The sequence below is a fragment of the Microbacterium sp. Root53 genome, assembly GCF_001426925.1.
Classification (GTDB): Bacteria; Actinomycetota; Actinomycetes; order Actinomycetales; family Microbacteriaceae; genus Microbacterium.
On record NZ_LMFR01000012.1, the window covers coordinates 282,249 to 511,793 of the forward strand.

The 229,545-nt window shown below is 72.7% G+C and carries 201 protein-coding genes, 2 tRNA genes and 6 pseudogenes (2 of these 209 running past the window's edge); 80 read left to right on the plus strand and 129 right to left on the minus strand.

The features are described 5' to 3' along the window. From ASD19_RS06235 to ASD19_RS06250, 4 genes are all read right to left on the minus strand, one after another. Positions 1-1,105, minus strand: partial view of a carbon starvation CstA family protein gene (locus ASD19_RS06235; protein ID WP_055989861.1) — the beginning only. 1,127 nt of this gene lie to the left of the window's left edge; only the first 1,105 of its 2,232 coding nucleotides appear in the window; the start codon lies at positions 1,103-1,105; its stop codon lies beyond the left edge, outside the window. Between the two features lie 166 nt (positions 1,106-1,271). After that, positions 1,272-2,558 carry a PhoH family protein gene (locus ASD19_RS06240; protein ID WP_235562995.1) on the minus strand — a complete coding sequence of 429 codons (1,287 nt, stop codon included), beginning with the start codon at positions 2,556-2,558 and terminating at the stop codon, positions 1,272-1,274. A gap of 293 nt (positions 2,559-2,851) precedes the next feature. Further along, positions 2,852-3,961, minus strand: a complete 1,110-nt coding sequence (locus tag ASD19_RS06245; protein WP_055989867.1) for an aminotransferase class V-fold PLP-dependent enzyme — start codon at positions 3,959-3,961, stop codon at positions 2,852-2,854. Between the two features lie 42 nt (positions 3,962-4,003). Further along, positions 4,004-4,789, minus strand: coding sequence for an isoprenyl transferase (locus ASD19_RS06250; protein WP_055989870.1), 786 nt, complete (start codon positions 4,787-4,789; stop codon positions 4,004-4,006). Positions 4,790-4,855: 66 nt separating this feature from the next. On the opposite strand from ASD19_RS06250, the gene trhA reads away from it, so the two are divergent. Then, the gene (trhA, locus tag ASD19_RS06255; RefSeq protein ID WP_055989873.1) at positions 4,856-5,590 is read left to right on the plus strand and encodes a PAQR family membrane homeostasis protein TrhA; all 735 of its coding nucleotides are present in this window, start codon (positions 4,856-4,858) and stop codon (positions 5,588-5,590) included. A 34-nt stretch (positions 5,591-5,624) separates the two neighbouring features. Here trhA and ASD19_RS06260 read toward each other — a convergent pair whose 3' ends face one another. Further along, complete coding sequence (locus ASD19_RS06260; protein WP_055989876.1) at positions 5,625-5,864, minus strand: hypothetical protein; 240 nt, start codon at positions 5,862-5,864, stop codon at positions 5,625-5,627. Positions 5,865-5,920: 56 nt separating this feature from the next. On the opposite strand from ASD19_RS06260, the gene ASD19_RS06265 reads away from it, so the two are divergent. Both ASD19_RS06265 and greA read left to right on the plus strand, forming a co-directional pair. After that, positions 5,921-6,316 carry a DUF4307 domain-containing protein gene (locus tag ASD19_RS06265; protein WP_055989879.1) on the plus strand — a complete coding sequence of 132 codons (396 nt, stop codon included), beginning with the start codon at positions 5,921-5,923 and terminating at the stop codon, positions 6,314-6,316. 80 nt (positions 6,317-6,396) lie between these two features. Next, positions 6,397-6,885: a transcription elongation factor GreA gene (greA, locus tag ASD19_RS06270; protein WP_055989882.1), complete on the plus strand. Its 489-nt coding sequence runs from the start codon at positions 6,397-6,399 to the stop codon at positions 6,883-6,885. A 10-nt stretch (positions 6,886-6,895) separates the two neighbouring features. Here the strand turns inward: greA and ilvA are convergent, their stop codons facing one another. Together ilvA and ASD19_RS06280 are read right to left on the minus strand one after the other, a co-directional pair. Continuing rightward, entirely contained in the window at positions 6,896-8,170 is a 1,275-nt protein-coding gene (gene ilvA / locus ASD19_RS06275; RefSeq protein WP_235562984.1) for a threonine ammonia-lyase, read from the minus strand. Then, on the minus strand, positions 8,167-9,456 hold the full coding sequence (locus ASD19_RS06280; RefSeq protein ID WP_082543020.1) for an AI-2E family transporter: 1,290 nt from the start codon (positions 9,454-9,456) through the stop codon (positions 8,167-8,169). Before ASD19_RS06280 ends, ilvA begins: the two co-directional genes overlap by 4 nt. A gap of 95 nt (positions 9,457-9,551) precedes the next feature. On the opposite strand from ASD19_RS06280, the gene ASD19_RS06285 reads away from it, so the two are divergent. Then, complete coding sequence (locus tag ASD19_RS06285; protein WP_082543060.1) at positions 9,552-10,874, plus strand: winged helix-turn-helix domain-containing protein; 1,323 nt, start codon at positions 9,552-9,554, stop codon at positions 10,872-10,874. On the opposite strand, the gene ASD19_RS06290 is transcribed toward ASD19_RS06285, so the two are convergent. From ASD19_RS06290 to ASD19_RS06315, 6 genes are all read right to left on the minus strand, one after another. Beyond that, a complete protein-coding gene (locus ASD19_RS06290; RefSeq protein ID WP_055989888.1) occupies positions 10,875-11,888 on the minus strand; it encodes an FAD-dependent monooxygenase in 1,014 nt (337 codons plus the stop codon). It abuts the gene before it with no gap. Between the two features lie 70 nt (positions 11,889-11,958). Further along, positions 11,959-12,783 carry an ABC transporter permease gene (locus tag ASD19_RS06295; protein ID WP_055989891.1) on the minus strand — a complete coding sequence of 275 codons (825 nt, stop codon included), beginning with the start codon at positions 12,781-12,783 and terminating at the stop codon, positions 11,959-11,961. Further along, complete coding sequence (locus tag ASD19_RS06300; RefSeq protein WP_055989894.1) at positions 12,780-13,637, minus strand: ABC transporter permease; 858 nt, start codon at positions 13,635-13,637, stop codon at positions 12,780-12,782. The genes ASD19_RS06295 and ASD19_RS06300 overlap by 4 nt, the downstream gene beginning before the upstream one ends. Next, the gene (locus tag ASD19_RS06305; protein WP_055989897.1) at positions 13,634-14,575 is read right to left on the minus strand and encodes an ABC transporter ATP-binding protein; all 942 of its coding nucleotides are present in this window, start codon (positions 14,573-14,575) and stop codon (positions 13,634-13,636) included. Before ASD19_RS06305 ends, ASD19_RS06300 begins: the two co-directional genes overlap by 4 nt. Before the next feature lie 108 nt (positions 14,576-14,683). Continuing rightward, positions 14,684-16,081: an HNH endonuclease signature motif containing protein gene (locus tag ASD19_RS06310; protein WP_055989898.1), complete on the minus strand. Its 1,398-nt coding sequence runs from the start codon at positions 16,079-16,081 to the stop codon at positions 14,684-14,686. A gap of 267 nt (positions 16,082-16,348) precedes the next feature. Continuing rightward, positions 16,349-16,915, minus strand: coding sequence for a LemA family protein (locus tag ASD19_RS06315; protein ID WP_055989900.1), 567 nt, complete (start codon positions 16,913-16,915; stop codon positions 16,349-16,351). A 149-nt stretch (positions 16,916-17,064) separates the two neighbouring features. On the opposite strand from ASD19_RS06315, the gene ASD19_RS06320 reads away from it, so the two are divergent. From ASD19_RS06320 to ASD19_RS14520, 3 genes and pseudogenes are all read left to right on the plus strand, one after another. Next, positions 17,065-17,547 carry a hypothetical protein gene (locus ASD19_RS06320; protein WP_055989902.1) on the plus strand — a complete coding sequence of 161 codons (483 nt, stop codon included), beginning with the start codon at positions 17,065-17,067 and terminating at the stop codon, positions 17,545-17,547. A gap of 8 nt (positions 17,548-17,555) precedes the next feature. Further along, a pseudogene (locus ASD19_RS14775) lies at positions 17,556-18,065 on the plus strand (polysaccharide deacetylase family protein); the annotation flags it as partial. Between the two features lie 626 nt (positions 18,066-18,691). Further along, the gene (locus ASD19_RS14520) at positions 18,692-18,871 is read left to right on the plus strand and encodes a glycosyltransferase family 2 protein (protein ID WP_055989910.1); all 180 of its coding nucleotides are present in this window, start codon (positions 18,692-18,694) and stop codon (positions 18,869-18,871) included. 85 nt (positions 18,872-18,956) lie between these two features. Here ASD19_RS14520 and ASD19_RS14615 read toward each other — a convergent pair whose 3' ends face one another. Both ASD19_RS14615 and ASD19_RS06340 read right to left on the minus strand, forming a co-directional pair. Then, entirely contained in the window at positions 18,957-19,382 is a 426-nt protein-coding gene (locus tag ASD19_RS14615; protein WP_200941076.1) for a hypothetical protein, read from the minus strand. A 154-nt stretch (positions 19,383-19,536) separates the two neighbouring features. After that, positions 19,537-19,610 (minus strand) — tRNA-Leu (locus tag ASD19_RS06340). Between the two features lie 97 nt (positions 19,611-19,707). Here ASD19_RS06340 and ASD19_RS06345 point away from each other — a divergent pair. After that, positions 19,708-21,378, plus strand: a complete 1,671-nt coding sequence (locus ASD19_RS06345) for a formate--tetrahydrofolate ligase (protein WP_055990613.1) — start codon at positions 19,708-19,710, stop codon at positions 21,376-21,378. 84 nt (positions 21,379-21,462) lie between these two features. Here the strand turns inward: ASD19_RS06345 and ASD19_RS06350 are convergent, their stop codons facing one another. The 7 genes from ASD19_RS06350 to nagA all read right to left on the minus strand — a co-directional run bounded on the left by ASD19_RS06350 (position 21,463) and on the right by nagA (position 28,623). Continuing rightward, positions 21,463-22,854, minus strand: a complete 1,392-nt coding sequence (locus ASD19_RS06350; RefSeq protein WP_055989913.1) for an NAD(P)/FAD-dependent oxidoreductase — start codon at positions 22,852-22,854, stop codon at positions 21,463-21,465. A gap of 19 nt (positions 22,855-22,873) precedes the next feature. Then, a complete protein-coding gene (locus ASD19_RS06355; RefSeq protein WP_055989916.1) occupies positions 22,874-24,178 on the minus strand; it encodes a S8 family serine peptidase in 1,305 nt (434 codons plus the stop codon). After that, positions 24,175-24,693, minus strand: a complete 519-nt coding sequence (locus ASD19_RS06360; protein ID WP_055989919.1) for a DUF501 domain-containing protein — start codon at positions 24,691-24,693, stop codon at positions 24,175-24,177. The genes ASD19_RS06355 and ASD19_RS06360 overlap by 4 nt, the downstream gene beginning before the upstream one ends. A gap of 73 nt (positions 24,694-24,766) precedes the next feature. Beyond that, positions 24,767-25,309 (minus strand): septum formation initiator family protein, encoded by a 543-nt coding sequence (locus ASD19_RS06365; RefSeq protein WP_055989922.1) that lies wholly within the window; start codon positions 25,307-25,309, stop codon positions 24,767-24,769. A gap of 31 nt (positions 25,310-25,340) precedes the next feature. Next, a complete protein-coding gene (gene eno / locus ASD19_RS06370; RefSeq protein ID WP_055989925.1) occupies positions 25,341-26,621 on the minus strand; it encodes a phosphopyruvate hydratase in 1,281 nt (426 codons plus the stop codon). A 115-nt stretch (positions 26,622-26,736) separates the two neighbouring features. After that, entirely contained in the window at positions 26,737-27,411 is a 675-nt protein-coding gene (locus ASD19_RS06375) for an O-methyltransferase (RefSeq protein ID WP_055989928.1), read from the minus strand. A gap of 57 nt (positions 27,412-27,468) precedes the next feature. Then, complete coding sequence (gene nagA, locus ASD19_RS06380; RefSeq protein ID WP_055989931.1) at positions 27,469-28,623, minus strand: N-acetylglucosamine-6-phosphate deacetylase; 1,155 nt, start codon at positions 28,621-28,623, stop codon at positions 27,469-27,471. 89 nt (positions 28,624-28,712) lie between these two features. Here nagA and ASD19_RS06385 point away from each other — a divergent pair, with 89 nt between their 5' ends. Together ASD19_RS06385 and ASD19_RS06390 are read left to right on the plus strand one after the other, a co-directional pair. Continuing rightward, positions 28,713-29,990 (plus strand): APC family permease, encoded by a 1,278-nt coding sequence (locus tag ASD19_RS06385; protein ID WP_055989934.1) that lies wholly within the window; start codon positions 28,713-28,715, stop codon positions 29,988-29,990. Positions 29,991-30,003: 13 nt separating this feature from the next. Then, positions 30,004-30,486, plus strand: a complete 483-nt coding sequence (locus ASD19_RS06390) for an NUDIX domain-containing protein (RefSeq protein ID WP_055989937.1) — start codon at positions 30,004-30,006, stop codon at positions 30,484-30,486. Between the two features lie 6 nt (positions 30,487-30,492). On the opposite strand, the gene hisS is transcribed toward ASD19_RS06390, so the two are convergent. From hisS to mfd, 5 genes are all read right to left on the minus strand, one after another. Next, complete coding sequence (gene hisS, locus ASD19_RS06395; protein WP_082543022.1) at positions 30,493-31,779, minus strand: histidine--tRNA ligase; 1,287 nt, start codon at positions 31,777-31,779, stop codon at positions 30,493-30,495. Positions 31,780-31,794: 15 nt separating this feature from the next. Continuing rightward, positions 31,795-32,451, minus strand: a complete 657-nt coding sequence (locus ASD19_RS06400) for a MazG family protein (RefSeq protein WP_055989940.1) — start codon at positions 32,449-32,451, stop codon at positions 31,795-31,797. A 37-nt stretch (positions 32,452-32,488) separates the two neighbouring features. Then, positions 32,489-33,649: a Na+/H+ antiporter NhaA gene (gene nhaA / locus ASD19_RS06405; RefSeq protein WP_055989943.1), complete on the minus strand. Its 1,161-nt coding sequence runs from the start codon at positions 33,647-33,649 to the stop codon at positions 32,489-32,491. 114 nt (positions 33,650-33,763) lie between these two features. Next, on the minus strand, positions 33,764-34,102 hold the full coding sequence (locus ASD19_RS06410; protein ID WP_055989946.1) for a GNAT family N-acetyltransferase: 339 nt from the start codon (positions 34,100-34,102) through the stop codon (positions 33,764-33,766). 43 nt (positions 34,103-34,145) lie between these two features. Continuing rightward, positions 34,146-37,769, minus strand: coding sequence for a transcription-repair coupling factor (gene mfd / locus ASD19_RS06415; protein ID WP_055989949.1), 3,624 nt, complete (start codon positions 37,767-37,769; stop codon positions 34,146-34,148). 60 nt (positions 37,770-37,829) lie between these two features. Between mfd and ASD19_RS06420 the strand changes: the two genes are divergently transcribed. Then, complete coding sequence (locus tag ASD19_RS06420; RefSeq protein ID WP_055989952.1) at positions 37,830-38,339, plus strand: hypothetical protein; 510 nt, start codon at positions 37,830-37,832, stop codon at positions 38,337-38,339. 7 nt (positions 38,340-38,346) lie between these two features. On the opposite strand, the gene pth is transcribed toward ASD19_RS06420, so the two are convergent. Further along, entirely contained in the window at positions 38,347-38,931 is a 585-nt protein-coding gene (pth, locus tag ASD19_RS06425) for an aminoacyl-tRNA hydrolase (protein ID WP_055989955.1), read from the minus strand. A gap of 112 nt (positions 38,932-39,043) precedes the next feature. Next, positions 39,044-39,655 carry a 50S ribosomal protein L25/general stress protein Ctc gene (locus ASD19_RS06430; protein ID WP_055989958.1) on the minus strand — a complete coding sequence of 204 codons (612 nt, stop codon included), beginning with the start codon at positions 39,653-39,655 and terminating at the stop codon, positions 39,044-39,046. 494 nt (positions 39,656-40,149) lie between these two features. Here ASD19_RS06430 and gndA point away from each other — a divergent pair, with 494 nt between their 5' ends. Continuing rightward, entirely contained in the window at positions 40,150-41,613 is a 1,464-nt protein-coding gene (gene gndA, locus ASD19_RS06435) for an NADP-dependent phosphogluconate dehydrogenase (RefSeq protein WP_055989961.1), read from the plus strand. A 66-nt stretch (positions 41,614-41,679) separates the two neighbouring features. Here the strand turns inward: gndA and ASD19_RS14780 are convergent, their stop codons facing one another. Both ASD19_RS14780 and ASD19_RS14925 read right to left on the minus strand, forming a co-directional pair. Then, positions 41,680-42,108 (minus strand): BBE domain-containing protein, encoded by a 429-nt coding sequence (locus ASD19_RS14780; protein WP_230667534.1) that lies wholly within the window; start codon positions 42,106-42,108, stop codon positions 41,680-41,682. Between the two features lie 463 nt (positions 42,109-42,571). Then, positions 42,572-43,087: pseudogene (locus ASD19_RS14925) on the minus strand (FAD-binding protein); the annotation flags it as partial. A 58-nt stretch (positions 43,088-43,145) separates the two neighbouring features. On the opposite strand from ASD19_RS14925, the gene ASD19_RS06445 reads away from it, so the two are divergent. Together ASD19_RS06445 and ASD19_RS06450 are read left to right on the plus strand one after the other, a co-directional pair. Further along, positions 43,146-43,880, plus strand: a complete 735-nt coding sequence (locus tag ASD19_RS06445; protein WP_055989964.1) for a response regulator transcription factor — start codon at positions 43,146-43,148, stop codon at positions 43,878-43,880. 50 nt (positions 43,881-43,930) lie between these two features. Further along, the gene (locus ASD19_RS06450; protein WP_156377144.1) at positions 43,931-45,349 is read left to right on the plus strand and encodes an ATP-binding protein; all 1,419 of its coding nucleotides are present in this window, start codon (positions 43,931-43,933) and stop codon (positions 45,347-45,349) included. A 3-nt stretch (positions 45,350-45,352) separates the two neighbouring features. On the opposite strand, the gene ASD19_RS06455 is transcribed toward ASD19_RS06450, so the two are convergent. The 6 genes from ASD19_RS06455 to ASD19_RS06480 all read right to left on the minus strand — a co-directional run bounded on the left by ASD19_RS06455 (position 45,353) and on the right by ASD19_RS06480 (position 50,907). Continuing rightward, on the minus strand, positions 45,353-46,900 hold the full coding sequence (locus tag ASD19_RS06455; protein WP_055989970.1) for an FAD-dependent oxidoreductase: 1,548 nt from the start codon (positions 46,898-46,900) through the stop codon (positions 45,353-45,355). Next, positions 46,897-47,754 (minus strand): FAD:protein FMN transferase, encoded by an 858-nt coding sequence (locus ASD19_RS06460; RefSeq protein ID WP_055989973.1) that lies wholly within the window; start codon positions 47,752-47,754, stop codon positions 46,897-46,899. The genes ASD19_RS06455 and ASD19_RS06460 overlap by 4 nt, the downstream gene beginning before the upstream one ends. A 15-nt stretch (positions 47,755-47,769) precedes the next feature. Continuing rightward, entirely contained in the window at positions 47,770-48,225 is a 456-nt protein-coding gene (locus ASD19_RS06465; RefSeq protein ID WP_200941077.1) for an FMN-binding protein, read from the minus strand. A gap of 121 nt (positions 48,226-48,346) precedes the next feature. After that, the gene (locus tag ASD19_RS06470; protein WP_055989978.1) at positions 48,347-49,384 is read right to left on the minus strand and encodes a ribose-phosphate diphosphokinase; all 1,038 of its coding nucleotides are present in this window, start codon (positions 49,382-49,384) and stop codon (positions 48,347-48,349) included. Further along, positions 49,356-50,834 carry a bifunctional UDP-N-acetylglucosamine diphosphorylase/glucosamine-1-phosphate N-acetyltransferase GlmU gene (gene glmU / locus ASD19_RS06475; RefSeq protein ID WP_055990618.1) on the minus strand — a complete coding sequence of 493 codons (1,479 nt, stop codon included), beginning with the start codon at positions 50,832-50,834 and terminating at the stop codon, positions 49,356-49,358. The genes ASD19_RS06470 and glmU overlap by 29 nt, the downstream gene beginning before the upstream one ends. 1 nt (position 50,835) lies before the next feature. Further along, positions 50,836-50,907 (minus strand) — tRNA-Gln (locus tag ASD19_RS06480). A gap of 57 nt (positions 50,908-50,964) precedes the next feature. Between ASD19_RS06480 and ASD19_RS06485 the strand changes: the two genes are divergently transcribed. Continuing rightward, positions 50,965-51,474 (plus strand): MarR family winged helix-turn-helix transcriptional regulator, encoded by a 510-nt coding sequence (locus ASD19_RS06485; RefSeq protein WP_055989981.1) that lies wholly within the window; start codon positions 50,965-50,967, stop codon positions 51,472-51,474. A 123-nt stretch (positions 51,475-51,597) separates the two neighbouring features. Here the strand turns inward: ASD19_RS06485 and ASD19_RS06490 are convergent, their stop codons facing one another. Next, positions 51,598-53,394, minus strand: coding sequence for an ABC-F family ATP-binding cassette domain-containing protein (locus ASD19_RS06490; protein ID WP_055989984.1), 1,797 nt, complete (start codon positions 53,392-53,394; stop codon positions 51,598-51,600). A gap of 150 nt (positions 53,395-53,544) precedes the next feature. Here ASD19_RS06490 and ASD19_RS06495 point away from each other — a divergent pair, with 150 nt between their 5' ends. Beyond that, positions 53,545-55,017, plus strand: a complete 1,473-nt coding sequence (locus ASD19_RS06495) for a sugar transferase (RefSeq protein ID WP_055989987.1) — start codon at positions 53,545-53,547, stop codon at positions 55,015-55,017. A gap of 4 nt (positions 55,018-55,021) precedes the next feature. Here ASD19_RS06495 and ASD19_RS06500 read toward each other — a convergent pair whose 3' ends face one another. The 20 genes from ASD19_RS06500 to ASD19_RS06595 form a co-directional block, all read right to left on the minus strand. Next, a complete protein-coding gene (locus ASD19_RS06500) occupies positions 55,022-55,810 on the minus strand; it encodes a DNA/RNA non-specific endonuclease (RefSeq protein WP_055989991.1) in 789 nt (262 codons plus the stop codon). Positions 55,811-55,893: 83 nt separating this feature from the next. After that, complete coding sequence (locus ASD19_RS06505) at positions 55,894-57,009, minus strand: substrate-binding domain-containing protein (protein WP_055989994.1); 1,116 nt, start codon at positions 57,007-57,009, stop codon at positions 55,894-55,896. Between the two features lie 44 nt (positions 57,010-57,053). Beyond that, the gene (gene mmsB / locus ASD19_RS06510) at positions 57,054-58,412 is read right to left on the minus strand and encodes a multiple monosaccharide ABC transporter permease (protein WP_055989997.1); all 1,359 of its coding nucleotides are present in this window, start codon (positions 58,410-58,412) and stop codon (positions 57,054-57,056) included. Beyond that, on the minus strand, positions 58,409-59,947 hold the full coding sequence (gene mmsA, locus ASD19_RS06515) for a multiple monosaccharide ABC transporter ATP-binding protein (protein ID WP_055990621.1): 1,539 nt from the start codon (positions 59,945-59,947) through the stop codon (positions 58,409-58,411). Before mmsA ends, mmsB begins: the two co-directional genes overlap by 4 nt. Positions 59,948-60,095: 148 nt before the next feature. Continuing rightward, entirely contained in the window at positions 60,096-61,121 is a 1,026-nt protein-coding gene (locus tag ASD19_RS06520) for a LacI family DNA-binding transcriptional regulator (protein ID WP_055990626.1), read from the minus strand. 171 nt (positions 61,122-61,292) lie between these two features. Beyond that, complete coding sequence (locus tag ASD19_RS06525; protein WP_055990000.1) at positions 61,293-62,282, minus strand: DUF2332 domain-containing protein; 990 nt, start codon at positions 62,280-62,282, stop codon at positions 61,293-61,295. Between the two features lie 3 nt (positions 62,283-62,285). Then, positions 62,286-63,215, minus strand: coding sequence for an ABC transporter substrate-binding protein (locus ASD19_RS06530; RefSeq protein WP_055990002.1), 930 nt, complete (start codon positions 63,213-63,215; stop codon positions 62,286-62,288). Between the two features lie 64 nt (positions 63,216-63,279). Next, positions 63,280-63,993 (minus strand): ABC transporter permease, encoded by a 714-nt coding sequence (locus ASD19_RS06535; protein ID WP_055990005.1) that lies wholly within the window; start codon positions 63,991-63,993, stop codon positions 63,280-63,282. Next, positions 63,990-64,661 (minus strand): ABC transporter permease, encoded by a 672-nt coding sequence (locus ASD19_RS06540; RefSeq protein ID WP_055990009.1) that lies wholly within the window; start codon positions 64,659-64,661, stop codon positions 63,990-63,992. Before ASD19_RS06540 ends, ASD19_RS06535 begins: the two co-directional genes overlap by 4 nt. After that, positions 64,658-65,497: an ATP-binding cassette domain-containing protein gene (locus tag ASD19_RS06545; protein ID WP_055990012.1), complete on the minus strand. Its 840-nt coding sequence runs from the start codon at positions 65,495-65,497 to the stop codon at positions 64,658-64,660. The genes ASD19_RS06540 and ASD19_RS06545 overlap by 4 nt, the downstream gene beginning before the upstream one ends. A gap of 91 nt (positions 65,498-65,588) precedes the next feature. Continuing rightward, a complete protein-coding gene (locus ASD19_RS06550; RefSeq protein WP_055990016.1) occupies positions 65,589-65,903 on the minus strand; it encodes a DUF427 domain-containing protein in 315 nt (104 codons plus the stop codon). 40 nt (positions 65,904-65,943) lie between these two features. Continuing rightward, positions 65,944-66,876: a 4-(cytidine 5'-diphospho)-2-C-methyl-D-erythritol kinase gene (locus ASD19_RS06555; protein ID WP_055990019.1), complete on the minus strand. Its 933-nt coding sequence runs from the start codon at positions 66,874-66,876 to the stop codon at positions 65,944-65,946. Next, the gene (locus ASD19_RS06560) at positions 66,873-67,946 is read right to left on the minus strand and encodes an aldo/keto reductase (protein ID WP_055990022.1); all 1,074 of its coding nucleotides are present in this window, start codon (positions 67,944-67,946) and stop codon (positions 66,873-66,875) included. Before ASD19_RS06560 ends, ASD19_RS06555 begins: the two co-directional genes overlap by 4 nt. A 9-nt stretch (positions 67,947-67,955) precedes the next feature. Further along, positions 67,956-68,831, minus strand: a complete 876-nt coding sequence (gene rsmA / locus ASD19_RS06565; protein WP_055990025.1) for a 16S rRNA (adenine(1518)-N(6)/adenine(1519)-N(6))-dimethyltransferase RsmA — start codon at positions 68,829-68,831, stop codon at positions 67,956-67,958. 18 nt (positions 68,832-68,849) lie between these two features. Beyond that, complete coding sequence (locus ASD19_RS06570) at positions 68,850-69,746, minus strand: TatD family hydrolase (protein WP_055990028.1); 897 nt, start codon at positions 69,744-69,746, stop codon at positions 68,850-68,852. A gap of 17 nt (positions 69,747-69,763) precedes the next feature. Beyond that, positions 69,764-71,341 (minus strand): methionine--tRNA ligase, encoded by a 1,578-nt coding sequence (gene metG / locus ASD19_RS06575; RefSeq protein ID WP_055990031.1) that lies wholly within the window; start codon positions 71,339-71,341, stop codon positions 69,764-69,766. Continuing rightward, complete coding sequence (locus tag ASD19_RS06580) at positions 71,338-72,915, minus strand: gluconokinase (protein WP_055990033.1); 1,578 nt, start codon at positions 72,913-72,915, stop codon at positions 71,338-71,340. The genes metG and ASD19_RS06580 overlap by 4 nt, the downstream gene beginning before the upstream one ends. Before the next feature lie 14 nt (positions 72,916-72,929). Beyond that, entirely contained in the window at positions 72,930-73,949 is a 1,020-nt protein-coding gene (locus ASD19_RS06585) for a zinc-binding dehydrogenase (protein ID WP_055990035.1), read from the minus strand. A 14-nt stretch (positions 73,950-73,963) separates the two neighbouring features. Then, positions 73,964-74,734 (minus strand): SDR family oxidoreductase, encoded by a 771-nt coding sequence (locus tag ASD19_RS06590; protein ID WP_055990038.1) that lies wholly within the window; start codon positions 74,732-74,734, stop codon positions 73,964-73,966. Positions 74,735-74,750: 16 nt separating this feature from the next. Beyond that, a complete protein-coding gene (locus ASD19_RS06595) occupies positions 74,751-76,133 on the minus strand; it encodes a GntP family permease (RefSeq protein WP_055990041.1) in 1,383 nt (460 codons plus the stop codon). A gap of 137 nt (positions 76,134-76,270) precedes the next feature. Between ASD19_RS06595 and ASD19_RS06600 the strand changes: the two genes are divergently transcribed. After that, positions 76,271-76,978 carry a FadR/GntR family transcriptional regulator gene (locus ASD19_RS06600; RefSeq protein WP_055990045.1) on the plus strand — a complete coding sequence of 236 codons (708 nt, stop codon included), beginning with the start codon at positions 76,271-76,273 and terminating at the stop codon, positions 76,976-76,978. Between the two features lie 13 nt (positions 76,979-76,991). Here ASD19_RS06600 and rsmI read toward each other — a convergent pair whose 3' ends face one another. After that, positions 76,992-77,810, minus strand: coding sequence for a 16S rRNA (cytidine(1402)-2'-O)-methyltransferase (gene rsmI / locus ASD19_RS06605; protein WP_055990051.1), 819 nt, complete (start codon positions 77,808-77,810; stop codon positions 76,992-76,994). Positions 77,811-77,894: 84 nt separating this feature from the next. Between rsmI and ASD19_RS06610 the strand changes: the two genes are divergently transcribed. Further along, positions 77,895-78,443: an NADPH-dependent FMN reductase gene (locus ASD19_RS06610; RefSeq protein ID WP_055990054.1), complete on the plus strand. Its 549-nt coding sequence runs from the start codon at positions 77,895-77,897 to the stop codon at positions 78,441-78,443. A 27-nt stretch (positions 78,444-78,470) separates the two neighbouring features. On the opposite strand, the gene ASD19_RS06615 is transcribed toward ASD19_RS06610, so the two are convergent. Both ASD19_RS06615 and ASD19_RS15000 read right to left on the minus strand, forming a co-directional pair. Then, complete coding sequence (locus ASD19_RS06615) at positions 78,471-79,250, minus strand: DUF222 domain-containing protein (protein WP_442922513.1); 780 nt, start codon at positions 79,248-79,250, stop codon at positions 78,471-78,473. Further along, positions 79,142-79,693 (minus strand): DUF222 domain-containing protein, encoded by a 552-nt coding sequence (locus tag ASD19_RS15000; RefSeq protein ID WP_082543024.1) that lies wholly within the window; start codon positions 79,691-79,693, stop codon positions 79,142-79,144. The genes ASD19_RS06615 and ASD19_RS15000 overlap by 109 nt, the downstream gene beginning before the upstream one ends. Positions 79,694-80,202: 509 nt before the next feature. Here ASD19_RS15000 and ASD19_RS06625 point away from each other — a divergent pair. Continuing rightward, positions 80,203-81,714, plus strand: a complete 1,512-nt coding sequence (locus tag ASD19_RS06625; RefSeq protein WP_055990063.1) for a dolichyl-phosphate-mannose--protein mannosyltransferase — start codon at positions 80,203-80,205, stop codon at positions 81,712-81,714. A 54-nt stretch (positions 81,715-81,768) separates the two neighbouring features. Here ASD19_RS06625 and ASD19_RS06630 read toward each other — a convergent pair whose 3' ends face one another. From ASD19_RS06630 to ASD19_RS06640, 3 genes are all read right to left on the minus strand, one after another. Further along, positions 81,769-82,605, minus strand: coding sequence for an aldo/keto reductase (locus tag ASD19_RS06630; RefSeq protein WP_055990066.1), 837 nt, complete (start codon positions 82,603-82,605; stop codon positions 81,769-81,771). 54 nt (positions 82,606-82,659) lie between these two features. Continuing rightward, positions 82,660-83,934, minus strand: a complete 1,275-nt coding sequence (locus ASD19_RS06635) for a glycosyltransferase (RefSeq protein ID WP_055990069.1) — start codon at positions 83,932-83,934, stop codon at positions 82,660-82,662. Between the two features lie 72 nt (positions 83,935-84,006). Next, positions 84,007-84,951, minus strand: coding sequence for a DUF817 domain-containing protein (locus tag ASD19_RS06640; protein ID WP_055990072.1), 945 nt, complete (start codon positions 84,949-84,951; stop codon positions 84,007-84,009). 57 nt (positions 84,952-85,008) lie between these two features. Between ASD19_RS06640 and hrpA the strand changes: the two genes are divergently transcribed. From hrpA to ASD19_RS06660, 4 genes are all read left to right on the plus strand, one after another. Beyond that, positions 85,009-88,983, plus strand: a complete 3,975-nt coding sequence (hrpA, locus tag ASD19_RS06645; protein ID WP_055990075.1) for an ATP-dependent RNA helicase HrpA — start codon at positions 85,009-85,011, stop codon at positions 88,981-88,983. Positions 88,984-89,096: 113 nt separating this feature from the next. Continuing rightward, complete coding sequence (locus ASD19_RS06650) at positions 89,097-90,005, plus strand: ABC transporter substrate-binding protein (RefSeq protein ID WP_055990078.1); 909 nt, start codon at positions 89,097-89,099, stop codon at positions 90,003-90,005. Further along, positions 90,002-90,907, plus strand: a complete 906-nt coding sequence (locus tag ASD19_RS06655) for an amino acid ABC transporter permease (RefSeq protein WP_055990081.1) — start codon at positions 90,002-90,004, stop codon at positions 90,905-90,907. Before ASD19_RS06650 ends, ASD19_RS06655 begins: the two co-directional genes overlap by 4 nt. Next, positions 90,904-91,674, plus strand: a complete 771-nt coding sequence (locus ASD19_RS06660) for an amino acid ABC transporter ATP-binding protein (RefSeq protein WP_055990084.1) — start codon at positions 90,904-90,906, stop codon at positions 91,672-91,674. The genes ASD19_RS06655 and ASD19_RS06660 overlap by 4 nt, the downstream gene beginning before the upstream one ends. Positions 91,675-92,661: 987 nt before the next feature. Here the strand turns inward: ASD19_RS06660 and ASD19_RS14335 are convergent. Then, positions 92,662-93,537, minus strand: a complete 876-nt coding sequence (locus tag ASD19_RS14335) for a hypothetical protein (protein WP_156377127.1) — start codon at positions 93,535-93,537, stop codon at positions 92,662-92,664. Positions 93,538-93,704: 167 nt separating this feature from the next. Next, positions 93,705-94,904, minus strand: a complete 1,200-nt coding sequence (locus ASD19_RS06675; protein WP_055990091.1) for an aminotransferase-like domain-containing protein — start codon at positions 94,902-94,904, stop codon at positions 93,705-93,707. A gap of 93 nt (positions 94,905-94,997) precedes the next feature. Between ASD19_RS06675 and ASD19_RS06680 the strand changes: the two genes are divergently transcribed. The 4 genes from ASD19_RS06680 to ASD19_RS06695 all read left to right on the plus strand — a co-directional run bounded on the left by ASD19_RS06680 (position 94,998) and on the right by ASD19_RS06695 (position 100,317). After that, entirely contained in the window at positions 94,998-97,208 is a 2,211-nt protein-coding gene (locus ASD19_RS06680; protein ID WP_055990628.1) for an NADP-dependent isocitrate dehydrogenase, read from the plus strand. A 75-nt stretch (positions 97,209-97,283) separates the two neighbouring features. After that, the gene (locus ASD19_RS06685) at positions 97,284-98,225 is read left to right on the plus strand and encodes a quinone oxidoreductase family protein (protein WP_055990093.1); all 942 of its coding nucleotides are present in this window, start codon (positions 97,284-97,286) and stop codon (positions 98,223-98,225) included. A gap of 87 nt (positions 98,226-98,312) precedes the next feature. Beyond that, positions 98,313-99,326, plus strand: coding sequence for a Gfo/Idh/MocA family protein (locus ASD19_RS06690; protein ID WP_055990096.1), 1,014 nt, complete (start codon positions 98,313-98,315; stop codon positions 99,324-99,326). 25 nt (positions 99,327-99,351) lie between these two features. Continuing rightward, positions 99,352-100,317 (plus strand): NYN domain-containing protein, encoded by a 966-nt coding sequence (locus ASD19_RS06695; RefSeq protein ID WP_055990099.1) that lies wholly within the window; start codon positions 99,352-99,354, stop codon positions 100,315-100,317. Positions 100,318-100,335: 18 nt separating this feature from the next. On the opposite strand, the gene ASD19_RS06700 is transcribed toward ASD19_RS06695, so the two are convergent. Beyond that, a complete protein-coding gene (locus ASD19_RS06700) occupies positions 100,336-101,298 on the minus strand; it encodes an acetylxylan esterase (protein WP_055990102.1) in 963 nt (320 codons plus the stop codon). A 137-nt stretch (positions 101,299-101,435) separates the two neighbouring features. On the opposite strand from ASD19_RS06700, the gene ASD19_RS06705 reads away from it, so the two are divergent. Both ASD19_RS06705 and ASD19_RS06710 read left to right on the plus strand, forming a co-directional pair. Continuing rightward, entirely contained in the window at positions 101,436-102,467 is a 1,032-nt protein-coding gene (locus ASD19_RS06705) for a LacI family DNA-binding transcriptional regulator (protein WP_055990105.1), read from the plus strand. A gap of 31 nt (positions 102,468-102,498) precedes the next feature. Beyond that, positions 102,499-103,938, plus strand: coding sequence for an aldehyde dehydrogenase (NADP(+)) (locus tag ASD19_RS06710; protein ID WP_055990109.1), 1,440 nt, complete (start codon positions 102,499-102,501; stop codon positions 103,936-103,938). 10 nt (positions 103,939-103,948) lie between these two features. Here the strand turns inward: ASD19_RS06710 and ASD19_RS06715 are convergent, their stop codons facing one another. From ASD19_RS06715 to ASD19_RS06735, 5 genes are all read right to left on the minus strand, one after another. Then, positions 103,949-105,130 (minus strand): ROK family transcriptional regulator, encoded by a 1,182-nt coding sequence (locus ASD19_RS06715; protein WP_055990112.1) that lies wholly within the window; start codon positions 105,128-105,130, stop codon positions 103,949-103,951. 102 nt (positions 105,131-105,232) lie between these two features. Next, positions 105,233-107,680: a glycoside hydrolase family 3 N-terminal domain-containing protein gene (locus tag ASD19_RS06720; protein WP_082543025.1), complete on the minus strand. Its 2,448-nt coding sequence runs from the start codon at positions 107,678-107,680 to the stop codon at positions 105,233-105,235. Further along, complete coding sequence (locus ASD19_RS06725; RefSeq protein WP_055990114.1) at positions 107,677-108,555, minus strand: carbohydrate ABC transporter permease; 879 nt, start codon at positions 108,553-108,555, stop codon at positions 107,677-107,679. The genes ASD19_RS06720 and ASD19_RS06725 overlap by 4 nt, the downstream gene beginning before the upstream one ends. Then, the gene (locus ASD19_RS06730; RefSeq protein ID WP_055990116.1) at positions 108,552-109,568 is read right to left on the minus strand and encodes a carbohydrate ABC transporter permease; all 1,017 of its coding nucleotides are present in this window, start codon (positions 109,566-109,568) and stop codon (positions 108,552-108,554) included. The genes ASD19_RS06725 and ASD19_RS06730 overlap by 4 nt, the downstream gene beginning before the upstream one ends. A gap of 4 nt (positions 109,569-109,572) precedes the next feature. After that, entirely contained in the window at positions 109,573-110,868 is a 1,296-nt protein-coding gene (locus ASD19_RS06735; RefSeq protein WP_156377128.1) for an ABC transporter substrate-binding protein, read from the minus strand. 147 nt (positions 110,869-111,015) lie between these two features. Between ASD19_RS06735 and ASD19_RS06740 the strand changes: the two genes are divergently transcribed. The 5 genes from ASD19_RS06740 (at position 111,016) to xylB (ending at position 116,826) form a co-directional block, all read left to right on the plus strand. Further along, positions 111,016-112,041: a LacI family DNA-binding transcriptional regulator gene (locus tag ASD19_RS06740; RefSeq protein WP_055990122.1), complete on the plus strand. Its 1,026-nt coding sequence runs from the start codon at positions 111,016-111,018 to the stop codon at positions 112,039-112,041. A 1-nt stretch (position 112,042) separates the two neighbouring features. Then, positions 112,043-113,230, plus strand: a complete 1,188-nt coding sequence (locus ASD19_RS06745; protein ID WP_055990125.1) for an endo-1,4-beta-xylanase — start codon at positions 112,043-112,045, stop codon at positions 113,228-113,230. Positions 113,231-113,280: 50 nt separating this feature from the next. Beyond that, entirely contained in the window at positions 113,281-114,027 is a 747-nt protein-coding gene (locus tag ASD19_RS06750; RefSeq protein WP_055990128.1) for a sulfite exporter TauE/SafE family protein, read from the plus strand. An 84-nt stretch (positions 114,028-114,111) separates the two neighbouring features. Further along, positions 114,112-115,302: a xylose isomerase gene (gene xylA, locus ASD19_RS06755; RefSeq protein WP_055990131.1), complete on the plus strand. Its 1,191-nt coding sequence runs from the start codon at positions 114,112-114,114 to the stop codon at positions 115,300-115,302. A gap of 108 nt (positions 115,303-115,410) precedes the next feature. Then, positions 115,411-116,826 (plus strand): xylulokinase, encoded by a 1,416-nt coding sequence (gene xylB, locus ASD19_RS06760; RefSeq protein WP_055990134.1) that lies wholly within the window; start codon positions 115,411-115,413, stop codon positions 116,824-116,826. 37 nt (positions 116,827-116,863) lie between these two features. On the opposite strand, the gene ASD19_RS06765 is transcribed toward xylB, so the two are convergent. Continuing rightward, positions 116,864-117,655, minus strand: coding sequence for an LLM class flavin-dependent oxidoreductase (locus ASD19_RS06765; RefSeq protein ID WP_055990137.1), 792 nt, complete (start codon positions 117,653-117,655; stop codon positions 116,864-116,866). 46 nt (positions 117,656-117,701) lie between these two features. On the opposite strand from ASD19_RS06765, the gene ASD19_RS06770 reads away from it, so the two are divergent. Beyond that, a complete protein-coding gene (locus ASD19_RS06770) occupies positions 117,702-118,745 on the plus strand; it encodes a winged helix DNA-binding domain-containing protein (RefSeq protein WP_134746379.1) in 1,044 nt (347 codons plus the stop codon). 17 nt (positions 118,746-118,762) lie between these two features. On the opposite strand, the gene ASD19_RS06775 is transcribed toward ASD19_RS06770, so the two are convergent. Together ASD19_RS06775 and ASD19_RS06780 are read right to left on the minus strand one after the other, a co-directional pair. Continuing rightward, positions 118,763-119,176, minus strand: coding sequence for a VOC family protein (locus tag ASD19_RS06775; protein ID WP_055990142.1), 414 nt, complete (start codon positions 119,174-119,176; stop codon positions 118,763-118,765). A 98-nt stretch (positions 119,177-119,274) separates the two neighbouring features. Then, positions 119,275-121,800, minus strand: coding sequence for an ATP-dependent Clp protease ATP-binding subunit (locus ASD19_RS06780; protein WP_055990145.1), 2,526 nt, complete (start codon positions 121,798-121,800; stop codon positions 119,275-119,277). 139 nt (positions 121,801-121,939) lie between these two features. Here ASD19_RS06780 and ASD19_RS14790 point away from each other — a divergent pair, with 139 nt between their 5' ends. Then, a complete protein-coding gene (locus tag ASD19_RS14790) occupies positions 121,940-122,695 on the plus strand; it encodes an EI24 domain-containing protein (protein WP_055990148.1) in 756 nt (251 codons plus the stop codon). Positions 122,696-122,946: 251 nt separating this feature from the next. Here ASD19_RS14790 and ASD19_RS15005 read toward each other — a convergent pair. The 4 genes and pseudogenes from ASD19_RS15005 to ASD19_RS15020 all read right to left on the minus strand — a co-directional run. Next, positions 122,947-123,116, minus strand: a pseudogene (locus tag ASD19_RS15005) (HNH endonuclease signature motif containing protein); the annotation flags it as partial. A gap of 43 nt (positions 123,117-123,159) precedes the next feature. After that, positions 123,160-123,470, minus strand: a pseudogene (locus tag ASD19_RS15010) (DUF222 domain-containing protein); the annotation flags it as partial. Beyond that, complete coding sequence (locus ASD19_RS15015; protein WP_442922524.1) at positions 123,379-123,759, minus strand: hypothetical protein; 381 nt, start codon at positions 123,757-123,759, stop codon at positions 123,379-123,381. The pseudogene ASD19_RS15010 and the gene ASD19_RS15015, both read right to left, overlap by 92 nt. Before the next feature lie 151 nt (positions 123,760-123,910). Further along, positions 123,911-124,225 (minus strand): annotated as a pseudogene (locus ASD19_RS15020) (DUF222 domain-containing protein); the annotation flags it as partial. A gap of 91 nt (positions 124,226-124,316) precedes the next feature. On the opposite strand from ASD19_RS15020, the gene ASD19_RS14340 reads away from it, so the two are divergent. Further along, positions 124,317-124,457, plus strand: a complete 141-nt coding sequence (locus ASD19_RS14340) for a hypothetical protein (RefSeq protein ID WP_156377129.1) — start codon at positions 124,317-124,319, stop codon at positions 124,455-124,457. A 302-nt stretch (positions 124,458-124,759) separates the two neighbouring features. Here the strand turns inward: ASD19_RS14340 and ASD19_RS06800 are convergent, their stop codons facing one another. Further along, on the minus strand, positions 124,760-125,152 hold the full coding sequence (locus tag ASD19_RS06800; RefSeq protein ID WP_055990156.1) for a hypothetical protein: 393 nt from the start codon (positions 125,150-125,152) through the stop codon (positions 124,760-124,762). 244 nt (positions 125,153-125,396) lie between these two features. Here ASD19_RS06800 and ASD19_RS06805 point away from each other — a divergent pair, with 244 nt between their 5' ends. After that, complete coding sequence (locus ASD19_RS06805; RefSeq protein ID WP_029152980.1) at positions 125,397-125,645, plus strand: WhiB family transcriptional regulator; 249 nt, start codon at positions 125,397-125,399, stop codon at positions 125,643-125,645. Between the two features lie 84 nt (positions 125,646-125,729). On the opposite strand, the gene ASD19_RS06810 is transcribed toward ASD19_RS06805, so the two are convergent. The 3 genes from ASD19_RS06810 to ASD19_RS06820 are packed head-to-tail and all read right to left on the minus strand — an operon-like array spanning position 125,730 to position 129,310. Then, a complete protein-coding gene (locus ASD19_RS06810; protein ID WP_055990158.1) occupies positions 125,730-127,250 on the minus strand; it encodes a sensor histidine kinase in 1,521 nt (506 codons plus the stop codon). A gap of 9 nt (positions 127,251-127,259) precedes the next feature. Then, complete coding sequence (locus tag ASD19_RS06815) at positions 127,260-128,552, minus strand: AAA family ATPase (protein ID WP_055990160.1); 1,293 nt, start codon at positions 128,550-128,552, stop codon at positions 127,260-127,262. After that, the gene (locus tag ASD19_RS06820) at positions 128,549-129,310 is read right to left on the minus strand and encodes an SAF domain-containing protein (protein WP_200941078.1); all 762 of its coding nucleotides are present in this window, start codon (positions 129,308-129,310) and stop codon (positions 128,549-128,551) included. The genes ASD19_RS06815 and ASD19_RS06820 overlap by 4 nt, the downstream gene beginning before the upstream one ends. A gap of 98 nt (positions 129,311-129,408) precedes the next feature. On the opposite strand from ASD19_RS06820, the gene ASD19_RS06825 reads away from it, so the two are divergent. Further along, positions 129,409-129,669, plus strand: coding sequence for a helix-turn-helix domain-containing protein (locus ASD19_RS06825; RefSeq protein WP_055990163.1), 261 nt, complete (start codon positions 129,409-129,411; stop codon positions 129,667-129,669). A 33-nt stretch (positions 129,670-129,702) separates the two neighbouring features. Here the strand turns inward: ASD19_RS06825 and ASD19_RS06830 are convergent, their stop codons facing one another. Further along, positions 129,703-130,308, minus strand: a complete 606-nt coding sequence (locus ASD19_RS06830) for a hypothetical protein (RefSeq protein WP_055990166.1) — start codon at positions 130,306-130,308, stop codon at positions 129,703-129,705. A gap of 155 nt (positions 130,309-130,463) precedes the next feature. Here ASD19_RS06830 and ASD19_RS06835 point away from each other — a divergent pair, with 155 nt between their 5' ends. After that, entirely contained in the window at positions 130,464-130,925 is a 462-nt protein-coding gene (locus tag ASD19_RS06835; RefSeq protein ID WP_235562986.1) for an Rv3235 family protein, read from the plus strand. 20 nt (positions 130,926-130,945) lie between these two features. On the opposite strand, the gene ASD19_RS06840 is transcribed toward ASD19_RS06835, so the two are convergent. Next, complete coding sequence (locus tag ASD19_RS06840; protein WP_055990169.1) at positions 130,946-132,205, minus strand: pyridoxal phosphate-dependent aminotransferase; 1,260 nt, start codon at positions 132,203-132,205, stop codon at positions 130,946-130,948. A gap of 82 nt (positions 132,206-132,287) precedes the next feature. Continuing rightward, on the minus strand, positions 132,288-135,092 hold the full coding sequence (gene secA / locus ASD19_RS06845; protein ID WP_055990172.1) for a preprotein translocase subunit SecA: 2,805 nt from the start codon (positions 135,090-135,092) through the stop codon (positions 132,288-132,290). Between the two features lie 404 nt (positions 135,093-135,496). Here secA and ASD19_RS06850 point away from each other — a divergent pair, with 404 nt between their 5' ends. Continuing rightward, positions 135,497-136,963, plus strand: a complete 1,467-nt coding sequence (locus ASD19_RS06850; protein WP_235562987.1) for a stealth conserved region 3 domain-containing protein — start codon at positions 135,497-135,499, stop codon at positions 136,961-136,963. On the opposite strand, the gene ASD19_RS06855 is transcribed toward ASD19_RS06850, so the two are convergent. The 3 genes from ASD19_RS06855 to ASD19_RS06865 all read right to left on the minus strand — a co-directional run bounded on the left by ASD19_RS06855 (position 136,964) and on the right by ASD19_RS06865 (position 140,775). Continuing rightward, positions 136,964-137,908 carry a phosphodiesterase gene (locus ASD19_RS06855; RefSeq protein WP_055990176.1) on the minus strand — a complete coding sequence of 315 codons (945 nt, stop codon included), beginning with the start codon at positions 137,906-137,908 and terminating at the stop codon, positions 136,964-136,966. A gap of 91 nt (positions 137,909-137,999) precedes the next feature. Beyond that, a complete protein-coding gene (locus tag ASD19_RS06860; protein WP_055990179.1) occupies positions 138,000-140,207 on the minus strand; it encodes a hypothetical protein in 2,208 nt (735 codons plus the stop codon). Then, complete coding sequence (locus ASD19_RS06865) at positions 140,182-140,775, minus strand: RNA polymerase sigma factor (RefSeq protein ID WP_055990182.1); 594 nt, start codon at positions 140,773-140,775, stop codon at positions 140,182-140,184. The genes ASD19_RS06860 and ASD19_RS06865 overlap by 26 nt, the downstream gene beginning before the upstream one ends. Positions 140,776-140,940: 165 nt before the next feature. On the opposite strand from ASD19_RS06865, the gene ASD19_RS06870 reads away from it, so the two are divergent. The 3 genes from ASD19_RS06870 to ASD19_RS06880 all read left to right on the plus strand — a co-directional run bounded on the left by ASD19_RS06870 (position 140,941) and on the right by ASD19_RS06880 (position 143,694). Beyond that, complete coding sequence (locus ASD19_RS06870) at positions 140,941-141,537, plus strand: PadR family transcriptional regulator (protein ID WP_055990185.1); 597 nt, start codon at positions 140,941-140,943, stop codon at positions 141,535-141,537. 103 nt (positions 141,538-141,640) lie between these two features. Further along, positions 141,641-142,294 (plus strand): hypothetical protein, encoded by a 654-nt coding sequence (locus ASD19_RS06875; protein WP_055990188.1) that lies wholly within the window; start codon positions 141,641-141,643, stop codon positions 142,292-142,294. Positions 142,295-142,338: 44 nt separating this feature from the next. After that, positions 142,339-143,694: a hypothetical protein gene (locus ASD19_RS06880; protein ID WP_055990191.1), complete on the plus strand. Its 1,356-nt coding sequence runs from the start codon at positions 142,339-142,341 to the stop codon at positions 143,692-143,694. Positions 143,695-143,760: 66 nt separating this feature from the next. On the opposite strand, the gene hpf is transcribed toward ASD19_RS06880, so the two are convergent. The 5 genes from hpf to mtrA all read right to left on the minus strand — a co-directional run bounded on the left by hpf (position 143,761) and on the right by mtrA (position 149,603). After that, a complete protein-coding gene (hpf, locus tag ASD19_RS06885) occupies positions 143,761-144,426 on the minus strand; it encodes a ribosome hibernation-promoting factor, HPF/YfiA family (RefSeq protein ID WP_055990194.1) in 666 nt (221 codons plus the stop codon). 154 nt (positions 144,427-144,580) lie between these two features. After that, positions 144,581-145,288 (minus strand): ComF family protein, encoded by a 708-nt coding sequence (locus ASD19_RS06890; protein WP_055990197.1) that lies wholly within the window; start codon positions 145,286-145,288, stop codon positions 144,581-144,583. A gap of 90 nt (positions 145,289-145,378) precedes the next feature. Then, positions 145,379-147,100 carry a GerMN domain-containing protein gene (locus ASD19_RS06895; protein WP_055990200.1) on the minus strand — a complete coding sequence of 574 codons (1,722 nt, stop codon included), beginning with the start codon at positions 147,098-147,100 and terminating at the stop codon, positions 145,379-145,381. Then, complete coding sequence (gene mtrB / locus ASD19_RS06900; protein ID WP_082543030.1) at positions 147,097-148,905, minus strand: MtrAB system histidine kinase MtrB; 1,809 nt, start codon at positions 148,903-148,905, stop codon at positions 147,097-147,099. Before mtrB ends, ASD19_RS06895 begins: the two co-directional genes overlap by 4 nt. 2 nt (positions 148,906-148,907) lie before the next feature. After that, a complete protein-coding gene (gene mtrA, locus ASD19_RS06905) occupies positions 148,908-149,603 on the minus strand; it encodes an MtrAB system response regulator MtrA (protein WP_055990203.1) in 696 nt (231 codons plus the stop codon). 188 nt (positions 149,604-149,791) lie between these two features. Here mtrA and ASD19_RS06910 point away from each other — a divergent pair, with 188 nt between their 5' ends. The 6 genes from ASD19_RS06910 (at position 149,792) to aqpZ (ending at position 156,165) form a co-directional block, all read left to right on the plus strand. Next, complete coding sequence (locus ASD19_RS06910; protein WP_055990206.1) at positions 149,792-151,090, plus strand: hypothetical protein; 1,299 nt, start codon at positions 149,792-149,794, stop codon at positions 151,088-151,090. Next, a complete protein-coding gene (locus ASD19_RS06915; RefSeq protein WP_082543031.1) occupies positions 151,087-151,743 on the plus strand; it encodes a DUF4129 domain-containing protein in 657 nt (218 codons plus the stop codon). The genes ASD19_RS06910 and ASD19_RS06915 overlap by 4 nt, the downstream gene beginning before the upstream one ends. Then, positions 151,740-152,939 carry a DUF4350 domain-containing protein gene (locus ASD19_RS06920; RefSeq protein WP_235562988.1) on the plus strand — a complete coding sequence of 400 codons (1,200 nt, stop codon included), beginning with the start codon at positions 151,740-151,742 and terminating at the stop codon, positions 152,937-152,939. Before ASD19_RS06915 ends, ASD19_RS06920 begins: the two co-directional genes overlap by 4 nt. 19 nt (positions 152,940-152,958) lie before the next feature. Next, positions 152,959-153,951 carry an AAA family ATPase gene (locus ASD19_RS06925; RefSeq protein WP_055990209.1) on the plus strand — a complete coding sequence of 331 codons (993 nt, stop codon included), beginning with the start codon at positions 152,959-152,961 and terminating at the stop codon, positions 153,949-153,951. Positions 153,952-153,962: 11 nt separating this feature from the next. Further along, entirely contained in the window at positions 153,963-155,273 is a 1,311-nt protein-coding gene (locus ASD19_RS06930; RefSeq protein ID WP_055990212.1) for a DUF58 domain-containing protein, read from the plus strand. A gap of 106 nt (positions 155,274-155,379) precedes the next feature. Next, positions 155,380-156,165 (plus strand): aquaporin Z, encoded by a 786-nt coding sequence (gene aqpZ, locus ASD19_RS06935; RefSeq protein WP_082543032.1) that lies wholly within the window; start codon positions 155,380-155,382, stop codon positions 156,163-156,165. A gap of 73 nt (positions 156,166-156,238) precedes the next feature. Here the strand turns inward: aqpZ and ASD19_RS06940 are convergent, their stop codons facing one another. Together ASD19_RS06940 and ASD19_RS06945 are read right to left on the minus strand one after the other, a co-directional pair. After that, on the minus strand, positions 156,239-156,700 hold the full coding sequence (locus ASD19_RS06940) for a heme-degrading domain-containing protein (protein WP_055990215.1): 462 nt from the start codon (positions 156,698-156,700) through the stop codon (positions 156,239-156,241). 34 nt (positions 156,701-156,734) lie between these two features. After that, the gene (locus ASD19_RS06945) at positions 156,735-157,730 is read right to left on the minus strand and encodes a stage II sporulation protein M (RefSeq protein ID WP_055990217.1); all 996 of its coding nucleotides are present in this window, start codon (positions 157,728-157,730) and stop codon (positions 156,735-156,737) included. A gap of 16 nt (positions 157,731-157,746) precedes the next feature. On the opposite strand from ASD19_RS06945, the gene ASD19_RS06950 reads away from it, so the two are divergent. Then, positions 157,747-158,595: an RDD family protein gene (locus ASD19_RS06950; protein ID WP_082543033.1), complete on the plus strand. Its 849-nt coding sequence runs from the start codon at positions 157,747-157,749 to the stop codon at positions 158,593-158,595. 310 nt (positions 158,596-158,905) lie between these two features. On the opposite strand, the gene ASD19_RS06955 is transcribed toward ASD19_RS06950, so the two are convergent. Continuing rightward, positions 158,906-159,115, minus strand: a complete 210-nt coding sequence (locus ASD19_RS06955; RefSeq protein WP_055990220.1) for a DUF3499 family protein — start codon at positions 159,113-159,115, stop codon at positions 158,906-158,908. Positions 159,116-159,319: 204 nt separating this feature from the next. Between ASD19_RS06955 and ASD19_RS06960 the strand changes: the two genes are divergently transcribed. Continuing rightward, complete coding sequence (locus ASD19_RS06960; RefSeq protein WP_055990654.1) at positions 159,320-159,670, plus strand: hypothetical protein; 351 nt, start codon at positions 159,320-159,322, stop codon at positions 159,668-159,670. A 1-nt stretch (position 159,671) separates the two neighbouring features. Here ASD19_RS06960 and ASD19_RS06965 read toward each other — a convergent pair whose 3' ends face one another. The 4 genes from ASD19_RS06965 to manA form a co-directional block, all read right to left on the minus strand. After that, the gene (locus ASD19_RS06965; protein ID WP_055990223.1) at positions 159,672-161,066 is read right to left on the minus strand and encodes a DUF5719 family protein; all 1,395 of its coding nucleotides are present in this window, start codon (positions 161,064-161,066) and stop codon (positions 159,672-159,674) included. Continuing rightward, on the minus strand, positions 161,063-163,885 hold the full coding sequence (locus tag ASD19_RS06970; protein ID WP_055990226.1) for a glycosyltransferase: 2,823 nt from the start codon (positions 163,883-163,885) through the stop codon (positions 161,063-161,065). The genes ASD19_RS06965 and ASD19_RS06970 overlap by 4 nt, the downstream gene beginning before the upstream one ends. Before the next feature lie 346 nt (positions 163,886-164,231). Further along, positions 164,232-164,555: a WhiB family transcriptional regulator gene (locus tag ASD19_RS06975; protein WP_082543034.1), complete on the minus strand. Its 324-nt coding sequence runs from the start codon at positions 164,553-164,555 to the stop codon at positions 164,232-164,234. Positions 164,556-164,737: 182 nt separating this feature from the next. Then, on the minus strand, positions 164,738-165,895 hold the full coding sequence (manA, locus tag ASD19_RS06980; protein ID WP_055990228.1) for a mannose-6-phosphate isomerase, class I: 1,158 nt from the start codon (positions 165,893-165,895) through the stop codon (positions 164,738-164,740). 43 nt (positions 165,896-165,938) lie between these two features. On the opposite strand from manA, the gene ASD19_RS06985 reads away from it, so the two are divergent. The 10 genes from ASD19_RS06985 to ASD19_RS07030 all read left to right on the plus strand — a co-directional run bounded on the left by ASD19_RS06985 (position 165,939) and on the right by ASD19_RS07030 (position 176,982). Beyond that, positions 165,939-167,333, plus strand: a complete 1,395-nt coding sequence (locus tag ASD19_RS06985) for an O-antigen ligase family protein (RefSeq protein ID WP_055990231.1) — start codon at positions 165,939-165,941, stop codon at positions 167,331-167,333. Then, positions 167,330-168,664: an O-antigen ligase family protein gene (locus ASD19_RS06990; RefSeq protein WP_055990234.1), complete on the plus strand. Its 1,335-nt coding sequence runs from the start codon at positions 167,330-167,332 to the stop codon at positions 168,662-168,664. Before ASD19_RS06985 ends, ASD19_RS06990 begins: the two co-directional genes overlap by 4 nt. A gap of 77 nt (positions 168,665-168,741) precedes the next feature. Beyond that, positions 168,742-170,694 carry a glycosyltransferase gene (locus ASD19_RS06995; protein WP_055990237.1) on the plus strand — a complete coding sequence of 651 codons (1,953 nt, stop codon included), beginning with the start codon at positions 168,742-168,744 and terminating at the stop codon, positions 170,692-170,694. Beyond that, positions 170,691-171,689 carry a glycosyltransferase family 2 protein gene (locus ASD19_RS07000; RefSeq protein ID WP_055990240.1) on the plus strand — a complete coding sequence of 333 codons (999 nt, stop codon included), beginning with the start codon at positions 170,691-170,693 and terminating at the stop codon, positions 171,687-171,689. The genes ASD19_RS06995 and ASD19_RS07000 overlap by 4 nt, the downstream gene beginning before the upstream one ends. Then, positions 171,686-172,858 (plus strand): acyltransferase family protein, encoded by a 1,173-nt coding sequence (locus ASD19_RS07005; RefSeq protein ID WP_055990243.1) that lies wholly within the window; start codon positions 171,686-171,688, stop codon positions 172,856-172,858. The genes ASD19_RS07000 and ASD19_RS07005 overlap by 4 nt, the downstream gene beginning before the upstream one ends. Positions 172,859-172,954: 96 nt before the next feature. Continuing rightward, entirely contained in the window at positions 172,955-174,520 is a 1,566-nt protein-coding gene (locus ASD19_RS07010) for an NlpC/P60 family protein (protein WP_156377130.1), read from the plus strand. 182 nt (positions 174,521-174,702) lie between these two features. Continuing rightward, on the plus strand, positions 174,703-175,620 hold the full coding sequence (locus ASD19_RS07015; protein WP_055990249.1) for a hypothetical protein: 918 nt from the start codon (positions 174,703-174,705) through the stop codon (positions 175,618-175,620). Between the two features lie 127 nt (positions 175,621-175,747). Continuing rightward, on the plus strand, positions 175,748-176,401 hold the full coding sequence (locus ASD19_RS07020) for a hypothetical protein (RefSeq protein ID WP_156377131.1): 654 nt from the start codon (positions 175,748-175,750) through the stop codon (positions 176,399-176,401). Beyond that, complete coding sequence (locus ASD19_RS07025) at positions 176,398-176,706, plus strand: hypothetical protein (RefSeq protein WP_055990255.1); 309 nt, start codon at positions 176,398-176,400, stop codon at positions 176,704-176,706. Before ASD19_RS07020 ends, ASD19_RS07025 begins: the two co-directional genes overlap by 4 nt. Before the next feature lie 18 nt (positions 176,707-176,724). Then, positions 176,725-176,982 carry a hypothetical protein gene (locus ASD19_RS07030; RefSeq protein ID WP_055990258.1) on the plus strand — a complete coding sequence of 86 codons (258 nt, stop codon included), beginning with the start codon at positions 176,725-176,727 and terminating at the stop codon, positions 176,980-176,982. Positions 176,983-177,043: 61 nt separating this feature from the next. Here the strand turns inward: ASD19_RS07030 and ASD19_RS07035 are convergent, their stop codons facing one another. The 4 genes from ASD19_RS07035 to glf form a co-directional block, all read right to left on the minus strand. Beyond that, positions 177,044-178,207: a polysaccharide pyruvyl transferase family protein gene (locus tag ASD19_RS07035; protein WP_055990261.1), complete on the minus strand. Its 1,164-nt coding sequence runs from the start codon at positions 178,205-178,207 to the stop codon at positions 177,044-177,046. A 140-nt stretch (positions 178,208-178,347) separates the two neighbouring features. Continuing rightward, complete coding sequence (locus tag ASD19_RS07040) at positions 178,348-179,106, minus strand: ABC transporter ATP-binding protein (protein ID WP_055990264.1); 759 nt, start codon at positions 179,104-179,106, stop codon at positions 178,348-178,350. After that, on the minus strand, positions 179,106-179,900 hold the full coding sequence (locus ASD19_RS07045; RefSeq protein WP_055990267.1) for an ABC transporter permease: 795 nt from the start codon (positions 179,898-179,900) through the stop codon (positions 179,106-179,108). Before ASD19_RS07045 ends, ASD19_RS07040 begins: the two co-directional genes overlap by 1 nt. Before the next feature lie 20 nt (positions 179,901-179,920). After that, entirely contained in the window at positions 179,921-181,060 is a 1,140-nt protein-coding gene (gene glf / locus ASD19_RS07050; RefSeq protein WP_055990270.1) for a UDP-galactopyranose mutase, read from the minus strand. 239 nt (positions 181,061-181,299) lie between these two features. Here glf and ASD19_RS07055 point away from each other — a divergent pair, with 239 nt between their 5' ends. The 8 genes from ASD19_RS07055 to ASD19_RS07090 are packed head-to-tail and all read left to right on the plus strand — an operon-like array spanning position 181,300 to position 189,089. Continuing rightward, a complete protein-coding gene (locus ASD19_RS07055; RefSeq protein WP_082543036.1) occupies positions 181,300-182,346 on the plus strand; it encodes a glycosyltransferase family 2 protein in 1,047 nt (348 codons plus the stop codon). Next, complete coding sequence (locus tag ASD19_RS07060) at positions 182,343-183,449, plus strand: glycosyltransferase (protein WP_055990273.1); 1,107 nt, start codon at positions 182,343-182,345, stop codon at positions 183,447-183,449. The genes ASD19_RS07055 and ASD19_RS07060 overlap by 4 nt, the downstream gene beginning before the upstream one ends. Continuing rightward, positions 183,449-184,411 (plus strand): lysylphosphatidylglycerol synthase domain-containing protein, encoded by a 963-nt coding sequence (locus tag ASD19_RS07065; protein WP_055990276.1) that lies wholly within the window; start codon positions 183,449-183,451, stop codon positions 184,409-184,411. The genes ASD19_RS07060 and ASD19_RS07065 overlap by 1 nt, the downstream gene beginning before the upstream one ends. After that, positions 184,408-185,796 (plus strand): hypothetical protein, encoded by a 1,389-nt coding sequence (locus ASD19_RS14530; RefSeq protein WP_055990279.1) that lies wholly within the window; start codon positions 184,408-184,410, stop codon positions 185,794-185,796. The genes ASD19_RS07065 and ASD19_RS14530 overlap by 4 nt, the downstream gene beginning before the upstream one ends. Next, positions 185,793-186,302, plus strand: coding sequence for a GtrA family protein (locus ASD19_RS07075; RefSeq protein ID WP_055990283.1), 510 nt, complete (start codon positions 185,793-185,795; stop codon positions 186,300-186,302). Before ASD19_RS14530 ends, ASD19_RS07075 begins: the two co-directional genes overlap by 4 nt. Beyond that, a complete protein-coding gene (locus ASD19_RS07080) occupies positions 186,299-187,132 on the plus strand; it encodes a glycosyltransferase family 2 protein (protein ID WP_055990286.1) in 834 nt (277 codons plus the stop codon). Before ASD19_RS07075 ends, ASD19_RS07080 begins: the two co-directional genes overlap by 4 nt. Further along, positions 187,129-188,151: a glycosyltransferase gene (locus ASD19_RS07085; RefSeq protein WP_200941079.1), complete on the plus strand. Its 1,023-nt coding sequence runs from the start codon at positions 187,129-187,131 to the stop codon at positions 188,149-188,151. The genes ASD19_RS07080 and ASD19_RS07085 overlap by 4 nt, the downstream gene beginning before the upstream one ends. Further along, on the plus strand, positions 188,148-189,089 hold the full coding sequence (locus ASD19_RS07090) for an NAD-dependent epimerase/dehydratase family protein (protein ID WP_055990289.1): 942 nt from the start codon (positions 188,148-188,150) through the stop codon (positions 189,087-189,089). The genes ASD19_RS07085 and ASD19_RS07090 overlap by 4 nt, the downstream gene beginning before the upstream one ends. Here the strand turns inward: ASD19_RS07090 and ASD19_RS07095 are convergent. Beyond that, positions 189,031-191,280, minus strand: coding sequence for a YfhO family protein (locus tag ASD19_RS07095; protein WP_156377132.1), 2,250 nt, complete (start codon positions 191,278-191,280; stop codon positions 189,031-189,033). The two genes, ASD19_RS07090 and ASD19_RS07095, sit on opposite strands and share 59 nt — an antisense overlap. 65 nt (positions 191,281-191,345) lie before the next feature. Between ASD19_RS07095 and rfbA the strand changes: the two genes are divergently transcribed. The 4 genes from rfbA to ASD19_RS07115 are packed head-to-tail and all read left to right on the plus strand — an operon-like array spanning position 191,346 to position 196,454. Next, positions 191,346-192,215 (plus strand): glucose-1-phosphate thymidylyltransferase RfbA, encoded by an 870-nt coding sequence (rfbA, locus tag ASD19_RS07100; protein WP_055990295.1) that lies wholly within the window; start codon positions 191,346-191,348, stop codon positions 192,213-192,215. After that, positions 192,215-193,213: a dTDP-glucose 4,6-dehydratase gene (gene rfbB, locus ASD19_RS07105; protein ID WP_055990297.1), complete on the plus strand. Its 999-nt coding sequence runs from the start codon at positions 192,215-192,217 to the stop codon at positions 193,211-193,213. Before rfbA ends, rfbB begins: the two co-directional genes overlap by 1 nt. A gap of 5 nt (positions 193,214-193,218) precedes the next feature. Beyond that, entirely contained in the window at positions 193,219-194,634 is a 1,416-nt protein-coding gene (gene rfbD / locus ASD19_RS07110) for a dTDP-4-dehydrorhamnose reductase (RefSeq protein WP_055990661.1), read from the plus strand. Further along, entirely contained in the window at positions 194,631-196,454 is a 1,824-nt protein-coding gene (locus ASD19_RS07115; protein WP_055990300.1) for a hypothetical protein, read from the plus strand. Before rfbD ends, ASD19_RS07115 begins: the two co-directional genes overlap by 4 nt. A gap of 64 nt (positions 196,455-196,518) precedes the next feature. On the opposite strand, the gene ASD19_RS07120 is transcribed toward ASD19_RS07115, so the two are convergent. After that, entirely contained in the window at positions 196,519-199,269 is a 2,751-nt protein-coding gene (locus ASD19_RS07120) for an SPOR domain-containing protein (protein WP_134745366.1), read from the minus strand. A 152-nt stretch (positions 199,270-199,421) separates the two neighbouring features. On the opposite strand from ASD19_RS07120, the gene ASD19_RS07125 reads away from it, so the two are divergent. Then, the gene (locus tag ASD19_RS07125) at positions 199,422-200,723 is read left to right on the plus strand and encodes a UDP-glucose dehydrogenase family protein (protein WP_055990306.1); all 1,302 of its coding nucleotides are present in this window, start codon (positions 199,422-199,424) and stop codon (positions 200,721-200,723) included. Between the two features lie 70 nt (positions 200,724-200,793). Here ASD19_RS07125 and ASD19_RS07130 read toward each other — a convergent pair whose 3' ends face one another. From ASD19_RS07130 to ASD19_RS07165, 8 genes are all read right to left on the minus strand, one after another. Next, positions 200,794-201,534 carry an ABC transporter ATP-binding protein gene (locus tag ASD19_RS07130; protein ID WP_055990309.1) on the minus strand — a complete coding sequence of 247 codons (741 nt, stop codon included), beginning with the start codon at positions 201,532-201,534 and terminating at the stop codon, positions 200,794-200,796. Between the two features lie 10 nt (positions 201,535-201,544). After that, positions 201,545-202,462 carry an ABC transporter permease gene (locus ASD19_RS07135; protein ID WP_230667732.1) on the minus strand — a complete coding sequence of 306 codons (918 nt, stop codon included), beginning with the start codon at positions 202,460-202,462 and terminating at the stop codon, positions 201,545-201,547. 53 nt (positions 202,463-202,515) lie between these two features. Then, positions 202,516-203,613 (minus strand): glycosyltransferase, encoded by a 1,098-nt coding sequence (locus ASD19_RS07140; RefSeq protein ID WP_055990312.1) that lies wholly within the window; start codon positions 203,611-203,613, stop codon positions 202,516-202,518. Between the two features lie 49 nt (positions 203,614-203,662). Then, the gene (locus tag ASD19_RS07145; protein ID WP_055990315.1) at positions 203,663-205,093 is read right to left on the minus strand and encodes an LCP family glycopolymer transferase; all 1,431 of its coding nucleotides are present in this window, start codon (positions 205,091-205,093) and stop codon (positions 203,663-203,665) included. An 82-nt stretch (positions 205,094-205,175) separates the two neighbouring features. Further along, positions 205,176-205,643: a 5-(carboxyamino)imidazole ribonucleotide mutase gene (gene purE / locus ASD19_RS07150; RefSeq protein ID WP_055990667.1), complete on the minus strand. Its 468-nt coding sequence runs from the start codon at positions 205,641-205,643 to the stop codon at positions 205,176-205,178. A 162-nt stretch (positions 205,644-205,805) separates the two neighbouring features. Next, positions 205,806-206,924 carry a 5-(carboxyamino)imidazole ribonucleotide synthase gene (locus ASD19_RS07155; RefSeq protein WP_055990318.1) on the minus strand — a complete coding sequence of 373 codons (1,119 nt, stop codon included), beginning with the start codon at positions 206,922-206,924 and terminating at the stop codon, positions 205,806-205,808. Between the two features lie 110 nt (positions 206,925-207,034). After that, positions 207,035-207,562 (minus strand): PH domain-containing protein, encoded by a 528-nt coding sequence (locus tag ASD19_RS07160; RefSeq protein ID WP_055990321.1) that lies wholly within the window; start codon positions 207,560-207,562, stop codon positions 207,035-207,037. A 54-nt stretch (positions 207,563-207,616) separates the two neighbouring features. Next, positions 207,617-208,366: a biotin--[acetyl-CoA-carboxylase] ligase gene (locus ASD19_RS07165; protein WP_055990324.1), complete on the minus strand. Its 750-nt coding sequence runs from the start codon at positions 208,364-208,366 to the stop codon at positions 207,617-207,619. 201 nt (positions 208,367-208,567) lie between these two features. On the opposite strand from ASD19_RS07165, the gene ASD19_RS07170 reads away from it, so the two are divergent. The 3 genes from ASD19_RS07170 (at position 208,568) to ASD19_RS07180 (ending at position 211,410) form a co-directional block, all read left to right on the plus strand. Continuing rightward, positions 208,568-209,389 (plus strand): endonuclease domain-containing protein, encoded by an 822-nt coding sequence (locus ASD19_RS07170; RefSeq protein ID WP_055990327.1) that lies wholly within the window; start codon positions 208,568-208,570, stop codon positions 209,387-209,389. Positions 209,390-209,575: 186 nt separating this feature from the next. Next, positions 209,576-211,171 (plus strand): acyl-CoA carboxylase subunit beta, encoded by a 1,596-nt coding sequence (locus ASD19_RS07175; protein ID WP_055990330.1) that lies wholly within the window; start codon positions 209,576-209,578, stop codon positions 211,169-211,171. After that, positions 211,171-211,410, plus strand: coding sequence for an acyl-CoA carboxylase subunit epsilon (locus ASD19_RS07180; RefSeq protein ID WP_055990332.1), 240 nt, complete (start codon positions 211,171-211,173; stop codon positions 211,408-211,410). The genes ASD19_RS07175 and ASD19_RS07180 overlap by 1 nt, the downstream gene beginning before the upstream one ends. Before the next feature lie 251 nt (positions 211,411-211,661). Here the strand turns inward: ASD19_RS07180 and ASD19_RS07185 are convergent, their stop codons facing one another. From ASD19_RS07185 to ASD19_RS07205, 5 genes and pseudogenes are all read right to left on the minus strand, one after another. After that, positions 211,662-212,705 carry a hypothetical protein gene (locus tag ASD19_RS07185; protein WP_055990334.1) on the minus strand — a complete coding sequence of 348 codons (1,044 nt, stop codon included), beginning with the start codon at positions 212,703-212,705 and terminating at the stop codon, positions 211,662-211,664. Then, positions 212,702-213,940, minus strand: a complete 1,239-nt coding sequence (locus ASD19_RS07190) for a sensor histidine kinase (protein ID WP_055990336.1) — start codon at positions 213,938-213,940, stop codon at positions 212,702-212,704. Before ASD19_RS07190 ends, ASD19_RS07185 begins: the two co-directional genes overlap by 4 nt. A 4-nt stretch (positions 213,941-213,944) precedes the next feature. Beyond that, a pseudogene (locus ASD19_RS07195) lies at positions 213,945-214,626 on the minus strand (response regulator transcription factor). A gap of 70 nt (positions 214,627-214,696) precedes the next feature. Continuing rightward, a complete protein-coding gene (locus ASD19_RS07200) occupies positions 214,697-215,368 on the minus strand; it encodes a Pr6Pr family membrane protein (RefSeq protein ID WP_055990338.1) in 672 nt (223 codons plus the stop codon). Between the two features lie 38 nt (positions 215,369-215,406). Next, positions 215,407-216,696, minus strand: a complete 1,290-nt coding sequence (locus ASD19_RS07205) for a class I SAM-dependent RNA methyltransferase (RefSeq protein ID WP_055990341.1) — start codon at positions 216,694-216,696, stop codon at positions 215,407-215,409. 50 nt (positions 216,697-216,746) lie between these two features. On the opposite strand from ASD19_RS07205, the gene ASD19_RS07210 reads away from it, so the two are divergent. Both ASD19_RS07210 and ASD19_RS07215 read left to right on the plus strand, forming a co-directional pair. Continuing rightward, positions 216,747-217,397: a Maf family protein gene (locus ASD19_RS07210; protein ID WP_055990344.1), complete on the plus strand. Its 651-nt coding sequence runs from the start codon at positions 216,747-216,749 to the stop codon at positions 217,395-217,397. 92 nt (positions 217,398-217,489) lie between these two features. Then, positions 217,490-219,259, plus strand: a complete 1,770-nt coding sequence (locus ASD19_RS07215; RefSeq protein WP_055990347.1) for an acetyl/propionyl/methylcrotonyl-CoA carboxylase subunit alpha — start codon at positions 217,490-217,492, stop codon at positions 219,257-219,259. Positions 219,260-219,555: 296 nt separating this feature from the next. On the opposite strand, the gene ASD19_RS07220 is transcribed toward ASD19_RS07215, so the two are convergent. From ASD19_RS07220 to ASD19_RS07260, 9 genes are all read right to left on the minus strand, one after another. After that, entirely contained in the window at positions 219,556-220,767 is a 1,212-nt protein-coding gene (locus ASD19_RS07220) for an acyl-CoA dehydrogenase family protein (protein ID WP_055990350.1), read from the minus strand. Positions 220,768-220,779: 12 nt separating this feature from the next. Then, entirely contained in the window at positions 220,780-221,613 is an 834-nt protein-coding gene (locus ASD19_RS07225) for an HpcH/HpaI aldolase/citrate lyase family protein (protein WP_055990353.1), read from the minus strand. Then, positions 221,610-222,086: a MaoC family dehydratase gene (locus tag ASD19_RS07230; RefSeq protein ID WP_055990356.1), complete on the minus strand. Its 477-nt coding sequence runs from the start codon at positions 222,084-222,086 to the stop codon at positions 221,610-221,612. Before ASD19_RS07230 ends, ASD19_RS07225 begins: the two co-directional genes overlap by 4 nt. Then, positions 222,083-223,996, minus strand: a complete 1,914-nt coding sequence (locus ASD19_RS07235; protein WP_055990670.1) for an acetyl/propionyl/methylcrotonyl-CoA carboxylase subunit alpha — start codon at positions 223,994-223,996, stop codon at positions 222,083-222,085. The genes ASD19_RS07230 and ASD19_RS07235 overlap by 4 nt, the downstream gene beginning before the upstream one ends. A gap of 5 nt (positions 223,997-224,001) precedes the next feature. Next, on the minus strand, positions 224,002-225,609 hold the full coding sequence (locus ASD19_RS07240; protein WP_055990359.1) for a carboxyl transferase domain-containing protein: 1,608 nt from the start codon (positions 225,607-225,609) through the stop codon (positions 224,002-224,004). Between the two features lie 36 nt (positions 225,610-225,645). Next, a complete protein-coding gene (locus tag ASD19_RS07245) occupies positions 225,646-226,965 on the minus strand; it encodes a dihydrolipoamide acetyltransferase family protein (RefSeq protein ID WP_055990361.1) in 1,320 nt (439 codons plus the stop codon). Next, positions 226,962-227,975 (minus strand): alpha-ketoacid dehydrogenase subunit beta, encoded by a 1,014-nt coding sequence (locus ASD19_RS07250; protein ID WP_055990364.1) that lies wholly within the window; start codon positions 227,973-227,975, stop codon positions 226,962-226,964. The genes ASD19_RS07245 and ASD19_RS07250 overlap by 4 nt, the downstream gene beginning before the upstream one ends. Then, on the minus strand, positions 227,972-229,090 hold the full coding sequence (locus ASD19_RS07255) for a thiamine pyrophosphate-dependent enzyme (protein ID WP_055990367.1): 1,119 nt from the start codon (positions 229,088-229,090) through the stop codon (positions 227,972-227,974). Before ASD19_RS07255 ends, ASD19_RS07250 begins: the two co-directional genes overlap by 4 nt. A gap of 231 nt (positions 229,091-229,321) precedes the next feature. Then, on the minus strand, positions 229,322-229,545 hold the 3' end of the coding sequence (locus tag ASD19_RS07260) for an NAD(P)H-quinone dehydrogenase (protein WP_055990370.1). The gene runs 1,228 nt beyond the window's last position; only the last 224 of its 1,452 coding nucleotides appear in the window; its start codon lies off the right edge, out of view; the stop codon is at positions 229,322-229,324.

Genomic DNA, 229,545 nt, shown 5'->3' on the forward strand with positions numbered 1-229,545 from the left:
AGATCAGCGCGTGGAATCCCGACAGGGCGCCGCACGCGATGGTCACGAACAGGAACGGGAACAGGCTTCCCGGCCACACCGGGCCGGTCTCGCCGCCCGCGAACTCGCTGAAGGCGGGAACCGCGATCTCGGGACGCACGAAGATGATCGCCACGGCCAGCGCGACGATCACGCCGATCTTCATGAACGTGGACAGGTAGTCGCGCGGGGCGAGCAGGATCCACACCGGCAGCACGGCCGCGATGAAGCCGTAGACGATGATGCCCCACGCGATCGTGGTGCGGTCGAGCGTGAAGATCGCCTGGCCCCACTCGGTCTCGGCGACCATGCCGCCCGCGACGATCGCGACCATGAGCAGAGCGAAGCCGATCAGGGAGACCTCGGTGATCTTCCCCGGGCGGATCCAGCGCAGGTATGCGCCCATGAACAGGGCGATCGGGATCGTCAGCGCGACCGAGAACACGCCCCACGGGCTCTCGCCGAGCGCGTTCACCACGACCAGCGCGAGGATCGCCGTGATGATGATCATGATGAGCAGCGTCGCCAGGATGGCGGCCGCGCCGCCGAAGCGCCCGAGCTCGTCCTTGGCCATCTGGCCGAGCGAGCGGCCGCCGCGGCGCATCGAGAAGAACATCACGAGGTAGTCCTGCACGGCGCCGGCGAGCACGACGCCGACGATGATCCAGAGCGTGCCGGGCAGGTAGCCCATCTGCGCCGCGAGCACGGGCCCGACGAGCGGGCCGGCGCCGGCGATGGCCGCGAAGTGGTGTCCGAACAGCACGCGCCGGTCGGTGGCGACGTAGTCCTTGCCGTCCGCCTTGTACTCGGCGGGCGTCGCGCGCCGGTCGTCCGGCCGCACCAGGTGCTTCTCGATGTACTTCGCGTAGAAGCGGTAGAAGATCAGGTAGGTGCAGACCGCGGCGAACACGAACCAGATCGCGTTGACGGTCTCGCCCCGCACGATGGCCAGCATCGTCCAGGCGACGCCGCCGAGCAGCGCGATCGCGGCCCAGATCGCGATCTTGAGCGGGGTCCATCTCGGCTTGTCCTCGGCCGCGACGGGAGGCAGCTCCCGTTCCGGCGCGGTGGTCAGGGTCTCGGACATGAGCGCACGACTCCTTCATCGGTGAACGCAGGACGCCGGAGTCGTCGCCGACCCCGGCGATTCTCACTATAGGAACGCTCCCGGCCACCGGCGCGGCGGGCGCGCCGTGCCCCGACGCCGCGAGGCCGCGCCCCTGCCGGGGTGCGACCTCGCGGGCGATGACGGCTCAGGCGAGCTCGCCGGCCTCCAGGAGGTCGGTCACGAGCGCGGCGATAGCGGAACGCTCCGAGCGTGTGAGGGTCACGTGGCCGAACAGGCCGTGGCCCTTGAGGGTCTCGATCACGCTCGCGATGCCGTCGTGACGTCCCACCCGCAGGTTGTCGCGCTGCGCGACGTCGTGCGTCAGCACCACGCGCGAGTTCTGGCCGATCCGGCTCAGCACGGTGAGCAGCACGTTGCGCTCGAGCGACTGCGCCTCGTCGACGATCACGAAGGCGTCGTGCAGCGACCGGCCGCGGATGTGCGTGAGCGGCAGCACCTCGAGCAGCCCGCGCTGGATGACCTCCTCGAGCACGTTGTTCGAGACGACCGAGCCAAGCGTGTCGAAGACCGCCTGGCCCCACGGGTTCATCTTCTCGGCCTGGTCGCCGGGCAGGTAGCCCAGCTCCTGGCCGCCGACCGCGAACAGCGGGCGGAACACGATGATCTTCTTCTGCTGCTGGCGCTCGAGCACGGCCTCGAGGCCCGCGCAGAGCGCGAGCGCCGACTTTCCGGTTCCGGCCCGGCCGCCGAGCGACACGATGCCGACCTCGGGATCGAGCAGCAGGTCGATCGCGATGCGCTGCTCGGCCGAGCGGCCGTGCAGGCCGAACACGTCGCGGTCGCCCCGCACCAGCCGCAGCTCGCCCTCCCCCGTGACGCGCCCCAGCGCCGAGCCCCGCTCGGAGTGGATCACCAGGCCCGTGTTCACCGGGATGCCGCGGACGTCGTCGTGCGAGGCGACCTCCGTCTCGTACAGGTCCGCCATCTCGTCGCCCGACAGATCGAGCGACGCGATCCCGGTCCATCCGGAGTCGACGGCCTGCTCGGCCAGGTACTCCTCGGCCGACAGTCCCAGAGACGCGGCCTTGACGCGCATCGGCAGGTCCTTCGAGATGACCGTGACGTCGTTTCCGTCCTGCGCGAGGTGCATCGCGACCGCCAGGATGCGGCTGTCGTTGTCGGCGAGCCGGATGCCGCTCGGCAGCACGGTGGCGTCGGTGTTGTTGAGCTCGACGCGGAGCGTGCCGCCCTCGCCCACCGGGACCGGGAAGTCGAGCCGGCCGTGCTCGATGCGCAGCTCGTCGAGGTGGCGCAGCGCCTGCCGCGCGAAGTAGCCGAGCTCCGGGTCGTGGCGCTTGCCCTCGAGCTCGCCGATCACCACGACCGGGATCACGACCGAGTGCTCGGCGAAGCGGAAGAACGCCCGCGGATCGCTCAGCAGCACCGAGGTGTCGAGCACGTACGCGCGCAGTGCCTGCTCCGACGACGCGTCGTCAGGTGCGGCCTCTCGCGCGGTGCTGCCGCGACGGCTGGCCTGCTGAGTTGTGCTGATGGTCACGCCCCACTCCCGACCCCGGGACCTTGCCCGGCTTCACGCGAGTCGACCTGGGGGCCACGAGTCGCGAACCTGGATGGCCGACCCGACCGGGCACCTTGCCCGATGCGGACAACGTACGACCATCCGCGCATTCCGCGCGACGAATTACAGGCGTGTCGTTCGTAACAGGTGCGTGAACTTTCCGCGGCGGCCCGACACGCGCCGGATCAGCCCCGTGCGACGGCCGCGCACGCCTCGTCGAGCAGGCCGAGCGTCTCGTCGTCGGTGCCGACGTGCGGCGCGATCCGCACCGTCCCCGACCGCGTGGTCGCCGTGACGCCGCGGTTGGCCAGCTCGGCGCCCAGGGCCGCGACGCTCGCGGGCGCGAGCGCGACGATGCCGGCGCGGCGCTCCGGCTCGAGCGGCGTGTCGATCGGGATGCCGTGCCGCTGCGCGATCTCGATCACGCGATCCACGCGCTCCGTCAGCGCCGCCTCGATCTCGGCGACGCCGGCGTCCGCGACCTGCCCCACCGCGACGGCCAGGCGGGCCGCGGCCAGCACGTCGGCGCCCGAGATCGTGTAGGCCTGGGCGGTGGCGGCCGGCGGCGGCACGGCGTCGGGCGTCATGCCGCCCTCCGCACCCCCGAATCCCGACAGCACCGGAGCGATGGACGCTCGCGCACGCGCGCTGAACCACGCGAAGCCCGTCCCCCGGCCGGCGCGCAGCCACTTGTACCCGTTGCCGCACACGACGTCCGCCGCGGACCAGTCGGCGTCGATCACGCCGAATCCCTGCACGGCATCCACGATCAGGAGCCGGTCGGGCCCGATCGCCTCGCGCAGGCCCGCGAGGTCGGCGCGGTAGCCGGTGCGGAAGTCGACGAGGCTCACGGCGAGCGCGACGGTGTCGGCGTCGAGCGCCTCGGCGACGGCTTCGGGCGTGACCCAGCCGCCCTCGGACGCCAGCCACTGCGGGCGCACCCGCCCGAACGCGTCGGCCGCGCGTGTGAGCGCCGTCGGGATCGTCGGGAACTCCGCGGGCGAGGCGAGCACACCGCCCGACAGCCCGTAGACCGCGTGCATGACGCCGTACGTCGTGGAGGGCTGCAGGGTGACCTCGTCGACGGCCGCTCCCAGCAGGCCGGCCACCGCGCCACGGGCCTCGTCGATGCGCTCGTGCACGTGCGCGATGCTGCTGGCCCGGCCCGTCCCCAGCATCTCCAGATCGGCGACGACCTCGTCGCGCACCTGGGGCGACAGCGGCCCGAAGGACGCCCAGTTCAGGTAGCCGGGCTCCCCCGGGAACGACGACCGGAAATCCGCGATGGTACTCACCCGCCCATTCTGGCAGGGGCGCGGGACGGGGCCGGGTGGCGCTCAGCCGCCGAAACGGCGCTCGCGCGTGGCGTAGTCGCGGATCGCGCGCAGGAAGTCGACCTCACGCAGATCGGGACCGAGGGCCTCGACGAAGTAGAACTCGCTGTGCGCGCTCTGCCAGACGAGGAAGTCGCTCAGCCGCTGCTCGCCGCTCGTGCGGATGACCAGATCCGGATCCGGCTGCCCGCCCGTGTACAGGTGCTCGCCGATCGCCTCGGGCGTGAGGTTCTCCGCGAGCTCCTCGAGCGTGCCGCCGCGCTCGCCGTGGGCGGCGATGATGCGGCGGACGGCGTCGACGATCTCGTGGCGGCCGCCGTACCCCACCGCGAGGTTGACGTGCAGCCCGCCGTGGTCGCGCGTGCGCTCCTCGGCGTCGCGGAGCGCGGCGGCGAGGCTCTCCGGGAGCAGATCGGCACGGCCGACGTGCTGCACGCGCCAGTCGCCGCATTCGGCGAGCTCGGCCGCCAGATCGGCGATGATCTCGATCAGGTCGGCCAGCTCGCGCTCGTCCCGCTTGCGCAGGTTGTCGTTCGACAGCAGGTAGAGCGAGACGACCTTGATCCCGAGCTCGTCGCACCAGCCGAGGAACTCGATCATCTTGGCGGCGCCCGCGCGGTGACCGTGTGCGGCGGTCTCGTAGCCGAGCTGCCTCGCCCAGCGGCGGTTGCCGTCGATCACCATCGCGACGTGATGCGGCACCCGCGAGGAGTCGATCTGATGGCGCAGGCGCGAGCTGTACAGCCGGTACAGCGGGCCGCGGCCCTCGATCGATCGCGTCCTTCGCACGTGCCTACGCTACTCCGGCCCGCCCGTGTGCCGTGCGCGGCATGCCATGCCGCGTACGCTCGGAGCATGACGCAGGCGCACGACGACGACCCGACCTCCGAAGACGGCGTGCCGCAGCTGCCCCTGCTGGATGAGGCCCGTCACGACGCGCAGACGGACATCCGGCCGACCTGGCGCGGCTGGATCCATGCCGGCACGTTCCCGGTCGCGGTCGCGGCGGGGATCGTGCTGATCAACCTCGCGCAGGGCGCGCCCGCCAAGTGGGCGTCCGCGGTGTTCATGGCCTCGTCGCTGCTGCTGTTCGGCAACTCGGCGGTGTACCACCGCTTCGACTGGAACCCGTCCGTCAAGGCCGTGCTGCGCCGCGTGGACCACGCGAACATCCTGCTGCTGATCGCCGGCACGTACACGCCGATCGCGGTGCTGGCGCTCCCGCCCGAGAAGGGCACGCTGCTGCTCGTGCTCGTCTGGAGCGGGGCCCTCCTCGGCATCCTGTTCCGCGTGTTCTGGCTCGGCGCTCCGCGCTGGCTGTACGTCGCCCTCTACCTGCTGCTCGGCTGGGCGGCCGTGATGTACCTCGTCGACCTGTTCCAGGCCAACCCGGCCATGATGGTGCTCGTGATCGCGGGCGGCCTGCTCTACTCGGCCGGCGCGGCGGTCTACGCCATGAAGCGGCCCAACCCGTGGCCCGGCCACTTCGGCTTCCACGAGATCTTCCACGTGTGCACCGTGCTCGCCTTCCTGTGCCACTGGACCGGCGCGCTGCTCATCGCGCTGGATCCCCTGCCCCACGCCCTGTGACGCCACGCCCGCCTCACGGCGGGGTCGCGCTCGGTTATCCGTCGTCCGCGTCGCGGCGCGCTTCGCGCTCGCGGGCGGCGGCCTCCTCGGCGTCGAGCGCCTCGTTGGCCTCCTCGCGGTACCGTGCGCGGCGCACGCGCCGCAGCATGTCGAGCACCAGCAAAGTGACCAGGACCACCAGGATGACGATCACGGCGAAGCCCATCGGCCCGGGGCTGACCAGCATGGGGTCGACCGTGGGCGTGGGGGTGGGCATGGTGCCGAGGGCCTGCATCGGGTGGCTCCTGTTCTAGCCTGGTGGGACCAGCCTAACTTTCCCCGAGGACGCGCATGACCACGCAGGCCGAGCTCGACGACCGCTACGGGCGGACGGCCGACCCCGCGCGCCGGCGGATGCTGTGGGGCACCGTGATCGCCGTCGCGGCCGCGGGCATCGGGTGGCTCGGCTGGACCGCCGTGTCCACCTCCCTCGACGCCGTGTCCGTCGACGGTCTCGGGTACGAGGTTCTCGACGAGCACAGCGTCCGGGTGTCGTTCCAGCTCACCGCGCCGCCGGGACGCGACGTCGCGTGCGCGGTCCAGGCGCTCGACCAGGAGTTCGGCGTCGTCGGCTGGAAGATCGTCCGGTACGAGGGCGACGGTGGCCACGCGATGTCCCGCACGGAGACCGTCCCGACGGTCGCCGAGGCGACGACCGGTTTGGTCGAAACCTGCTGGGTCACGTAGTCTTTCCGGACTGACTCGCGACGCCCCGGCCGAACGCCGGGGCGTCTTGCACTATCCCCGCCCGATCGAAGGAGTCCATCGTGTCCAATGACGCACAGGTCACTTTCCTCACGCAGGAGGCCTACGACCGACTCGCCGCCGAGCTCGAGCAGCTCTCGACCACCGGCCGCGAGGAGATCGCCAAGCGCATCGAGATCGCCCGCGAGGAGGGCGACCTCAAGGAGAACGGCGGCTACCACGCCGCCAAGGACGAGCAGGGCAAGATCGAGATGCGCATCCGCACGCTGCAGGCGCTGCTCAAGGAGGCCGTCGTCGGCGAGGCGCCCGAGTCGGACGGCACCGTGCAGTCGGGCACCGTCGTGACCGCGCTCGTGCTGGGCGACGAGGAGCGCTTCCTGCTCGGCAGCCGCGAGATCGCGGGCGGCACCGACCTCGACGTGTACAGCGAGCAGAGCCCCCTCGGCGCGGCCATCCTAGGCCTCAAGGAGGGCGACAAGACCTCCTACACGGCCCCCAACGGCAAGGAAATCCCGGTCGAGATCGTCAAGGTCGAGACCTTCACCGGCTGAGGGACGCCTTCTAGTCGGGCAGCACCTCGGGCTCGTAGCCCGCGTCGCGGAGGATCTGGAGCGTCAGCTCACGGTGCTCCTGGCCGCGGGTCTCGACCGAGATCTGCAGCGCCACCTGGCTGATCTGCAGGCCCTGCCCGTGGCGGGTGTGCAGCACCTCGACCACGTTGGCGCCCGCCTCGGCGATCAGCTCCGACACGCGCGCGAGCTGTCCGGGGCGGTCGGGCAGCGGGATCTTCACCGTCATGTAGCGCCCGGATGCCGCCAGGCCGTGAGCGACAACTCGCTGCAGCAGCAGCGGGTCGATGTTGCCGCCCGACAGCACGGCGACCGTCGGCCCCGTGGCCTTCACCTTGCCCGCGAGGATCGCCGCGACGCCGACCGCGCCCGCCGGCTCCACGACCACCTTGGCGCGCTCGAGCAGCACGAGCAGCGCCCGCGCGATGTCGTCGTCGCTGACCGTGACGACCTCGTCGACCAGCTCGCGGATGATCTCGAACGGCACGTCGCCGGGGCGTGAGACGAGGATGCCGTCGGCGATCGTCGGCTGCGTCTCGACGGACACGGGCCGGCCGGCGGCGAGCGACGGCGGGAACGGCGCGGCGTTCTCGGCCTGCACGCCGATGATGCGCACCTCGCGGCCCTCGGCGGCCGCCCGGGCCTTCGCCGCGGCCGCGACGCCCGCGATCAGGCCGCCGCCGCCGATCCCGAGGATGATCGTGGAGACGTCGGGGGCGTCGTCCATGATCTCGAGCCCGAGCGTGCCCTGGCCGATCACGACGTCGCGGTGGTCGTACGGGTGGATGAGCACCGCGCCCGTGCGCTCGGCGTGCTCCGCCGCGCGCTTGAGGCCCTCCATCACGGTGGCGCCCTCGAGCACGACCTCGGCGCCGTACCCCCGCGTCGCCATGAGCTTCGGCACGGGCACGCCCAGCGGCATGTAGATCGTGGCCGGGATGCCGAGCTGCTGGGCCGCCAGGGCCACGCCCTGCGCGTGGTTTCCGGCCGACGCCGCCACGACGCCGCGCGCCCGCTCCTCCAGCGTCAGCTGCGCGAGCCGGTAGGTGGCGCCGCGCACCTTGAACGACCCGGTGCGCTGGAGGTTCTCGAGCTTCAGCCGCACCGGGGCGCCCAGCACCTCGGACAGGTGCAGCGAGTACTCGAGCGGCGTGTGCTCGACCACGTCGGCCAGGCTGCGGGCCGCCGCCTCGAACTCCTCGAGCGTCGGGATGGCGGGCGCGGCGGCGGTCGGCTCGGCGGGCTGCTGGGGGTCCAGGGTCGTCACGTGTGCGTTCCGTTCGTGGGGGCGGGGCCGCCGGGCTCGGCGTCCCCGGCGCGGGCGGTTCCGGTGCGGTCGTGCCCGTCGCCCTTGGCGGGTCCGATGGTCTTGGGGACGGTCTCCCAGATCAGGTCGCCGTGCAGCGGCTCGCCCGTGCGCCACGACCCCGAGGACAGCGTCACAACGACCACGTTGACGAACGCGGCCAGCGGGACGGCGAACAGGGCGCCGGGGATGCCGGCGATCATGGATCCGCCCGCGACGACCATGACGACCGCGAGCGGGTGGACCTTCACGGCCGAGCCCATCAGGATCGGCTGGAGCACGTGGCTCTCGATCTGCTGCACGGCCAGCACGACCGCGAGCATCGCGAGCGCGATCCAGATGCCGTGATAGACCAGCGCGATGAACACCGCGACCGCTCCCGTCACGATCGCGCCGACGAGCGGCACGAAGGATCCCAGGAACACCATCACGGCGATCGGGATCGCCATCGGCAGGCCGAGGAAGAACGCGCCGAGGCCGATGCCGACCGCGTCGATCGTCGCGACGAGCATCTGCGTGCGCGCGTAGTTGATCACCGTGCGCCAGCCGTTGCGCGCTGCGGTGTCGACCGCGGCGCGCGCCTCGCGCGGGAACAGCTGGACGGTCCAGCGCCAGATGCCGCCGCCGTCGGCGAGGATGCAGATCAGGGCGAACAGGGTCAGCAGGATGCCCGCGCCCAGGTGGCCGACCGTGGATCCCACGGCGAGCGCGCCGCTCCACAGCGTGCCGGCCTGCTCCTGGAGCAGATCCACGCCCTGCGCGAGGTACGCGTCGATCTCGGCCTCGGAGATGCCGATCCCGACCAGGAAGCCGCGCAGCTGGTCGATCGCCTCGAAAGCACGCCCGCGCACCGAGGGCATCTCGCGCGACACCTGCCACACGACGAGCCACACCAGGCCGGTGACGATCGCGATGGTCCCGATCATGGTGAGCGCGATGGCGGCCCAGCGCGGGACGCGGTGACGCAGCAGCCAGGAAAGCGCCGGCCAGACGAGGGCCGTGACGAGGATCGCGACGAGCAGCGGGATGACCAGGAGCTTGAACTGGATGACGAGCCAGACCAGCACCCCGGCGGCGGCCGCGATCACGAGGAAGCGCCACGCGTAGGCGGTCGCGATGCGCAGGCCGAGCGGCACGGCGTCGGGCGCGGAGGCCGCCGGTCGCGCCGTCGGACGGACGCGCGACGACTCGGCCGGGCGCGTCCGGAAGACGTCCCAGAACCCGCCGCGGGGCTTGTCGTCGCTCATCTGCGTCAGTCTAAAGCCGGGGCCTCTGCGGGCTCGGCATATGTCAGCCGCTGCGCCCGCCCGCGATGTCGGAGCCCGCCGCTAGGGTGGCGCGCGTGAAGCAGCAGCTGTCCCTGGCCGAGGCCCGCCGCACCGCCCTCGCGGCGCAGGGCTTCGCTCGGCCTCGCCCGCAGTCCCCCACGGCGCGTCACCTCGGAGGCGCGATCGCCCGCATGGGGGCGCTGCAGATCGACTCCGTGAACGTGTTCGCCCGCTCGCACTACGTGCCGCTGTTCTCGCGGCTCGGCCCTTACGACACCGCCCGCCTCGACCGGCTGGTGCTGCGGCACGGGGCGAACGGCCGGCCGCGCGCGACGGGCGCCTACTTCGAGTACCTCGGCCACGAGGCGACGTTCCTCCCGGTCGAGGACTGGCCGCTGTGGCGGTTCCGGATGGACGCCATGCGCGCCAAGTACGGCGGCCCGGGCAGCTGGTACGCCGAGAACGCCGCGACGGTCGAGTGGGTGCGCGCCGAGCTGGCTTCGCGCGGGCCGCTGCGGCCCGCGCAGATCGAGTCGGACGCGCACCGCGGCGCGCGCGGGCCCTGGTGGGACTGGGATGTCGTCAAGCGCGCGCTCGAGATGATGTGGCGCTTCGGCGAGGTCGCGATCGCCGGACGAAGGGGCTTCGAGCGCCGGTACGGGCTCACGGAGCAGGTCATCCCGGCGGCGCTCCTCGACGTCGAGGTGAGCAGTGAGGATGCGATCCGCGAGCTCATGCGCCGGGCCGCACGCGCGTCCGGCGTCGCGACGGCGTCCGACCTGGCCGACTACTACCGCATCCGCGATCGCCGCGCCGTGCTGGCGGCGGTGCACGAGCTGGTCGACGCGGGCGAGCTCGCGCCGGTCGCGGTCGAGGGGTGGAACCGGGGCTCCTCTCCCCTGCCCGCGTGGGCGCACCGCGACGCGACGCTGCCACGCCGGATCACCGCCGCGACGGTGCTGACGCCGTTCGATCCCGTGGTGTGGTTCCGGGAGCGGGCCGAGCGGCTGTTCGACTTCGACTACCGGATCGAGATCTACACGCCGGCGGACCGGCGCCGCTACGGCTACTACTCGCTGCCCGTGCTCGTGGATGACCGCATCGTCGGCCGCGTGGATCTGAAGGCCGACCGCCCCGCGTCGACCCTGCGCGTACAGTCCGCGTGGTGGGAGGCCGGCGTGCCCGCGGCGACCGCGGAGCGGGTCGCGACGGCGCTCCGCGAGGCGGCCGCCTGGCAGGGTCTGGAGCGGATCTCGATCTCGACGTGGGGCGACGCGACCGCCGACCTCGCATTCGTGATGCCGGATGCCGCCCGGCACGAGCGCCCCTCGGTCGAGCCGTCTTCCCCCGAGCCGGTCCCGGTGGAGGGGGGCGAGCCGGCGCTCGACCCCGCTTGATCAGCGACGCGCGAAGTCCGGGGCATGCTCCGGACGGACGCCCACGCCGACCACGCGCGCGGGGACGGCGCTGAGCACGGGGGCCAGCCGCAGCAGACGCGCGACGGTGCGGGGCACCAGCGGCACCGTGCGACGCGCGAACGCCCGACGCAGACCGAGGTGCACGATGCGCTGCGCCGTCTGCGTGATGATCGTCGCCGGCGCGCGCCGGCGCTGCACGGCCGTCACGACGCGGTCGCTCATCCGACCCTGCAGCAGCGGCTCGGCGACGAGGGCGGCGGCGGCCACGCCGTCCTGCACCGCCAGGTTCACGCCCACGCCGCCGACGGGCGACATGGCGTGCGCGGCGTCCCCGATGCACAGCAGGCCGCGCGTCCACCACCGTCGCGCGCGGTTCAGCCGCACGTCCGGCAGGTGCACGTCGTCGAAGCCCACGTCCTCCATCGCGGCCGCGAGCTCCGGGACGGCCGCGGCGACCTCCGCGCGGAAGGCGCCGATCCCCGCGGCGCGCAGCTCGGGCTCGGAGCCCTTGGGGATCAGCATCGCCGCCTGCACGTAGTCGCCGCGCGGGATCAGGATGAACAGGCGCCCGCCCGCGCCCCGCGGCAGCAGGCTCCGCCCCACATCGACGGGCGCTTCGTCCGCGTCGCGCGCGGCGATCCGGAACCACAGCACATCGAACGACACGCGGAACTCGCGCATCCGGAGCCCCGCGAGCCGGCGCACGCACGATCCGCGGCCGTCCGCTCCGATCGTGAGCGGCGCGAGCAGCTCCTCGGTCATCCCGGTCGCGTGGTCCCGGCAGCGGACGCCGACGACGGCGCCGTCGCGGCGGACGAGCTCGACCACCTCGGTGCGCATGCGCAGGTGGAAGCGCGGCTCCTGCCGGCCCGCGTCGGCCAGCAGATCGAGGAAGTCCCACTGCGGCGCCATGGCGATGAATGGATGCGGGTGGCGCAGGCGCCCGAAGTCCGCGAGCGTGGCGACCGTGCCGTCCGCCGCGGGCACGCGCACGCCGTCGAGGCGCGAGAACGGGATCCTCGCGAACTCGTCCGCGAGCCCCAGCCGGGTGCGACGGCGCCCGTCAGCCGAGGAAGAGGGCGCGCAGCCGCTTCGTCGTGAAGACCAGGCCGATGGCGATCATCACGACGTAGTAGAGGACGTGCCACAGGAGCCCGACGCTCAGCACGCCGGTCGTCAGTCCGCGGACCAGCTCCACGCCGTGCCACAGCGGCAGCGCCATCACGATCTGCTGCACCCACTCCGGGTACACCGCGATCGGGTAGAACGTGGCCGAGAACAGGAACATCGGCAGCAGGGCGAAGTTGATCCAGTCCATGTGCTGGAACGTCTTCATGTAGCTCGTGACGGCCATGCCGAGGCTCGCGAAGCCGAACGCGATCAGCAGCACCGCCGGGAGGGCCAGGATCGCGGTCCACGAGAGGGTGAGCCCCGCGAGCTGCATGATCGCCATGAAGCCGGTCGCGTAGAGCAGGCCCCGCAGCAGGGCGTACAGGATCTCGCCGAGCGCGACGTCCAGCGGCCCCAGCGACGTGGACAGCATGCCCTCGTAGAGCTTGCCGTAGTTGAGCTTGAAGAACACGTTCCAGGTGGAGTCGTAGATGGCCCCGTTCATGGCCGAGACGGCGAGCAGCGCGGGGGCGATGAACGCGGCGTAGCTCACCTCGACCCCCTGCGACGTCTGGACGTCGCCGACGAGGGCGCCCAGACCGATGCCCATGGAGGCCAGGTAGAAGACCGGCTCGAAGAACCCGGAGAGGACGACGATCCAGCTCGACGACCGGGCCGCGACGAGTCCGCGCTCGACGACGGACCAGGGATTGCCCGCCCACAGGGCGCGCACTCCCCCGCGGCGCGTGGTGTCCTCGACGTCTGCCACCGCGGTCATCGGGCGAGCCTCCGGACGAACACGCGACGGCCCCAGACGTACCCCGCCACGCACAGGGCGGCCAGGTACGTCACATGGACCGCGATCACCCCGGGCGCGATGCCGGCCGAATAGGTGGCCGCTCGTCCGAGCTCGGAGCCGTGCCACAGGGGCGAGATCCAGCCGATCCACTGCAGCCACACGGGCAGTGTGTCGAGCGGGTAGAACGTGCCGGAGAACAGGAACATCGGCATGAACACGAAGCGCTGCACGAGCGCGAACTGGCCCTTGTCGTCCTGCAGCGAGCCGGCGTAGGCCATGAGCGGGATGCCGAACGCGAGCCCGGCGAGCAGGCCGGCGGGGATGGCCAGCCACCCCGTCCCCGGCTGGGGCACGGACCCGAACAGCCACACGAACAGGTAGTACGCCGCGACCGCGACCGCCATCCGCGCGGCCGCACCCGCGATCACACCGTGCGTGATCTGCGGGCTCGACAGGGCGGAGGCGTTGAAGCCGTAGAAGTACCGCCGCCACTTGAACCCCGCCATGACCGGGTAGGTCATCTCCTCGGACGCGACCGCGATCGCGGCCGTGACCAGAAGGGCGGGCGCAACGAACACCAGGTAGGGCACCTCGGTGCCGTGGTCGACGACGGGAACCCGGATGAGCGCGGCGAGCCCGAGCGCGAGACCCAGCAGGTACATGATCGGCTGCCCGACCGCGCCGACCACGATCGTCCATCCGTACGCCCGCATGGCGCGCACCATGTGCTCGGTGACGTACCAGCTGCCCCGGCGTCGCGGGCGGCGGCCCCACTCCAGGGCCTCGGCGCGCAGCTCGTCGAGAGTCGGCTGCGCCGTGCGCGTGGCGCTCATTCGATCAGCGACCTTCCCGTCAGCCGCAGGAACACGTCCTCGAGGCTGGAGCGGCGCACGAGGCTCGTGATGGGCTGCAGGCCCGCCGCGGTGACGCGCTCGAGCACGGCCTCGCCGTCGTGCGCGTAGATCAGGATGCGGTCGGGCAGCACCTCGAGGCGATCGCCGATGCCCTGCAGCTGCGCGGCGACCTGCTCGTTGCGCTCGGAGCCGAAGCGCACCTCGAGGACCTCCCGGCTGGAGTGCTCGCGGATGAGCGATGCGGGCGTGCCCTCGGCCATGATGCGGCCGTGGTCGACCACGATCAGGCGGTCGCAGAGCTGCTCGGCCTCGTCCATGTAGTGCGTGGTCAGCACGAGCGTCGTGCCGCGCTCCTTCAGCCGGAACAGCCGGTCCCACAGCACGTGCCTCGCCTGCGGATCGAGGCCCGTGGTCGGCTCGTCGAGCAGCAGGATGCGCGGGTCGTTGATGAGCCCGCGGGCGATCGTGAGCCGGCGTTTCATGCCGCCCGAGAGCTGGTCGACCTTGCTCCTGGCCTTGTCCGACAGCTGGGCGAACGCCAGCAGCTCGTCCGCTTTCTCGTGGCACACGCGGCTGGGCAGCCCGAAGTAGCGCCCGTAGATGTAGAGGTTCTCGCGCGCGTTGAGCTCGCCGTCGAGGTTGTCCTGCTGCGGCACGACCCCCAGCCGGGAGCGGATCTCGGGCCCGTAGCGGTCGGGATCCAGGCCGAGAATGGACAGCTCGCCGGCGGTGCGTGCCGAGACCGCGCCGATCATCTTCATGGTGGTCGACTTGCCGGCGCCGTTCGGGCCCAGCAGGCCGAACGACTCCCCCGGAGCCACCTCGAAGCTCAGCCCGTCGACCGCCACGAAGTCCGGCTTGCCCTTGACCTTGTACGTCTTGACGAGGCTCTGCGCGGAGATCACCGGTTCGGACACCGGACAACCATATCCGCGGCCTCCGACAATGGGCAGACCCCGTTCGATCGTTGAGCGGAGCGAGCGCCAGCGAGCGGAGTCGAAACACAGGAGACCGCCACCTGCACGTCAGAACGGCGGCGGGTCTGCGCCGAAGTCGGCGCGCGCGATCTCCGAGGACGCCTCGAACCGGACCACCGGGGTGGGTGTGTGCTTGTAGGCCTTGCCGGTGGGACTGATGACCTCCATCACGCCGCCCGGCCCGTGACGGAATCTCCACGCGGAGTTGTGTTTCAGGACGTGGTGGGCGCGGCACAGGTTGGCGAGGTTGCGGACGCTCGTGGGGCCGCCGCGGGAGTACGGGATGGTGTGGTCGTCCTCGCACCGGATCGCGGGCTGCCGGCAGCCGGGGAAGCGGCAGTGCTCGTCCCGGGCGATCAGGAACCGGCGCTGCGCCTTGGTCGGTGTATACGTGTCGACCGTCTTCAGGCACCCGGTGTCGGGATCCTGGAACAGGCGCGTCCAGGTCGCCGCCTCCCCTGCGAGGCGGCGCGCGGCCTCCGCGGGGATCGGGCCATAGCCGGCGAGGAACGCCGACTCGTCACCGACGCCGGTCAGTGACTGCCACGGGACCGTGACCTGCACCGTCGCCTTGATCTTCGTCAGGGCATCCCCGCCCTGCTGGTCGATCAAATCCGCCGTGGGGAGCCCGGCGAGGGCGATCTCGGCGAACACGTCCGCCCGGATCTGATCCAACGTCCGCTCGTCGCCCTCGGCCTTCGTCCGGTAGATCGTGCGCGCCATCTGAGTGGCCCGGTCGTGCATCGCGTACACCGTCACGGCCGGGCCGATGTAGGTGAGCTCGCCCATCCCGTCCGGAAGCGGAGCCACGCTCACGGAGCGGTCGGCCATCGCCTCCTCGTGACGCTCCTCCAACGGCAGCGGCTCGATGTCGTCGGCGAGCTTCCGTGCGACCGACCCGAGCTGCCCGGCGGTGAGCTTCACCGCCCGTGGCAGGATGATCCGCTCGAACTCCGCCCGCGCGTCCTCATCCCGTGCGACCGACCCGAGCTGCCCGGCGGTGAGCTTCACCGCCCGTGGCAGGATGATCCGCTCGAACTCCGCCCGCGCGTCCTCATCCTCCAGACGACTGCCGGCGTCGACGATCGCCCGGACCTGGGCCTCCGAGATGCGCCCTTCCTCGAACACCGCGAACGTCGCCGGGAACCCGTCAACCAGGTCGACGGACCATTCCATCCGCATCCGGATCGACCGGTCGGAGATCCGGGCGGCCACTCCGAACTCGGCAGCCATCGATCGGACCGGGTGCTCGAACTCCGATCCGATGCCGGCGCGGCGCATCTGCGCCTCCGCGATCGCCCGCGCTTCGGCGAGCCGCTTGGCCTGACGCGCCTGCGCCCTCGCGATGACCGCCTGGTCCTCCAGAAACCCCTCGACCAGCTCCGACATGCGCGCCAGCTCACCCAGGGTGGGAGTCCACCCGGTCGAGTGCGCCTGTGTCGTCATGCTCCGATTCTTCCAGGGGCCACCGACATTCAGCGGGCCGGAAAGGGCAGATCAGGTCAGTGAACCGAATCTGTGGAGAAGTCGTCGGTACGGCACCCTGTGGACGAGCGGCGCGCCGGCCGGCAGGGAGGGTTCGGACACGTTTCGACGCCGGCGCTGGCGCGCCTCCGCTCAACGACCGGAGGGTGGGCCGGCGCTGGCACGCCTCCGCTCAACGACCGAAGGGGTGGGCCGGCGCTGGCACGCCTCCGCTCAACGACCGAAGGGTCAGAACTGGACGCGGGGCGGCTCGGCGATTGCGGCGCCGTCGACCACCTCGAAGAACTCCCGCTCGTGGAAGCCGAGGTTGCGTGCGAACAGGTTGTTCGGGAAGACCTTGATCTTGGTGTTCAGCTCGCGCACGCCGCCGTTGTAGAACCGGCGCGACGCCTGGATCTTGTCCTCGGTGTCGACGAGGGCGTGCTGGAGCTGCAGGTAGTTCTGGCTGGCCTGGAGCTGCGGGTAGGCCTCCGCGACCGCGAACAGGCTCTTGAGCGCCTGCTGCAGGTGCCCCTCGGCGACGCCCGCCTCGGCGGGCCCCTGCGCAGAGAGGGTCTCGGCGCGTGCCCGGGTGACGTTCTCGAACACGGCCTTCTCGTGCGCCGCGTATCCCTTGACGGCCTCGATCAGGTTGGGGATCAGGTCCGCGCGGCGCTTGAGCTGCACCGTGATGTCGCTCCAGGCCTCGTCCACCCGCACGTTGAGCTGCACGAGCGAGTTGTACGTCGCCCACAGGTAGATGCCGGCGATGACGACGATCGCCAGCACGATGACGACAGGAATCAGCCATTCCATCGGGAACCCCCCTCGGTGATTGCCCCCATCCTAGACGCGGGTCCTCCCCGCACGATCGGCGGCCGCGGGACTCGCAGGGCCTCCCCATCGTCGCTCCGGGGACAGGTCCCCAGCGCGCTCGGAGCGCGCGCTTCCTAAAATGGGGCCGGATGTCGACCCGAAGACAGCTGCGTGAAGCCCGGACCACGCTCGCCGCGAAGCCGGTGTTCGTCGACACCTCGGGACGCCGCATGCGCCGCGCCCGCATCGCCGGAACCGCGGCCGTCGGCGCGTCGCTCGCGTATCTCGCGCTGGTCGGCGCGGTGCTGCGGAGCGGCCCCGATGTGATGGGACCGCTCATGCCCACGACGCCGGAGCCGGGCGCCGCGGCGGCGACCCCCGCGCCGCGACCGACCCCGGTTGCGACGCCGGCGCCCGCCGCGCGGCCCACGACGGCGCCCGCTCCCGAGACCGTCGAGGTTCCGACGCCCGCCCCCACGCCTCAACCCGCCGTCACGACGCAGCCCGAGGCCGAGCCCGCCACGGCCGCCGTTCCGGCGCCGACCGCGGAGCCCGAGACCGCGACCGCGCCGGGCCGCAGCGGCGACGCCCCCGGCCGCGCCAAGAAGCCGACCGAGCCGCCGCGACCGTGACCGGCGGCATGCGACGGGCCCTGCGGCGACGTCCCGCGGAGCGCGCCCACTGGGTCGTCCTCGCGGCCGTACTGCTCGCCGTCCTGGTCGCCCTGCTGGTGCAGGGCTACACCCATCGCCTCAGCACGATCGGCGACGCGGCGCCGCCCGCGACCGCGAGCGCCGAACGTGTTCCCTCCGAGGTGCTCCACGGCGGGCCGGTGATCGACACGAGGGGCGCGGATCCGCGCACGGCGTCACCCGCGCCGGGCACCGTGGCGCTCACGTTCGACGACGGGCCCGATCCGGAGTGGACGCCGCGCATCCTGGACGTCCTGCGCGAGCACGGCGCCACCGCGACATTCTTCGCGGTCGGCACCGCCGTGATCGACCACCCCGACCTCGCGCGGCGCATCGTCGCCGAAGGCCACGAGCTCGGCGTGCACACCCTCACGCACGTCGACCTCGCCACGGCCCCCGCGTGGCGTCGCGAGGTCGAGATCGACGCCGCGCAGCTCGCGATCATCGAGGCGACCGGGCGGTCCGCGTCGCTGCTGCGGCCGCCCTACACCTCGACGAACTCGGCGGTCGACGACGCGATGTGGTCGGCCATCCGGCACGCGGGCGACGAGGGCTACCTCACGGTGCTCGCGACGAAGGACGCCCGCGACTGGGAGACGCCGGACCCGGATGCGATCGAGCGCGCCATCGTGGACGGCGCCGCGTCGGGCCAGGTGGTGCTGCTGCACGACGGCGGCCGGAACCGCGCCGCGACCGTCGCGGCGCTCGACCGCGCGCTCGACCGGCTCGACGACGCCGGGCACCGGGCGACGACCGTGAGCGAGGCCGTGGGGCTGGAGCCCGTGATGACCGAGGCGGCACCCGGCGACCGCTTGGCCGCGTCCGCGGCGGTCTGGGGCATCCGGATCAGCGACGCCGTCGTCACCGTCATCACGTGGATGCTCGTGATCACGGGCGCCCTGACCGTCGCGCGGGCCGTGCTGGTCGTGGCCGCGGCGGCTCGGCATCGCCGTGCCGCGCGACGGCGACGGGAGGAGCCGGCGCGGCCCGTGGTGCTCGATCCGGTGACGGTCATCGTGCCGGCCTACAACGAGTCCGCCGGCATCGAGGCGACCGTCCGCTCGATCGCCGCGTCGAGCACGAGGTGGAGATCATCGTCGTCGACGACGGCTCGACGGACGGCACCGCCGACATGGTGGAGGCGCTCGCCCTGCCGCGGGTCCGCGTCATCCGGCAGCCCAACGGCGGCAAGCCCGCCGCGCTCAACACGGGCCTGCGCGCTGCGTCGCACGAGCTCATCGAGCGGGCGGAGCACGAGCGATGACCGCCACCGCGACGACCGCCCGTCCCACGCTGGGCGCCCGGGCGCGCTCCTGGGCCCTCAGGGCGCTGCGCGCCGAGCTCGCGATCTACGCGAGCATCGCCCGCGCCGTCGCGCGCCGCCCCGCGCTGCCCGCGGGCACGGCGGGGTTCTCGTACCACCGCTCCGTGCTCACCATCCTGTGGATCTTCATCGTGCTGTCGGCGATCGAGATCCCGATCCTGGACCTGATCGTGCACCGGTGGCCCGTCGTGCGCATCGCGGTCCTCATCCTCGGGATCTGGGGGCTCACGTGGATGATCGGGCTGCTGTGCGCCATGCTGATGCGCCCGCACACGGTCGGCCACGAGGGCATCCGCGCCCGCAGCGGGCTCGAGATCGACGTGCCGCTCGCGTGGGACGACATCGCCTCGGTGGAGATCGCCCGACGCGCCGACGAGGAGAAGGCGCCGCGGATCGCCGACGAGCACGGCCGCGCGACCCTCGCGTTGCGGATGGCGAACGAGACCAACATCCTGATCGCGCTCGAGCGGCCGACCGTCGTGCGGCTGCCGGGCCTCGCGCCGAAGGGCGGCGACCACCTCGTGGAGCAGGTGCGGCTCTGGGCGGAGGACCCGAAGGCGCTCTGCTGCGCGCGGTCGCGCAGCACATCTGAGCCGACGCGCGCGTGCCCCCGCTGGGATTCGAACCCAGACTGCGGCGAGTTTAAGTCGCCTGCCTCTGCCGGTTGGGCTACGGGGGCGGTCGCTCCACGTTACCCGCCGCGCGTGGCATAGCCTGGTGCCGCTGTCGACGAAGACGCAGGAGGTCCCGTGCCGCACACCCCCGGCCACAAGCCCGTGCTCAGCAACATCGAGATCGCCCAGGCCGCTCGCCTGCGCCCCATCGGCGAGATCGCCGCGGCGGCCGGCATCCCCGACGAGGCGCTCGAACCGTACGGCCGCGCGAAGGCCAAGGTCGCGCTCTCGTGGCTGCACGGCCTCACGGATCGCCCGCGCGGGCGACTGGTGCTCGTCACGGCGGTCTCCCCCACCCCGGCCGGCGAGGGCAAGACGACGACCACGGTGGGGCTCGGCGACGCGCTGACCCGGATCAGCGAGCGCGCCATGATCTGCCTGCGCGAGCCCGCCCTGGGCCCGGTGTTCGGCATGAAGGGCGGCGCCGCCGGCGGAGGCCGCGCTCAGGTCGTGCCGATGGAGGACATCAACCTGCACTTCACGGGCGACTTCGGCGCCATCGCCGTCGCGACCAACCTGCTCGCCGCGATGATCGACAACCACGTGCACCACGGCAACGCGCTGGGCATCGACGTGCGGCGCATCACGTGGCGCCGCGTCCTGGACATGAACGACCGGGCGCTGCGCGACACCGTGATCGGCCTCGGCGGCACGGGCAACGGGCACCCGCGCGAGAGCGGGTTCGACATCGTGGTGGCCAGCGAGGTGATGGCGATCTTCTGCCTCGCGACGAGCCTCGCGGACCTCAAGCGGCGCCTCGGCCGCATCGTCGTGGCCCGCACCCGCTCCGGCGCGCCCGTCACCGCCGCCGACCTCGGAGCGCACGGCGCGATGACCGCCGTGCTGCGCGACGCGCTCGCCCCGAACCTCGTGCAGACGCTCGAGCACACGCCCGCATTCGTGCACGGCGGCCCGTTCGCCAACATCGCGCACGGCTGCAGCTCGCTGATCGCGACCGAGGCCGCCCTGCGACTGGCGGACTACGTGGTGACCGAGGCCGGCTTCGGCGCCGACCTCGGGGCCGAGAAGTTCGCCGACATCGTCGGCCGCCGCGGCGTGCAGGCGGACTGCGCGGTGATCGTCGCCACGGTCCGCGCCCTCAAGTACCACGGCGGGGTGGACGTGCCGCAGCTGCCGGTCGAGGACGTCGCCGCGCTCGAGCGAGGGCTGGCGAACCTCGACCGGCACGTGCGCAACGTCCGGGAGGTGTACGGGCTGCCGTGCGTCGTGGCGATCAACCGCCGCGCGGACGACACCGACGCCGAGATCGCGGCGCTGATCGCGGGTGCCGAGCGGATGGGCGTGCGCGCCGTGGCCGCGACCCACTTCGCCGACGGCGGCGCAGGAGCCGAGGACCTGGCGCGCGAGGTCGTGCGGCTGTGCGACGAGGGCGGGGCCGCCCCGACCTTCACCTACCCCGACGAGGCGCCCCTGTGGGACAAGATGCGCGCGATCGCCCAGCGCGTGTACGGCGCCGCCGACGTGACCGGCTCGGCATCCGTGCTGCGCGCGGTCGAGACGCTCGAGACGGAGGGCTACGGGGGCCTCCCCGTGTGCGTCGCCAAGACGCAGTACTCCTTCTCGACCGACGCGAAGCTGCGCGGCGCGCCGTCCGGACACGTCGTCGACGTGCGCGAGGTGCGGCTGGCGGCGGGCGCGGAGTTCGTCGTGATGATCTGCGGCGACATCATGACCATGCCCGGCCTGCCCGCCGACCCCGCGGCGGCGCACATCGACGTGACGGACGACGGCCGGATCACCGGCCTGTTCTGATCCTCCCGCCCCGGGAGCGCCCGGAGAGACGGCGAGAGCCGCCGGCCCTCGCGAAGGAGGAGCGGCGGCTCTCGGGCGTCGGCCTCAGCGGGCGCCGGCCTCGACGGGCTCGGGCGCCTTCTCCGGCGCCGGCTCGACGGGAGCCTCGACCGGGGGCTTCGGACGCGACGCGAACGTCTCGAAGAAGACGCGCGGCGACTGCGTGGCGCTCAGCTGCACCATGTCGCGGCCGAGCCAGAGGTTGTGCCACCAGCCCCACAGCACGCGCCACTTGCGCTCCCACGTGGGCATCGCCAGGCCGTGGTAGCCGCGGTGCGCGACCCAGGCCAGGAAGCCCTTCAGCGCGAACTTGCCGGACTGGAAGACGCCGTTGTAGAGGCCCAGGCCCGCGACGGCGCCGAGGTTCTTGTGGAAGTAGTCGACGGGCTCGTCGCCGCGGAGGACGGCGACCAGGTTCTTGGCGAGGCGCTTGGCCTGGCGCACGGCGTGCTGCGCATTGGGCACGCACGTGCCGTCGGGCAGGCCGCCGGTCTTGTCAGGGACGGCCGCGATGTCGCCGGCGGCCCAGGCGCCCTCGACCACGGTCTCGCCGTCGACCACGCGCAGGTCGGCCTGCGTCGTGATGCGGCCGCGGGGCTCGGTCGGCAGGTCGCTGCCGCGCACGACGGCAGGGTTGGCCATGACGCCCGCGGTCCAGACGATCAGGCCGCTCGGGAACGACTGGCCGGTCGAGGTCTCGACCACGCCGTCCACCGCGCTGGTGACCTGCGTCTCCAGGTGCACGTTGGCGCCGCGCTGCGCGAGGTCCTTCAGAACCCACTCGCTCGTGGGCAGCGAGACCTCGGGCATGATGCGGCCCATCGCCTCGATGAGGTGGAACTGGGTCTCCTCGAACGAGATCTCGGGGTACTTGCCCACGAGCGACGACGCGAGCGAGCGCAGCTCGGCGAACGTCTCGATGCCCGCGAAGCCGCCGCCGACGATCACGACGGTGAGCAGGCGCCGGCGCAGCGGGTCACCGGCGGGCAGGGCCGCGGCCTTCTCGAAGTTGGAGATGAGGGTGTCGCGGACGAAGACGGCCTCCTCGACCGACTTCAGGCCCACGGCGTTCTCGGCGATGCCCGGGATCGGGAACGTGCGCGAGACGGATCCGGCGGTCACGACGATCTGGTCGTACGCCATCTCGTAGGGCTCGCCGCCCTCGGGCGTGATCGTGGCCGTCTTGTTGGCGTGGTCGATGCCCGTGACCTTGGCCGTGATGACCTTCGTGGTCTTGAGGTGACGACGGTGCGAGACGACCGTGTGGCGCGGCTCGATCGAGCCGGCCGCGACCTCGGGCAGGAAGGGCAGGTACGTCATGTACGGAAGCGGGTCGACCATGACGACCTCCGCCTCGTCACGACGCAGGTGCTTCTCCAGCTTCCACGCGGTGTAGAACCCCGCGTAGCCGCCACCGACGATGAGGATCTTGGGCACGAGTGAAGAACTCCTTGAGTCAGGGATTGCCCGGCGACCGCCGCACACGGGCCGATCGGACGCGTCGCACTGCCGCGATGACGCCCAGCACCACGAGGATACCAGCGCCGCTGAGGGCCACGAGCGGCAGGGTGCCGTAGCGCAGGCCGTCGGCCGTGGGCAGGTAGGCCGAGCCGGCCTCCGCGGGCGGGTCGGCGGGCGGCAGCGGCGGGATCTCGACCGGGGCCGGGGACTGCGTCGGCTGCGGGGCGGCGTCCTGGCGGCGGTGCAGCGCGATCCAGCGCTCGAGGTCGCCCATGGGGTTCTTCGTGACGGGGGCGACGGCCGCGTTGACCGCCGCGTTCGCGTCGACGAGGCCGTAGCCGTAGAACGCGTCGGGGACCTTGGCGACGCCCGGCGGCTTGCGCGCGGTCTGCACGATCCGGTTGATCACGTCGTTCGCGCTCAGCTCGGGATGCGCCGAACGCACCAGGGCCGCGATGCCGGCGACGATCGGCGCCGCGCCGCTCGTGCCGTCCCACTCGACGATCTCGCCGTCCGCCGACACCCCGAGCAGCTTCTCGCTGGGCGCCGAGACGCCGATCGTGATGCCCTGCGTCGAGGCCTCGACGCTCGCCTTGCCCTGCGGATCCACGCCGGCGACCGTCAGGACGCCCGGGATGGTGGCAGGCGCTCCGACGGAGTTCGTGCCTGCGCCGCGGTTGCCCGCGGCGACCACGATCACGACGTCGTTCTCCATCGCGTACAGGAACGCGTCGTCCCACGACTCGTCCCAGCTCTGCTTGTTGGTCGTGAACGAGAGGTTGATGACATCCGCGCCGTTGTCGACGGACCAGTGGATGGCCTCCGCGACCTGCTGCGCGAACGGCACGGCCGCCGATGAGCCGAATCCGAGCGAGACCGAGAGCAGGTTCGCCTGCGGGGCCACGCCGATCATCGCCCGCGGGTCGCCGCCGCTGCGGGCGGCCGCGAGCGAGGCCACCCAGCTGCCGTGGTTGCGGTTGACGACGTCGACCGGCGTGCGCCCGTCGGGGGCGCCGGCGCCCGACACGTCCGTGCCGCCCACGACGGCGCCCTCGAACTGCGCCGGCCCGGCGACCACGCCCGTGTCGATGATCGCGATCGTCACGCCCGCGCCGCGCGTGGTCTCCCACGCGTCGGTGATGCCGTACTCCTCGAGCCAGTACTGGCGCTCGCGCGGCGTCGGCTCCGCGGTCGCCGCGGGGTTCGGCGTGCCCTCGGGCGTCGGCGGCGGCGTCGGGGCGGCACCGGTCAGCACGACCACGAGGACCGCGGTCGCGAGGATCCGGCGCAGACGCGTCATCCGGCCTTCCCGGGCTCCGCGCACTCGCAGCGGTCGGGCGACCACGCGGAGCGCTCGAGCGCGGCGTCGCCGATCGGGTTCACACCGGGGCCCGCCGCGAGGGCGTGGCCCGCGAGGGCGTGCAGGCACTTGACGCGCGTCGGCATCCCGCCGGCGGAGATCCCGTCGATCTCGGGCACGTCGCCGAACGCGGCGCGGTCGGCGAGGTACGCCTCGTGCGCGCGCGTATACTGCGCGGCCAGCTCGGCGTCCTCGGCGAGGCGCGCGGCGAGCTCGGGCATCAGCTGGCCGGCCTCGAGCCGCGACATCTCGGCCGTGGCGGCCGGGTGCGTCAGGTAGTAGAAGGTCGGGAACGGCGTGCCGTCGGGCAGTCGCGGCGAGGTCGCGACCACCGTGGGGTTGCCGCACACGCAGCGCGCGGCGATGCCGACGACCCCGCGGGCCTCGCGCCCGAGCTGCGCCGAGACCACCTCGAGGTCGACCGGGCGCACGGGATCGAAGGGAGGAGTCGTCACCCCTCCAGGCTACCGGCGGCGCACCGGGAGCCCCGGCCAGGGCGGCCGCTTGCCAGCATTCCGTGAGGTCGCGTCAGGGCGCGGGCGTCTCGGTCGGCTCCGGCTCGTCCGGCACGCCGATCGTGATCTCCATGGCGGTCTCGGCCGTGCCGGCGCCCACGATCGAACGCAGCAGGCCGCCCATCCAGTCCGCGGCCCGCTCCTCCACGTCGGCGCTGACCGGCTCCGGGTCGCGCGGCACCTCGGCCTCGTCGAGGTCGTCCACGATCAGGAAGGAGACCTCCCCCGGCTTGACGTAGTAGAGCCGCTCGCGTGCCTGGGCGGTGATGAACGCCGGGTCGTTCCAGCGATCCCGCTCCCGCTCGAGCTCGGCGATCTCCTCGCGCGTGACCTGGACCGACTCCTGGAGCGCGGCGATCTTCTGCCGCTGCTCCACGTACGTCGACACGGTCGGGGCCAGGACGAGCACGGCCAGCACCACGAGGCCCAGCATGATCGCGGCGAAGCCCGAGAACCGGATGCCCCCGAGCCACTCGCGGGCATCCGCACGCGCGGCGGGCGCGGCCGCGCCGCGCGCGCCCCGGGACGCGGAAGGGGGAGCCGTCTTCCTGCTCACGGCTCCCCCTCCGGTAGATCTGTGCGACTGGTTACGCGGTGAAGCGCGGGTACGCGCCGCGACCTGCGAAGGTCGCACCGGCGCCCAGCTCCTCCTCGATGCGCAGAAGCTGATTGTACTTCGCGACCCGGTCGCTGCGAGCGGGCGCGCCCGACTTGATCTGACCCGCGTTCACGGCGACCGCAAGGTCGGCGATCGTGGTGTCTTCGGTCTCGCCCGAGCGGTGCGACATCATGACCGTGTAGCCCGAGTTCTGCGCCAGCGTGACGGCGTCGAGCGTCTCGGTGAGCGAGCCGATCTGGTTGACCTTGCAGAGCAGCGAGTTGGCGACGCCCTTCTGGATGCCCTCGGCCAGGCGCTGCGGGTTGGTGACGAACAGGTCGTCGCCCACGAGCTGGACCTTGGAGCCGATGCGCTCGGTCAGGGCCTTCCAGCCCTCCCAGTCATCCTCGGCCAGCGCGTCCTCGATCGTGACGAGCGGGTAGTTGGCGAGCAGCTCCTCGTAGTACGCGGTCATCTGCTCGGCCGACCACTCGTTGCCCTCGAAGCGGTACACGCCGTTCTCGAAGAACTCGGTCGACGCGACGTCGAGGCCGACGGCGATGTCCTTGCCGGGCGTGAAGCCGGCCTTCTCGATCGCGGCCATCAGGAAGTCGAGCGCGCCGCGGTTGCTGGGCAGGTCGGGCGCGAAGCCGCCCTCGTCGCCGAGGCCCGTGGCGTAGCCGCCGGCCTGCAGCTCCTTCTTGAGGACGTGGTAGGTCTCGGTGCCCCAGCGCAGCGACTCGCTGAACGTCTCGGCGCCGAGCGGCACGAGGAAGAACTCCTGCATGTCGACGCCGGTGTCGGCGTGGGCGCCGCCGTTGATGACGTTGAGCGCGGGGACGGGCAGGACGTGGGCGTTCGGGCCGCCGATGTAGCGGAACAGGGGCAGGTCGGCGCTGTCGGCGGCGGCCTTCGCGACCGCGAGGCTGACGCCGAGGATGGCGTTGGCGCCCGTGCGCTGCTTGTTGGGGGTGCCGTCGGCCTCGATCAGCGCGGCGTCGATCACGCGCTGATCGCTGGCGTCGAGGCCCTCGATGGCCGGGCCGAGCTCGTCGATCACGGCGTCGACGGCCTTCAGCACGCCCTTGCCGCCGTAGCGGCCCTTGTCGCCGTCGCGGAGCTCGTACGCCTCGAAGGCGCCGGTCGAGGCGCCCGAGGGGACGGCCGCGCGCTGCACGATGCCGTCGTCGAGCAGCACCTCCACCTCGACGGTCGGGTTTCCGCGCGAATCCAGAATCTCGCGCGCGCCTACAGCTTCGATCAGTGCCACGGAACGACTCCCTCTGAGTGGACGGGTTCGGGGCCGCAGAGCCCCGCGGTCAGTCTATGGCCCCGCCGTGACGCCCTCATGCCGTGTGACGGCGCCCGCCCCTGCGGCCGGGCCGTCAGCCCGCGAGCACCGCAATCGCGACGCCGTCCCAGCCCTTGATCCCCACGGTCTGCAGCGCGGTGGCGTCGAAGCGCGGATCGGATCCCAGCATCGCAAGCGCCGCGCGTGTCCCCTGCACCATCGGGTCCTCGGAGTCGTCGCGCACGATCTCGCCCTCGCGGCCGATGTTGTCGACCACGACCACGGCGCCGGGCCGCCCGAGCCGCGCCGCCCAGTCGAGGTACGCGGTGTTCGACTCCTTGTCTGCGTCGATGAACACGAGATCGAAGGGCTCGCCGTCGCCCTCGAGCGTCGGCAGCACGTCGAGCGCTCCGCCGACGCGCACGTCCACGCGGTCCGCGACGCCGGCCCTGGCGAGATTCGACCGGGCCACCTCGGCGTGCGCGGGCTCGGCCTCGATCGTGACGACCTGTCCGCCGTCCGGGAGCGCCCGCGCGAGCCAGATCGTGGAGTAGCCGCCCAGCGTGCCGATCTCGAGCACGCGCCGCGCCCCGGAGATGCGCACGAGCAGGTGGAGCAGCTTGCCGGAGACCGGCGCGACCTCGATGCCCGGCATCCCGGCGGCCTGCTGGGCCGCGATCGCGGCGTCGAGCGCAGGGTCGGGTCCGATCAGGACGTCGGCAAGCCAGCGGTCGGCGGCGGTCCAGTTCTCGAGCGTGGGTTCGGCCATGCCGCCATCCCAGTGCCGCGCGCGGCGCGCGTCAAGCCGGTGCCGCGATCCCGCCCGTCAGCGCAGCTTCTCGCCGGCCGCCCAGACCGACTCGGGGCGCAGCTCGACGTCGAGCAGCACGGCGTCGGCCGCGTAGCCCGGCTCGAGCGTGCCGAGCTCGTCGTCGAGGCCGAGCGTGCGGGCGGGGACGATCGTGAGCGCCCCGACGGCGTCCGGCAGCGGGATCCCCGCCTCGACCGCGCGGCGCAGCGCCTCGTCGAGCAGCAGAGTCGAGCCGGCGATCGCGTCGCCGTCCTTCAGCCGCGCGACGCCGTGGCGCACCACGACCGCGAGCGACCCGAGGATGTAGTCGCCGTCGGCCGCGCCGGCCGCCGCCATGGCGTCGGTGATGAGCGCGATACGGCCCGGCGCCGACGAGAACGCCATCGACACCACCTCGGGGTGCACGTGCACGCCGTCGTTGATGACCTCGAGGGTCACGTGGTCCGAGCTGATGGCGGCGACCACGGGACCGGGAGCCCGGTGGTGGATGCCGCGCATGCCGTTGAAGGCATGGGTCAGGATGGACGCGCCGCGGTCGAAAGCGGTGCGCGCGGTCTCGAGGTCCGCACCCGTGTGTCCCACGGCCGCGCGCACGCCCTCGGCCGTGAGGCGCTCGATCGCCTCGAGCGCGCCGGGGTGCTCCGGCGCGATCGTCAGCTGGCGCAGCGTGCCGTCGGCGGCCTCGAGGACGGCTTCGATCGCCTCGGCGTCGGCGCGGATCAGCAGGCGCGGGTCGTGCGCGCCGCGGAACTCGTCGTCGATGAACGGCCCCTCGGCGTGCGAGCCGAGCACGAGCGGGTCGGCCTTCGCGACGCGGGCGATGGCCTCGAGCCGCGCGGTGAGATCGGAGAGCGCCGCTGTCACGAGCGACAGCACGCTGCGCGTGGTGCCGTGCCGGCGGTGCACCGCGAGCGCGGCCTCGATCGCGTGGTCCTCGGCGATGTCGAACGCGAAGCCGCCCGCGCCGTGGCAGTGCAGGTCGATGAACCCGGGCGTGAGGGTGCGGCCCGATGCGTCCACGACCTCATCGGCGGGCTGCGCGCGCCAGCCGTCCCCGGTCCCGGTGGCGGCGACGCGGTCGTCCTCGAAGCGCACCCAGGCATCGGCGGTCTCGCCGCGGTGCGTGACCAGGCGCGCGGAGTGGATGACGGTGGCGGCGGGGGCGTTCATCGCGCGATCCTCACGACGTCCGAGCTTAGTGGAGGACCGGTCTAGACCGCTTCCCCGCCGGGACACGTCGCTCGCCTACAATCCGGCCCATGAGCTCCTCCTCCCCCGCCCTCGCCCGCCGTCTCGGGCTGGGCGACGCGGTCGCGATCGGACTCGGCGCGATGGTCGGCGCCGGCGTGTTCTCCGCCTTCGCGCCCGCGGCCGCCGCGGCGGGCTCGTGGCTGCTCGCGGGGCTGGCGATCGCCGCCGTGGTGGCGTACTGCAACGCGACCGCGTCGGCCCAGCTGGCGGCGGTTCACACCACGTCGGGCGGCACCTACGCCTACGGTCGCGCCGAGCTCGGCGCGTGGTGGGGCTACGCGGCGGGCTGGTGCTTCGTGATCGGGAAGCTCGCGAGCTGCGCCGCGATGGCCATGACATTCGCGGCCTACGCGGCCCCGGCCGGCTGGGAGCGCCCCGTCGCGATCGCGGCCGTGGTGGCGCTCACGGGCGTCAATCTGCTGGGCGTCACGCGCACGGCGCTCGCGGCGAAGATCATCGTGACCGTCGCGCTGCTGGCGCTCGCGGTGGCGGTCGCGGCCGGCTTCGCGGCGCCGGCCGCGGCGGACGGCGCGTTCAGCGGCGACCTGCCGACCGGCGTGGGAGGCCTGCTCCAGTCCGCCGGCCTGCTGTTCTTCGCGTTCGCGGGGTACGCGCGCATCGCCACGATGGGCGAGGAGGTGCGGGATCCGGCGCGCATCATCCCGCGCGCGATCACGATCGCGTTCCTCATCGCCCTCGCGGTGTACGCGCTGGTGGGCGCATCGCTGCTCGCGGCCCTGGGCTCTGCGGGCACCGCCGCGTCGGCCGCGCCGCTGTCGGACGCGGCCGCGGCGGCCGGATGGGGCTGGGCGGAGCCGGTCGTGCGGATCGGCGCGTCCGCGGCGTCGCTCGGCGCGCTGCTCGCGCTCATCGCCGGCATCGGCCGCACGGGGCTCGCGATGGCGAGGGAGCACGACCTGCCGTCGTGGCTCTCGGCGATCCACCCGCGGTTCCACGTTCCGCACCGCATGGAGATCGCGGTCGGCGCGATCGTCGTGGCCGTCGTCGCGGTCGCAGACCTCCGCGGGGCGATCGGGTTCTCGTCCTTCGGCGTGCTGCTGTACTACCTGATCGCGAACCTGTCCGCGTACCGCCAGCGCGCCGCCGTGCGCCGGTACCCGCGCTGGATGCAGGTGCTCGGCGCGATCGGATGCGTCGTGCTGGCCTTCACGCTGCCGTGGCAGAGCGTCGCCGCGGGGGCCGCGGTGGTCGCGATCGGCCTCGCTCTCCGCGCGATCCGGCTGATGCGCGAGCGCTCGCGCGCCGACGCGGGTCACGGCGACTGACAGGCTGGAGCCCATGAGCGAGCGATACACCGAGGCCTACGCGGCGGCCCATGGGCGCTTCACCGTCATCCCCGCCGCCTACGTGTTCCTCCGCCGCGGCGACGAGGTCCTGCTGCAGCTGCGGGCGGGCACCGGCTACTACGACGCGCACTGGGCCGCCGGCGCGGCGGGTCACGTGGAGCGCGGCGAGTCCCTGCTCGCGGCCGCGGTGCGCGAGGCCGCGGAGGAGCTCGGCGTCGGCGTCGCGCCGGGCGACCTCGAGTTCCTCACGCTCGAGCACCGCACGGGAGACGGCGCGGCGATCGACGAGCGGATCGACGTGTTCTTCGCGTGCGGCACGTGGACGGGCGAGCCCGCGCTGCAGGAGGACAAGGCGTCCGACCTGCGCTGGTTCCCGCTCGACGCGCTGCCGGACCCCGTCGTGCCGCACGAGCGCATCGTGCTGGACGCCTGGCGCGAGCGCGCGCTGCGGCCCATCATGCCGCTCGGCTTCTGAGGCGGATCAGCCCAGGGGCTTGAGCTCCAGCGACTCGCGCGTCGCGCCCGCGGCCACGCTCGCGTAGGCCGTGTAGCCGTCGGCCGTCGCACGGTCGAGCAGCCCCTTGAGGTTGCGGGTGCGCTGCTCGAGGCGCACGCGCGAGCCCTCGGCCACGAGCGCGGCCTTCAGCGCGAGCAGCTCGGCCACCGGCACGTCCTTGTCGTGCACCAGCACGACGGCCTCGGCGGTCTCCGCCCCGGCCGTCTCGACGAGGTCCACGATGCGCTCGAACCCGATCGAGAACCCGACCGCCGGCACGTCCTGACCCAGGAAGCGTCCGATCATGCCGTCGTAGCGTCCGCCGCCGCCCAGCGAATACGACACCGAGGGGTGTGCGAGCTCGAAGATCGTGCCCGTGTAGTAGCCCATGCCGCGCACGAGGAACGGGTCGAACTGCAGCGGGATCTCGCCGCCGCCGCGCGCCGCCGCGACGGCCTCTCCCACGCCGACGAGGTGGTCGACGATCTCGTCCGGGATGCCGCCGGGCAGCTTCGCGACGATCTGGTCCCGGCCGAACCGGGCCGGCGCCTCGGCGGCCGAGAGCCCGTTCAGGAACCCCTCGAAGGCGTCCACGGCGCCGGCCGTCGCGCCGCGCTCGCGCAGCTCGGCCGCGACGCCGCCGGGACCGATCTTGTCGAGCTTGTCGATCGTGATGAGCACGCCGGGGCGCTCCTCGGGCGCGAAGCCGAACGCCTCGAGCATGGCGTCGAGCGCGCGGCGGTCGTTGATCCGCACGGTCGCGCCCTCGAGCGAGAGCGCGGCGAGCGTGTCGAGCGACGCGACGATCAGCTCGGCCTCGGCGCGCGCGGACGCGTCGCCGATGATGTCGATGTCGCACTGCATGAACTGCCGGTAGCGCCCCTTCTGGGGACGCTCCGCGCGCCACACGGGCGCGATCTGGATGGACCGGAACACGGTGGGCAGCTCGCCGCGGTTCGTGGCGTAGAACCGGGCGAGGGGCACCGTGAGGTCGTAGCGCAGGCCCAGGTCGGTCAGCTTCGCGGGGTCGTCCGCGGCGTGCCGGATCGCGTCGGCGTCGAGACCGCGACGCAGGATGTTGAACGCGAGCTTCTCGTTGTCGCCGCCGATGCCGGCGTGCAGGCGCGCGTACTCCTCCATGACGGGCGTCTCGATCTCGTCGAACCCGTGGGCGCGGTAGCGCTCGCGGATCACGGCGAGCACGCGCTCGCGTCGGGCCTTGTCAGCGGGGAGGAAGTCGCGCATGCCGCGCGGGGCGTTCACAGCAGCCATAGGGAAGCAATTCTCTCAGGATTCCCGCTCGCGGATCTCCGCCTCCAGCGCGCGGAGGCGCTCGCGGAGGGCGCGCTCGGCGTCCCAGCCGTTCGCGCGGGCCGCGGCCGCCAGCGTGAGAAGCAGGTCGCCCAGCTCCTCCTCGCTCTCCGGCACCGCGCCGACCTCGGCCGCGTCGTGCACGGCCACGGCGATCTCGTCGCCCGCGCCGACCTGGGCGGCCTTGCCGACCAGCTTCTGCGCGAGGGCCAGCGAGGGCATCGAGCGGGCGACGCCGTCCAGCACGCTGAGGCGCTGCCGCTTCTCGGCGGCCTTTGCCGCGTTCCACAGCTCGAGAACGCGCTCGGGCGTCTCGGCCGTCTCCCCCGCGAACACGTGGGGGTGCCGCCGCACCATCTTCTCGACGAGCGTCGCCGCCACGTCGTCGATGTCGAACGGCTCGGCCGCGTCGCGCGAGGCGATCTCGGCGTGGAACAGCACCTGCCACAGCAGGTCGCCGAGTTCCTCGCGCAGATCGCCGCGGCCACCGGCCTCGATCGCGTCGATCAGCTCGTGGCTCTCCTCGATCAGATACGGGACGAGGGCGCGGTGGTCGATGCCCTGCGTCCAGACGCAGCGATCGCGCACCGTGCGCATCGTCTCGACCGCCTGCCGCAGCGCGTCCGCCGTCATCCCCTCACCTTCCGCTCGGCCGCCCACGAGGCGCCCGTCACGATGATGCCGCGTTCAGGCGGTGATGGCGCGCGCGCAGCGACACGATGACGCCCGACAGCACGAGCGCGATGAGGGAGCCGCCGAGCACGCCGAGGATGGCCTGATCCCGGATGGCGTCGGACTCGGCGTACGCGAGGTTCGCCAGCAGCAGCGACACCGTGAAGCCGATCCCGCCCAGCGTGCCGGCCGCGACGAGGTCGGGCAGCGCGATGGTCGGCGCCGTGCCGCGCGGGCGCATCCGCATGGCGAGCCAGCCGAACAGCGTGATGCCGAGGATCTTGCCGACCGGCAGGGCGACCAGGATGCCCCACAGGGCCGGGGACAGCTCCGACGGCCTCACCTGCGGGATGACGACCAGCGCCGCCACGAAGGCGAACAGGGGCAGGATCGCGCCGTTGATCCACGGCTCGAGGACGTGCCGCGCACGCATGCCGGGGCTCTGCTGGACCGCGAGCCCCAGCAGGACGCCCGCGATCGTGGCGTGCACGCCCGACAGCAGCACGAAGACCCACGCGGCCACCGCGACGACGATCATGGCCGCGACGATCGCGACGCGCGCGCCACGGCTGCCGGCGTCCAGGCGGCTCAGCACCGCGAACACCACGACCAGCACGATCCCGATCGCGAGCAGGCCGAGATCCACGTCGTGCGCGAACAGCACCGCGATGAAGACGATTCCGACGATGTCGTCGATGATCGCGAGCGCGAGCAGGAAGATCCGCACGGGCGACGGCAGGCCCTTGCCGAACACGGCCAGCACGCCGAGGGCGAACGCGATGTCGGTCGCGGTGGGCACGGGCCATCCGTCGCGGGTCGCCGGGTCTCCTCCCGCGAACAGCAGGAAGACCGCGATCGGCACGATCACGCCGCCCGCCGCGGCGATCGCGGGCTGCAGCGCCTTGCGCACGCTCGACAGCTCACCCGTCGTCAGCTCGTACTGCAGCTCGACCGCGACCCCGAAGAAGAAGATCGCGAGGAGGCCGTCCGACACCCAGTGCGCGAGCGACAGGTCGAGCGGCGTGCCCGGGATCGCCAGGTGCGCGTGGCTCAGGTCCAGCACGGCCGGGCCGAACGGCAGGTTCGCGAACAGCAGGCCGAGGGCCGCGGCGGCCAGCAGCAGGACGGCGGGGAATCGCTCGGAGCGGAGCAGCTTCATGTGTGCCTTTCGTCGCCCGTCATCCGCTGACGGATCATGCGGGCGGGATCGCCGGTTCAGAGGACGGACGCTCGTCCGCCGCCGACCAGACTTCCCGGCACACCGCGATCCAGCCTACCGGGCGTCGTCGGGGCGCGCGGCGAGCACGTCGTGCTGCTCCGGATGGCGCTCGAGCCAGCCCTGCACGAAGGTGCAGACCGGCACGATCTTCACGCCGCGCTCGCGCGCGTCCGCGAACGCGTGGGTCGCCAGGCGTCCGCCGATCCCGTGGCCCGAGTACTCCTCCCAAACGACCGTGTGCAGCAGCGTGCGCGTTCCCTCGCCGTCCTCGTAGACGAGGACGCCGGCGAGCGCGCCGTGCGGGTTCTGCGCGTCGCTGAAGTGGGCCTCGTAGCGGGTGTGCTCCGCGTTGTCGGACACGACGATGTCGGGCTCGGGCTGCGACTCGGTCATGACGTCCATCCAACCGGTGGGCCGGTGCGGGCTCAACCCCCGGTCACGATCCCGTGGCCGCGTCCTCCTTCTTCGCCGCGGGGAAGGTCGCGTCCAGCAGCTGGGCGACCCACGCCAGCAGGTCGGCGTCGCCCAGCGGCTCGCCGCCCGCGGTCGGCATCGGCACGACCATGGCCTCGCCGCCCGCCAGCAGCTTGGCGCCCGGGTACAGGCGCTGCAGCCGCACGCGCATCGAGTCGGGGAGCTGCGCGGGCGCGATCCGCAGGTTGCGGCCCATCGCGACGACGTCCGTCAGCCCGGCCTGCGCGGCGCGGCGGCGCAGGCGCGCGACCGCGATCAGCCCGTCGACCTCGGGCGGCGGCGCGCCGTAGCGGTCGGCGAGCTCCTCGATCACGAGGTCGATCGCGTCGTCCTTGGCGGTCGCCGTGGCCGCGGCCGAGAGCTTCTGATAGGCCTCGAGGCGCAGGCGCTCGGCGTCGATGTACGACTCGGGCAGGCGCGCCTCGACCGGCAGCTCGAGCCGCAGCTCGACCGGGCCCTCGGTCTCCTCGCCGCGGAACGTCGCGACGGCCTCGCCGATCATCCGGAGGTACAGGTCGAACCCGACGCCCGCGATGTGACCGGCCTGCTCGGCGCCCAGCAGGTTGCCCGCGCCGCGCAGCTCGAGGTCCTTCATCGCGACCTGGATGCCCGACCCGAGGTCGTTGTGGACCGCGATCGTCTGCAGCCGGTCCGCGGCGGTCTCGCTCAGCGGCTTGCTCTCGTCGTACACGAAGTACGCGTAGGCGCGCTCGCGCCCGCGGCCCACGCGGCCGCGGAGCTGGTGCAGCTGCGCGAGGCCGTACTTGTCGGCGCGGTCGATGATGATCGTGTTCGCGTTCGCGATGTCGATGCCGGTCTCGATGATGGTCGTGCAGACCAGCACGTCGAACTTGCGCTCCCAGAAGTCGTCGACGACCTGCTCGAGCTGGTGCTCGCCCATCTTGCCGTGCGCCACGGCGATGCGGGCGTCCGGCACCAGCTCGGCGAGGTGAGCGGCGACCGAGTTGATCGACGTGACGCGGTTGTGCACGTAGAACACCTGGCCCTCGCGCAGCAGCTCGCGCCGGATGGCGGCCGCGATCTGCTTGTCGTTGCGGGGGCCGACATACGACAGGATCGGATGCCGGTCCTCGGGCGGGGTCGCGAGCGTCGACATCTCGCGGATGCCGGTGACGGCCATCTCGAGCGTGCGCGGGATCGGCGTCGCCGACATCGCGAGGATGTCGACGTTCGTCTTGAGCTTCTTGAGCTGGTCCTTGTGCTCGACGCCGAAGCGCTGCTCCTCGTCGATGATCATGAGGCCGAGGTCCTTGAACGCCACCTGCTCCGTGAGGATCCGGTGCGTGCCGATCACCATGTCGACCGTGCCGTCGGCGAGGCCCTGCACGACCTGGCGCGCCTCCTTGTCGGTCTGGAAGCGGGAGAGGGCCTTGACCGTCACGGGGAACCCTGCGAAGCGCTCGGTGAACGTCTCGAGGTGCTGCTTGACCAGCAGGGTGGTCGGCACGAGCATCGCGACCTGCTTGCCGTCCTGGATCGCCTTGAACGCGGCGCGCACGGCGACCTCGGTCTTGCCGAAGCCGACGTCGCCCGACAGCAGCCGGTCCATCGGGACGGGCCGCTCCATGTCGCGCTTGATCTCGTCGATCGTCTGCAGCTGATCCGGCGTCTCGGCGAACGGGAACGCCTCCTCCAGTTCGCGCTGCCACGGCGTGTCCGGGCCGAACGCGTGCCCCTTGGCCGCCATGCGCGCCGAGTAGAGCTTGACGAGCTCGACCGCGATGTCGCGGACCGCCCGGCGCGCGCGCCCCTTGGCCTGGGCCCAGTCGCTGCCGCCCATCTTCGACAGGGTCGGCGCCTCGCCGCCCACGTACTTCGAGAGCAGGTCGAGCTGATCGGTCGGCACGAACAGCTTGTCGCCGGGATATCCGCGCTTGGACGGCGCGTACTCCAGCACCAGGTAGTCGCGCGTCGATTTGGTCGCGTTGCGGCCGCCGCTGGAGACGACGCGCTGCGTCATCTCGACGAACCGGCCGATGCCGTGCGTGGCGTGGACGACGTAGTCGCCCGTCTTGAGCTGCAGCGGATCGACGACGTTGCGCCGCCGCGAAGCCAGCTTCTTGACGACGCGGGCGTCGCCGCCGATCGTGCGGCCGTAGAACTCGCTCTCGGTGAGCACCGCGAGCCGCGCCTCGTCCGACTCGAAGCCGCGCTCGATGCCCGCGACCGCGAGCGTCGCGACGCCGGGCTCCGGCGCGTCCGCGAGGCTCTCGACCAGGCGGGCGGCGAGGCCGCGGTCGGCGAGCACGTCCCGCGCGCGCTCCACGAGACCCACGCCGTTCGCGGCGATCACGACGCGCCAGCCCTCCGCGAGGCGGCGGGCGACGTGGTCGACCGCGCCGTCGATGCTGCCCTGGAACGACGGGACGGCCGCGCCGCGGATCCGGATGGCGGTGCCCGCATCCGGGGCGATCGTCACGCCGTCGTCCGCGAGCGCGTCCAGCTCGGCCGCGGTGTCGGCCGCGCCGGAGTCGAACGGGCTGAGGGTCCACCAGACGCCGCCGCGCTCGCGGACGTCGTCGTGGAGGCGGGAGATCGTGAGGAAGTCGCCCGAGTCGAGGTTGACCGGGGCGCGGGCGCCGCTCGTGGCCGCGCTCCACGCGGCTTCGAGGAACTCGCGGTTCGTCTCGCCGAGCGTGAGCGCGCGCGAGACCGCGCGCTCGGGGTCGACGAGCGCGACCGCGGCGCCCTCGGGAAGATACGAGGCCAGCGAGACGAGCTCGTCCGTGACGACCGGTGTGAGGGACTCCATCCCCTCCACCGGGATGCCCTCGGACATCTTCTCGAGCATCTGCGCGATGCCCGGGAACTCGTGCTGCAGCTGCCGCGCACGGGCGCGCACATCCGCCGTCAGCAGCAGCTCGCGGCTCGGCACGAGGTCGACCTCCGGCACCTCGCCCGGCAGCGAGCGCTGGTCGGCGACCGAGAAGGCGCGGATCTGATCGACCTCGTCGCCGAAGAGCTCGATGCGGTAGGGGTGGTCGGCCACGGGCGGGAACACGTCGAGGATGCCGCCGCGCACCGCGAACTCGCCGCGGCGCGACACCATGTCGACGCGCGCGTACGCGCGCTCGACCAGGCGCCGCACGATGTCGTCGAGGTCGTGGCCGCGTGCGCCGGCGGCGAGCCGGATGGGCTCGGCCTCGCCCAGGCCCGGCGCGAGCGGCTGGATGGCGGAGCGGATCGACGAGGTCACCACGAGCGGGCGCGCGCGATCCCATGTCGCGAGCCGGCGGAGCGTCGCGAGGCGCCGGCCGACGGTCTCGGGGCTCGGGCTGAGCCGCTCGTGCGGCAGGGTCTCCCAGGCGGGGAAGTCGAGCACCTCGGCGTCGGGCATGACCGCCGCGAGCGCCCCGGCGAGCGCCTCCGCGCGGCGGCCCGTCGGCGCGATCGCGAGCAGCGCGGCGGGATGCCCGGCCGCCACGCGGCGCTCGAGCAGCGCGGCGAGCGCCGGGGCGTCGATGCCGTCGACCATCGAGAGGTCGGCGTCCACGGCCGATGCGGTGAGAGCGTCCCGGAACGATTCGGCGGTCTCGAGGGCGCGCACGATCCCCTGAACAGTCACCACAAGAGTCTATGCGGCGCCCCGGACACCGCGGCCGGGGCGGCTCCCTAGGATGACAGCGTGAGCGCACCCCAGCCGCCGATCCCCCAGCCGCCCGTCCCCGGCGGGCACGCGGCGCCCGGCGCGCCCACCGCGCCGTACCTTCCGCCGCAGGATGCGCGCTGTGCGGCCGCGCTGCAGGCGCCACGGCGCGCGGCATCGCCGCTGCTCGGGCGTATCGCGCTCGTGCTGGCGATCGGCGCGACGGTGGGGGCGAGCATCCTGCTGGCCGTCGCCCTGGCGGCGATCGGCGCGGGCATCGGACCGCGACTGCAGGCCCTGTCGCCGAGCGCTGGGCTCGAGATCCTCTCCCCCGTGCGCGAATGGGTGCTCCTGGCAGAGGTCGCCGCGTGGGGCGGGACCGCGCTCGGCGTGTGGGCCCTCGTACAGGGCATCGTCGCGGTCGTCCGCGACCGCGGTCGCCGCTCCGGCATCGCCGCGATCGCGACCGCGGCCCTCGGCCCGGTCGTCGCCGCGGGCGCCGCGTTCGGAGGCGCCGTCGCAGGCATCGCGGGCTCCGGCGGCGTCTGACCGGAGGCTACGGCTTCGGGGCGTGGAAGCGCTGCTGCGCGTCGACCAGCCCGACCTCGACGAGGTGCTCGACCGCGTCCGCGGCGTCGGAGATCAGGATGGGCAGGGTCTGCCGCTCGGTCGCGCCGAACGGGTCCAGCACCCAGTCGGCCGGATCCTGACGGCCCGGCGGGCGCCCGATGCCGACGCGCACGCGGGCGAAGTCCGGCGTGCCGAGCGCCTTGGCGACGTCCCGCACGCCGTTGTGACCGCCGTGGCCGCCGCCCGACTTGAGGCGCAGGGTGTCGAACGGGATGTCCAGCTCGTCGTGCACCACGATCACGCGTCCGGCGTCGACGCCGTAGAAGCGCGCGAGGTTCGCGACGGGGCCGCCCGAGACGTTCATGAAGGAGTTGGGCTTGGCGAGCACGAGCTTGGCGGCGCCCGGGCGCAGCCACGTCTCGGCCACGCGCGCGTTGGCCTTGTGCTGCTTGAACGGCGCGCTGCGACGGCCCGCGAGCTCGTCGATCACCATCTGCCCGACGTTGTGACGGGTCGTCTCGTAGCGGGGTCCCGGGTTGCCGAGCCCCACGATCAGCCACGTGTCGGCCATGACTCCTCCTCGTCCTCGATCCTGCCGCAAGAGTCCGCCGCGGACGAGCCGCCGCAGACGGAGAGAGGGGGCGCGATCGCTCGCGCCCCCTCTCTTCGAAGATGTGCCGGTGTTACTCGGCGGCCTCCTCCGAGGCGGCCTCGTCCGCGGCCGGAGCCTCGGCCTCGGCGTCGCTCGTGGTGTCGAGCTGCGGGGTCGAGATGGCGACGACGAGCGTCTCGGGGTCGGCGACCAGGGTCGCGCCCTCGGGGAGCTTCACCTCGGCGGCCGTGATGTGGGTGCCGTCCTCCCGGCCCTCGACGTCGACCTCGAGGTGCTCCGGGATGTGGGTCGCCTCGACCTCGATCGACAGCGTCATGGCGTCGAGGTTGGCGATCGTGCCGGCGAAGGGCTCGCCCGTCACCACGACGGGGACGTCGACCGTGACCTTCTCGCCCTTGCGCAGGACGACGAGGTCCACGTGCTCGATGACCTGGCGCACCGGGTCGCGCTGCACGTCCTTGACCAGGGCGAGCTGCTTGGTGCCCTCGATGTCGAGCTCGACGATCGCGTTGGCGTGACGCACGAGCAGGAGCGTCTCGTGACCCGGCAGGGCCAGGTGCACGGGCTCGGTGCCGTGGCCGTACAGGACGGCGGGGATCTTGTGCGCGGCGCGCAGGCGGCGGGCGAAGCCCTTGCCGAACTGGGTGCGCACCTCGGTGGTGAGCGTGGTCTGCTCCGACATGATGTGTCTCCTCGTGGCCGCGCCATCCGTTCGATGTCGCGGGGGTCTGTGGCTGCTCGACTCGAACGCAACGCGTGAGGAGAGCCCCGAGGCTCACCCGCGTCGATAACGGCTGAGCACACGCATGCGCGGCTCGCCCTCGCCGAGGTCGTTTTCCATGGTACCCGACGAACGGGTACGGTGGTGACGCGCTTTGTCCGCGCGCAGAACCGCCCGACGACCGCGATTCCGCGGGCGTCGCCGCACGCCAGGAGCCCCCGTGATCGATCCCTCGCACGTCGTCGCCGGCGTCATCGCCGTCATGTCCCTCACCGCCACGGTCCTGCTGGTCGGCGCGTTCTTCTCGCTCGGCCGCTCGGGCTACCGCAAGGACTGACGCCGCCTCACGGCGTCACGCGGACGCATGTGAGCGCCCGCCCCACTAGCCTGGACCCGACGAGGCCGATTCCGGCACCCGCTCGTCTCCCCCTGTGATCCGTGTGCAAGGAGATCGCGTGACCGACGCTTCCACCACAACCGCCGTCGCCAACATCGGGGTCGTGGGCCTCGCCGTGATGGGCTCGAACTTGGCTCGCAACCTGGCCAGCCGCGAGGGGAACACGGTCGCCGTGTTCAACCGCAGCCGCGCCAAGACCGACGAGCTCGTCGCCGAGCACCCCGAGGCCGGCTTCATCCCGGCGTACTCGTACGAGGAGTTCGCGGCGTCGCTGGCCAAGCCGCGCACCGCGATCATCATGGTGAAGGCCGGCGCCGGCACCGACGCGGTGATCCAGGCGCTGACCGAGGTGTTCGAGCCGGGCGACATCATCGTCGACGGCGGCAACGCCCTGTTCACCGACACGATCCGCCGCGAGAAGGCCGTCCGTGAGACCGGCATCAACTTCGTCGGCGCGGGCATCTCGGGCGGCGAGGAGGGCGCGCTCACGGGCCCGTCGATCATGCCCGGCGGTCCGGAGGAGTCGTGGGTCACGCTCGGCCCGATCCTGAAGTCGATCGCCGCGGTCGCCGAGGGCGAGCCCTGCGTCACGCACGTGGGCACCGACGGCGCCGGCCACTTCGTGAAGATGGTGCACAACGGCATCGAGTACGCCGACATGCAGCTCATCGCGGAGGCGTACGACCTGATCCGCCGCGGCACGGGCAAGACCCCCGCCGAGATCGCCGACGTGTTCGCCGAGTGGAACTCCGGCGAGCTCGAGTCGTACCTGATCGAGATCACCGCCGAGGTGCTGCGCCAGGTCGACGCGGAGACCGGCAAGCCGCTGGTCGACGTCATCCTCGACCAGGCCGGCGCCAAGGGCACCGGCGCGTGGACCGTGCAGACCGCCCTGTCCCTCGGCGTCCCCGTCTCCGGCATCGCCGAGGCCACCTTCGCGCGCTCGCTGTCGTCGCACCCCGAGCAGCGCGAGGCCGCCGCGGCCCTGCCCGGCCCGGACGAGACCTTCGAGGTCGCCGACGCCGACGCGTTCATCGAGGACGTCCGCCAGGCGCTGTTCGCCTCGAAGATCGTGGCGTACTCGCAGGGCTTCGACGAGATCCGCGCCGGCGCGGCAGAGTACGGCTGGAAGATCGACCTCGGCGCGATCTCGAAGATCTGGCGCGCGGGCTGCATCATCCGCGCCCAGTTCCTCAACCGCATCGCCGACGCCTACGCGGAGACCCCGGACCTGCCGCTGCTCATGTCCGCGCCGTACTTCGCCGACGCGCTCACGCGCGGCCAGGCCGCGTGGCGCCGCGTCGTGATCGCCGCGACCCAGGCCGGCATCCCCTCGCCCGCGTTCTCCTCGTCGCTGGCGTACTACGACGGCATCCGCGCCGAGCGCCTGCCCGCCGCGCTCATCCAGGGCCAGCGCGACTTCTTCGGCGCGCACACGTACAAGCGCATCGACAAGCCGGGCACCTTCCACACGCTGTGGTCCGGCGACCGCACCGAGATCGAGGCCGAGGACACCCACTGACCTCGCGCTGATCCGACGCCGCGTCCCCCTGCCCGCCACGGGCAGGGGGGACGCGGCGTCTCCGGCTCACGCCGGCCGCACGTTGTGGTTGCGCGAGAACACGTTGCGCGGATCCCACTCGCGCTTGACGGCGGCCAGTCGCGCCATCGCCGCCGGCGGGTACATGCGCTCCGCCCAGTCGGGCTCGGTGGAGGTCGTGAAGTTGCCGTAGACCCCCGCGCCGCGCGCCTCGATGCCGGCCCAGTCGGCGAGAGCCCGCGCCCGCGCGGCGTCATCGAGCAGGCCAGGGACATCGAAGGCGCCCGCCATCGCGAACCACGTCGCGTCGCGTGCGGGGAACGCCGAGTCGTCCTGGGCGACATCCCCGAACGCGCCGCTCAGCGACCGCAGGAAGATCACGGACGCGTCGTTCTGCCGACGGAACGCGACCAGGTCGTCGATCGTGTCGTCGTCGAGCTCGCGCAGCAGCGTGTTGCCGCCGACGAACCCGGGCATCGGCATCTCGGGGTCGAACTCGGGCGCCTCGAGCAGGACCTCGGGGGTACGGCCGCACTCCCAGGCCGCGTTCGACCACCCCGGGTGCGGCGAGCAGCGGCGCGAGCAGCCGGCAGAGCCGGTCCTCGTCCGAGCCGATCCAGACGGCGCCGATCGAGGCTCCCGCCGGCGCGCTCGGATCCATGGGCGGGACGTCCATGTAGGTGACGGTCAGCTCGCGCGGCGCATCCGCCATGAGGTCGCGCAGGGCACGGAGCATCGGCCGCGGATCGCCGTCGATTCCCAGCTCGGCCGCCACGACGCCGTCGAGCGGCCGCGCCCGGAAGTCGAATCTGGTCACGCCGCCGAAGTTCCCGCCGCCGCCCCGCAGCGCCCACAGGAGCTCCGGATGGGTCTCGTCGGTCGCCTCGACGACGTCGCCCGCCGCCGTGACGAGCTGGACGCCGGTGAGCTGATCGCACGCCAGGCCCCAGGCGCGCAGCATCAGACCGATGCCTCCGCCGAGCGTGAGCCCGCCCACGCCGACCGACGCCGTGTCGCCGGAGCTCAGGCCGAGGCCGCGGTCGGCCAGGGCGCGGGCGACCGCGCCCCAGTGCGCGCCGCCGCCGACGCCGACGCGCGTGCCCTCGACCGTCACGGCGTCGAGGGCGGTGAGATCGAGGGTGAGGCCGCCGGGAACGGAGCCCCAGGCGCTGTGGCCGCCGCTGCGGACCATGATGTCGACTCCGGCCGCGGCGGCACCGCGCACGGCCCGGCGGACGTCGTCGACCGACGTCGCGCGCGCGCGATGACGGCGGGCTCTCCGATGCCGGAGTGGAAACGTCGGGCGGCGTCCCAGTCGGGGTCGCCCGGGAGGATCGCGGTGCCGCCGAACGCGGCAGTGAGCTCGGGGGAGGTCATGCGCCGCACCATAGCCGGGCCCTCCGACATCGGACAGTCCCTCCTCCGCCCGGCCGCCCTCGAGAGCGTCGACACTCACACGCGGCGCATAGCCGGCTCCATAGAAAGCTCATAGTTTCGCCACCACAATGGGTCGCATGAGCACCCCGCACTCCTCCCCCGCCCTGCTGCGCGCCGACGGCACGCCCGTCCGCATCCTGGTCGTCGACGACGAGCAGATGCTGACCGACCTGCTGTCGATGGCGCTCAAGATGGAGGGCTGGCAGGTGCGCACCGCCGGCAACGGCTTCGAGGCCCTGCAGGCCGCCAAGGAGTTCAAGCCCGACGCGCTCGTGCTCGACATCATGATGCCCGACCTGGACGGCATGACCGTGCTGCAGCGGCTGCGGCAGGCGGGCGACGACGTGCCCGTCCTCTTTCTCACCGCCAAGGACGCCGTGTCCGACCGCGTCGCCGGCCTGACCGCGGGCGGCGACGACTACGTCACCAAGCCGTTCAGCCTCGAGGAGGTCGTGGCCCGGCTGCGCGCCCTGATGCGCCGCTCGGGGACCGCGCACGCGGCCGAGGACGCGCCCATCCTGCGGGTCGGCGACCTCACCCTGAACGAGGACAGCCACGAGGTGGAGCGCGACGGCACCGAGATCGAGCTCACGGCGACCGAGTTCGAGCTGCTGCGCTTCCTGATGCGCAACGAGCGCCGGGTCGTGTCCAAGGCCCAGATCCTCGACCGCGTGTGGAGTTACGACTTCGGCGGGCGCTCGAGCGTCGTCGAGCTCTACATCTCGTACCTGCGCAAGAAGATCGACGCGGGGCGCGAGCCGCTCATCCACACGGTCCGCGGCGTCGGGTACATGATCAAGGCACCCCAGTGACGCCGCTCGGCCGGATCCGGAGGCGGCCGCTGTCGTTCCAGGCGCGGCTGATGCTGACGGTGTTCGGCTTCGTGTCGCTGATCTTCGTGATCGTCGCGGCGGTCACGAGCGTCATGCTGAACTCGGTGCTCGAGGAGCGCCTCAGCCAGCAGGTGCGCAGCCTCGTCACGGAGGCGGGTCCGTGGCTGATCGGCTCCGGCGCGGAGGACGCGCCGCGCGTGCTGGACGGCCTGCAGGTGCCGCCGGGCACCGTCCTCGTGCTCGAGACCGCCGACGGCGACCGCAGCGGCGCCTTCGTCGACGACCACTTCCAGATCGAGACCCTCACGACCTCCCAGCTCGCGGGGTTGAAGCTCGACCGGCCGGAGGGCCAGGAGCAGGTGCGGACCATGACCGTGCGCGGGCTCGGGGAGTTCCGCGTGCAGGCCGGCGAGGTGCCCGGCGGCGTGGTCGTCATGGGCATGTCGACGCAGGAGGTGCGGGCCACGATCGGCGAGCTGCTCACCACGATCACGTTCGCGACCGCGGCGGGGCTGGCCGTGCTCGGCCTCGCGATCACGGTCGTGATCCGGCAGGGTCTCAAGCCCCTGCGCGCGGTTGCCGAGACGGCCCAGCGCGTCGCGCGGCAGCCGCTCGACCAGGGCGCGGTGTCGATCGAGGAGCGCGTGCCGGCCGAGCAGGCGGATGCGCGCACCGAGATCGGGCAGGTGGGCGCGGCGCTGAACACCCTGCTCGACCACGTCGATGCGTCCCTGACCGCGCGGCAGCGCAACGAGGAGCGGATGCGCACCTTCGTCGCGGACGCCAGCCACGAGCTGCGCACGCCGCTCGCGTCGATCCGGGGATACTCCGAGCTGTCCCTGCGCGATCCGTCGCTCAGCGAGACGACCGGACAGTCGCTCGAGCGCATCCAGGCGCAGTCCGTGCGGATGACGGGCCTCGTGGAGGATCTGCTGCTGCTCGCCCGCCTGGACGAGGGACAGGAGCTCGTCTACGGCGCGGTGGACCTCACCCGGCTCACGCTCGAGGCGGTCGCCGATCAGCGCGTCGCCGGGCCCGAGCACGTGTGGCGGGTCGAGGTCGACGAGGCGCCGGTCATCGTGGCGGGCGACACCGCACGGCTGAACCAGGTGATCGCGAACCTGCTCGCCAACGCGCGCACCCACACCCCCGCCGGCACGACCGTGACGGCGTCGCTGGCGCTCGACGGCATGGGCAGCGCGACCCGCGCGATCCTGCGGGTGCACGACGACGGCCCCGGGATCGATCCCGCGCTGCAGGGCGAGCTGTTCACGCGCTTCGCCCGCGGCGACCGGTCGCGCGCCCGGTCCACCGGCGGCACGGGCCTGGGGCTGGCCATCGTGAAGGCGATCGTCGACGCGCACCACGGCGAGATCCGGGTGACCAGCCGCCCCGGCGATACGACGTTCGAGGTGGCGCTGCCCGCCAAGCCCGTCGATCCCGCCTGAACCTCAGTAGCCGGCGAAGGCGTCGGTGGTCAGGCCGTGGGCGCGGCCGAGGGCGGGCGCGAGGTCCGCGATCAGCGCGGGCGGTCCGGAGACGTACGCATGGCGCCTCGACAGGTCGGGGACCGCGCGGTGCAGGCCCTCGGCGGTCAGCCGCTCTCCCCCGGCCCACGTCCAATGGGCCGGGAGGTCGGCGGGCTCGTCGCGGGTGTACACGACCGTGCGCACGCGGGTGGCCTCGAGCTCCGCGCGGTAGGCGAGCTCGTCGGAGCTGGAGGCGGCGTAGACCAGCACGACGTCGCGGGTCTCACCCGCGAGCCGGAGGTGCCGCAGCTGAGACACGAACGGCGTCACGCCGATGCCGGCCGCGACCATGAGCACCGGCGTGCGCGCCGATCGAGGCAGCGTGAAGTCGCCCCAGACCCCGGTCACGGCCAGCACGTCGCCCGGCCGGGCGGCCGCGAGCGCCCGCTTGTAGCTCGAGACCGTCCCCGTCCTGCTCTCGCGGAACGCGATCCGGATCTCCGGCAGGTCCTCCGGCGCCGACGAGATCGAGAACTCCCGGCGCGTGCCGCGCGCATCCGCGTGACGGTGCGGCACATCCAGCTCCAGGTACTGCCCCGGCGCGAAGCGCACGGGGCGCTTGGCGGTGAAGGCCAGCTCCTGCACGGTCGGCGTCAGCGCCGTGCGGCGCCGCAGCGTGAGGCGGACCGCGCCGCGCGCCGCGAACGCGAAGGCGATCAGGTTGCCGATCAGCAGCGCCCGCTCCTGGCCGAGCGTGATGACGCCGAGCGGGATCGGCCATCCGGCGAGGGCGCCGACCGCGACCGCCACGAGGTACTGCTGCCACCGGCGCGGCGGCAGGGTGAGCGGCTCCGAGAGCATGAACGCGCCGAGGAACAGGTACGGCGACTGCACGAGCACCGCCTGCAGCAGCGTCTCGAGCGGCATCGCGGCGCCGGCCGCGTAGAGCTGCGCGATCGTCCGGCCGGCCGCGACCACCACCGCGACGCCATAGAACAGGGCGACGACCCGCAGCTTCTCGGTGCGCCACAGCACGAGGACGCTCACGAGGAGCAGCGGCGCGAACAGCGCGGGCGTGCCGACCCACCACGCCGAGCCTCCCAGCGTGGACAGGGTCGCCACGGTCGCGCCGAACGCCGCCGGGTTCAGGATGTGCCGGCCGCGCCAGACGATCAGGTACTTCGACAGCGACGCCGCAGCGGCCGCGATCGCGGCTCCCGCCAGCGTCGCGACGTCCAGGCCGGGCCGCACGACGAACACCAGGATGGCCGCGGTGATGAGCGTCGACTCGGGGCGCCACACGAGCCGCAGGACGCGGTGCGCGACCACGTCGACCGCGGCGGCCACCGCGACCAGCACGGCGGCCGTCGCCAGCAGCTCGGCGGGCGACGGCAGGACGAGCCCGAAGAACGACAGCGCGAGCGCGACCAGCGTGAGCACGCCCAGCGCGAGCAGCACCAGCCGGTACATGGACAGGCGCCCCAGCTGCCGCATGCCCCGCTGGTAGACGGCGGTCAGGCGTCCGATCATGTGAACAGCTCCGCTTCTCCTCGCTCCAGGCGCGACCCCAGCGACCATTCTGCGCGGCCGTCGGACAGCATTCGCACCCAGTGCACGTCGTGGTCGCGCGCGTAGCCGGGCCCGCCCTCGAAGAACAGCGCGGTCGCGGCGGCGTCCGCGATCATGGCGGTCTCGGCGAGCGCCCAGGTCGCCACGACCGTGCGCACGGGAGCCCCGGTGCGGGCGTCGAGCACGTGATGCAGGCCGTCGCCCCACGCGCGACGATTGGCGGCGGATGCGCACAGCGCGCCGTCCGCGACCACGATCACGCCGATCGCGCGGCGCGGGTCGTACGGGTGCTCGAGCGCGACGCGCTGCGGCATGCCGCACACGCGCAGGTCGCCGCTCGCGTCGACGACCGCGGGACCGGGGATGAGCTCGGCGACCCGGTCGACCAGGCGCCCCTTGCCGAGCGCGCCGACATCGATCGTGGCGCGGCCGCGGAGACGCAGCGTCCCGTCGCGCCAGGTGAGGCGCGCGCGCCAGTCCGCGGGCGCCGCGACGGGGTCCTGGGCGCGCAGCGAGTACGCGGCGTCGTAGCCGAGCCTCTCGAGCGAGGCTCCGACGAGCGGGTTCACGGCGCCGCCGGTCGCGCGGCCGAGCTCGGCGTATGCGTCGAGCATGTCGGCCGCGTCGGGAGGAGCGGGGGCCTCTCCCCCGGGCGCCAGCCGGGCGACGAGCGAGTCGCCGCGGAACCTCGACCACGCGGCGTCGAAGGCCGCAATGGCGCCGTTCACGCGCTCGCGGATGTCCTCAGGCAGCGGCTCCGGGGTGTCGATCCGCCAGCCGGTGCCGATGGCGTCGAAGCGCCACGTCGCTGTCATCGGGACGCGGCCATCTCAGGCCGCCGCGTCCTGCTTGATCCGCTTGATCGCCTCGTTGAAGCCGCCGCTCGTGAGCGAGGAGCCGGCCACCCGGTCGACCGCCAGGTCGTCGATGTCCACGCCCACGACCTCGTCCGCGATGCCCGCGATGAACTGGCCCTGGTACTGCCGGCTCTCGCGCGCCTGCGGATCGCCCGTCACCTCGACGGCCGTGACGACGTCGTCCTCGAGCGTGACCGTGACGGAGACCGTCTCGATCGTCTCGGGCGTCTGATAGCTGCCCTCGGCCGTGTAGGTGCCGTCGGCGTAGCCGGGCTCCGCCGAGGTGGTCTCCGACGTCTCGGTGCCCGTGCTCTCGGCGGGCGCCTCCTCGTCGGTCGAGGCGCCCACGGTCACGGCGCCGCAGCCGGCGAGCGCGATGACGCCCGCGACTCCTGCGAGAGCGGCGCCGGTGCGTGCGGATCGGTTCATGTCGGTCCCCTGTCGTCGGTGCCGCCTGCGCGGCTCTGACTCCATCCCGGCCGACGTCCCCCGGCACCGGATCGGCACCGCTTGTGAATCCCCTCTGCGCTCGCCCGCCGCGGGCGGACTGTCAGGCCGCGCCGTCGAACATGCTGGTCACGGAGCCGTCGTCGAAGACCTCGCGGATGGCGCGGGCGAGCAGCGGTGCGGCCGACAGGACCGTGAGCTTGTCGAAGCGCTGCTCGGGCGACAGCGGCACGGTGTCGGTCACCACGACCTCGTCGATCGCGGCGTCCTGGAGGCGCTCGGCGGCCGGGTTGCTGAAGATCGGGTGGGTCGCGGCGACGATGACCTTGCGGGCGCCGTTCGCCTTGAGGGCCTGGGCGGCCTTCACGATCGTGCCGCCGGTGTCGATCATGTCGTCGACCAGCAGGCAGGTGCGGCCCTCGACCTCGCCGACGATGTCGTGAACCGTGACCTGGTTGGCGACCTTGGGGTCGCGACGCTTGTGGATGATGGCGAGCGGCGCACCGAACTCGTCGGCCCACGTGTCGGCGACGCGCACGCGGCCCATGTCGGGTGACACGACGGTCAGGGTCTCGCGGTCCTCGCCCTGCAGCGACTCCTCGAAGTACCGCGCGAGGATCGGCTTGGCGAACAGGTGGTCCACCGGGCCGTCGAAGAAGCCCTGGATCTGCGCGGCGTGCAGGTCGACGCTCATGATGCGGTCCGCGCCGGCGGTCGCGATGAGGTCGGTGACGAGGCGGGCCGAGATCGGCTCGCGGCCGCGGCCCTTCTTGTCCTGGCGCGAGTACGGGTAGTACGGCGCGACCACGGTGATCCGCTTGGCCGACGCGCGCTTGAGCGCGTCGAGCATGATCAGCATCTCCATGATCCACTCGTTGACCGGCTGGCCGAACGTCTGGACCACGAACACGTCGCAGCCGCGCATCGACGTCTCGAAGCGCGTGTAGATCTCGCCCGAGGCGAAGGTGCGGCGCTCGGTGGGCGCGACCTCGATGCCGAGCTGGTGCGCGATCGCGTCCGCCAGCTCCGGGTGGGATCCGCCCGAGACGACCACCAGACGCTTCTTGGTCTTGGTGACGATCCCCGGGGCGATGCCCCGCTGGCGCTCGTCGTCAGTGGTCGTCTTGCTCTTGCGCGCCATCGGCCGCCTTCTCTGCGCTCCGGGCGCGCGCCGCGGCGTCGGCCGCGGCGGTGCCCGCTCGGTTCTTCTCCACCCACCCCTCGATGTTGCGCTGAGGGGCGACGCTCAAGGCCAGGGCACCGGCCGGGACATCCTTGCGGATCACGGCTCCGGCCCCCGTCTTGGCGCCGGCCTCAATCCTAACCGGCGCCACGAACACGTTGTGCGAGCCGGTGTGGACCTCGTCGCCGATCACGGTGCGGTGCTTGGCGATGTCGTCGTAGTTCGCGGTGATCGCGCCCGCGCCGAGGTTCACGCCGCGACCGATCGTCGTGTCGCCGACGTACGACAGGTGCGGCACCTTGCTGCCCTCGCCGATCTGGGAGTTCTTCACCTCGACGTATGTGCCGACCTTGGCCCCGGCGGCGAGCTCGGCGCCCACCCGCAGGTAGGCGAAGGGCCCGACGTTCGCGCGCGGCCCGATCACGGCGAGCGTCGCGTCGGCGCGCCGCACGACCGCGTCCTCGCCGACCTCGCAGTCCACGAGCGACGTGTCGGGGCCGATCGTGGCCCCCTCCGCGATCGTGGTCGCGCCCAGGATGTGGGTGTTCGGAAGGATCGTGACGTCCGGCGCCAGCGTGGCGGTGTCGTCGATCCACGTGGTCGCGGGGTCCTGGATCGTGACGCCCTCGCGCTGCCAGCGGCGCACGATCCGGGCGTTCAGGATGGCCGCCGCCTCCGACAGCTGCACGCGGTCGTTCACGCCGAGCGCGACGCGCGCGTCCTCGGCGGCGCGCGCCGCGACCTGGCGGCCCGCCTCGCGCAGCAGGCGGATGACGTCGGTCAGGTACATCTCGCCCTGCGCGTTCGCGGTGCCGACCTGCGCGAGGCTCTCGCGCAGCGTCCGCGCCCGGAACACGTACACGCCCGCGTTGATCTCGGCGACCGCCGCCTCGTCCTCGGTCGCGTCCTTCTGCTCGACGATCCGCAGCACCGAGCCGTCGGCGTCACGGATGACGCGGCCGTACCCGCTGGGGTCGTCGAGCGTGGCGCTCAGCAGCGTGGCCTCGGCCGCGGCGGCGCGGTGCTCCTCGATCAGCGCGGCGAGCGCGTCCGTCTCGAGCAGCGGCACGTCGCCGCTCAGCACGAGCACGTCGCCGTCGAAGTCCGCCGGCAGGCCCTCGACCGCGAGCTGCACCGCGCGCCCGGTTCCCGGGATGTCGTCCTGGTCCACGACCTCGACGCCCGGGATGTCCTCGAGCTCCTGCACGACGCGGTCGCGCTCGTGCCGCACCACCACCCGCACGACCGAGGCGGGAAGCTGCTGTGCGGTGTGGAGCACATGCCCCAGCAGCGTGCGCCCGCCGATGGGGTGCAGCACCTTGGGGGTGCGCGAGCGCATCCGGGTGCCCTGCCCCGCCGCCAGGATGACGATCGCCAGGCTCTGAGTCGTCGCTTCGCTGTTGCTCATGCTCCGCCACCAGGATTCGAACCTGGTCCTCACAGCTCCAAAGGCTGTCGTGCTGCCGTTACACCATGGCGGACCGCGGCATGATCCGGAGGTCCCGGGGCCGCTCGGTCAAGTCTGCCATTCTTGAGGGATGGCATCCGAGACGGACGAGGTCGACCGCATCGTCGACGCGTGGACGCACCAGCGCCCCGACCTCGACTTCTCGCCCATGGAGGTGCTCTCGCGCGTGGACCGCCTGTCGCGGCACCTCGACCGGGCGCGCCGCGAGGCGTTCCGCCGCACCGACATCGAGCCGTGGGAGTGGGACGTCCTCTCCGCGCTGCGGCGTGCGGGGGCGCCGTACCAGCTCAGCCCGAAGCAGCTGCTGCAGCAGACGCTGGTCTCGAGCGGCACCATGACCAACCGGATCGACCGGCTCGTCGGACGCCGGTTCGTGCGCCGCGAGGCGGATCCGGACGACGGCCGCAGCGTGCTCGTGACCCTGACGGAGGACGGCCGCGTGCGGGTGGATGCCGCGATCACGCGGCTGATGGACGCCGAGGCCGAGCTGCTGCGCCGCCTCAGCGCCGCCGACCGCGACCGGCTCGCCGCGCTGCTGCGCCGCCTCTCGCTCGGCTTCGACACGGCACCCGAGGCCTGATCCGCCCGAGACTGCAATCCCCCGCCGAGACCGCTGTGGACCACCGCCGTCTCGGCGGCGCGATGCAGTCTCGGCGGTGCGATGCTGTCTCGCGAGGGGGGCAGAGCCTCAGCCCGTCTGCCCTCAGCCCGTCTGCTCTGTGAGCTCGAACCAGCGCTCCTCGAGCTGGGCGACCTCGTCCTGGAGGGCGCCGATCGCCTCCATCTCGCGCGCGAGGCCCGCGTAGTCCGACTGGTCGTGCTCGGCCAGCGCCGTGCGGGCGGCGTCGATCTGCTCCGTGAGCCGGCCGATGCGCCGCTCGAGGGCCGCGATCTCCTTCTGCGCGGCGCGGAGCTCGGCGCCGCTGAGGGCGGGCTCCACGGCCGCGGCCGTCGCGGCGGCGGGCTTCGCCGCCGGCGCCGCCTGCTCGAGCTGCCGCAGGCGCAGGTACTCGTCCACACCGCCGGGGAGGTGGCGCAGCCGGTGGCCGAGGATCGCGTACTGCTGGTCGGTCACGCGCTCGAGGAAGTACCGGTCGTGCGAGACGACGATGAGCGTGCCCGGCCATGAGTCGAGCAGATCCTCCATGGCCGCGAGCATGTCGGTGTCGAGGTCGTTGGTGGGCTCGTCCAGGATCAGCACGTTGGGCTGATCGAGCAGGATGAGCAGCAGCTGCAGGCGGCGCTTCTGCCCGCCCGAGAGATCCTTGACCGGCGTCGACAGCTGCGCGCTCGAGAAGCCCATCCGCTCCAGCAGCTGGCCGGGCGAGAGCTCCTGCGCCTTGGAGCCGGAGCCGAACGTGTACGTCGTGCGCAGGCGCGAGATCACCGCACGGACCGGCTCGTCGAGGTGCTCCTCCAGCTCGTCCAGGCGCTGCGTGAGCGTGGCGACCTTGACGGTCTTCCCGCGCTTGACGCGGCCCTCGGTGGGCTCGACCGCGCCGGAGATCAGACCCAGCAGGGTCGACTTGCCTGCGCCGTTCACCCCCAGGATGCCCGTGCGCTCACCCGGCGCGAGCCGCCACTCGACCCGGTGCAGCACCTCCCGCTCGCCGTAGGACACCGACACGTCGAGCAGGTCGACGACGTCCTTGCCGAGGCGCGAGACGGCGAGCGACTGGAGCTCGGTCCTGTTCCGGATCTCGGGCACGTCCTCGATCAGCTGGTTGGCCGCGTCGATCCGGAACTTCGGCTTCGAGGTGCGCGCGGGAGCCCCGCGGCGCAGCCACGCGAGCTCCTTGCGCGCGAGGTTCTGGCGCCGCTGCTCGATCGCCGCGGCCTGACGGTCGCGCTCGACGCGCTGCAGGATGTACGCGGCATAGCCGCCCTCGAACGGCTCGACGATGCGGTCGTGGACCTCCCACGTGGCCGTGCACACCTCGTCCAGGAACCAGCGGTCGTGGGTCACGGTCAGCAGGCCGCCGGCGTTCGGCGCCCAGCGCCGCTTGAGGTGCTCGGCGAGCCAGGCGATCGCCTCGACGTCGAGGTGGTTGGTGGGCTCGTCGAGCGCGAGCACGTCCCAGTCACCCGCGAGCAGCTTCGCGAGCGCGACCCGGCGCCGCTGCCCGCCCGAGAGCGTCCCGAGTCGGGCGTCCCAGGGCAGGTCGCCGAGCAGCCCGGCGATGACGTCGCGGACCTTCGGATCCCCGGCCCACTCGTGCTCGGGGGTGTCGCCCACGACGGCGCCGCCGATCGTGTCGTCGTCGTCGAGCGTGTCGGCCTGGTCCAGGACGCCGATCCGCACGCCGCCGCGCACCGTGACCCGGCCGGCGTCGGGCTCCCGGCGGCCCGCGAGCATCGCCAGCAGGCTGGACTTGCCGTCGCCGTTGCGGCCGACGATGCCGATGCGGTCGCCCTCGTTCACGCCGAGCGAGACCGAGTCGAAGACCACCTTGGTCGGGTATTCGAGGTGCAGGGCCTCAGCCCCGAGAAGATGCGCCATATCCCCTCCAGCGTAGGCGAGCCGCTGTGTATCAGACCGCGGGACGCCCTCTCCTGACACCCGTCGGGACCGGGCCCCAGCCCTCCCGCATCCACCACGCGATCTGCCATCCCGAGGAGGACGCATGAGCTTCGACGTGAGCGTGCCCGCATGACCACGGTCGGCATCGCCGCCGCGCGACTCCTGCCCGCTCCCCCCGTCCTGGGCGCCCACCCGGCACCCGCCCCGGCCGACGACGCCCTCCCGGCGTTCGACGCGCCCGTGCCCGTTGCGCGCGCCTCGCTGTCGCGACGGCGCGCGAGGGACGCGTCGCACCGCCGCCGCCTGCTCGTCACAGACGCCGCCATGGCGTCCGGAGCCTGCGCGGCGGTCGCGCTCGCGTCTCCGGTCTTCGCGGCACCCGCCGCCGCGACCGCCGCGCTCTGGTGCGCCTGCCTGGTGCTGGCGCGGTCGCACGACCCCTCGCTCACGCCCCGCGGCGAGCTGGCGCGCGTGGCGGCGGCGACCGCCGCGGCCCTCGGCCTGATCGCGGTCGCGGCCGTGGCCGGCGTCCTGCCGCTCGATGCGGCGCGCGCGGTCCTCGCCGTGGGCGCGCCCATCGGTGCTGTCGCGATCGCGACCGGCAGGATCGCGTGGCGCTCGCTGCGCGGATCCAGCCCGGCGCGCGCCGTCGTGGTCGGACGCGCGGCCGACGTCGCGACCGTCGAGCACGAGATCGCCCGCATCGCGGCATCGCCCGTGCGGGTGTGCGGAGCGGTCGTGTTCGATGCCGACGACGCGGGCGACGCCGTCGTCGGGACGGTCGCCGACGCGGTCGACCGCGTGTCGGCCGACACCGTGCTCGTCGCAGGGACGCCGGATGGAGCCCCGGCGTTCCTGCGACGGCTCGCCTGGGCCGTGGAGGGCCGGGCGGCCGACGTGCTGTCGTGGAGCGGGTTGACCGACGTCGCCGCCGCGCGGCTGTCCGTCTCGGCATCCGGTGCGCTCCCGATGCTGCGCCTGCGCGTCGCCCGGTACGACGGGCCGCGCCGCGCCGCGCAGCGGGTGTTCGACGTGGTCGTCGCGTCGCTCGCGCTCATCCCGGTCGGCCTGCTCGCGGTGCCGATCGCGATCGCCATCCGGCTCGACTCCCCCGGCCCGGTCCTCTACCGGCAGGAGCGCGTCGGCGAGGGCGGGCGGACGTTCCGCATGCTGAAGTTCCGCTCCATGAGCGTCGACGCCGATCGGCGCTCGACGGCGCTGATGGCGCTCAACGACGCCGCCGGCCCCCTGTTCAAGGTGCGCGAGGACCCGCGCGTGACGCGCGTCGGCCGCGTCCTGCGGCGCTGCTCGCTCGACGAGCTGCCGCAGTTCTGGAACGTGCTCCGCGGCGACATGAGCGTGATCGGGCCCCGGCCCGCGCTGCCCCGCGAGGTCGCGCAGTACACGGAGGACGAGCGGCGTCGGCTGTACGTGCGGCCCGGGATCTCGGGCCCGTGGCAGGTCGGCGGGCGCAGCACCCTGAGCTGGGAGGACGGGATCCGCCTGGACCTCGGCTACACCGAGAACCGGTCGATCCCCGGCGACGTCGCCCTGCTGTTCCGCACGGTCACGGCGGTCCTCACGGCGCGCGGCGCCTTCTGACGCCCTAGAGGCGGATGTCGCCGGGCGCGCGCAGCTCGCGCCAGGGCTCGGCGCGCGCGGCGGGCGGCACGACGTCCGCCGCGATCAGCGGTCCGAGATCGAGCCGGGCCAGGCCCGCGATGTCGGCGATCGGCACCTGGAAGGTGCGGAACGGCCCGAGGTCGGGCGTCCGGTCCGCCGCGACGCCGCGGTCGAGGTCGTCGCGATCGAGCACGGGCGACTGGTCGAGCACGAACCCGGCGGCACGCAGCTCGGCGCCCCGGCACCACGCGGCGATCTTGAAGAACCGCAGCGGGATGCGGATGCCGCGGTACGGGATGTCGCGCTCGCCCAGCACGGGTGCCGTGAGCACCGAGATCCGCAGGTCGTTCGCGTCGGCGTACTCGAGCACGTGGTCCTCGAGCCCCACCCACAGCTCCTGGGACTGGTTGAAGCCGGAGGCCTGCGGCGCGGCGTTCGTGTAGTGGAACGTGTCGCTGTCCGCGCGGCGGGCATCCGGGCCCCACACCGGGTCGCGGCGGCGCACCAGGTGACCGCGGTCGAGGTCGTTGCGGGCATACACCTCCGGGCCCGCCTGCCACTCCGCGGGGATCCGGTCGTCGAGCCGCCAGTCATCGCCGCGCGGCACGTCGACGAGCTCCGCTCCCGCGACGTTCACGGCGGTGAGCCGCGCGAGGCGCCGATCGCGGTCGAGCAGCACCGTGAAGTGCGTGTAGTCGAGCCGCACGGCGTCCGCCGCCTCCGGCAGCGGCAGCGGCGCGTCCAGGAACCCGTCGTCGTAACCCTCGGCCATGCCCCGACGGTATCGGCACCGTCCGACACGACGGGGGCCGCCGGGTGAACACCCGGCGGCCCCTGTGATCGCGCGCGTCCGGGTCAGTACGACTCGACGATCTCCAGCAGGCTCGGCACGTTGGCGTACGCCTCGGCGGCGTTCTCCTTCGTGACGATGACCGGCTCGAGCAGGTACGCGGGGACGACCTTCACGCCGTTGTCGTACTGCTCGGTGTCGTTGACGTCGACCTCCTCACCGGCCTGCAGCTGACCGATCATCTTGATGGTCTGCTCGACCAGGAGCGTCGTGTCCTTGTTGATCGTGGAGTACTGGCGGTCCTCCATGATCCAGCGCACCGACTCGGCCTCCGAGTCCTGACCGGTCACGACCGGCTGCTTCTTGCCCGCCTGCTCGACCGAGGTCAGGATGGCGCGGGCCAGCGTGTCGTTCGGCGAGAGCACGCCGTCGAGCTCCGTGTCGCCGCTGTAGGTCGACGTGAGCAGGCTGTCCATGCGCTCCTGGGCGTTCTCGGCGAGCCAGCCCTGGGTCGCGGTCTGGGCGATGTCGGTCTGGCCCGAGGCGACCACCAGCGTGCCGTCGTCGATCTTCGGCTGCAGCACGCTCATGGCGCCGTCGAAGAAGACGGCCGAGTTCGCGTCGTCGGGCGAGCCCGAGAACAGCTCGACGTTGTACGGGGCGTCGTGGCCGGCCTTGGCCTCGAGGCCCTCGAGCAGCGCCTGGCCCTGCAGCTCGCCGACCTTGAAGTTGTCGAAGGCGACGTAGTAGTCGACGGCCTCGGTGTTCTCGATCAGGCGGTCGTACGCGATCACCGTGACGCCGGCGTCCTTGGCGGCCTCGAGCTGGGTGCCCAGCTGCTTGCCGTCCTTCGCGCCGACCACGATGACCTTGGCGCCCGACGTGACCATGGCCTGGATCTGGTTCTGCTGCTCGGCGACCGTGTTGCTCGCCGGGGCGTACTGGACGTCGGCCTGGAAGCCGGCCTCCTCGAGGCCCTCGGTGAACAGGTCGCCCGCGAGCACCCAGTTCTCGCTGGTCTTGTCGGGCAGCGCCACGCCGATCGTGGCGCCGGCCTCGAAGCCCGCGGGGGCCTCGGTCTCGCCGGGGGCGGCGCCGCCGCCGCGCTCCGAGGAGCACCCCGTCAGGCCCAGCGCCAGCGCTGCGACCGCCGCCGTGGCGGTGAGAGCGATCTTCTTCATGCGATTCGTGTCACTTTCTGTGTGTGCGGGACGGAGAGCGCGGCTCAGCTGCGAGTCGCGTTCTCCTTCTTCCCGGCCGCGTCCGCGGCGGCGGGGGTCTTGATGTCGCCGGAGAAGTCGGCGACGGCCTTGCGTCGGTTCATGAGGAAGCCGATGACCGAGGGGCGGCCCTGCTGCTTGTTCCAGACGTCGACGCCGACCGCGACCAGCAGCACGAGGCCCTTGATCATCGACACCATGTCGGCCTGGACGCCGAGCAGCAGGAGGCCGTTGTTGAGGAAGGCCATGACCAGGCCTCCGATGATGGAGCCGATCACGGTGCCGATGCCGCCCGAGACGGCCGCGCCGCCGATGAAGACCGATGCGATCGCGTCGAGCTCCCAGCCGTTGCCGTCCTGCGGGCCCGAGGCGCCCGCGCGGGCGACGTAGATCATGCCCGCGATCGAGGCCAGCACCGACATGTTCATCATCACGAAGAAGTCGACCCAGCGGTCCTTCACGCCCGACAGGCGCGCGGCCTGGCGGTTGCCGCCGACCGCGTAGATGTGGCGGCCGAACACGGTGCTGTTCGTGAGGAACGAGTACACGATCACCAGGACCAGCAGGATGATGCCGGCGATCGGGAAGCTCGTGCCGGGGCGTCCGTTGGCGAACATCCATCCGGCCCACAGGATCGCCGCGGACAGCGCGACGGTCTTGACGATGCTGACCCACAGGGGCGCCTTGGCGGCGCCCATCTTGGTCTGGATGCGGCGCAGGCGCACCTCGTCGAACACGATCCAGGCGACGCCCGCGAGGGCCAGCACCATCGTGAGGACGTTGAAGTTGAGGGGCACCGCGAGCTCGGGCAGGTAGCCCGCGCCGATGTACTTGAAGTCGGCCGGGACCGAGACCGTCGTCGACTGGCCGATCCACTGGTTGGCGCCGCGGAAGAACAGCATGCCCGCCAGCGTCACGATGAACGCCGGAACGCCCACGTACGCGACCCAGAAACCGTGCCACGCTCCGACCAGCACGCCCACGCCGAGGCCCAGCACGATCGCGAGCGGCCAGGGCAGGCTCCAGTCCGCCATGGCCTTGGCGACGATGATGCCCGTGAACGCCGCGACCGAACCGACCGACAGGTCGATGTGACCCATGATGATCACCATCACCATGCCGATCGCCAGGATCAGGATGTACGAGTACTGGTTGACGACGTTGATCAGGTTGCCGCTCGAGAGCGTCAGGCCGGCGCCCTTGAACACGAGCGTGAGCACCTGGAACAGCAGGATGATCACGATCAGGCTGCCCAGGATGCCGAACTGGCGCAGCGTGGACTGGCCGCCGCCGCCGAACATCGCGCGGATGTCGCTGAGGTGGAAGCCGCGCTTGGCGGACGGGGTGCTGGCGGTGTCGGTCATGCGTTCGCCTTCGATGCGGGGTCGTTCAGGGGACGGAGCGAGGTCATGCTGCGCATGAGCGCCTCGGGTGTGGCGTCTCGGGCGTCGAGGCAGTCGGTGACCCGCCCCTCGAACACCGTGTAGATGCGGTCGCTGATGCCGAGCAGCTCGGGCAGCTCGCTCGAGATCACGATCACGCCCTTCCCGCTGGCCGCGAGCTCGTTGATGATCGTGTAGATCTCGTACTTGGCTCCCACGTCGATGCCGCGGGTCGGCTCGTCGAGGATCAGCAGATCCGGGTCGGTGAACATCCACTTGGCGAGGACGACCTTCTGCTGGTTTCCGCCCGACAGCGTCGCGACGCCGACGTCGACGCTCGGGGTCTTGATGCGCAGCGCCTTGCGGTACTCCTCGGCCACCGTGTGCTCGAGCCGCTCGTCGACGACGCCTCGGCGGGAGATCTTCGACAGCTTGGCCGCGACGGTCGAGCGCTTGATCGTGTCCAGGAGGTTCAGCCCGAGCACCTTGCGGTCCTCGCTCACATAGGCGAGGCCGTGACGGATGGCCGAGGGGACGTCCGGGAGCGTGATCTCCCGGCCGTCCTTGACGATCGTGCCGGAGACGTACTCGCCGTACGAGCGGCCGAAGATGCTCATCGCGAACTCGGTCCGGCCGGCGCCCATCAGGCCCGCGATGCCCACGACCTCGCCCCGGCGCACCTCGATGCTGGAGCCCTTGACCACGAAGCGCTCCGACACGGTCGGGTGGCGGACCACCCAGTCGCGGACCTCGAAGAAGACCTCGCCGATGTGCGACTCGCGGTCGGGGTACCGGCTCTCGAGCGAGCGGCCCACCATGCCGCGGATGATGCGGTCCTCGTTGATCTCGCCCTTGGTGATGTCGAGCGTCTCGACCTTGCGGCCGTCGCGGATGATCGTGATCTCGTCGGCGATCTGCTCGATCTCGTTGAGCTTGTGGCTGATGATGATCGACGAGATGCCGCGGCCCTTGAGCCCGAGGATGAGGTCGAGCAGGTGCTGCGAGTCGTCCTCGTTGAGCGCCGCGGTCGGCTCGTCGAGGATCAGCAGCTTGACGTCCTTGTTGAGCGCCTTGGCGATCTCGACCAGCTGCTGCTTGCCGACGCCGAGGTGCTTGATCGCGGTGTCGGGGTCCTCCTCGAGGCCCACGCGCGCCAGCAGCTCCACCGCGCGCGACCGCGCCGCGCGCCAGTCGATCGCGATGCCCGCGCGCACCTCGTTGCCGAGGAAGATGTTCTCGGTGATCGACAGCTCGGGGATCAGCGCGAGCTCCTGGTGGATGATCGCGATGCCCGCCGCCTCGCTGGCGCGGATGTCGCGGAAGCGCATCTCCTCGCCGCGCAGCAGGATGTCGCCCGTGTACGTGCCGTAGGGGTACACGCCCGACAGCACCTTCATGAGCGTGGACTTGCCCGCGCCGTTCTCGCCGCAGATCGCGTGGATCTCGCCGGCCTTGACGGTCAGGCTCACGTGCGCGAGCGCCTTGACGCCCGGGAACTCCTTCGAGATGTCCCGCATCTCCAGGATGGGCGGGGACACCGTCGGCACGGCTGCCGTATTGCTCACATCGACCTCGCTGTCTGTGTCACACGCGCTCCGTGTGACCGTTCACATCGCAGTACATCGTGCACCGGCCGCCCGGGCATGTCAAGCACGGGGCGAGAAGTCAGCTGCGCCAGGGCGCCGCGGACGAGTCGCGCACGAGCAGCTCGGGCTGGAGCTGCCCGAAACGGGGCGGCTCCTCGCCGCGGATGCCCGCCAGCAGCAGCTCGACCGCACGGCGGCCGAGCTCGGCGAAGTCCTGGTGCACCGTGGTGAGCGGCGGCCACACGTGCTTCGCGACCGGGATGTCGTCGAAGCCGACCACGCTCACGTGGCCGGGAACGTCGAGCCCGGCGTCGCGGAACCCGTGCATGAGGCCGATCGCCATGAGGTCGTTGGCGGCGAACACGGCCGTGAAGTCGCCGCGCCGCGCCAGCTCCACCCCGGCGAAGTGGCCGAAGTCGGCGGTCCAGTCGCCCCGGATGGGCGCGATGGTCGGCAGATCGGCGTCGAGCAGCGCGTCCAGGTAGCCGCGCATGCGCGACTCGGCCTCGATCCAGTCCTGCGGTCCGGCGAGGTGGACGATGTCGCGGTGGCCCAGCTCGATCAGGTGGGCGGTCGCGAGCCGGGCGCCCTCCACCTGGTCCGCCGCGAGGCTCTCCCCCGTGGCCCCGGAGGCGGTCTGGAGGCTCACGAAGGGGACGTCGATCGCCATGCCGCGCAGCACGTGGAACACCCGCACCTGTGGGGCCAGCACCACGATGCCGGCGATCTGCTCGCGCACGAGCTGGCGCACGGCGGCGCCGATCGCCTCGGGCGTGGTGTCGGGCAGGTTCACGGTGGTGACCGAGTACCCCTCGACGCGAGCGGCCTCCTCGATGGTCGCGATCGACGACGCGGGACCGAACTCCCCGATGGTCGCCGACATCACCCCGATGACGTTCGAGCGGCTCGTGACGAGCGCGCGCGCGGCGAGGTTCGGCCGGTAGTCGAGCACCGCGATCGCGTCGAGCACCCGCTGCTTGGTCTCGGGGCGGATGCTCGGGTGGTCGTTGAGCACGCGCGAGACCGTCTGATGCGAGACGCCGGCGAGGCGCGCGACGTCGCGGATGCTCGGCACGGCGGAACGCCGGCCCGGCGTGCGCTCCATCGCCTGCTCCACAGTCCCCACCAGCCTCAGTGCTGCGCGAGCGCTCGCTGCCCGCCTGCCGTCGCCGTGGATCGCCCACGGCACTCATGTGTACGTTCACACACGGTCCCGATCATCATGCCAGGATCGCGCGAGGGCCGCACCTCGGGAGCCGGCGACCGGTCGAGACGCTCAGCCGAACCAGTCGAGGGTGCGACCGTGCTGGTGCGCCGCGCCTGCCGGTGCGCCGTCGATCGCGAGCACCAGGCGGCCCGCCGTCACGCCGTCCCCCGCGACGCCGGGGACGACGCCCGGGACCTCGCTCGACACCCAGTGGCACCGGCCCGCGGCGACCCGCGCGCGCATGGCGTCGGCGAAGGCCGCGCGGTCGTCGGCCGACAGGTACATGGCGACCACCGTGTGGAACACGATCACGGCGGCCCCGGGCGCCTCGGCCTGCGCCCGGTCGATCAGACCGTCGAGGTCGACGAGCAGATCTCCGCGCACGAGCGGCGGCGGGTCCACGCGCGTCAGCCGGATCGCCGTGCGCAGCTGCGCCCGGCGATCATCCGCCTCCGGCCACACGAGCGTCTCCAGCCAGGCCATCTGCTCGTCGTCCCGGACGTCGAGCGGGTTGAGGTCGAGCCCGGTGCGCCATGCCACGGTCGGCACACGGTCCGGGAGGGGCGCGGGGCCGGTCACGTCGCACGAGAGCACCCCGCCGCCGTCGGGCGCCGGGATGCGCTTCTCACCCGCCGGCGTGCGCCAGGCGTAGCCCCACCGGTCGGGAACCAGGCACAGCCCCGCCGAGGGACCGACCTCGATCAGCGCGAGCGGCCGCTCCCCCGCCACCGCCGCGAACGCCGGCACCAGGGTCGCCATCCGCCCCGCCTCGTTCGTCTGCGTCGCGTGGCTCAGGATGGTCGCGCGGATCGAGCCGTCGTCGGCCAGCAGGGCGCGCCGCAGGCCCTCATAGGGCCCGGGCGCGGGGACGCCGTGTCGCCGTGCCGCGGCGAAGACCAGATTCGGCTGCCGCTTGACCGGCGGAAGATCCTCGAGCCAGGCCACCACGTCGGCGTCCGCAGCGACGCGGCGCGCCCACCTCGCGAAGCTCGGCGACGACCCGTCGGCGTAGTCCGCGAACTCCGCGTACATCGCGGGGACGTCGCCGTCGAGCCTCATGGCTCAGTCCAGGCCGTGCTCGGAGAGCCACTCCGCGGCCACGTCGGCCGCAGAACGCTGCTCGACCGTGTTCTGGACGTTGAGCGCCACCAGGCCCTCGGGCGTGAGCGCCTCGCTCACGGGGTCGATGACCGGCGCGATCTCGTCGGCGACGTCGCCGGAGGCGATCGGCACGACGTTCGACGCGAGGAACAGCCCCTCGGGGTCGGCGAGCGGCACGAGGTCCTCGGTCTCGATGCGCGGGTCGGCCGTGAACACGTTGGCGACGTCGATCGTGCCGGCGAGCAGGTCCTCGACCGTGGTGTCTCCCGTCGCCGAGAACTCGAGCTCCACGCCATAGACCTCGGCCGCCCCGTCGGGGCCGTACGGGCGCTCCTCGAGCTCGGGCGGACCGCCGAGCGTGAGGGGCCCCTCGACGTCCGCGAGGTCCCCGATCGTCTCCAGTCCATGCTCGTCCGCGAATGCCCGGGTCACGGTGTAGGAGTCCTGATCGGTCGCGCTGGACATCGCGAGCGGGGTCAGTCCCTCCGGCAGCGCGTCGCCGAGCGCGGCGTACACGTCGTCGGCCGTGCGGGCCTCGGTGTCCTCGTCGTAGAACTGCAGCAGGTTGCCGGTGTACTCGGGGAACAGGTCGATCTCGCCGCTCTCGAGCGACGGGAGGTACGCGTCGCGCTGCCCGATGTTGAAGCGCCGCTCGACCGTGTAGCCCTCCGCCTCGAGCGCCTGCGCGTAGATCTCCGCGATGACCTCGTTGGACGGGTACGCCTGCGAGCCCACCACGATCGCCTCGTCGCCCGCCGGGGCGGAGGCGTCGCCCGAGGGCTCCGCGAGGGGGTCGCTCGAGCCGCAGCCCGCCAGGACGAGCGCGAGACCCGCGCCCAGGACGCCTGCGATGGCCGCGCGCGTGGCGCGTGAGTGTCGAGTGCCGATCATGCCTGCCGCCTTCCTGACTGGCCGTCGTCGGGCCGTGTGAGTGTGTGCCGCGGTCGATCCGAGCCTACGCCGGGGCGCCGACAAGGGGGCGCGACGCCGGGCCGCGGCCGGCGCGCCGCAGATGTCCGGGCACCGCGGCGCGCTGCAGCAGCGCGAACACGGCGTCCAGCAGGAGCGCGAGGGCCGCCACGGCGATCGCGCCGCCCAGCACCTGCTCGAACCGGCGCAGCTGCAGGCCCTGGAGGATGTCGAAGCCGAGTCCGCCCAGGTTCACGTAGGCCGCGAGCGTGACGGTCGCGACGACCTGCAGCACGGCCGAGCGGATGCCCGCGACCAGCAGCGGCAGGCCGAGGGGCGCCTCCACGCGCCACAGCACCTGCCATCCGGTCATGCCCTGCGCGCGGGCCGCGTCGATGGTCGCGCGGTCCACCGCCTCCAAGCCGGCGTACGCCCCCGCCAGGATCGACGGGATCGCCAGCAGCACGAACGCGATCAGCGCCGCCTCGGGCTTGTTCGTGACGCCCAGCAGCAGCACGAGCAGCAGGATCAGGCCGAACGACGGGATCGCGCGGGCCGCGCCGGCGAGGCCCACGGCGATCTCGCGGCCGCGCCCGGTGTGGCCGATGGCCCATCCGGCCGGGACCGCGACGGCCGCGGCGATCGCGACCGCCGCGAACGTGTACGCCAGGTGCACCAGGACGGCGCGGGGCAGCGAATCGGACCCTTCGAGCCGCTCGGGCGAGAGCAGCCAGGCGAGCGCCTCGAGCAGCAGGTTCATGCGCGCGCCCCCACGGAGCCGGCCGCGCGCATCCCCCGCGCGCGCGTCCAGGGCATGAGGGCGCGGCCCGCGAGCTGCAGCAGCAGGTCGACCGCCAGCGCGACGAGCGCGACCGCGACCACGCCCGCCAGGATCTCCTCGACGATGCGGCGCTGGAAGCCGTTCGTGAACAGGTATCCGAGGTTGGTCACGCCGATCAGGATGCCGACCGTCGCGAGCGCGATCGTGCTGACGGCCGCGACCCGCACGCCCGCGAGGATCACGGGCCCCGCGAGCGGCAGCTCGACGCCCCAGAAGCGCCGAGCCGGGCCGTACCCCACGGCGACCGCGGCGCGGCGCACGTCCGGGTCGACCGAGTCGAACCCGTCGGCGACCGCGCGCACGAGGATCGCGACCGCGTAGATCGTGAGGGCCAGCAGCAGGTTCAGCTCGCTGAGGGCGCTGATCCCGAACACGACCGGCAGCAGCGGCAGGAGCGCGAGCGAGGGCAGCGTGTACAGCAGGCCCGTCGCGACGATCAGCGGGCCGCGCACCAGCCGCCAGCGGTGCGCGATCCAGCCGAGCGGCAGCGACACCGCGAGGCCCCACACGATCGGCAGCACGCTGTGGCGCAGGTGCTCCAGCGTGAGCGCCGCGATCAGTCCCGCGTTGTCGGCCACCCAGCTCATCCGCGCGGCGCCCCCTCCTCGCGCAGCACGCCGTGCACGCGGCCGGCCGCGTCGACGATCACCGTGGCGCCGTCCGAGCGGCGCAGCGTCAGCTCGCGGTCGCCGCCGGCGATGCCCACGAACTCCGCGACGAAGTCGTCGGCCGGCGCCGCGAGGATCTCCTCGGGCGTCCCCTTCTGGGCGATGCGGCCGCCGGCGGCCAGGATCACGACCTCGTCGCCGAGCAGGAACGCCTCGTCCACGTCGTGCGTGACGAACAGGATGGTCTTGCCCAGCGTCTGCTGCAGCCGCAGCAGCTCCTGCTGCAGCTCGCGCCGCACGATCGGGTCCACCGCGCCGAACGGCTCGTCCATCAGCAGGATGTTCGGGTCTCCCGCAAGGGCCCGCGCCACTCCGACGCGCTGCTGCTGGCCTCCGGACAGCCGGCCCGGGTACCGGTCGGCCAGGCGCCCGTCGAGCCCCACGGTGTCCATCAGCGCGCGGGCGCGCTCGCGCGCCTCGCGTCGCGGCACGCCGTTGAGCACCGGCACGGTCGCGATGTTGTCGATCACGCGCACATGCGGCAGCAGGCCCGCCTGCTGCATGACGTACCCGATGCCGCGTCTGAGCGCCACGGGATCCCGGTGGCGGACGTCCTCGTCGTCGATCAGCACGGCGCCCGAGGTGGGCTCCACCATCCGGTTCACCATGCGCAGCAGCGTGGTCTTGCCCGAGCCGGAGGAGCCGACCAGCACCACCGTGCGGTGGGACGGCACGATCAGGCTGACGTCGTCGACGGCGACGGACTCGCCCGCGCCGTCAGGGTAGGTCTTCCGGACGGATCGGAACTCGATCACGGCACTCCTGACGTCGGTCGGACGGGCGTCCCTGTCGGACTCCCTCGGACTCTACCGGCGGCCGGGGACCCGGGGTCCGCGCGCGGGCGCGTCAGGGCAGGACGGTCACCTCGGCGCCGAACGCGACGTACCCCGAGAAGTCCGCGCCCACGCGCTCGATCGCGCTGTGCTGCGGCGTGGGGTAGCTCCAGGCGGCGTCGACCGCCTCGTCCTGCGTGTCGCCCTGGCTGTGCCGCAGCGTCCAGTACTGGCACTCGCCCTTCCACGGGCACGTGTACGGCGTGGGGCTCGCGTGGAACAGGGACCGGTCGATCGTCTCGGGTGGGAAGTACCGGTTGCCCTCGATCTCGATGATCCGCTCGTCCGGGGATTCGGCGACCACGTGGTCGCGCCACAGTGCGCGCATGCTGCGAGGGTAGCCCCGCGCGCCGCGCGCCGGAACCCGCTCAGCCGATGACCCGCGCGCCGGGCACCGGGCCGTGCACGTGCAGCGCCGTGTGGCCGTCCGCCTCCAGCAGCGCGCGCAGCTCGGCGGCGTGCTCGGGCGTGGCGCACAGGAACGCCAGCGTGGGGCCGGAGCCCGACACGATGCCCGCGAGCGCGCCCGACGCCTCGCCGTACTCGAGGATCGACGCCAGGTCGGGGCGCAGCCGCAGCGTCGCGACCTGCAGGTCGTTGCGCAGCGCGGCCGCGAGCATCGCGGGGTCGCCGGCACGCAGCGCGTGCAGCACCTCGGCGTCGACCGACGGGCGCGCGGCGATCGGGCCGATGTCGACCCGGTGCCGCTCGCGGTGCGCGTCGAGCTCGCCGTAGACCTTGGGCGTCGAGACGCCCTCCTCGCTCGTGACGAGCACCCAGTCGAAGCGTCCGCGCGCGAGGGCCGGGTTGAGCACGTCGCCGCGGCCCGTGCCGATCGCCGTGCCGCCCTTCAGCGCGAACGGCACGTCGGCGCCGAGCCGCGCGGCGAGCCGGTGCAGCTCCGGGTGTGACAGGCGCGTGTCCCACAGCGCGTCGCACGCCACCAGCGCCGCCGCGGCGTCGGCCGATCCGCCGCCCATGCCTCCCGCGACGGGGACCTGCTTGTGCACCTCGAGGTGCACGCCGCCCTCGTAGCCGGTCTCGGCCGCCAGCAGCCGCGCGGCCCGCAGCGCCAGGTTGCGGTCGTCGACCGGGACGCCGTCGAGATCGACCGTGCCCGTGACGGCCATCGTGAAGCCGTCGGAGTGGGTGGCGACGATCTCCTCGCACAGCGAGACGGCCTGGAACGCCGTGGCGAGCTCGTGGTAGCCGTCCTCCTGCAGCGCGCCCACCTCGAGGTAGACGTTGATCTTGCCGGGCGCGCGGACGCGCACGGACGGGAACTCCTCGGCGATCGTCATGCGCCCTCGGGATCCGCCCAGAGGTCCGCGGGGGCGCGCGAGGCGATCTCGTCGATCCGGGCGAGCTCGTCCGCGTCGAGCGCCGGGGCCTCCAGTGCGGCGAGGTTCTCGTCCAGCTGCTCGGGCCGCGACGCCCCGATCAGCGCCGACGCGACCACCGGGTCGCGCAGCACCCACTGGATCGCGAGCTGCGCGAGGGTCTGGCCGCGGCCGGACGCGACCGCATCCAGCTCCCGCAGGATCGCGAGCGTCGCCTCCGGCAGCCGGCGCCCCGGCAGCGACGAGCGCTGCTGCGCGCGCTCGGCCGTGCCGTCACCGAGGTACTTCGACGTGAGCAGGCCCTGCGCGAGCGGCACGAACGCGATGGCGCCCATGCCCTCCTGGCGCAGCACGTCGGTGAGGCCGTCCTCGATCCAGCGGTTCACGATCGAGTACGACGGCTGGTGGATGACCAGCGGCGTCCCGAGCGAGCGCGCGGCCTCCTGCGCCCGCGCGGTCTCCTCGGCCCCGTACGACGAGATGCCCACGTAGAGCGCCTTGCCCTGGCGCACGAGCGTGTCGAGCGCGCCGATCGTCTCCTCCACGGGCGTGACCGCGTCGACGCGGTGCGAGTAGAAGATGTCGACGTGGTCGAGGCCCATCCGGGTGAGCGACTGCTCGGCGCTGCGCAGGATGTACTTGCGCGAGCCGTGATCGCCGTACGGGCCGGGCCACATGTCGTAGCCGGCCTTCGACGAGATGATCAGCTCGTCGCGGTACGGCTTGAGGTCCTCCGCGTAGATCCGGCCGAAGTTCTTCTCGGCCGAGCCGTACGGCGGGCCGTAGTTGTTGGCGAGGTCGAAGTGCGTGATGCCGCGGTCGAAGGCGTGGCGCAGCAGGGCGCGCTGGCGGTCCATCGGGATGTTGTCGCCGAAGTTCCACCACAGGCCGAGCGACAGGGGCGGCAGGTACAGGCCCGACGCGCCCACCTGGCGGAAGTCGCCGAGCCGCGCGTAGCGGTCGTCCGCCGCGGTGTAGGGACGGTGGATGTCGGCGACGGGGCGCGAGTGGAAGCGCGGAGCGTGGGTCACGCCCCCAGGCTATCCGTCGACGGCCGCCGGGGCCGCCCCGGGTCGGACCGCGCGGGCGATCCGGACGAAGTCGTCGATCGCGAGCTCCTCGCCCCGGGCGGTGGGGGCGACGCCCGCGCGCTCGAGAACCTCGGTCGCACCCGCGGCCGAGCCGCCCAGGACGCCCGCGAGCGCCTGGCGCAGCATCTTGCGCCGCTGCTGGAACGCGGCGTCGACGATCCGGAACGTCAGCTCGCGCTCGGCCTCGGTGCCGCGCGGCTCGGCGTCGCGGTGGAAGCCGACCAGCACGCTGTCGACGTTCGGCACCGGCCAGAACACCTGGCGCGACACGGTGCCGGTCAGGCGCCACGGCCCGTACCACGCGGCCTTGACGCTCGGCGCTCCGTACACCTTGCTGCCGGGAGGGGCGGCGAGCCGCTCCCCCACCTCGGCCTGCACCATCACGACGCCGCGCTCCAGGGCCGGGAACGTCTCCATGAAGTGCAGCAGCACGGGCACCGACACGTTGTACGGCAGGTTCGCGACCAGCACCGTCGGGTCCCCCGGCAGCTCGGTCACGCGCAGCGCGTCCGCGTCGACGACGGTCAGCGCGCCCTCCGGGACGCCGTGCGCGGCCGCCGTGGCCGCCAGCTCGGCGGCCAGGCGGTGATCGATCTCGACCGCGGTCACGCGCGCGCCGGTCTCCAGGATCGCGAGCGTGAGGGATCCGAGCCCCGGCCCGACCTCGACGACCCGGTCGTCCGCCGTGACGCGCGCCACCTGCACGATCTTGCGGACCGTGTTGGCGTCGACCACGAAGTTCTGCCCGAGCTTCTTGGTGGGCGTGACGTCGAGGCGCGCGGCGAGCGAGCGGATCTCGGTGGGACCGAGGAGAGTGACCATCACCCTATTGTCGCCGGTCGCTCAGAACTCCCCGTACACCGCGAGCGTGTTGGACGCGACCTGCGCGCACAGCTCGTCGAGGTCGGCGCCGAGCTCCGCGGCCATGAACCGCATCGTCACGGGCACCAGGTACGGCGCGTTGGGGCGGCCTCGGTGCGGCACGGGCGTGAGGAACGGCGCGTCCGTCTCGACCAGGATGCGCTCGCGCGGCGTCACGGCGAGCGCGTCGCGCAGGTTCTGCGCGTTCTTGAACGTGATGTTGCCCGCGAACGACAGGTAGTAGCCGGCGTCCGCGCATTCGCGGGCCATGTCGGCGTCGCCCGAGAAGCAGTGGAACACGGTGCGCTCGGGGGCGCCCACGCGCGCGAGCGTGTCGAGCACGTCGCGGTGCGCCTCGCGGTCGTGGATCTGCATCGCGATGCCGTGCTTCTTGGCGAGCGCGATGTGCGCCTCGAAAGACGCGTGCTGCGCCGGCAGGCCGGGCTCGTCCGTGCGGAAGTAGTCCAACCCGGTCTCGCCGATCGCGCGCACGCGCGGGTGCGCGGCGAGCTCGTCCATGACCGCGAGGGCCTCGTCGAGGCGCCCGGCCTCGGCGTAGTGCGGCGCGTCGTTCGGGTGGATCGCGACGGCGGCCAGCACGCGCGGGTGCGCCTCCGCGGCTGCGACGGCCCAGCGCGACGACTCGATGTCGCCCGAGGCCTGCACCACGCCCGCGATGCCCGCCTCGAGCGCGCGGTCGAGCTGCTCCTCGAGGCTCAGGGGCTGCTCGCCGTCCTCGATCTCGAGGTGGCAGTGGTTGTCGAAGACCGGCACCGCGAGCGGCTCGGGCACGGGCGGATGCCGGAGGTCCTTGCGGCCGTCGGCGTCGCGCTGGCGGACGTAGCGGCTCGGGTCGTCCGGGGTCTCGAGCGGGGTCATGCGGCGGCGGCCCCGGGTCAGTCGGCCTGCTCGATCCGCGGGAAGAGCGGCGCGAGCGCCTGCGTCGCGGTGCCGGCGGGCAGCTGCCCCCAGGCGCCGGCCTCGCGGATCGGCTGCGCGGCGAGGCCGCCCAGCGCGCCCTCGGCGCCGAGAGCGGTCCACAGCTTCCCGGTGGCCTGCGGCATGACGGGCGACAGCAGCACCGCGAGCGCGCGCAGCCCCTCGGCGCACGTGTACAGCACGGTGGCGAGACGCTCACGCTTCGACTCGTCCTTCGCGAGCGCCCACGGCTCGTTCTCGGTGATGTAGCCGTTCAGCTCGTCGACGATCGTCCAGATGCGCGCGATCGCCTCGTCGATCCGGAACCTCTCGATCGCCGCGTCGGCCTCGCTCGCCGCGTCGGCCACGACCTGCTGGATCGCCCGGTCGGCCTCCGTGTACTCCCCCGGCTGCGGGATCACACCGTCGAAGTACTTGCCGATCATCGCGATCGTGCGCGACGCGAGGTTTCCGAAGCCGTTCGCGAGCTCGGCCTGGTAGCGGGCGGAGAGGTCCTCCCACGAGAACGAGCCGTCCTGACCGAACGCGATCGCCGACAGGAAGTAGAAGCGGTACGCGTCCGAGCCGAACACGTCGGTGATCGCGTCGGGAGCGATGCCCGTCAGCTTCGACTTGGACATCTTCTCGCCGCCCACGAGCAGCCAGCCGTGCGCGAAGACGCCCTTGGGCACCTCGAGGCCCGCGGCCATCAGCATGGCGGGCCAGATCACGGCGTGGAAGCGCAGGATGTCCTTGCCGACCACGTGGTAGCCGGGCCAGCGGCGGTCGAAGGACTCGGGGTCGGCACCGTAGCCGATGCCGGTCGCGTAGTTCAGCAACGCGTCGATCCACACGTAGAGCACGTGCGAGGAGTCCCACGGGATCGGGATGCCCCAGTCGAACGCGGAGCGCGAGATCGACAGGTCCTTGAGTCCCTGCTGCACGAACGCGACGACCTCGTTGCGCGCCGACTCGGGCTGCACGAAGTCGGGACGGTCGCGGTACAGGGCGAGCAGGCGGTCCTGGAACTCGCTGAGCTTGAAGAAGTAGTTCTTCTCGTGGAGCAGCTCGAGCGGCTTCGAGTGGATCGCGCAGACCTTCAGTCCCTCGAACGCGCCCGTGCCGTCGACGATCTCGCTCTCGGGCTTGAACTCCTCGCAGCCCACGCAGTACAGCGCCTCGTACTCGCCCGCGTACACGTAGCCGCGGTCGTAGATGGCCTGCCAGAACTTCTGCGCGTTGGTCTCGTGCCGCTCCTGCGTGGTGCGGATGAAGTCGTCGTTCGCGACATCCAGGGTCTCGAGCAGCGGCTGCCACGACTCGGACACGAGCTTGTCGACCCACTCCTGCGGCGAGACGCCGTTGGCGGCCGCGGCCCGCATCATCTTCTGGCCGTGCTCGTCGGTGCCCGTGAGCATCCACGCGTCGTCGCCCGCCTGGCGGTGCCAGCGCGCGAGCGCATCCACCGCCACGGTCGTGTACCCGTGCCCGATGTGGGGCACGTCGCTCGGGTAGTAGATCGGCGTGGTGATGTAGAACGATCGGCCGGAAGTCACCCGTCAATCCTAGATGCGCCTTCACCCGGCGTTTCGCGGTCCAGCGGGAGCGAGGGGGCGAGCTTCTGCAGGCGCGCGTTGGTCGACAGCAGGGCGTCGTAGAGCTCGTCGAACATGGGGCGGAGGGTCGCGTAGACGGCCGCGTCCGCGGGGCGCGTGCGCACCTCGCGGCTGACGGGGATCATCTGGGCGGCCACGTCGATCGACTCGATCAGGCCGAGGGCCTCCATGCCGAGCAGGGCGGCGCCGAAGCCGGAGCCCTCCTGCCCCTCGGGCAGGCCGATGGGCGTGCCGAGTGCGTCGGCGAGCGTCTGCTGCCACAGAGGGTGCTGCATGACGCCGCCCGTCGCGCGGATCTCGTCGATCTCGAGCCCCGCCGCGCGCATCGAGTGCAGCACGAGCGAGAGCTGCAGGGCCACGCCCTCGACCGCCGCGCGGACGAGGTGCTCGCGCCGGTGCCCGCGGGTCAGTCCGACGTAGGCGCCGCGCGCGACGCTCGACCAGTGCGGCGCCCGCTCGCTGAGCAGGTACGGCAGCATCATCAGACCGCCGGATCCCGCCGGGACCGCCGCGGCCTCGTCGAGCAGCTGCGCGGTCGGCACGTCCTCGCCGCCGGCGATCTCGGAGCGCACCCAGTCGAGCACCACGCCGCCGTTGTTGATCGCGCCGCCGATCACCCAGCGGTCCTCGGTCAGGGCGTAGCAGAACACGCCCCCGCGGGGGTCGACCGCGGGCCTGTCGACGCCCACGCGCAGCGCTCCGCTCGTGCCGATCGAGCAGGCCGCGACGCCGGGGCGCACGGCGCCCACGCCAAGGTTGGCGAGCGGGCCGTCGCCGGCCCCGACCACCACGGGCGTCGCGAGCGGCAGGCCGGTCGCGGCCGCGGCCTCCTCGGTCATGCCGGGCAGCACGGTCGTGGTCGAGACGAGCTCGGGCAGCTGGTCGTCGCGGATGCCCGCGAGGCTCAGCGCCTCCTTGTCCCACGCGAGCCGGTGGATGTCCATCAGGCCCGACGCCGACGCGAGCGAGTGGTCGACCACGAGCGCGCCGGTCATCCGGAGCAGGACGTAGTCCTTGATTCCCACCCAGAACGCGGCGCTCTGCCGGATGCGCGGCTCCTGCTCGCGGAACCACATCAGCTTGGTGAGCGGCGACATGGGGTGCACGGGCGTGCCCGTCCGACGGTGCAGCGCCAGCCCCCCGGCCGACGCGCGCAGACGCTCGGCCTGCACCGAGGCGCGCGTGTCGGCCCACGTCACGACCGGCGTCAGGGGCTGCAGCTCGACGTCCAGCGCCATCACGCTGTGCATGGCCGACGAGTACGACAGGCCCGCGATCCGGCCCGCGCCCACCTCGGCGACGACCTCGCGCACGCCCGCGTACACGGCGCCGAGGATGAGGTCGGGGTCCTGCACGGCGTGGCCGGGATGCGGCTCCTCCAGCGGGTAGCCGTTCGAGGCGGTCGCCACGCGGCGACCGTCGGGCGTGTACGCGACGACCTTCGTGGCCGTCGTGCCCATGTCGACACCGATGACGACGTCGCGCGCTCCCCGCGGCTCGGCTCCTGTGCCCATGTCCGCTCGCTTCCTCAGGCCGCCGGCTCGCCCAGCGACACCACCACTTTGCTGGATCGGCGCGAGTCGCGCGCCAGCTCGAATGCCTCCAGCGCCCGGTCGATGGGCAGCACGTCGGTGACGACCTGCTCGAGCTCGGGGCGCGCGGCCAGCAGCGCGACGGCCTCGTCGATCTCGTCGCGGAACCGGAACGCACCCAGCAGCGCCACCTCCTTCGAGATGAACGGCGCGAGGTTGATCGGCCGCGGCTCGTTCGGCAGCATCCCGACCTGCACCACGGTGCCGCGGCGGCGCACCGCCACGCCCGCGGCGCTGATCGCGACGAGAGCGCCCGAGCACTCGAGCACGACGTCGAACGCCTCGACCGGCAGCGACTCCTCCGTGACGCGCACGACCGCGTCGGCGCCGAGCGTCGTGGCGCGCTCGAGCGGCTCGGCGAGCACGTCGCTGACGGTGACGGATGCCGCGCCGCGCGCCTGCGCGGCCGCGAGCGCCAGCAGGCCGATGGGACCCGCTCCCGACACGAGCACGCGCGCGCCAGCGAGGTCCCCGGCCCGCGTCGCGGCGTGGAGGGCCACGCCGAGGGGCTCGGCGAGGACCGCCCGGCGCACCGGCAGACCCTCGGGCAGCACGCGCACCATGTCGGCGCGCACCACGAGCAGCTCGGCCATCGCGCCCTGCGTGTGGGGCCACGTCGAGGCGCTGCCGAGGTAGGAGCCACCCGGCCACAGGTGCGGCTGGTCCTCGGTGCCGGGCACGGCGGTGCCGAACCGCGCCGGGTGCACCGTGACCGGCGTGCCCGGGGCGAGGACGCCGGTGGGGTCGAGGTCGACCCGTCCCGACAGCTCGTGGCCGGGCACGAGGGGCTCCCGCACGACGTACTCGCCGTTCGCGCCCTCGAAGCAGTAGTGCAGGTCGGATCCGCAGATGCCGACGTAGTCGATCCGGATCCGCACCTCGCCCTCGCCGGGCTCGGGCTGCGGCGTCTCGCGCACCGCGAGCGCCTCCTTGCCGTCGATCCAGACCGCGCGCATGTGGTTCCTCCTGCTCACACGACCGCGGTCATGCCGCCGTCGACGAAGATGTTCTGCCCCGAGACGAAGCTCGACGCGTCCGACGCGAGGTAGAGCAGCGTGCCCCACAGCTCGCGGAAGTCCCCCCAGCGCTGCGCCGGGGTGCGGTTCACGAGCCACGAGTTGAACGCCTCGTCCTCCACGAGGGCGCGGTTCATCTCGGTGGCGAAGTAGCCGGGCGAGATGGCGTTGACCTGGATGCCGAAGCGCGCGAGATCCGCCGCCATGCCCTGGGTCAGCAGCGCGACGCCGCCCTTCGACGCCGAGTACGGCGCGATCGTCTGGCGCGCCAGCTTCGACTGCACCGAGCCGACATTGATCACCTTGCCCGAGCCGCGCTCGGCCATGCCCGGCGTCACGAACCGCGACACGTAGAACACGCTCGACAGGTTCGCGGCGATGACCGTGTCCCAGTCCTCCACCGGGAACTCGGTGAACGGCGCGCGGCGCTGCACGCCCGCGTTGTTGACGAGGATGTCGGGCACGCCGTGCTCGGCGATCAGGCCGCCGATCCCGTCCTCGACCGCTGCGGCGTCCGTCACGTCGAACCCGACGCTCGCGGGGCGGAAGCCGCTCGCGCGCTCGAGCTGGTCGCTCGCGTCGCGCAGGGCGCCCTGGTCCCGGCCGTGGAGCACCACCCTGGCGCCCGCCTCCGCGAGCGCCAGGGCGAGCGACCGGCCGAGGCCGCGCGACGAGCCCGTCACCAGGGCCAGGCGGCCCGTGATGTCGAAGATGTCGTTCGTCATGGTCCCGGCCGCCGGATCAGAAGATCGCGTAGACGGCGAGCACGATCGCGAAGCCGACGAGCGACTCCAGCGCCTGCTGCACTGTCCACGTCTTCAGCGTGGTCTTCACATCCATGTTCATGAGGCGGCCGACCAGCCAGAAGCCCGAGTCGTTCACGTGGCTGGCGAACACCGAGCCGGCCGCCGCCGCGAGCGTGATGGCCGCGGTGTCGACGACGCCGAAGCCGCCGGCCGTGACGGCCGGGGCGAGCAGGCCCGCCGTGGTGACGAGCGCGACCGTGGCCGAGCCCTGCGCGACGCGCAGCGCGACCGCGATCAGGTATGCCGCGAAGATGAGCGGCAGGCCGAGGTCGTCGAGCGACTCCGAGAGCGCCGCGCCGATCCCCGACGCGCGCAGGACGCCGCCGAACATGCCGCCCGCGCCCGTGATCAGGATGACCGACGCGACCGTGCCGAGCGTGTTCTCGATCAGCTTCTCGAGCGCCGATCCGGTCTCGCCGCGGAACTTGCCGAGCACCAGCAGCGCGACCAGCGCGGTGATGAGCAGCGCGACCGGCGACGTGCCGATCAGCATGAGCGCCTGCACCCAGGTGTCGTCGCGGTTGACCGCGCCCACCGAGCCCAGCGCGTTCAGGCCCGTGTTCATGAAGATCAGGAGGATCGGCAGCAGCAGGATCGCGACGACCGTGCCCGCCTTGGGCGGGTTCACCGGCTGGTCGGGGTCGGTCGTGCCGAACAGTGCGGGGACGATCATCGGGTAGCGCTTGTTGACGAACTTGCCCCACAGGTAGCCCGACAGGTACCACGCCGGGAACGCGATCACGAGGCCGATCAGCATCACGACGCCCAGGTCGGCGCCGAACAGCTCGGTGGCCGAAACGGGGCCCGGGTGCGGCGGCAGGAAGACGTGCATGACCGAGAACGCCGCGGCGCCGCTGAAGCCGTAGAGCAGCAGGTTCTTGCCGCCGATGCGGCGCGCGACGGCGAAGATGATCGGCAGCATGACCACGAGGCCCGCGTCGAAGAAGATCGGGAAGCCGAGGATCAGCGACGTGAGACCGAGCGCGAACGCCGCGCGCTTCTCGCCGAAGATCGCGACCATCCGCTCGGCGATGACCTTGGCGCCGCCGCTGGACTCGATCAGGCGGCCGATGATGGCGCCCAGGCCGATCAGCAGCGCGACCGATCCGAGCGTCGATCCGAAGCCCGAGACGAGCACCTCGTTGACCAGCACGCCCATCGGCAGCCCGGTGGCGATGGCCGTGAGCAGCGAGACGACGATCAGCACGAGGAACGCGTGCAGGCGCACCTTGATGACCAGGAACAGGATCAGGGCGACGGCCGCCGCGGCGATGCCGAGCAGCGGACCGGCCCCGAGGGTCTGGGTCCAATCTTCCATGTGGTTTCTCCGTTGAAATCGAGGGATCGCGCCGTCGTGGCGCTCCGCGCGTCGCGGCTCGGGAAAGTCGAGACCGCTCAAAGGTACTACTTATTCAGCAGGTAAGGTAGCACCATTCCGGATGGCAAGGGAGCGAGATGGCCGGTGGAGTGCACTCGGACGTGCTCGGCGAGCTGGGGCGGCGCATCGCGGCGGGCGAGATCCCGCCCGGCGCCGTGCTCACCCTGGCGGGCATCGAGGCCGAGCAGGGGGCGTCGCGCACCGTCGTGCGCGAGGCGGTCCGGGTGCTCGAGAGCCTCGGGATGGTCGAGTCCCGCCGCCGGGTCGGGATCACGGTGCTCCCCCGCGAGCGGTGGGACGCGTTCGATCCCCTCCTGATCGGCTGGAACCTGGAGGGACCGTTCCGGCAGCAGCAGCTCGAGGCGCTCATGGAGCTGCGCGTCGCGGTCGAGCCGATGGCCGCGCGCCTCGCGGCGGAGCGGGCGACGCCGGCCCAGCGCGCCGAGCTCAAGCGTCTCGCAGAGGAGCTCAACGACCTGGGCCATCGCGGCCTGGGCGCCTCAGACCCCTATCTCGAGATCGACCTGGCGTTCCACGCGACGCTTCTCGCAGCATCCGGCAACCCGCTGCTGGCGGCGCTCGAGCGCCCGGTGCACGCCGTGCTGGAGGGCCGCACACGCCTGGGCCTCACTCCCTCGATCCCAGTCGCGGGGACGCTCGAGGACCACCTGCGCCTCGCGCTCGCGATCGTCGCCGGCGACGCGGATGAGGCCGAGCGGCACTCGCGCGGGCACATGCACACCGTGTGGGGCGAGGTGGCCGGCGACGCGTCGGCCTGGGGCTGACGCGAGCCCGTGCTCAGCCGCGGGCCGCGAGCGCGGCCTGATACAGGTCGCGCGACGAGTGCCCCGTGTGCGCGGCGACCTCGGCGGCGGCATCCTTGAGGCGCGTCCCCGACGCGACCAGGCTCTGCACCTGGGCGAGCGCGTCCTCGAGCGGGGTCTCGCCCGCGGTCGCGCCCTCGACCACGATCACGAGCTCGCCGCGCACGCCCGCCTCGGCCCACGCGACCAGCTCGGCGAGCGTGCCGCGCGCGACCTCCTCGTGCAGCTTCGTGAGCTCGCGGCAGACCGCCGCGCGCCGGTCGGCGCCGAACGCGGACGCCATGTCGGCCAGGGTCTGCGCGACGCGGGTCGGCGCCTCGAAGAAGACGAGGGTGCGCGACTCCGCCGCGAGGGCCGTCAGCTCCCGGCGCCGCTCCCCGGGCTTGCGGGCGACGAAGCCCTCGAACGCGAAGCGGTCGGTCGGCAGGCCCGACACCGCCAGCGCGGTGAGGACCGCGCTGGGACCGGGGATGGCCGTGACCAGGACGCCGGCCTCGGCCGCCGCCGATACGAGCCCGTAGCCCGGGTCGCTGACGGTGGGCATGCCCGCGTCGGTGAGGACGACCAGATCCTGCTCGCGCGCCAGCTCGACCAGCTCCCCGGCCCTCTGCCGCTCGTTGTGGTCGTGCATCGCGATCAGCCGCGGGCGGTTCGAGATCCCGAGCGCGGCGAACAGCCGCTGCGCCGTCCGGGTGTCCTCGGCCGCCACCAGGGGGGCCTCCTCGAGCACCTCGATCAGGCGCCGCGAGGCGTCGCCGAGGTTGCCGATCGGGGTCGCCGCGAGGATGATCACCGCCTCAGCGTAGCCGCGTCCACCCCCTTGGCCCGGGCGCGGCCGGCGCCCAGACTGGGGGTCCTACGACGAGAGGAGCCAGCCATGGCCGACACGCCGCTCATCCAGATCATCATCGGAAGCACGCGCCCCGGACGTATCGGACGCACCGTCGCGGAGTGGTTCACGGCGCACGCCGAAGCAGACGAGCGGTTCGACATCGAGCTGATCGATCTCGGCGAGGTGAACCTGCCGATGCTCGACGAGCCGAACCACCCGCGCAAGCGCCGGTACACGCAGGAGCACACGAAGCGCTGGAGCGAGACCATCGACCGCGGCGACGCGGTCGTGTGGGTCATCCCGGAGTACAACTACGCGCTCAACTCGGCGACCAAGAACGCGATCGACTACCTGTTCCACGAGTGGGCAGGAAAGCCCCTCGGCGTCGTGAGCTACGGCGGCGTCTCGGGCGGCCTCCGCGCGGCACAGCAGCTCAAGCAGGTCGGCTCGTCGCTGTGGATGAAGACCATGCCGGACATCGTGATGATCCCGAACGTCCACTCCCTGGTGGACGACGACGGCGCACTGCAGCCCACCGAGATCATGGACACGTCGGCCGCAGCGCTGCTGGACGCGATCGCCGAGCGACTCTAGCCCGGGACGCCGCTTCCGCGCTCGACCTCAGAAGGGTGGGGCGCCCCCACCGGCGTATTCGATGCGGTACGGGCTGTCGAAGTACTCGTACCCGGCCGGGGACCGGTACCGCAGGATGCCGCGGCCGACCTGGGTCACGCCCCAGGGCGAGTGGTGCTTCATCATGTGATGCGGCTCGCACAGGTGGGCCGTGTTCTCGACGCTGGTGGGGCCGTCCTTGGACCACGGGATCGTGTGGTCGATGTCGCAGTTCTTCGCCTTCGTCGTGCACCCCGGGACCCGGCAGGTGCCGTCCCTGGCCAGCAGGTACCGCCGCTGCGCCGCCGTCGGCGTTCGGTGGTCCACCGTGAGGAGGGCCCCGGTGTCGGGGTGCAGGAACAGCCGCTCCCACCCCACCGCGCCGGCCGCGAGGCGGCGGGCGGTGTCCGCGTCGATCGGCCCATGCCCCGCCAGCAGGGCCGCCTCGTCGTCGAGACCGGCGAGGGTGTTCACGGGGATGGTGACCTCGATGGTCGCGGCGATGTGCGCCTCGACCGGGTGCCCCGACGGCATGCCCGACAGCAGCAGATCCAGTGCCAGATCCGCCCGCAGCCGCCCCAGCTCCCGCTCGTCCGCCGCGACCGCGGGGTCGTCTGAACCGCGGCGGGCGCGCGTGACCACCCTCGCCTGTGCGGTGAGGCGGTCATGGGCGGCGTGGATCACGTACGCCGGACCGCTGATGCACAGCACCGCCTGCCCGTCCGGCTGGTCCTCCACCCACGTGCCCCGCCGCTCCCGCGCCTCCTCATGCCGCACCGTCGCCGACACCGGCTGATGCTTCTCCGCCACCCGCGCAGCCAGCGCCTTGGTGCGATACGGGGTCGCCTTCTCCGCCAGCGGGAGGATCTCCGACTCGAACGCCGCCCGCACCGCATCACCCGCGCAGCCAGCGCCTTGGTGCGATACGGGGTCGCCTTCTCCGCCAGCGGGAGGATCTCCGACTCGAACGCCGCCCGCACCGCATCCTCATCGAGGTCCGCACCGGCCTCTGCGATCACCTGCGCATGCCGCGAGGTGATCCGCCCCTCCCCGAGCGCCGCGTGCGTCGCCGGGAACCGGGTCACCAGCGTGTGGGCGCGATCCATCCGGCCCTGCATGGCGCGGGGCGACTCCCTCGTCGCCAGCGCCAGCTCCGCCGCCATGGACCGCACCGGGAACTCGTACACGCTCGCATCCGGCATCCGCCCGATCTGATCGATCGCGATGCCCATCGCCTCCGCCTGCAGCGCCGCCTCCTCGGCATCCAGCGCCGCTCGTGGTCGGCAACCAGGTCGCCGCCCGCCTCGCGGCGCGTTTCGGGCCGNGACCGCACCGGGAACTCGTACACGCTCGCATCCGGCATCCGCCCGATCTGATCGATCGCGATGCCCATCGCCTCCGCCTGCAGCGCCGCCTCCTCGGCATCCAGCGCCGCCCGCTCCCCCCGGATCGCCTTCAACCGCTCCACGATCGCACGCGTCCGCGACAGCTCAGCCGGGGTGAACTCCCACCCCGAGCTGTCCGCATCCGTGAACCGTGGCATGCCCCCATTCTCCCACCACCCTCGGACATTTGTTCGAAGGTCGGGAGAGGTTGTGGAGAAGTCGGAGGGCTGCGCCGCGGGCGGGTTCAGCCGTTTCGACTCCGCTCGCTGGCGCTCGCTCAGCTCAACGAACACGGCGGGGCGGCGCTCCCTCGCTCGGCGCCCGGGGCCGACGAGCGCCCGCCGTAGGCTGATCGGGTGACTCTCGCGCCCCGGACCGCCCGCTGGCTGGTCCCGCTCGCGCTCACGCTGCTCGCCGCCGCGCTGCGCTTCATCGGGCTGTGGCATCCGCAGGACCTGGTGTTCGACGAGACCTACTACGTCAAGGACGCGTGGACGCTGCTGCACCTCGGATACGAGGGCGCGTGGCCCGACGACGCGAACGAGAGCTTCACGTCGGGCGACACCGACGTGTACTCCACCGACGCCGCGTACGTCGTGCATCCGCCGCTGGGGAAGTGGCTGATCGCGCTCGGCATGCTGCTGTTCGGGGCCGACTCCGGCTTCGGATGGCGCTTCTCGGCCGCGCTGATCGGCACGCTGCTGGTGCCGCTCGTCTACGAGATCGCGCGGCGCCTCTCGGGCTCGATCGCGATCGGCGCGGTCGCGGGCGGCCTGCTCGCGGTCGACGGGCTCGCGATCGCGCTCAGCCGGGTGAGCCTTCTCGACGGGTTCCTGGCGTTCTTCGTGACGCTCGCGTTCTGGTTCGTCCTGCTCGACCGCGATCGCACCGACGAGCGCATCCTGTCGTCCGAGGGCATCGTGGGCCCCTTGATGTGGCGCCGCCCGTGGATCGTCGCCGCCGGGCTCGCGCTCGGCGCGGCGTGCGCCGTCAAGTGGTCGGGGCTGTACGTGCTCGCCGCCGTCGGCATCTGGATCGTCGTCCACGACGCCATCGTGCGGCACCGCGCGCGCAAGGAGGAGTGGTTCGCCGGATCCGTGCTGCAGGGCGCCATCGCGTTCGTGCTGCTCGTCCCCGTCGCGGCCGCGGTCTACCTCGCGTCGTGGACCGGATGGCTCGTCACATCGGGCGGCTACGACCGGGGTTCGGATGCGAACCCCCTCGTCGCGCTCCTCAACTACCACTCGTCGATGTACGCGTTCCACGTGGGGCTCTCCAGCAGTCACCCCTACGCCAGCCCGGCCTGGCAGTGGCCGCTGCTGCTGCGGCCCACCGCGATGTGGCTGGCCCGCCCCGAGGCGGGCGAGGAGTGGTGCGGCTGGAGCGACGACTGCATCGGCGTGATCGGCAGCCACCCCAACCCCGTGACGTGGTACGCCGCGTGGGCGGCGGTCATCCTGGCGGTCGTGCTGCTCATCCGCCGCCGCGCGGGCGCCCTCACGCCGGGCTTCGGCTTCGCGCTCACCGGCCTCGCGGCGACCTACCTGCCCTGGCTGCTGTACCCGTCGCGCACGATCTTCCAGTTCTACACGGTGGCGATGCTGCCGTTCCTGGTCATCGCGCTGGCCCTGGCGCTCGGATGGCTGACGCGTCCGCGCGATCCCGTCACGCCGCGCGACCCGAGCCCGGTGGAGGTCGTGTCGGCCGAGGAGGTCGCGGCGGCCGAGACGCGCGCGTGGCGGGTGTTCGCGATCGCGTTCGTCGCGCTCGCCGTGCTCACCGCGGTGTTCTTCCTGCCGCTGTCGACCGGCTTCCTCGAGCCGTACCCGCTCTGGCAGCTCCACAACTGGCTGCCCGGCTGGGTCTAGCACGAGGCCCCGGATCCGACGTCCGGATCCGGGGCCTCGACGGCTCAGCGAGCGTCAGTTGAGCTCGAGCGGGTGGGCGCCCACGCGGCCCGAGCCGTCCAGCGGGTCCAGCGCGTCGATCGCGGCGACCTCGGCGTCGGTCAGCTCGAAGTCGAACACGTCGAAGTTCTCGGCCATGCGCTCCGGGCGCACCGACTTCGGGAAGACGATGAAGCCCTTCTCGAGGTGCCAGCGGATGACGACCTGCGCGGGCGTCTTGCCGTGCGCGGCGGCGGCATCGGCCACCGCCTTCTCGCCGAAGAGGTCGTACTTGCCCTGGCCCAGCGGACCCCAGGACTCGATGAACATCCCGTGGTCGGCGGCCCACTGCGTGATCTCGCGCTGCTGGTATGCCGGGTGCAGCTCGATCTGGTTGACCGCGGGGGTCACGCCGGTCGCCTCGACGACCGCCTCGAGGTGCTCGACCAGGTGGTTCGAGACGCCGATGCTGCGCGCCTGACCGGCGTCGCGGATCTCGACGAGCTTCTGCCACGCGTTCACGAACGTGCCGCGCTCGGGGGCGGGCCAGTGCGTCAGGTACAGGTCGACGTAGTCCAGGCCCAGCTTCTCGAGGCTCTCGGCGATGGCGGCCTTCGGGTCGTCGCCGCCCTGGCGGTCGTTCCAGAGCTTGGTGGTGATGAACAGCTCGTCGCGCGGGATGCCGCTCTTGGCGATCGCGGCGCCGACGCCCTCCTCGTTCTTGTAGATCGCCGCCGTGTCGATGTGGCGGTATCCGGCCTCGAGGGCCGCGGTGACGGCCGCCTCGGCCTCGGCCGGGGGCACCAGGAAGACGCCGAAGCCCAGCTGGGGGATCTCGAAACCGGAGTTGAGGGTGATGGTGGGTACGCTCATGATCTCGAGCCTAGAAGCGCCAGAGGCCATTAGGGGCGACTGGCGACAAATCCGTCAGACGAACACGGGGTCGAGCGCCGCGACGCGGTGGAAGAGCCGGTCGAACACGCTCATCCGGTCGAACTGCAGCGCGTGGGCGCGCGCCCGCTCCTCCCACACCAGGCGCTCCTCCGGGCCCATCGCGAGCGCCCGGTCGATGCTCGCGGCGATCTGATCCGGCGCGTCGACGTCGATGACCATCGCGGTGTCGCCCACAGCCTCCCCCACGCCGCCCGTCAGGGTCGTGATCGCGGGGCCGCCGCCCGACAGCGCCTTCTCGGCGAGCGCGATGCCGAACGTCTCGATGAACTCCGGCCGCGGCTTGGTCGGCAGGACGTAGGCGGCCGATCCGGCGAACAGGAACGGCTTCTCGGCGTCGTCGACATCGGTCAGGAACCGGATGCGGTCCGCTGCGGGCGAGGCCGCCGCGATGCCGCGCAGCTCCTGCTCCTCGGGCCCGCGCCCGGCGATGATCAGCTGCTTCCCCGCCGCGGACTCGGACGCGGCGAAACCCGCGATCAGGTCCTCGACCCCCTTGGCCCGCGCCAGGCGCGACAGGTACAACACGTAGCCGTCGCGCTCCAGACCGCGCACCGCCAGGTGCCGATCGACCTCGGAGGGATCGAGACCCAGGAAGAGCGAGGAATCGATCGCGGGGTACGAGATCGCGATCTTCTCGGCGCAGCGCTCGGCGTAGCGGGTGCCGTGCATCCGGTCGAGCAGGCCCGCTTCCTCGACGATGAGGTCCTTCGTGTACTGCGACACCGCGACGCACACGTCGCTCGCCAGGTACGACTCCAGCACGTGCGCGGCGGCGCCGAAGCGCCCCTCGGTCACGCACTGGCGGACGACGTTGGTGACATCGGATCCGACCGCCTCGGCGATCGACACGACGTTCACCGGCAGGCCGGTCCGGCGCGCGACCTCGACCGCGTCGGTCACGGCCGTGGTGTGCGGGCTGAGGTACAGCGACATCGCGACCGTGGGCACGCCGTCGGTGAACAGCTCGACGAGCCGTCCGACCAGACCCTGGATGTACCGGCCGTCGACGACCTTGTAGTCGCCGACCGGCTCGGGACGCTCGACCACGATGCCGTCGCTGTACGGCAGCACGGTGTCGAGCGGCTTGAGCGGCAGGCCCGCGGCCTCCAGGCGCTCGATGGGCCACGTGACGATCCGCACCTCGTCGAAGCCGCGCCGCAGCGCCGCCTCCGCCAGGTTGCGGGCTTCGCCGGAGTGACCGCAGATCACGGGATCGGCACGGACGACGATGACGAGTCGGCGGGACATGTCGGCTCCTCTGCTCGGGGGCGCAGATGCGGCTCGCTGCCGCGATTCCGGGCATGGTACGCCACGGATGTGTCAGACGGATGCCCGATCCGGAAACGCGGGCACCGCTCCCCTCCCGGCGCCCTCCACCGGGTCCGTCGCCTGCGGCCGGTAGACGAACGTCACCAGCACGACCGAGATGATCATGAGCAGCAGCCACGACACCAGCTTCGAGATCGACACGATCTGCCAGCCGTCCGCCTGATCCGGGTAGATCCAGGCCCCTGCCGCCGTGCCGATGTTCTCGGCGATCCAGATGAAGAACGCCACGCCCGTGAACGCGACCAGGATCGGCATGCGGCGCCACGCCCGCGTGCGGTGGTTGCGGAAGTGCAGGGTGCAGCGCGCGCAGACGACCAGCACCAGCGCGAGCAGGACCCACCGCGCGTCGGGCAGGTAGTGGTGCGAGAAGAAGTTGACGTAGATCGCCGCGGCGAGCGCCGCCGTGGCCCACCGCGCCGGGTACCGGTCGAATCGCAGCTCGAACAGGCGGAACACGCGGACCATGTACGAGCCGACCGCCGCGTACATGAACCCCGTGTAGAGCGGCACGGCGGCGATCCGCAGCACGCCGTCGCCCTCGTAGCTCCACGACCCGACGTCGGTCTTGAACACCTCCATCACCATGCCGACGGCGTGGAACAGCAGGATGACCCACAGCTCGCGGCCGCTCTCGAGCCGGAACACGAGCATGAGCGCCTGGATCGCGACCGCGGCGATCACGAGCGCGTCGCTGCGCGCGACCAGCGCGTCGTCGGGGTACCAGAGCCGCGCCGCGACGATCGCCGCGAGCATGGCCGCCCCGAAGATGCAGGCCCACGCCTGCTTCAGCACGAACACCGTGAACTCGATCAGCCCGCGCCGCGCCGGACCGCCGCCCTCGAGGCGGGCGAGGCGCCGGGACGCCCAGGCGTCGATGCGCTGCTCGACGGGCGTGAACGCCCGGCGGCTCTCAGACTGCTGCGACGCGGGCGACATGGCGCGGCCCTAGGGCCGCCGCCGGGGAGCCGCCCGGGACTCGTAGACTGGGAGGCTATGCCCGAGGACCCGACCGCGCCCTGGCGGATCGCCTACCCGCCCGAGCTGCCCGTCAGCGCCGCGCGGGACGAGATCGCGCGCGCGATCCGGGAGCACCAGGTCGTGATCGTCGCGGGCGCGACGGGCTCGGGCAAGACCACGCAGCTGCCGAAGATCGCGCTCGAGCTGGGCCGGGAGCGGATCGCACACACCCAGCCGCGGCGGCTCGCGGCGCGCACGATCGCGGAGCGCGTGGCCGAGGAGCTCGAGGTGCCGCTCGGCGGGCTCGTGGGCTACAAGGTGCGCTTCACCGACAAGGTCTCGGACTCCACGCGCATCGCGCTGATGACCGACGGCATCCTGCTCAACGAGATCCACCGCGACCGGAGGCTGTCGCGCTACGACACGATCATCGTGGACGAGGCGCACGAGCGCTCGCTCAACGTCGACTTCCTGCTCGGCTACCTCAAGCAGCTGCTCCCCCAGCGTCCCGACCTCAAGGTGATCATCACCTCGGCCACGATCGACCCGGAGTCCTTCGCGAAGCACTTCGCGGCCGCGGACGGCACGCCCGCACCGATCATCGAGGTCTCGGGGCGCACGTTCCCTGTGGAGATCCGGTACCGCCCGCTGGTGGCGGATGCCGCGGCCGAGGACGCGCCCGACGAGGGCTACGAGGTCGAGGACGAGGTGTCGGCGATCGTCGCGGCGCTGCGCGAGCTCGACCGCGAGGCGCCGGGCGACGTGCTGGTGTTCCTGCCGGGCGAGGCCGAGATCCGCGACGCGGCCGACGCCGTGCGCGGCGCGTTCCGCGACCAGCGCGCGCCCACCGAGGTGCTGCCGCTGTACGGCCGGCTGAGCGCGGCCGAGCAGCACCGCGTGTTCGAGCGGTCGACCGTCGCGGGCCTCAAGCGCCGAGTGGTGCTCGCGACCAACGTGGCCGAGACGTCTCTGACCGTGCCGGGCATCAAGTACGTGATCGACACGGGCACGGCCCGCATCTCGCGATACAGCAACCGCGCCAAGGTGCAGCGCCTGCCGATCGAGGCGATCTCGCAGGCGTCGGCGCAGCAGCGGTCCGGTCGCGCGGGCCGCACCAGCGCCGGCATCGCGATCCGGCTGTACGGCGAGGACGACTTCGCGCGCCGCCCCGAGTTCACCGAGCCCGAGATCCTGCGCACGAGCCTGGCGTCGGTCATCCTGCAGGCGCTCGCCCTGGACTTCGGCGACATCCAGGACTTCCCGTTCCTGACGCCGCCCGACTCGCGCGGCGTCAAGGCCGCCCTGGATCTGCTGGTCGAGCTCGGCGCCGTCGTGCTGACGCGGGACGGCTCGCCGCGGCTGACGCGCGTGGGCCGCGACATCGCGCGCCTGCCGATCGACCCCCGCTTCGCCCGGATGCTCGTCGAGGCGCACCGCAACGGGACCGTTCCCGAGGTGCTCGCGATCGTGTCGGGCCTGTCGATCCAGGACGTCCGCGAGCGCCCCGAAGAGCAGCGCGAGCAGGCGGATCAGGCGCACGCCCGGTTCGCGGATCCGACCAGCGACTTCCTGACGCTGCTCAACCTCTGGAACCACCTGCAGGAGAAGCAGGACGAGCTCGGCTCGAGCGCGTTCCGCCGCCTGTGCCGCGCGGAGTTCCTGAACTACGTGCGCGTGCGGGAGTGGTTCGACGTCCACCGCCAGCTCCGGGGACTGGCCTCGGGGCTGGGACCCCGCGACAGCGGGAAGCGCAATCGATCTGCGAGCGCTTCCCGGTCGTTGAGCGGAGCGAGCGCCAGCGAGCGGAGTCGAAACGGAGGAGACCAGCCGGGGCATCAGGCCGATCTGATCCACCAGGCCCTCCTCGCCGGTCTCCTGTCGCAGATCGGGTTGCTCGACGAGCGCGAGAAGTCGAAGGACCCGCGCAAGGGAGCCGAGTACCGCGGTGCGCGCGGCATCCGGTTCTCGATCTTCCCGGGTTCGGTTCTGCGCAAGCGGCGACCGAAGGCGGTCATGGCCGGCGAGCTGGTCGAGACCTCGCGGCTGTTCGCCCGGACGGTCGCGCAGATCGACCCGGCGTGGGCGGAGGCGCTCGCGGGCGACCTGGCCAAGCGGCAGGTCACCGAGCCGCACTGGTCGAAGGACGCGGGGGCCGCGGTCGCGTACGAGAAGGTCACGCTGTACGGCGTCGAGATCGTGCCGCGCCGGCGCATCCAGTTCGCGCGCGTGGACCGCGCGGCGGCGCGCGAGCTGTTCGTCCGGCACGCGCTCGTCGAGGGCGAGTGGGATCCGTCCCGCCTGCCGCAGAACGTCACGGCGTTCCTCCGCCAGAACCACGAGCTGCGCCGCCGCCTCGAGAAGCTCGAGGAGCGCGAGCGGCGCCGCGACATCCTGGCCGGCGACGAGGCGGTCTTCTCATTCTACGACGCCCGCATCCCCGCCGACGTGTTCGACATGCGGTCATTCGAGGCCTGGTGGCGGGACGCGCTGACGCGCACGCCGAAGCTGCTGACGATGCGCGAGTCCGACCTGGTCGAGGGCCAGGCGACGGCCGATGCGCGCGACTTCCCCACGCGGTGGACGCAGGGCGATCAGACGCTCAACCTCGCGTACCGGTTCGAGCCGGGCGCGCCGGATGACGGCGTGACGGTGGTCGTGCCGCTCGCCCTGCTGGCGTCGCTCGAGCCGGTCGGCTTCGACTGGCAGGTGCCGGGCATGCGGTCGGAGCTCATCACGGCGCTGCTGCGCGCGCTGCCCAAGGCGATCCGCCGGCACGTCGTTCCCGCGGCGGACTGGGCCGACAAGCTCGCCGCCGAGCTCGAGGGCGCGGGCCCCGAGGACCACGCCGGCCGGCCGCCGCAGACCCTGCGCGAGGCGCTCGCCCGTCGCATCCAGCGCGTCGCGAACCAGCCCGTCACCGACGCGGACTTCGAGATGGAGCGCGTGCCCGCCCACCTGACCATGTCGTTCCGCGCCGTGGATGAGCGCGGCCGTGCGCTGGGGTCGGATCGGGACCTGCGGGCGCTCCAGGAGCGGCTCGCGGGGCGCGCGCGGCAGAGCGTCGCGCGGTCGCTCGACCGGGCCTCCCAGCAGGCCGAGGCGCGCAAGGCCGGCCCCGCAGCCGTCGCCGCGACCGCATCGGCCTCCGTGCTGGAGCGCAGGGGCCTCACCGACTGGGCGATCGGCGATCTGCCCGAGGTGGTCGACACCAAGGTGGCCGGCGGTGTCGTGCGCGGCTATCCGGCGCTGGTCGACGCGGGCTCCTCCGTCGCGCTGCGCGTCGAGGCGACGCCCGAGCGCGCGGCGTCCGAGACCCGCCGCGGCGTGCGGCGGCTCCTGCTGCTGCAGGTTCCCTCCCCGACTTCGTACGTGCAGGAGCACCTCACCGCGAACGAGAAGCTCGCGCTGGCCGCCTCGCCGTACCCGTCCGCCAAGGCGCTGATCGAGGACTGCCGCGCCGCCGTCGCCGACGCCGTGATCGACCGCGCAGGCGCGCTCCCCCGCACCCGCGCGGCGTTCGACGCGCTCCGCGCCGAGGCCACGCGCGGATCCGTGGACGACGTGTTCGCCTGCGTGTCGCTCGTCGCCCGCATCCTGACCGCCGCGCGCGAGGTGGAGCGCGGTCTCAAGAAGTCGAACTCCATGGCCCTCCTCGGTCCGCTCGGCGACATCCGCGGTCAGCTGGCGGGCCTCATCCACCCGGGCTTCGTCTCGGCGACCGGGCTCGCGCGCCTGCAGCACCTGCCCCGCTACCTCGAGGGCGCGCGACTGCGTCTCGAGGCGCTGCCCGACAACCCGGGGCGCGACCGCGCTTGGATGACGGAGCTCGAGCGCGCGACGGCCGCCTTCGCCGAGGCCGGCGGCACGATCCCGCTCCCGGCCGAGACGCCCGAGCGCCTCGTACGCGTGCGCTGGATGCTCGAGGAGCTGCGCGTAGGCCTGTTCGCGCAGCGCCTCGGCACCGCCGAGCAGGTCTCGGTGCAGCGCATCCAGAAGGCCCTGCGCGGCTGAGATCCGACGCCGCCGGGCCGAAACGGGGGCGAAACGCCGCCGATTTAGAATGGACCATCCCTCGCACTCGCACCGCCGCCTCGCACACCCGCACGCGCGGCATCGATAGGAGCATGATGTCCTCGACTCTCCCCGCACGTCCGATCGCCGCGGCCGCCGCTCTCGCACTGTCGGGCCTGCTGCTCGCGGGCTGCGCCGGCGGCGCCTCGACCGAGTCGGAGGCGCCCGAGACCGCGATCAGCGCCGACGAGGAGCTGCACGCGATGCTGCCCGCCGACGTGCAGGAGTCGGGCTCCGTCGTGGTCGGGACCGAGGCCGGCTACGCCCCGTACGAGTACATGGACACGGACGGATCGACGATCATCGGCCTCGACATCGACCTGCTCGACGCCGTCACGGCTCGCCTGGGCATCGAGTACACGCTCGAGAACGTCGCGTTCGACACGCTGCTCCCGTCGCTCGACGCCGAGCGCTTCGACCTCGTCGTCGCCGGCATGACCGACACGGTCGAGCGCCAGGCGAACTATGACTTCGTCGACTACTTCATGGCGGACCAGGCGATCATCGTGGCGGCCGGCAACCCGGAGGGCATCGGCACGCTCGCCGATCTGTGCGGCCACCCGGTCTCGGTGCTCGTCGACTCGACGCAGCAGGGCATCCTCGAGGCGCAGAGCGCCGAGTGCGACGAGCCGATCGAGATCCTCACCCAGCCGACCGACTCGGACGCGCTGCTGCAGGTGCAGCAGGGCCGCACGGTCGCGATGCTGACGCAGGAGGCGACCGGTCGCTACAACGCCGCGCAGATCGGCGGCGGCCAGGCGTTCGAGGTCGCCAACACGGAGTCGATCGACCCGTCGCCGCTGGGCTACGTCTTCAAGAAGGGCGACGACGAGCTGGTGGCGGCGTTCCAGGCCGGCCTGCAGTCGCTGGTCGACGACGGCACCTACGGCGAGATCCTCGCGTCGTACGAGCTCGAGTCGTCGGGCCTCGACGAGATCACCGTCAACGGCGCGGACGAGTGACCTCCGCCGGCCCCCTGAGCTCCGACGCCCGCGCGGCCGCCGGGGCGCGCGTCGTCCCGGTGCGGCACTGGGGCCAGTGGGCCGTGGTCGCCATCCTGGTGGCGCTCGCGGTCAAGCTGGTCGCCGACATCGCCGCGCACAGCGCGGTGCGCTGGGATGTCGTGTTCTCGCGCTTCGGCGCGCAGGCGGTGCTCGAGGGCCTCGGCATGACCGTGGTGCTGACGATCGTCAGCATGGTGCTCGGCGCCGCGCTCGGCGTCGGCATCGCGATCATGCGCCTGTCGAGCAACCGCCTGCTGGCCGCCTTCGCGTTCGGGTTCGTGTGGCTGTTCCGCGGCACGCCGCTGCTCGTGCAGGTGCTGATCTGGTTCAACCTGTCGCTGTTCCTGCCGCGCATCGATCTCGGCTTCACGACGGTCGAGACGAACGCGATAATCCAGCCCTTCACCGCCGCGATCCTGGCGCTCGCGCTCAACGAGGCCGCCTACATGGCCGAGATCGTCCGCGGCGGCATCCTGTCGGTCGACAAGGGCCAGGCGGAGGCCGCCGGCGCGCTCGGCATGACGCCCGGCCAGACCATGCGCCGCATCGTGCTGCCGCAGGCGATGCGCTCGATCCTGCCGCCCACGGGCAACGAGCTGGTCACGCTGCTGAAGGAGACGTCGCTGGTCTCGATCATCGGCGCCGGCGACCTGCTGTTCCGCTCGCGCCAGATGGGCACCGGCGACTTCACGCAGATGGAGATGTTCCTGGTCGCGAGCGCCTGGTACCTCATCCTGACGAGCGTGGCGAGCGTGATCCAGGCGGTCATCGAGCGCCGCTTCGACAAGGACCGCGCCCCCTCCGGCCTGCTCGCGCGACTGCTCCCGCTCCGCGGCGAGCGCAAGGAGGTGGGGGCATGACGTCGGACGCGCTGGTGACCATCCAGGACGTCGAGAAGTCGTACGGCCACAACGAGGTGCTCAAGGGCGTCAGCCTCGAGGTGCGCGCGGGCGAGGTCGTGGGCATCCTGGGCCCGTCGGGCTCGGGCAAGTCGACGCTGCTGCGCTGCATCAACCACCTCGAGGAGGTCGACCGCGGCGAGATCCGCGTCGACGGCGTCCTGGTCGGCTACCGCGAGCACCGCGGCCGCCTGTACGAGCTGCGCGCCCGCGAGGTCGCCGAGCGGCGCCAGGACATCGGCATGGTGTTCCAGCGGTTCAACCTGTTCGGGCACATGACCGTGCTGGAGAACGTGATCGAGGCCCCGCTGCGCGTGCGGCGGCGCCCCCGCGCCGAGGTGCGCGCGGAGGCCATGGAGCTGCTCGACAGCGTGGGCCTCGCGCACCGCGCCGACGCGTACCCGTCGCAGCTTTCCGGCGGGCAGCAGCAGCGCGTGGCGATCGCCCGCGCCCTGGCCATGAAGCCCAAGGTCATGCTGTTCGACGAGCCGACGAGCGCGCTCGACCCGGAGCTGGTCGGCGAGGTGCTGGGCGTCATGCGCCGCCTGGCCGACGAGGGCATGACGATGATCGTCGTCACGCACGAGATCGGCTTCGCGCGCGATGTCTGCGACCGCGTGGTCTTCATGGCCGACGGCGTCGTGGTCGAGCAGGGCCCGCCTACGCAGGTGATCGACGCCCCGCAGCACGAGCGCACCCGGACGTTCCTGGCCCGGATGTCCCGCTGACGCGAGCGATGGCGGGCCGCCGCGCGCGGCCAGCCATCTGTAGCGTGACGCCCGCCTGTGGCGCCAGCTGCCACTTCCATTCGTGCGACGCCGAGTCGCCGAACGTGTCGCGGATCGCGACGATCGTGTCGACGTCGCCGCGGTCGGCCATGTCGACGACGGCCTCGCGGGTCGCCGTCTGGACCCCCACCGTCGAACTTCACGTAGGCGCCGCCCTGGCCCGCGTATGCGCCGGACGCCAGCGTGTTCCCGTTGCCGGCCTGCTGCGTGGTCTGGCCGTCGATCAGCACGCGCGAGTACTTGGCGGCGTTCGCCTGGTCCTTGCCCGGCTGGCCCGCCCACGTCGTGTCGTGGCTCATCATGCTGAGCCCGAACGTCACGTGCGCGCTCCATCCCGTGTGCTTGTGGTTGCGGTTGTTGAGCTGGAGCAGGACGTCGTCGGCGTCGACGACGCCACGACACCGTGCCCGCGTCGCCGCCGACGCCCCACTGGAGCTTGAGGTTCGGCTCCCGGAACGACGCGGTGTGCAGCAGCATGCCCGCCGTGCCGGGCGCGGCCCACGCCGAGCGCAGCGCGTCGATGCCGGCGTCGAAGCTCCCCGTGATGCCCGGCACCGAGATCATGTTGGTGTAGTCGAGGTAGTCCAGGCCCTCCTGGAACCACCCGCCGTCGGTGTGCGCGGCGTCGAGGTGCTGGCGCAGCTGGTCGATGATCCGGCCCATGCGCGCGTCGCGGAAGCCGTACGTGCCCTCGCCGCGCAGGGCGAGGTGCTGGGCGAGCTCGGCGCCGCGGATCACGGCGACCCGGTTGCTCGCCTTGTCGGGCCCGACGACGTTCGGGTGCTTGACCGACTCGAAGAACACGCCGCGGGCTTCAGCCAGCTCAGCGCGATGTCCCCCGACGCGGTCTTGGACGTCATGAGCTCCATGGCGGCGGACGAGGCGTGCACGATCACGTCGTCGTACAGCGCGGTCGCCTTGACCTGGTCATTGAAGACATGCACGCGGATCTTCGTGGAGTCGGCCGGCACGACGAACGCGCCGCGCGTGCGCTCCCAGCTGTTGGTGGGCACGTTCGTCCCGAAGAAGAACGTCCCCTTGGATCCGTCGAGCACGTCGAACCGGAAGCCGGCCTTGCCGCCGCCGCTGATCGCGTCGATCTTGGACGCGAAGTCGACCACGGACGTGCCGCCGCCCGCGGGCAGCGTGATGTCCTGCGTGAGCGCGAGACGGCTCGTCGTGGTGCCGGTCGTGATCGACACGGCGTTGTTGCCCGGCGAGGTCGGTGAACGCGCCGTTGATCTCGATGTCGACGTCGTCGAGGCGCATGGCGCCCTTCATGTAGTCGACCATCGGCTCGATGCGCACGTTGGTGGCTCCCGCCGGCACCTTCAGGCGCGTGGCCACCTCGTGCCAGCCGCTCGCCGCGTCGAGGCCGAAGAACTGGGCGGGCGAGCCGGTGAACGTCACGCGCACGCCGGCCTTGCCGGCGCCGGTCATCGCGCCCTTGTCCTGCCAGAACGACAGGTCGATCGACTCCGCCCCGGCGGGCAGCGCCACATCCTGGACGAGGAAGCCGCGGCTTCCCGTCGTCGCGGTCTCGATCTGCACCGCGCCGGATCCGTCGCGTCCCGCGACCTTGGTGCAGGTCGCCGTGCCCGCGGGCGTCCACGTGCCCCAGTCCGTCGGCGCGGTGGCGCCGAACGACTCGAACGAGCCGTTCTTGACGAGGTTCGCGGCGGCGAGCGCCGGGAGCGGCGCGAGCAGCGACAGGACGAGGCCGGCGAGGGCGCCGGCGAGGGCGAGCGCCTGAGCGCGACTGCGGATGCGGGTGCGGGTCGATCGGGCGGCGATGGGATTCAACGGCGGATCCTCGGGTCATCGGCATCGCACAGCTCCGTGCGATGCGCCGAGAAAGGTTGGAAGCGACCATAAGTCGCACCCGAAGACCGGATCAATCGCGATGATCGAACGATCACGAGGTCTATCGTTCTACCGATATCTCACCCGGCGGCAACCCCGCGCGACCCTCAGCCGAGCGCGCGGATCGCCTCCCCGAGCCGGCGCGCGCCCTCCGCGAGACGGTGCTCGGGCTCGAAGCTGTACGCGAGCCGCAGCGTGTCCGCGCGGCTCCCGTCGGCCATGAACTCGCTGCCGGGGACGTAGACCACGCGGGCGTCGATCGCGGCGTCGAGCAGGCCGTCGACGGGCGTGCCGGGCGGCAGCGTGACGACCGTGAAGAACCCGCCGTGCGGCCGCGTCCACGTCGTGCCCGGGGGCATGTGCTCGTCGAGCGCCGCCATGAGCGCGTCGCGGCGCGCGTGGTAGACGTCGGCGCTGCGGCGCACGTGCCCGCGCCAGTCGGTCTCCGTGATGAACCGCTGGGCCAGCACCTGCCCGACCACGGACGCGTGGATGGTCATGGCCTCGACCGCGAGCTGCACGCGCCCCCGCAGCTCGGGCGGCGCCGCGAGCCAGCCGACCCGCACGCCGGGCGAGAAGATCTTCGAGAACGACCCCAGGTAGACCACGTTCTCCGGATCGCGCGCATACAGCGGCAGCCGGTGCTCGTCGTCGAACGCGAGCATCCCGTACGGGTTGTCCTCGACGATCAGGATGCCCTCGCGACGGCAGATCTCCACGACCGCCTCGCGCCGCGCGGCGCTCATCGACGCGCCGGACGGGTTGCCGAACGTCGGCACCGTGTAGAGGAACGGGATGCGCGACCCGGTCGCCCGGACGCGCGCGATCGTCGCCTCGAGCGCGTCCGGGAGCATGCCGTGCTCGTCGATCTCCACCTGCGCCACTCGAGCCTCGAGCCCGCCGAACACCGACAGCGCGCCCACGTACGTCGGCGCCTCCGCGATCACGGTGTCGCCCGGGTCCGCGAGCAGCGTCGTGAGCACCTGCAGGCCCATCTGTGAGCCGGCGGTCACCTGGATCCGGTCGTGCGCGGCGTCGACGCCCTCGGCCCGCATGACCTCGCGGACCGCCTCGATCGTTCCGTCCAGCCCCTGGGCCGGCTGGTACTGCAGCGCGTCGGGGCCCGCGCCGCGGATCATCCCGGCCGCGAGCTCGGCCACCTGCTCGCGCGGCAGCACGGAGAGGTCCGGGCTGCCGCCGGCCAGGGAGATCATCCCCGGGCGCATCGCGATGTCGAACACGGAGCGGACGCCGGACGGCCGGAAGCGCGCCGCGCGGGCCGCGTAGGCGAGGGGGTGGGAGGTCATCGGACTCGATGCTCTCACGCGCTCGGGTATCTTCATATCGAGAGAGTCGACGGCTCGACGTCGATGTCCTGCGATCCCTGGAGCCTCATCCGCATGTCCAAGATCATCTACACGCACACCGACGAGGCGCCGCTCCTGGCGACGTACTCGCTGCTCCCCATCGTCGCGGGATACGCGGCCAAGGCGGGCATCGACATCGAGACCCGCGACATCTCGCTCGCCGGCCGCATCCTGGCTCAGTTCCCCGAGCGTCTCACCGAGGAGCAGCGCATCGGCGACGCCCTCGCGGAGCTCGGCGAGCTCGCCAACGACCCGTCGGCCAACATCATCAAGCTGCCCAACATCTCGGCCTCCGTGCCGCAGCTCGAGGCGGCCATCGCCGAGCTGCAGGCGCTCGGCTACGACGTCCCGGACTACCCGGCGAACCCGGAGACCGACGAGGAGCGGGACTTCGCCGCGCGCTACGACAAGGTCAAGGGCTCGGCCGTGAACCCGGTCCTGCGCCAGGGCAACTCGGACCGCCGTGCGCCCGCGTCGGTCAAGGCGTACGCCAAGGCCCACCCGCACTCGATGGGCGACTGGAGCGCCGACTCGAAGACCGCGGTCGCGACGATGGGCCACGACGACTTCTTCTCCAACGAGAAGTCGGTCGTGATCCCCTCCGACGACACGCTGCGCATCGAGCACGTCGCGACGGACGGCACCGTGACCGAGCTCAAGGGCGACCTCAAGGTGCTCGCGGGCGAGGTCGTCGACGCCACCTTCATGAGCGCCAAGGCGCTCGACGCGTTCCTCGCCGAGCAGGTCGAGCGCGCCAAGGCCGACGGCGTGCTGTTCTCGGTGCACCTGAAGGCCACCATGATGAAGGTCAGCGACCCCATCCTGTTCGGCCACGTGGTCAAGGCGTACTTCAAGCCCGTGTTCGAGAAGTACGGCGACGACCTCGCGGCCGCCGAGCTGTCACCCAACGACGGCCTGGGCGCGATCTTCGCCGGCCTGGACGCGCTGCCCAACGGGGCCGAGATCAAGGCCGCGTTCGAGGCCGCCATGAACGAGGGCCCCGCGCTCGCCATGGTGAACTCCGACAAGGGCATCACCAACCTGCACGTGCCGAGCGACGTGATCGTCGACGCCTCGATGCCCGCCATGATCCGCATCGGCGGCCACATGTGGGGCCCCGACGGCAAGGAGGCCGACACCCTCGCTGTCATCCCCGACTCGTCCTACGCCGGCATCTACCAGGCCGTGATCGACGACTGCAAGACCAACGGCAAGCTGGACCCCGCCACGATGGGCACCGTTCCCAACGTCGGCCTCATGGCGCAGGCCGCCGAGGAGTACGGCTCGCACGACAAGACGTTCGAGATCCCGGCGCCCGGCACCGTCCGCATCGTGAACTCGGCCGGCGACGTCCTGCTCGCGCACGAGGTCGAGGCCGGCGATATCTGGCGCGCCTGCCAGACCAAGGACGCCGCGATCCGCGACTGGGTGAAGCTCGCCGTGACGCGCGCCCGCCTGTCGAGCACCCCCGCCGTGTTCTGGCTCGACGCGAACCGCGCGCACGACGCCAACCTGATCGCGAAGCTCGAGCAGTACCTGCCCGAGCACGACACCGAGGGCCTCGAGCTGCACGTGATGGCGCCCGCCGAGGCGACGCTGTTCTCGCTCGCGCGCATCCGCCAGGGCCTGGACACCATCTCGGTGACGGGCAACGTGCTGCGCGACTACAACACCGACCTGTTCCCGATCCTCGAGGTCGGCACGTCGGCCAAGATGCTCTCGATCGTGCCGCTCATGGCGGGCGGCGGGCTGTTCGAGACGGGCGCGGGCGGCTCGGCCCCCAAGCACGTCCAGCAGCTGGTCGAGGAGGACTACCTGCGCTGGGACTCGCTCGGCGAGTTCTTCGCGCTCGCGGCCTCGTTCGAGCACCTCGCGCAGACCACCGACAACGCCAAGGCCCAGGTGCTCGCCGACACGCTCGACCGCGCGACCGGGACGTTCCTCGACCAGGACCGCTCGCCGGGCCGCAAGATCGGCACGATCGACAACCGCGGCTCGCACTTCTACCTGGCCCTGTACTGGGCCCAGGAGCTCGCGAAGCAGACGCAGGACGCCGAGCTGGCCGCCGCGTTCGCGCCGCTGGCGGAGAAGCTGACGGCCGAGGAGAAGACGATCGTCGACGAGCTGATCGCCGTGCAGGGGCAGCCGGTGGACATCGGGGGCTACTACCGCCCCGACGCCGAGAAGACCTCGGCCGTGATGCGCCCGTCGGCCACGTTCAACGCCGCGATCGACGCACTCTGACACCTCGCGCACGACGGCCCCGGCTCCTCCACGAGGACCGGGGCCGTCCCGCGTCCACGGCGATAGCCTGACGGTATGGCGAAGGCGATCCAGTACACCGAGTTCGGCGGCCCCGAGGTCCTCACCCTCAACGAGATCCCGGATCCGGAGCCGGGTCCCGGGCAGGTCGTGATCCGCGTCGAGGCGGCCGGTGTGAACCCGATCGACTGGAAGCTGCGCGAGCGGATCCGCCCCTCGGCGGACATCACCAAGCCGCGCGGCACGGGCACCGACGGCGCGGGGCACATCCTGGCCGTGGGCGAGGACGTCGACGGCTTCCGGCCCGGCGACCCCGTGGTCTTCACCGGGAAGATGGGCGCCTACGCGACCGCCCTCGCGGTGCCCGCCGAGAAGGTGTTCGCGCGCCCGGTCGGCGTCTCGGCGGCCGTCGGCGCCGCGCTCGGCACGCCCGTCGGCACCGCGTACCAGGCGCTGCGCTCGCTCGCGGTCCGCGCCGACGACACCCTTCTGATCCACGGCGCCTCCGGCGCGGTCGGCCAGGCCGCGATCCAGTTCGCCGTGCTCGCCGGCGCCCGCGTGCTCGGCACGACGAGCGACGCGCGCGCCGAGCGCGTGGCCGGCCTCGGGGCCGAGCCGATCGCCTACGGCGAGGGGCTCGTCGAGCGCGTGCGCTCCGCCGCTCCTGAGGGCGTCACCGTGATCCTCGACTGCGCGGGGACCGACGAGGCCCTGGACGCCTCGCTGGAGCTGCTCGCGGACCGCGACCGCATCGCGACCATCGTGCGCGGCGCGGACGCGGCGGGCCTCGGGATCCGCGCCTTCAGCGGCGGCTCGCCCGAGCCGCTCACCCCGCGGCAGGAGGCGTGGCGCCTGGAGGCCATCCCGGTCTGCCTCGCGCTGCTCGCGGCCGGTCGCTTCTCGGTCGAGCTCGGCGAGCGCTACCCGCTCGAGCGTGCCGCCGACGCCCAGCGGGACAGCCGCGCGGGCGCGCCCGGCAAGCTCCTCGTGATCCCCTGACTGCGTGGGGTGCTCCGCGTCGGCGGGTGCGCCTAGGCTCGAACGTGATGCGTCGCCTGCTGCGACGCGACCGAGCGAAGGAGCGAAGTGACCGATTCGACATCCGGACTGCGCTGGGGAATCCTCGCCACGGGCAGCATCGCGCACGCGTTCGCCTCGGACCTGCGCACCGCGGGCCTCGACCTCGCGGCCGTCGGCTCGCGCTCGCAGGCCTCCGCCGACGCGTTCGCCGCGCACTTCGGGATCGCCCGCGCCCACGGCTCGTACGAGGACCTCGCGGCCGACCCCGACATCGACATCGTGTACGTGTCCACGCCGCACCCGATGCACGCCGAGAACGCCCGCCTCGTGCTGGAGGCGGGCAAGCACGCGCTGGTCGAGAAGCCGTTCACCGTGACCCGGCGGGAGGCCGAGGAGCTGCGGGATCTCGCGGCGAGCCGCGGGCTGCTGGTGATGGAGGCGATGTGGACGCGCTATCTGCCGCACATGGCGCGCGTGCGCGAGATCATCGACGCCGGCACCCTGGGTGAGGTCCGCACGGTGTTCGCGGACCACACGCAGAGCCTGCCGGTTGATCCGTCGCACCGCATCAACGCGCTGAGCCTGGGCGGCGGCGCGCTGCTCGACCTCGGCATCTACCCGATCTCGTTCGTGTGGGACATCCTGGGCGAGCCGGCGACCGTGCAGGCCGCCGCTCGTCTGGTCGACACGGGCGCCGACGCCGAGGTCGCCACGCTCATGACCCACGCCTCGGGCGCCGTGTCCACGACCGTCTCGTCCTCGCGCGCCGTGGGTCCGAACACGGCGCACATCGTGGGCACCGAGGCGCGCATCGACATCGACCGCGTCTGGTACACCCCCACGTCGTTCACCGTCACCACGCCCGACGGCACCGTGACCGAGCGCTACGAATCGCACGTCGAGGGCCGCGGCATGCAGTACCAGGCGCTCGCGGCCGAGCGGTTCGTAGCCGAGGGCCTGCTGCAGGGCGACGAGCTGCCGATCGACGAGTCCGTCGCGATCATGGGCGCGCTCGACGAGATCCGCCGCCAGATCGGTGTGCAGTATCCCTTCGAGGTCGCGGCCCCCGCCGCACGCTGACCTCCCCTCTTCCGGAACAGGACCCATGGCCGACTCCCCCGACGCCCGCGTGGCGGTCTACCTCGACTTCGACAACATCGTGATGAGCTGGTACGACCGCGTCCACGGGCGCAACTCGTACAGCCGCGACCGCCAGCGGATCGCCGAGAACCCCACCGACCCCGAGATCGCCGAGCGCCTGGCGCTCGCCACCATCGACGTGGGAGCGGTCATCGACTACGCCGCCTCGTTCGGCACGCTCGTGCTGACCCGGGCGTACGCCGACTGGTCGTCGCCCGTCAACGCGATCTACCGCTCGCAGCTGGTCGGCCGCGCCGTGGATCTCGTGCAGCTGTTCCCGGCCGCCGCGTACGCCAAGAACGGCGCCGACATCCGGCTCGCGGTCGACGTGGTCGAGGACATGTTCCGCCTGCCCGACCTCACCCACGTCGTGATCGTCGCGGGCGACTCGGACTACGTGCCGCTCGCCCAGCGCTGCAAGCGGCTCGGGCGCTACGTGATCGGGCTCGGCGTGGCCGGCTCGACCGCGAAGTCGCTGGCCGCGGCATGCGACCAGTTCGAGGCCTATGACACCCTGCCGGGCGTCACGCTGCCCGAGAAGCCCAAGCCCGCGGCGGCCGCCAAGCCCGAGCCCGAGCCGGCCGCCGAGGAGACTCCGGCGAAGCAGCGCAGCCGTCGCGCGTCACGCGCCAAGCAACAGCCTCCGGCGGAGGAGGACACGCTCGTCCCCTTCGACGAGATCCCGCCCGAGGACCTGCACGCGGCGGCGACCCGCCTCCTCGAGCGCGCGCTGCGTCTGGGGCGCGATCAGGGCGACGACGCCGAGTGGCTGCACACGTCGGCGGTCAAGCAGCACATGCGCCGCATGGACCCCTCCTTCAGCGAGAAGGCGCTCGGCTTCCGCTCCTTCACGGACTTCGTGAAGTCGCGGGAGGGCCTGGCCGAGGTGCAGGAGAGCGGCCACGAGCGCCTGGTGCGTCTGAAGGACTGAGCCCCCGGTTCAGCCGGCTCAGCGCAGTCGGTCCGCGAGCCAGTCGAGCTGCGCGCGGCGCTGGAATGCACCGCCGCCCTCGTGGTCGTTGAACGGATAGACCTCGATCCGCCGGTCCTCGCCGCCCCAGGCGTTGTACGCTGCGAACACGGTGGACGGCGGGCAGATCACGTCCATCAGCGCCACCGAGAACAGTGTCGGCATGGCGGCCCTGCGGGCCATGTTCACGCCGTCGAAGTAGCTCAGGGTGCGGTAGACCCGCTCGACTCGGCCGCGGTGCCCGGCCAGGTACTCCCCGATCTCCTTGTACGGGCGGGCGTCGGTGATCGTCGTCGCGCGCGCGAAGTGGCACAGGAACGGCACATCGGGCAGGGCGCCGGCCACGTCGTCCGCAAGCGCCGCCGCGGCGATCGAGATGCCGCCGCCCTGGCTGCCGCCGGTCACGAACAGCGGGATCCCCGGAGCAAGCGCCCGCGCGGTGTCCACGGCGCGCACGGCGTCGGCGTACACGCGGCGGTAGTAGTACGTCGCGGGATCCTCGATGCCCTGGGTCATCACTCCGGGCACCGCCGACCCGGTGCCGTGCGGATCGGCGGTGTCGCCCGAGCGCCAGTGGCCCCAGCCCTGGCCGCGGGTGTCGACGACGAGGTGGGCGTACCCCGCGAGCGGCCAGGTCGCGACCTCGTGCGCGAGGCCCCGGCCCCCGCTGTAGCCGATGAACTCGACGACGACCGCGCGGGGCTGCCGCCCGGCCGGGACGTGCCACCACGCCCGGATGGGGTCGCCGGCGTAGCCCGAGAACGTCACGTCGCTCGTGTCGACGACGTCGAGGGCGTTGTCGACCCGTTCGACCCGCGCGTCCCAGGCGGCCGCCCGGGTCTCGGCGAGCGTCCCCGCCCAGAACTCGTCGAAGTCGTCGGGGCAGGCGACATCGGGCGCATACGCGCGCAGGTCGTCGAGCGGCAGGTCGTAAAGGGCCATCGATGGAGTCCTTCCGTCGCGGCGTCGATGCCGCGTCCGGGATGACCCTAGCGCGAATGAGACGTTTCATGCTGCGATACGGGGCGCGTCCGGCGCGGGGCACGCCGCGCGGTAACGTCGTGCCGCAGGGAGGAACCATGGGTGTCAGCATCCGCGACGTCGCGACGTGCGCCGGCGTCTCCGTCGGGACCGTGTCGAACGTGCTCAACCGACCGCAGTCGGTTCCCGACGCCACCGTGGAGCGCGTGCGCGCGGCGATCGACGCCCTCGGCTACGTGCGCAACGACGCCGCGCGGCAGCTCCGCGCCGGGCGGTCGCACACCGTTGGCATGGTCGTGCTGGATGCCCGCAACCCGTTCTTCACGGATCTGGCGCGCGGTGCCGACGACGTCGCGACCGAGCGCGGGCTGTCGGTGCTGATCGGCAACAGCGACGAGCGGCCGGAGCGCGAAGGCCGCCTGCTGGCCCACTTCGAGGAGCTGCGCGCCCACGGGATCCTGCTCTCGCCGATCGCCGAGGACCTCCCGCGCCTGCGCGCGCTCCGCAGCCGCGGGATCGCCGTCGTGCTGGTGGATCGCACGGAAGCCGGGAGCGGGTTCTCATCGGTCGCCGTGGACGACACCCGCGGCGGCGCCCTCGCGGCACGGCACCTGCTCGAGGGCGGACGGCGCCGGATCGCGTTCGTCGGCGGCCCGGCCACGGTGCGCCACGTCGCCGATCGCATCGAGGGGACGCGCGCCGCGATCTCCGCGACGCCGGGCGCGACGCTCGAGATCGTCCCGGTGGCCACGCTCACCGTCGCGGAGGGCCGTGAGGCCGGCGAGCGCATCGCCGCCCGCTCGCGGCAGGAGCGGCCGGACGCGATCTTCGCGGCCAACGACCTGGTGGCGCTCGGCGTGCTGCAGGCGCTCACCGCCGCCGGGGTCTCCGTACCCGACGAGATCGCGCTGATCGGCTACGACGACATCGACTTCGCGGCCTCGGCCGCCGTGCCGCTGTCCTCCATCCGGCAGCCCAGCCGCACGATGGGAGCCATCGCACTGTCGATCCTGATCGAGGAGGCGGCGGACCCTTCGCTCGCGCCGCGGAACGTGGTGTTCGAACCGGAGCTCGTCGTGCGGGCCTCGACCGCGGGTCGGCGCGCCCCGGCCGGCCCGGTCTGCGGTTGACTGGAGCAGTCCGTCCCCGAAAGGACCCCTCATGACCGACACCGCCGTCGAAGAGGTCGACCGGATCGCCCGCGCCGCGCGCGACGCGTTCCGCACCACGCTCGCCGCCGACGATCGCACGCGCGCCGCCTGGGTGCGCGCCGTGGCGGACGCGCTCGACGCCGACGCCGAGGCGCTCGTCGAGCTCGCGGCGCGGGAGACCGCGCTGCCCGCGTCGCCGCGCCTCGCCGGCGAGGTCGCGCGGACCACCGCGCAGCTGCGGCTGTTCGCCCGGGTCGTCGAGGAGGGCTCGTACCTCGAGGCGGCGATCGACCATCCGGATCCGTCCACCACTCCCCCGACGCCCGACCTCCGGCGCGTGCTGCGGCCGATCGGGCCCGTGGCGGTGTTCGCGGCGTCGAACTTCCCGTTCGCTTTCTCGGTCGCGGGCGGCGACACCGCCTCCGCGCTCTCGATCGGCTGCCCTGTGGTCGTCAAGGCGCATCCGGGCCATCCCGAGACGTCGCGGCGGACCGCAGAGGTGGTCTCCGCGGCCCTCGCCGCCGCCGGCGCACCGGACGGCGTCTTCGCGCTGGTCGAGGGCTTCGAGGCCGGGCTGGCGCTCGTGGACCATCCCGCGATCCGCGCGGTCGGGTTCACCGGATCCGTGCGCGGCGGGCGCGCGCTCTTCGACCGCGCCGCGGCGCGACCCGATCCCATCCCGTTCTACGGCGAGCTCGGCTCGCTCAACCCGGTCGTGGTCACTCCGGGCGCCGACGCCGAACGCGGCGCCGCGCTGGCGGAGGGCCTGGCCGGTTCGTTCCAGCTCGGCGCTGGCCAGTTCTGCACCAAGCCGGGCGTGGTGCTCGTGCCGCACGGCTCGACCCTCGAGGCCGCTCTGCCCGGCCACCTCGCGCCCCAGCCGCGGCTGCTCACCCCCGCGATCGCCGAGGGCTTCGCGGCGGGTGCCGAGCGCGTCTCGAACCTGGACGGCGTCGAGGTCGTGGCGACCGGCGAGGCCGGCGACGGTCCGGCCCCGCTCGTGGCGGCGACCGATGCGCCGACCCTGCTGCGCCACGCCGACGAGCTGCTCGAGGAGGTGTTCGGCCCGTTCACGCTGCTGGTCCGCTGCGCCGACGAGGCCGAGCGCGACGCCGTGCTGGACGCCATGCCGGGCAGCCTCAGCGCGACCGTGCACCGCGAGCCCGGCGAGGACGTCGGCGCGCTCGTGGGCCGCCTCGAGGAGCTCGCCGGCCGCGTGCTGTTCGCCGGCTGGCCGACGGGCGTCGCGGTGAGCTGGGCGCAGCAGCACGGCGGCCCGTGGCCGTCCAGCACGTCGCAGTTCACGTCGGTCGGCGCGACCGCCGTGCGCCGCTTCCAGCGCCCCGTGACCTACCAGGACGCCCCGGCCGAGCTCCTGCCCGCGGCCCTCCGCGACGACAACCCGCTCGGCATCCCCCGCCGCGTCGACGGCCGCCTCGTGCTGCCCTGACGGGCCGTCCTCAGGAGGAGGAAGCCGGCAGGCCGAGCGGGTCGGCGAGCAGCGGCTCCAGCGCCGCCTCCGCCGCGCCGATCAGCAGGCGGTCGGCGCCGAGCGCGGCCGCGCGGATCTCCAGGTCCTCGGCCGGGGCGGCGAGCATGTGCGCGCGGACCTGGTCGAGGAGCCCCTCCGGGTCGTGATCGTGCAGGATCGCAAGGAATCCGCCGAGCACGATCACCGAGGGGTTGAGCACGTTCGCCGCGTTCGCGAGGCTCGGGGCGAGGATGCGGCGCTGCCGCTCGACCTCGTCGGCCACGGCCGGGTCGGACGACGCGGCGAGCGCGCGCGCCAGCTCGTCGTCGTCTGCCGCACCCAGCCCGAGGGCGCCCAGCAGCCGCGCGCGGTTGACCTCGTCCTCGAGCACGCCGTCGTCCGTGCGGCGGTCGGCCGGGTCCAGGATGCTCGGACGGTTCTGGCCCCACTCCCCGGCGTAGCCGCGGGCGCCGCCGATCGCGGTGCCGTGCAGGATCAGCCCCCCGCCGATGCCCGAGGCGCCGCCGTTGAGGTACACGACGTCGGCGTGATCCCGCGCGGCGCCGAACAGCTTCTCCGCCCGCGCGCCGAGCGACGCGTCGTTGCCGACCGAGAACGCCAGCCCGGTGGCCGAGCGGAGCGGGCCCGCGACGTCCACGTCGCGCCATCCGAGGTGCGGCGCCAGGCGGACGGTGCCGTCGGCCGCGCGCACGAGACCGGGCACGGCCACGCCGCCGCCGACGATCCGGCAGCCGCGCAGCTCCGAGCCGCGCCAGCCGTCGACGACCCTCGCCACGGCCGCGGCCACGTCGTCCACGCGGACGTCGCCGGAGACCTCCTCGCGCACCCGCGCGCGGACCCGCCCGCCGAGGGTCACGGCGCCGACCTCCAGCGCGTCCACCTCGGGGTTCACGGCGATGGCCACGACGTCCTCGCTGGCGGCGACGATCGGCGAGGGACGCCCCACGCGCCGGGTCGGATCGGGATCGCGCTCCTCCACGAGGCCGGCGGCCACGAGCGTCGTGACCAGGTCGGAGACCGTGGAGCGGTTCAGCCCCGTCTCCGCGGTGATCACGGCGCGCGAGCGCGGCCCCTCATGGTGCACGAGGCGCAGCACCTCGCCGAGGTTGGTGCGCCGCACCCCCTCGACGCTCGTCGTCAGCGGTCGCATCCCTGCCCTCGCACGTGTCGGTCCGTCCCAGGCAATCTATCGGCCCCGGACGCCGGAGGCCGGATGCGCGGCCGGGTGGGCGCCGCGCATCCGGCCTTGGGATCAGCCGAGGGTCACCTCGACGACGCGAGGATCGTCGATCCCGACGACGTGGACGTCGCCCGTCACCGTGACCCGCGCGCGCGGCGTCGCGTCGCCCGCGAGCTCGCGCGCGCCCCGGGCCCTGGCGTTCGAGATGACGCCGCCCGTGGAGTCGCTGACATCGGCCGCGCGGCTCGACGCCGCGGCGTGCGCCGCGACCCACACCTCGACGTCGCCCGGCTCGACCACGCGGGTCAGACTGCGGTCCGTGAACGCGAAGCGCTGCACCGGCACGTCGAACGCCACGCGGCGCGACTGGCCGGGCTCCAGCTCGACGCGCGCGTAGCCGAGCAGCTGCGCCACGGGGCGCGTGACGGTCGCCTCGACGTCGCGGCCGTACAGCTGCACCACGTCGGCGGCCGCCACCGCGCCGGTGTTCGTCACGGTCACGGACGCTTTGAGCCGGCCGTCCGCGGGCACCGTCTCGTCGACCGCGAGGTCGTCGTACGCGAACGTCGTGTAGGACAGGCCGAAGCCGAACGGCCGGACGGGCGTCGGATCGGTCGAGGTGACGTCGGACGGACCACCCAGGATGGGGCTCAGGTACGAGTACGGCTGGGCGCCGGCCGAGCGCGGCAGGCTCACGGGAAGCCGGCCGGACGGCGAGACGGCGCCCGTGATGACATCCGCGATCGCGGTGCCGCCCTCCTCGCCCGGGAAGAAGGCCTGCAGCACGGCCGCGGGACGCGCGGCACCGGCGCCCTCCTCGTCGAGCGCCCACGCGATCGCGTACGGGCGGCCGGTGAGCAGCACCATGACGACCGGGGTCCCGGTCTCCGTGAGCCGCTCGACGAGCTCGCGCTGGACGCCGGGCAGGTCGAGCGACTCGACGTCGTTCCCCTCGCCCACCGTGCCGCGGCCGAACAGGCCTGCCTGGTCGCCCACGACCACGATCGCGACGTCGGCGCCATCCGCGGCCGCCACGGCCTCGTCGAAGCCCGAGCGGTCCTCGCCCTCGACCTCGCAGCCGCGCGCGTACACGAGCTCCGCGTCCGGCAGCGCGGCGGCGAGCGCCTCGCGCACGGTCGCGATGGCGAACCCGGTCTCGTACCCCGGGTGGTGCGCCAGCACGTGGTTCGCGAAGGAGTAGCAGCCCTGCAGCGCGTCGGCGCGGTCGGCGTTCGGGCCGATCACCGCGACGCGGCGGGCACCCGATGCCAGGGGCAGCGCGCCGTCGTTCGACAGCAGCACGATCGACTCGGCCGCCAGGCGCCGCGCGATCTCGCGGTGGCGGGGCGTGTCGAGATCGACGCTCGCGGGCGGCTCGTCCTCGAAGGCCTCGGGGTCGAGCAGGCCCAGCTCCTCCTTCTGCGCGAGCACGCGCAGCACCGCGCGGTCCACGTACGCCTCCTCGAGCGCGCCGGACCGGACCGCCTCGACGAGCGGCTCCAGGTAGGCGTCGCCCGAGGGCAGCTCGACGTCGATACCGGCCCGCAGCGCGAGCGCGGCCGCCGCGCCGCGGTCGGCCGCGATGGCGTGCATCACCTCGAGGAACGCCACGGAGAAGTAGTCCGCGACCACGACCCCGTCGAAGCCGAGCCGCTCGCGCAGCACGCCGGTGAGCAGCTCGGGGTCGGAGGCCACGGGCACGCCGTCGATCTCCGCGTAGCTGTTCATGACCGAGCGCACGCCGCCGTCGCGGATCGCCATCTCGAACGGCGGCAGGAACACGTCGGCCACCTCGCGGGGGCCGGCGTGCACGGGGGCGTGGTTGCGCCCCGCCCGCGAGTTCGAGTAGCCGAGGAAGTGCTTGAGCGTGGCGTGCACGCCCGCGCCCTGCAGGCCACGGACATACGCGGTGCCGATCGTCCCCACCACGTAGGGGTCCTCGGCGATGCACTCGTCCACGCGCCCCCAGCGGGGGTCGCGGATCACGTCGAGCACGGGCGCCAGACCCTGGTGGATGCCGAGCTCGCGCATCGAGGCGCCGATCGCCCGGCCCATCTCCTCGACGAGCTCCGGGTCGAAGGACGCGCCCCACGCGAGCGGGGTCGGGAACGTCGCGGCCTTCCACGCGGCCAGGCCCGTGAGGCACTCCTCGTGCACGAGCGCGGGGATGCCGAGACGGGTTTCGCGCTTCAGGCGGCGCTGCTCGCCCCACAGCCAGGCGGCGCGCTCGGCCGGCTCGACCGGTCGCGTGCCGTACACGCGGGTGTAGTGCCCGATCCCGTGCACGGTGATGTCGGAGAGCGCTCGGCCGTCGCCGGCGGTGCCCATCTCGTCCACCATCGGCGCCACGACCTCGCCGCCCTGGTCGATCCAGTAGCCGACAAGCTGCGCCGCCTTGTCCTCGAGCGACATGCGCGCGAGCAGGTCGGCGACGCGGTCGGACGCCACGGGGTAGGCGCGGACGTCCGCGGGCGCGGAGGTCTCCACGGCGGCGCGCTCGGTGGTCTGCACGTCGGTCATCCCTTCACCGCCCCGGTCAGGCCGCCGACGATGCGACGCTCGAACAGGCTGAAGAACAGCAGCGCCGGCAGCATCGACAGCGACGTGTACGCGAGCACGCGTGCGGTGTCGACCGAGTACTGCGACGAGAAGTTCTGCACGCCCAGGGGAAGAGTGAACAGATCGGCGTCGCTCAGGATGAACAGCGGCAGCATGTAGCCGTTCCACGAGCCGACGAACGCGAGGATGCCGGTCGTGATGACGCCCGGGAGGCTGAGCGGGATCACCATCCGCCAGAAGAAGCCGAGCCGGCTGGCGCCGTCGATCGATGCGGCCTCCTCGAGCTCCTTCGGGATCGCCCGCAGGAACGGCACCAGGATGATCACGGTCGTCGGGAGCGCGAACGCGATCTGCGGCAGGATGAGACCGCCCAGGTTGTTCACGAGCCCCAGGTTGCGGATCAGCAGGTACAGCGGCGTGATGGCCACCGTGATCGGGAACATCAGGCCCGCCGCGAACAGCGCGTACATCGCTCCCTTGGCGCGGAAGTCGTAGCGCGCGATCACGTAGCTCGCCATGATGCCGAGCACCACGGCGCCGACCGTCGTCCCGAGACCCACCACGGTCGAGTTGAGCATCGCGGTCCAGAACTCGCCGCTCGCCAGCACGTCCGTGTAGTTGCCGGTCTCCCACGGATCCGGCCAGCCCGACGGGTCGGCCGTGATCTGCGAGTTGGTGCGGAAGCCGCCGATGATGATGTACAGCACGGGGCCGATGCAGATGGAGATCAGGATGACCGCGATCAGGTACACCCAGGGGTTGCCCCAGTCGCGCCGGGGACGTCGCCGGCCCCGGCGGTCGAGCGGCTGGACCAGGACAGAGGTCGCGGTGCTCACCGGCGGCTCCTTCCACTGTCGCCCGTGAGGGCGCCGTCGGTGTCGCGCCGCAGCACGAACCGCTGGTAGACGAGGGCCACGACGAGCGAGATCAGGAAGATCACGACGGCGACCGCGTTGCCGAAGCCGTAGTTGCCCGCGAGGTGGCCGTTGAGGTACATGTACGTCGCCATGGTCGAGGTGCCGGCCGTCGCGGAGACGTACTGCCCCCAGATGATGTTGACGAGGTCGAACAGCTGCAGCGCGCCGATGATCGACAGGAAGGCCCAGATGCGGATGGTCGGGCCCAACAGCGGCAGCGTGATGCTCCACTGGATCTTCCAGAAGCCGGCCCCGTCGATCGCGGCTGCCTCGTAGAGCTCCTCGGGGATCGACTGCATTCCCGCCAGCATCAGGATCACCGCGAACCCGATGTACTTCCACGTCAGGATGAACATCAGCGTGCCCATCGCGACGGACGGGTCGGCGATCCAGGAGTTCTGCCACGCCTCGAGCCCGATCTTGGCGAGCAGCGAGTTGATGGCTCCGGTGTCCTGCAGCATGAGCGCCCAGCCCGTGCCGACGACGACCTCGGAGATCACGTACGGCACGAAGATGAGCACGCGGATGAGCGAGCGCCCGCGCATCTTCTGGTTCATCAGCAGCGCGAACAGGATGGCGAGCGGCCCCTGCAGCAGCAGGGAGAACACGACGACGATCGCGTTGTGCCAGAGGGCGTCGCGGAAGGTCGGGTCCTGCAGGATGAGCTCGTAGTTGCCGAACCCGACGAAGTCGTCGGGGAAGCCGAAGCCCTTCCAGCGGAAGAATCCGTACACCGCCGCCATGACGACGGGCAGGATCACGAAGAAGACGAAGACGACGATCGCGGGGCCTGCGAGGAGCGCGATCTCGCCGCGCATGCGCCAGTCGGCTCGTCGCGGCCGCCGCCCCGGGGCCGACGCGCGGGCGCCGGCCCCGGAGGGCGCACTCCCCACAGGTCGCGCCGCGAGCGGCGTGGCCTGGGTTCCGGTCATGATGTCAGCCTCGCGCCGCCGCCTGAGCCGCCGCGTCGACCATCGACTGCGCGTCTCCCTGACCGGCGAGCATCTCGACGACCGCGGTGTTCAGCGCGTTGCCGACGTTCTGGCCGAGCAGCGTGTCGAGCCACACCACGACGTACGCGGCCTCGCTCGAGGCCTCCATGAGCGGCTGCAGGGCGGGGTCCTCGACCGCGTCCTGAGCGTCGGCGCTCGCCGGGATGGTCTGGTACGCCACGGCGTACGCCTCCTGCTGCTCCTCGGTCGCGAGGAAGTTCAGGAAGTCCTCGCACGCTGAGGGCGAGTCGGCCGCGCACGAGAAGCCGTCGACGCCGCCCATCATCGCGGTCGGGTCGCCCTCGCCGCCCTCGACGGCCGGGAACGGGAACCAGCTCAGGTCGGCCAGCGGCTGCTGGTCCGGGGTGAGCGAGGCGATCACGCCCACGTCCCACGCGCCCATGAGCTCCATGGCCGCCTGGTGGTTGGCGATCAGGCCGGCGGACGACGACGCGCCCTCCTGCGGGTCGGTCGTGAGGAAGCCCTCGTGGAACGGCTCGGTCGCCGCGAACTCCTCGAGGTTCTCCGCCGCCTCGAGCCAGCACGGCTCCGAGAAGTCCATCGTCACGGCGATGTTCTCGATCGTGTCCTGGCTGCAGGCGCGCAGCGCGAAGAAGTAGTACCAGTGCGCGGCGGGCCAGGCGGCCTTCGCTCCCAGCGCGATGGGCTGGATGCCGGCCCCCTTGAGCTTGTCGACCGCGTCGCTCAGCTCGTCGATCGAGGTCGGCGGCGCGTCGATGCCGGCCTGCGCGAACAGGTCCTGGCTGTAGAAGAAGCCGCCGGGCAGCACGGCCATCGGGACGGCGTACGTCTTGTCCTCGATCGTGAACGCGCTGAACGGCGCGTCGCCGAACGCCGCGCGCGCGTCGTCCGAGATCAGGTCGGTCAGGTCCTTGACGGCCCCCGCGTCGACGATGTCGGCGAGCTTGCCGCCGCCGCGCGCCATGAACACGTCGGGCATGTCGCCCGAGTTCACGGCGGTCTGCAGCTTGCCGTCCATGTCCTCGTTCTGGATCGCGGTGATCTTGAACGTGACGTCCGGGTTCTCCTCGGTGAACGCCGCCGCGGCGTCCTCCCAGAACTGCTTGCCGGGGCCCGTGGTCGAGTTGTGCCAGACCTCGAGCTCGACAGGTCCGCCGTCCTCACCGCTCTGTCCTCCGCCGCCGGCACAGCCGGTCAGGGCAAGGCCCGCGGTGACGGCGACGGCCGCCGCGGCCATCCATGTCCTGCGAACGTTCATGGGCATTGCTCCTCTTCGTTGAGTGGGACGCACCGCCCGGGTCGGATCGCCGAGGCCTCCGATGCGTCTCGGATGACTTTGTCACCGGGTCCAACAAATGTCAATCGTTATCGATATCGTTTTCCATATTGTGACTAGGCTGACCCCATGACCGACACCCCTGTCGCGCGCGTCGGCGTCGGACGCGTGACGATCCGCGACGTGGCGCGTGCCGCCGGGGTCTCCGTCGCGACCGTCTCGAAGGTGATCAACGGGCGCGACGGCATCGCGGACGCGACCAGCGCGCGCGTGCTGGGCGTGGTCGCCGAGCTGGGCTACGAGAGCTCGCTGGTCGCCACCTCGATGCGGCGGCGCCGCACCAACGTGATCGGCGTGCTGGTGGCCGAGTTCGAGCCGTTCGCGCTCCAGCTGCTGCGCGGCGCCTCGTCGGCGCTTCAGGGCACGGACTACGACATCCTGGCCTACGCCGGAAGCGTGTCGGCCGGTGAGCACACCGGGTGGGAGCGCCGGTCGCTGTCCCGGCTCGGCGGGACGCTGATCGACGGCGCCATCATCGTCACGCCGACGGTCGCCCTGCCCGAGTCGTCCGTGCCCACGGTCGCGGTCGACCCCCACACCGGGCCCACCGGGCCGGCCACCGTCGACACCGACAACCTCGGCGGCGCCCGTGCCGCGACGGAGCACCTCATCTCGCTCGGCCACCGCCGGATCGGCCATATCCGCGGCCGCGGCGACCTGGAGTCCGCGCGGCTGCGCGAGCAGGGATACCGCGAGGCGCTCGCGGCCGCGGGCATCCCCTTCGACCCGCGCCTCGTGACCGTCGGCGCGTACCGCACGGCCGAGTCGACCCCCGCGGCGACCGCCCTGCTCGACCTCGCCGAGCCGCCGACCGCCGTGTTCGCGGCGAACGACCTCTCCGCCATCGAGGCCATCCGGGTCGCGACCGCGCGGGGACTGCGCATCCCGCAGGACCTCTCCGTCGTCGGCTTCGACGACATCCCGGAGGCCGTGGCCTCCTCCCCCGGCCTCACCACGATCCGCCAGTCGCTGCCCGAGATGGGCGCGGCCGCGGTGCGGCTCCTGCTCGACATGCTCGGAGGCTCGCAGCCCGAGCACATCCGGATGCCCGCGGAGCTCGTGCTGCGCGGCTCGACCGCACGCCCGAAGGAGTGACGTGACCCCCTCCCCCCGCACCGCCGCCGCAGACGTCGTCGTGACCTCGGCCGAGGGCACCCCGCTCGCCGACCGCGAGGTCGTCGTGGAGCAGACGCGCCACGCCTTCGGGTTCGGCAACATCGGCTTCGAGCTGGTGCCCCATGCGAACGGCGAGGCCGACCTGTCTCAGCTCGCCGAGGACTGGCTCGGCCTGTTCGACACCGCCACGCTGCCGATCTACTGGGGCGACTTCGAGCCCCAGCGTGGGCACCCCGACACGGCGCGGCTGCTCACCGCCGCGCGCTGGTTCGCCGACCGGGGCGTGCGCCTCAAGGGGCACCCCCTCGTGTGGCACACGGTCAAGGCGCGGTGGCTCGACCCGCTGCCGAGCGACGAGGTCGAGCGCCTGATCCGCGAGCGCGTCACACGCGAGGTCGGCGACTTCGCCGGGCTGATCGACACGTGGGACGCGATCAACGAGGTCGCCATCATGCCGGTGTTCGAGAACGAGCCCGACGACGTCCCGAACGCGGTCTCGCGGCTCGCGCGCGAGCTCGGGCGCACCGGGATCGTCCGGCTCGCGCTCGACACGGCGCGCGCGGCGAACCCGGATGCGACGCTGCTGATCAACGACTTCGACCTCTCCGCGCGGTACGAGCGCGTGATCGAGGACGCCCTCGAGGCCGGCGTCCGGATCGACGCGATCGGCCTGCAGACCCACATGCACCAGGGCTACCGCGGCGAGGAGCAGCTGCTGGAGATCGCCGACCGCTTCGCGCGCTTCGGGCTGCCGCTGCACTTCACGGAGGTCAGCCTCGTCTCCGGCGACCTCATGCCGCCCGAGATCGAGGACCTGAACGACTACGTCGTGGACAGCTGGCCCTCGACCCCGGAGGGCGAGGCACGGCAGGCGGACCAGCTCGAGAGCCTGTATCGCACGCTCACCGGCCACCCGGCGGTCGAGGCGATCACGTACTGGGGCATCACGGACGCCGGAGCGTGGCTCGGCGCGCCGATCGGGCTGCTCCGCTCCGACGGCAGCCGGAAGCCGTCGTACGAGCGTCTGCGCGGGCTGATCCGCGACGAGTGGTGGCTGCCGCCCACGACGATGCGCACCGACGCGGACGGGCGCGTGCGCGTCACGGGCTGGAAGGGCGAGTACCGGATCACCGCGGGCGAGCAGGTCGTCGACGTCGAGCTCACCTGACCGCGAACCCGGCCGGCGCCCGCATCCGGCGCCGCGGATAGCCTGAGACGATGCCCGAACTCACCCTCCTCGCCTGGGCCGCGCTCGCGGCCGCCGCCGTGATCGTCGGGGTCTCGAAGGCGGCGCTGCCGGGAGCCAACACGCTCGCGATCGCGCTGTTCGCGACCGCGCTCCCGGCCAAGGAGTCCACCGGCGCCCTGCTGGTGCTGCTGATCGTCGGCGACGGCTTCGCCCTCTGGCTGCACCGCAGGCACGCGCGCCTGCGCGCGCTCCTGCCCCTGATCCCGGCGGTCCTGGCCGGGCTGCTGCTGGGCACCGCGTTCCTCGCGTTCGCGTCCGACGCGTGGACGCGCCGCGTCATCGGTGCGATCCTGCTGCTCGTCGTGGGCGTCACCCTGTGGCGGCGGCGGCGTGCGCGCGAGGAGACCGAGGCCCCCGGCGCGGGCCTGCTGGCCGCCGCGGCGTACGGCACCCTCGGCGGCTTCACGACCATGGTCGCGAACGCCGCGGGGCCCGTCATGTCGATGTACTTCCTGGCGGCGCGGTTCCCGATGCGGGAGTTCCTCGGCACGGCGGCGTGGTTCTTCGCGGGGATCAACCTCGCCAAGGTCCCGTTCTCGGTGGCGCTCGGGATCATCGACGGCCAGACGCTGCTCATGGATCTGATGCTGGTCCCCGGGGTGGTCGCGGGCGCCCTCGTGGGGCGCTGGCTCCTCGACCGCCTCGACCAGCGCACGTTCGAGCGCATCGTGATCGCGCTGACGATCCTCGGCGCGGTCTATCTGCTCGCCGCCTGACTCCCCGCGTTGCGCCCGCGCGTCGCGGGGTGATATGTTCGCCCTCGCAACAATTCACCGACGACGCTGAAAGCGGGCACTCCCATGGCGCTCACCCCCACCAAGGACGACAAGTTCTCGTTCGGTCTCTGGACCGTCGGGTACAACGGCACCGACCCGTTCGGCGGCCCGACCCGCGCGCCGCTCGACGTCGTGCACGTGGTCGAGAAGCTCACGGAGCTCGGCGCCTACGGCCTGACGTTCCACGACGACGACCTGTTCGCCTTCGGCTCGACGGACGCCGAGCGCCAGACCCAGATCGACCGCCTGAAGCAGGCACTCGCCGACACGGGCCTGACCGTGCCGATGGTCACCACGAACCTGTTCAGCGCCCCGGTCTTCAAGGACGGCGGCTTCACGTCGAACGACCGCCAGGTGCGCCGCTTCGCGCTGCGCAAGGTGCTGCGCAACATCGACCTCGCGGCCGAGCTGGGCGCCAAGACGTTCGTGATGTGGGGCGGCCGCGAGGGCGCCGAGTACGACTCCGCGAAGGACATCCGCGCCGCGCTCGAGCGCTACCGCGAGGCCGTCAACCTGCTGGGCGACTACGTCACCGACAAGGGCTACGACATCCGCTTCGCGATCGAGCCGAAGCCGAACGAGCCGCGCGGCGACATCCTGCTGCCGACGCTCGGTCACGCGATCGCGTTCATCGACTCGCTCGAGCGCCCCGAGCTCGTGGGCCTGAACCCCGAGGTGGGCCACGAGCAGATGGCGGGCCTGAACTTCGCGGCCGGCATCGCGCAGGCGCTGTACCACGGCAAGCTCTTCCACATCGACCTCAACGGTCAGCGCGGCATCAAGTACGACCAGGACCTGGTGTTCGGCCACGGCGACCTGCACAACGCGTTCGCGCTCGTCGACCTGCTCGAGAACGGCGGCCCCGGCGGCGTGCCCGCCTACGACGGCCCGCGTCACTTCGACTACAAGCCCAGCCGCACCGAGGACGAGACCGGCGTGTGGGACTCCGTCACGGCGAACATGCGCACGTACCTGCTGCTCAAGGAGCGCGCGGCCGCGTTCCGCGCCGACCCCGAGGTGCAGGAGGCGCTGAAGGCCGCCAAGGTGCTCGAGCTCGCCGAGCCCACGCTGGGCGAGGGCGAGTCGTACGACGACCTGCTGGCCGACCGCTCGGCGTTCGAGGACTTCGACGCAGACGCGTACCTCGGCGGCAAGGGCTTCGGCTTCGTGCGCCTGCAGCAGCTGGCGACCGAGCACCTGCTCGGCGCGCGCTGAGCCCAGCCCTCGGACGTTGACTGGTCCTGGGGGACGAGACCGGTGTCGGGAAGACCAGTCTCTTCGCCCGGAACCAGTCTCGTCACGGATACATCGGAAAGGACGGCGATGACCCTCGTCGCGGGAGTCGACTCGTCGACGCAGAGCTGCAAGGTCGTGGTCCGGGACCTCGGCACGGGCGCCGTCGTGCGCTCGGGCCGGGCGTCCCACCCGGACGGCACCGAGGTCGATCCCGCGGCGTGGTGGGACGCGCTGCGGGAGGCGCTCGACGCCGCCGGCGGGCTCGGCGATGTGGCGGCGATCTCGATCGGCGGCCAGCAGCACGGCACGGTCGCGCTCGACGCCGAGGGTCGCGTGATCCGGCCCGCGCTCCTGTGGAACGACACCCGCTCGGCCGACGCGGCCGCCGCGCTGCGGGACGAGGTCGGGGCGGACGCGTTCGCGCGCCGCACCGGCGTCGTGCCGGTCGCGTCGTTCACGGCCACGAAGCTGCGCTGGCTCGCCGACGCCGAGCCCGAGAACGCCGCGCGCGTGGCGGCCGTCGCGCTTCCCCACGACTGGCTGACGTGGCGTCTGCGGGGCTACGGCCCCGCGGACGAGTCGCCGCTCGGCCCCGTGCTCGAGGAGCTCGTGACCGACCGCTCCGACGCGAGCGGCACCGCGTACTTCGACGGCGAGAGCGGCGCGTACGACCGCGAGCTGCTGTCGCTCGCGCTGCGCCGCGACGCCGCCGACGTCGTCCTGCCGCGCGTGCTCGGCCCGTCCGAGTCCGTCGCGGGCGGGGCGGGATCCCTCGCCGACGGACTGGTGATCGGCCCGGGCTGCGGAGACAACGCGGGGGCGGCCCTCGGCCTCGGGGCGGCCACGGGCGACGTCGCGGTGTCGATCGGGACCTCGGGGACGGTGTTCGCCGTGACCGACGCCCCGGTCCGGGACGCGAGCGGGACGGTCGCGGGCTTCGCCGACGCGTCCGGCGCCTTCCTGCCGCTGATCGCCACGCTCAACGCCGCGCGCGTGCTGGACGGCATCGCGAAGCTGCTCGGCGTGGACCACGACGAGCTGGGCCGACTGGCCCTGTCGGCGCAGCCTGGGGCCGGCGGCCTCGTGCTGCAGCCGTACTTCGAGGGCGAGCGCACGCCGAACCTGCCGGACGCGACCGCGACGCTGTTCGGGATGACGCTCGCCTCCACCACCCGCGAGAACCTCGCCCGCGCCGCGATCGAGGGGATGCTGTGCGGCCTGGCCGACGGGCTCGACGCGGTGCGCGCGCACGGCGTCGGGGCCGACCGCATCCTGCTCGTCGGCGGCGCGGCCCAGAACCCGGCCGTCGCGGCGATCGCCGCGCAGGTGTTCGACGCACCGGTCGTGGTGCCCGAGCCCGGCGAGTACGTCGCGGCGGGGGCCGCCGTTCAGGCGGCGTGGGCGCTGACCGGCGAGCGCCCGTCGTGGCCGGTGTCCCTCTCGGCGGAGCCCGCTCCGGACACCCGCGCGGTGATCCGCGAGCAGTACGCCGCGCGCCGCTGACCGCCTCGGTCCTCCGCCCGCGGGGCCGCCGGACAGGTCAGACGGCGTCGGCGGTCTCTCGGATGCTTTCGCTCACCCGGTCGACGAAGCGCGCGTAGTCGTCGGGGCCGTCCTGCGCGACCACCGCCCGCAGCACGACCTCGTCGACCACGTCGGCGTAGCGCTCGACGCGGCCGGGAAGGCCGTCGGGCAGGATGACCGTGTCCATGGGCGCGAGCCCCAGCCGTGCGAAGTTGGCGGCGTACGACGGGATCGACTCGTAGCGCGCCGCCTCGTGCTCGAGACGCGGGACCGCGTCGTCCTCCACCGCGGTGCGGACGTAGAGCACGACGCGGCCGGCGCCGTCGCTCGCGCGGTGCTCGGACGCCTCCTCCGCGGCCGCGCAGGGCGTCAGCCAGTTGAGCAGGACCCCGTCCGCGCGATCGGCGGCAAGCCGGCGCATGCGGGGGCCGAGCGCGCCGACCACGATGTCGCCCACGCCGCCCTGCCGCAGCTCGTCCACCGCGTCGCGGACGAGGCCGAGCGCGCCGCTCCGCGCGGCGCCGGAGCCGATGCCGAGCACGAGCCGGTCGGCGGGGATGTCCAGCCTGGCGAGGTCCGCCAGCAGCTGGGGCGCCGGGCGCCGGTCGACCGCGATCACGCCGGTCGCGACCCGGAGGCGGGACGTGACCGCCGCGGCCGCCGCCGAAACCTCCAGCGCATCGGCACCCGGGGTGTCGTTCACCCAGAGGGCTCCGAAGCCGGCCTGCTCGATCGCCGGGGCGATGCGGCGGGCGACCTCCGGCCCGACGGCGGCGGCGATGCCGATGGATACGCGCTGCTCTTCCATGTCCCCGATCCTGCCCGGTGTCCGCGGGCGGGTCTAGCGTGGGGGCGTGACGAGGGATCTCTCGGGCGTCGACGCCCGACGCATGCGCCACGCCGCCCAGCTGCTCGGCGGCTCCGACCTCTCGCCCGCCGAGGTGGTGGCTCGCGGCGTCGCGCTGCAGGGCCAGGACCTGCCGGCCGTGCTGCGCGCGATCGCCATCCGCTCCCGGCCGGGCACGACGCTCGACGACGTGCGGGCGGCGTTCGACACGGGGCGGCTCGTGCGCTCGTGGCCGATGCGCGGCACGCTGTTCGCGACGACGCCGCGCCACCTGGCGGCGATCCTGCACCACACGGCGGACCGCGTGCAGCGCTCAGCGACCCGGCGCCGCGCCGAGCTGGGCCTCGACGACACCACGATCGACCGGGCGCGCGGCATCCTGCGCGACGCCCTGCAGGAGCGGCCGCGCACGCGCGCGGAGGCGGTCGCCCTGTGGGAGGCGGCGGGCATCCCCGCCGGCGGGGGACGCGGGTACCACCTGCTGTTCCATCTCGCGATCGACGGCCTGATGCACTGGGGGCCGTTCGCGGGCGCTCAGCAGCAGCTGGTCCTCCCTCCCGCGATCGAGACGCATCCGGACGACCTCGTCGGCGTCCTGCGGGGGTACATCCTGTCGCACGGGCCGGTGACACCGGACGACGCCGCCTGGTGGCTCAAGCTGCCCAAGACGCAGGTGCGCCGGGAGGCCGCGCGCATCGCGGATCTCGTCGAGGTGACGGTCGAGGGCGCCCCCGCCTGGGTGATCGGCGACCCTCCCGTGCCGGGGCCCTCGGGCGTGACGCTCACGGCGGGCTTCGACGAGTGGATCCTCGGCTACGCCGACCGCTCCCTGGTCGCGACGCCCGAGGTGCTGGCGGCGCTGGTGCCGGGCGGCAACGGCATCTTCCGCCCCACCGTCCTGGTCGACGGCGTGGCCGTCGGGACGTGGCGGCTGCCGCCCGCGCGGTCCGCCTCGGCGCCGCGCGTGCCCCTCCTGGATCTGGTCGCACCGGTCGACGCGGCCACCCGGCGCGCCATCGACGACGCGCTCGCGACCTGGCCTCACGGCTGAGCTCGGCGCCCCGCGGATCAGGGAAGCACGGACTCCCCGATGGGCCCGGGGTTGTACGCGACCTCCCAGCGATAGCCGTCGGGGTCGGCGATGTAGCCGGTGTACCCGCCCCAGGAGCGGCGGACGGGCTCGGAGACGAGGGTGGCCCCGGCCGCGCGCGCCTCGGCGATGACCGCGTCGACCTCCGACTCGCTCGCGACGTTGTGGGCGAGCGTGATGGGCGCGACGCCGTCGGCCTTCATGGGCCCGAGCTCGGCCTCCGCGTGCGCGCGGTCCCAGAGCGAGAGCATCAGCTTGTCGCCCACCCGGAGCATCAGCACCTCGCCCTCGACATGCAGCTCCTCGTGCCATCCCAGCCGGTCGACGTAGAAGGCCCGGCTGGCCTCGACGTCGTCGACCACGAGCGTGATGAAGCTGATGCGCTGTTCCATCTCCGCATGCTCCCACGCGGGCGGGACATCCGGTAGCGGCGGCCCCGCGAACGCGACGAGGCCCAGGAGCGCTCGGCTCCGGGGCCTCGCCGGCGGGTTCAGGCCGCCGCGGGCATGCGGGCGGCGGCGACCGTCAGCGCGCCGTCCCTGACGTCCACCGTCACGCGACCGCCGTCCGCCAGGTCGCCCGAGACGAACAGGTCGGCGATGCGGTCGTCCACCTCGCGCTGGATCAGGCGGCGCAGCGGCCGGGCGCCGTATTCGGGCTCGTAGCCGCGCTCGGTCAGCCAGTCGACGGCGGCCGCCGAGACCTCGATCGACACCTCGCGGCCCGCGAGGCGATCGCGCGTGGCGCCCAGCATGAGGTCGACGATGCGACGCAGCTGGGGCCGGTCGAGCTTGCGGAACAGCACGATCTCGTCGATCCGGTTCAGGAACTCCGGTCGCATCGACTCGCGCAGGCGGCCCATGACCCGGGCGCGCAGGTCCTCGTCGTCGAACTCGCGTCCGCCCGTCGTGAACCCGATGGCGCCCGCGCGCGAGGCGAGGAACTCCGAGCCGAGGTTCGACGTCATCACGACGACCGTGTTGCGGAAGTCGACCGTGCGACCCTGGCCGTCCGTGAGGCGTCCGTCGTCGAGCACCTGCAGCAGCAGGTTGAACACGTCGGGGTGCGCCTTCTCGATCTCGTCGAACAGCACGATCGAGTACGGGTTGCGGCGCACGCGCTCCGTCAGCTGCCCGGCCTCGTCGTAGCCGACGTAGCCGGGAGGGGCGCCCACAAGGCGGGCGACCGTGTGACGCTCGCCGAACTCGCTCATGTCGAACCGGATGATCGCGCCCTCGTCGTCGAACAGGCTCGCCGCGAGCGCCTTGGCCAGCTCGGTCTTGCCGACGCCGGTCGGCCCCAGGAACAGGAACGAGCCGACGGGGCGCCGCGCGTCGCCCATGCCGGTGCGGCTGCGGCGCACGGCCTTCGCGACCGCGGTCACCGCGTCGTCCTGCCCGATCACGCGCCGGTGCAGCTCGTCCTCGAGCGCGGCGAGGCGCTCGCGCTCGGTCTCCGTCAGGCGCGAGGCGGGGATGCCCGTGGCGCGGCTCACGACCGCGGCGATCTCGGCCTCGTCCACGACCGCCCGCGTGCCGCCCTGGCCGGACGCCTCGTCGATCCGGTGCTGGACCTCGGCGATCTCATCGCGCAGGCGCAGCGCCTCCTCGTAGCGCTCGGCGGCCACCGCGGCGTTCTTCTCGGCCTCGAGCGTGGCGAGCTTCTCCATGAGCGCGCTCACGTCGGTCGGGGCGCCCAGACGCAGCCGAAGGCGCGCACCGGCCTGGTCGATCAGGTCGATCGCCTTGTCCGGCAGCACGCGCTCCGTGAGGTAGCGGTCGCCGAGCTCGACGGCCGCGCGCAGAGCCTCGTCGGTGTAGCTCACGCGGTGGTGCTCCTCGTACGCCGGGCGCAGGCCGCGCAGGATCTCGATCGCGTCCTCGATCGAGGGCTCCCCCACGCGCACCGGCTGGAAACGGCGCTCGAGCGCGGCGTCCTTCTCGATCGTGCGGTACTCCTTCAGCGTCGTCGCGCCGACGAGGTGCAGCTCGCCGCGCGCGAGGCGGGGCTTCAGGATGTTGCCCGCGTCCATGGCGCCCTCGCCGCCGCCCCCGGCGCCGACGACCGTGTGGATCTCATCGACGAACAGGATGATCTCGTCGCGCTGCTCGGCGACCTCCTCCATCGTCTTGGTCAGGCGCTCCTCGAAGTCGCCGCGGTAGCGCGTGCCGGCGAGCATGGCGGGGAGGTCGAGCGCGATCACGCGCTTGCCCCGCAGCTGCACGGGCACTTCGCCCGCGACGATCGCGCGCGCCAGGCCCTCCACGATCGCGGTCTTGCCGACGCCGGCCTCGCCGACGAGCACGGGGTTGTTCTTGGTGCGGCGCGACAGGATCTCGATCGTCTGCTCGATCTCGGATGCGCGGCCGATCACGGGGTCGAGGAGCCCGTCCCGGGCGCGCGCCGTGAGGTCGGTGCCGTAGGTGTCGAGCATGCCGCCCGGCTGCCGCGGCTCCGGGGTCTCCGTGCGGGTCTCGGTCTCGCCGGCCGCGATCGCCTCGCGCATCCCCTGCGTGAGGGCCTCCGCGGTGATCCCGGCCGCGGTCAGGATCTGGCCGGCCGGGGTGTCCTGCGCCAGCACGAGCGCGAAGAAGACGTGCTCGGGGTCGATGTACGTCGATCCCGACGCCCGGGCCACCTGGAACGCGTGGAACAGCGCGCGCTGCACGGCGGGCGTCACGACGGCGGCTTCGGCGTCGGCCGCCTCGCCGGCGGCCGGCAGTCGCATCTCCGCCGCGGAGGCCACCGCCGAGGGGTCGGCGCCGATGCGCGTGACGGCCGACGCGACCGTGGGGTCCTCGATCAGCACGCGCAGCACGTGGAGCGCGTCGAGCTCGTGCTGGCCGCGCTCGAGGGCGTAGCGCCCGGCGCGCTGCAGCAGCTCTTGCGTGCGCGCGCTGAGGTAGCGGGCCAGGTCGAGCGACCGCGCGGCACGGGCGCGCTCGCCCTGCAGGTAGCGGGCGAGGAACTCGTCGAAGGCGCTCGGGCCGCCCAGAGGGAACGTGTTGTCGGGCATCGCGGATCTCCTCGATGGACGTGAAGTTGCGTGATGTCGTATCAAGCCTAAGAACTTGAGCCGACTGATATCAACTTCAACCACGGTCACCCCGGGTTATTCCCGGCGCCGCTCTGCCGGCTTGGCCTAGCCTGGGCTCGTGCGCGAGTTCTGGCGGGGTGTGAAGACGCTCGTCGACGGCTTCCGATGGTGGCGCCGCAGACCCGGCGTCATGGCGGCGGGCCTCGTCCCGGCAGCGATCGTCGGGGCGCTGCTGACCGGCGCGCTCGTCGCCCTGGGATTCGCGCTTGCCGGCTTCGTCGAGCTGATCACGCCGTTCGCCGACGGCTGGGGCGAGGCGTGGGCCGGGCTCTTCCGCACGGTGATCGGGATCGCGCTGTTCGGCGGCGCGGTCGTGCTCTCGATCGCGACGTTCACCGCGCTCACCCTCGTGGTGGGCGAGTCGTTCTACGACCGGATCTGGCGCTCGGTCGAGCGGGAGATCGGCGGCGCGGTGCCCGAGACGCCATACGGCTTCCTCGCCTCGGTCGCCGACGGCCTGGGGCTGTTCGGGAAGGGCGTGCTCGCCGCACTGGGCGCGGGCGCTGTGGCCCTCGTGCCGGTCGTCGGCGGCCCCGCGGGCGCCGTCGTGGGCGCACTGCTCAACGGCCGCGTGCTGGCCGACGAACTCGCCTCTCACGGGCTCACCGCGCGGGGCCTCGACGCCTCGGCCCGCGCGCGCCTGCTGCGCGCGCACCGCGCCCGCGTGTTGGGCTTCGGGGTCGCGGTGCACGTGTGCTTCCTCGTGCCGCTCGCCGCCATCGTGGTGATGCCCGCAGCCGTCGCCGGCGCCGCGCTCCTCGCGCGCCACGTCGCCGGCGAGGCGACCACGCTCCCCTCACCGCGCCGCGCCTGATCGACACCACCTTCAGAAGGGCGGCGGGTCTGAGCCGAAGTCGGGGCGGGCGATCTCCGCGGACGCTTCGAATCGGACGACCGGGGTGGGTTTGTGTTTGTAGGCCCTGCCGGTGGGACTGATGACTTCCATGACGCCGCCGGGCCCGTGGCGGAAGTTCCAGTTCGAGTTGTGTTTGAGGACGTGGTGGGCGCGGCAGAGGTTGGCGAGGTTGCGGACGGTGGTGGGGCCGCCGTGGGAGTACGGGATGNCGGAAGTTCCAGTTCGAGTTGTGTTTGAGGACGTGGTGGGCGCGGCAGAGGTTGGCGAGGTTGCGGACGGTGGTGGGGCCGCCGTGGGAGTACGGGATGGTGTGGTCGTCCTCGCAGCGGATGGCGGGTTGCCGGCAGCCGGGGAAGCGGCAGTGCTCGTCCCGGGCGATGAGGAAGCGCCGCTGCGCTTTCGTGGGCGTGTAGGTGTCGACNCAGCGGATGGCGGGTTGCCGGCAGCCGGGGAAGCGGCAGTGCTCGTCCCGGGCGATGAGGAAGCGCCGCTGCGCTTTCGTGGGCGTGTAGGTGTCGACGGTCTTCAGGCACCCGGTGTCGGGGTCGGTGAACAGGCGCGTCCATCTGGCGGCCTCCCCTGCGAGGCGGCGGGCCGCTTCGGCGGGGATGGGGCCGTACCCGGCGAGGAACGCGGACTCCTCACCGACACCGGTGAGGGTCTGCCACGGGACGGTGACCTGAACGGTGGCGGTGATCTTCGTGAGGGCGTCGCCGCCGTGCTGGTCGATCAAATCCGCGGTCGGGAGACCGGCGAGGGCGATCTCGGCTCGTGAGGGCGTCGCCGCCGTGCTGGTCGATCAAATCCGCGGTCGGGAGACCGGCGAGGGCGATCTCGGCGAACACGTCCGCCCGGATCTGATCCAACGTCCGCTCGTCGGTCTCATCCTTGGTGCGGTGGATCGTGCGCGCCATCTGAGTGGCCCGGTCGTGCATCGCGTACACCGTCACCGCCGGACCGATGTAGGTCAACTCGCCCATGCCGTCCGGAAGCGGTGCCGCTCTCACCCCACGCTCGGCCATGGCCTCCTCGTGCCGCTCCTCCAACGGCAACGGCTCGATGTCATCCGCGAGCTTCCGCGCCAGCGAGCCCAGCTGCCCCGCGGTGAGCTTCACCGCTCGCGGCAGGATGATCTGCTCGAACAGCTGGGCGTAGCCCGCCAGCGCCGGCCCNGTGCCGCTCCTCCAACGGCAACGGCTCGATGTCATCCGCGAGCTTCCGCGCCAGCGAGCCCAGCTGCCCCGCGGTGAGCTTCACCGCTCGCGGCAGGATGATCCGCTCGAACTCCGCCCGGGAGTCGTCATCCTCGAGACGACTGCCGGCGTCGACGATCGCGCGGACATGGGCCTCGCTGATCCGGCCCTCCTCGAACAGTGCGAACGTGGCCGGGAACCCGTCCACCAGGTCCACCGCCCACTCCATCCGGGCCCGGATCGTGCGGTCTGACATCCGCCCGGCGACCGCGAACTCGGCGGCCATGGACCTCAGCGGGTGCTCGAACTCCGAACATCCGGGCCCGGATCGTGCGGTCTGACATCCGCCCGGCGACCGCGAACTCGGCGGCCATGGACCTCAGCGGGTGCTCGAACTCCGAACCCGTCCCACCCCGGCGGGTCTGGGCTTCGGCGATCGCGCGGCCCTCGGCGAGGATCCGCGCCTGCCGGGCATGRGCCTGGGCGATGATGACCTGCTGCTCCAGGTAATCGTCGACGAGCTCTGACGTGCGGGCGCGTTCGGCCGGGGTGGGAGCCCACCGGGTCGAAGTCGCCTGTGTCGTCATGGCCCGATTCTCCTCCGGGCCACCGACATTCACCGGGCCGGAAAGCGCAGATCAGCGATTCAAACCGAATCTGTGGAGAAGTCCTCCGGGCGGTGCCCTGTGGACGAGCGGTGGGCCGGTCGGCAGGGAGGGTTCGGACACGTTTCGACTCCGGCGCTGGCGCGCCTCTGCTCAACGACCACAGGGTGGGGGCGGCGCTGGCGCGCCTCCGCTCAACGACCGGAGGCCACGGGCCGAGCGGGTCAGCGACCGGAGGGGTCCGGGGACTCGCGGTGGGCGGATCGTGCGGCGGCCAGGAGCAGCCCGATTCCGAGCAGCGCGGGGGCGGCGAGCAGGAGGGCCGTGCCCACCTGCGGGTACGGTCCCGTGACGGCGCCGACCGCGACGGCCAGGATGAGCAGCTGCGTCACGATGCCCCCCGATCGGCCCCATGAGCGCGCCGCCCAGACGGCGCCGGCGAACGCGGCCACCGCCACGGCGCCGATCACGGTGAGGACGATCAGCGCGATCGCGCTCGACGCCGCCATGGTGTCGTCGCCCAGCAGGGCGACCACCTGCCAGCCCGCGAGCGCCAGGAGACCCACGGTCTCGATCGCGAGAAGGGTGCCCGCCGCACGGGCGATGGGGAACCTCATGCGGCCGCTCCTGTCGTCATCCGGTCGGGTTCGCACACCTCGGAGGGACCCATTTCGCCGAAAACCCTTGATTTCGGATTCCAACTGTATGACGATTGTTAACGGCTTGTTTCCCACGGCGTGGTGGGTCGCGAGATCAGACTCGCGACATGGCCAGCGTATCCGAACCCGGGGTGCGCTTTCCCGATTCCCCCGAGCGTGCCCGTTGCTCGGAAACCCACCACCCCTGCGAGGAGCTCCCACCATGGATTGGCGCGACAAGGCTGCCTGTCTCACCGTCGACCCCGAACTGTTCTTCCCGGTCGGCAACACCGGCCCGGCGGTCGACCAGATCGAGAAGGCGAAGTCGGTCTGCGCCCGCTGCACGGTCACCGAGGTGTGCCTGCAGTACGCACTCGAGACCGGTCAGGACTCGGGCGTCTGGGGCGGCCTGAGCGAGGACGAGCGCCGCGCCCTCAAGCGCCGCGCCGCGCGAGCACGCCGCGCCGGCTGATCTGCATCACAGCGCACCACACAGCACACACAGCAGCGAGAGGCGCCCCGCCGGATCCGGAGGGGCGCCTCTCGCTTGTCCGCGTCAGCGCTTGATCCAGCGCAGCGGGATGTCGATGACGACCTCGGTCCCCGAGGCCGCCGGCTCGCCGTCCGCCGCCGCGTCGCCATCGGCGGACGCGCCGCCGAGCGTGTGCCACTCGATGGATCCGCTCAGCTCGCCCTGGATGAGCGTGCGCACGATCTGCGTGCCGAGACCGCGCCCGACCGTGCCCTCGGGGAGGCCGCTGCCGGTGTCGCGGACGCGCACGAGGAGCTTCTCGTCGTCGCGCTCGGCGATGATCTCGACCTTGCCCTCCTGGCCCTTCAGGCCGTGCTCGACCGCGTTGGTGACGAGCTCGGTGAGGGCCAGCGCGAGGGGCGTCGCGTACTCGCTGGGCAGCACGCCGAACTTGCCGACCGAGTGGGTGTGGGCGAGCGTGTTGGGAGCCGCGGCGACCTCGGCGACGAGCCGCAGCACGCGGTCGAAGACCTGATCGAAGTCCACGTTCTGCGACAGACCCTCCGAGAGCGTGTCGTGCACGACAGCGATGGCCGCCACGCGCTGCATCGCCTGCGTGAGGGACTCCCGCGCCTCCTCCGACTTGGTGCGGCGCGCCTGGATGCGCAGCAGCGACGCCACGGTCTGCAGGTTGTTCTTGACCCGGTGGTGGATCTCGCGGATCGTCGCGTCCTTGGTGAGGAGCTCCTGCTCCTGGTGGCGGAGCTCCGTGACGTCGCGGCACAGCACGATGGCGCCGGTGCGGTGGCCGCGGTCGCGCAGCGGGATCGCCCGCAGCGACACCGTGACCCCGCGGGCCTCGATGTCCGTGCGCCACGGCGCGCGCCCGGTCACGACGACCGGCAGCGACTCGTCCGTGTCGCGCGAGGCGGGCAGGATGCGGCTGGTCACCTCGGCGAGCGACTCGCCCTCGAGCTCGTCCGCGAATCCGACGCGGTTGAAGGCCGACAGCGCGTTCGGACTCGCGAACGTCACGACGCCGTCCACGTCGAGCCGGATGAGGCCGTCGGCCGCGCGCGGCGCACCGCGGCGCGGGCCGGTCGGGGCCGACAGGTCCGGGAAGTCGCCGTTCGAGATCATCCGGAAGATGTCGTCGGCGCACTCGTTGAAGGTGATCTGCTGCCGCGAGGGGGCGCGCACGTCACCGAGGTTGGTGTGCCGCGTGAGCACGCCGAGCACGCTCGACGACCCCTCGGCCTTGCGCACGATCGGCACCGCGCGCACGCGCGTCGGCGTCTCCTCGAACCACTCGGGCGACGACGAGTCGATGATGTCGGACGCGTGGAACGCCTCGCGCACCTGCGCCTGCCACTGCGGGCGGATGCGCTCCCCCACGATGTCGCGGTAGAAGAGCGTCGCCGAGCCGCCGGGGCGGGTGTGGGCCACCGCGACGAACGAGTCGTCGCTCGTGGGAACCCACATCACGATGTCGGCGAACGACAGGTCCGCGAGCAGCTGTCCGTCGCCGGCCACGCGATGCAGCCATTCGACATCCGCCTCGGTCGCGATGCCCTGGGCGAAGACGAGATCACTGAGGGTCGACACGGATACAGCCTATTGGTCGCCGCCCGGCCCGACCGACGCTGCGGCGCTCGAGGCGCCGCGTCGCAGGCCCCGGCGGCGCTCCCGCGCGATCGCCGGCTCACCGGGACGGGCGACCGCGGCCTGCGTCCCCGCCGCGAGGCGCCGGACGGCCTGCGCGAGCGACGAGCGCGGGCTGACCTCCGCGACCGGCCGCGCAGCGAGCAGGGCGGCGTCGGCGGCGCGGCGGTCGTCGGGCACGAACGCGACGTCCGCGATCCCGGAAAACCGCTCGAGCGCGCGCCTCACCTGCCCGCGCGGGTCGAGACCCAGCGGGCCGGACCGGAGCCGGTTGACCACGACGCGCGTCGGCGTCTGCCCGATGACCTGCCGGAGCTCGGCGTGGCCGCGCACGAAGCGGGACAGTCCGATGGGATCGCCGGCGGCCACGGCCACGACCTGATCGGCCGCGTTCAGCACCGCGAGCGTCGCCGCGTTCCGTCGCGGCCCGTCGAGGTCGCTCACGATCTCCTCGTCGGCCTCGAGCGATGCGCCCACGTCGACCACGACCACGTCGGCCCATTCGCGCATCACGGCCAGCGCCGCGGTCACCCGCGACGCGGAGAGCTCGGGCCAGCGCGAGACGCGGTTGATGCCGGTCAGCACGTCCACCCGCCCGTCCGGGTCGCCCAGCGGCACGCTGACGCGCAGCAGCTCGCCAGCGTCGAGCAGGCCGTGCTCGGCCTGCCGGCACGCCGCCGCGAACCCAGGGCTCTCGTCCGCCAGGCCCAGCGCGACGGCGATGGACGGGGCGTGGCTGTCGGCGTCCACGAGCGCGACATGGTCGCCGCCGCGCGCCAGCGCGCACGCCAGCTCGATCGCGATCGTGGTGCGGCCGGGCGCGCCCTCCGGGCCCCACACCGCGATGATCCGGCCCGTCGGGCGCACCCGCTCCCCGCCGTCGGCCGCCGGCGCCGGCAGGGCGTTCTCGATCGCGGCCGCGATCGCCCAGCCCGGCGCGTCGGGCGGGAGCGGCGCGGCGAGACCGAACGCCGTTGCCGCTCGCAGGTCCCCGGGACGCTCGGCCAGCAGCACGATGCGCACCCCGAGCCGATCGCAGGTCGACACGAGCGCCGCGGTGAGCTCGCCGCGGTCCGCCGACAGCACCAGGGCGTCGGCCCCGTTCAGGAGCTGGGCGGCACCGGAGCGCCGGTCCGCCGCCGCCGAGAGCGCACCCGGCTCGAGCAGCGCCGGCACCGTCACGCCCTCGTCGCGCAGCTCCTCCGCGATCCGGTCGCCGTCGTCGGCAGCGACGAGCGCGATCATCCGCCCGGCTCCTGGTCGTCCCCTCCCGGCTCCGGATCCGGCGCGTCGTCGTCCGCGGCCGGCCCCTCGGCCCGGTCCGGGGCGGGATCGGGCACCGCGCCGCCCGCCGTGGGAACGGCCGAGAGCACGGCCCCGGCCGCGACCGCCGCGAGCACGTCGGCCACACGGGAGCGCTCGATCACCAGCTCGAGCGAGGCTCCGCCGGCGGCCATCACGCCGTCGTCGCGCGTGATCCGGGCAACGACGGCGTCGGCGACCAGGATCCGCGGCTCTGCGAAGACGCCCGGATCGGCGGGGTCGGCGGCGGGGGTCTCCCACAGCTCGACCAGCGCGCCCCGGTCCAGCCCGGCGGGCACGTCGACCGAGCTCTGCACCACGACCGAGGTGCGGTCGCTGAGCTCCGACTCCCCGACACCCGCCGCGGGGACGAGCTCGCCCACCTCGATCGTGCGCAGCGCCACCAGCCCCTCCCCGAGCGCGTCGGGAGCGAGATATGCGTCGCGCGCCTGCCCGAGGGCGACGTCGACCACCGTGACGTCGGCCGCTGTGACGGGCTGGCCCGGCACGAGCGTGTCGGCCGCGGCCAGCACCGAGACGGTCTGGCGGGAGGCCGCCACCACGAACCACACGCCGGCGGTCGACGCCGCCACCAGGAGGACCCCGATCAGGAAGCGCGCGTCCGCCCAGAAGGCGCGACGGCCGGGCCTCGCGGGGGCGGCGTGCCGTCCGCTGCCGGGGTGGCCGATGCTGCTGCTCATGGGGTCATCGTGGCAAATCCGCGTCACGGTCCCCGAGACTTGTCCACAGGCCCCGATTCGCCCTCACACCCGGATGCCCGGGCACCCATAATGGGGGCATGGTCGAGGATGTCGCACGCCGTCACGTGCCGCCCGCGCAGGTCGCGGAGCTGCTCGGAATCGACGTCGACGAGGTGATCGCCCTGGTCGAGGAGGGGCGCCTGCGCGGCACCCGCCTCGGCACCCCCGCGCGCTGGCGGATCGAGCACGACAGCGTCGCGGAGTACCTCGACGCCCAGGTGGAGGAGGCGCGGCGCATGGCTCTGTGGCGCCAGTCGAACGCCGCGAGCTTCCCCGAGCTCTGGGGCACGCGGGGCTGAGCCCGCGCAGAGACCCGGGCCCCCGCCGCGGCGTCAGACCACCGGCACGCCCGCCGACGCATCGATCCGCACCCAGGACACCGCGCCGAGCGGAATCATCCGGTACCCGCGCACGTCCGCGGCCCGCCGCGGTGCGCCCGCGTCGTGCAGGGCCAGGTCGATGTGGTCCGATCCGACCCGGTCGATCGTCCCGGTCAGCATGCGCTCGGGCCCGGTGCCGACCGCCACGCCGATCCTGCGCCGGGCCAGGTCGCGGAGCGCGAGGCCGAACGTGACCCGTTCCGCGAGCCGGTCGCCGCGCTCGGCCGGGCGCGCGCAGCGCAGCAGGTGGCCGTGGCTCGCCTGGACCGCGCGGATCGCGGCGAGCGGCACGAGCAGCAGGCGGCGGCCTCCGTCGGCCTCGGGAGCGGCGAGCCAGTCGGCTCCGACCGCTGTGATGCGCGCCTCCAGCGACTCCCCTCCCGCGAGCTCCAGCGTGACGGCGTCCTCGCCGTCGTGAGCGAGGCCCGCGAGTCGCGTGCGCAGGTCGACCCGCGCCAGGCGCAGCCGCTCGGCTTCGGACTCGAGGGCCGCCCGCTCGGCCTCCCACTCGGCCGCCAGCTGGTCCTCGAGGTCGTCGAAGAATCGCTCCCATCGCACGAGCGTGAGCGTAGGCCAGCGGGCGCGCCGGCACCCACGGCTGTCCACAGCCCGGCGCCCGCAGACCTCTCCACGGACATACCTGCCGCCTCGGTGCCCCGTGCGACGCAGTGCTGGACTGGCGACTCGCCACGCACCGAGAAGAGGGGGTCTCGATGTCCCAGCCACTGCCGTCCGTGCCGCCCGGGCCAGCCGGGCGTCGCCCCACCGACCGGCCCCTGCGCAGCCTCGCCGACGTCGAGGAGCACTTCGCCCCGCAGCGCACGCCGAGCCAGAGCCTCCCCGACCCCGAGCCCCTGCTCACCGCGCTGACGCGGGGCGTGCTCGAGGTGCTGGCCGGGGTGCGCGAGCCGGAGCAGATGGCGCGGTGGCTCACGGACGAGCCGTACCGGTCGCTCGTCACGCGCGCCGGGATGGCCGTCCGGGCGCGCAGTGCGCGCCACACGCCCGTGAGACGCCCCGTCTACGCCATCCGCTCGATCCACCACTCGTCGCCCGCGGACGGCGTGGTCGAGGGCGTGGTGATCGTCGAGACGCCCCAGCGCACCCGCGCGGTCGCCATGCGCCTCGAGGGCATCGACCGCCGCTGGCGCGCGACGAGCCTCTCGATCCTGTAAGCCCGTTCAGGCCGCGGGGCCTACTGCTTGTACGAGCTCAGGAAGTTGCCCAGCCGCTCGATCGCCTCGCCCAGCACGCGCGCCTCGGGCAGCGTGACGATGCGCAGGTGATCGGGCGTCGGCCAGTTGAAGCCCGTGCCCTGGACGAGCAGGATGTGCTCGGCCACCAGGAGGTCGTAGACGAGCTTGGCGTCGTCCCGGATGTCGTGCACCTCGGGGTCGAGGCGCGGGAACGCGTAGAGCGCCCCCTCGGGCTTCACGCACGTCACGCCCGGGATCTCGCTGAGCTTCTGCCACGCCACGTCGCGCTGCTCGTGCAGGCGCCCGCTGGGCGCGATCAGCGCCTCGATCGACTGCACGCCGGTGAGCGCCGCGAGCACGGCGTGCTGCGCGGGCACGTTCGGGCACAGGCGCGTGGAGGCGAGCAGCGTGATGCCCTCGATGAAGCCCTTGGCGTGATCCTGCGGGCCCGTGATCACCATCCAGCCCGAGCGATAGCCGGCCACCCGATAGGTCTTGGACAGGCCGTTGAACGTCAGGCACAGCAGGTCGGGGGCGACCGTGGCCGTGGGGATGTGCTCCACCCCGTCGTACAGGATCCGGTCGTAGATCTCGTCGCTGAGCAGCAGGAGCGAGTGCTCGCGGGCGATGTCCGCGATGCCCTCGAGCACCTCGCGCGAGTACACGGCGCCGGTCGGGTTGTTGGGGTTGATGATCACGATCGCCTTGGTGCGCTCGGTGATCTTCGAGCGGATGTCGTCGAGATCCGGCTGCCAGCCGTTCTGCTCGTCGCACAGGTAGTGCACGGGCGTGCCGCCGGACAGGCTCGTCATGGCGGTCCACAGCGGGTAGTCGGGCGCCGGGATGAGCACCTCGTCGCCCAAGTCGAGCAGCGCCTGCATGGTCATCGTGATGAGCTCGGACACGCCGTTGCCCAGGTACACGTTCTCGGGGTCCACGCGCGGGAAGCCCGGGGTGTCCTCGTAGCGGCTGACGATCGCGCGCCGGGCCGCGAGGATGCCGCGGCTCTCGCTGTAGCCGTGCGCCGTGGGCACCGCCGCGATCATGTCGCGCACGATCTGGTACGGGGCCTCGAAGCCGAACACGGCGGGGTTGCCGGTGTTGAGCTTCAGGACCGTGTGGCCTGCCGCCTCGAGCCGAGCCGCCTCGTCCAGGGCCGCGCCCCGGATCTCGTAGAGGACGTTCTTCAGCTTCGAGGACTGGTCCAGCGGGCGCAGCCGGCCCTTGCCGGGGGCGCTGGACGGGACAGGGATGGTCATCGCCCCAGGATACGGCCGGGCCGACCGGTCCACGCGCCGAGGCGTGGACCGGTCGGCCCGGCCGGAGAGATTCCCCGAGGTGCTACTTCCTCTTCTTCTGCGCGCGGCGCTGCTCGCGGTTCAGCGGCGCTTCGTCGGCCTGCGCGGCGTCCGCCGCGTGCCCGAACGCGCTTGCCCCCGGGCCCGCCTGGGGCGCCGTCGCCTCCGTCGCCTGCGCGGCCCGCCGCACGCGGTCCGTCGCTGCCTTCTGCACCTGGCCGCGGTCGTTGCGCACCTCGACCTCGCCCGCGTCGTTCGGAGCCGAGTACTCCAGCTGCGTGTCCGCGGGGTGCTCCGACAGGCCCTTGGCCTCGACCTCGGCCTGCTCGCCCTCGCCCACGCGGCGCACCTGCACCTCGAGGTTGAAGAGGTAGCCGACGGCCTCCTCCTTGATCTGGCCCATCATGGCCTGGAACATCGAGTAGCCCTCGCGCTGGTACTCGATGAGCGGATCGCGCTGCGCCATCGCGCGCAGGCCGATGCCGTCCTTGAGGTAGTCCATCTCGTACAGGTGGTCGCGCCAGCGGCGGTCGAGCACCTGCAGCACGACGCGGCGCTCGAGCTCGCGCATCGCGGACGCGCCGAGCTGCTCCTCGCGCTTGGCATAGGCGATCCGGGCGTCGCTCAGCAGCTCGCGCTTGAGCGCGTCCGCCGTGATGCCGCCCTTGCGGCCGCCGGCCTCGGCCACGACCTCGTCGATCGTCACGCCGACCGGGTACAGGGTCTTCAGCTCGCTCCACAGGGCGTCGAAGTCCCAGCTCTCGTTGTGCCCGCCCGACGTGTGCTCGTCGATGACGGCGGTGATCGCGTCCTCGATGAAGTGCTGCACGCGGTCGGCGATGTCGTCGCCGTGCAGGATGTGCCGGCGATCCGAGTAGATCGCCTCGCGCTGACGGTTGAGCACGTCGTCGTACTTGAGGACGTTCTTGCGCGCCTCGGCGTTGCGCGACTCGATCGCGGCCTGTGCGCTCTTGATGAGGTTGGAGACCAGGCGCGACTCGATCGCGACGTCGTCCGGCAGGTCCGTGCGCGCCAGCAGCGCGTCGGCGGCGCCGGACTGGAAGCGGCGCATCAGGTCGTCCTCGAGCGACAGGTAGAAGCGGCTCTCGCCCGGGTCGCCCTGACGGCCGGCGCGACCGCGCAGCTGGTTGTCGATGCGGCGCGACTCGTGGCGCTCGGTGCCGAGCACATACAGGCCGCCGACCTCGACGACCTTCTCGGCCTCGGCCGACACCTCGGCGCGGACGCGGTCGAACACGACGTTCCACTCGGCGTCGTACTCCTCCGGGTCGGTGCCGGCCGGGTCGAGGCCCTTGGCCTTCATCTCCTGCACCGCGAGGAACTCGGCGTTGCCGCCGAGCATGATGTCGGTGCCTCGGCCGGCCATGTTGGTCGCGACCGTGACGGCGCCGAGCTTGCCCGCGCGGGCGACGATCTCGGCCTCGCGCGCGTGGTTCTTCGCGTTCAGGACCTCGTGGCGGATGCCCTTCTTGGCCAGCAGGCGCGAGAGGTGCTCGCTCTTCTCGACGCTCACGGTGCCGACCAGCACGGGCTGGCCCTTCTCGTGGCGCTCGGCGATGTCCTCCACGACCTGCGCGAACTTGCCCGCCTCGTTGCGGTAGACGAGGTCGCGCTGGTCCACGCGGATCATGGGCTTGTTCGTCGGGATCGGGATCACGCCGAGCTTGTAGGTCGACATGAACTCGCCGGCCTCGGTCTCGGCCGTGCCGGTCATGCCCGAGAGCTTCTCGTACAGGCGGAAGTAGTTCTGCAGCGTGACCGTGGCGAGCGTCTGGTTCTCGGCCTTGACCGGCACGCCCTCCTTGGCCTCGATCGCCTGGTGGATGCCCTCGTTGTAGCGGCGGCCGACCAGGATGCGCCCGGTGTGCTCGTCGACGATCATGACCTCGTCGTTCATGACGACGTAGTCCTGGTCGCGCTTGAACAGCGCGAGCGCCTTGATCGAGTTGTTCAGGAACGAGATGAGCGGGGTGTTCGCCGACTCGTACAGGTTGTCGATGCCGAGGTAGTCCTCGACCTTCTCGATGCCCGCCTCGAGCACGCCGACCGTGCGCTTCTTGATGTCGACCTCGTAGTCGACGCCCTCCTCGAGCGTGCGGGCGATCTTCGCGAACTCCACGAACCAGCGGTTCGCCTCGCCCGACGACGGGCCCGAGATGATGAGCGGCGTGCGCGCCTCGTCGATCAGGATCGAGTCGACCTCGTCGACGATCGCGTAGAAGTGGCCGCGCTGAACGAGGTCCTCCTTGCGCCACGCCATGTTGTCGCGCAGGTAGTCGAAGCCGAACTCGTTGTTGGTGCCGTACGTGATGTCGGCGTTGTACTGCTCGCGGCGCACGGCCGGGGTCTGGCCCGACACGATGACGCCGGTGCTCATGCCGAGGGCGCGGTACACGCGGCCCATCAGCTCGGCCTGGTACGAGGCGAGGAAGTCGTTGACCGTGATGACGTGCACGCCCTTGCCTGCGATCGCGTTCAGGTAGGCGGGCAGGGTCGCGACGAGGGTCTTGCCCTCACCGGTCTTCATCTCGGCGATGTTGCCGAGGTGCAGCGCCGCGCCGCCCATGATCTGGACGTCGTACGGGCGCATGCCGAGCGTGCGCTTGGCGGCCTCGCGCACGGCCGCGAACGCCTCCGGCATCAGCTGGTCGAGGGTCTCGCCCGCCTCGAAGCGGGCGCGCAGCTCGGCGGTCTCGCCGCGCAGCTCCTCGTCGGTCAGCTGCGTGTAGTCCTCCTCGAGGGCGCCGACGGCGGCGACCACCTGCTGGAGGCGCCGGCGGACGCGTCCCTCTCCGGCGCGGAGCAGCTTCTCGAAGGGGTTGGCCACGTGACATCTCCTCGTTCGTGCGGCATCGCGCTCCAGGATGGGCGGCGCCGGGTCCCCGCCGACCGGCGGCGGGCATACGGACCCATGTTATCCGTCCGTGACCTATGCGTCGTCTGGGCGCGCGCCCCCGGTTTCGGCCCCGGTGATATGCCGGAAGCGCAGGGGCTTTACAATCACTCCACCGGCTTCTCCACGCCGGTCGCACCGCTGCCGCTCTCGAGCGCTCCCGGCGCTTCGCCGGCCCTCATCCGAGCGGCCGCCGGCCCCACGGGGCCGACGACTCGATCATTCCTGAACAGAGGTGACCGATGACGCCGCTCAGTCCTCCCCCGGCTGCCGCCGCCCCGTCCGCGGACGCATCCGCCCCCCGCCCCCTGACGACGGACACGCGGCTCTTCGCCGGCGTGCCCCATCTCATCGAGGACGCGACACCCGCCGAGGCCGAGGCGCGCGACCTCCTCGCGCTCGCGGAGCTGCTGGAGTCGGCCGGCCTCGAGCCCTGGCTGCTGCGGCGCTCGAGCGGGCGCCCCGCGCTCGCCCTGCCCGCGGAGACGCGCGAGGCCGCGTTCGCCGCGCTGGACGCGGCCGCAGAGACCGCCCCGTGGACCGCCGCCCGGCGCGAGAAGAGCACCGTCCGCCCGCTCACCGCCGGGGCGGCGCGCGCGTTCGGCGGCGGGGACGTCGCCATCCTCTTCCGGCCCCGCACCACCGCGTCCGGCACCCTGCGCTACGGCGCGGAGCGCGGCATCCGGCTCGAGTTCTGGCGGCGCGAGGGCCGCCTGCTGCAGGCCCCGCGGCCGAACGCGCTGACCCGCCGCACGGTCGCGATCGACGACCTCGGCCTCGAGACCGTGCGCCGCTTCGGGCGCGACTGGCGCACGATCGAGGGCATGTGGGATCCGCTCCCCAACGAGTTCACGGGCGAGGTCGACATCGTCTTCTCGTGGGTGGACGGCTCGTCCAACGAGTTCCAGCGCGAGCGCGCGAAGCGCATGAACGCGTACGTCGTCGGCGACGGCGACGACCACGCGGCGCGCTACCGCCAGGTCGACGAGCTGCGATACGCCCTGCGCAGCGTGCACATGTTCGCGCCGTGGATCCGCACCATCTGGATCGCGACCGACAGCCCCGCCCCGTGGTGGCTGCGCGACGACCCGCGCGTGCGGATCGTCCGGAGCGAGGAGTTCTTCGCCGACCCCTCGGTGCTCCCCACCCACAACTCGCACGCGGTAGAGGCGCAGCTGCACCGCATCCCGGGCATCGCCGAGCACTTCCTCTACTCGAACGACGACATGTTCTTCGGCCGCCCCGTGCGACCCGAGCTGTTCTTCACGGCCGCGGGGATCACGCAGTTCGTCGAGGCCGAGGTCCGCATCGGCGTGGGCGGGGCCGACCCCTCGCGCAGCGGTCACGACAACGCCGCGCGCGTGAACCGCGAGGTGCTGCGCCGCCGCTTCGGCCGCGTCATCACGCGCGACCTGCAGCACTGCGCGACGCCCCACCGGCGCAGCGTGATGTTCGAGCTGGAGCGGGAGTTCCCCGAGGAGTTCGCCCGCACGGCGGCCGCCCGGTTCCGCAGCGCGACCGACGTGTCGGTCACGAACTCGCTTTACCACTACTACGCGCTGATGACGGGCCGGGCCCTGCCGACCACGGCGCCGCGGACCGAGTACATCCAGACCACGCTGCAGGAGTCGCTGCACCGGATGGAGCGGCTGCTCGCGCGCCGCGACGCCGACATGTTCTGCCTCAACGACGGCAGCGTGCCGGAGCTGCCGGAGGAGCTGCGGGAGCGCGCGGTGCGCGACATGCTCGACGCGTACTTCCCGGTCGCCGCGCCGTGGGAGCGGATCTCTCCCGACGAGGACTGATCAGCCGACGACGGGGATGGGCGACGTCGGCGGCGCGATGCCGTCGACGCGCGCCCGGGCCGCGGAATCCGGGATCACGACGCCCGCGTCGGCCAGACGGCGGCGCGTCTCGTCGGCCGTGGTGATCTCGGCCGGCGGGGCGGCCGTGAGCGGCACGACCGAGTGCACCACGGTCTCGTCGTACACGTGAACGAGGTTGTACGACTGGGCGGCGTCGCGCGGGCGCATGCCCCCGTCGGCGATGCCCGGGTCCTGCGTGTAGCAGGTGGCGGATGCGACCGATACGGGGATGCCCGCGAAGGTCGCCGAGGTCGAGAAGTGCACGTGGCCGGCCAGGATGGAGCGCACGTCGCTGCCCCGCAGCACGTCGGCCAGGCGCTGCTGGTCCCGCAGCTCCACGAGCGTCGCGAGGTCCAGGACGCACGGCACGGGCGGGTGGTGCATCGCCAGGATCGTGCCGTGCGGCGCGGGCACCGCGAGCTCGAGCGCCAGCCAGTCCAGCTGCGCGTCGGTGATCTCGCCGTGGTGCTGCCCCGGGACCGACGTGTCCAGCACGATGACGCGCAGGCCGTCGAGGTCGTGCACGGCGTCGACGGGCGCGTCGCCCGGCTCGCCCAGCAGCTCCCGCCGGAAGACGTCGCGGGAGTCGTGGTTGCCCATCACCCAGATCACGCGCGCGCCCAGTCTCTCGGCCGCCGGCCGGACGATCTCGCGCAGCCGCGCGTATGCGTCGGGCTCGCCGAGGTCGGCGAGGTCCCCCGTGAAGACGAGCGCATCCGGCCGGCCCCCGGCCGCGACCAGGTCGGTCAGCATGCGCTCCACGTGGGCGGCCGCGTCGATCCCGAAGACCCCTCCCTGGGCCCTCAGGTGCGTGTCGCTCAGGTGGACGAGCAGGTGACTCGGGCGTGCGTACTCTGCGATCCGGACGTCGGGCGTGTCGGACATGGCCGCGATGCTACTCCGCCCGCGGCGGCCCGCCGTCAACACACGCTGAACGCGAGGTGAAGCGCCGGTGCACGGACCGTTCCGCGCTCCGTCAGGCGGGAGGGCAGGCGAGGAACATCGACGACGCGGCGTTCACCCGGATCGTCGCGATCCCACCATGCGGCGAGTGCGCGTCAGGCGGGAAGTACTCGAACCAGATCGACGTGCCGCTCCCGTCGGCATCGACGCGCACATAGCCGCGAGGGCCGTACTCGTTGTCCCATTCGCCCACCTCCGCGTCGGGGTACGCCGCCCGCAGCTCGTCCGGCGTGCTGGCGGGGGTGATGCCGGCCTTCGTGCCCACGCTCGTCAGCGGTGAGGAGTCGTCCGCATAGGAGTCCCGCGCGGTGATCTCGCGCACCTGGTCGATGGCGGGGTCGCGCCACACGTAGATCCCGCTCATGTCCGACGGGGTCAGCGCCGGAAGACACGCGTTCGGCGCCGTGTTCCATCCGAGCTCCTGTGCGATCCGCACCGCCTCGCTCCAGGCCATCCCGACCGCGAACGGCCCGAAGCCGTCCTCGTCGATGGTCCAGCCGGTCCAATCGCCCTCCGCCGCGCCTGCGCCGGCTTCGCCGGCGGTGCACATGCCCACCACGTCGTCGGAGGCGGAGATCGGCGTCGGGGTGCGGTCCGCCGGGATGACGCGGAGGTACTGGACGGTCTCGACCTCGGCACCCCAGTAGGAGGCGTCCGTGCCCGCGACCTCGACGATCAGCTGCCCGGGGTCGCCCGCAACGACGAACAGCGTCGAGAGCCCGCCGTCGATCCGAGATGCGGACGGGTAGGCGGACTGCACGTCGGCCAGCGATGCGCCGACGCGGATGCCCTCTGGCGTGCGGATGGCCGACGACACGACGTCGATCCGCTGCACGGCGCCGTCGGTCGCGATCGCGAAGGCGGGCCCGCCGCCGCCGCCGTAGTCGCCGTCCGCCGCGTGGTACGCATCGTTCGTGCGCCAGTACGGGTGGGCGCACCCCTCGGTCGTCTCGGTGACCATCTCGAGCCCCGGGCCCGAGACCGGCTGCCCGAGCGCGAGCGGACCGAGCCCCGCCGGCGAGATGACCAGGTCCTCCAGCGCGGGCGCGCCGGCCTGCGGCTCCTCCGACGCCGCGGGCGCCTCCTCAACCGGCGTGGCGCTGATCGTGGTGCGAACGGTCCAGTCGTCGCCGCCCGGGATCTGGTCGGCGAACGCGCCGGGGTCGCCGCCGAAGGAGCGCTCCTCCGTGAGGCTCACGAGTGCGGTCGCATGGTCGATCACGAGACTCTCGCGCAGCACCGTGCCGCCGTCCTCCTGCTCGACATCGACGCGCCCGATCAGCCCTTCGGCGTCGCGTTCGACATCTGCGCCGGGCACCCGCACGATCGCTCCGAGCATGGCGTCAGCGAGGTCGTAGGGCATCTGGTTCAGCGCGAGCGCCTCGGCCATGACGCCGAGCCAGGGGCGTTCGAACGTGTCGGCGCGGCTCTGGTACCACTCGAGCAGCGCCTCGGGGTCACGCGGCAGCTCGTCCCACACGCCGTGGCCCCCGTCGACGAGGACCAGCGGGATGTAGGACCCGTCGGGCCCCTGCGCGGCATCGCCGGTGCGGATGTCCTCCCACGCGGCCCTGTGCTCGACGCCCGGCGCCTGGAGGTCGCGCTCGCGGCACTGCTGGAGCGCCGGAGCGGGATCGATCTGCTCGCCGAACACGTCGACGAGTCGGCAGTCGTCGCCGTACCGCCACACCCACTCGGCGTCGCCGCGCGGGTCGCTCGGGACGTACAGGGACACGGCAGCCTCCGTCACGACGGCAGCCTCGGCGTCCGCCCACGACATCGCCATGGCGCCCGTGTCGACGTCCCACGGCGTCGTGTACTCGACCACGCGATCCAGCCGGAAGTACGGCGCGTCCCCGAGCGGGGGCGGCGGCGTCGGGTCCGGCTTGGTCGTCTGTACCGGACCGGTCGACCGCTCGTCGGGGGCGAGCTCGCGGAACAGCGCCACGCCGCCCACGGCCGCGGCGCCCACGGCGACCACGGCCGCTGCGGCGAGCGCGATCTCGGCGACGCGACGGCCGCGGGTGCGGCGGGGCTCGAGGTCGGTGACGGGCGCGATGCCCTCGGTGCGGCGCGCGTCGCGGTCGGGCCGCGACAGCGGAAGGTGCGCGGGGGCGTCGGCGATCTCCGCAAGCAGGCGGTCGCGGGCGGGGGCGAGGTCCTCCCGGGTGGGGGGCGGGACGTCGCGCCCGAGATCACGCACGAACGTGAGCGCGTCCATCGTTCTCCTCCTGGTCCTGGTCGCCGGTGATCGGGTCCTCCATGCGGAGCTTCCGGCGGATCCTGTTCAGCCGCGACCACACGGTGCCGACGGGCACTCCCAGGGCGGTCGCGATCTGCTCGGTCGTGAGGTCGCCCCACGCGGCGAGCAGCAGCGTGTCGCGGTCGTCGTCCGACAGCCGGCGGATGCGGGGCACGAGCGCCCGCAGCCGCGACGACGCGTCGGCGCGCTCAGAGGCGGCCTCGATGTCGCTCACGGCCGTCTCGACGGCCACGCGCGCCGACGCCTGCAGCACGCGCCAGCGCTTGGCCTCGGCGGCCCGCGACCTGTGGGCGAGGCGGGTCGCGATGCCGAAGAGCCACGGGAGCGCCGACTCGTGCGAGAAGTCGAAGTCGGCCCGCCGGCGGAACGCGACGAGGAACGTCTCACTCAGCACGTCGTCGCCGGCGTCCGCACCGACGAGCCGGCGCGCGTAGTGCCCGACAGCGACGGCGTGCCGGTCGAACAGCGCGGCGAACTCCTGCGGTCGCGCGAGCGACAGCCGGACGATCTCGGCATCGGTGGTCACGTGAGGTATTGCCCGTCCATGCGAATCCCCTTCACGCTCGCGATGATCCTCCGTCCCGGGCGTGTCGGGGGGCCGGGCGACGCGCCGCGATCGCATCGTTGCGCGCCGTGCTTTCCCGGTATGCATATTCTCGGACGGGGCCCGACGGCCCGGAAGGAGCATCGGATGAGCGTGCGACAGAGCCTGCTGGCGATCCTGGACCAGGGCGCCTGCTACGGCTACCAGCTGCGCGCCGAGTTCGAGCGCCGCACCGGCTCGACCTCCCCGCTCAACGTCGGCCAGATCTACAACACGCTCGAGCGCCTCGAGCGCGACGGGCTGGTCGCGCGGGGCGAGGCGGACGAGCACGGGCACGTGTACTGGCGGATCACGGACACCGGGCGCATCGAGGCGCGCGACTGGCTGGACTCCCCCGTGCTGCGGGCGCCCGGCGCGCGCGACGAGCTGGCGATCAAGCTCGCGCTCGCGGCCACGCTGCCGGGCGTCGACGTCGGCGTGCTGATCCGGCGCCAGCGGCAGGCGACGCTCGCCCACCTGCGGCGCCTGCGCGAGCCCCGGCCGGCCCCGCGGTCCGGCCCCGAGGAGCTCGCGGGCTCGCTCGTCGTGGACCACCTCGCGTTCCAGGCCGAGGCCGAGCTGCGCTGGCTCGATCACGTCGAGGAGCGCCTGGCCGCGCACCCCGACCACGCGATCGGCCTGGAGCTGGCGACCGAGCGCCCCAAGCGCGGTCGCCCCGCGAAGGCGCCGCTCGCCGTCGCCTGAGCCGGGGACCCCTCCCCGGGCCCGGTTCTCGTGCGATCGCGCGGCCGGATGCCAGGATGAGCTCAGGGGCGTCTCCCGAGCGCGACCGATCGAGGGGGAGAACATGAGCGAGCCGACTTCGCCGCACGAGCCGACGTCCACGCCGCGACACGCGGACGCCGCGCCGACCGCTGCGGCCCCGACGGACCGGGTGCCGGCGGACCGACGGCCGGTCGCCGCGTCCGCGCCGACCGCACCCGAGAAGCCGCGGAAGCGCATCGACTGGAAGCGCGTGGGCATCCTGACGGCCGTCGCCCTCGTGACGCTCGGCATCCTGTTCGTGATCGTCTACAACTTCGCGCCCGTGTGGTGGGCGCGGATCATCGGCGACTTCGCGCAGGAGGACTTCGGCCGGTCGATGCTCGTCGGGCTGATCGTGGGGTTCTGCTTCACGCTCGTGCCGCTCATGATGCTCCTGCTGCTGATGTACCGCTCCCCCGTGTGGGTCAAGGTCGTGATCGTGGTCCTGGCGGTGTTCCTGGCGGCGCCCAACCTGCTCACGCTCTGGATCGAGCTGGGCGCGTCGGGGGCGACGCACGCGGCGGACCGCATCCTGGACACGGAGGCCTTCTCGTTCGGCGGCGCCAGCATCTGGGGCGGCGTGATCGGCGGCATCGCGTTCCTGTTCTGGGCCTGGCTGTTCGTGTCGCGCCGCTTCACGAAGCGCCGGCTCGCGAACCTGAAGTCCGAGGCGTCGGAGCAGAGCCGACCCGTCTGATGGGCCGCCGCCCGCCCCGGACGCGCCGACCGTAGGATCGGACCATGGCGGGATTCTGGGGCAGGCGCAGGCGCGAGGACGAGGCGGCACGGCAGGCGCAGGACGACGACCTGGCGCGACGCGCGCGGGCCGCGCTGGTCGCCGCCGACGAGCGCATCCGCACGACGTCCGACGAGGTCGAGTTCGCCCTCGCCGAGCTCGGCGAGACGGCCACGAAGCCGCTGCGGGAGGGTCTCGAGGCCGTGCGCACGCACATGGCCGAGGCGTTCCACCTGCACCAGCTCAACCACGACGAGATCCCCGACACGGCCGAGGAGCTGCGCACCCGCAACGCGCGGATCGTGCAGCTGTGCGACTGGGCCGAGGACGTGCTCGACGAGCGCACCGAGGCGCTGCGGGAGAAGATCGCTCTCGTGCGCCAGGCGCCCAAGATCATCGACGGGATCCGATCGGACGTCGAGCGCCTGCGCGCCCGGCTGCCGCAGGCGCGCGAGACCGTGGACCGGCTCGCCGGGCGCTACAGCCAGGCGGCGCTGCATCGCGTCGCGGCGAACCCGTCGGAGGCCGAGCAGCTGCTGGACTTCGCGCTGCACAGCGCCGACGTGTCGGTGCGCCGCCGCGAGGCCCGCAGGCCCGAGGAGGCGAACGTGGCCCTCGAGACGGCGACGGAGGCCGTGCGCCGCGCCGGGGCCATCCTGGACGCCGTCGAGGACTTCGAGATCGAGGCGCTGCGGGCGCAGTCGACCCTGGCGGACGTGATCGCGGATTCGCGCGAGGACATCGTCGCCGCGCGCCCCTTCACGCAGAGCGGCGTGCCGCACGCCGCCGAGGTGTCCGCGGCCGTCGCCCGCCTCGAGGCGGCGCTCGCGGCGCTCCCGGGGCCCGGGACGCCCAGCGACCCGTTCGAGGATCTCGCCACGCTGCGCGAGGCCAACGCCGCCCTGGACGCGGCCGTGGACAAGGCGCGCGAGCGCGCCTCCCGACCGGTGCCCCCGCTCGACCACGTGCGGCACGCGGTCGAGGCCGCCGACCACGCGATCGCGGTCGCGCGCAGCGTGATCGACGGGCACCGCGGCTGGATCGGCGCGGACGCGCGCACGCGGCTCGTGGAGGCGCAGCGCCTGCGTCCCGAGATCGACCCGCTCGTGGTCCCCGAGGACACGCGCGAGCAGGCGCTGGTCCTCGCCCGGCGCGTGCAGCAGCTGGCCGGCGAGGCCCTGCAGGCCGCGCAGCGCGACATCGACTCGGGGCGGCCGGACGGCGACGACTGGGGCGGCTACGGCGGGTTCGGCGGCGGACGCCGCCGCCCGCGCTCCGGCTTCGGCGGGGGCGGCGACCTGCTGGGCCCCGTGCTCGGCGGCGTCCTGCTCGGCGGCCTGATGGGCGACATGTTCGACTGAGGCCGACGCGATGAGGGCCCGGTCCGCAGACCGAGCCCTCATCGTCCCCTCCCTGGGTCCGTGCGCCTACGAGGCGAGCGCCTCCTCCTCCGGCGGCGCGGTCGCGGTGAGCGAGATCACGCCGTAGTCCCAGCCGCGGCGGCGGTACACGACGCTCGGGTGGTCGGTGCGCGCATCGATGAACAGGAAGAAGTCGTGGCCGACCAGCTCCATGCGGTCCACGGCCTCCTCGACCGTCATCCACTCGGGCTCGAAGGTCTTGGTGCGGATGACGACCGGGTTGTAGTCCTCCTCGTCCTCCCCCTCCTCGACGACCGGCACCTCGCCCGTCGTGACGGCGCGGATGACGTCGGCCGGGGCCGGCTGGACGTCGATCCCCTCGAGCGCTCCCGAGCCCTTCTCGTAGTGGGCGCCGCGCGGGTGCAGGCGGCCCGCCACGCGCTTGTCCTTGGCGCGGCGCAGCTGCTCGGCGAGCTTGTCGAGCGCGATGTCGAGGGCGGCGAACTTGTCCCCCGCGCAGGCCTCGGCGCGGACGACCGGGCCCTTGCCGACGACCGTCAGCTCGACCACGTCGTCCTCCAGGCGGCCGTTGCGGTGGGCCTGGTGGGTGACCTTGACTTCGAGACGGAGCGCGCGCGGCGCGAGACCGGCGATCCTCGCGATCTTCTCTTCGACCACGGTTCGGAAGCGCTCGGTGATCCCGACGCCGACTCCGGAGATGTGCGTTTCCATCGTGCCTCCCTGTCCGGTCCGCCCGGTCACCGGCACCTGTCCGGTAGCGCGGACCTCGGTCGATCCCCGAGGCGCACCTCGGGTCTGTGATGCCCTACCGTAGACCCCCTTCGGGCAAGTGTCACGCACTATTTGCCGACAGGCCCGATCCCATTCACCGGGATGTGTCAGGGGAATCCGGAAGCCGCCGCGCGCGGGTCCGGACGCCCGTGAGCGGCGTGGCGGCGACCACGGCCGCGCCGATCACCCGGGCCCCGGCCGCCTCCAACGCGCGCCGCGCCTCCTGGAGAGTCGCACCGGTCGTGACGACGTCGTCGACGAGCACGACGTCGAGCCCCGCGGTGCCCTCGCGGGCGCGCATGCTCCCCGCCACGTTGCTCGCCCGATCAGCGCGGCCGAGGATCCGCTGGTCCCGCGTGGCCCGCGCGACCCGCAGCAGGCGCGCGGTCCGCACGCCCGCGCGGCGAGCCAGCAGCTCGGGGACGCGATAGCCGCGCCGCCGCATGGCCGCCGCCGAGGTCGGCACGGGCACCGCGAGCACCGGCGAGGCGGCCGATGCGACCGCCTCGCGCAGCGCCTCGCGCAGCGCCGGGGCGAGGGCCCGCGCGGCGTCGGAGCGGCCGCGCTCCTTGAGCGCTCGCACCGCGCTCGCGCACGGCCCGTCGAACGCCAGCCCCGCCCATACCGTCAGCCCCGCCAGCTCCCTGCTCCGGGGCGCCGGCCGCAGCTGGTCGGCGCACGGCGGGCACAGTGCGATCCCGCCGGTGCCGCACCCGGCACACGAGACCGGCAGGAGCAGCGTGAGGGCCCCCGCGAGCGCGTCGCGGAGGCCCGGCGGGAGCCGCTCCCGGAAGCCGTCCATGACTCGAGGATGTCCGGCGCGGAGCGCGCCGGATGAGCCCCCCTGTCCGGTTCGGAGAGCCGCCGGCGAGGTCGCGCTGGGGACGAGCGGTCAGCCCGTGCGCGGCGGCGTGCCCATCTGAGTGGCGAGCACCTGGACATCGGCCCCGGTCTGCTGCCACGACGAGCCCCGACGCATGTACATCACTCCCTCCTCCGTCAGCAGCCGCACGGAGGAGTCCTGCGTCCCGAAGGCGATCGACGCGGTGCCGGCCGGCGCGTCGGACACCTCGGCGGGGCCGCCGATCTGCTGTTCGACCACGCGCCAGGTTTCGCCGTCGCTCGTGACCACGCCGATGCGCGCGTCCTCGATCCAGGCGACCGCGACCCCCGCCTGCGCGAGCTCGGTGACCCGCATGGCGGGGCCGAGCCCGGCGGGGTTGCCCGAGCGGTCCCGACGCACGCTGGCCACGACCGCGAGGTGCTGGCCGCCCGTGGTGACGAGCGCCGCGATCCGCGACCCGTCGCGCGACATGGCCCAGGCGCGCACGGCGTCGGCCTCGGGCCACGCCCCCTCGATCGCGAAGGGCTCCAGGTCGGCGTTCCACGCGGTCACCTCGCCGGGGCTGCGGCCCACGACCGTCCAGACGTACCCGAACGGGTCGATGAGGGGCTCGATCTGGCCGCCGCGTTCGTCGACCGTGTCGACGTTGCCGTCGGAGGTCACGCGCGACACCAGGCCGGTGCCGAGCTTGACCGCCGCGACCTGCTGGTCCGGCGAGACCGAGATCGCCTCGATGTCGGCGGGGATGTCGAGCAGGGTGGGGCTCAGTCCGTCGATGGGGGTGAGCTCGGATCCCGACAGGAAGCCGAACTCGTCCTCGCGCAGCACGAGGGCGCGGGAGTCCGGCCGCGTCTGCGACACGGGCACGGGCTCGACATCGACGGGCCGCGTGTCGCTGCCGGTCGTGAGCCGCACGCTCTGCACGCCCGTGTTCGCCAGACTCGCGTCGAGCTGCGCGAGCATCCGTCCGAGGGCCGTGGCGTCGGCGCCGGCGGCCACCGAGTTCAGCTCGACGTGCGCCACCTGATCGGTGTCGACGGGCACGGCGTCGGTCTGCAGGTCGATGTCCTGCGCGAAGGCGCTGGCCACCGAGCCCGCGAGCCACGGGCTGGGCGCGCCGTCCACGAGCTCCCGGACGATGGACGTCGCGGTGTTGCCGCTGGTCGGGAACCACCGGACATCCGGCACCAGGAAGCTCCACGTCGGGTCGAAGTACGCCAGCGGGTGCGGGTTGAACACCACGGGGAAGTTCTGGCGGTCGAGCACGATGCCGTCGGGCGCCTCGACGATGCGCCACTCGCCGTCCTCGCGCTGCGCCACGCGGAACTGCAGGTCGACCGAGCCGGATGCCGACGTCGTGTATGTGCCGTGCTCGTCCACGGTCGCGGTGGGCGCGACCGTCAGGGTCACGAGACCGGTCTCCTCGTCCACCTGGGTGCGCCGCGCGTCGGCGGCATCGACCGTGACGCCCGCCTCGGGCCGCCAGGTCGCCGCGAGGTCCCTCGAGAGGAACAGCCGCGCGGTCTCCCATCCGTCGACCGGCGAGAGCGCGGCCTCGATGAAGCCCGTCACGATCTGCTCGGGCGTGGCGCCCGCCGTCGGCGCGAGCGGGAAGAACTGGGTGTCGGGCTCCTCCGGCGCCGCCCCGGGGACCAGGCCCGCGGTCACCTCGCCCGACGTCGGCAGGCCCGTGCATCCCGTCAGCGCCACGGCGAGCGCGAGCAGCAGGAGCCGCGCGCGCCCCCGGCGCGTGGTGTTCCGCCCGGTCATGACCGCTCCCCTCCGTCGTCCTGGGGCCCGTCGTGGGACCCGCCGCCCGGCTCGTCGCCGTGGCGCCGCGCCTCCGGCGCGCCCCGCTCCGCCACGCCGTCGAGCTCGCGCAGGTCGCGCAGCTGCCCGACGTCGTCGAGCTCCTCCACCTCGGAGGGATCGAGCGTCAGGATCGGCTGGGTCGCTCCGAGCGCCGCCGACAGAGACTCCTCCGACGGCTCCAGCGGGACGGGCGACGGACCGTCCAGGCGGCCGTCGCGCCGCGGCAGCGTCAGCACGAAGTTCGTGCCGGCGCCCAGCTGCGACCACACCTCGAGCGTGCCGCCGTGCAGCTTGGCGTCGCCGAGCGCGATCGACAGCCCGAGGCCCGTGCCGCCGAGCGTGCGCTTGCGCGACGGATCCGCGCGCCAGAACCGGTCGAACACGCGCTCGGCGTCGGCGGCCGACATGCCCATGCCGTAGTCCCGCACGCCCACGGCGACCGCGTGCGGATTGCTGTCCACCGTGACCACGATGGGGCGTCCCTCGCCGTGCTCGATCGCGTTGCCCAGCAGGTTCCGCAGGATGCGCCGCACGCGGCGCGGATCCATGTCCACGGGCGAGTAACCGCCGGGGGCCACGAATCGCAGCTCGGTGCCGTGCTGCTCGGCCACCTGCCGCATGGACTCGAGCACGTCCTCCGCGAGGTGCGCGAGGCTGGTGGCCTCGAGCTCCAGCTGGACGGAGCCCGCGTCGTACCGGCTGATCTCGAGCAGGTCGGTGAGCAGCCCCTCGAACCGCGCGACCTGCGCGTGCAGGAGCTCCGCGGCGCGCGCGGTGGCCTGGTCGAACTCGCCCCGGCGGTCGTGGATGATCGAGGCCGCCAGGCGGATGGTCGTCAGGGGCGTGCGCAGCTCGTGCGAGACGTCGGACACGAAGCGCTGCTGCACGAGCGACAGGTCCGCCAGCTCCTGGATCTGCGATTCGATGCTGTCCGCCATGGCGTTGAACGAGCGGCCGAGCGTGGCGAGCTCGTCTTCGCCGTGCACGGGGATCCGCACCTTGAGGTCTCCCGCCGCGAGTCGCGCGCTCGTGGCGGAGGCCTCCACGATGGGGATGGACAGCGCGCGCATCACGAGCCACAGGATCGCGACGACGATCAGCACCATCGCAACGCCCGACCCCCACAGCGTGCGCTGGACGAACTCGAGGGTCTCGGCCTCCTCCGCGAGGTCGTACGCCATGTACAGCTCGTACGCCCCGACGCCGGGAACGCGCAGCTGCTGGCCGACGAGGATGCCCGCGAGCACGTCGCCCTCGGCGTCCTGCAGACCGATCGACTGCCACCACTGGCGCTCGTCCCCGTTCTCGCGCACCAGCTCGCGCAGCCCGGGCGAGACGGCCTCGGCCGCCAGACCCCCCAGTCCGAAGTCGGGCGGCGCGAGCGGCACGGGCTCGTCCTCGATGCGGAAGCCGGCGATCAGGTCCGTGGTCGCGAGCCGCGCGATGTCGTCGATCGTGGCGCTCCACAGCTGCTGCATCTGGGCGCGGCTGGTCGCCAGCTCCGACGCGTCGAGCGTCGCCTGGGCGTCCTGCACGGCGCGCTGCGCATCGCTGAGCACCTCGTCGCGCCGGTTCTGGAACAGGTCGTTCTGGATCGCCAGCGCCATCCAGAGACACGCGACCGTGATCGTGATGGCGGTCAGCGCCGTCGTGATGAGGATCGTGCGGAACTGCAGGGAGCGCGTCCAGAGCTGCAGCAGCCGGGCGGGCCAGGTGCGCGGCGAACGCCACGCGAACAGCGCCGGTGCCGCTGCGCCCGGCATGACTAGGACGCGGCGGCGCCGGTGACGGCGCCGGCGCGGTAGCCGACGCCCCGCACCGTGGTGACGATCTTGGGGTTGTCGGGGTCGAGCTCGATCTTGGCGCGCAGGCGCTGCACGTGCACGTTCACGAGCCGGGTGTCGGCCTTGTAGTGGTAGCCCCACACCTGCTCGAGCAGCTCCTCGCGCGAGAACACCTGCTGCGGCTTGGACGCCAGCGCCACGAGCAGCTCGAACTCGAGCGGGGTCAGGGCGATCGCGGTCTGGCCGCGGCGCACCTCGTGCGCGGCCACGTCGACGGTCAGGTCGCCGATCCGCAGGATGGCGCTGGACGCCTCGGGCGCCGGGCGCAGGCGCGTGCGGATGCGCGCGACCAGCTCCTTGGGATTGAACGGCTTGACGATGTAGTCGTCGGCTCCGGCCTCGAGCCCGTTGACCACGTCGGCGGTGTCGGCGCGCGCGGTCAGCATGATGATCGGCACGCCCGACTCGGCACGGATCTCGGTGCAGATCTCGATGCCGTCCTTGCCGGGCAGCATCAGGTCGAGCAGCACGAGGTCCGGACGCTCCTGCCGCCACATGTCGACGGCGAGCTCGCCGTCGGCGCAGAACAGCGTCTCGAAGCCCTCCGTGCGCAGCACGATGCCGATCATCTCGGCGAGGGCGGTGTCATCGTCGACGACCAGGATGCGGGCGGTCATGGAGTGCGAAGATCCTTTGCTCGAATCCGCGACTGAAAACGGATCCCTGGCCGCGGAAGGTCAGGGACCCGATCAGCCTAGACGACGACCCCTGTTCTGTAACGTTTGACGCGGGAGTGGCTGCTGCGACTCCCCTGCCAGCAGCGCCGGGCGGACGAGTGCCGCCGGGCGGCGTCGAGGAGGAACACGTGACCAGCACGCCCGGGTGGACGCCGGCCCCGCGGGCCGGGCTCGTGCCCCTGTATCCGTACGGGTTCGGCACGGCGCTGGGTCGCTCGTTCACGGCCCTGCGCGGCAATCCCAAGGTGCTGCTCGGCTTCGCCGTGGGCGTGCAGGCGGCCGCCTCGCTGATCGGGCTCGCCGTCATCGGCGGCGTCGCGGCGCTCACGTTCGGCCGTCTCGACACCGTCGCGCCCTCGTCCGAGGACTTCGAGGCGATCTTCGCCGGGTCGACCGCCATCACGGTGGTCGTGACGATCCTGACCTCGCTCGCCCTGAGCGCCGTCAGCGTGATCGTGCAGGGCGTGGTCGTGGCGGAGGTCTCCCGCGCCGTCGTCGGGGAGCGCGCCACGCTGCGCCAGCTCTGGGCCGTCGTGCGCCCCGCGTTCTGGCGCCTCGCCGGCTGGTTCGCGCTGCAGCTGCTCGCCGGGGCGGTCATCGCGCTCGTCGTCGCGGTGCCCATGGTCGCGGGGGCGGCCACCGAGCAGTGGGGCCTCATGATGCTCGCGATCCCGCTGCTGCTGGCGCTGTTCCCGCTGTGGGCGTGGCTCGGCACGAAGCTGTATCTGGTCCCGTCCGCGATCGTCCTCGAGGCGGTCGGCCCGATCACGGGCATCCGGCGCTCCTGGGTCCTGACGCGCGGGCGCTTCTGGCCCACGTTCGGCGTCATGATCCTGATCAATCTCCTGGTCGGGGTCGCCTCGAGCGTCGTCGGCTTCCCGCTGCAGATCGCGTCGTCCTTCCTGCCGGCGATCGTGATGCCGTTCGGCGCGAGCGCGGCCGATCCCGGCCCCGCGATCGGCATCGCTGTCGCGGTCGCCGTCGTGAGCGCCGCGCTCCAGGTGCTCGTGTCGGCGATCGGCACGATCGTGGTCGCGACGGGCGGCGCGCTCATGTACGTCGACGCCCGGATGCGGCGTGAGGGGCTCGACCTGCGGCTGCAGGCGTACATCGAGCAGCGCGAGCTGGGCGCGACCGCGCTCCCGGACCCCTGGGCCTACGACCCGTCGCACGTGGCGCCGCCGCGCGCGACCTATCATCCGGGCGCGTACCCGCCCGGGCAGCCATACCCGCCGCAGCAGCACCCGCCGACGCAGGGGTACCCGGCAGCGCAGCACCCGCCGGCGCAGGGGTACCCGCCGGCGGCGTATCCGCCGGCGCAGCCGCACCCGCCGGCCGCGTATCCGCCCGTGCAGGGGAATCCGCCGGCCGCGCCCGGGCCGGCCTGGCCGGCGCCGCCTCCGCCGCCCGGGGCGGGAGGCTCGTGACGGCGCTCGCGGCTCCCATGCCCGGCGGTCTGGATCCCGACCGCGACGAGGCGCGCGAGTGGGCCGAGCGTGAGCTGGCGGATCCCGCGTACGACGCGGCGGAGCCGACGCTCATCGACCGCATCGCGCGGACGATCGCCGACTTCTTCACCGACCTGCTGACGCCGCGCGGCGACCTCGAGTGGAGCCCGGTGCTCGCTGTCGCGGCGGTCGTGCTCGCGATCGGGCTCGTGGTGGCCGCCGTCCTGATCTGGGGCCGTCCGCGCCTGGCGCACCGCACCGCCGAGCGCTCCGCGCTGCTGTTCGGCGAGGCGGAGTCCCGGTCGGCGGCCGAGCTGCGCGCGGCCGCGGCCTCGCATGCTGCCGCGGGCGAATGGGATGCCGCGGTCGTCGTCCGCTTCCGCGCACTGGCCCGAGGCCTCGAGGAGCGCGGGGTCCTCGAGGCGCCGCCCGGCACGACCGCGCAGGGACTGGCGCGGCGCGCCGTCCCGGCGTTCCCGCCTGAGGAGGCCGCGCTGCACGACGCCGCGCGCGCCTTCGACGACGTGCGCTACCTGCGGCGGCCCGGCACCGCGGAGCTGTACGCCGCCGTGGCCGCGCTCGACGAGCGGCTGGCCCGCACCGTGCCGACCCGCGAGGCGGTCGGCGCGTGACCGCGGTCGACCGGACCGCAGGCGCCGACCCCTTCGCGGCCGAGATCGGCGAGCGACGCACGCGGGCGCGGTCCGCGCTCGGCTGGGTCCTGATCGGGGTCGCGGTGGTGCTGATCGGCGCCGTCGTCACGCTCCTGAGCTCGGACGGCTGGAGGGAGCGCGAGCCGCTCGATCCCGAAGGGGCCGGTCCCGACGGCGCGCGCGCCATCGTCTCCATCCTGCGCGAGCAGGGCGTCGAGGTCGTCGAGGCCGACCGGCGCGGCCAGGCGCTCGCCGCGCTCGAGACGCCGGGGACCACGCTGGTGATCACCGACCCCTGGTACCTGTCCGACGACACGATCCTCGCGCTCGCGGACGCCGCGGACGACACCGTCGTCCTGGACCCGAGCGCCGAGACCGCGGCTCTGCTCGCTCCCGGCGCGGAGCACTCCGGCTTCGGCGACGGGCCGGTCGAGCCGGCCTGCGCGCTGCCCGCCGCCGAGCGCGCGGGCGCCATCCTGCCGGGTCGCGGCTTCACCGCCCCGAGCGGTGTGACGGGCTGCTACCCGGTCGGCGACGGGCACGCGCTCCTGCGCAGCGAGCGGCCGTCACCGGTCACGCTGATCGACGGCACCGAGCTCTTCGACAACGCGCACCTCGCCGCGGAGGGCAACGCCGCGCTCGGGCTGGGCCTGATCGGCACGCACGACCGGGTCGTCTGGTTCGTCCCGTCGCTCGCCGACGCCGACGACGGCGAGGCCGCACCTCAGCTGGGCGACCTGGTCCCGCCCTGGCTCACGCCCGCCATCGTGCTTCTGCTGGTCGCGGGCCTCGCCGCGGCGGTCTGGCGCGGGCGGCGGTTCGGTCCGCTGGTCGCCGAGCGCCTGCCCGTGACCGTGCGGGGCAGCGAGACGCTCGAGGGGCGGGCACGGCTGTACGCGCGTGCCGCGGATCCCCCTCACGCCGCCGCCCTGCTGCGCGACGGGGCGACGGAGCGGATGGCGCGCCGCCTCGGCCTGGCCGCCACGGCGTCGCGCGCCGAGGTCGCCGACGCGGCCGCCGTCCGGGTCGGCGGGCGCGCCGCCGTGATCCGCGCGATCCTCGAGGACTCCCCCGCCACCGACGCCGACCTGGCCGAGTTCGGCACCCGGCTTCGCGATCTGGAGGACGCCGTCGAGGCGGCCGTCCGCACCACGTCCGGGCCTTCCGCCCGCTGACATCACCGAGAGGACAAGCATGGAGAACACCGCAGCCGCCGGCACGACCGTCGTCGACGCCGGATCCGCCGACGCGCTCCGCCAGGCGATGCACCGCGTGCGGCTGGAAGTCGGTAAGGCGGTCGTCGGGCAGGATGGCGCCGTGAGCGGCCTGCTGATCGCGCTGCTGGCGCGCGGCCACGTGCTGCTCGAGGGCGTCCCCGGCGTGGCCAAGACCCTGCTCGTGCGCACCTTCAGCCGCGCCCTGGGCCTGGACACCAAGCGGATCCAGTTCACCCCCGACCTCATGCCGGGGGACGTATCGGGATCGCTGATCTACGACGCCAAGGCGGGCGAGTTCGAGTTCCGCGAGGGCCCGGTCTTCACGAACATCGTGCTCGCCGACGAGATCAACCGCACGCCGCCGAAGACGCAGGCGGCGCTGCTCGAGGCGATGGAGGAGCGCCAGGTCTCGGCGGACGGCGTGACGCGCCCGCTGCCGGAGCCGTTCCTGGTGTGCGCCACACAGAACCCGATCGAGCACGAGGGCACGTACACGCTGCCCGAGGCGCAGCTCGACCGGTTCCTGATCAAGCTGCTGATCGACGTGCCGCCCCGGGAGTCGGAGGTGGCGGTGCTGCGCCGCCACGCCGACGGGTTCTCGCCGCGCGAGCTCGAGGGCGTCGCGGCCGTGGTGTCGCCCGACGAGATCCGCGCCGCCCAGCGGTCCGCCGCGGCCGTGACGGTCACGGACGACGTGCTGGGCTACGTCGTCGACCTGGCGCGCGCGACGCGGCAGAGTCCGTCCGTCCAGCTCGGCGCGAGCCCGCGCGCCGCGACCGCGCTGCTCGCGGCCGCCAAGGCATGGGCCTGGCTGGGCGGCTACCCCGCGATCACGCCGGATCACGTGCAGGCCATGCTCGTGCCGGTGTGGCGCCACCGCATCCGGCTGCGCCCCGACGCCGAGATCGAGGGCGTCACGGTCGACGCCGTGCTCGGTTCGGTGCTGCAGCAGACGCCCGTGCCGCTCTGAGCCGCGCCGCCGTGTACCTCACCGCTCTGGTCCCCTGGATCGTCGCCGCGGGCGTCCTGCCGCTCGTGCCGCTGACGGCGATGGGCGTGAACGCGTGGCTCGTGGTCGGCGCCTGGCTCGTGCTCTGCGTGGCGCTGGTGGCGGCGGATGTCGCGGCCGCGCCCGATCCGCGCGCGCTCTCGCTCGATCGATCGATGCCCGCGCGCGTGCGGCTCGGCGAGCCCGTGGAGGTGCGGCTGCGGCTCGCCAACCGCGGTGCCCGCCGCATCCGGGCCACCGTTCGCGACGCGTGGCAGCCGACGGCCGGCGCGCCGGCCGCGCGGCTGCGGTTCGACGTGCCGCCGCACGAGGCGCGCACGGCCCGCCTCCCGCTGCTCCCCCGGCGCCGCGGCGAGCTGCGGACCGAGTTCGCGATCATCCGGTCGGTGGGCCCGCTCGGGCTCGCGGGAGTGCAGAGGCGGATGGACGCGCCGGGCGCGATCCGGGTGCTGCCGCCGTTCCACGCGCGGCGGCACCTGCCGTCGCGCCTCGTGCGGCTGCGGGAGCTCGACGGCAACACGAGCGTTCAGGTGCGGGGCCGGGGCACGGAATTCGACTCGCTGCGGGAGTACGTGCGCGGCGACGACGTGCGCTCGATCGACTGGCGAGCCACGGCCCGTGCGAGCACCACGATGCTGCGCACCTGGCGCCCCGAACGCGACCGGCACGTCGTGATCGTGATCGACACGGGCCGCACCGCGGCCACGCGCGTCGGCGACGGCACGCGGCTCGACGCGGCGTTCGAGTCGGCGCTGCTGCTGGCGGCCCTGGCGGCGCGGGCGGGCGATCACGTGCATCTCGTGGCGTTCGACCGCGTCGTGCGCGCCCGCGTCACCGGGGTGGACGGCCCGGCGCTGCTGCCGGCGCTCGTGGACGCGCTCGCGCCCGTCGAGGCGCAGCTGATCGACACGGACTGGGACGGCGCATTCGCCCAGGCGCGCGCACTCGCCGTGCATCCGTCCCTGCTGGTCGTGCTGACCGCGCAGGAGGCGCCCGAGGCCGCACGCGGGTTCCTGGGCACCCTGCCGCAGACGGTGCGGGCCGGGACCGTGGTGCTGGTCGGCACCGCGACAGATGCAGACCTCGAGAGCACCGCCCGCGCCCGGGGATCCGTCGAGGACCTCTACCGGGCGGCGGCCGCCGAGGCGGCGCTGCGCACCGCGGGGCGCGTCGCGCGCGCCATCACGCGGGCCGGCGCCGAGGCCCTCGCCGCGCCCCCGGACGACCTGCCGCCGCGCATCGCAGACCGCTACCTGGCGCTCAAGGCCGCGGGCCGGCTCTGACCCGCGGGCCCGGAATGACGCGTTCGTGAAACCTTCGTCGCGTCGCTTGCCGCCCCCGATGACGCGCTGACAGCATGCGAGAAGACCGCCACACGAGAGGACGAGCATGACCGATCCGAACCCCGAGATCCCCGTCGAGCCCACAGAGCTCGCCCACACCCCGCCCGCCGACCCGACGCCCACCTCCAAGCTGGTGGCCGAGGCCTTCGGCACGCTGCTGCTCGTGTTCGGCGGCGTCGGCACGGCGGTCTTCGCCTCGAATCACTTCGCCGACACCCCGGCGGCCGTGTACACCGCGGTCGCGCTCGCGTTCGGCCTGACGGTCGTGGTGGGCGCGTACGCGTTCGGTCCGATCTCGGGCGGTCACTTCAACCCGGCGGTCACGCTCGGCCTGGCCGCGGCGGGCCGCTTCCCGTGGCGCGAGACCGGCGGCTACATCGTCGCGCAGGTGGTCGGCGGCGCGATCGCCACGACCCTCCTGGTGCTGATCGGCCTGTTCGGACCCGCCGACTGGCTCATCACGGCGCAGGACGCGGGCTTCGCGAGCAACGGCTGGGACAACCTGTCACCCGCCGGCTTCGGCCTTCCCGCCGCGATCATCGCGGAGGTCGTGCTCACCGGCCTGTTCCTGCTCATCATCCTCGGGGTGACCCACCCCACCCGCGGCACGCCTCTCGCGGGCCTGGCGATCGGCCTGTCGCTCGCGCTCATCCACTTCATCAGCATCCCGGTCGACAACACCTCGGTGAACCCCGCCCGCTCGATCGCCTCGGCGATCTACGGCGGCGGCGAGGCGCTCGCCCAGCTGTGGGTGTTCCTGGTGTTCCCGATCGTGGGCGCGCTGCTCGCCGGCTTCGCCTACAAGGCGCTGTTCGACTCCGTCCGCGCCTAGCGGCCGTTCCGGTGCCGTCCGGCCCTTCTCACCCGCGATATGGGCCGGACGGCACCGCTTCGCGGGGGCGCGGTCACGAGGCGAAACGACGGAGGGCCTCGAAGACGAGCGCGTGGTCGTCGGCCTGCGGCAGGCCGGACACCGTGACTACGCCGACGATCCCGACGCCGCGGACCCGGATCGGGAACGCGCCGCCGTGCGCCGCGTACTCCGACAGCGGCAGGTCGTGGATCTCGTTGAACGCGTCGCCGTGACGACGCCCGACCAGGTACGAGGACGCGCCGAAGCGATAGACCGTGCGGACCTTGCGCTCGATCCACGAGTCGTTGTCGGCGACGGCGCCCTCGCGCGCGGCGTGGAAGACCTGCTGCGTCCCCTTGCGGATGTCGATGGTCACCGGCAGCTCGCGCTCGGCGGCCAGCTCGACCAGCAGGCACCCGAGCTCCCACGCCTCCTCGTGCGTGAAGGACTCGAGCACGAGCTCGCGCTCCTCGGCCTCGAGCCGGGCGACCAGGGCGACGTCGATGTCGGTCATGGCACCAGCGTGCCATGACCCGCGCCCGCACCGTTCAGCCCGCGACGAGAGTCGGGGTGCCCGCCTCGTACTCGGTGAGGTCGCCGGTCTCGCCGGCCCGGGCCGCGCGGCGGCCGAGCACGAGCATCCAGAACAGCAGCACGCCGAGCGCGAGCGCCCCGATGCCGATCTTCAGCCACCACGGCCACGGCTGTCCGGTCACGAACCCCTCCACGGCGCCTGCGATCGCGAGCGCGAACACCAGGCCGATCGCCACCGTGGCGAGCGCGCGGCCCTCGGCGGCCAGCGCGGCGCCGCGCGTCCGCGGCCCGGGCGCGACCCACGCCCAGAACACGTGCAGGCCCGCGGCCGCCGCGACGAAGATGCACGTCAGCTCCAGCAGGCCGTGGGGCAGGATGTACAGGATCATCACGTCGAGCCGGTCGTAGGCGGTCATCACGGCCGCGGCCGTCCCGACGCCGACCGCGTTCTGCACCAGCACGTACAGCGGGAACAGCCCGGTCACGCCGAACAGGACGCACTGCGCCGCGATCCAGGCGTTGTTGGTCCACACCATCCCCGCGAACACGGCCGCGGGGTTCTCGGTGTAGTAGTCCGTGAACTCCTCCTCGGCGTACTGCTCGAGCTGCGCCTCGCTGCCCAGCGTCGCGACCACGGCGGGGTCGCCCGCGATCCACGCCGCGGACAGCGCGGCGGTCGCGAGGAACGCCAGCGCGATCGCGAGCGTGGTCCACCGCACGCGGTGGAGCGCCGCCGGGAGCTGATGCAGGAAGAACCGCGGCAGCTGCCGCAGGACGTTGTCGGATGCGCCGGTGAGCGCCAGCCGCGCACGCGCCAGCATCGTCGAGACGTGATCGCCCTGCGGAGTGCGGCCGGCCGACGTCTTGATGTCGGCGAGATCAGCCGAGGCCGCCTGGTAGCGGGCGACGAGCTCGTCGACCTCCTCGCCTGTCAGCCGGCGCCGCTGGGACAGCTCGTCGAGCCGCTCCCACTCCGCGCGTCGGGCGGCGGCGAGGGCGTCGAGATCCACCTGGTTTACTGTACGCATGTCGACTGGCGGCGTCACGGAACCGGCCGCCGCGCGGCATCCGCATCGCTCCTCGCGCGCCGTCGTGGTCGCGCACGACGAGGTGCTGACCGGCGAGGCGGTCGCGCTCGACGTCCAGCCGATCGGGCTCGTGCTGCGGGTCGCCGGCGCGGCCATCGATGTCGCCGTGACCGTGGTCGTCTACGTGCTGCTGGTGCTCGCGATGGCGGGTCTGCTGATGGCCGGCGTGCTGCCCGAGAACGTCGTGCAGATCCTGTCGATCGTGCTGCTCGTGCTGCTCGCCGTGGTGGTCCCGACCGCGGTCGAGACGGTCACGCGCGGACGCAGCCTGGGCAAGCTGGCCGTGGGCGGGCGGATCGTGCGGGCCGACGGCGGCGCGATCTCGTTCCGGCACGCGTTCATCCGGGCGATGGTCGGCGTGCTCGAGGTGTACATGACCCTCGGGGGCCTGGCGCTGCTCGTCGCGATCTTCACCCCGCGCTCGCAGCGGCTCGGCGACCTGGTCGCGGGGACCTACGCGGAGCGCACCCGCACGCCGAAGCTGGTCCCGCGCGAGATGCCGCTCCCGCCCGGACTCGAGGGCTGGGCGCGGATCGCCGACGTCGGGCGCCTGCCGGACCGGCTGGCGCGGCGCGTCGCGCAGTTCACGGCCGGTGCGGCGGCGATGCACCCCGCGGCCCGCGAGCGCCTGGCGCGCGAGCTGGCGGACCAGGTCGCGCCCCACGTCGCGCCTCTGCCCCCGGTCGATCCCGAGACGCTGCTTCGCGCGGTCGTGGCCGTGCGCCGCGAACGCGAGCTCCACGCGCTGCGCGCCCGCGCCGACCGCGTCGCCCACCTCTCCCGCTGACCCCGCCGGCGCCGGTGGAGGCTTCAACCGTTTCGACTCCTCGCTGGCGCTCGTCGCTCAACGACCACGGGTTGGGACTCCGGCTTCGACTCGCTACGCGCGGCTCAGCCCGTTTCGACTCCGCTTCGCTCCGCTCAACGACCGGCAGACACGGCCGACAGCGAGCAGCCTCACTTACCGTCGTGCGAGCGAGGCGAGCGTGGAGCGAAGCGACTCCCGCAGCGCGAAGCGCTGCCGAACGGAGCGTCAGCGACGTTCCTCGCTCGCAAGGGTGCCGCTTGCGGCCCCGCAGCGTGCGAGACGCTCCTGATCAGGAAGCGCGGAGCGTCTCGTGACGTACGACCACCCAGCCCTGCGGCACCGACAGCCGGTCGGTGTGGATCGCGCAGAGGTCGTGCGCATGGGGGTTGTTCGCCGCACCGAGCGGGCCGAGGGCGGCCATCTGGTCGGTGTAGTCGTAGGTCAGCGTGGTCACGGCCTCACGGGCGCAACCCACTTTCGAGCAGACTCTCTCACGCATCGAGCCCACTCTAGGCGCGGGCCGGGCGCGGCCCGGGATGCCTCGCCGGACGGCGTGCGGATCTGCGCTCGGCGGGGCGCTCGCCGGCCGCCGGATCGGTCCTAGGCTGAGGGCATGGCCATCTTCGGACGCGCGCGACGCCCGAGCCCTCGCGGGCGCGCGGCACGGCACGGTCGGCACGGCCGCGTGGGCCGCAGCCCGGTGGTGCGGCCGCCGCTCCCCCCGATCGACACGCGCGTGGAGCGCTTCGACGTCGCCGTCGGCGGCGCCGCCGAGTACCTCCGCGGGGCGTGGCCGGAGCTGCGAGACGTGAGCTTCGAGATCGGCCGCCTGCCGCGCGATGCGGACGCCGACGGCATCCCGCGCTGGAGCATCGACCGCGCGGCCCAGCGCATCGTGATGTACCGCGTGCCGATCGAGCGCCTGAACCGCCTGCACCGGGTGGACGACACGCACCGTCGCATGATGATCGAGGGCGAGGTGTTCCGCGCCGCGGCCGAGTACCTCGACCGGGACCCGTGGGACCTCGGCCCCGACCGCTTCCGCTTCTTCTGACCTACGGGTAGACGGTCACGGGCCGAGGATGCGCCGCGTCGGGCCACACGCCCACCGACGCCAGCGCCGACTCCCCGGCGAACCCCACCGCCGCGTGGAGGGACGCTCCCGCGGGGTCGACCGTGTACAGCCTGTCGCCGCGGACGCCGATCTTCGCCGCTCCCCCGGCGGGGACGTCGAACTCCTTCGGCTCGTCCCCCACGCCGGCGACCGACACCGTGACGTCCTCGTCCGACGGGTTGGCCAGGTGCAGCGCCGCGTCGTCGCCCCGCGGGACGGCGACGAGCGTGCTCTCCGTGATCGCGGGCGACGGCGTGTGCCAGGCGAAGTCCGCGCCGGCGCCGAATCCCGTGGTCTGCCACACGGCGGCCACGGCGGGGGCGTCGGCGGCCACCGTCACGGTGTAGTCGCCCTCGTCGAGCCCGTCCAGCTCGACCTCCACGGGAGCTCCGGCCGCCAGGTCCACGTGCTGCGGTTCGATGGCCTGCTCGCCGTCTTGGTCGCGGACCGTGATCGTCGCCGGGGTGTCGCCCTCCGACAGCAGCCGGACGATGGTCGACGCACCCTCGGTCTCGGCCACGTCGCCCGTCACGGTGAGCCCGGGGATCACCTGGACGAGAGCGGGCCGGACCGACGGCTGGCTGTCGACGCCGCCCGGATCGAGCGTGCGCACCAGGCTCGACTGCAGGCTGGCCCGCACGGGCGCGCCGGTCGCGGTGATCCGCAGGACCGGGCTCTGCTCGTCCCCCGCGAACCCGGCCACGGGCAGGGCGAGCTGGGTGCGGGCGGGCACGGGGATCGCGTCGGCGCCGGGAGGCGTGACCGGCCCCATGACGCCGTACGACGTGACCTGCACGGTGGCGTTGACGTCGCCGGGGTTCGCGATCAGCAGGATGCCGGTCGTTCCCGTCTCGGTGTCGCCTCCCACGATCCACGACTCCATCTGGGCGGGGCGGCACGCGGAGGCCGTGAAGCCGGCCAGGTCCTCGTCGCCCAGCGTGGCGGAGGTGGCGGCGGCGACGGACACGGGCTCGCGTCCGGTCGGCGCCTGCACCAGCCGAAGGGCTCCCGCCTCGCCCGCGACGCCGGGCTGGCCGAGCGCGTCGGACGGCGGCTGCCCGCCTGCGTCATCGCCTGCCGTGACGTCGGCGGGCGCGGCGACCGAGAGCGCGGCTGCGTCCTCCGGCACGCGTCCGAGCGCGAGCACGGGTCCGTCGCAGGCCAGAACCGTCTCGGCGGGCCGGGGGGCGACCTCCAGCGCGCGCGGCTCGGTGGCCACGTCCGGCCAGGGCAGGGCCGCGGCCGCGGTCACCGCGATCACGGACCCGACGGCGACGGCCGCCCCGACCACGACGCGCGCCGCGGCGATGCGCTGGGCGACGGTGATCCTCTTCACAGCTTCGCCTCCTCGTAGCCGCGGCCGACGACCCGCGGCGTACGCCGGGCCTCCCGGCGGGACGCGAACGTCGGCACGGCGAGCAGCAGCGCCACGAGCATCGCGGCGAGCTGCGTCGTGGCCGCGAGGCGCGCGGTCGCGCGCTCCCGGTCATCCAGCGCGGGACGCGGCTGCGGGTCGGCCTCGAGACGCCACAGCACGCCCTTCGCGGTCTCGCCCACGCGCACGAATCCCGCGCGCTGATCGATCGCCGTGATGGCCTCGAGACGCCGCGTGCGCGACGCGTCGGTCTCGGGTCCGGCGCCGGCCTCCAGCAGCACGAACCGGACGCCCGCCTCGCTCAGCCGCTCGGGCACGTCGCCCGCGCTGGCCGACACCAGATCGGTCGCGACCTCGGCCAGCCGCTCGTCCGCCTCGTCGACGTCCGGATCCGTGCTCTGCAGCGTGGACTGTCCGCCCAGTGTCTCGCTGGCACCCCAGACGACGCGCGCCGCGACGCCGCCGTCCGCCTGCGCGGACAGCACGAACGTGCCGAGGTCCTCCTCGTCGGCGGCTCGGGCCGTGACGTAGGCGGGCAGCGTCGAGGCGGGACCGTTCGTCAGGCGGGCGTCGCCGCGGGCCACCGCCGTGAGCGCGGGCATGGCGACGACCGCGACGCACACCACGGTCAGCACGGCGGCGGCGGAGGCCGCGCCCCGGCGGAGGATGCCCGCGTCCAGGGTCACCGCGGCGGCCGCGATCGCTCCGAGCCACGCGAGGCTGAGCGCGCTGCCCGGCCACACCGGCACGGGTGCGGAGGCGGAGGTGGCCACCTGGACGCCTGCCACGAGCTGCGCGGCGACGAGGCCCGCCGTGGCGATCACGACGGCGCCGACGCCCGCGCGCCAGCGCGGGGTGAGCGGCGCGGCGAGCGCGAGCGCCGCGAGCGGCAGGAGCAGCAGCGGCACCCAGGCGCCGGGCGTCGCTTCGCCCGCGCCGAGCCAAGCGAGCAGCGCGCCCCAGCCGCCCGGATCCGCTGTGGGGAAGCCCGTCGCGAGCCGCAGCGGCGACGCCGCCTCGCCGCCGGCCCACGGTCGGCCGGGATCGGCGAGCAGCGCCCACGGGGTGCCACGGGACAGCTGCGCCTGCACGAGCGGTGCGAAGAACAGGATGCTCGGGATCACGAGCCACAGCACGCGCGCGACGCCGCGTCGCGCGCGGAACCCGATCGCCAGGAGCAGCGCCAGCGCCCAGAGCACCGCGAGCGCGGGCGCGAGCGACGGCGCGCACGCCAGGACGGCGACGAGCAGGATGGATCCGGCGCCGGACGCGCCCCACGAGCGATGGGCCACCGACCCGGCGAAGAACAGCCACGGCAGCAGGATGTGCACCAGCACGGCGGCCGGGCGACCCTCGACGAGCGCGGTGAGGAAGGTGGGCGCGAGCGCCCAGAGCACGCCGACCGCCACCCGCACGCCCGACCGCTCGGTGACGCGCGTCGCGGCGAACCAGCCGCCCAGCACCGCGAGCGGGAGCGCCAGCACCCACACGAGCACGATGGCGAACGACGGCCGCGCGGGCGACAGCGATCCGAGGACGGCGATCAGCGTGGCGAACGGGTCGGCCGCGGACGGCGCGTCGATCCCGAGCGAGCGCAGCCCGTATCCGGCGTCGTCCCAGAGGCCCGCGACCGTGTCGCGCAGCGGCAGCAACGCGCCCCCGCCGAGGACGGGCCAGGCCAGCAGCGGCAGGAACGCCGCCACGGCCACCACGAGGGCCGCGAGCACCGCCCACGCGCCGCCGCCCGAGAAGAACCTGAGCTCGCGACGGACGACCGGCTCCCCGCCGCCCGGGTCGTAGCGCTCGCGCAGCTGCCCGTGGGTCGCGCGCAGCGCGGCGATCTGCGACCACGGCACGGACTTGATCGCGCGGATCTCGCCGCGCGAGCGCGCGACCGCGGGGATCCGGGCCATGACCGTGAGGGCGGCGGCCCACTCGGCGGGCACGCGCGCGGGCGTCTTGGCCACGAGGTGCACGAGGGTGCGCCACAGCGCGAGGGGCAGCAGGGAGAGCCAGTGCAGCGGGACGGCCCACGCCGGGGCGTAGGCGAGGCGGCGGTGCAGCTGCGCCGTTCGCACGGCGTAGGCGCGCGCCATCGGCCGGCCGGGGAGGCCCGCGGCGCCGGCCTCCGGCGCATGGAGCCTGGCGCCCGGCGCGAGGGCGACGCGCCGGCCGGCGAGCCGCGCGCGCACGCCCATGTCGAGGCCCTCGTCGGCGCCAGCGAGCGCGGGGTCAGGCAGGAGGTGCGCCCGCGCGTCGCTGCGGAGCAGGAGGCCGCGCACATCGGCCCCCAGCACGTCGTCGTCGCCGTCGTGCTGGCCCTGGTCGAACTCGCCGTTCGCGAGCGGCACCGTGCGCCCGAAGCGCGTCATGCTCACGCCGAGGGACAGGATGACCGAGGGGTCGGCCGCGTCCACGACCTTCGGAGCGGCGATCGCGACCGAGGGAGCCCGCTCGAGGGCGGCCGCGAGCGCCGCGAGCGCTCCGGGCTCGGGGCTCGTGTCGTGGGCGAGCAGCCAGACGGCGCGGTCGGCGGGAACGCGCCCCGCCGCGAGGCGGACGGCCGCGGCGAACGAGATGCCGGCGGGGGCCTCGATCGCGCCCTCGGCGCCCGAGGCGTCGATCACGGCGCGCAGCGGCCCGGCGGGGCCGCACACCACGACCGTGAGTGCGTCGACGGGGCGCTCCTGGGCGCGGAGCGCCTCCAGGGTGCGCTCGAGCTGGGCCGCGGCGTGCGGCGTGGAGCGGGCGACGAGGATGGCGTGGACGGCGGGGGGCATGTCGCGGACAGCCTAGGCGGGCCCGCTCCCCGATCCGTCGGCACGCGCCGGAGACACGCACATTCCCGGCCGGCCGGGAAGGATCGGCGCCGTTTCGACTCCGCTTCGCTCCGCTCAACGACCGGCAGAAGCCCCCGTCGTCTGCGGGCGTGCGAGCGTCCCCGTGCGCTTCTCCATCCGTCGCATTCGCGACGGACGGAGCCTCGGCGCCGGGGGCCCAGCGAGCGTGGAGCGAAGCGACCCCGCAGCGCGAAGCGCTGCCGAACGGAGCGTCAGCGACGTTCCTCGCTCGCAAGGGTGCCGCTTGCGGCCCCGCAGCGTGCGAGACGCTTCTGAAGAAGAAGAACTAGCCTGCGGCGCGCTTGAGCTTGCGACGCTCGCGCTCGCTGAGGCCACCCCAGATGCCGAAGCGCTCGTCGTTCTGCAGCGCGTACTCGAGGCACTGGCTGCGCACGTCGCACGAGGTGCAGATGCGCTTGGCGTCGCGCGTGGATCCGCCCTTCTCAGGGAAGAACGCCTCGGGATCGGTCTGGGCGCACAGCGCGTCGCTCTGCCAGGCGAGTGCGGTGTCCTCGTCGCCCTGAGGCGGGCGGACGCCCGGGACACCCAGGTTGACGGGGTCGACGAACCAGTTGTCCGGTACGCCGGAACGGTACTGCGATCCGGTCATTTCGCTCTCCCACTCCCTCTGGCCCCCCATGGGCGGATGTCGTGGAAGTAATTACACCCGTGTGATTCCCAAAGATCAAGTCGCAGATCGTAAAGCCTCAACCGCGGCATGAACCTTCATTGACCAGCTCCGGCGTGTCGCGCTCGGGCGTATCGCGCGGCGCGCCCGGGCGCTCGCTCCGCTCAGTCGGCGCGGCCCGGCTGGGCGAGGAAGGCCTCGCCCTCGCCCGAGATCCGGATCTCGGTCTCGTCGGGCGTCACGAACGCGGCGCGGCCGGGCTCCAGGTCGAGCGCGCCCCGGGCGCCCGCGACCGAGACGGCGCCGGTGGTCGCCAGCACGATCAGCGGCCCGATGGGGCGGATGACCGCGTCGGAGCCCTCCGCGACGCGCGCGCGCAGCAGCTGGAAATCGGCGACGTCGGCCGGGAACGCCTCGACGCCGCGGTTGCCGTTGTCCGCTGCCACCGGGAGCACGACGGGTACCGGACCGGGCGTGGGGTCGAGGATGCGCAGGAGCTCGTCGACGTCGATGCGCTTAGGTGTGAGCCCGCCCCGGAGCACGTTGTCGCTCGCCGCCATCAGCTCCACGCCGAGCCCCGACACGTAGGCGTGCAGCATCCCGGCGCGCAGGAAGACGCTCTCGCCGCGGTGCAGCACCACGAAGTTCATCAGCAGCGCCACGACGACGCCGGGGTCGCCGGGGTACCAGACGGCGAGCTTGCGGGCGTTCGCCAGCTCGGCGGCGAACTCCGTGGACTGGGCGTCGGCGAGGCCTGCGATGATCGCGTCGACCGTCTCGTGCGCGTCGCCCGACAGCAGCCAGCCGATCGCGTCGGCCAGGCCCTCGGGGTCGGTAAGGCGCTCGCGCAGCGGCGCGGCCGCAGCGCCGAGGGCGTCGAGCAGGCGGCGCGACGCCTCCAGCTCCCGCAGCCCGCACAGCGCCTCGAACCGCTCGGACAGGGCGACGATCATCTCGGGCTTGTGGTTGTCGTCGGCGTAGTTGCGCACGGCGTCGGCGGGCAGGGCGGCCTCGCGCGCGAACGCCTCCTCAGCCTGGGCCTTCGACGGATGCACCTGGATCGACAGCACCGAGTTGGCGGCCAGCAGCTTCAGCAGGTACGGCAGGCGCCCGGCTAGACCCACGCCGGCGCCCTCCTGGGCGATCCACTGGTCCAGCGTGCGGCCGGAGCCGTCCTGCACGTCGGAGGGGTCGGAGGGGTGGTCCCCGTACCAGATCTCGGCCTCGGGGTGCTCCGCGGGCGGGCGGCCCTGGAGTGCGGCGATGAGCGAACGGGAGCCCCACGCGTAGTCGCGCGGGACGTTGGTCAGGGGAACGAGCACGCACCCAGGGTATGCCTCGGCGGCGCTGTAGCCTGGAGGCACAATGGCCCAGATCTCGCGGTACACGGTAGACACCCCTCCGGCCGCTCCGGAGCGTGAGGGCACGGCGCATCTCTTCCTGCGCGCGTATGCCGCGTTCGTGATCTTCTCCGGCTTCGCGCACACCGCGTGGTGGAACCTGCTGGGGCAGGGCGGCGCGGCGGTCGTCCTGGCGCTGACCACGGTCGTGACCCTGGCCATCTGGGTGCCGCTGCTGCGGCGGCACGGGATCCGCTGGCGCCGCCTGCCGTGGCTCAGCCTCGCCTACGTGGCGTGGGCGCTCGTGTCGGTCCTGTGGTCCGGATGGCCGGGCGCAACCCTGCTCACCTGGACGCTGCTGGCCGCCGGCACGCTGCAGGGCCTGTTCATCGCGCATCAGCTGACGTGGCACGAGATCCTGCGCGCGCTCGACGCCGCGCTCAAGTGGGTCATGGGCCTGTCGATCGCGATCGAGCTGTGGGTGGCCCTCATCCGCCGCGAGCCGCTCCTGCCGAACTTCGTGTCCCCGCCCGAGGGCTTCGACCCGCACTGGTACTGGGTGCGCGGCAACCTGTTCGACGCGCTGATCGGCGAACGCATCCAGGGCATCGTCGGGAACGCCAACTACCTCGGCATCCTGTGCGTCGTCGCGTTCGCGGTGTTCGCGATCCGGATGGCGACGCACCCGCCGCACGCGGCGATGCAGACGGTGTGGATCGCGATCGCGGCGGTGCTCTTCGTCCGCTCCGGCTCGGCGACGGCGCTGGGCGCGTTCGGCGGGGCGTTCGTCGTGCTGCTCGCCGTGCTGGTGATGCGCCGCGCCCGGACGGCGGGCGAGCGCAGCCGCCGCTACCTGCTGTTCGCCGGAGTGGGCGCCGTGGGCGCCGTCCTGGTCTTCCAGCTGTGGGACCGGATGCTCGGCATGCTCGGTCGCGACGGCTCGCTCACCGGCCGCGACGAGATCTGGACCACCGTCTGGCAGCGCGCGGCGGATCATCCGATCGTCGGCAACGGATTCTCGAGCCCCTGGGTGCCGTGGGATCCCGCGTTCGACGGCTGGATCGTGGACCACGGGCTGTCGGTGTTCCACGCGCACAACATGTGGCTCGACGTCTTCTTCCAGCTGGGCGCGGTCGGCGTGATCCTGATGTTCGGCGTGTACGCGGCGCTCACGTGGCGCGCGTGGTTCTTCGCCGTCGACCGCCCGCGCTGGGACCTGGACGCGCAGCGCCCCTACTCCCCCGTCTCGATGCTCGCGCCGCTCCTCGTCGCGATGCTGCTGGTGCAGGGCCTGACCGAGTCCGGCCCGATCATGCTATGGGGCTGGACCCTGGCCGTCCTGCTGTCGTTCAAGCTCAAGCTCGCGCCGATCGTGGGCGTCGGCGCCGACGAGGCGCCGGTGGGGACGCCGGCGCGATGAGCCCGGCCGGCGACCCGGCGCCGGGGACTGTGCTGCGGCTGCTGCAATCGGCCGAGCTGGCACGCGCCTACACCCTCGCGGCGCTGGCGACGGGCTTCGCTTCCCTCCTGATCGAGCGCACGGCCGGCGAGGTCACGCTCGTCACCATCGTGGCCGCGCTCGGCGCGCTGGGAGCGGCCATCCTGATCGCCCGGCGCGACGAGATCGCGCCGATCCACCTCGCCCCGACCACGCTGCTCGCCTTCCTCGGCTGGACGCTCGCGAGCCTGGTCTGGTCGTTCGACGAGGCCGGCACCCTCACCGGCTGGCTCGGACTTCTGGGCTGGGGCGTGCTCGCGATCGTGATCGCGCACGTGCGCGACACCCTTCAGACTGTCCGCGCGCTGGGCGACGTCCTGCGCGCGATGCTGGCGCTGTCGCTCGCGGTCGAGATCCTGTCGGGGATCCTGCTCGACATCCCGTTCCCGTTCCTGGGCGTCCAGGGGGACATCGCGCTCGGCGGGCCGGTGCAGGGCGTGTTCGGCACCCGCAACATGCTGGGCTTCGTCGCGGTCATGGCGCTGATCACGTTCGCGATCGAATGGCTCACCCAGTCGATCTCGCGGGGGCTGGCGATCTTCTCCCTCACCCTCGCCGGCATGCTCGCCGTGCTGTCGGCCTCGCCGACGGTGCTCGTCCTCGCGGTCGCGGTGGGCGTCGCGACAGTGGCGCTCGGCATCGTCCGCCGCGAGGAGCCGCACCGCCGCCGCGCGACCCAGTGGACGATCGCGGCCGTCGTGGCGGTCGGGCTCGGCGCGTGCTACCTGCTGCGCCACCGCATCGTCCGGCTGCTGGATGCCGCGTCCGACTTCTCGACGCGCGCCGACCTCTGGAACGAGATCCTCGACTGGGTCCGTCACCGCCCCGTTCAGGGATGGGGCTGGCACGGCCGGTGGCACGACGGCAGCGGCGCCGGCGAGCCGTATCCGCTCAACGTCATCAACTTCACGCTCGACGACCACCACGCCTCGGCGCTCAACGCGTACTTCGACGTCCTCGTCCAGGCCGGATGGGCGGGGCTGCTGCTGTTCGTCGCGTTCGGCCTCGTCGCGACGGTGCGCTCGTGGCTCGTCGCGAGCGAGCGCCGCTCGGTCGTGCACGCCTGGACGCCGCTGATGCTCATCGCCCTGCTTGTCGACTCGATGTTCGAGAGCTTCACCCTCTCGGGGCTCGGATGGATGATGCTCGTTGTGTGCGCCGTGCGCGCGGGGCAGTCACGGTCGTGGCGCGAGCGCATCCGCGACGTGGCCGGCGGGGCGGGGTCACAGGATCCGCTGGGATCGTCACGGTAGGCTCGTCTGCGGTCCACAGCCGCCCGCGCCCACCCTTCCGCGCGGGCGGCCCCGCTGAAACCGTTCGGAGCCCGCCCTTGGTACACGTCCTCCAGAACGTGGTCTTCCCTCTCGACCGCGACCCCGATCTGCTGCCGCTCTACGCCGACCCCGACTCCTGGTCGGTGGTCAAGATCGAGGACGAGACCACGCCGCTGCGGGTGTCGGACAACGCGCGACTGAGCAACGTCCTCGGCCGCAACCGCGCGCGCGTCGTCGCCGGCCGGCGCGTCTCGTTCGGCGCGTACTTCAACGCCTTCCCCGCCGCCTACTGGCAGCACTGGACGCCGATCCGCGACGTCCGCCTGACCGTGCGCACGACGGGCGACGCGACCATCCTGGTGTTCCGCTCGAACGGCGCCGGCATCCGCCAGCGCCTCGAGACCCGCGACGTCACCGGATCGTCCGCGACCAGCTTCGACATCTCGCTGACGCAGTTCAGCGACGGCGGCTGGATCTGGTTCGACATCGCCACGGACTCCGAGGACGCGATCTTCGAGGGCGCCGAGTGGACCACCGAGCAGGACCCGGTGCGCACCGGCAAGGCCTCGCTCGGCATCACGACCTTCAACAAGCCCGACTACTGCGTCGAGACCCTGCGCGCGCTCACGGAGAGCCCCGAGGTGCTCGAGCTCGTCGACCGCGTCTTCCTCGTCGACCAGGGCACCCAGCGGGTGGACGCGCAGCCCGACTTCCCCGAGGTGGCCGACGCGCTGGGCGAGCAGCTCGAGGTCATCACGCAGCCCAACCTGGGCGGCTCCGGCGGCTTCGCGCGCGCCATGTTCGAGACGCTGAAGCGCCCCGACAGCGACTTCGTTCAGCTGCTCGACGACGACGTCCGCATCGAGCCCGAGTCGCTGCGCCGCTCGATCGTGTTCGGCCGCTACACCACCAAGCCGACGCTCGTCGGCGGCCACATGTTCGACCTGCTCGACCGCCCCAAGCTGCACGCGTGGGCCGAGGTCGTCGACGAGGACCAGTTCCTGTGGCGCAACCTGTTCGCGGGTGAGCTCATGCCGCACGACTTCGGCGTGACCAACCTGCGGCAGACCAAGCAGCTGCACATGCGCATGGACGCCGACTACAACGGCTGGTGGATGTGCCTCATCCCGACCGCCGCCATCCGCAAGGTCGGGCTGTCGCTGCCCGCATTCATCAAGTGGGACGACGCGGAGTTCTGCCTCCGCGCCGGCCGCTCCGGGTTCCCCACCGTCTCGATGCCCGGCATCGCGCTGTGGCACGTGTCGTGGGTCGGAAAGGACGACGCCATCGACTGGCAGGCGTACTTCCACGCCCGCAACCGCACGGTGGCGGCGCTGCTGCACTCCAAGAAGCCGCGCGGCGGCTCGTTCCTGGCGCACAGCCGCAACACCGACCTGAAGCACCTGCTGATGATGCAGTACTACCCGACGGCGCTGCGCCTGCAGGCGCTGCGGGACGTGCTGTCGGGCCCGCAGCACATGATCGGCAACATCGCGACGGCCATGCCCGCGGCGCGGAAGACCGCGCAGGACTTCCCCGAGACCGTCGTGCACAAGGAGACCGACCGCGTGCTCCGCTCGCGCAAGGGCCGCCCGATCTACCGCCGCGTGCGCCGCTTCGCGCTGCACTCGGCGCCGACCGGCGCCGCGCTGCGCGTCTTCACGCTCGTGCACCTCGCCGCGCACTGGTTCCACAAGCCGCAGACCAAGAACGTGCGGATGCCCGAGGTCGAGTTCGCGAAGGGCGACGCGAACTGGTGGCGCATCCCCTACTACGACAGCGCCCTCGTGAGCTCGGCCGACGGCGGCGGCAAGCAGATCTACACGCGCGACCGCGAGAAGTTCCGCTCGATGCTGCTCGAGTCGATCCGCCTGCACGCACAGCTCTGGTGGCACTGGCCGAAGCTGACGCGCCAGTACCGCCGCCAGCTGAAGTCGCTCACCTCGCCCCAGACCTGGGACGGGATCTTCGCCGGCGCCCCCGCGAACGAGGTCGGGGCGGGCAAGTGAGCGAGCCGCTCGCCCCGGCTCCGGATGCCGCGCCGCCGGCGTCGTTCGATCCGGCGTCGGCGACGATCGTCGTCGTCACCTACAACCGGTCGACGCTGCTGAAGGCGCTGCTCGAGTCGATCGGGCGGATGGACCCGAAGCCGGGCCACGTCGTGGTGGTCGACAACGCGTCGTCGGACGACACGGGAGCGGTCGTCGAGTCGATGCGCGAGGCCGTGGGCTCCGAGGTCGTGTACCGCCGCCTCGATGAGAACACCGGTGGCTCGGGTGGCTTCAGCGAGGGCATGCGCGTGGCGTACGAGCTGGGATCCGAGTGGATCTGGCTCATGGACGACGACGTCGAGGTCCTCCCCGACGGCCTCGCCCGCATGGGCGTCTGGACGCCGCGGTTCCGCAGCATCCAGGGCCGCCGGTACGACTACGACGGCAGCGAGTTCTACTGGCAGTACCGCGTCTCGGTCGCCCTCGGCATCCCGATCCCGTTCGCGCCCGCGGGCTTCGATGCCTCGGGCTACCGGGAGATGAACTCGGGCTGCTTCGAGGGCATGTTCATCCACCGCGACGTCGTCGCGCGGATCGGCCTGCCCGACCCCCGCTTCTTCATCTACTGGGACGACACGATCTACGGCTGGCTCGCCTCGCGCGTGACGCGCTCGGCGATCGTCAACGAGTTCGTGCTCCGGCGCACGCGCGAGATCAAGCAGTGGGACATGGGCATCCGGCACTTCAATGCCTCGAGCGACATGTACCGCTACTACATCCTGCGCAACCGCGGCATCATGAAGCACTACTACGCGGCCCACGGCGCGTACCGCCCCGTTCTCTTCGCGATCGGCACGGCGGCGACCTTCGCCAAGGAGATCCTGCGGCTCGTGTTCGTCGAGCGGAAGATCACCAGGCAGGGCTGGACGAATCTGTGGCGCGGCGTGCGCGACGCGCGCGCGATCGCGCGCGACGAGTCGTGGCGCCCGATGCCCGCGCTGATCGAGGGATGACGCTCCCCCGCGACCGCATGACCTCCGCCTCGCCCACTCCCCCCGAGCGCCCGGTTATCCCGGTGCCCACGCGCCTGCCGGCGCTGGACGGGCTGCGCGGGCTCGCGGCGCTGCTGGTGATGGTGCACCACACCCTCCTCACGGTCCCGCTGTTCGCGGCCGCGTACTTCGACTCCACGTCCGAGGAGACGTGGAACGTCGGCAACCCCGCATGGTGGATCGCGCACACGCCCGTCCACGTGCTGTGGGACGGCAAGTTCGCGGTCATGATCTTCTTCATCCTGAGCGGATTCGTGCTGACGCTGCCGGTTCTGAAGGCGGGGATCGCGTTCCGCTGGGATGCGTACTTCCCGCAGCGCCTCGCGCGGCTGTACCTGCCGGTGTGGGGCGCGCTCGCGGTCGCGATCGCGGCCATCTTCCTCACGCCGCGCGGGCGGAACGACCAGACCGAGTGGCTGCGCCGCCGCGCCGATCCGGTGTCGTTCCAGGACGTGCTCAACAGCATCATGCAGATCTCCGCCGGCAACGAGATCCTCAGCCCCCTGTGGACGATCCGCTGGGAGATCCTGTTCTCGCTGCTGCTCGGCCTGTTCGTCTGGGTCGGCCTGCACGCCAACGGCCAGGCCGTCGTGGTCGGCTGCCTCGTGCTGATCGCCACCGGCGGCGCCTGGCAGGTCGACGCGCTCATGTACCTCCCCATGTTCCTGATCGGGGTCGTGCTCGCGGTGCACCGGGGCGCGCTGCACGCGCGGCTCGGACACCTCCCGGGGCGGACGTGGGCGATCGCCCTGACGGCAGCCGTGCTGCTGGCGTCGTCCGTCTGGATGATGCCGCCCTGGGTGCCTGAGCGGGTGCACGACGGCTCCATCGCGCTCCAGGCGACCGGCGCGCTGATCGTGGTCGCGGCATGCGCGTTCGGGTTCCCGCACGCGCGGGTGCTGTGCTCGCGCCCCGTGCAGTGGCTCGGCACGGTCTCGTTCAGCCTCTATCTGGTGCACGAGACCGTCGTGGTCGCGACGGCCGACCTGGTGGGGCCGAGCGAGTCGTCCATCGTGCTCCCCGTTGCGATCGCGGCCTCGCTGGTCGCCGCGCAGCTGTTCTTCCTGGGCGTGGAGCGCCCCAGCCACCGCCTGTCGCGTCACATCTACAAGCGCGTCGTCAAGCACTGACCGCCCCCGCGCCGTCGCCCCATCACCCCGGCCGGGGGCAGGAGCACCCATGGCATGCCCTCGCGGGATCGCGGATCCCGGGGCACACTGGACGTCGTGGCCGATGACGCAGCGAGGATCCGACGACGTCTCCGATGCGCTTCCGCCCTGTCGGCGCTGGTGCTCCTGGCCGCGTCGCTGATCTCGGTGAACGCGCCGACGCCCGCGTACGCCCAGGGCGGCGAGATCGGCGGCAGCGGCACCCACTTCTACCTGAACGACGCCTGGAGCGGCGAGGCGAACCGGGTGCATCAGTTCGGCCTGCGGTACGACCGCGCCTACGTCGGCGACTGGAACCGGGACGGCTCCGACAGCCTCGCGGTGCGGCGCGGCAACGAGTACATCCTGTCGAACGACAACCGCACGGCGAGCACGCGCTTCCGCTATGGTCGCGCGGACGACGAGACCCTGGTCGGCGACTGGGACGGCGACGGAGTCGACACGCTCGCGGTCCGCCGCGGGCACATGTACTACTTCACGAACCGGCTCCAGGGCGGCGAGGCCGAGACCGTGCTGGCATACGGGCGCGCCGGCGACGAGGTGCTCGTGGGCGACTGGAACGCCGACGGGAAGGACACGCTGGCGGTGCGCCGCGAGCACCGGTTCTACTTCGCCGACGCCCTGCAGGGCGGCGAGGCCTCGCGGGTCGTCGCCTATGGCCGGGCGGACGACCTCGTGTACGTCGGGGACTGGGACGGCACCGGCACGGACACGCCGGCCGTGCGCCGCGGCGCGACGTACTACATCACGAACCGCTTCGAGCCGGGCGAGGCCGAGCGCGTGCTCACCTACGGCCGCGCCACCGACAGCACGGTCGTGGGCGACTGGAACGGGGATCGACGCGACACGCTGGGCGTGCGGCGCGACATCCCCGTCTACCAGACGCCCGGGACCTACGCGAAGATCTCGTTCACCGGGGTGCCCGCCCCGGCCGGGATGGGCTTCAACCTCGACTCGGGCCGCGAGGGCGCGAAGGTGAAGGTGATCGCCGATCGCTTCGGCCTGGCCCGCCCGACGCAGTGGGTCGACGCCACGATGATGTCGAAGGTCCGCGAGTGGCAGGCGAGCCGCGGACTGCCCCAGACCGGGGTCGTCGACCATGCGACCTGGGTCTCCATGGGATACAGCTCCTCGTCCTGGTGGGACCTGGACGGGTACCGGGCACCGCTCCGCGCCCGCACCGACATGTCGCGCGGGCAGCTGATCGAGGCGATGATCGCGACCGCGCTGACCTACCAGGGGTCGCGGTACGTGTGGGGCGGCGCGAATCATCCGAACGTCGGCGCGGACTGCATCGGGGTCGTGATGCAGGCGCTGTACTCGGTGGGCATCAACATCCACCCGAGCAACACCGTCACGCACACGCTGCCCGGCAACACGACTCCCCGAGAGCTCTACAACAGCGGCAAGTTCATGCACGTCCCCTACAGCCAGCGCCAGCGGGGCGACCTGATCTTCCAGGCCCACGACCCGCGCGACCGCCACAGCGTCCGCCACGTGCAGCTCTACCTCGGCAACGGCATGGTCATGGAGTCGGTGCACGTGGGCGGCATCGTCCGCGCCGAGAACACGACCTACCCGGCGAGCGCGAACATGCCCACCGTCATCCGCCCCCTCCCCTGACGCGGGACGCGGCGCGGCGCTGACGCCTCACACGCGCGACCAGGCGATATCGTTCGGAGCGACGGCGCCCGGTCCAGGGCCCCATGACCCCACCGGAGCGATCATGTCCCGTACCTCTCCCCGTCGCGCATGGCGCCTCGGCACCACGGCAGTCGCCGCCATGATCGCCGCGTCCGCTCTTCTTGGTCCGCTTCGGGCGGGTCACGGACCAGGTCTTCGTCGGCGACTGGGACGGGGACGGCGACGACACCCTCGCGGTGCGCCGGGGAAACCGCTTCTACTTCGACGACGAGCTGCAGGGCGGCCAGGCGTCGCGTGAAGTCGCCTACGGTCGCGCTGACGACCGGGTGTACATGGGCGACTGGGACGGCGACGGTGACGACACCCCCGCGGTCCGCCGCGGCTCGACCTACTACGTCACCGACCGATTCGCCCCCGGCGAGGCGGACCGAGTGCTCACCTACGGTCGCCCGGCGGACAAGACGCTGGTCGGCGACTGGAACGGCGACGGCCGCGACACCCTCGGCGTGCGGAGGGACCCCAATCCGCTGGGCACCGCGCGGGCCGCGAGGTGGGCGGCTGCGGAGTACGGGACGTTCACCGTCACGACCCACACGGGCTCCGGCGACGCCGTCATCCCGCTGCCCGCCGGAGCGCGCGCGGGCATCGTGGACGCGACCCACTCCGGCTCAGGGTACTTCAGCGCCAGGATGGCCGTCACGCACCAGGCCCTGTTCCTCGGGGACGACAACTTCACAGGCACCGCGGCATTCGGGCTCGACCCGCAGCAGCCGGCCGGCCCGCGCATCGAGATCAACGCGCGCGGATCGTGGACGATCCGGATCCAGCCGGTCAGTGCCGCAGCCCCGCTGCAGCCGAGCGGAGGAGCGCCCGGGGTCTTCCTCTACGACGGCCCGGCTTCCACGGTCATGGTCGTGCACGGAGAGGACACGTGGTTCACGATCGACCAGCACGCGGGCGATCGGCATGCCTCGGTCGCGAACGTGCTGCATCCCGCGACGAGCGCGTCCACCCTGTTCGCGGGACCGTCGGTGGTCACGGTGGTCACGCGCGATCCCTGGGCGCTGTCGATCCCGTGACCTGAGGCGCGACACGCCGTGCGGTAGCTGATCGGATAGCGATATGTCCACGCGCGAGCGTGACTCGCATCAGCACTCCTCATGCGGTTTCGGGGAGTTCCGGCCCCTTCCCCGTGACGGAGTCGTCATGTCCCGCCTTGCCCCTGCCGCCGGTCTCGCGGCGCTCGCCACCGTGCTCCTCTGCCTGTCCGCCCCTCCCGCGCATGCCAAAGGCGGTGAAGTGGGCGGCGTCGGCAGCACGCACTACCTCAACGATTCCTGGACCGGACAGGCCAACCGCGTCGTCACCTTCGGCGAGCGGACGAACCAGGCCTATGTGGGCGACTGGAACGACGACGGGTACGACGACCTGGCCGTCCGCGACGGCAACTACTACCTCGTGACGATCGCAGGAGGCGAGCCGCCGGACGGCGGGTTCTCGTACGGTCGCGCGACGGATGTGACGCTCTTCGGCGACTGGGACGGGGATGGCATCGACACGCCCGCGGTGCGGCGCGGCCGAGACTACTTCTTCACCAATGGCTTCGGCGGCACCGCCGAGGTCGTGATCCGGTACGGCCGCCCCGACGACCAGGTGCTCGTCGGCGACTGGAACGCCGACGGCATCGACACCCTGGCGGTCCGCCGCGGGAATCGCTTCTACTTCGCAGACGGACTGCAGGGAGGCGCGGCGTCGCGCGAGGTCGCCTACGGCCGTGCGACCGACCTGGTGTATGTCGGCGACTGGAACGCCGACGGCCTCGACACACCGGCGGTGCGGCGCGGCGCGACCTACTCGTGACCGACCGGTTCGCGCCCGGTGACGCCGATCGCGTGCTCGTCTACGGCCGCACCACCGACAAGACGCTCGTCGGCGATTGGAACGGCGACGGCACCGACACGCTCGGCGTGCGACGCGACGACACGCCGGTGCTGTCGCCCGACGCCGCGTGGGCACGTGCGGAGTTCGGGAGGTTCGAACCGGTCAACACGTACGGCGAGGGCGATACGGATCTCCTGCTGCCCGAAGGTGTGAGCGCGGGGCTCATCACGGTGCGGTCCTGCGCGCGCGGCGACGGCATCCGCATCACCGCGAAGGGCGAATAGACCATCAAGATCCAGCCGATGGAAACGGCTCCCCTGCTGCCGGAGTCGGGCAGCTGGGACAGCGTGTTCCTCTACGCCGGCGACGCCCAGACCCTGGCCGCCACGCACGAGGGCGACGCCGAGTTCCGGGTGCTGCAGTGGAACGGCGAGGGATCCGAGCGCACGGCGACCCTCGTGGACACGACGGGCGCCTTCGAAGGAGACCTGAACTTCTCCGCCGGCCCTTCGGTGATCCGGGTGACCGCCACCGGCCTCTGGGCGCTTACTCCGCGCTGACCTCGCTTCCGAGCCCTGCGGCGTCCGGCCCCCTTCGGGCCGGGCGCCGCCGTCATATGACTCAGACCGGGTACAGCCGATCCGCCTGCGCGCGCTTGCGGGCCGCGAGCTGCTTGGCCTTCTCCGGGAACGCGGGGTCGATCGTGGCGTCCTGGGCGCGGACGGGCTCGCCCGCCTCGACCACGGTCCATCCGGTGCCGAGGTCCAGCAGGGACTGGTGCTTGACGTCGTAGTAGCCGCGCTTCCCCGCGACCACGAGACCAGCTGCGCCCGCCGCCGCCGCGAGCAGGTGGATGTGGAAGCGGGAGGTCAGCCAGCGCTGCCCGGCGCGGGCCGGGAGCCCGTCGGCCCACATCCCGCCGAACGTGTAGATGCGCGCGTCGGGCCGGGACAGGCCGCGGAAGTGCTGGTCGTCCGGCGGGTTCGATTCGGCGAAGCCCACGCTCGCCTCGGAGATGCCCGCGAGGAAGCCGTCGATGGTCGTGACGACCGCCTCGTCCTCCCACTGCCGCAGGTCGCCCTGCACCAGCACCATCCGGTCGGGGGTGGGCCGCCGGTCGTACAGCGCGCGCTTCAGCGTCAGGGCCAGGAAGGCGTCGTCGAGCCCGAGTTCGGCGCCGAGGGCGTCGGCCGTCGCCTCGTCGCGTGCCTCGACCGAGTCGAAGACCGCGAGGCGGTCGCGCAGCCACGCGGGCAGGTCGCCCTCGAGCGGCATCGCGTCCAGGCCGGTGGCGAAGGCCGGGATCCCGAACGCCTCCTTCACGGCCGCGATCGCGGTCACCAGCCCGAGGTTGTCGCGCCACATCGAGTTGACGTATCCGCCGCCGACGAGATGGATCGACGCGACGCCGCGCAGCGCCTTCACGCCGGCGTCGAACCGGGGAGAGCCGAGGTCGCGCACGATGCGGGCGATGCGGTCGGCGTCGGCGACCGGATCATGCGATTCGCTGCCCATCGCCAGCTCCCACACGGTGCTGGTGGTGCGCAACGCGGGGTGCACATTGCCGAACAGGTGCGACGCCCGGCCCGGGTGCGGGCAGTCGAGCCATACGGGCCGGCCGGGGTGGCGCTCGGCGAGGCACTCCAGCCATGCGCGCGTGACCAGCTCGTCGCCGTAGTTGGGATGACCGGCGGTGGAGACGAGGTAGAACGGCTTGCTGACGGCGACGGGGCCGGTGGTCGGGTTCGCGGGCGCCTTCGCCCGCGGCGCACCGAAGAGCTTCATTGTCCGGTGGACTCCAGGATGAGATGACGTGTTCGGGACGGGGCGCACATCGGGATTGCACGCCCAGACACGCTCCCAGACAACATACAGGTCCGACGCGCACCTCGACAGACCGGCTCGCCTCGCGACGGCCTGGCCGATCAGGCCTCGGGGTTGTCCGCGTTGTACTGGTCGATGACCTCGCCGATCGGGGCGTCGAGGACGAGCGAGTGATCGCGGATGTAGAGGCCGCGCGTGCAGAAGCGGCGCAGGTCCTTCTCGTTGTGGCTCACGAAGAACAGCGTTCGACCCTCGGCGAGCAGCTCGTCGATCCGGCGATAGCACTTCGCGCGGAAGGCCTTGTCCCCCACCGCGAGCACCTCGTCGACCAGCAGGATCGGCTCGTCCAGCTGCGACACGACGGAGAACGCGAGCCGCACCTTCATGCCGTTGGAGAGGTGCTTGTACGGAGTCTCCTGCGCGTCCTCGAGCTCGGCGAACGCGATGATGTCGTCGTAGCGCCGGGCGATCTCGGCCTTCGCCATGCCGTGCAACCCCGCCGTCAGGCGCACGTTCTCGCGCACCGTGAGGTCGCCCACGAACCCGCCCGTGATCTCGATCAGCGGCGCGACGCCGCCGTTCACGGTCACCGCGCCCTCGTCCGGCAGCAGCACGCCCGCGACGAGCTTCAGCAGCGTCGACTTGCCCTGGCCGTTGCGTCCGACCACGCCGATGGACTCCCCCGGGCGCACCGTGAACGACACGTTCCGCAGGGCCCAGAACTCCCCCGGCCGGTTGCGGCGGGACGCGTCCGCGAACATGTCCTTGATGCTGCGGCGCCCGCGACGGTTGCGGCGGAAGCGCACGCCCAGGCCGGCGACCTCGATCGCGTGCTCGGGTGCGGATGCCTGCGACGTCATCACAGCTCCTTCAGCAGCGGGCGCTCGAGGCGGCGGAACGCGAGGATGCCGACGCCGAGGAACAGCAGGCACATCACGGCGGACATCGCGACCGCGAAGGGGTCCCACAGTTCCGGGAAGAAGCCCACCCGGTAGAGGGTGAAGATGCCCGCGAGCGGGTTGAACGCCATCACGGCGGGCAGCGACCCCGGCAGGTCATGGATCGCGTAGATGATCGGCGACGCGTAGAACAGCACGCGCAGGATGAGCCGGGTCGTGCGCTCCAGGTCGGTGAACAGCACGCACAGCGGAGCGACGAGCAGGCCGAGGCCCACCAGCAGGACCGCCTGCAGAACGACGCCCAGGGGGAACAGCAGGATGCCCCAGCCGACCTCGGCGCCCGAGAACACGGCGAACAGCGCGAGCACGGGCAGCGCGAACAGGAACTCGAAGCCCTTGCTGAGCACGACCCGGTTCACCCAGATCGAGCGCGGTATCGCGGTCGACCGGACGAGCTTGGCGTCCTTGTTGAACGCACGAGTGAAGTCGGTGACCGACGCGTTGAACCACACCCACGACAGCAGCGCCGTGATCAGGAACACGATGTACGGCTCGACGCCGACGGTGCGCTGGAACACCATCGTGAACACGAACCAGTAGATCGCGCTCATCACGAGCGGATCCAGCACCGACCACAGATAGCCGAGCCAGCTGGTGGCATAACGGACCTTCAGGTCGCGCGCCGACAGCAGCCAGAGGGCGTGCAGGTACCGCCGGGGTGTCCCGGGGGCGCCGACGGCGTGGCTGCTGGACACGGGGATGGTCCGCGCTCGGGTCAGGCGTTCAGGGTGTTGTTCCACATCGACAGCGCCGACCCGATGGCCATGTGCATGTCGAGGTACTGGTACGTGCCGAGGCGGCCGCCGAAGTGCACGTCCTTCTCGCCCTTCGCGAGCTCGCGATAGGCCAGCAGGCCCGCGCGGTCGTCGGCGGTGTTGACCGGGTAGTACGGCTCGTCCTCGCGCGTCGCGAAGCGCGAGAACTCGCGCATGATGACGGTCTTGTCGTCCGGGTAGACGTCCTTGCGCTCCGGGTGGAAGTGCTTGAACTCATGGATGCGCGTGTACGGCACGTCCGCGTCCGGGTAATTCATGACCGAGGTGCCCTGGAAGTCGCCGACGTTCAGGACCTCCTCCTCGAAGTCGAGCGTGCGCCACGCGAGCTCGCCCTCGGCGTAGTCGAAGTAGCGGTCGACCGGGCCGGTGTAGACGATCGGCACCTGGCCGACGAGCGCCTTCTTGTTGAGGGGCTGCGACTCGTCGAAGAAGTCGACGTTCAGCTTCACCTCGATGTTCGGGTGGTCGGCCATCCGCTCGAGCCACGCGGTGTAGCCGTCGGTCGGCAGACCCTCCCACGTGTCGTTGAAGTAGCGGTTGTCGTAGTTGTAGCGCACGGGCAGGCGGCTGATGATGTCGCCCGACAGCTTCTCGGGCGAGGTCTGCCACTGCTTGGCCGTGTAGTGGGCGAAGAACGCCTCGAACAGCGGGCGGCCCACGAGGGCGATGCCCTTCTCCTCGAAGTTCGCCGCGGTCTTGACGTCGAACTCGCCGGCCTGCTCCTTGACCAGGGCGCGCGCCTCGTCGGGCGTGTACGCGGCCTGGAAGAACTGGTTGATGGTGTGCAGGTTCACCGGCAGCGCGTAGACCTGGCCCTTGTGGGTCGAGTACACGCGATGGACGTAGTTCGTGAACGTCGTGAAGCGGTTGACGTACTCCCACACGGCCGGGTTCGACGTGTGGAACAGGTGGGCGCCGTAACGGTGCACCTCGATGCCGGTCGTGGGCTCGTTCTCGCTGTACGCGTTGCCGCCGATGTGGTGACGGCGGTCGATCACGGTCACCTTGCGGCCCGCGTTGGCCGCGCGCTCCGCGATGGTGAGTCCGAAGAAGCCGGAGCCGACGACAAGCAGATCCATACGAGTGAGTGCCTTCTGTAGGGAACAGGTCAGCCGCGACCCCGGGGTCGGCGACGCCCCATCCTAACGGGGCGAGCCTCCCAGCCCGCCGAGCGTGCGGGCGTGGCTCTCAGACTGGCTGGATCGCGCTTGGTAGACTCGCTCGCCGGGTCACGGCCCGCCTTCGTGCGCGATCGTGCCGCAGCTGCGCACGCAGGAGAACAGATGCGCCGTCCCCGACAGACTTTCTCAGGAGCAGCATGAAACTCGTCATCCAGATCCCGTGCCTGAATGAGGAGGAGACCCTCCCGCTCGTCCTGGAGACGATGCCGAAGGAGATCCCGGGCATCGACGAGATCGAGCTGCTCGTGATCGACGACGGCTCCACCGACCGCACGGTCGAGGTGGCCAAGTCGTACGGCGTGCGCCACTTCGTGCACCACACGCGCAACATGGGCCTCGCCCGCTCGTTCCGCGACGGCGTCGAGTACGCGCTCGGCGTCATGGGCGCCGACATCGTCGTGAACACCGACGGCGACAACCAGTACCCGCAGCAGATGATCGGCGACCTCGTGCAGCCGCTGCTGCGCGGCGAGGCCGACATCGCGATCGGCGACCGGCAGACCGCGACCATCGCGCACTTCTCGCCCTTCAAGAAGGTCATGCAGCGCGTCGGCAGCGAGGTCGTCAACTTCGCCGCCGGCACCGAGCTGCCCGACGCGGCGAGCGGGTTCCGGGCCTACTCGCGCAAGGCGCTCATCCGCCTGAACATCGTCACGCAGTTCTCGTACTGCATGGAGACGATCATCCAGGCCGGCAACAAGCGCCTGAAGATCGCGAGCGTGCCGATCACGACCAACCCGAAGACCCGCGAGTCGCGCCTGTTCAAGAACATCTTCCAGCACATGGCGAAGTCGGGACAGGCGATCATGCGCAGCTACATCATGTTCAAGCCGCACACGATCTTCACGACCCTCGGCGTGCTGCTCCTGGTCGTGGGCCTGATCCCGTTCCTGCGCTTCCTGATCCTGAACTGGATGGGCACCGCGGGCGACCACATCCAGTCGCTCATCCTCGGCTCGTCGCTGCTGGTCGGCTCGCTGCTGTCGTTCGCGCTGCTGATCATCTCCGACCTGCTGCGGACGAACCGCGTGCTGCTCGAGGACACCCTGCAGCGCCTCAAGGAGATCCAGTACGGCGAGGACGCGCGCCCGGCCGACGTGCGGCACGTGACCCTGCCGGGGCCGGCCGGCTCGGTGGTGGATGCGCCCACGGAGGACGCGGGATCGGCCCGGACGACGTCGTGATCGTCTCGTTCGGCACGTACGACGCGGTCAAGCACCCGCGCGTCGGCATCATCGTCGACGGCCTGCGGGAGCGCGGACTCGAGGTGCGGGAGCTGAACCGCCCGCTGGGCTTCAGCACGGCCGAGCGCGTGCGCATGCTGAAGCAGCCGTGGCGGCTTCCCGCGTTCGCGTGGCGCCTGCTGACGTGCTGGATCGCGCTCGCCCGGGACGCCCGCGCGCTGCGCCGCGCCGGCATCGTTCCCGAGGCCGTGCTCGTGGGCTACATGGGGCACTTCGACGTGCTCCTGGCGCGCCGCCTGTTCCGCCGGTCCACCATCGTCCTCGACCACCTGATCTTCGCGGGCGACACCGCGCAGGACCGCGGCGCCGAGGGCCTGCGCGTCCGCCTGCTGCGGGGCCTCGACCACCGCGCGCTGGCGGCCGCGGACATCGTGCTCGTCGACACGGTCGAGCACCTCGAGATGCTGCCCGATCGCTCCAAGGGCGTGCACGTGCCCGTCGGCGCGCGCGCCGAGTGGTTCGACGCCCGCCCGGCGACGGATGCCCCCGCCGACGGCCCGCTGTCGCTCGTCTTCTTCGGCCTGTTCACCCCGCTCCAGGGCGCGCCGACGATCGCCGAGGCTCTGCGCCGCGCACACCAGGCCGGAGCCGAGTTCACCGCCACGATCGTGGGCACGGGCCAGGACTACGACGCCGCACGCGCGGCGGCGGGCGACCTGCACGGCGTCACGTGGCTGGACTGGGTCGACGCGCACGAGCTGCCCGCGCTGGTCGCGCGGCACGACGTCTGCCTCGGCGTCTTCGGGACCTCGGGCAAGGCCCGCCGCGTGGTCCCGAACAAGGTCTACGAGGGCGCCGCGGCCGGCTGCGCGATCATCACGGGCGACACCGCGCCCCAGCGCGCCGCCTTCGGCGACGCCGCGCTCTACGCCGCGCCGGGCGACGCCGCCGCTCTGGCCGACGTGATCGCGGAGCTCGCGGGCTCGCGCGACCGCGTGACCGCCGCGCGCGCCGCCGCGGCCGCGGCCGCCGAGTCGTTCCGCGCGGTCGACGTCGTCGCGCCGCTCGTGGACCGGCTCGCGACGCGCGGCGGATCCGCCTGATGAAGCGCGTCCTCGGCGTCCTGCGCTCCCCCGCCGTCAAGTGGGCGTTCCTCGCGGTCGCGCTCGGCTTCGCGGCGTGGTTCGTCGCGAGCCGCTGGGAGGCGATCGCGGCCGCGCTGGCCCGTCTGCCCTGGTGGGCGCTCGTCGTCGCCCTGGTCGCGAGCGCCGTGTACGTGGGTCTGACCCTCGAGGCCTGGCGCGGCATCGTGCGCGACCTCGGGCACCCGCTGGCCGTGCGCCCCGCCGTGGCCCTGTTCGGCGTCAGTCAGCTCGGCAAGTACATCCCCGGCGGCGTGTGGAACATCGCCGCCGCCGCGGATCTGGGGCGCGCCCACGGCATCCCCGCCCGGCACTCGGTCGCCGCGATGACGATCGCGCTGCTGATCTCGCTGGTCTCGGGCGTCGGCGTCGGCGCGCTCGGGTTCGCGGTCGCGCCCACGCCCGCGCTCGCCGACTGGGCGTGGCTGATGTGGTTCGGCGTGCCGCTGCTCGTCCTGCTGATCCCGCCCGTCCTCAACCGGCTCATCGCCCTCGCGTGGCGCATCCTGCGCCTGGAGCCGCTCGACACCCCGGGCGGTTCGCTGTCCCCGCGCGGCGTCGCGGTCGCCACGGCCTGGTCGCTGCTCGCGTGGATCGTGGCCGGCGTCGCGGTCGCGGCTCTCGCGATCGGCCTCGGCGCCCCGGCCACGTGGCACACGGTCGTCCAGTGCATCGGCGGCTACGCGCTCGCGTGGGTGATCGGATTCCTGTTCGTGATCGCGCCCGCGGGCGCGGGCGTGCGGGAGCTCGTGCTCGCCGCCGCCCTCGCCGGCACGCTCGCCTCGGCCGAGATCGTCACGCTCGTGCTGCTGAGCCGGGTCCTGCTCACGGCCGTCGACCTCGGCTTCGCGGCCGTCGGCGGCGTCGAGACCCGGCTCGCCCGGCGACGCCTCGGCCGCACCGGATCGGCGGAGCCGGCATGAGCGCCCGCGTGACCCGCATCCGGGCGGTCCTGGAGCACGTCGCGCTGGTCCTCCTCGGGATCGGCGGGCCGTTCGCCTACGCCATGGCCTCGCCCATCTACTCCAGCGGCGACGAGGCCGCGCACGTCGACTACGCCTTCCAGGTGTGGCACGGCGAGCTGCCCGTGTTCGAGGAGGGGCTCGAGCTCGGCAACACGGTCGGAGTGCACCCGCCGGTTCAGTGGACCGCCCACCACCCGCCCCTGCTGTACCTCCTGCTCGCCCCGTTCGTCGGTCCGCTGGCCGACGCCGGGAACATCGAGGGCGCGGGCATGGCGGGCCGGATGGTGATGGTCGCTCTCTCGATCGCCCTCCTCTACGCGATCCGCGGCATCGCCCGCCTGCTGCTCCCCACCGTCGCGGGCATCGGCCTCGCGTCGGCGCTGATCGTCGGACTCTCGGTCTGGTTCGTGCGCCTGGGCGGCTCTGTCTACACCGACACGCTCGCCGCCCTCGTCAGCGCGCTCGCGTTCTATGCCCTGCTGCGCCTGGCCAGGGGCCGCACCCCGGTCCGGGACATCGTGCTGTTCGCCGTCGCCTGCGCGGGATGCGCGCTGACCCGCTTCTCGCTTCTGCCCGTGGCGGTGCTGTTCGCGGTCGCGGTCATCGTGATCGGTCACCTCCCCGGCCCCCTCCGCGCCCGGCACGCGTGGACCGCCGCGGTCGCGGCCGGGGTCGCGGTCGTGGCATCGTCCCTGTGGTTCTATCTGCGCAACATCGCGCTCACCGGCAACGCGAGCGGCGGTCACCCGGACTGGGCGGCCGAGCACACGCGACGCGTCGCCCGGCCCGTGCTCGAGGTCACGCGCGACCCCGCGTTCTGGACGCGCATGACCGAGCAGTTCTCGACCGGGACGTACCCGCCGCTCCCCCGCGCGCTCGAGACCCCGCTGCCGTGGACGCTGCTGCTGTTCGCGCTGCCGCTCCTGATCGGGCTCGTCGCGCACGTGGCCGGCGTCCTCCGCGAGCGCCGCGAACGCGCCGTGCGCCTGGTGATCCTCGCGACCGCCCTGTGCGCGTGCGGCGGCATCGCGATCATGCAGATCATGCATCACGCCGGCGGCGGTAGCGCGTTCGCGCGGTACTTCTTCGCGATGCTGCCGTTCCTGGCGCCGTTCCTGGCGCTCCCCCTGCTGTGGGCGCGCGCCCTGCCCCTGGCCGCGTGGACGGCGGTCCGCACGACGCTGCTGGGCCTCGAGATCGCGTCCACGCTGGCGCGCGAGCTGTCCGGTCCGCAGGCCGCCTTCTACCCGACGCCCACCTGGATCGGCTTCGGCGTCGCCGTGGCCGGCGCGTCGATCGCGCTCGGCGTCCTCGTCGGCGCACCGCGGCGGACGACGCCGTGACCGCCCCCGATCAGGCGGGCGACGCGCCGGAGCTGCCCGGCGGCGCCGAGCAGGCGATCGGCGGCGGCTCGGCACCCGACGGCCCGCTGCTGCGGCTCATCAAGGACCGTCGCGTGGCGTTCCTGCTCGTCGGCGCGATCAACACCGGCGTCGGCTTCGTCTGGTTCATCCTGTTCTCGCTGCTCGCGGCCGCCGTGTGGCCGGACGCGCCCTGGCGCATCTTCGTGATCATCACGTGCGCGCACCTGGCCAGCACCATCTCCGCCTTCGTGCTCTACCGGAGGCTCGTGTTCCGCGTCACGGGGCACCTGTGGCTGGACTTCTGGCGATTCCAGCTGGTGTACCTGACCTCGTTCCTGCTCAACCAGCTCGTCGTCCCGCCCCTGACGATCCTGCTGGGCATGAACGAGATCGTCGCGCAGTTCCTGTTCACGTTCGTGATCGCGGTGATCAGCTACGTCGGCCACAGCCGGTTCTCGTTCCACCGCAGGAAGGAGGAGCGATGAGCGCCGGCATCCGCCTCAGCGTCGTCGTGCCCGCCTACGACAACGGCCGCACGCTGGACGAGACGCTCCGCTCGATCCTCGACCAGGAGGTCGAGGGCCTCGAGCTGATCGTGGCCGACCACGCGTCCTCCGACGACACCCTCGACGTCATGCGGCGGTTCGCGGACGATCCGCGCGTCACGCTGCTCGAGACCGAGGCGGGCGGCGGCGCGGGTCGCAACTGGAACCGCGTGACCGAGGCGGCGCGCGGCGAGCTCATCAAGCTCGTCTGCGGCGACGACGTGCTGCGCCCCGGCGTGCTGGCGCGGCAGGCGGCGCTGCTCGAGACCACCGGCGCGGTGATGACCGCGTGCCGCCGCGATCTCATCGACATGAACGGCGACGTGCTCCTGGCCGGCTGGGGACTGCGGGGCCTGGACCGGCGCATGCCCGGCGCCGAGGCGGTGCGCCGGGCCGTGCGCGCGGGCTCCAACCTCTTCGGAGAGCCCGCCTCGGTCATGATGCGCCGCGACGTGCTGGCCCGCACGGGCGGCTGGTTCGACCGGTTCTCGTACCTGATCGACCAGGCGACGTACACGCGCGTCCTGCTGGAGGGCGACTTCGTCCCCGACCCCGAGGTGGGGGCCACGTTCCGGATGAGCGACTCCCAGTGGAGCGTCGCCCTCGCCTCCCGTCAGTCGGCCGAGGCGCGCGAGTTCCACGCGTGGGTGCGCGAGGCGCATCCGGAGGTCCTCTCGGGCCTCGACCGCCGCATCGGGGACGTCAGGGCCGCGCTCATGGCCCGCGCCCGGAGGCTCTCGTATCGTGTGCTGAAGAGGAGGATGCGATGACCGAGCCGTACGTGCACCGCATCAGCGTCGTGATCCCCGTCTACCAGGGCGAGCGCACCCTGCCCGGCGTCGTCGGGGAGCTGCGTCCCCTCACCCAGGGGTTCCGCACGCCCGGCGGCCGCCTCGCGCGCGTCGAGGAGGTGCTGCTGGCGCACGACCGGGGCCCCGACCGCTCCGACGCCGTGATCCGCGAGCTCGCGAGCGGCGACGAGTGGATCACCCCCGTGTGGCTGAGCCGCAACTTCGGCCAGCACGCCGCGACGCTCGCCGGGATGGCGGGCTCGGGCGGCGAGTGGATCATCACCATGGACGAGGACGGCCAGCACGACCCGGCCGACATCGGCGTGCTGCTCGACGCCGCGCTCGACGAGCAGGCGGACCTCGTCTACGGAGCGCCGGTCAACCGGCCCCCGCACGGGCTGATGCGCAACACCGCCTCCCGCGCGTCGAAGCGCGTCCTGCAGACCGTGTTCGGCGGCGGCAACGCGGCCGAGTTCAACAGCTTCCGGCTGGTGCTCGGCGAGATCGGCCGCAGCGTGGCCGCGTATGCGGGCACCGGCGTGTACCTGGATGTCGCCCTCGGCTGGATCGCCGCCCGCACCGCCACGGCCCCCGTGACGCTGCGCGAGGAGGGCGACCGCCGCTCGGGTTACTCGTACCGGCGCCTGTTCGGGCACTTCCTGCGCATGGTCCTCACCTCGGGCACGCGCGGGCTGCGCATCGTCACGCTGACGGGCACCTCGGTGTTCGTCGCGGGCCTGCTGTTCGCGCTGTACCTCGTGATCGCCCGGCTCGCCGGCGTCGTGAACGAGCCCGGCTGGACGTCGCTCATGGTGGTGCTGCTGCTGGGAATCGGCGTGATCCTCGTCGCGCTCGGCATCATCGCCGAGTATCTCGGAGTCGCCGTGAGCACGGCGCTCGGCAAGCCGTCCTACCTGATCGTGCGCGATCCGGCCCTCGGCCCGCTCGCGCACACCGAGCGCGTGGCGCACGAGGGATCGACGGCCCGGACGTCGTGACCGTCCGGCGCTGGATCATCGGCCGGGGGCTGCTCGGCAGGGCGGTCGCGCGCGCGAGGTCCGAGGCGGCCTTCGCGGTCGACGTGCCCGACTGGGACGACGGCGGCGGCACGAGTGCGGTGCTCGCGCGCGCGCTGCGGCGCTTCGTCGAGGCGGCCGGTCCGGACGAGCGCCTCGAGATCTCGTGGACGGCCGGCCGCGCGGTCACGTCGACGCCGCCCGAGCGCGTCCGGGCCGAGGTGGACGTGTTCCGCCGGTTCGTCGCCGAGCTCGCCGCCCTCCCGCCCGCGGCGCGGGCCCGGCTGACGGTCGTGCTGGCCTCGTCCGTCGGCGGCGCCTATGCCGGCTCCCGGGGCGCGCCCTTCACGGAGGCCACACCCGTCGCTCCCGCCTCGGCGTACGGCGAGGGCAAGCTCGCGATGGAGGCGGCGCTCGCCTCGGCGACCGCGGAGGGCGGATGGACGTCGCTGGTCGCCCGCGTCACGAACCTGTACGGCCCGGGCCAGGACCTCGCGAAGGCGCAGGGCCTGATCTCGATCCTCACCCGGGCGCACGTCGCCGGGGTTCCGGCATCGATCTACGTGCCGCTCGACACGCTCCGCGACTACGTCTACGAGGACGACGCGGCGCAGATCCTCTCGAGCGCCGCGCTGCGCGCCGCGGCGACGGCGCCGGGCACCACCACCGTGAAGATCGTCGGCAGCGGCCGCGCCGTGTCGATCGGCGCCCTGATCGGGGAGCTCCAGCGGCTGAACCGCCGCCGCGGCTTCATCGTGCTGGGCCGCGGCGATCCGCGGGGTCAGGCCCTCGACCTGCGCGTGCGCTCGCGGGTGTGGCCCGACCTGGACGGTCTGGCCCGCACCCCCCTCCCCGAGGGGCTCAGCCGCGTGTACGCGTCGCAGCTGGCGACGTGGGCGCGGCGCCCCGTGGCCGGCTGAGGCCCTGCGGGCGCAGGCGACGCGCCACGAGCCATCCGGCGGCGGTCAGCACGCCGAGCAGCGCGGCTCCCGCCAGCAGCGGCAGTCCCGGCGGCAGGAAGCGGACCGTGACCACGTCGCCGGGCGCGGCGCCCGAGACGTCGACCGTGAGCAGCCAGTCGCGCACCGGCTCGGCCTTCGCCGCGCCGTCGACGGCGTAGCCGGGGTAGTCGAGTCGGCTGAGCACCACCCGGCCGTCCGATCCCACCGAGTCGACCCGGAAGCTCACGGACGTGTCGGTCGCCTCGAGCTCGGAGACCTCGGTGCCCTCGCCCGACCACACGACGCCTCCGGCTGCCGGGAGCACCTCGTCCCGCCGGAACAGCCAGGTGTGCTCCCCCGCCTCGGCGAGGTGCCAGCCGGCCGGGGGCTCGGGCTGATCCCGGTAGGTCGCGCGCATCGCGATGACGGTGCTGACGCCCATCAGGTCGCTGACGCGCTCGCCCGTCGACTCGTCGACGCTCCACAGCGTCGAGAGGCCGTCGCCGCACGTCTCACCCCGCAGGTCCATGCAGAAGTCCTGCACGAATTCGGAGTACGGCAGCACCGTGTAGAGGTTCGACACGTCGGTGTCGCTCAGGTACCAGAGGTTGGCGAGAAGGCGCTCGCGCCAGGAGGCGGGATCGCCCGCCCCCGCGCTCGCGCGGCCCACGACCATGGCGTCGCCGTACGACTCGCCGTCGGCCTCGCTCAGCACCTGCCGCATCTCGCCCACCGTCGGCACGGCGCCGCCGGGAAGCGGGGTCGCCGGCATCGCGACGATCTGCAGCGCGACGGTGACCGCCGTCACGCCGAGCGCACCGGCGACGAGCGCGAAGCGCCGCGCGTCCTCGCGCCAGGGCCGGGTCGCCACGCGGCGGATCGCCCACAGCAGCGCGAGCTGCGCGACCGCCGTGGCGACGATGCCGCGCCAGTCCAGCGGCACGTTCCCGAGGTTCACGAGCGCGAGCACCGCGATCAGCGCGACGGTCCAGCGCATCCGGCGCGCAGAGAGCTCGCCCCACTTCGTGCGGGTGGCGGCGACGGCGAGCAGCACCAGCAGGGCGAGCGCCAGGTAGGGGATGAACCGCAGCGGCCAGCGGATGGGGCCCATGTGGCTCGGCGCCAGCACGGCGACGAGCGCCGCGGAGCCGATCGCCAGCAGCGGGATGCAGCGGCGGAGGGCGGCGCGCGACATCGGCAGCACGAGCAGGGCGAACGGCAGCAGCCAGGCGATGTACACGAGGGGCGCGTCCGTGACCTCGCCCGTCCACAGCATGACGCCCTTCTCCAGGACGCCCTCGGGGGCGCGCACCTCGCCGTCCCAGGTCCGGATCGTGCCGGTGAAGGTGGGGCCGGCGGCACCGGCGAGATCCGTCAGATCGGCGTTCAGGAAGAACCAGTTGCGAACGACGAACGAGCCGCGGTCGGTCACGGGGGCGGTGAGGATCCCCGGCAGGTACACCACGACGGTCCAGGCGGCGCCCCACACCGACGCCAGCAGGCTCCGGACGATCCGCCCGCGGTCGCGCATCCACACGGCGCGCACGAGCGACTCGACCAGCACGCCCACGAGCACGATCACGCCGAAGATGTACCCGAATGTGATGAGGACGTAGCTCGCGACCAGGTACGGGATGGGCGACCGCGACGCCTCCACCGCGCGCCGCAGGGCCCACCACACCCACGGCAGCAGCGCGGAGTTGAACAGGCCGGTCGACCAGGAGGCGGCGTCCATGTAGACCGTGAAGCCGCACAGCGGCACGAGCACGGCGGCGAGCGCCGCCCACGGCCGCGCGGCGGTGAAGGAGCGCGCGAGCAGGTACACGCCCATGGTCATCAGCACCAGGAACGCGATCTTGACGACGGTCGCGAACACAACCGGGTCCTCGCAGGCCCGCGCGCCCAGCGCGATCAGCCAGTTGAGCGGGTTCAGCAGCGCCCACTGCCCCTCCGCCAGGTAGTTGCCCGCCTGCCACGCCGACGGCTCGAGGAGCGGGAGGCGCCCCTGCCGCAGCAGGTCGCCGAGCTGCCACCACTGCCCGAAGGATCCGAGCTGCGTGTCGTCGGCGAAGTAGAAGCGCGGATTCCCGGCGAGGCGCGCGAGCGCGAACACCAGCGTGGCGGCCGCCGCAGCGATCGGCCAGCCGATCCTGCGGACACGTCTGCTCACGGAACCCGATGCTAACAACCGCGCCTCCCAGGGATGCGGACAAGCGCATATGACACGATGGTCGGGTGAAGGGCATCATCCTCGCCGGTGGTTCGGGCACGCGTCTGCATCCGATCACGCTCGGCGTCTCCAAGCAGCTCGTTCCCGTGTACGACAAGCCGATGGTGTACTACCCGCTGTCGACGCTGATGCTGGCGGGGATCCGGGACATCCTGGTGATCACGACGCCGCACGACGCGGCCGCGTTCGAGCGGCTGCTCGGCGACGGCTCGCAGTTCGGCGTGAACATCACGTTCGCGCAGCAGCCCTCACCCGACGGCCTGGCCCAGGCCTTCACGATCGGCGCGGACTTCATCGGCGACGACAAGGTCGCGCTGGTCCTCGGCGACAACCTGCTGTACGGCCCCGGCCTGGGCAGCCAGCTCAAGCGCTTCGCCGACGTCGACGGCGGAGCCGTGTTCGCGTACTGGGTCGCCGAGCCGCAGGCGTACGGCGTGGTCGAGTTCGACGCCGACGGCAAGGCCGTCTCCCTGGAGGAGAAGCCCGCCGCCCCCAAGAGCAACTACGCGGTCCCCGGCCTGTACTTCTACGACAACGACGTGGTCGAGATCGCCCGCAACCTCAAGCCGTCCGCGCGGGGCGAGTACGAGATCACCGACGTGAACGCCGCCTACCTGGAGCGCGGCAAGCTCAGCGTCGAGGTGCTGCCCCGCGGCACCGCCTGGCTCGACACGGGCACGTTCGACCAGATGACAGACGCGGCCGACTACGTGCGCACGATGGAGCGCCGCACGGGCCTGAAGATCGGCGCGCCCGAGGAGGTCGCCTGGCGGCAGGGGTTCCTCTCGGACGACGAGCTGCGCGAGCGGGCGCAGAAGCTGGTGAAGTCGGGGTACGGCTCGTACCTCCTCGAGGTTCTGGAGCGTGGTCGCTGATGTCGAAGCTTCTTGTCACCGGCGGTGCCGGGTTCATCGGGTCCAACTTCGTGCACCACGTCGTCGAGCACACCGACCACCACGTGACGGTGCTCGACAAGCTCACCTACGCGGGCAACCTCGCCTCGCTCGAGGGCCTCCCCGAGGACCGCGTGCGCTTCGTGCAGGGCGACATCGCCGACGCCGAGCTGGTCGACGGCCTGTTCCGCGAGGTCGACGCGGTCGTGCATTACGCGGCCGAGTCGCACAACGACAACTCGCTGAACGACCCGCGCCCGTTCCTCGACACCAACATCATCGGCACGTACACGCTGCTCGAGGCCGCGCGCCGCCACGACGTGCGCCTCCACCACATCTCGACCGACGAGGTGTACGGCGACCTCGAGCTGGACGACCCCGAGCGGTTCACCGAGAGCACCCCGTACAACCCCTCGTCGCCCTACTCGTCGACCAAGGCCGGCAGCGACCTGCTGGTCCGGGCCTGGGTGCGCTCGTTCGGTGTGCGGGCCACGATCTCGAACTGCTCCAACAACTACGGCCCCTACCAGCACGTCGAGAAGTTCATCCCGCGCCAGATCACCAACGTGATCCGCGGCATCCGCCCCAAGCTCTACGGCACCGGCGAAAACGTGCGCGACTGGATCCACGCGGACGACCACTCCTCCGCGGTGCTGACCATCCTCGACAAGGGCGAGATCGGGCAGACCTACCTGATCGGCGCCGACGGCGAGGAGAACAACAAGGACGTCGTCGAGCTGATCCTCGAGCTGATGGGCCAGCCGCGCGACGCGTACGACCTGGTCGCCGACCGTCCGGGACACGACCTGCGCTACGCGATCGATTCCACCAAGCTGCGCACGGAGCTCGGCTGGCAGCCGCGCTTCCAGGACTTCCGCGCCGGTCTCGCGGACACCATCGAGTGGTACCGCGCCAACGAGGCGTGGTGGGCTCCGGTCAAGGACGGCGTCGAGGCGTTCTACGCCAGCAAGGGGCAGTGACGGCCGTGACGGAGCTGGGCAAGCAGCTGGCCGCGACGCCGACCGCCATCGAGGGGCTGCTGCTGTTCGACCTGCCCGTGCACGGCGACGCGCGCGGGTGGTTCAAGGAGAACTGGCAGCGCGAGAAGATGACCGCGCTGGGCCTGCCCGACTTCGGCCCGGTGCAGAACAACATCTCCTACAACGACCGGCCCGGCGTCACGCGCGGCATCCACGCGGAGCCGTGGGACAAGTGGGTGTCGGTCGCGACCGGCCGCGTGTTCGGCGCCTGGGTGGACCTGCGCGAGGGCCCCGGCTTCGGCAACGTCTTCACGGCCGAGATCGACCCGTCCACGGCGATCTTCGTGCCGCGCGGCGTGGCCAACGCGTTCCAGACGCTGGAGCCCGGCACGGCCTACACGTACCTGGTCAACGACCACTGGTCGCCCGACGCTTCGTACTCGTTCCTGAACCTGGCCGACGAGACCGTCGCCATCCCGTGGCCCATCCCGCTCGAGCAGGCGGAGATCTCCGACAAGGACCGCGCGCACCCGCGCCTTGCGGACGCCACGCCCGTCCCGCCCCGCCGCACGCTCGTGATCGGCGCGAACGGCCAGCTCGGCCGGGCCCTGCGCGCCCAGCTGGGGGACGCCGCGCACATCGAGTACGCCGGCCGCGAGGACCTGGACCTCACCTCCCCCGACCTGGCCGCCGCGCGCCGCTGGCGCGACTACGGCGTGATCGTGAACGCCGCCGCGCACACCGCTGTCGACGCCGCAGAGACCCCCGAGGGCCGCGCCGAGGCGTGGGCCGCGAACGTCACGGGCGTCGCGGCGCTCGCGCGCGTCGCGGCGCAGCACGACATCACGCTCGTGCACGTCTCGAGCGACTACGTGTTCGACGGCACTGCCGCCGAGCCGTACCGGGAGGACGACCCGATCGCCCCGCTGGGCGTCTACGGGCAGACCAAGGCCGCGGGCGACGCGATCGTCGCGACCGTGCCGCGCCACTACATCGTGCGCACCTCGTGGGTCATCGGCGACGGCGGCAACTTCGTGCGGACCATGGCGTCCCTGGCCGAGCGCGGCGTCGACCCCACGGTCGTCGACGACCAGACCGGCCGGCTCACGTTCACCGCGGACCTCGCCCGCGGCATCCAGCACCTGCTCGAGACGCGCGCGCCCTACGGCACGTACAACCTCACGGGCGCGGGCGAGCCCCGCACCTGGGCGCAGTACGCCGCCCGGGTGTACGAGCTGACCGGACACGACCCCGCCCGCGTCACGCCCGTCACCACTGCCGAGTACTACGCCGGCAACGACCGGCCCACCGCTCCCCGCCCGCGCAACAGCGTGCTCGACCTCACCAAGATCGAGGGCACCGGCTTCACCCCGCCGGACGCCGACGCGAGCCTCGTGCGCTACCTCGAGGCGACCCCGTGAGCCGCACCCGCCCGCCGGCCTTCCCGGTCGGCGCCGTCGCGCTCGCCCGTCCGCGGGACCCCCGCGCGGTGACGCGCATCTGGTGGATCGTCGCGGCAGGCGCCATCCTCGCCAACCTCGTCACGACCGCCATCGTCGGGCTGTCCGCGGACCAGCCGGCATTCCCGTTCGACGAGCTCCACCTGCTGCAGCTGGCGCGCCTGCTCGCGGGCGACCCGATGCCGGAGTACGGCTCCGCCGGCTACTTCCCCGGCTGGGGCATCCTGCTCACGCCGCTGTGGTGGTTCCTCGACGATCCCGACACCGTGTACCGCGCCGCGGGCATCATCGGCTGGGTGCTGGCCGCCGCGACCATCTGGCCGCTCGCGCTTCTCGTGCGCCGCATGCGCCTCGACCTGCCGCAGGCGCTCACGGTGGCGGCCGTCGTCTCCACGCTGCCCTCGCGCGCCATCCAGGCCGACTACGTCCTGAGCGAGCGGCTCCTGTTCCTGCTGGTCGTGCTGGCGGCCCTCGCGGCGTTCCGCCTGTTCGAGCACACCACGATCTGGCGCGCGGTGGTGTTCGCCGTCGCCGTCGCCGCGGTCTACCTGACGCACATGCGCATGCTGCCCGTCGTGCTCGCGAGCGGCGTCTGGCTCGTCGGCCTGCTCGTGAAGCGCTGGCAGGCCGCGCTGGCCGGCGGGCTCACGCTGGCCGTCGCCTGGTACGCGGTCGAGCGGATCGGCAACACGCTCAACGACGTGCTGCTCGAGTCGGAGCCGAACCAGAGCGAGTCGGTCATGAAGAACATCGAGAACTTCGTTCCCGGCTTCTTCGTCCGCGTCGCGCTCGGCCAGACCTGGAACCAGGTCGTCGGGTCGTACGGCCTGGTCGCGATCGGGTTCGTCGCGCTCGTCGTCCTCGCGTGGCGGGAGGTGCGCCGGTTCCGGATGGGCCGCGCGACCTGGCTGTTCGGGGTGTTCACGGCCTCCTGGCTGCTGTCGGTGCTCGCGTGGGCCAACGACTGGAACCTCTGGGAGAACCCGTGGCGCCGTCTGGACTCCTGGGTGTACGGCCGGTACCTCGACCCCGTGTCCGCGCTCGTCGTGGCGCTGGGCCTCGCCGTGCTGATCCGCGGCGTCCGCACCGGCGTCTGGGCCTGGGCGACCGCGGGCACCGCCGCCCTGTTCGCGCCCGTGCTGGTGTGGCTCGCCCCACAGGCGCCCACGTGGGCGCACGTGACGCCCGTGCACATCGCCGGCGTGCTCCCGTGGGGCTTCCTGCTGCCGACGGAGCCGTTCGATCCGGGCGTCATCCCGTCGTTCACGAACGAGAACCGGTTCTGGCTGTGGGCCTCGCTCACGGTGCTCGCGTGCCTCGTGGGCTATCTCCTCGTGCGGCGCTGGGCGCTCGTCGCCCCCGTCGCGGTCCTCGCCCTCGGCATCGCCGGCACGGCGGGCGCCGACGCCTGGTCCGACCGGTTCCGCGCGGGCGAGGAGATCCATCCCGCCGACACCGCCGCGTTCGAGGAGTTCGTGGCTGAGACGGGCGAGACCGAGATCGCGTACGACTTCTCCTGCGGCCGCCCTGGCGGCTTCCCCGGCGTGTACTTCAACAAGCTGGGATGGAGCATCCTGCCCGACGCGGTGGTGGACCGCGTCGACTCGAACGGGGAGCCGAACCCGCCGTACGACATCGTGGTGTCGTGCGTGGGCGACTCGAACCTGCGCGCCTCGGGCGCCCTGCCGGTCGAGGGCATCGAGTTCTACGCCAGCTGGGTCTGGATCATGCCCGGCGAGCTGCAGGACGAGCTGCGCGCCGAGGGCCTCCTGATCGACTGACGCCCTCCCCGCCGTCCGGCGGCCGCGACGGATCCGCCGTCGGCCGCCGGAGCGGGGATCCGGGTCAGCGGCTGCCGGCCTGCACGAACGCCAGCGTGCCGGCGTTCCACGTCAGGACGGTCGGCGTCTTCCCGCCGTTGAGCGACGCGGGCGTCTCGCCGGCGCGCAGCGCGCGCATCCGGCCCGCCTCGGCCACGTAGGTCGTGGTGCCCACCTTCACGAACAGGCGCCCGCTGATGGCGGCGGCGGCCTTGGGCAGCGAACCGCACGTGGCGGCGGCGAGGCCCTGGCCCGGCAGGCCTCCGAGCCCCGCGAGCGCGATACGGTGCAGGCGCCCCTGCGCGGCCACGTAGTACCCGTCGTGGCAGCTCACGATCGGGCGGAGGCGGTTGCGGGTCTGCACGGTCAGGGCGGCGATCGCCTCGCGCGACGACACGACGGCGTGCCGCGAGCGGATGCCGAACTCCTCGCCGATGTCCCACGACGAGATCCACCACGCCTTCGCGCCGTCCGTGAAGTACACGGGGTCGGTGCCGCGCACCTGCATGACGGATCCGGACGGCGGCACGGCCGACGTGATGCGCGTGCCCTTGGGCAGGTGGTCGATCAGCGCATCCGCCAGGCGGAGCACGGTCGGCCAGCGCCCGCCCGTCAGGGCCTCCATGACGCCCCGGGAGGCGATGTGGCGCCAGCGTCCGGCCTCGGCGACGTACACGTCGCTGCGGCCGACTCCCTGCACGAACACGCGCGTCTGCGGCACGGCGGAGGACAGCTCGAGCACTCCGCACGTGCGCGCGTCGAGCGTCGTCACGGGGAAGCCGGCGACCGCCGCGGCCGTCACCGGCTGCAGCGTGCCGCGCGAGGGCAGGTAGATCGTGCTGCCGCACTTGACGAACTGCGCGAGGGTCCCCCCGCTCGTGTAGCCCTGGTACGCGGTCGACGGGACGCCGGTGTCGCGCGCGCGTGTGAGCCCCATCTCTGCCGGATACAGCCACGTCGGCAGGTACAGCAGGCGCGAGTCCCACGTGGGCAGGTAGGTCCGCGTGGAGGCCGCGGGCTCGATGAAGCGCCCGGGCGCCCACCTCGTCGCGGTGACCTGGTACTGCGCGGCCTTGGCGGCGGGCATGACGGCCGCGTACGGCACGGCCCCGCCGGTGATGGCGGCGACGTTCGCCTCGTTGTAGATCGGGATGAGCGTCGAGCCGGAGATCTGGTGGATGGTGCCCCCGGACGTGCGGCGGGCCCAGCCGGTGATCGCGGCTCCGGCCGGCACCCGCGTGTACTCGGCCGAGGCCAGCACGGTCTCGGTCCCGCACGAGCCTCCCCAGGCCGACACCTGCGCGCACGACGAGAAGTGATGCCGCTGCCCGCCCTGCAGGAGCGACACGTCGCCCGTGGTCGCGTTGCGGAGGAAGAACGAGGCCTGACCGCCGTTCGGGATGGACTCCGCCGTCTCCGCCGTCACGGTGCGCGGCGCGCCGAACACGCGCTGGTACTCCGCGAGGGTCTCGCGCGTGATGTGCACCTTCTTGCGACCGGTGACGAGGTAGACGTGCGGCTCGGCCTTGATCATGGTGCCGTCCGCGACGCTCGTGACGCCGGTCCCGGTCGAGCCGAACCACAGCCGGAAGTAGCTGTAGAAGTTGCGGTTGCCGTACGACGAGCAGGAGTCGCCGGTGCCGAAGCCGGCCGCGAGCGCGGCTGCGTTGGGCTGGTACGGCGTGTAGTAGTACAGGTTCGCGGTCGCCTGGTTCTTGACGTAGACGCCCGACGACCCGCACGCGGAGTTGGGGTGGTATCGGATGCTGCGCGTCCCGCCCGGCGCGTACCAGGTGAAGTAGGTGCTGGAACCGTAGATCTTCATCTGCCGGGCGGCCCCGTACACCTGGTTGAAGAACCCGTAGTAGGTCTTGTCGCAGTCGGCGGTGTCGGGGCATCCCATGCCCATCGCGATCGTGAAGCGCCAGTCGCTGGGCCAGGTGTGGGTGATCAGACCCTGCTCCTTCTGGAGCATGACCAGCAGCACCTGCGGGTTGATCCCGCACGCCTGCGAGACCTTGGAGATGATCCGGGCCGCGCTCTCGTTCGCTCCCCCGGTGTACTGCGCGCAGTACGCGTCGGCGGCGCGCGTCGGCGTCGTCTCGACGTACTCCTCGAGGCACGTGTAGCCGGACTGGCAGGTCGCGACCTTGCCGTCGATGAAGCTCGCGATCTGCGCCGCGGTCATGGTCGACCGGTTGGTGAACACCGCGTTGCTGATGATGTCGCCCGCCACGAAGCCGACCACGGCGGCGGCCGGCACGAACGCCTCCTTGGGCGCGACCAGCTCGAAGCGGCTCGAGGACGCGTCGCCGCCCGATCCGGAACCCGACGCGGGGTACGGCACGTTCCCGGGGTTCGCGGCGTCGAGGGTCTCGTCGCCGGCCTTGTCGCGCTCGGCCAGCTGGTCCGCCCCCGCCCGGTGGTCGTCGCGGTCCATCGGGACCTTCGCGACCGGCGGCGTGGGGGTCGCCTTCTGCTCGGGCGTCGGGGTCTCGGGATCGGGCGAGGCCGCCTGGGGCGCCTTCACCTCGGACGCGCCGGGCGCGTCGGGGGCCGGCTCGTCCGTGGCGGCCGGAGCCTCGGGCTCGGACGTCGGGGCGGGCTCGGACGTGGCGGCCAGAGTCGGGGCGGGCGTCGCCGCCGATGCCGACTCCAGCGGGAACAGCCCGGCCACGAGGGCGAGCGCGGCGAGCGAGGTCGCGAGGAGGCGCGCCACGCGCACCGGGGATCCGCCGCGGGGCATGGCGGGGCGGACGTGGTCGGGGGCACGCATGTGAACAGTGTGACAGAAGTGAAGAAAGCCTGGTAGACGGGCCCGATGCCCTCCCACCTGCCGGGACCGGCCCGCGCTCCCCATCCATGGAAGGATGGAGGGCGTGCGTGCGCGCGGGTCGGCCGCGGGCCCGACGAGAGGAGCCTTTCGGGATGAAGCTGAGCGTCATCGGCTGCGGGTATCTCGGCGCGGTGCATGCCGCGGCGATGGCGTCGCTGGGTCACGACGTGGTCGGCATCGATGTCGACGAGGCGAAGATCGGAAAGCTCGCCGCGGGTGAGACGCCGTTCTTCGAGCCCGGGCTGGCGGAGATCCTGACCGCGGGGATCGGGTCGGGCCGGCTGTCGTTCACGACCGACATGGCCACCGCCGCGGACGCGGACGTGCACTTCATCGCGGTCGGCACCCCGCAGCGGCGCGACGGCGCCGGCGCGGATCTGCGGTTCGTGGACTCCGCCGTCGAGGGCCTGATCCCGCACCTGAAGCCCGGCTCCCTGGTGGTGGGCAAGTCGACCGTGCCGGTCGGCACCGCCGCCCGCCTGGCCGGGCTGGTGGAGCCTGCCGGGGCGCGTCTGGCGTGGAACCCGGAGTTCCTGCGGGAGGGCTTCGCCGTGAAGGACACCGTCGAGCCGGACCGGCTCGTGTACGGCGTCGCCGACGCGTCCCGGGAGCAGGACACGCAGATCCTGGACGAGGTGTACGCGACGGCCCTGTCGACCGGGACGCCGCGGATCGTGACCGACTACGCCACCGCGGAGCTGGTCAAGGTCGCCGCGAACTCGTTCCTGGCCACGAAGATCAGCTTCATCAACGCGATGGCCGAGATCGCCGAGGTCACCGGCGCGGACGTCACCCAGCTCGCCGACGCGATCGGCCACGACAACCGCATCGGCCGCCGCTTCCTCAACGCCGGCGTCGGATTCGGCGGCGGCTGCCTGCCCAAGGACATCCGCGCGTTCGCGGCCCGCGCCGAGGAGCTCGGCAAGGGCGAGTCCGTCGCGTTCCTCAAGCAGGTCGACGAGATCAACCTCCGCCGCCGCCAGCGCCTGGTCGACCTGGTCGTGGACTCCTTCGACGGACAGGTCTACGGCCACCGCGTCGCCGTGCTCGGCCTGGCCTTCAAGCCCGACAGCGACGACATCCGCGACTCCCCCGCCCTCGACGTCGCCGTCCGCCTCAAGGGCCTCGGCGCGGAGGTCATCTCCCACGACCCCGAGGCCATGCCCAATGCCCGCCGCCTGCACCCCCAGCTCGACTACGCCGACACCGTCGACCAGGCCCTCACCGGCGCCGAGGCCGTCGTGATCGTCACCGAGTGGAAGCAGTACCGCGCCCTCGACCCCGTCACCACCGCCGCCCAGGTCGCCCGCCCCGTCGTCTTCGACGGCCGCAACATCCTCGACCCCACCGCCTGGCGCACCGCCGGCTGGACCTACACCGGCATGGGCCGCTGACCCCAGCCCACCGCGACGAAGAACGCGCCCCCGGCTCAGCCGAGGGCGCGTTCTCGTTGATGCGGGCCGGTCACTCCCCCATCGCGCGGATGGCGTCGTCGACGTCGCCGTCGAAGACGAGCTCGCCCTTGCGGATCACGACCGCGCGATTGCAGAGCTCACGCACCATCTCCATGTCGTGGCTGACGATCACCAGCGTCTTGCCCGCGGCGATGAGTTCCTCGAACTTGGCGCGGCACTTCTCGCGGAACGGCGCGTCGCCGACCGACAGGATCTCGTCCACCAGCAGGACATCCACGTCCACGTGGATCGCGACCGAGAACGCCAGGCGCATGAACATGCCCGACGAGTAGTGCTTGACCTCCTGGTCGATGAACTGGCCGATCTCGGCGAACGCGACGATCTCGTCGTACCGCGCCTCGATCTCCTTCTGCTGCATGCCGAGGATCGCGGCGTTCAGGAACACGTTCTCGCGACCCGACAGCTCGGGGTGGAAGCCGGCGCCGACCTCGATCAGCCCGGCGACGCGGCCGCGCGTCAGGACGTGCCCGCCGTCCGGCTGCATGACGCCGGAGAGCAGCTTGAGCAGGGTCGACTTGCCCGAGCCGTTGTAGCCGAGGATCGCGATCGAGTCGCCCTCGTTCACGACGAGGTCGAGACCGTTGAGCGCGTGGAACTGCGTCGACAGCTTGCGGCCGCGGATCCAGCTGACGACCGTGTCCTTCAGCGAGTGCGCGTGATTGAGCATGAACGTCTTGCGGACGCCGTCGACGATGATGCTCGGCGTGTGCACGGGGGCGGTGGCTCTCATGATGCGTCGCTCAGAGGTCCTGAGCGAACCTCCCCTCGAGACGGCGGAACACGGCCTGGCCGATCAGGATGGTGGCCAGGGAGATGAGGGAGGCCCACAGCGTGAGCCAGCCCAGGTCGGGGTGCAGCGGGATGCCGAGCTCGGAGATCCGCCCGCGCGACACCGGCTCCCAGAACGCGTAGTGGAACAGCTCCACCGCCACGGTGATGGGGTTCAGCATGTACAGCTGCAGCAGCCAGCCGGGGAACGCGTCGCGCACCATCGTCCAGAAGTACAGGACCGGCGACGCCCACGTGACGAGCATCAGGAGCAGCTCGACGATCGGCTCGGCGTCGCGGAAGCGCACGTTCACTGCGCCGAAGAACAGCCCGGCGCCGAACGCGACCATCGCCAGGATCAGGATGCCCGCGAGGAACGCCAGCACGCTCATGACCGTGATGTTGACGATCCATCCCATGAACAGGCAGACGATCAGGAGGAGGCCCACCTGCGGGAGGAAGTGCACGAACGCGACGAAGACCGCGGAGACCGAGAACAGCTGGCGCGGCAGGTAGACCTTCCGCACGAGCGGCGCGTTGCCGACGATCGACCGCGTCGCGTTGCCGAACGCCTCGTTGAAGAAGTTGATGCCGATGATGCCGCTGAACAGGTACACCGGGTAGTTCGGGACGGTGTCGCCGAGCTTCATGAAGACGCCCATGATGAGCCAGAACACCAGGAACTGCGTGGCGGGCCGGACGTACGACCAGGTCCAGCCGAGCACCGAGTTGCGATAGCGCGTCGTGACGCCGGTGCGCACGAGGAGCTTCAGCAGGTAGTGCCACCGGAACACGTCGAGCAGCCCGCGGCTGGTGCCGGGGGTCTGGAACTCCGAGCGCGGCACGTGCGCGAACAGGTCGGGCGCGGAGACTTCGGGTTCACTCGGCACGAGCACTCATCCTAGGACAGGGCGACACGGGGAAAGCTGGATGCGTCGTCGCTTCAGAGGTCGGCGTGGACCTGCCACACGCGCTCCGCGGCTCCCGCCCAGGAGAACGCGCGCGACCTGTCCCGCCCCAGCACGCGCAGCCGGCCGGCGTCGCCCGTGAGCCAGCCGTCCGCCAGGGCGTCGACGAGCGCATCCTCGAGGCCCGACTCGGGGACCACGAGGCCGCCGTCGAGCACGACCTCGCGATGCACGTCGGTGTCGACCGCGACGACCGGCGTGCCGAGCGCCATGGCCTCGACGACGCGCCACGGCCACGCGGCGCGCAGTCCCGTCGCAAGGAGCACGGCCGCGGCGCCCAGGACGGCCGCCCGGTCGCCCTGATCGAGCCCGGACCGCGCGTGCACGCGGTCCGCCGCCACCCCCGACGAGGTGGCGAGCGCGGAGACGCCCTCCTCCTGCCCCTCGGGCACGTCGATCACGACGACGTCGAGTCCGGTGGGAGCCGCCGCGCGGAAGCCCGCCGCGAGCCCGTCGGAGGCGGCGGTGCCGCCCGCCATCACCAGGTACCCGGCGGGCAGCTTCAGCTCGCGGCGGCGGGCGTCCGCGTCCGTGGGCACGGCGAAGCCGTCGGGCTGGGCGCCGGCGATCACGCGGATTCGCTCGCCGAACCGCGCGTAGACCTCCAGCCTCTCGGCCATCGCGTGAGTCGGCACGATCACCGCGTCCGCGTGGCGCGCGGCGCGGCGCAGCAGGCCCCGCTCGGCCATCGCGACGGCGCGCGGCAGCTCGTCGGGCGCCTCCCAGGCGCGCAGGTCCCACAGGGTCACGACGGTCTGGTCGTGGTCGTGCACGCGGTCGTGCCGCACGAGCGGGGCCAGCAGGGTCGGCGAGTGGATCATCCCCCCGCCGACACCGGCCACCACGCCGAGCTGCCATGCGGCGGCGGTCTCGCGGCGGCCGAGCGGGAGGCGCCGGCCGGGGGCGACGCCCGCGATGGCGGGCAGCGTGCCCGCGGGAGCGATCGCCTCGACCGCGCAGCCCGACGGCGCCGTCTCGGCGAGCGCCGCCGCCAGGCCGCGCGACGCCATCGCGAGGTCGGGGTGGGTGGCGGAGACGAGCTGGTCGAGCACGACGCGAAGGGTGACCGTCATGCCTCGAACCTTAGTCAGCCCGCCCGGGAGGAAGCCTGGGCAGACCGACCTACGGCGCGGGGGTCTCGGTCTCCTCCACGGGGTGCAGCGTCGCCGCGATCAGCTCGCGGATCGCCGGGTAGTCGGGATTCTCGGGGTCGGGCACGGTCGGCGGCGCCAGCTCCACCGTGGTGACCGGCTGCTCCTTCGCCTTCAGCCCGAGGTCCACGAAGTACGACAGCATCGACTGCGGCAGGTCCGTCTCGACCAGGTTCTGGCCCGCCTGCGCGACCGCCTGGAAGCGCGTCAGCACGACCTCGGGGGTGAACTGCGCGAGGATCGCCTCCTGCAGCTGGCGCTGGCGCTTCATGCGGTCCCAGTCGCTGGTCGTGTAGCGCGAGCGGGCGTACCACTGCGCGGTGTCGCCGTCCATGCGCTGCACGCCCGGCTCGATCCAGCCGATCGCCCACTCCTCGGCCGGCTGGCCCTCGTAGGCGGGCCCGCCGCCCTTGGGCAGGCGCTGCGTGACCTCGATCTCGACGCCTCCGAGGGCGTCGACCAGATCCGCGAAGCCGTGCATGTCGATGAAGACGTAGTACGGGATCTCGATGCCGAGGATGCCCTCGGCCGCGTCCTTGGTGGCCTCGACCCCGGGCGACGAGCCATGCCCGGCCGCGTCGGGGTAGAGCTCGGCGCCGTCGCGGCAGAGCTCGACCTCGGTGCGCAGCTGGTTGATGCCCGAGCCCCAGCCGCACTCCGGGTCCGCATGCCCCTCGTGCCCGTACGGATACAGGTCCTGCATGGGACCGGGGCTGAACGGGAAGTGCGGGAGGTCGCGCGGGATGCCCGTGATGGTCGTGGCGCCGGTCTCGGCGTGGATGGAGACGACCGAGATGCTGTCGAATCGCATCGAGTCGCGGCCCTCGCCGCTGTCGGCTCCGAGCAGCAGGATGTTGTAGTACCCCTCGCTGGGCGGCACGGTGGGCCCGCCCAGGCCGAACACCGAGCCGATCGCGTCGCGCGCCGCGCCGACCGTCCCCGCCCCGTAGGCGGCCGTGCCGCCCGACACGACCATGAGCGCGACCGAGAGCAGGGCGATGCCGTACCGCGCGGGCGTGCGGGTCCGCACGAGGCGCACGAGCCGCAGCGTGTCGATGCCGAGCACGATCCAGAGCACGCCGTACGCGGCGATCAGCACCTGCGCGATCGTCAGGATGGCGCCGCTCACGTTCACGGGCCCGATGCGCCACGAGGTCAGCAGCCACACGACGCCGTCGCGCCACAGCAGCGTCCCGAGCAGGAAGAGGATGATGATCCCCCACGCCCAGAGCGTCGCGCCGAGGCCGAATCGGCCGAGTCTGCGACTGCCGGCCAGCGCCTGCGCGGACCCCGGGATCAGCCACCCGAGCACGACGAGCCACCAGCCGCGGCGGGTCATCATCCGCTCGTCCGCCGGGTCGGGGCGCCGCAGCGGGCGCTGCTCGATGAGAGCGCCCCCCATCGCGGGGCGCGCGTGATGCGCGACCCCGCGGGATCGCGTGGCGGCTGCCGTCACCGCACCGGTCCGCTCGTGGCCCGCGAGGTCACAGCGAGTCCTTCAGCCGGGCGTTCTTCTCCTCGACCTGACGCTCGAGGTCGCGTGCGAACTCCTCGATGCGGTCGGCGACGGCCGGGTCGGCGGCCCCCAGGATACGCGCAGCGAGCAGGCCCGCGTTGCGCGCGCCGTTGATCGACACGGTCGCGACGGGGATGCCCGCCGGCATCTGCACGATCGACAGCAGCGAGTCGAGGCCGTCGAGCGTCTTGAGCTGGACGGGCACGCCGATCACGGGCAGCGGCGTCATGGACGCCAGCATGCCCGGAAGGTGCGCCGCGCCGCCCGCGCCCGCGATGATCGCGCGCAGGCCGCGGCCGCGCGCCTCGCGGGCGTACCGCATCAGCTTGTCGGGCGTGCGGTGGGCCGAGACGACCTCGACCTCGTGCGGGATGCCGAACTCGGTGAGGGCGGCGGAGGCGTCGACCATCACGCGCCAATCGGAGTCGGATCCCATGACGACGCCGATCAGCGGGGCGTCAGACGAATTCAGCACGCGCCCCAGGCTAGGCCGAGAGCCTGGACGTTCCCGGATGCGACCCGGGAAACGGGCGGGTTTCGGCCCGGAATGACGGCATACACGACCGTTTCGCTCGGGTCGCCGGGTGGGCGCGCCCGATCAGGCGAAGAAGTCCGCGGCGGCGCGGGCCTCGTACGCGACGTCGTCGAGGTCGTCGCCCAGCGTGTTGACGTGCCCGACCTTCCGGCCGGGACGCGGGTCCTTGCCGTACGTGTGGATCTTCGCCGTCGGGTGCTGGGACATCGCGGCCGCGAACCGGTCGGTGAGCCCGGCGTCCTTCGGGCCGCCGAGGATGTTCACCATCACCGCCCAGTCGGCGAGCGGATCCGTCGCGCCGAGCGGCAGGTCGAGGACGGCGCGCAGGTGCTGCTCGAACTGGCTCGTCACGGAGCCGTCCTGCGTCCAGTGGCCGCTGTTGTGCGGCCGCATCGCGAGCTCGTTGACGAGGATGCGCTCGTCCGGGGTCTCGAACAGCTCGACCGCGAGCATGCCGGTCACGCCGAGGCCCTCGGCGATGGTCACGCCGATGCGGGCGGCCACCTCCATCAGCTTCTCGCTCGCGCGGGGCGCGGGCGCGATGACCTCGGCGCACACGCCGTCGCGCTGCACGGTCTCGACCACGGGGTACGCGACGACCTCGCCGCCGGGGCGCCGGGCGACCTGCTGCGCGAGCTCGCGTGTGAACGGCACCAGCTCCTCGACCAGCAGCGGCCCCTCGACGGCCTCGAACCAGTCCGCGGCGGCCGCGGCGTCGGACACCACGCGCACGCCCTTGCCGTCGTAGCCGCCGCGCGGAGTCTTCACGACCGCGCGACCGCCGTGGTCGTCGAGGAACGCCTTCAGGTCCTCCTGGCTCTCGACGGCGGCCCAGTCGGGCTGGGGCGCGCCGAGCTCGGCCAGCCGACGGCGCATCACGAGCTTGTCCTGCGCGAACTGCAGCGCATCCGGACCGGGGTGCACCGCGACGCCCGCGTCGACGAGCGCGCGCAGCACGGGCTGCGGGACGTGCTCGTGGTCGAACGTGATGACGTCGACGTCCTTCGCGAACTCCAGCACGGTGTCGACGTCGCGGTAGTCGCCGACGGAGGTCGCCGCGAGCGATGCGGCCATCCCGTCGCCCTCCGCGAGGACCCGCAGCTCGACGCCCAGCTCGACCGCGGGCGCGATCATCATCCGCGCCAGCTGTCCCCCGCCGATCACGCCGACTCGCATACCCATAGATCCTCCAAGTTGGTCAGGCTCCATCTTCGCGCATCCCGCACAACCCCGTTCGTCGCCCCGTCGGCCCCGCGTCCACAGCGTTCACTTCTGAAAAGAAAGCGCCCGATCTAAAGAAGGCTGTCCCGGTGCGCGAGGATCTGGTTCATCTCGACCTGGTCGGCGAGGACCTCTCCGATGAGAACAGCGCCAGGCACGTCCTTCATGACCAGCTGCCCCTCGACGCCGTCCGACAGCGTGAGGGTGCCGGTTCCGCGCATCCGCTGCAGCACGCTCCGCCGTGTCCCGACCGTGTACCCCCGCGCGTGCGACATCTCCACGCGGGACCGCGAGAGCATGCCGTTCCGGCTGATCACCCGCCGAGTGGTGATCGTGTAGGTGCGCGACAGCCAGACCGCGAACGGCAGGACGACGCCGAGCAGCACGAGCGCGCCCGCCGCCGCCAGAAGCATCCAGTCCTCGAAGGGCGCAGGCAGGTTGCCGTACAGGAAGCCGACGGCTCCCGCGACCGCGATGAGGAGCGCGGCCGACCACGCCAGGCTGCCGGCGTGACCGCGAAGCGTGGCGATGACCAGCTCGGGCGCGGGCGCGCCGGGGGGCGGCGTCACGGGACGCGAACCCGGGGTCGGCTGGCTCACCCCTCCATTGTGCCCACGGGGACCGACACGGCCCGCCGGGCGCGCCGGGGGGGCTCAGCCGACGGCGCGGGCGTGCACGACGTCGCCCGCCGACACGGCACGGTCGCCGACCAGGAGGCGGCCCTCCGCGTCGAGCGCGCGGGCTCGGCCCCGCAGCGTCGAGCCGTCCGGCAGGGACACCGCGACCTCGCGTCCGATCGTCACGCAGCGCTCCGCGACCACGCCGTGCACGCCGGGGGCGCCCGACGCGGCGAGCGCGCCGAGCAGCCGGTCGAGCTCCGCGAGGTAGTCGGCCACGAGCGCGTCCTCGTCGCAGGACTCCCCGAGCGCGGCGAAGGACGTCGCGGTCGGCACCGGCAGGTCCTCCGCGGCCATCGCCGTGTTCACGCCGGACCCGATCACGACCGCATCCGGATCGCCGGTGCCCTCCGCGAGGATGCCGCAGATCTTGCGTCCGTCGACCAGCACGTCGTTGGGCCACTTCACCCCGACTCCGCGGCCCGGCAGCTGCGCCGCGACCGCGTGGGCCATCGCGGCGCCCGCGGCGAGCGGAATCCATCCGCGCGCGGCGGGCGGCACCTCGGGCACGCGCACCAGCACGGACACGGCGAGCGCGGAGTCCGCCGGCGCCTGCCACACGCGGTCCAGGCGGCCGCGCCCGGCGCGCTGGTCGCGCGTGAGCAGCACCGACAGGTGCGGCAGCGACGCATCGGCGGCCGCGGCCACCAGATCCGCGTTGGTCGACCCGGTCGACTCCACCTGCCGCCATGCCCCGGCGACGCCCCGCGCCCGCTCGAACTCCATGCCGGAAGCCTAAGGTCACGCCGGACAAGGACTCCTCCGCCGCACAAGGATGATCGGGCGGCCGGCTTCCTGGTCTCACGCATTCCTCCTTGTCCCGTGCGACGGCCGACCGCTCGTCCACCGTCCGCCCTCACGGGCCGCCTTCTCCCGATCGACGCGGTGGCCGCCCCGACGGCGCCTCGCCCACGCCAGGCTCGGCCCATGGACCTGGTGCGGGAGCTCGCGGCGCGCGGCGGCTGGGCGAGCCGGCGGGCGCTCATCGCCGCGGGATGGCATCCCCGGAAGCTGCGCCAGGCGGCGCTCGAGGCAGGGCTTCCCCTCGTGCGCCGGCAGTGGCTGCTCCTGCCTTCCGCACCACCTGGAGTGCGCGAGGCGGCACGTGTCGGCGGCCGCCTGACGTGCGTCGCCGAGGCGGAGCGCATCGGCCTCTGGATCCCCCGGCGGGATCCGCGACCCCACATCGCGGTCCCGCGGAACGCGGATCTCACCCCGCGCGGCATCGCCCACTGGTCGACCGGCCCCGCTCCGGCGGCGGGCCTGCTGGTGGACCCGATCGAGAACGTGCTGCATCACACCGCGTCCTGCCTCACCGAGCTCGAGACCTTCGCGATCTGGGAGTCCGCCATCCGCAAGGGGCTGATCACCGTCGACGCGATTCGACGCATCCGCTGGACGACCACCGCGGCTCGCCGTGTCGCCGCCGACGTCGGGGCCCACTCGGATGCGGGCACCGAGTCGTACCTGGTCCGGCAGTGCCGAGCGGCCGGCATCCCCTGTCGCCAGCAGGTGCACCTGTACGGCCGCGATGTGGACGCGCTGATCGGCGACCATCTCGTGATCCAGGTCGACGGCTTCGCCTTCCACTCCGACGCCGCGACGCGCGCGGCCGACCTCGCCCACGACCGTCTGCTCCGGCTGCGGGGCTACACAGTCCTGCGGTTCACCTACGCCGACGTGATGCACCACTGGCCGGACGTCGAGGCCCAGATCCGGTCCGCGATGGCCCAGGGTCTGCACCTCTGACCCCGTCACCGCACAAGGAGAAGTCCACGAGACGAGGACGGATGGCGGCAGATCATCCTGGCGTCGCGCAGTCCTCCTTGTGCCGCGCCGGAGGCGGCGCCGTCGCCCCGGATGGCGACACACCACACAGGTTCCTCCGGGTCGTTGTGCACGGCCGCCAAGGCCGGGCCGGGGTCCGCGGATAGGGTGGAACGCGTGACCGAACCCGACCTGTCGACCACCGCCGGCAAGATCGCCGACCTGCGCGCCCGCTACCACGAGGCCGTCGTGGCGGCCGAGGAGAAGGCCCGCGAGAAGCAGCACGCCAAGGGCAAGATGACGGCGCGCGAGCGCATCGAGCTCCTCGTCGACCCCGGCAGCTTCGTCGAGCTCGACGAGTACGTGCGGCACCGCACGACCGCGTTCGGCATGGACCGGTCGCGTCCGTACGGCGACTCCGTCATCACCGGCGTGGGCACGATCCACGGCCGCACCGTCGCCGTGTACGCGCAGGACTTCACGACCTTCGGCGGCTCGCTCGGCGAGGTCGCCGGCGAGAAGATCATCAAGATCATGGAGTTCGCGCTCCGCGGCGGGATGCCCATCATCGGCATCCTCGACTCGGGCGGCGCGCGCATCCAGGAGGGCGTCGTCGCGCTCGGCAAGTACGGCGAGATCTTCCGCCTGAACACCGCCGCGTCGGGCGTCATCCCCCAGATCTCGATCATCATGGGCCCGGCCGCGGGCGGCGCGGTGTACTCCCCCGCCCTGACCGACTTCGTGATCATGGTCGACAAGACCAGCCAGATGTTCGTCACCGGCCCCGACGTGATCAAGACCGTCACGGGCGAGGACGTCGGGATGGAGGAGCTCGGCGGCGCGTACACCCACAACACGCGCTCGGGCGTCGCGCACTACCTGGCCGAGGACGAGGACGACGCGCTCGACTACGCGCGCACGCTGCTCGGATTCCTTCCCGACAACAACATGGCCGAGCTGCCCGTCTACGAGACGCCGTTCGAGTGGGAGACCACGGATCCGGACCGCACGCTGGACACGGTCATCCCCGACTCCCCGAACCAGCCCTACGACATCCACGACGTGATCGGCCACCTGGTCGACAACGGCGACTTCCTCGAGGTGCAGCCGCTGTTCGCGCCCAACATCGTGATCGGATTCGGACGCGTGGAGGGCCGGACGGTCGGCATCATCGCGAACCAGCCGAAGCAGATGGCCGGCACGCTCAACATCGAGGCCGGCGAGAAGGCCTCGCGGTTCGTGCGCTTCTGCGACGCCTTCTCGGTGCCGATCGTCACGCTGGTCGACGTGCCGGGCTACCTGCCGGGAACCGATCAGGAGTGGACCGGCGTGATCCGCCGCGGCGCGAAGCTGCTCTACGCGTACGCCGAAGCCACCGTGCCGCTCGTGACCGTGATCCTGCGCAAGGCCTACGGCGGCGCGTACATCGTGATGGGCTCCAAGCAGCTCGGCGCCGACGTCAACCTCGCGTGGCCGACCGCGGAGATCGCCGTCATGGGCGGCCAGGGCGCGGTCAACATCCTGTACCGCGGCGAGCTGAAGCGGGCTGAGGAGGCGGGCGAGGACGTCGCCGCCGTGCGCACGCGCCTGGCGAACGAGTACACCTACAACGTGGCCTCGCCGTTCCTGGCGGCCGAGCGCGGCGAGCTGGACGGCATCATCGAGCCGTCGGCGACCCGAGTGGCGATCGCGAAGGCGCTGCGCGCCCTGCGCGGCAAGCGCGCGGAGCTGCCGCCCAAGAAGCACGGGAACATCCCCCTCTGATGGACGCGACGAGCGCAGAGCCGGGCGCGCAGCACCCCGCGCCCCGCATCGAGGTCGTGCGCGGCGCGCCGACCGAGGAGGAGCTGGCGGCGCTGCTCGCCGTGGTCGGCGAGGAGTACACGCGCGAGACCGAGGAGGCCGTCGCCGAGGAGCCGCACGTCTCGGCCTGGGAGCGCACGCAGCGCCGCTTCCGCGAGCCCCTGCGCCGGGACATCCCGTGGGGTCGCTTCGCCCGCTGATCCCCATCGGGGACAAGGGGGACCGGATGTCCCCCAAAGTACCTACATACAGGGCTCTCGCGTCCCACGGATACTGAGTGTGGAAACGCTTGAGCGTTAGCGTTAGGCCGACCGTCCGCTCCAGGGTAGGCGCACGGGAATCGGCCCCTGATGCGGACGGTTTTCGGGTAACCGATCCGCGACCCGGTGGGGGAGGCATCGCCTCCCCCACCTTTCTTTGTACTGACTCGCGGAGCTCGAGCCTGGGGGCGTCAGCGCGTGGGGCGCGGGACCTCGCGCCAGAGCAGCACGTCGTCCTCGTCGCTGAGGCCGTCGCCGCCGGCCGAGCGGCCGACGATCGTCAGCGCCACCTGCGGGTCCGGCGCCGACCGGATGATGATACGGGCGGCGTCGGTGCCCTCGAGCGTGCGGGCCAGCTCGCCGCGCACCTCCTCGAGCTCCGCGTCGGTCAGGTCGTCGAGGCCGCCCTCGTCGAAGACGGTCACCGTCGCGCCCCGCAGCCGCGCGCCGGCGATCGCCTCGCGCACGTCGTCGTCGAGCAGCCGCGCGCCGCGCAGCTCGTCGCGCAGCCGGCCCTCCGCGAGGCGGGCCTCCGTCCGCTCCTCGTCGGTGAGATCCCCACCCGTCTCGATCACGCGCGACAGGATGGGCCCTGCCACCGCCAGGGCGTACTGCACCCGGCGTCTGCGCTCCAGGCGCCGGACGGCCTGCGTCGCCTGCCAGGCCGACGTGGCCTGCTGCAGCGCCGCGAGGCGCGCTGTGTCGCGGTACGCGCGATCCGTGAAGATCATCAGCAGCTGCGCGAGCGTGACCCAGACGATGGACCCCACGAGTCCCAGCGACATCGCGGCCGGGAGCCCGATCGCCGCCGAGGACTCGATCGTCAGGATCGCGATGCCGATCCAGGCGGAGATCGGACGATGGCGGACGCACACGATCGTCATGACGGCCCCGACGGCGCCCAGATACCAGGTCGCGTGCGACGCGGTGCGCTGCGCCTCGTCGGTGGCGGCCGTCACCAGGAGCGGGATGATGGCGGCGCCCGCGAGCGCGATCAGCGCCGCCCACCACGGCAGCGGCCGTCCGGCCCGCGGGGCGTCGTCGTCGGGGTCGAAGGGCGGCCGGTGGTCGCGGTCGACGGCCAGGAGCACCAGCAGCGTGATCGCCACGTAGAGGCCGACCGCCGCGAGCGCCACCCCGAGATCGCCGCCCTCGGGGCGGACGAGGCCGCGCACGGCGAAGTACGCCGTGAAGGCGAGCGCGATGACCTCGAGCACGCGTCGGACGCTTCTCACAGCGCCTTCTCCCCGGTCCAGGTCAGCGCCACGGTGGTGCCGCGGGCGCCCGAGACGATCGTGGCGTCACCGCCGGCCGCGGCCATGCGGGCGAAGATCGACGCGCGGATGCCGAGGCGGTCTGCCGGGATCGAGGCGACATCCACGCCGGGGCCGGTGTCGGACACCTCGACCCGCACTCCCCGGCCGGCGGGCTCGACGCGCACGGCGAGGCCGACGCCGTCGGCGTGCTGGACGGCGTTGGCGACCGCCTGGGTCGCGGCCAGCACGACGGCGCGCGCCACCCGGCCGGGCACCACGGCGTCCTGGTCGTCGTCCTCGCGCTCGACCGCGAGCTGCACCCCCATGTCGGCGGCGGAGCGCTCGATGTCGGCGGCGATGGCCGCGCGCGAGACCGGCTCGTCGCTGCCCTCCGGGTCGTCGCTCTCGGCGTTCGCGAGCCGCGTCAGGGCTTCCCGCGCCATGGACACGGCGAGCTGCCGCTCGCGGTCGGTGCGGGCGCGCTCGGCCGCGATCAGCGCGGCGAGCACGCTGTCGTGCATCAGGGCCGCGACGGCGACGCGCTCCTGCTCGGCCGCGTCGGCGGAGGCCGCTCGCGCGTACGCCAGCACGGCCTGGGCACGGGCGGCGTCGACTCCGCCCGCGAGGCTGCGCAGCACCCATGCGACGGTGACGAAGACCCCGCCCTGGATGAGCGCGACCGACACGTCGTACCCCGTGCTGACCCAGAACTCGGGCTCGAGTTCGCCGCGGATCAGCCGGATCACGGCGTACAGGAGCGACATCCCGACCGCCCAGGCGTACTGCCACGCGAGCGGGAAGGCGACGACCGCCCCGACGGTCGCAAGGTTGATGAGGAAGAACGTCCAGGGCTGCGCGCCGGGGTCGGGCGGGGTTCCCGTCGTGGCGATGGGCCAGAACACGAGGGCGATCGGGTAGACGATCGCGAACACGGCCGACGCGGTGCGCGCGCGATACCCGGCCACGCAGCACACGATCATGGCGGCGAGTGCGACGAAGACCACCATGTGGAGCACGTCGTGCGCCGGGCCGATCCCGTGCAGGTCGAGCGACACCACGAACGCCTGGCCGCCGACGCCGAGGCAGCCGACCGCGACCAGGATCTGGATGATCCGCTCCATGCGGGTCGCCGTGTAGCTTCCGGCGGAGGCGACGCTGAGGCCCGCTGCGGGCAGCCGGCCCCAGGCCTCGCGGAGCAGCCCCTGGGCGGTCACGCGGTCAGTCCTCCGCGGACGCGTCGACGATGCCGTCCTCCATGGCGCGGCGCAGCAGGTCGACCTTGGTGGGCGCCGGGCGGCCGACCTCGATGTACTTCATCCGCACGCGGTTCACGTTCTCCTTGGCGGTCGAGTACGCGATCCCGAGCCGGCTGGCGACGATCTTGAGCGGCAGGCCCGCGGCGTACAGGCGCAGCACCTCGCGCTCGCGCGTGGACAGCTGCGCGTCGGCGAACTCCCGGTCGCCCTCGACCGCGCTGGCCCACTCGACGTTGTTGAGGGGTTCGCCGCGCGCGGCGGTGCGCACGGCCCCGAGCACGTCGTCCAGCGGCGGTGCGCACGGCCCCGAGCACGTCGTCCAGCGGCGATGCCTTGCTCACGACGCCCACGGCGCCCGCGGCGAGCGCCTCGCGCACGGCGGCGGGGCGATCGGCGACGGAGTGGATGATCACGGCGGACTCGCCGGCCAGCCGCGTCACGTTCTCGGTGACCGTGGTCCCGTCGCCGAGCGTGAGGTCCAGCAGCACGACGTCCGCCGGCCCCGCGCCGGTGGCGGCGCGCCACGTGCAGTACTCGTTCACGCCGGCGCCCGCGAAGACGACCTCCATGCCGTCCCGCTCGAGGGCCGCGACGAGCCCGAGGCGCACGGACTCGTGATCGTCGATGAGGGCCACGCGCGTCATGGGGAGAGCCTATCGGCGCGGACGGCGCTGTCCGCGGCGGGGCGCGGCGGGCGCGCGGCGCGGACGGGGCTCACGGACCGGTGAGCGCCGGCGCGGTCTCGCGGGGCGCGGCCGCGAGCCTCGCGACGGCCCGGTCGTAGCCGATGACCAGCGCGGCCAGCAGCGCGACCGCGACGATCATCGGCAGCAGCGAGACTGCGACCCCGAGCCAGCCGCCGATCCCGGGCTCCATGAACGGATACGGGATGCGGTCGTCCACGTGCGGGAAGACGACCGCCCGCAGGATCGTGAGCAGCCCGTACGCGAGGGGGTACAGCGGCCACCACGCCACGTCGGTCCATCGGGTGCGCCCCCTCGGCCCGAACGCGAGCCAGTCGAGCAGGAAGCCGATCGGCATGACGTAATGCGAGAACAGGATCGCCACGCCCTCGAGCGCCACGGCCGGATCCGGATCCAGCACCTGGTCGAACGGGTTCGCCCAGTGCGACAGCATGGCGTGCGCGATGATGCCGACGAACACCATCCAGGTCGTGATCGCGCCCCGCAGGCGCGGCGCGGGGAGGTCGGTCGTGCCGCGGTCCAGCATCGTCCACACGCCCACGACCAGGTAGCCGAGCAGGATCGCGTTGGTCACGGTCGTGAGGAACGCGGACCCGTGCGACCCGGTCATGAACCCGAAGACCGACAGCCCGAGGAGCAGGCACCGGTACCAGAGCTGCGGGGTCGCGAGAACGCGGGTCACGGCCCGATGATATTCCGGATCACGGGGATCCGCCCGGATCAGCGGGCGAGGATCGCCACGGCCTCGACGTGGTGCGAGTGCGGGAACAGGTCGAACGCCCGCAGCGACTGCAGCTCGTAGCCGGAGCCGCGGAAGTAGCCCACGTCGCGCGCGAGCGCCACCGGGTCGCACGCGACGTACGCCACGCGCGACGGGCCGAGGTCCGAGATCGCCTCGACGACCTCGCGTCCGGCGCCCGCACGCGGCGGGTCGAGGAGGGTCACGCCGCGCGTGAGCATCTCGCGGTCGAACAGGCTCGCCTGCCCGACCAGGCGGGCGAGGAAGCGGTCCACACGCGCCGTGACCGCCTCCGCACCGAGATCGGCCAGGTTCTGCTCGGCGTGCATCGTGGCCCGCGGCTCGGACTCGACCGTCGTGAGCCGCGCTCCCCCGGCCAGCTCGCCGAGCGCGGCGGCGAACAGGCCCACCCCGCCGTAGAGGTCGAGGTGCCAGGCGTCGCTCGTGACCTCGCCCAGCGCATCGCGCACCGCCCGGTCGAGCGTCGCCGCGGCCGCGCGGTGGACCTGCCAGAACCCGCCGGCGTCGACCAGGAACTCGCGCTCTCCGACGCGCTCCGTGAGGATCTCGAGCGCCTGCGTCTCCCGCGGTGCGGCCGGGCGTCGCCCACGGCCGCGCGCCGCGCGGTCCTTCGCGGGGCGCCGGATGGTGCGCACCCCGCCGTCGGCCGGCTGGACGAGGTCGATCCTGCCCTCGGGCGCCTTGCGCAGTGCGAGCGCCACGGCCTCGATCTCGGGCGTCGCGAGGGGGTGCGACTCGACGGGGATGACGGTGTGGCTGCGCGCCGCGTACGGACCGATGCGGCCGTCCGCGTCGACGTGCAGGCTCACGCGTGTGCGATAGCCCGTGCCGTCCACGGTGCCCGTCGCATCCGGATGGTCGGAGCCCAGCACGGCCTCCGGGCCGACGACGTCCACGTCGACCGCGCCGCCCGCGAAGCGCTCGAACGCCTCGCGCAGCACCTGCGCCTTGAGAGCCCGCTGCCGGGGCAGGGCGATGTGGCCGAAGTCGGCGCCGCCGGGCCGCGCCTCGGGGGCGACCGAGACGTCCGCCTGCGGCCAGATGTGCGGCCGCCGGTCCGCCGACGCATCGAGCACCTCGAGCGTCTCCGCGCGCGCGAACGACTTCTTCACGTCGGTCACCCGCGCGCGCACCCGCTCGCCGGGGAGCGCGTCGGGGACGAACACCACCAGGCCCTCATGGCGCGCGACGAAGACTCCCCCGTGCGCGACTCCGGTCACCTCGAGGTCGATCGTGTCGCCGTTCTGCATCCGTCCATCCTCCCAGAGCGCACCTGCGCGGACGCCATACCCTGGTCCCCATGCAGGTGCTGCTCGCGTCGACGTCCCCCGCCCGCCTGATGCTGCTGCGGCAGGCCGGCATCGAGCCTCTGACGATGTCACCCGCGGTCGACGAGGAGGCGGTGATCGCCGAGACGGAGGCGCGGGAGGGCAGGATCCTGCCGCCGGATGAGCACGTCCTGCTGCTGGCGCGTCGCAAGGCGGCCGACGTGGCCGCGCGGGTCCCCGCGGAGCGCCCCGGGTTCGACGGGATCGTGATCGGCGGCGACTCGATGTTCGAGCTGGACGGGATCGTGCACGGCAAGCCGTACACGCCCGAGGCGGCGACGGCGCGCTGGCGGGACATGCGCGGACGCACCGGGGTGCTGCACTCCGGACACAGCGTGTTCCGGGTCGCCCCGGGCGCCGAGCCGGTCGAGGCGCACGCGGTCGCCGAGGCCGCCGTGACATTCGCGGCGGACGTGGACGACGCCGAGATCGCGGCCTACGTCGCCAGCGGCGAGCCGCTCCACGTGGCGGGCGCGTTCACGGTCGACAGCCTGGGCGGCGCGTTCATCGAGCGCGTCGAGGGCGATCCGTCCACCGTCGTCGGGATGTCGCTGTCGACCGTCCGCCGCCTGGTGCGCGAGCTCGGCGTGGCCTGGACGGACCTGTGGAACCGGACCGCGTAGGGCCCTCCTCGTAGACGACCCGACACGTTCTCGCCCTTTTCTTGTCGAGGGTGCTCAAAGGCGGATGCCCCGGCGTAGGTAGGCTGAAACCCATGCCTGCCATCGCCAAGGTGCTCATCGCGAACCGCGGCGAGATCGCCGTTCGCATCGTCCGCGCGGCCCGCGACTCGGGGATCTCGTCCGTTGCCGTCTACGCAGATCAGGACCGGGACGCGCTGCACGTGCGCCTGGCCGACGAGGCGTACGCGCTCGACGGACAGACCAGCGCCGACACGTATCTGCAGATCGACAAGATCCTGTCGGTCGCCCGACGCTCGGGCGCCGACGCGGTGCACCCCGGCTACGGATTCCTCGCCGAGAACGCCGACTTCGCCCGCGCGGTGCAGGCCGCCGGCCTGATCTGGATCGGCCCGTCGCCCGAGGCGATCGAGGCGCTCGGCGACAAGGTCACCGCGCGTCACGTCGCCGAGAAGGTGGGCGCTCCCCTCGCCCCCGGCACGCCGGGTCCCGTGGACACGGCCGACGAGGTCGTCGCGTTCGCGAAGGAGGTCGGCCTGCCGATCGCCATCAAGGCGGCGTACGGCGGCGGCGGCCGCGGCCTGAAGGTCGCCCGCACGCTCGAGGAGGTCCCCGAGCTGTTCGAGTCGGCCACGCGCGAGGCCATCGCGGCGTTCGGCCGCGGCGAGTGCTTCGTCGAGAAGTACCTCGACAAGCCGCGCCACGTCGAGACCCAGTGCCTCGCGGATGCCGAGGGCAACGTCGTCGTGATCTCCACGCGCGACTGCTCGCTGCAGCGCCGTCACCAGAAGCTCGTCGAGGAGGCGCCCGCGCCGTTCCTGACCGACGAGCAGAACGCCACGCTGTACGAGGCGTCCAAGGCCATCCTGCGCGAGGTCGGCTACACCGGCGCCGGCACGTGCGAGTTCCTGATCGGCGCCGACGGCACCATCTCGTTCCTCGAGGTCAACACGCGTCTGCAGGTCGAGCACCCCGTGTCCGAGGAGGTCACGGGCATCGACCTGGTGCGCGAGCAGTTCCGCATCGCCGCGGGCGGCACGATCGACTACGACGACCCGACCCCGGTCGGCCACTCGATCGAGTTCCGCATCAACGGCGAGGACCCCGGCCGCGGCTTCCTGCCGCAGCCCGGCCCCATCCACGTCTTCAAGACGTTCGGCGGCCCCGGCATCCGCCTCGACTCGGGCGTGACCGCCGGCGACTCGGTCAGCGGCGCGTTCGACTCGCTGCTCGCCAAGATCATCGTGACCGGCCGCGACCGCGCCGAGGCCCTCGAGCGCTCGCGCCGCGCGCTCGACGAGTTCGAGGTCGCCGGCCTGCCCACGGTGCTGCCGTTCCACCGCAAGGTCGTCCGCGACCCCGCCTTCACGGCCGAGAGCGGCGAGTTCGGCGTGTACACGCGCTGGATCGAGACCGAGTTCGAGAACGACATCCCCGCCTGGGACGGCGAGCTCGAGGCGCCCAAGCCCGCCGAGTCGCGCCACACCGTGGTCGTCGAGGTCGCCGGCAAGCGCCTCGAGGTCAGCCTGCCCGACCGCATCGCGCAGGCGCCCGGCACCGCCGGCCGCCCCGCGATCGTGCCGCCGTCGCGCCGCAGCCACGCGGCCGGCGCGGTGACCAGCGGAGCCTCGGGCGACGCGCTCAAGTCGCCCATGCAGGCCACGGTCGTCAAGGTCGCGGTCGAGGAGGGTCAGACGGTCGTCAAGGGCGACCTCGTGGTCGTGCTCGAGGCCATGAAGATGGAGCAGCCGCTGCAGGCCCACAAGGACGGCGTGATCGCCAAGATCGACGCCACCCCCGGCACCACGGTCCCGGCGGGCCACCAGCTCCTCCAGATCAGCTGACGCGCTTTCGGCTCGCTCCGCTCGCTCAAGCCGTTTCGTCTCCGCTTCGCTCCGCTCAACGACCGGTCCTGTGCCTCGGTCGTCGAGGCGAGGAACGAACCGGAGTCGAACGGCGCCGGATCCTCGTCGCTCAACGACCACGGGGATGAGCCCGGAGACCGGCCCCGTGCGAGCGAAGCGAGCGTGGAGCGAAGCGACCAATCGCAGCGCGAAGCGCTGCCGAACGGAGCGTCAGCGACGTTCCTCGCTCGCGAGTGTCCGGCGCGGAGCGTCGGCGCGAGCGTGCGAGACACTCCTCAAGAGAAAGCGTTCTCGAAGCCGAGGCTGCGGGCGATGATGCCGAGCTGGACCTCGGTCGAGCCCTCGCCGATCGTGAGGATGCGCGCGTCGCGGTAGTGCCGCGCGACCGGGCTCTCGTTCATGAAGCCGTAGCCGCCGAAGATCTGGGTGGCGTCGGCGGCGTTGTCCATGGCCGCCTCGGAGCCGATGAGCTTCGCGAGCGACGCCTGGGTCGTGAACGGCAGGCCCGCGTCGATCCGGCGGGCGGCGTCGTGCATGACGGCGCGGGCCGCGGCCACGCGGGCCTGCATCCGGGCGATCGTGAACGCGATGTGCTGGTTGTCGCCGATCGGCTTGCCGAACACCACCCGCTTCTTCGCGTACCGCACCGCCTCCTCGAGGCAGCCCTGCGCCGCGCCCACGCACAGCGCCGCGAACGCCACGCGCCCCTCGTCGAGGATGCTCAGGAAGTTCGAGAACCCGCGGCCGCGCTCGCCGAGCAGGTTCTCCTCGGGCACCCGCACGCCGTCGAACACAAGGGGATGCGTGTCGGACGTGTGCCAGCCGACCTTGTCGTACGCGGGCAGCGCCGTGAATCCCGGCGTCGGCACGGGCACGATGATCGACGAGAGCTCCGGCCGGCGCGTGCCGTCCTGGGCGCGGCGCTCCCCCGTCACGGCGGTCACCGTGACGACGCTCGTGATGGGCGTTCCGGAGTTCGTGATGAACTGCTTGGTCCCGTCGATCGTCCACCAGCCGTCCTGGAGCGTCGCCGTCGTCTGCGTCGCGCCCGCGTCCGATCCCGCCTCGGCCTCCGTGAGACCGAACGCCGCCAGGTTCTCGCCCCGCGCGAGCGGCGGCAGGTACGCCCGGCGCTGCTCCTCGGTGCCGAAGCGGTAGATCGGCATCGCCCCGAGGCCGAGACCGGCCTCGAGCGTCACCGCGATCGACTGGTCCACGCGCGCGAGCTGCTCGACCGCGATGCACAGGTGCAGGTAGGTCTTGCCCTGGCCGTCGTACTCCTCCGAGATCGGCAGGCCGAACAGGCCCATCCGCCCCATCTCGGCGATGATCTCGAGCGGCAGGCGCCGCTCGGTGTCGTACCGGTACGCCGCGGGGGCGACGACGTCATCCGCGAAGGCGCGCACGCGGTGCGCGAGCTCCTGCAGCTCGGGCTCGAGCATCTCGGTGCCGGGGACCGGCGTCCGGGTGGGCGTGACGATCGACATCGTCGTCTCCTTTCACGGGGCGGGGCTCGTGGCCCCGCGGGCTTCGCGCGCGAGGATGGCGCGCGCGTGTCTGAGGACCGGCTCGTCGACCATGCGCCCTCGGAAGCGGAAGACGCCGCGGCCCTCGGCCAGGCGTGCCTCGGCGAGCAGGTCGTGCGCCCACGCGATCTCGTCGTCCGATGGCGCGAAGGCCTCCCGGATGGGCGCGACGTGCGACGGATGGATCGCGGCCTTCGCGCCGAACCCGCTCGCCGCCGCGTCCTCGGCCTCGGCGCGGCAGCCGTCGACGTCGGCGATGTCGAGGTGGACCGCGTCGATCGCGGTCTTCCCCGCCGCGCCCGCGGCGAGGAGCACGGTCGACCGCGCGTGCAGCGCGACGGCGCGGTAGGCGCCCGCCCGGTCGCGGCTCGAGGTGCCGCCGAGCGACGCCACGAGGTCCTCGGCGCCCCACATGAGCGCGACGACGCGGGGATGCGCCGCGATCGCGGCCGCGTTCACCACGCCCGCCGCGGTCTCGCACAGCGCCACGACGTCGAGGTCACCCAGCGCGTCCACGTCGTCGGCGCCCTCGGTCTTGGCGAGCATCACGACGCGGTAGGGCGAGCGGCGCACGGCCGCAAGGTCGTCGGCGAGCAGACCCGAGCGCGCGTCGTTCACCCGCACGATCGTGCGCGCGGGGTCGAGTGCCGAGGCGACGACCGCGGCGCGCGCGGCCTGCTTCGCCTCCGGCGCGACGGCGTCCTCGAGGTCCAGCACGACCGCGTCGGCCCGTTCGGCCGCCTTCCCGAACCGGTCGGGGCGGTCCCCCGGACAGAACAGGATGGCCGGGCCCATGTCGAAGCTCACACCGGCCTCCCCTGCATCAGCACGGCGCGCACGGCGCGGGCCACGATCACGCCGTCCTGATTGCGGCCGATGTGCTCGAGCGTGACGATCCCCTGCCCCGGGCGCGACCGGGACGCGCGGGTCTCGACCACGCGCGTCTCGCCGTAGAGCGTGTCGCCGTGGCGCATGGGCGCCGGGAACTCGACCAGCGAGAAGCCGAGGTTGGCGACGATCGTGCCGTTCGTGAGCTGCCCGGTGGACATCCCGACGATCGTCGCGAGGGTCATCATCGAGTTGACGAGCCGCTCGCCGAACTCCGTCTGCGCGGCCCAGTGCGCGTCGAGGTGCAGGGCCTGCGAGTTCATCGTGAGCGTCGTGAACAGGACGTCGTCGGCCTCGGTGAGCGTGCGCCCGGGGCGATGCTCGTAGACGACGCCGGTCTCGAACTCCTCGAACCACAGCCCCCGCTGGGTGATGCGGCGTTCCTCGCTCATGACGCCTCCTCTCTCGCCGCAATGGTGGCGAGCTGCTGCCCGCGCGCGACGGCCTGTCCGAGCACGGCCGCGAGGCTGACGACGCCCGCGATCGGCGCCCGCAGCACGTGCTCCATCTTCATCGCCTCGACGCTCACGACCGCGGCTCCCTCCTCCACCGACGCGCCGTCGTCGACGTGCACGGCCACCACGGTGCCCGGCATGGGCGAGGCGAGTCCGGGGGACGTCTCCCGACGCGCGCGGCGCGCGGGCGCGGGTCGGACGACACGATGATCCCCGTCCGGGCCCGTCACCCACAGGGCGCTGCCGTCAGGCTCGGCGAGGACCCGGATGCCCTCGAGCTCGGAGAGCCGCACCTCCCGTGACGTCCCCGCGCGCTCGACGGTGGCGGTGCGACCGTCGCCGGAGAGCGTCACGGTCACACGCTCGTCGCCGTCGACGTAGCGCAGCACCGCCCCGCGGGCGCCCGACACGCGCCACCCGTCGGCCCGCCACGGCCCCGTGACGGCGGGGACGTCGTGCAGCGCGCACGCCGCGAACGCCGCGTCGGGCACGGGGTCGCCCGCGAGCGCCGGGGCCTCGCGGTCCACCAGTCCGGTGTCCAGATCGCCCGCCACGACCGCGGGCACCGCGAGCAGGCTGCGCAGGAACCGGACGTTCGTCACGACGCCCGGCAGGTGCGTGTCGGCCAGCGCGTCGGCGAGGGCGGCGACCGCCTGCCGGCGCGTGGCGGCGTGCGCGACGACCTTGGCGAGCATCGGGTCGTAGTGGGCGCCCACGACCGTGCCGGCCTCGACGCCCGCGTCCACGCGCACGCCGCGCGGCCACCTCACGTCGATCAGGCGCCCGCCGGTCGGCAGGAAGCCCGCCGCCGGGTCCTCGGCGTAGATCCGCGCCTCGATCGCGTGCCCGTCGGGACGGATGTCCTCCTGCGCGATCGCCAGCCGCTCCCCCGCGGCCACGCGCAGCTGCTGCTCGACGAGATCGACGCCCGTGACGAGCTCCGTGACCGGATGCTCCACCTGCAGGCGGGTGTTCATCTCCATGAAGAACGACTCGTCCGGGCGCGCACCCGACACGATGAACTCGACCGTGCCCGCGCCCGTGTACCCGACCGCGCGCGCCGTCTCGCACGCGGCCCGGCCGATCGCCTCGCGCTGGGACGCATCCAGCAGCGGGCTCGGCGCCTCCTCGATCACCTTCTGATGCCGGCGCTGCAACGAGCACTCGCGCTCCCCGAGGTGGATGACCGTGCCGTGCGCGTCGGCGAGCACCTGCACCTCGATGTGCCGCGGCTGCGCCACGAAGCGCTCGACGAACAGGGTGTCGTCCCCGAACGCGGCGGCGGCCTCGCGGCGCGCCTGCGCGAGCGCGGCGGGCAGCTCCTCGGGCCGGTCGACGCGGTGCATGCCCTTGCCGCCGCCGCCCGCCGACGGCTTGACCAGCACGGGATAGCCGACGTCCGCGGCGCCCGCGACGAGCGCGGCGTCGTCGAGGCCGGGACGCGCGATTCCCGGCACCGTCGCGACGCCGCGGGACTCGACCGCGGCCCGCGCGCGGATCTTGTCGCCCATGGTCTCGATCGCGGACGGCGGCGGCCCGATGAACACCAGGCCCGCGTCGGCGCACGCGCGCGCGAACGCGGCGTTCTCGGAGAGGAAGCCGTACCCGGGATGCACCGCCTGGGCGCCCGCGGCGAGCGCCGCCGCGATGACGGCGCCGCCGTCGAGGTAGGAGCGGCGGGCGTCGGCGGGGCCGATCCGCAGCGCCGTGGTCGCGGCGCGCACGTGCGGCGCGTCCGCATCCGCGTCCGAGTAGACGGCGACGGACGCGATGCCCATCCGGTCGAGCGTGCGGATGATCCGGAGCGCGATCTCGCCCCGGTTGGCGATGAGGACGGTGTCGAACATCGCGGTCACATCCGGAACACGCCGTAGCGGATGTCGGGCAGCGGCGCCTGTCCGACGACGTCGAGCGCGAGCCCGAGCACGCGGCGGGTGTCGGCGGGGTCGATGACGCCGTCGTCCCACAGTCGCGCCGTGGAGTAGTACGGCGATCCCTGCTCCTCGTACCGGGCGCGGATGGGATCCTCGAACGCCTGCTGCTCGGCCTCGCTCCACTGCCCGCCGTCGGCCTCGATCTGCTCCCGCTTGACGGTGGACAGCACGCGCGCGGCCTGCGCGCCTCCCATCACCGACACGCGCGCGTTGGGCCACAGCCACAGGAAGCGCGGATCGTACGCGCGCCCGCACATCGAGTACGTGCCCGCCCCGAAGGATCCGCCGACCACGACCGTGAGCTTGGGGACCCGGGCGCACGAGACGGCCGTGACCATCTTGGCGCCGTGCTTCGCGATCCCCCCGCGCTCGTACTCGGCGCCGACCATGAAGCCCGTGATGTTCTGCAGGAACACCAGCGGCACGCCTCGCTGATCGCACAGCTCGATGAAGTGCGCGCCCTTCTGCGCGCTCTCGGAGAACAGCACGCCGTTGTTGGCGACGATGCCCACCGGGTGGCCGTGGATGCGCGCGAACCCGGTGACGAGCGTGGTGCCGAAGCCGGCCTTGAACTCGTGGAACGCGCTGCCGTCGACCAGCCGGGCGATGATCTCGTGCACGTCGTACGGGGTCTGCAGGTCGACGGGGATCGCCGCGGCCAGCGTGCCGGGATCCACGAGCGGCTCCTCCGCGGGCAGCACGTCCCAGGGCGGCGCCGGGCTGGGCGGGAGCGTGGCGACGATGTCGCGCACGATGCCGAGGGCGTGCTCGTCCGACTCCGCCAGGTGGTCGGCGACGCCCGACACGGTCGCGTGCAGCTCGCCGCCGCCGAGCTCCTCGGCCGTCACGACCTCGCCGGTCGCGGCCTTCACGAGCGGCGGGCCGCCGAGGAAGATCGTGCCCTGCTCCGCGACGATGACGGTCTCGTCGCTCATGGCCGGGACGTAAGCGCCGCCGGCGGTGGAGGATCCCATCACGCACGCGATCTGCGGGATCCCGTCGGCGCTCATGGTCGCCTGGTTGTGGAAGATGCGGCCGAAGTGCTCGCGATCGGGGAACACCTCGTCCTGCATCGGAAGGAACGCGCCGCCGGAGTCGACCAGGCTGATGCACGGCAGCCGGTTCTCGCGGGCGACCTGCTGCGCGCGCAGATGCTTCTTGACCGTGAGCGGATAGTAGGTGCCGCCCTTCACGGTCGCGTCGTTCGCGATGATCATGCAGCGGCGGCCCGACACGAGCCCGACGCCGGTGATGATGCCGGCGGCGGGCGCCTCGTCGCCGTACAGCCCGTTCGCCGCGAGCGGCGAGAGCTCGAGGAACGGGCTGCCGGGATCCAGCAGCAGGTCGACGCGCTCGCGCGGCAGCAGCTTGCCCCGTGCCGCGTGCCGCTCTCGCGCGCGGGCGGGTCCGCCGAGCGCGGTCGCGCGCAGCCGCTCGCGCAGCTCCTCGACGAGCCCGCGCATGGCCTCGGCACGGGCGGTCGCCTCCGCGCCGCCGGGGTCGACCTGCGTCGTCAGCCGCTCCATCGCCGCCCTCCCGTCGCCATCCGCGTTCGTCCCCCGTCAGCCCCGCGCGAGCGCGAGGGCCGGCCGCTCGAGCATCCGGCCCACGTCGCGCAGGAACACGCTCGCCTCGCGCCCGTCGATCACGCGGTGGTCGAACGACACCGTGAGGGTCATGACCTCGCGGAGCGCGATCCCGCCGTCGTGCTCCCACGGCAGCCGGCGGACGGCGCCGAGCGCCACGATCGCGGACTGTCCGGGCGTGAGGATCGGGATGCCGCCGTCGACGCCGAAGACGCCCACGTTCGAGACGGTCAGGGTCGACGAGGTGAGCGCCGCGACGCCGATCGATCCGTCGCGCGCCTCGCTCGCGCGCGCGGCGATCGCCTCGGCGAGCTCGGTCGCGTCGAGGCGGTCCGCGTCGTCCACGCTCGCCACGACCAGCCCCCGCTCGGTCGCGACCGCGATGCCGAGGTTGATCCGGCCGTGGTACTCGATCTCCTCCTCGTCGGCGTGGAACGTCGCGTTGACGCCGGGCGTTCGCTTCGCCGCCAGGAGGATCGCCCGGCACGCCAGCGAGAGGAGCGTCGGCGACGGCGCGCCGTCATCCGCCAGATCGCGGGCGAGCCGCAGGGTCTCGGTCACGTCCGCCTGGAGGAAGCACGCGGCGTGCGGCACCGCGAGCGCGGCGGTCATGGCCTTCGCCGTCTGCTTGCGCAGGCCGCTCACCCGCTCCCGCCGGGAGGCGGGTGCCGCCGGACCGGCTGCCGAGCGCTCGAGGTCCTCGCGGGTGATCAGGCCGCCCTCTCCCGTCGGGACGACCGCCGCGAGATCGATGCCGCGCTCCTTCGCGAGCCGCCGCACCGGCGGGAAGGCGCGCACACGGCGCCGCTCCTGACGCACGAACGGCGTCTGCTCGAACGTGCGCGCGGCGCGCTTCGGCCGTCGCCCGTCGGCGACCTGCACGGATCCCACGAGCATGGCCACGCGCTCCGCGGCCGGCTCGCCCTGCTCCTTCGGCGACGGGGACGACTCCGCCGGCCCGGGCTCGGCGGGCTCGGGCGATGCGGGCTCGGGCACGGCGGGCTCGGGCTCGGCGGCGGGCGCCGGTGCGCCGCCGGGCGCGAACGGGCCGCCCGCCCCCTCGACGTCGTATTCGACGAGCGGGGCGCCCACCTCCACGGTGTCGCCCTCGGCCGCATGGAGCCGGCGGATCACGCCCGCGTACGGGCTCGGCAGGTCCACGACCGCCTTGGCGGTCTCGACCTCGGCGATGACCTGGTTGAGGGCGACCTCGTCCCCCTCGGCGACCTTCCAGCTCACGATCTCGCTCTCCGTGAGCCCCTCGCCGAGGTCGGGCAGCCGGAACACGACGCTCATGGTGCGCTCCCTTCGAGCAGCTCGTGCGACGAACGCCGCCCGAGCGTCCGGTCGACCGCGTCGAGGATGCGGTCGAGGCCCGGCAGGTAGTGCGACTCGATCGCGGAGGGCGGGTACGGGGTGTCGTATCCCGTGACCCGCTCGGGCGGCGCCTCCAGCGCCGCGAAGGCGCGCTCGACCACGCTCGTGATGAGCTCGCTCGCGACGGACGCCTCGGCGGGCGCCTCGTGCGCCACCACGAGCCGCCCCGTGCGCTCGACGCTCGCGACGACCGCGTCGACGTCCAGCGGCGAGATCGAGCGCAGGTCGACCACCTCGATCTCGATCCCCTCGTCGAGCGCCGCGGTGGCGGCCTCGAGCGCCGTCTGCACGAGCGGGCCGTACACCGCCAGCGTGACGTCGCGCCCGCGGGTCAGCAGGCGCGCCGATTCCAGGTCGCGCGCGATCGCGACATCCACCTCGCCCTTGGTCCAGTACCGGGCCTTGGGCTCGAGGAACAGCACGGGGTCGTCGCTCGCGATCGCGGCCCGCAGCGTGGAGTACGCCTCCTGCGGATCGGCCGCCGTCACGACGCGCAGTCCGGGGGTGTGCGCGAAGTACGCCTCGGGAGACTCGCCGTGGTGCTCCACGGATCCGATGCCGCCGCCGTACGGGAGCCGGATGGTGAGCGGCATCCGCACCCGCCCGCGCGTGCGGAAGCGGATCCGCGCGACCTGCGCGATGAGCTGGTCGAGCGCCGGCAGCACGAAGCCGTCGAACTGGATCTCGACGACGGGCCGCGCACCGCGGTACGCCATCCCGACGGCCGCGCCGATGATGCCGGACTCCGCGAGCGGCGAGTCGATCACACGATCCGCCCCGAACCGGGCCTGCAGTCCGTCCGTCACCCGGAAGACACCGCCGAGCCGGCCGATGTCCTCGCCGATCAGCACCACGGCCGGGTCGGTCTCGAGCGCGTCGCTCAGCGCGCGGCCGACCGCGCGGCCGAGCGTGAGCGTCTCGGCGGTCATCGCAGCCCCTCCACGCTCGCCGTGAAGGCCCGGTGCTGCGCACGCTGGCGCTCGAGGCGGCGGGTGGGCTCCACGTAGACGTGGTCGAACATCGACTCCGGGGCCGGCGCCGCGATCCGGTCGGCCGCGGCCCTCACCTGCGCCGCGATCGCGTCGCAGCGGATCGCCGCCTCCTCGCGGATGCGGTCGACCGGCGCGCCGATCCGCGCCAGGTGCCGCTCGAGGCGGTCGATCGGGTCCTTGGCGCGCCACGCGGCGACCTCGGCGTCGTCCCGGTAGCGGCCCGGATCGTCCGTCGTCGTGTGGGGTCCCATCCGGTAGGTCACGGCCTCGACGAACGTCGGGCCACCGCCGGTACGCGCCCGCTCGGCGGCGATGCGCACGGCCGCGAGGACGGCGAGCACGTCGTTGCCGTCCACGCGCAGCGCGGGGATGCCGAATCCGGTCGCCCGCAGCGCGAGCGGCGTCCGCGACTGCACGCCGACCGGCTCGGAGATCGCGTACTGGTTGTTCTGGCACAGGAACACGACCGGAGCGCGGAACGAGGCCGCGAACACCATCGCCTCGTTCACGTCCCCCTCGCTCGTGGCGCCGTCGCCGAAGCAGGCCAGCGCGATGTCGTCGCCGCCGTCGCGGCGCGCGGCCATGGCGTAGCCGGTCGCGTGGAGCGTCTGGGCGCCGATGATGATCTGCGACGGCGCGAGGCGCTGGGCGAACGGATCCCAGCCCGACAGGGCAGCGCCCTTCCAGACCGCGAGCACGTCCGCGAGATCGGCTCCGCGCAGGACGGCCAGTGCGTGCTCGCGATACGAGGGGAAGACGAAGTCCTCGTCGCGCAGCGCGCGGAGCGCCCCGACCTGCGCCGCCTCCTGGCCGCGCAGCGGTGGCCACAGCACCAGCGCGCCCTGACGGGTCAGCGCGAAGGCCTCCTCGTCGACGCGGCGCACGACCGACATGTCGACGTACAGGTCGGTGAGGACCGACTCGTCGACGTCGCCGATGCTCTCGTCGAGGAGCGGGGACGCCCTCCGGGAGCCCTCGGGATCCAGCACGCCGAGCGGCGCGTCGAGTCCCTCGATGAGCTCGCTGCGGGGCACGGGCAGGGAGATCGACATCCGCGGAACCTCCTCGTTCGCGCGGCACCTTGTGGGCGCCATTGCCGTCCTGGTCCGGACACGGCACACGCTACGCCCGCGCCGCAGACCGAGCAATGGGATCAGTCAGAACGACGCAGATTGCTCACCAGATCGAGAGCATCCGGACGGATCGCACAGCACAACACCGCCTGGCGGCGTGATCTCGGGGCTTCCCGCACGCTGCCCGACGATCGGCGGGCGCGAATCCGATCAGGCCGAGGTGAAGCCGCTCGTGTCGACGTGGTGCATGGCGCGGGCGGCGTCCGTGATGGATCCCGTCAGCGACGGGTAGGCCGCGAACGCGCGCGCGAGCTGGTCGACCGTGAGGCGGCGCTCGACCGCGATCGACAGTGGGAAGATCAGCTCCGACGCCTTCGGCGCGACGATCACGCCGCCGATCACGGTGCCCGACCCGGTGCGCGCGAACAGCTTCA

What these genes read in the sequence shown, in the direction of transcription:
- trhA (WP_055989873.1), top strand. Translation starts at nt 4,856, where the DNA reads ATGACGCAGGCGCACGACGACGACCCGACCTCCGAAGACGGCGTGCCG.
- ASD19_RS06260 (WP_055989876.1), bottom strand. Translation starts at nt 5,864, where the DNA reads ATGCAGGCCCTCGGCACCATGCCCACCCCCACGCCCACGGTCGACCCC.
- ASD19_RS06265 (WP_055989879.1), top strand. Translation starts at nt 5,921, where the DNA reads ATGACCACGCAGGCCGAGCTCGACGACCGCTACGGGCGGACGGCCGAC.
- ASD19_RS06280 (WP_082543020.1), bottom strand. Translation starts at nt 9,456, where the DNA reads ATGAGCGACGACAAGCCCCGCGGCGGGTTCTGGGACGTCTTCCGGACG.
- ASD19_RS06295 (WP_055989891.1), bottom strand. Translation starts at nt 12,783, where the DNA reads ATGACCGCGGTGGCAGACGTCGAGGACACCACGCGCCGCGGGGGAGTG.
- ASD19_RS06300 (WP_055989894.1), bottom strand. Translation starts at nt 13,637, where the DNA reads ATGAGCGCCACGCGCACGGCGCAGCCGACTCTCGACGAGCTGCGCGCC.
- ASD19_RS06310 (WP_055989898.1), bottom strand. Translation starts at nt 16,081, where the DNA reads ATGACGACACAGGCGCACTCGACCGGGTGGACTCCCACCCTGGGTGAG.
- ASD19_RS06315 (WP_055989900.1), bottom strand. Translation starts at nt 16,915, where the DNA reads ATGGAATGGCTGATTCCTGTCGTCATCGTGCTGGCGATCGTCGTCATC.
- ASD19_RS06320 (WP_055989902.1), top strand. Translation starts at nt 17,065, where the DNA reads ATGTCGACCCGAAGACAGCTGCGTGAAGCCCGGACCACGCTCGCCGCG.
- ASD19_RS14615 (WP_200941076.1), bottom strand. Translation starts at nt 19,382, where the DNA reads ATGTTGGTCTCGTTCGCCATCCGCAACGCGAGGGTCGCGCGGCCGTGC.
- ASD19_RS06355 (WP_055989916.1), bottom strand. Translation starts at nt 24,178, where the DNA reads ATGACGCGTCTGCGCCGGATCCTCGCGACCGCGGTCCTCGTGGTCGTG.
- ASD19_RS06375 (WP_055989928.1), bottom strand. Translation starts at nt 27,411, where the DNA reads ATGGCCGAACCCACGCTCGAGAACTGGACCGCCGCCGACCGCTGGCTT.
- nagA (WP_055989931.1), bottom strand. Translation starts at nt 28,623, where the DNA reads ATGAACGCCCCCGCCGCCACCGTCATCCACTCCGCGCGCCTGGTCACG.
- ASD19_RS06385 (WP_055989934.1), top strand. Translation starts at nt 28,713, where the DNA reads ATGAGCTCCTCCTCCCCCGCCCTCGCCCGCCGTCTCGGGCTGGGCGAC.
- ASD19_RS06390 (WP_055989937.1), top strand. Translation starts at nt 30,004, where the DNA reads ATGAGCGAGCGATACACCGAGGCCTACGCGGCGGCCCATGGGCGCTTC.
- hisS (WP_082543022.1), bottom strand. Translation starts at nt 31,779, where the DNA reads ATGGCTGCTGTGAACGCCCCGCGCGGCATGCGCGACTTCCTCCCCGCT.
- ASD19_RS06400 (WP_055989940.1), bottom strand. Translation starts at nt 32,451, where the DNA reads ATGACGGCGGACGCGCTGCGGCAGGCGGTCGAGACGATGCGCACGGTG.
- nhaA (WP_055989943.1), bottom strand. Translation starts at nt 33,649, where the DNA reads ATGAAGCTGCTCCGCTCCGAGCGATTCCCCGCCGTCCTGCTGCTGGCC.
- ASD19_RS06410 (WP_055989946.1), bottom strand. Translation starts at nt 34,102, where the DNA reads ATGACCGAGTCGCAGCCCGAGCCCGACATCGTCGTGTCCGACAACGCG.
- pth (WP_055989955.1), bottom strand. Translation starts at nt 38,931, where the DNA reads ATGGCCGACACGTGGCTGATCGTGGGGCTCGGCAACCCGGGACCCCGC.
- ASD19_RS06430 (WP_055989958.1), bottom strand. Translation starts at nt 39,655, where the DNA reads ATGTCGGAGCAGACCACGCTCACCACCGAGGTGCGCACCCAGTTCGGC.
- ASD19_RS14780 (WP_230667534.1), bottom strand. Translation starts at nt 42,108, where the DNA reads ATGCCCGGGTTCGTCGGCGGCAACACGCTGCTGCGCGAGCTCGACGAC.
- ASD19_RS06445 (WP_055989964.1), top strand. Translation starts at nt 43,146, where the DNA reads ATGAGCACCCCGCACTCCTCCCCCGCCCTGCTGCGCGCCGACGGCACG.
- ASD19_RS06450 (WP_156377144.1), top strand. Translation starts at nt 43,931, where the DNA reads ATGCTGACGGTGTTCGGCTTCGTGTCGCTGATCTTCGTGATCGTCGCG.
- ASD19_RS06455 (WP_055989970.1), bottom strand. Translation starts at nt 46,900, where the DNA reads ATGATCGGACGCCTGACCGCCGTCTACCAGCGGGGCATGCGGCAGCTG.
- ASD19_RS06460 (WP_055989973.1), bottom strand. Translation starts at nt 47,754, where the DNA reads ATGACAGCGACGTGGCGCTTCGACGCCATCGGCACCGGCTGGCGGATC.
- ASD19_RS06465 (WP_200941077.1), bottom strand. Translation starts at nt 48,225, where the DNA reads ATGAACCGATCCGCACGCACCGGCGCCGCTCTCGCAGGAGTCGCGGGC.
- ASD19_RS06470 (WP_055989978.1), bottom strand. Translation starts at nt 49,384, where the DNA reads ATGGCGCGCAAGAGCAAGACGACCACTGACGACGAGCGCCAGCGGGGC.
- glmU (WP_055990618.1), bottom strand. Translation starts at nt 50,834, where the DNA reads ATGAGCAACAGCGAAGCGACGACTCAGAGCCTGGCGATCGTCATCCTG.
- ASD19_RS06485 (WP_055989981.1), top strand. Translation starts at nt 50,965, where the DNA reads ATGGCATCCGAGACGGACGAGGTCGACCGCATCGTCGACGCGTGGACG.
- ASD19_RS06490 (WP_055989984.1), bottom strand. Translation starts at nt 53,394, where the DNA reads ATGGCGCATCTTCTCGGGGCTGAGGCCCTGCACCTCGAATACCCGACC.
- ASD19_RS06495 (WP_055989987.1), top strand. Translation starts at nt 53,545, where the DNA reads ATGACCACGGTCGGCATCGCCGCCGCGCGACTCCTGCCCGCTCCCCCC.
- ASD19_RS06500 (WP_055989991.1), bottom strand. Translation starts at nt 55,810, where the DNA reads ATGGCCGAGGGTTACGACGACGGGTTCCTGGACGCGCCGCTGCCGCTG.
- ASD19_RS06505 (WP_055989994.1), bottom strand. Translation starts at nt 57,009, where the DNA reads ATGAAGAAGATCGCTCTCACCGCCACGGCGGCGGTCGCAGCGCTGGCG.
- mmsB (WP_055989997.1), bottom strand. Translation starts at nt 58,412, where the DNA reads ATGACCGACACCGCCAGCACCCCGTCCGCCAAGCGCGGCTTCCACCTC.
- mmsA (WP_055990621.1), bottom strand. Translation starts at nt 59,947, where the DNA reads ATGCGGGACATCTCGAAGGAGTTCCCGGGCGTCAAGGCGCTCGCGCAC.
- ASD19_RS06520 (WP_055990626.1), bottom strand. Translation starts at nt 61,121, where the DNA reads ATGGAGCGCACGCCGGGCCGGCGTTCCGCCGTGCCGAGCATCCGCGAC.
- ASD19_RS06525 (WP_055990000.1), bottom strand. Translation starts at nt 62,282, where the DNA reads ATGAGGCTCGACGGCGACGTCCCCGCGATGTACGCGGAGTTCGCGGAC.
- ASD19_RS06530 (WP_055990002.1), bottom strand. Translation starts at nt 63,215, where the DNA reads ATGATCGGCACTCGACACTCACGCGCCACGCGCGCGGCCATCGCAGGC.
- ASD19_RS06535 (WP_055990005.1), bottom strand. Translation starts at nt 63,993, where the DNA reads ATGAACCTGCTGCTCGAGGCGCTCGCCTGGCTGCTCTCGCCCGAGCGG.
- ASD19_RS06540 (WP_055990009.1), bottom strand. Translation starts at nt 64,661, where the DNA reads ATGAGCTGGGTGGCCGACAACGCGGGACTGATCGCGGCGCTCACGCTG.
- ASD19_RS06550 (WP_055990016.1), bottom strand. Translation starts at nt 65,903, where the DNA reads ATGCGCGCACTGTGGCGCGACCACGTGGTCGCCGAATCCCCGGACGAG.
- ASD19_RS06555 (WP_055990019.1), bottom strand. Translation starts at nt 66,876, where the DNA reads ATGACGATCGCCGAGGAGTTCCCGTCCGTGCGCGTCCGCGCGCCCGGC.
- ASD19_RS06570 (WP_055990028.1), bottom strand. Translation starts at nt 69,746, where the DNA reads ATGACCCCGCTCGAGACCCCGGACGACCCGAGCCGCTACGTCCGCCAG.
- ASD19_RS06580 (WP_055990033.1), bottom strand. Translation starts at nt 72,915, where the DNA reads ATGGGCACAGGAGCCGAGCCGCGGGGAGCGCGCGACGTCGTCATCGGT.
- ASD19_RS06585 (WP_055990035.1), bottom strand. Translation starts at nt 73,949, where the DNA reads ATGCGCGCGGTCTGGATCGACGGCAAGGAGGCGCTCGCGGTGCGCGAG.
- ASD19_RS06590 (WP_055990038.1), bottom strand. Translation starts at nt 74,734, where the DNA reads ATGACGAACGACATCTTCGACATCACGGGCCGCCTGGCCCTGGTGACG.
- ASD19_RS06595 (WP_055990041.1), bottom strand. Translation starts at nt 76,133, where the DNA reads ATGGAAGATTGGACCCAGACCCTCGGGGCCGGTCCGCTGCTCGGCATC.
- ASD19_RS06600 (WP_055990045.1), top strand. Translation starts at nt 76,271, where the DNA reads ATGGCCGGTGGAGTGCACTCGGACGTGCTCGGCGAGCTGGGGCGGCGC.
- ASD19_RS06610 (WP_055990054.1), top strand. Translation starts at nt 77,895, where the DNA reads ATGGCCGACACGCCGCTCATCCAGATCATCATCGGAAGCACGCGCCCC.
- ASD19_RS15000 (WP_082543024.1), bottom strand. Translation starts at nt 79,693, where the DNA reads ATGGGCATCGCGATCGATCAGATCGGGCGGATGCCGGATGCGAGCGTG.
- ASD19_RS06630 (WP_055990066.1), bottom strand. Translation starts at nt 82,605, where the DNA reads ATGAGCGTACCCACCATCACCCTCAACTCCGGTTTCGAGATCCCCCAG.
- ASD19_RS06635 (WP_055990069.1), bottom strand. Translation starts at nt 83,934, where the DNA reads ATGTCCCGCCGACTCGTCATCGTCGTCCGTGCCGATCCCGTGATCTGC.
- ASD19_RS06640 (WP_055990072.1), bottom strand. Translation starts at nt 84,951, where the DNA reads ATGTCGCCCGCGTCGCAGCAGTCTGAGAGCCGCCGGGCGTTCACGCCC.
- hrpA (WP_055990075.1), top strand. Translation starts at nt 85,009, where the DNA reads ATGCCCGAGGACCCGACCGCGCCCTGGCGGATCGCCTACCCGCCCGAG.
- ASD19_RS06650 (WP_055990078.1), top strand. Translation starts at nt 89,097, where the DNA reads ATGATGTCCTCGACTCTCCCCGCACGTCCGATCGCCGCGGCCGCCGCT.
- ASD19_RS06660 (WP_055990084.1), top strand. Translation starts at nt 90,904, where the DNA reads ATGACGTCGGACGCGCTGGTGACCATCCAGGACGTCGAGAAGTCGTAC.
- ASD19_RS06675 (WP_055990091.1), bottom strand. Translation starts at nt 94,904, where the DNA reads ATGACCTCCCACCCCCTCGCCTACGCGGCCCGCGCGGCGCGCTTCCGG.
- ASD19_RS06680 (WP_055990628.1), top strand. Translation starts at nt 94,998, where the DNA reads ATGTCCAAGATCATCTACACGCACACCGACGAGGCGCCGCTCCTGGCG.
- ASD19_RS06685 (WP_055990093.1), top strand. Translation starts at nt 97,284, where the DNA reads ATGGCGAAGGCGATCCAGTACACCGAGTTCGGCGGCCCCGAGGTCCTC.
- ASD19_RS06695 (WP_055990099.1), top strand. Translation starts at nt 99,352, where the DNA reads ATGGCCGACTCCCCCGACGCCCGCGTGGCGGTCTACCTCGACTTCGAC.
- ASD19_RS06700 (WP_055990102.1), bottom strand. Translation starts at nt 101,298, where the DNA reads ATGGCCCTTTACGACCTGCCGCTCGACGACCTGCGCGCGTATGCGCCC.
- ASD19_RS06705 (WP_055990105.1), top strand. Translation starts at nt 101,436, where the DNA reads ATGGGTGTCAGCATCCGCGACGTCGCGACGTGCGCCGGCGTCTCCGTC.
- ASD19_RS06710 (WP_055990109.1), top strand. Translation starts at nt 102,499, where the DNA reads ATGACCGACACCGCCGTCGAAGAGGTCGACCGGATCGCCCGCGCCGCG.
- ASD19_RS06715 (WP_055990112.1), bottom strand. Translation starts at nt 105,130, where the DNA reads ATGCGACCGCTGACGACGAGCGTCGAGGGGGTGCGGCGCACCAACCTC.
- ASD19_RS06720 (WP_082543025.1), bottom strand. Translation starts at nt 107,680, where the DNA reads ATGACCGACGTGCAGACCACCGAGCGCGCCGCCGTGGAGACCTCCGCG.
- ASD19_RS06730 (WP_055990116.1), bottom strand. Translation starts at nt 109,568, where the DNA reads ATGACCGGAACCCAGGCCACGCCGCTCGCGGCGCGACCTGTGGGGAGT.
- ASD19_RS06735 (WP_156377128.1), bottom strand. Translation starts at nt 110,868, where the DNA reads ATGAACGTTCGCAGGACATGGATGGCCGCGGCGGCCGTCGCCGTCACC.
- ASD19_RS06740 (WP_055990122.1), top strand. Translation starts at nt 111,016, where the DNA reads ATGACCGACACCCCTGTCGCGCGCGTCGGCGTCGGACGCGTGACGATC.
- ASD19_RS06750 (WP_055990128.1), top strand. Translation starts at nt 113,281, where the DNA reads ATGCCCGAACTCACCCTCCTCGCCTGGGCCGCGCTCGCGGCCGCCGCC.
- xylA (WP_055990131.1), top strand. Translation starts at nt 114,112, where the DNA reads ATGGCGCTCACCCCCACCAAGGACGACAAGTTCTCGTTCGGTCTCTGG.
- xylB (WP_055990134.1), top strand. Translation starts at nt 115,411, where the DNA reads ATGACCCTCGTCGCGGGAGTCGACTCGTCGACGCAGAGCTGCAAGGTC.
- ASD19_RS06765 (WP_055990137.1), bottom strand. Translation starts at nt 117,655, where the DNA reads ATGGAAGAGCAGCGCGTATCCATCGGCATCGCCGCCGCCGTCGGGCCG.
- ASD19_RS06775 (WP_055990142.1), bottom strand. Translation starts at nt 119,176, where the DNA reads ATGGAACAGCGCATCAGCTTCATCACGCTCGTGGTCGACGACGTCGAG.
- ASD19_RS06780 (WP_055990145.1), bottom strand. Translation starts at nt 121,800, where the DNA reads ATGCCCGACAACACGTTCCCTCTGGGCGGCCCGAGCGCCTTCGACGAG.
- ASD19_RS15015 (WP_442922524.1), bottom strand. Translation starts at nt 123,759, where the DNA reads ATGGCCGAGCGTGGGGTGAGAGCGGCACCGCTTCCGGACGGCATGGGC.
- ASD19_RS06800 (WP_055990156.1), bottom strand. Translation starts at nt 125,152, where the DNA reads ATGAGGTTCCCCATCGCCCGTGCGGCGGGCACCCTTCTCGCGATCGAG.
- ASD19_RS06805 (WP_029152980.1), top strand. Translation starts at nt 125,397, where the DNA reads ATGGATTGGCGCGACAAGGCTGCCTGTCTCACCGTCGACCCCGAACTG.
- ASD19_RS06815 (WP_055990160.1), bottom strand. Translation starts at nt 128,552, where the DNA reads ATGATCGCGCTCGTCGCTGCCGACGACGGCGACCGGATCGCGGAGGAG.
- ASD19_RS06820 (WP_200941078.1), bottom strand. Translation starts at nt 129,310, where the DNA reads ATGAGCAGCAGCATCGGCCACCCCGGCAGCGGACGGCACGCCGCCCCC.
- ASD19_RS06825 (WP_055990163.1), top strand. Translation starts at nt 129,409, where the DNA reads ATGGTCGAGGATGTCGCACGCCGTCACGTGCCGCCCGCGCAGGTCGCG.
- ASD19_RS06835 (WP_235562986.1), top strand. Translation starts at nt 130,464, where the DNA reads ATGTCCCAGCCACTGCCGTCCGTGCCGCCCGGGCCAGCCGGGCGTCGC.
- ASD19_RS06840 (WP_055990169.1), bottom strand. Translation starts at nt 132,205, where the DNA reads ATGACCATCCCTGTCCCGTCCAGCGCCCCCGGCAAGGGCCGGCTGCGC.
- ASD19_RS06855 (WP_055990176.1), bottom strand. Translation starts at nt 137,908, where the DNA reads ATGTCCGACACGCCCGACGTCCGGATCGCAGAGTACGCACGCCCGAGT.
- ASD19_RS06860 (WP_055990179.1), bottom strand. Translation starts at nt 140,207, where the DNA reads ATGGACGCGCTCACGTTCGTGCGTGATCTCGGGCGCGACGTCCCGCCC.
- ASD19_RS06870 (WP_055990185.1), top strand. Translation starts at nt 140,941, where the DNA reads ATGAGCGTGCGACAGAGCCTGCTGGCGATCCTGGACCAGGGCGCCTGC.
- ASD19_RS06875 (WP_055990188.1), top strand. Translation starts at nt 141,641, where the DNA reads ATGAGCGAGCCGACTTCGCCGCACGAGCCGACGTCCACGCCGCGACAC.
- ASD19_RS06880 (WP_055990191.1), top strand. Translation starts at nt 142,339, where the DNA reads ATGGCGGGATTCTGGGGCAGGCGCAGGCGCGAGGACGAGGCGGCACGG.
- hpf (WP_055990194.1), bottom strand. Translation starts at nt 144,426, where the DNA reads ATGGAAACGCACATCTCCGGAGTCGGCGTCGGGATCACCGAGCGCTTC.
- ASD19_RS06890 (WP_055990197.1), bottom strand. Translation starts at nt 145,288, where the DNA reads ATGGACGGCTTCCGGGAGCGGCTCCCGCCGGGCCTCCGCGACGCGCTC.
- ASD19_RS06895 (WP_055990200.1), bottom strand. Translation starts at nt 147,100, where the DNA reads ATGACCGGGCGGAACACCACGCGCCGGGGGCGCGCGCGGCTCCTGCTG.
- mtrB (WP_082543030.1), bottom strand. Translation starts at nt 148,905, where the DNA reads ATGCCGGGCGCAGCGGCACCGGCGCTGTTCGCGTGGCGTTCGCCGCGC.
- mtrA (WP_055990203.1), bottom strand. Translation starts at nt 149,603, where the DNA reads ATGACCGCCCGCATCCTGGTCGTCGACGATGACACCGCCCTCGCCGAG.
- ASD19_RS06925 (WP_055990209.1), top strand. Translation starts at nt 152,959, where the DNA reads ATGGAGAACACCGCAGCCGCCGGCACGACCGTCGTCGACGCCGGATCC.
- aqpZ (WP_082543032.1), top strand. Translation starts at nt 155,380, where the DNA reads ATGACCGATCCGAACCCCGAGATCCCCGTCGAGCCCACAGAGCTCGCC.
- ASD19_RS06940 (WP_055990215.1), bottom strand. Translation starts at nt 156,700, where the DNA reads ATGACCGACATCGACGTCGCCCTGGTCGCCCGGCTCGAGGCCGAGGAG.
- ASD19_RS06950 (WP_082543033.1), top strand. Translation starts at nt 157,747, where the DNA reads ATGTCGACTGGCGGCGTCACGGAACCGGCCGCCGCGCGGCATCCGCAT.
- ASD19_RS06955 (WP_055990220.1), bottom strand. Translation starts at nt 159,115, where the DNA reads ATGCGTGAGAGAGTCTGCTCGAAAGTGGGTTGCGCCCGTGAGGCCGTG.
- ASD19_RS06970 (WP_055990226.1), bottom strand. Translation starts at nt 163,885, where the DNA reads ATGCCCCCCGCCGTCCACGCCATCCTCGTCGCCCGCTCCACGCCGCAC.
- ASD19_RS06975 (WP_082543034.1), bottom strand. Translation starts at nt 164,555, where the DNA reads ATGACCGGATCGCAGTACCGTTCCGGCGTACCGGACAACTGGTTCGTC.
- ASD19_RS06985 (WP_055990231.1), top strand. Translation starts at nt 165,939, where the DNA reads ATGGCCCAGATCTCGCGGTACACGGTAGACACCCCTCCGGCCGCTCCG.
- ASD19_RS06990 (WP_055990234.1), top strand. Translation starts at nt 167,330, where the DNA reads ATGAGCCCGGCCGGCGACCCGGCGCCGGGGACTGTGCTGCGGCTGCTG.
- ASD19_RS07005 (WP_055990243.1), top strand. Translation starts at nt 171,686, where the DNA reads ATGACGCTCCCCCGCGACCGCATGACCTCCGCCTCGCCCACTCCCCCC.
- ASD19_RS07020 (WP_156377131.1), top strand. Translation starts at nt 175,748, where the DNA reads ATGTCCCGCCTTGCCCCTGCCGCCGGTCTCGCGGCGCTCGCCACCGTG.
- ASD19_RS07030 (WP_055990258.1), top strand. Translation starts at nt 176,725, where the DNA reads ATGGAAACGGCTCCCCTGCTGCCGGAGTCGGGCAGCTGGGACAGCGTG.
- ASD19_RS07035 (WP_055990261.1), bottom strand. Translation starts at nt 178,207, where the DNA reads ATGAAGCTCTTCGGTGCGCCGCGGGCGAAGGCGCCCGCGAACCCGACC.
- ASD19_RS07040 (WP_055990264.1), bottom strand. Translation starts at nt 179,106, where the DNA reads ATGACGTCGCAGGCATCCGCACCCGAGCACGCGATCGAGGTCGCCGGC.
- glf (WP_055990270.1), bottom strand. Translation starts at nt 181,060, where the DNA reads ATGGATCTGCTTGTCGTCGGCTCCGGCTTCTTCGGACTCACCATCGCG.
- ASD19_RS07055 (WP_082543036.1), top strand. Translation starts at nt 181,300, where the DNA reads ATGAAACTCGTCATCCAGATCCCGTGCCTGAATGAGGAGGAGACCCTC.
- ASD19_RS07065 (WP_055990276.1), top strand. Translation starts at nt 183,449, where the DNA reads ATGAAGCGCGTCCTCGGCGTCCTGCGCTCCCCCGCCGTCAAGTGGGCG.
- ASD19_RS14530 (WP_055990279.1), top strand. Translation starts at nt 184,408, where the DNA reads ATGAGCGCCCGCGTGACCCGCATCCGGGCGGTCCTGGAGCACGTCGCG.
- ASD19_RS07080 (WP_055990286.1), top strand. Translation starts at nt 186,299, where the DNA reads ATGAGCGCCGGCATCCGCCTCAGCGTCGTCGTGCCCGCCTACGACAAC.
- ASD19_RS07085 (WP_200941079.1), top strand. Translation starts at nt 187,129, where the DNA reads ATGACCGAGCCGTACGTGCACCGCATCAGCGTCGTGATCCCCGTCTAC.
- rfbB (WP_055990297.1), top strand. Translation starts at nt 192,215, where the DNA reads ATGTCGAAGCTTCTTGTCACCGGCGGTGCCGGGTTCATCGGGTCCAAC.
- ASD19_RS07120 (WP_134745366.1), bottom strand. Translation starts at nt 199,269, where the DNA reads ATGCGTGCCCCCGACCACGTCCGCCCCGCCATGCCCCGCGGCGGATCC.
- ASD19_RS07125 (WP_055990306.1), top strand. Translation starts at nt 199,422, where the DNA reads ATGAAGCTGAGCGTCATCGGCTGCGGGTATCTCGGCGCGGTGCATGCC.
- ASD19_RS07130 (WP_055990309.1), bottom strand. Translation starts at nt 201,534, where the DNA reads ATGAGAGCCACCGCCCCCGTGCACACGCCGAGCATCATCGTCGACGGC.
- ASD19_RS07140 (WP_055990312.1), bottom strand. Translation starts at nt 203,613, where the DNA reads ATGACGGTCACCCTTCGCGTCGTGCTCGACCAGCTCGTCTCCGCCACC.
- ASD19_RS07145 (WP_055990315.1), bottom strand. Translation starts at nt 205,093, where the DNA reads ATGGGGGGCGCTCTCATCGAGCAGCGCCCGCTGCGGCGCCCCGACCCG.
- purE (WP_055990667.1), bottom strand. Translation starts at nt 205,643, where the DNA reads ATGGGATCCGACTCCGATTGGCGCGTGATGGTCGACGCCTCCGCCGCC.
- ASD19_RS07155 (WP_055990318.1), bottom strand. Translation starts at nt 206,924, where the DNA reads ATGGGTATGCGAGTCGGCGTGATCGGCGGGGGACAGCTGGCGCGGATG.
- ASD19_RS07165 (WP_055990324.1), bottom strand. Translation starts at nt 208,366, where the DNA reads ATGGAGTTCGAGCGGGCGCGGGGCGTCGCCGGGGCATGGCGGCAGGTG.
- ASD19_RS07170 (WP_055990327.1), top strand. Translation starts at nt 208,568, where the DNA reads ATGGACCTGGTGCGGGAGCTCGCGGCGCGCGGCGGCTGGGCGAGCCGG.
- ASD19_RS07180 (WP_055990332.1), top strand. Translation starts at nt 211,171, where the DNA reads ATGGACGCGACGAGCGCAGAGCCGGGCGCGCAGCACCCCGCGCCCCGC.
- ASD19_RS07205 (WP_055990341.1), bottom strand. Translation starts at nt 216,696, where the DNA reads ATGCAGAACGGCGACACGATCGACCTCGAGGTGACCGGAGTCGCGCAC.
- ASD19_RS07210 (WP_055990344.1), top strand. Translation starts at nt 216,747, where the DNA reads ATGCAGGTGCTGCTCGCGTCGACGTCCCCCGCCCGCCTGATGCTGCTG.
- ASD19_RS07215 (WP_055990347.1), top strand. Translation starts at nt 217,490, where the DNA reads ATGCCTGCCATCGCCAAGGTGCTCATCGCGAACCGCGGCGAGATCGCC.
- ASD19_RS07220 (WP_055990350.1), bottom strand. Translation starts at nt 220,767, where the DNA reads ATGTCGATCGTCACGCCCACCCGGACGCCGGTCCCCGGCACCGAGATG.
- ASD19_RS07230 (WP_055990356.1), bottom strand. Translation starts at nt 222,086, where the DNA reads ATGAGCGAGGAACGCCGCATCACCCAGCGGGGGCTGTGGTTCGAGGAG.
- ASD19_RS07235 (WP_055990670.1), bottom strand. Translation starts at nt 223,996, where the DNA reads ATGTTCGACACCGTCCTCATCGCCAACCGGGGCGAGATCGCGCTCCGG.
- ASD19_RS07240 (WP_055990359.1), bottom strand. Translation starts at nt 225,609, where the DNA reads ATGGAGCGGCTGACGACGCAGGTCGACCCCGGCGGCGCGGAGGCGACC.
- ASD19_RS07245 (WP_055990361.1), bottom strand. Translation starts at nt 226,965, where the DNA reads ATGAGCGTCGTGTTCCGGCTGCCCGACCTCGGCGAGGGGCTCACGGAG.
- ASD19_RS07250 (WP_055990364.1), bottom strand. Translation starts at nt 227,975, where the DNA reads ATGACCGCCGAGACGCTCACGCTCGGCCGCGCGGTCGGCCGCGCGCTG.
- ASD19_RS07255 (WP_055990367.1), bottom strand. Translation starts at nt 229,090, where the DNA reads ATGTCGATCTCCCTGCCCGTGCCCCGCAGCGAGCTCATCGAGGGACTC.